The following is a 191,289-nucleotide window of genomic DNA, read 5'->3' as shown; positions in this document are numbered from 1 at the left end:
TCGCGGGCGGCGGGGCGCCGCGCCGGTCCCGGGGCGCGCTCGGCCGAGGCGGCGGAGCCGCCGGGCCGCTCGGGGGCGGCGGGCGCGGCGGGGGCCTCGGGCGCCGGCGACGCCTCGGTGGCCGCGGACTCGGTCCGGGGCTGGGCGGCGGGCTCGGGCGCGGGGTCGGCGGGCACGGCGGCGGTGCGGTCGAAGCCGACGCCGCGGAAGGGGATCACGTTGGGCCGGGGGCCGCCCGCCGGGCGCTTCTGCGGCACGTGGAAGGGGTTGGGGCGGGCCGCCGCCGGCCGGGGGGCGCCCCCGGCGCCGCGCCCGGTCTCGGGCAGGTCGTCGAGCAGCCCCTTGGCGGGGGGCCGGTCGTCGTCGGGTCTGCGGTGTCGGTGGTCCTCACCGGTCATGGTGCTCCTTTCGCGGCGGACGCGGCGCGGGGCCGCCGACCCCGCGCACCGCACCCGCCGGTCGTCCCCCCAGGGCACACCGGCGGTGCGGCCCGCCGGCGGTCTTCGTAAGCGAACACAGTGAACACACGGACATCGCCATCCTCACCTCGGTGCGGCGTCACCGCGGGGCGATCCCAACCGCAACTCTGCCAGAGTTCGCGTCAGCCGGAGAGCGGTCCGCCGGTCCCGGACCGCCACGCGCAGCCAGTCGGGGCCGAGTCCGGGGAAGGTGTCGCCGCGCCGCACGGCGACGCCCCGCTCGCGCAGCCGGTGCCGCAGCCGCTCCCCCGCCTCGGCCCTGACCAGCAGGAACGAGGCAGCGGCTCCCGGGGTGACGTGCAGTCCGGCGGCGGTGAGGTCGCGGGCGAGGGCGGCGCGGTCGGCGGCCAGGCGCCGGGCCCAGGCGTCGGCCTCGGCCAGGGCGCGGGGTTCGCAGCAGGCTTCGGTGGCGGCCAGGGCGGGGGTCGAGACCGACCACAGGGGCTGGGCGGCGGCCAGCCGCGCCACCAGGTCGGGGTCGGCCAGCAGGTAGCCGGCGCGCAGGCCGGCCAGGCCCCAGGTCTTGGTGAGGCTGCGCACGACGACGAGGCCGGGCACATCGGCGCGGCCGGCCAGCGACTCGGGCTCGCCGGGCACGCAGTCGGCGAACGCCTCGTCCACGACGAGGACGCGGCCGGGGCGGGCGAGGGCGGCGAGGGCGGCGGCGGGGTGGAGCACCGAGGTGGGGTTGGTGGGGTTTCCCACCATGACGAGGTCGGCGTCGGCGGGGACGGCGGCGGGGTCGAGGGCAAAGCGGGGCGGGGCCAGCAGGACGCGCTCGACGGGGTGGCCGGCGGCGCGCAGGGCGGCCTCGGGCTCGGTGAACTGGGGGTGCACCACGACGGCGCGGCGGGGGCGCAGCACGCGAGCGAGCAGCACGAACGCCTCGGCGGCGCCGGCGGTCAGCAGGACGCCGCCGGGGTCGCGGCCGTGGCGGCGGGCGACGGCGGCGCGCGCGGGCCGGGGGTCGGGGTAGGCGGCGAGGCCGGCCAGGGAGGCGGCGACGCGTTCGGCCAGCCAGGCGGGCGGGGTGCCGGCGCGCACGTTCACCGCGAAGTCGAGCAGCCCCGGCCCGACCTCGGCGTCACCGTGGTGGCGCAGGTCCACGTCCCCCTCATCCCGCACGGCGTCAGCGCCCACGGTCGCCGCCCCGCGGCTGCCCGAAAGGTGGTCGTCCACTCACGCTCACCGCCGCACCGGGCCGCCGCTTGTCCCCGCCCCGAAACACCGGCGGGCGAAGCGCCGGTCGAGGCGCGGGCCGGACGGGGCGCATCCACCGATCGCCCGCGCCGAGGGCCGCGCGTACGCGCGCCGCCCCGGACGCGGCGCGGCGCCGTCCGGGGCGGCCGTCCGCTGTCGGCGCCCCGGCCCTGACCGGTGTCCACGCATCGCGGGGATCTCCGCCCGCCGGTGCGCGGCCGGCGTTGCGGCCTGCGGGCAGAGGGCCGGCCGAACCAGCGCTTCCCGGGCTCCAGTCCCCCGCGGTACGCGGGTATCGAACAGACCGATGCGCGGTCACCCCGCTGCCGTCGCGCACCGCACGGCCCGGCGCGCCGGCCGCCGGACGGGCACCGCGACCCGTTCCCCTCCCCCCATGGCGGCGGCCTGTTGCCGGCAGACCGGCCGAACCGGCGGCCCGCGCGGGCGGCCGGGCGTCGAGTGCCGACTGGGGGGTGTGGTCGCGGGGGTGGACACGGCGGGGCCGGTACCCGGGTGGCGGGCGGAGGGCGCCGCAGGCCGGGGCTCCGGTCAAGCGCCCGCTCGCGGGCGGGCCGCCGCCGTGGGGCGGGAGCGCTCGGGGGCGTCGGGGCACGGCGGTCTCCGTAGGCGGGCGGGGTCGGCGGGGGCGGCGGCGCCGATCGCGGTGGGGGCGGCCGGTGGGGTCGAGCGGCGCCCGGTCAGGGTACACAAGCGGTGTGTCCGGCTTCGGCCTGGGCATACCGTTTGCCGCTCGATGTCCGCCAACGCGGTCCTACCGCCTACGCCGTACCTTCTGGAAGCCGTGGTGCCCGCCGCCGCCCGGTCCCCCGCCGGGGGCGGCGCCGCCACCGCGCACGGGGAGCCCGACGCCCCGGTGCGCCGCCGCAGGCGGCGGGCCGGCGGTGCCCGCCGGGGCGCGTCCGCGCGGCCGCCGCGCGCGGGCCGGCCGCGGGCGGGGCTCCGCGCGTCCGGGAGGCCGGTCAGGGCGGCCGGCCGTCCCCGAGGTGCTGGAGGTTGGGTCCCCCTCATGCATATCGCCGAAGGCTTCCTGCCATGGCAGCACGCGGCCGCCTGGACCGCCGCCGCCGCCCCCTTCGTCGCCCACGGCATCCGCACGATGACGCTCGCCGTCCGCGCCGACCCCGACTCCAAGCTGCTGCTCGGGGCCTCGGGGGCGTTCTGCTTCGTCCTGTCCGCGCTGAAGATCCCCTCGATCACCGGAAGCTGCTCCCACCCCACCGGGGTGGGCCTGGGCGCGGTGCTGTTCCGTCCGCCCGTCATGGCCGCGCTGGGCACGGTCACCCTGCTGTTCCAGGCGTTACTGCTGGCCCACGGCGGGCTGACCACCCTGGGCGCCAACGTGTTCTCCATGGCGGTGGTCGGCCCGTGGGCGGCCTACGGGACCTACCGGGCGGTGCGGGCGCTCACCCGGTCCCTGCCCGAGACCACGGCGCTGGGCCTGGCGGTCTTCTTCGCCTCGGCGCTGGCCAGCGTGAGCGCCTACACCGTGACCAGCCTCCAACTCGCGCTGGCCCACCCCGACCCCGCCGACGGGTTCCTCGGCGCCTTCGCCGCCTTCGCCGCGGTCTTCTCGCTCACCCAGATCCCGCTCGCCGTCATCGAGGGCCTGGTGACCGTGGTGGTCGTCCGGCTGCTCAGCACGGTCGGCCGCGATGACCTGCGGCGGCTGGGCGTGCTGCGCTCCCCCGACCCGGCGCCGGCGGCGGCGCACCGCACCGACGAGAAGGCGGGTTGAGCATGCCCCGGACCCTGACCACCTGGCTGCTGATCGCCGCCGCCGCGGCGATCGCCGTGCTGCCCGTGCTCATCGGCGCGGGCGACCACCTGCGCGAGCCGTTCCCCGGCGCCGACGCCGAGGCCGAGGAGGCCGTCCAGCGGATCGACCCCGGCTACGAGCCCTGGTTCACGCCGCTCTACGAGGCGCCGTCCAGCGAGATCGAGTCGGGCCTGTTCGCGCTCCAGGCCGCCATCGGCGCGGGCGTCATCGGCTACTGCCTGGGCGTGCTGCGCACCCGCCGCCGGCTGGGGCGGCCGGCGGTCGATGCCGCGCCCTCCGGGGCGGCGCCCGCCCCGGGCGCCGGTCCCGAGGCCGAGCGCGGCGGGCCGGCGCGGTAGGCGCGATGCTGATCGACGCCGCGGCCTACCGGAGCCCGTGGCGGCGGCTCCACCCGGCCGTCAAGGGAATGCTGTTCGGCGGGCTGCTGGTGTGCGCGCTGGCGCTGCCCGCCTGGCCGGGCGCCCCGCTGGCGGCCGCCGTCGCGCTGGGCGCCGCCCTGGGGCCGGCCCGCGTCGCGCCGCGCGACTTCGCGCGGGCGGCGCGGGGGCCGCTGCTGTTCGTGCTCACCGGGGCGGCGGCGCTGCTGGTCAGCGTCGGCGGCCCGGAGGGCGCGGTGGCGTTCGCCCCCGACGGCGGTGCGCGCGCCGCCGAGGTCGCCGGGCGCGCGGCGGCCGCTGTGTGCTGCCAGATCGCGTTCGCCTGCACCACCCCGTTGGCCGACGTGCTGCCGCGCCTGTCGCGCGCCGGGGTGCCCGAGCCGGTGGTGGAGGTGGTCGCGCTGGTCTACCGGATGCTGTTCGTGGCGCTGGAGGGGTCGCGGCGGATCCGGGCGGCGCAAACGGCCCGGCTGGGCTACAACGGGTGGCGGGCGGGGGTCCGCTCGGCGGGCGCACTGGGCGCGGCGCTGTTCGTGCGCTCCTACGACCGCGCGCGGCGGCTCCAGCGCGGCCTGGAGTGCCGGGGCTACACCGGCGCGCTGACCGTGCTGGTGGCGGAGTCGCCGCTGCGCCCGGCGGCGCTGGCGGCGGCCGCGGCGCCCCCGGTGCTGGTGGCGGCGGCCGTGCTGGGCGCCGGGGCGCTGGGGGCGGCGCCGTGACCGGCGCGGCGAGGGCCGCCGCTCCCGCGCTGGCCGCCCGCGGCCTGGTGTTCGGCTACCCCGACTCCCCTCCGGTGTTCACCGGGCTGGCGCTGGAGGTCCCGGCGGGGCGCACGCTCGCGGTTTTGGGGCCCAACGGCGGCGGAAAGACCACGCTGCTGCGCCTGCTGGCGGGCAGCCTGGCCCCCGCCGCCGGCGAGGTGCGGGTGGACGGGGCTCCGGTGGGGCGGGGCCGGCGGGCGCTGGCCGGGCTGCGCCGCCGGGTGCAACTGGTCTTCCAGGACCCCGACGACCAGCTCTTCTCGGCCGACGTGCGGCAGGACGTGTCCTTCGGGCCGCTGAACCTGGGCCTGGACCCGGCGGCGGCGGCCGAGCGGGTGGCCTGGGCGCTGGACGCGCTGGGGATCACCGCGCTGGCCGACCGACCCACCCACCTGCTGTCCTACGGCCAGCGCAAGCGGGTGGTGCTGGCGGGGGCGCTGGCGATGCGGCCGGACGTGCTGCTGCTGGACGAGCCGACGGCCGGGCTGGACCCCGAGGGGGTGGAGTCGCTGCTGGCCACCCTGGAGGGGCTGCGCGGGCACGGCACCACCCTGGTGATGGCCACGCACGACGTCGACCTCGCCTACCGGTGGGCCGACCGGGTGCTGCTGGTGGACCGCGCGGTGCTGGCGGAGGGTCCGGCGCGCGAGGTGCTCGCCGACACCGCCGCGCTGGCGGCGGCCCGGCTGCGGCCGGCCTGGGCGCCCACGGCCGCCCGCGCCCTGCGCGAGGCCGGCCTGCTGCCCGACGGAGCCCCCGACCCGGCCACCCCCGAGGAGGCCGCGCGGCTGCTGAGGCCGTGAGCCGGGGCCGACCGAGCGGGAGAAGAGACGAGAAGAGACGCGAGAGGAGGGGAGCCGATGGAGGCGTCCGCCGAGTACCCCGCCGTCCGCCTGCCCGAGGGGTCGTGGTGGGACTGGGAGGTCCTCGACTGGGACCCGGTGCGGCTGCGGCTGGCCGCCGGCCACGACCTCACCTACCACCACGGCCTGGAACTGGTGTTCCACGAGCCCGCCTACGCCGCGTGCCCGGCGGCCTTCCACGACCCGGTCTTCCGCGCGCCCACGGTGCGGGAGGCCGAGAGCGCGGCCCGCTGGCTGGGCGGCCGGCCGCCGGTCCTGGCGGCCTTCGACGCCGAGGCCAACGGACCGGAGCCCGTGCCCTGCCTCATCGCCGCCGAACGGCTGGAGATCCGGCACGGGATCGTGCTCCGGCACGGCGCCGCCGGCGAGGGCCGGCCAACGTGAGGGCGCCCCGCCCCGGCGGGCGGGCGCGGTGCGGCGGCGCTGAGGCGGCGGACCCGTTGCCGGGAGCCGCCGCGGGCGTGGGAAAATCTCAGCCGGTTCCTACCCGTATCCGCACTGGTCCGGGCGCCCGCCGGTGGCTGGGCCGCTCCGCTGTGCGCCATGTCCCCGCCGGGAGCGCCCGCCGATGACCCCACCCCACGAACCCCGGACGATGCCGCTGGTGGTGCTGCACACCGACCGCCTCACCCTGCGGGCGCACACGCGCGACGACATCGACGCCGTGCACCACGCCGCCACCGACCCCGAACTCCAGCGCTGGCTGCCGCTGCCGCGACCGGGCAAGCCCTACACCCGCGCCGACGCCGAGCACTGGTGCCTGGTGGCGGCGCCGGAGTCGCGCGCCGCCGGCGACGGCCAGCAGTGGGCGATCGTGGACACCGCGACGGGCGGCTACTGCGGCGCGGTGGGCCTGACGCGCACGATGTGGCGGGCCGCCACCACGGAGGTCGGCTACTGGCTGGCCCCGGCGGCGCGCGGCCGGGGCCTGGCCACCGAGGCGGCCGTCGCGGTGGCGCACTGGGCGCTGCGCGACCAGCGGTTCCAGCGGGTGGAGCTGAAGGCCGCGACGGGCAACACCGCCTCGCGCAGGGTGGCCGAGAAGGCGGGGTTCGTCTACGAGGGCACCGAACGCAACGCGATGCCGCTGCACCGGGGCCGCGCCGACCTCGCGGTCTACAGCCTCATCCCCGCCGACCTGGCCGGCCTGACCCCCGCCGCCGGCTGAGCCGCACCCCGCCCGCCGGGGCGGGCCGCCCGTGGCCGGGCCGGCGCGGCGCGCCGGCCCGCGCGGGCTACCACTCGATGCCGCGCTGGCCCTTCTGCCCGGCGTCCATGGGGTGCTTGACCTTGGTCATCTCGGTGACGAGATCGGCGGCCTCCAGCAGGCGGGGGTGGGCGTCGCGGCCGGTGACCACCACGTGCTGGCGGCCCGGGCGGTCGGCGAGCGTGGCGACCACGTCCTCCACGTCGACCCACCCCCATTTCAGGGGGTAGGTGAACTCGTCCAGCACGTAGAGCCCGTAGGTCTCGGCGGCCAGGTCGCGCTTGATCTGCCGCCAGCCCTCGGCCGCGTCGGCGGCGTGGTCGGCCTCGGTGCCCGGGCGCTGGATCCACGACCAGCCCTCGCCCATCTTGTTCCAGTGCACGCGCCCGCCCTGGCCGGACTCCCCCAGCACCCGCAGGGCGCGCTCCTCGCCGATGCGCCACTTGGCCGACTTCACGAACTGGAAGACGCCGATGTCCCAGCCCTGCGCCCACGCGCGCGCGGCCAGCCCGAACGCGGCGGTGGACTTCCCCTTGCCGGGGCCGGTGTGCACCATCAGCAGCGGGCGGTTGCGGCGCTGGCGGGTGGTGAGCCCGTCGTCGGGCACGTGGGTGGGTCTGCCCTGCGGCATGGGGCCTCCTTGAGTGGGTCGGTGCGGGATGGGGTGGGGGCGGGGTGTCCGCGTGTCCGCGCGGGCGTGCGCGGGGATGGGCGGGGGTGCTCAGGCGGCGCGGCGGGTGCGGCGTACCAGGCCGGTCAGCGCGTCGGCGGCCAACTCCTCCAGGCGCACCGGCTCCCCGCCCAGCGCGTCGGCCAGGCGCACGGCGAGGTCCAGGCGGACGGGGCCGGACTCGCAGTCCACGACGACGCTGTGCACCCCCCGCGCGCCGATCCCGGCGGCGGCGCGCAGGGCGGTGTCCAGGCCGCCGTGCGTGGCGCGGCCGTCGGTCACCACGACCAGCAGCGGGCGGCGGGCGGGGTCGCGCAGCCGCTCCACGCGCAGCACGTCGGCCGCGCGCAGCAGGCCGGCCGCCAGCGGGGTGCGGCCGCCGGTCCGCAGTTCGCGCAGGCGGCGGGCGCCGGCCTCGACCGATGAGGTGGGCGGCAGCGCGACCTCGGCGGCGCGGCCCCGGAAGGTGACCAGGCCGACCTTGTCGCGCCGCTGGTAGGCGTCCAGGAGCAGGCTGAGCACCGCGCCCTTGACGGCACGCATCCGCCGGCGGGCGGCCATGGAGCCGCTGGCGTCCACGCAGAACAGCACGAGGTTGCCCTCGCGCCCTTCGCGGACGGCCTCGCGCAGGTCGTCCGGGCGCAGCAGCAGCCCCGGGCCGCTGCGCCCCCGGGCGCGCTGGTGGGGTGCCGCGGCGCGCAGGGTGGCGCTCAGGTGCAGGGCGCCCACGCGCCGCCGGGGCGGGCGCGCGCCGGAGGTGCGGCCGTAGGGGGTTTCGGCGCGGGAGCGGCGGCCGGGCGCGCCCTGGCCGATCCCGGTGAGGCTGAGCAGGCGCGGGCGGTAGGGCTCGCCGGGTTCGGCGGGCGGGCCGTCCGCGCCCGGTCCGGTTGCCGACGCGTCGTCGTCCGGGGCGTCGGCGGGGTCCCGGGGCGCGGCGGTGTCAGCGCCGCCGCGGCCGGTGCCGGGGCCGGGGTCGGCGGGACCGCCCGCGTCGGCGGCGGGGTCGGCCGCTTCGGGCTCGGTGCCGGCGGGGTCGGCCGGTGCACCCGTGCCGTCGTCGGGGCCGGGCGGTTCGGGATCGGTGCCGGGGGCGCCGGGGTCGGCGGGCGCGGGACCCTCCGGGGATTCCGGGGGGTCCTCACGGTCTTTTGGGTCGGACTCACCCGCCTGCTCCAGGGCCTCGCGCAGGCGGTCCTCGTCGAGGTCGGGGGCGTCGAAGGGGTCGCGGCGGCGCCGGTGCGGCAGGGCCAGGCGGGCGGCGTCGCGGACGTCGTCGGAGTCGACCTCGGGGTGGCCGCGCCAGGCGGCCAGCGCCATGGCGGCGCGGGCGGTGACGATGTCGGCGCGCAGACCGTCGACGTCGAAGGCGGCGCACACGGCGGTGACCTGGCGCAGCGCGGAGTCGCCGAGCACCACACCGGGCAGGCGGTCGCGGGCGGCGCGGATGCGTTCGGCGAGGTCGGATTCGTCGTCGGCGTAGCCGGCGGCGAAGGAGTCGGGGTCGGCCTCGAAGGCCAGCCGGCGGCGCACGACCTCGGCGCGCTCGGCGGGGTCGCGGGTGGCGGCGACCTCGACGGTCAGGCCGAAGCGGTCCAGCAGTTGGGGGCGGAGTTCGCCCTCCTCGGGGTTCATGGTGCCCACCAGCAGGAAGCGCGCGGCGTGGCGCACCGAGACCCCCTCGCGCTCGACGTGGGAGGTGCCCATGGCGGCGGCGTCCAGCAGCAGGTCGACCAGGTGGTCGTGCAGCAGGTTGACCTCGTCGACATAGAGGACCCCCCGGTGGGCGTCGGCGAGCAGGCCGGGCTCGAACGCCTTGACGCCCTCGGTCAGCGCGCGCTCCAGGTCGAGGGCGCCGACCAGGCGGTCCTCGCTGGCGCCCACCGGCAGCTCCACGAGCCGGGCCGGGCGCCGGGCCGGGGGCGCGCCGGGGGTGTGCGGGCCGTCGGGGCAGCCGGGGTCGGGTGCGGCGGGCTCGCAGGCGAACCGGCAGCCCTCGACCACGTCGATGGCGGGCAGCAGGGCCGCGAGGGCGCGCACCACGGTCGACTTGGCGGTGCCCTTCTCGCCGCGGACCAGCACGCCGCCCACCGCCGGTGACACGGCGTTGAGCAGCAGCGCCAGCTTGAGGTCGGCCATGCCGACGACCGCGCTGAAGGGATAGCGAGCAGGAGCGCTCACGCGGGTCAGTCCTTCCTCGGGAGTCCACGCCCACAGGGGTCGGTCGCGGTGCCGCGCAGTCTCCTGGCTTCCAGATCGCCGCTCCCCCGCCGCCTTCCCACCGGGGGCCGGCAGTGGCGTGCGTGGCGGGGTCGCTTCCTGGTCACAGTGGCGGGTCCGTCCCGGATTCGCACCGGGTTCCTGCTGCCGCGACGGACCTCCGGAGGTACCGGGCGTCCGCCGCGATCGGGGCACCGCGCACCAGCGTCTCACACCGGTTTTCGCGCCGACGCACCGCAGGGCCGCCCGGCGGTGTCGGTGCCGGGCGGGTTCGCCCCCGGCGGGCTGCCGGTGGGTCGCCAGATCGCGGGGCCGCGCCTGGCCGAGCGGCGGGTGCCGGAGGTGGGGCACGCGTCCGTGCTCGCCACGGGGTCCGGCCGGCGCCGGCTGCCGCTGGGCGGGCGCGGCGCCGCCGCGAACGGACAGGACGGCACCTGAAACAACAGAACCGACTTTTGTCATAAAAGCGTCCTTAGGTCGAAACGAATCCTCAATACGGCGCTCATTGCCTTTCCGCCCCGCCCGTGACTTCAATTGCTGATCACCTCTCTGCCCCCGAGAAGGAAGGCGCGGACAGTGGCGGCCAACAGCGAATTCCTGCGGGTGCTGGGGCGCGGGGACGTCCTGGCGCTGGCGTTCGGCGCGATGATCGGGTTCGGCTGGATCGTGCTGACGGGAGAGTTCATCGACGGCGCGGGCAGCCTGGGATCGGCGCTGGCGTTCGTGATCGGCGGGGGCATCATCGCGCTGGTGGGGCTGACCTACGCCGAACTCATCTCGGCGATGCCCCACGCCGGCGGCGAGCACCACTACGCGCTGCGCGCGCTGGGCGGCCGGGGCGCGTTCGTGGCGTCGTGGGCGATGGTGCTGGGCTATGTGTCGGTGGTGGCCTTCGAGGCGGTGGCGCTGCCCCACACCGTGCTCTACCTGCTGCCCGACATGCGGGCGGGCTACCTGTGGACGGTGGCGGACTACGACGTGTACGCGAGCTGGGTGGCGGTGGGCGCGGTGGCGGCCGTGGCGATCACCGCGCTCAACTACGTGGGGATCCGGCCGGCCTCGGTGTTCCAGACCATCGCGGTGCTGTTCCTGCTGGCCTCGGGGGCGGTGCTGCTGCTGGGGGCGTTCACCGGCGGGTCGGCCCAGAACATGCAGCCGCTGTTCACCGGCGGCCTGCCCGGACTGATGGGGGTCCTGGTGGCGGTGCCGTTCCTGTTCGTGGGGTTCGACGTGGTGCCGCAGTCGGCGAGCGAGATCAAGATTCCCTACCGGCAGGTGGGGTGGCTGCTGGTGGTGTCGGTGGCGTGCGCGGCGGCCTGGTACATCATGATCATGCTGACGGTCAGCGCGGGACTGACCCCCGCGCAACTGCTGGACTCCGAACTGGCCTCGGCGGACTCCATGGCGGCGCTGTGGGACAGCCAGGCGCTGGGCAACGTGCTGGTGCTGGGCGGGATCGCGGGGATCCTGACGAGCTGGAACGCGTTTTTGATCGGCGGCAGCCGGCTGCTGTACGCGATGGCGCGCTCGGAGATGATCCCGGCGTGGTTCGGCCGGGTGCACCCGAGGTTCCGCACCCCCGGCAACGCGGTGCTGTTCATCGGCGGGCTGTCGGTGATCGCGCCGGTGTTCGGGCGCCCCATGCTGGTGTGGCTGGTGGACGCCGGCGGGATCAACATCGTGGTGGCCTATGTGACGGTGGTGCTGTCCTTCCTGGTGCTGCGCCGGCGCGAGCCCGCCATGGAGCGGCCGTTCCGCACCCCGGCCGGCCCGGTGGTGGGCGGGGCGGCGCTGGTGCTGTCGCTGGGGCTGGGCGTGCTGTACCTGCCGGGCATGCCGGCGGCGCTGGTGTGGCCCTATGAGTGGATCATCGTGGGCGGCTGGTGGCTGGCGGGCGCGGTGTTCCTGTGGCGGCTGCCCCGGGTGGGCCCGGGGGCCGACGCCGAGGAGCGGCTGATCGCGGCGGTGCGGACCCGCCGCGGCGGGTAGTCGGGGCGCCGCCGCCCGCGCGGGCGGCGGTCGCAGGCGGCCGGCGGGGGCGCGGGATCGGCGGCGGGTGGTCTCAGTCGAGGACCCGGGCCAGGAGCCAGCGCCCCGACCCGGAGTCGTGCAGGAGTTCGTAGACCCCCGGCGGGCCGGCGGATCCGGCCTCGACCCGCCAGTGGACGCGCTGGGGCGGTTGGTCGTGGTGGGCGGGGGTCCAGTCGGCGCGCACGGTGATCCAGTGGTCGACGATGTGCCGGACGGTGTAGACGCGGCGGTCCCATACGAAGCGCACGGGGCGCCCCTGGTGTTCGGTGACCGTGATCGGGACTCCGTAGACGTGGCCCACGTGGCGCTGCTCCCCTCGGCTGGTGTCGCGCGGTGCGCGAACGCGGCCTGCGGGGAAGGACAGGCACAATCGAACGTCTGTACTAATGCTAGCGGATCTCCCCACGCGGGGGAACCAGGGCGCCGCGCACCGTGTCTAAAATCGGAGCACTTCTGGCCAGCCCCGCCCAACCCCGGCGCTCCCCCCGTGATCGCCGCTGATCGGCCCCACCGGGCCTCTGTACGCTATGAGCGCGAACCACCCCTCCCAAAGGAACTCTGCACTGTGACGGACAACGGGCGCGAGCGCGTCAAACCCCTCCGCACCGGCGACCCGAGGCAGCTCGGCGACTACCGCGTCGAGGGCAGGCTCGGACGGGGCGGCATGGGCACCGTCTACCTCGCCCGCGACACCGCGGACCGGCTCGTGGCCGTCAAGCTCATCCACCCCGACCTCGCCGACGACCCCGACTTCCGGCGCCGGTTCGCGCGCGAGGTCGAGGCCGCGCGCCGGGTGGCCCGCTTCTCCACCGCCGGCGTCCTCGACGCCCGCCTCGACGGCGACCCGCTGTTCATCGTCTCGGAGTACGTGCCCGGCCCCAACCTGGCCGAGGCGGTGGCCACCGACGGCCCCATGCGCGGCGGCACCCTGGAGAGCCTGGCCATGGGGGTGGCGGCGGCGCTCACGGCGATCCACCGCGCCGGGGTGATCCACCGCGACCTCAAGCCGGCCAACGTGCTGCTGTCGGCGGTGGGGCCCAAGGTCATCGACTTCGGCATCGCGCGCGCCATGGACGACGAGGGCGCGGTCACCCGCTCCAGCCAGCTCATGGGCACCCCGGCCTACCTCGCGCCGGAACTGATCGCGGGCGGCGACATCACGCCCGCCTCCGACATCTTCTCCTGGGGCTGCCTGGTCACCTACGCGGGCACCGGCAAGGCGCCCTTCAACGCCCAGACCGTCCCGGCGATCCTGCACCTCATCAGCGCGGCGCCGGCCGACCTAGAGGGGCTGGAGCCCGGTGTCACCGAACTGGTGCGCTCGGCCCTGGAGAAGGACCCCGCCAACCGGCCCACCGCCCAGGACCTGCTGAACACGCTGGTGGGGCAGGAGAACCCGGCCGAGACCACCGTGGACCGCACGGTGGTGCGGTCCTGGACCCCGCCCTCCACGGCGCGGGCCGACGCCGAGGGCGCGGCGGGCGCCGCCGCCCTGGGCGGCGCGGCCGGTGCCGCGGCCGGTGCGGCCGGCGCGGTGGCCGGTGCCGCGCTCGGCGGCGACGACCAGCCGACGGTCCCCGCCGAGCAGCCGGGACCCGATGCCACGCGCTCGCTGCCGCCCGAGGCGGCCGAGCCGGCGCCGCCCGCGCGGCCCTCTCCCCCGGACGCCACCGGGCGGCCCGACCCCGGCCCGCAGGCTCCTCACGAGCCCGCCTGGGGCGCCCCCGGCGCCGGGCCCGGCGGGGGCTACGGTCCGCCGCCGGCCGGCGACCCGGCCGCCTTCACGCCTCCCCCGGGGGTGCACCAGCAGCCGCACGGCCGGTGGCCGGGGCACGCCCAGCCGTTCCACGGCAGTCCCTCGGGCCCGCAGCCGGGCCACGGCACGCCGTCCGGCCCGCAGCCGCCCGCGCACGGCTTCCCCTCCGGCCCGCAGCCCGGCCACGGCACGCCGTCCGGCCCGCAGCCGGGATACGGCGCACCGTCGGGTCCGCAGCCGGGGTACGGCGCGCCCTCCGGACCCCAGCCCGGGTACGCCACGCCGCCCGGCGGGCAGCCGCCGGGCCACGGCGTGCACGGCGGCCCGGGTGGCGCGGGCGGCCACGGCGGCCAGGGCGGTCCCGGAGTTCCCGGTGCGGCGCCGCCCGGCCGGCCGCCGTCCTCCGGCCGCCCCTCCACCCGCCTGGTCGTCGGCGCGGCGGCGGGGGTGGTCGTGCTCGTGGCGGGCGTGGCCCTGGGCGCGGTCTGGCTCACCAGCGGTCCGCCCGAGGGCACGCAGGTCTACGCGACCGACTTCGAGTCCGACACCTGGGGTTTCGACGCCTACGACCCCGAGGACGAGTACCTGGAGTACGGCATCCACCCCGACCACGGGCTGATCCTGCGGGTGGAGCCCTACAACGAGGCGGCCAGCATCGGCGCGTTCGTCCCCTACGACGGGGTGATGCCCGAGGCCGTCCGCGTCGACGCCGAGGCCGAGATCGTCGCCGGCGAGCCCTACAGCGAGTTCGGCACCCGCTGCTACTACCAGGTCTCCGACGACGACGTGACCACCCACTACGAGGCGCTGGTGCGGTTCGACGGCGCCGACGCCCAGATCCGCCGCTACGGCGGCGACGCCGGCGACGCCGCCCTGGCCTCCACCGGCGACGTGCCCGGCTACGTCCCCGCAGAGGACGGTGACGGCGGCGAGCGCGGACCGGTCGTCAACGCGGTGACGATGACCTGCGAGCCCGACGACTCCGGCGCGATCGACATCAACATGTGGGTCAACGGCGAGCACGTGCTGGAGGCCACCGACCCCGACCCGCTGCCCGACGACGCCACCGAGCAGGCGCCCCGCCAGGTCGGGATCACGGTCAAGCGCCGCGGCAACGAGACCAACGTCCCCGAGGTCGGGTTCCACCGCGTCGAGGTGCAGCGCCTGGGCGAACCCGAGGTGGACGCCTCCGAGGAGTCCCCCGACGACGGGGCCTGACCCGCAGCCCCCTCGCCACCCCCGACCGGCGCGGCCGCCGCCGCGCCGCCCCCACCGAACGAGAGGAACCGCGATGCGCGCCGTCGTCGTGCAGGAGCAGGGCGGCCCCGAGGTGCTGCGGCTGACCGAGGCGCCCGACCCCGAGCCGGGACCGGGTGAGGTCCTCGTCGGCATCCAGGCGCGCGGCGTCAACTTCATCGACGTCTACCAGCGCAGCGGCGCCTACTCCATGCCCACCCCGTTCGTCCCGGGCGTGGAGGCGGCCGGGACCGTCGCCGCGCTGGGCGAGGGCGTGACCGGTCTGCGCGTGGGCGCCCGGGTGGCCTGGGCGCTGGTGCCCGGCGCCTACGCCGAGCGCGCGGTGGTGCCCGCCGACCGCCTGGTGCCGGTGCCCGACCGGGTCTCCGCCGAGCAGGCGGCGGCCGTGCTGCTCCAGGGGCTGACCGCCCACTACCTCACGCACTCCACCTACCCGGTGCAGCCGGGCGACACCGTGCTGGTGCACGCCGCGGCGGGCGGCACCGGCCTGCTGCTGGTGCAGTTGGCCAAGGCGCGCCACGGCCGGGTGATCGCCACGGTCTCCACCGACGCCAAGGCCGACCTCGCCCGCGCGGCCGGCGCCGACGAGGTCATCCGCTACGACCGGACCGAGGTCGCCCCGGCGGTGCGGGAACTGACCGGGGGCGCCGGGGTGGCCGCGGTCTACGACGGGGTGGGTGCGGCCACGTTCGACGCCAGCCTGGCCGCGCTGCGCCCGCGCGGCGTGCTGGCGCTGTTCGGGCAGGCCAGCGGCGCGGTGCCGCCGGTGGACCCGCAGCGGCTGAACTCCGCGGGCTCGGTGTACCTCACCCGGCCGACGCTGGCGCACTACGTCGCCGAGCGGGAGGAGCTGCTGGAGCGGGCCTCCGACGTGCTGGGGCTGGTGGCGGCCGGCGCACTGGACGTTCGGGTGGGCGGGCGCTACCCGCTGGCCGAGGCCGCGCGCGCCCACGAGGACCTGGCCGGGCGGCGCACCACCGGCAAGCTGCTGCTGGACTGACGCCTCCGCCGGCGCGGCCGCGCGCCTACCCCTCGCGGTCGCGCCGGCCGGGCGCAGTGCCGGGGGGCCGGGCGGCGGCCTCGGCCTCCTTGCGGGCGCTGGCCACCGCCTCGGCGGCGATCTCGGCGGCCTGGTCGGCGGCGCGCACGGCGTCGCTGCGCGGGGTGCCCGAGGTGATCTCCGGCGTGGCCGGCTCGCCGCCGTCGTCGGAGGCCGGGCGCGGGGCGTCGGCGTTGGTGTCGCCGGTGAAGGCGCGGGTGACGCTCTGCACGGCCTGGGTCAGCTCGCCGGGGATGACCCAGAAGGTGTTGCCCTCGCCCTTGGCCAGCGACGGCAGCACCTCCAGGTACTTGTAGGCCAGCAGCTTGGGGTCGGCGTTGTTGCTGTGCACCGCCTGGAACACCCGCTCGATGGCCTGGGCCTCGCCGTCGGCGCGCAGGATGCGCGCCTGCTGCTCGCCCTGGGCCTCCAGGATGGCCTGCTGGCGGGCGCCCTCGGCGGTGAGGATGCGCGACTGCCGCTCGCCCTCGGCGTGCAGGATGACCGCGCGCTTGTCGCGCTCGGCACGCATCTGCTTCTCCATGGCCTCCTTGATGGAGGGCGGGGGGTCGATGGCCTTGATCTCGACCCGGTTGACGCGGATGCCCCACTTGCCGGTGGCGTCGTCGAGCACGCCGCGCAGCCGGGTGTTGATCTCCTCGCGGGAGGTGAGGGTGCGCTCCAGGTCCATGCCGCCGATCACGTTGCGCAGCGTGGTGACGGTGAGCTGGTCGATGGCCTGGAGGTAGTCGGCGACCTCGTAGGCGGCGGCGCGCGGGTCGGTGATCTGGTAGTAGAGCACCGTGTCGATGTTGACGACCAGGTTGTCCTCGGTGATCACCGGCTTGGGCCGCGAGGAGAACACCTGCTCGCGCATGTCGTACTTGGTGTTGACGCGGTCGACCACCGGGATGATGAAGTTCAGGCCGGGTTGCAGGGTGCGCATGTAGCGGCCGAAGCGCTCGATGTTGTAGGCGCGGGCCTGCGGCACGATCCGCACGGTCGAGACCACCGCGAGGACGACCAGCACCGCGACGGCGGCGAACAGGATGTTCAGAGCCATGGCTGCCTCCAGCCCGTTTCGGCGCCGCGAGTGACCGGCGCGCGGGAGGTCGCCGCCGGGGTCACGGCAGGGCCTCCCGGGGATAGACGATCGCGGTGGCGCCTTCGATGTCCATGACGTCGACCCGGGTGCCGGCGGGGATCACCTGGTCCTCGTCGATGCAGCGGGCCGACCACTCCTCGCCGGAGAGCTTGATGAGACCGCGCTCGCCGGTGACCTCGGCGACGACCACGCCGGAGCGCCCCACCAGCGCGGCGGTGCCCGACCGCAGCGGCGGGGGCTGCTTGAGGTGGCGCCGGGCGATGGGCCGCACCACCAGCAGGGCGGCAGCGGCGGTGACGACGAACGCGGCGATCTGGAGCGCCAGCCCCATGCCGAGGGCGCCGACCACCCCGGCCACCAGCGCGGCCACCGCGAGCAGGCCCAGGGAGAGCGTGAGTGTGAAGATCTCGGCCGCGCCGAGCACGGCCGCCGCGATCATCCAGAGGACCCACACCGGCATGGCACCGAACCTCCCGTCCCATCGCGGCTACCACCAAAACTACCCCCGTGGGCGTGATCCGGCACACATTCGACGGTCACATTCCGGGGTACGTGGGATGGGCAAGAGGGGCGGGCACGCGGTCACCGGTCGGCGGGGCGGACGGCCGGGGTGGCGGCGGGGCGCCGACCGCGCACCCGGACCACCCCACGCGCCGCCCCGTCAACGCGCGAATTGAGCGAACTAGTCGTCGTCCTCCAGGTCGCCCTCCAGGGCGAGGTAGGTGTCGCGCAGGCGTTCGATCACCTCGGGGTCGGGGCGCTCCCACAGTTTGCGGTCGGCGGCCTCCAGCAGGCGCTCGGCGATGCCGCGCAGCGCCCAGGGGTTGGACCGCTCCAGGAAGGCGCGGTTCTCGGCGTCGAACACGTAGGTCTGGGCGAGTTGGGTGTACATCCAGTCGTCCACCACGCCCGCCGTGGCGTCGTAGCCGAAGAGGTAGTCGACCGTGGCGGCGAGTTCGAAGGCGCCCTTGTAGCCGTGTCGCCGCATGGCCGCCACCCAGCGGGGGTTGACCACGCGGGCGCGGAACACCCGCCGGGTCTCCTCGGCCAGGGTGCGGGTCTTGACCTGGTCGGGGGCGGCGGAGTCGCCGATGTAGGCGGCGGGGTTGCCGCCGGTGAGCCGGCGCACCATGGCCACCATGCCGCCGTGGTACTGGAAGTAGTCGTCGGAGTCCACGATGTCGTGCTCGCGGGTGTCCTGGTTCTTGGCGGCCACCGAGATGCGCCGGAACGACGCCTCCATGTCGGCGCGGGCCTCGCGGCCGTCGAGTCCGCGGCCGTAGGCGTAGCCGCCCCACACCGCGTAGACCTCGGCGAGGTCGGCGTCGTCGCGCCAGTTGCGGGCGTCGATCAGCGGCAGCAGGCCGGCGCCGTAGGCGCCGGGCTTGGACCCGAAGACGCGGGTGGTGGCGCGCCGCCAGTCGTTGTGGTCGGCGAGGTCGGCCAGCGCGTGGGCGCGGGGGTAGTTCTGCTCGGCGGGTTCGTCGAGGTCGGCGACCGCCCGCACGGCGTCGTCCACCAGGGCGATGACGTGCGGGAAGGCGTCGCGGAAGAACCCGGAGATGCGCAGGGTGACGTCGATGCGCGGGCGGCCCAGCTCCGCGATCGGCACGATCTCGAAGCCGGTGACGCGGCGGGAGGCGTCGTCCCAGGTGGGGCGCACGCCCAGCAGGGCGAGGACTTCGGCGATGTCGTCGCCCTGGGTGCGCATGGCGGCGGTGCCCCACACGGTGAGCCCCACCGAGCGGGGGTAGGCGCCGGTGTCGTCCAGGTGGCGGCGGATGAGGGAGTCGGCCAGCGCCTGGCCGACGTCCCAGGAGTTGCGCGAGGGCACGGCCTTGGGATCGACGGAGTAGAAGTTGCGGCCGGTGGGCAGCACGTTGACCAGGCCGCGGGTGGGCGAGCCCGACGGGCCGGCCGGGACGTGGCCGCCGTCGAGGGCGTGCAGCACGGCGTCGAGTTCGTCGGAGGTGGCGGCCAGGCGCGGCACCACCTGTTCGGCGGCGAATCCCAGCACCTCGGCGGCACCGCGGACGGCCTCGGCACCGCCGACGGGGCCCTCCCCGCCTGCCGCGCCCGCCCCATCGCCCGTCCCGGCAGGGGTGTCCGCCCCGGCCGCGCCATGCTCCCCGCCCAAAGTGACCGCCCCGGCCGGGGCCAGGGTCCGGGCCGCCACGGCGGCGGCCGCCTCCGGCGCCCAGGCGCGGTCCTCCATGGCCTGCACCATGCGCCGGGCCAGGGTGTCGACCAGGTCGAGGGCGTCGGAGGCGGTGCGGGCCGGGCCCTCGACCAGCGCGGTCAGCGCCGCCGGCACCGCCACGCGGGCACCGGGCTCGGCCAGCAGTTCTTTCTCGTCCAGGCCGAACGCCCGGGCGACCACCGCGCGCAGGCCGGGCAGCGCCCCGACCCGGCCTCCCCATACCTGCGAGGCGCGCAGCACCGCCATGACCAGGTTGACGCGGGCCTCGCCCTCGGGGGCGCGGCCCAGGATGTGCAGGCCGTCGCGGATCTGGACGTCCTTGATCTCGCAGAGGTAGCCGTCGACGTGCATGACGAAGTCGTCGAACTCGTCCTCGTCGGGCATGTCCTCGCGGTGGAGGTCGTGGTGGAGTTCGGCGGCCTTGATCAGAGTCCAGATCTGGGCGCGCAGCGCGGGCGCCTTGTCGGGGTCGAGGTCGGTGACCAGCGCGTACTCGTCCAGCAACTGCTCCAGCTTGGCGATGTCGCCGTAGGTGTCGGCGCGCGCCATGGGCGGGACGAGGTGGTCGACCACGGTGGCGTGGGCGCGCCGCTTGGCCTGGGTGCCCTCGCCGGGGTCGTTGACGATGAACGGGTAGACGAGGGGGAGGTCGCCGAGCGCGGCGTCGGGGGAGTCCTCGGCGGCCAGTCCCAGTCCCTTGCCCGGCAGCCACTCCAGGGTGCCGTGCTTGCCCAGGTGGACCAGGGCGTCGGCGCCGAACCCGCCGGAGTCGGCGGGGGCCTCCAGCCAGCGGTAGGCGGCCAGGTAGTGGTGGGAGGGCGGGAGGTCGGGGTCGTGGTAGATGGCGATGGGGTTCTCGCCGAAGCCGCGCGGCGGCTGGATCATCAGCATGAGGTTGCCGAACCGCAGGCCGGCCAGCACGATGTCGGGTTCGCCCCGGGAGTCGTCGACGTAGAGGCCGCCGGGCGGCTCGCCCCAGTGCGCGCGCACGGACTCGCGCAGCGGGGCGGGCAGGGCCTCGAACCAGCGCCGGTAGTCGCGCAGCGGCACGCGCACGGCGGCGCCGGCCAACTGCTCCTCGGTCAGCCACTCCACGTCGTGGCCGCCGGCGCTGATCAGGGCGTGGATGAGGGGGTCGCCGTCGTCCTCGCGGCGGTCCTCGCCCTCGGCGGGCACGCGCCACAGGGAGTCGTCGGGGCCGAGGTCGTAGCCGCGCGCCACGAGGTCGCGGAGGAGGCGCACCGCCGAGGCGGGGGTGTCCAGACCCACGGCGTTGCCCACCCGGGAGTGCTTGGTGGGGTAGGCCGACAGCAGCACGCCCAGGCGGCGCCGCTCGGGCGGCACGTGGCGCAGGCGGGCGTGGCGCACGGCGATCCCGGCGACCCGGGCGGCGCGTTCGGGGTCGGCGACGTAGACGGGGATCCCGCTGTCGTCGGCGACCTCCTTGAAGGAGAACGGGACGCTGATGAGCCGGCCGTCGAACTCCGGGATGGCCACCTGCATGCCGGCGTCCATGGGGGTCAGGGCGGCGTCGGACGCCTGCCAGCGCTCCCGGGTGGTGGTCAGCACCAGCCCCTGGATGACCGGGACGTCCAGCGCGGCGAGCGCGCCGGCGTCCCAGGCGTCCTCGTCGCCGCCGGCGGCGGCGTCGGCCGCCACGGCACCGCCGGCGGCGAGCACGGTGGTGACCACGGCGTCGGCGGAGTCCAGCAGCTCGAACAGGCCGGGGGTGGTGTCGCGGGTGAGGCCGCGCAGCGATCCGGAGAAGACGGGCAGCGCCGCGCCCCCGGCGTCCTCGACGGCCGCGCACAGGGTGTCGACGAACGCGGTGTTGCCGGAGAGTTCGTGCGCCCGGTAGAAGACCACGGCGACGGTGGGGTGGTCGGGTCCGGGCCGGGTGCGCGCGGCGCGGTCGTGGACGCCGTACTCGGGCATGGGCTGGGGCGGGGCGAACCCCTCGCCGGTGAGCAGCACGGTGTCGGAGAGGAACCGGGCGAGTTCGCGCAGGTTGGCCACGCCGCCCTCGCGGAGGTAGGCGTGGGCCTCGGTGGCCACGCCCGCCGGGACGGTGGAGTGCGCCAGCATCTCGGCGTCGAGGGCGGCCTCGCCGCCCAGGGCGACCAGCGGCACGCCCGCGGCGCGCACCCGCTCCAGGCCGCCGGGCCAGGACTCGCTGCCGCCCAGCAGCCGCACCACGGCGAGGTCGGCGCCCGCCAGGAGGCCGGGGAGGTCGGCGGGGTCGGTGCGGGCGGGGTTGGCGGTGCGGTAGCCGGCCCCGGCCGCCCGCGCGGCCAGCAGCTCGGTGTCGGCGGTGGACAGCAGCAGAATGGTCGCCACGTGCGGGCCCTTCGTTCGCAGAAGCGGGGTCCTCGCCCCGGCACTGGACAGGTACGGCGGCGGAAGTTCCTGGCTGGGGTCGGCGCCGGTAGGCTTCGCAGACCGTGACAGTTGCGGGACAGCCGCGGATTCGCACCGCGTTCCTTCGCGCCGTCGCGGTTTCATCCTGACAGACGGTGCGGGTGCGGCCGGGGCCGGGCCGCGGCTGCGGACCGGGCCACGCCGGACGCGCGTTCACGCCAGTACCGGTGCGCCCCCGCCTTTGCGAGAATCAGGTGCCATGAGCTACCCCGAACCCCCGCCGGGCTCCGGCGACCCCTACCAGCAGTACCCGCAGGGCGACCCCTACGCCCAGCCCGGGATGCCCTCCGGCGGGTACCCCGCCGGTGACTACTCCTCCGGGGCGATGGTGCCCTACAACCAGCAGACCGGGGGTTACCAGGCTCCGTACGCGCCGGTGCCCGAGAGCGAGGCCATCCTCACCACCATCGGCGACATCTCGATCACCCAGACCACGGTGATCACGCCCGCCGGCAGGTTCCCGATCAAGGGCAGCACCTGGAACGCCTCGGACATGACCCACACCACCACGGGCGTGTCGACCACGGGGATCGTACTGACGGTGATCAGCCTGGTGATCTTCATCTGGGCGTGCGGTCTGGGGCTGCTGGGTCTGCTCTTCCTGCTCATGAAGGAGGAGAAGACCCAGGGGTCGGTGCAGGTGACGGTGCAGGGCAACGGGGTGTTCCACTCGACCATGGTCCCGGCGCGCAGCCCCCAGACGGTCATGCAGGTGATGCAGTCGGTGAACTACGCGCGTTCGCTGGCGGCCACGAGCTGAGGCGCGGGGGCGGCCCCGCCGGAAGGCCGCGGTGCGGCCTTCCGGCGCAGCGCCGGTGAGGCGCGGTGCTGCCGTCGGCGCTACCCGGACGAGCCGGGGCGCCCGGGGGCGGCGGTGCCGTGCGGGCCGCCGCTTGCCGGGCCTGACGGGCCTGCCAAGCCTGACGGGCGCACCGGAGCGCTGTCCGGGCAGCCGCCGTCCGCGCAGCCGCCGCCGGGACCCGCGCCGGGCGGCGCCGCGCTGGGGTCGGGATCGGTCGGCGCGGTCGAGGCGGAGTGCGGCCGGTCGGCCAGCAGTCCGCCCAGCAGGTCGCGCAGGTAGGCGGCCACCGGGCGGTCGCCGGCGGCGGTGGTCAGCGCGGCGAACTCGGAGTCGCTGAAGGCCACCGAGACCGTGCGGGGGTGGTCGGCGCGCCGGGGCAGGCCCAGCATCTGGCGGTGGACGCGGTCGATGGCCTCGGGCGGCAGGGGGCCGTAGACGGCTTCGAGCTGGGTGAGCCACTCGCGCAGCTCCGACCAGCGGGCGTAGCGTCCGGCGAGCGTGTAGAGGTAGGACGCGACGTCGCGGTGGCCGGCGGCGCGTTCGAGTTCGGCGTGGGTGAGGGGGTCGAGCGCGAGGCTCACCCGGCGGGCCGGGGCGGCGGACGGCGCGAGCGCGGGCGTGGTCATGCGGACCTCCAGGAGGGTCGGCGGGCGAAGGGGCGGGCCGCGCTGGTGGCGGCGTGCGGCGCCTTCGCGCAGGGGCGGCGCCCCTGACCTCCTGGCCGCTCGAACAAGCACAACCCTAGCCCGGCTCCCGCCTGCTCCGGAGGTTTTCCACAGCCTCGCGCGGGCGATTTTTTCCTTCCCTCGACCCATCAGGCGCCGCCCGCCCCGCCCTCCTCGGACGCCTCAGCCACGCCTGCCGCGCCGGCCATCCCACCCGCCCCGGGCGCCCCCGCCTCCTCGGGCACCCCGGCGGGCGGGACCACGGGCAGCCCCGTGGGGGCGCCCTCCTCCAGCAGCCGCAGCAGCGCGCCGGTGTCCAGGTGGTGTTCGACCAGGTCGCCCAGTGCGTCCAGGCGGGCGGCGCGCTCGGCCGCGAAGTCGGTGCCGGGCGCGGGCCGGAAGTCGCGCCCGGCCCGCCGCGCCACGTCGGCCAGGAACGCGCGGCGGAACCCGTCGTTCTCCAGGGCGCCGTGCCAGGTGGTGCCCCACACCGCGCCGCTGCGCACGCCGTCGAGGAACGGCTCGGTGTCCTCGCCGGCTCCGGCGCGCCCGCCGCCGGGCGCCCACCGCACCGTGGTGATCCCGTGGTGGATCTCGTAGGCCGCCACCGGCTGCCCGTAGGCCGCGCCCGTGGGCCGGGCGAGCGTCTTGTCGCGCGCGAAGACGACCGTGGCGGGCAGCAGCCCCAGCCCCTCGACCCGGCCCGCGCCCGACTCCACCGCGTCTTCGATGCTGTGCGCCAGCATCTGGTAGCCGCCGCAGACGCCGAGCAGGGGGAGCCCGCGCTCGGCGCGGCGCCGCAGCGCGGTGTCGAGTCCGCGCTCGCGCACCCACGCCAGGTCGGCGACCGTGGCGCGGCTGCCCGGCAGCACCACCAGGTCGGCGTCGTCCAGCTCGTGCGGCGCCGTCACGAAGCGGACCTCCACCCCGGGTTCCACGGCCAGCGCGTCCAGGTCGGTGAAGTTGCTGATGCGCGGCAGCCGCACGACCGCCACCCGCAGGGTGCGCCCTTCAAGGGGCGCGCGGGCGCCGCGCCGCGCGCTCAGCGCCAGGGAGTCCTCGACGTCGATCCACTCGCCGTCCAGCCAGGGCAGTACCCCGTAGACGGGCCGCCCGGTGAGGCGGCCCAGCATGTCCAGGCCCGGCCGCAGGATCTCGGGGGCGCCGCGGAACTTGTTGATGACGAACCCGGCGACGAGCGCCTGGTCGGCGGGCTCCAGCAGGGCCAGGGTGCCGTGCAGCGCGGCGAAGACGCCGCCGCGGTCGATGTCTCCGACCACCACGACCGGCAGGGCGGCCGCCCGCGCCAGGCCCATGTTGGCGATGTCGCCGGCGCGCAGGTTGATCTCGGCGGGGCTGCCCGCCCCCTCGCAGATCACCACGTCGTAGTCGGCGCGCAGCTCGGCCAGGCTCGCCGCGGCGACCTCGCGCAGGTGCGCCCGGTAGCGCCGGTAGTCCAGCGCGTCGGTCTCGCCGATGGCCCGGCCGCGGACGATCACCTGGCTGCGGCGGTCGCTGCCGGGCTTGAGCAGGACCGGGTTCATCGCGGCGGTGGGCTCGATGCCCGCCGCCGCGGCCTGGGCGGCCTGCGCGCGGCCGATCTCGGCGCCGTCGGCGGTGACCATCGAGTTCAGCGACATGTTCTGCGCCTTGAAGGGGGCGACCTTGACGCCCTGGCGGGCCAGCCACCGGCACAGGCCGGCGACCACGACGCTCTTGCCCGCGTCGGAGGTGGTGCCGGCCACCAGCAGGGCGGGGGCGCCCGCGGCGCCGCGCCGGATCACCGGGCGCTCCCGGCGCCGAGGGGGGCGCGGGTGCCGGGGACCAGCGCGGCGCAGGCGGCGGCCGTCAGCGCCGCCAGGCCGTTGACCGCGCGGGCCAGCCGCACCGCCCGGCGGATGTCGCCGGGTTCGGGGCGGCGCCCCTCCCCCAGCTCGGGGCGGTGCTCCACCCGGGTGCCGTAGACGTTGCGCCCGCCCAGGCGCAGGCCCAGCGCGCCGGCGAACGCGGCCTCGCAGCGCCCGGCGTTGGGGCTGGGGTGGCGGTGGCCGTCGCGGACGGCCACGCGCAGCGCCGCCCGCGCCGACCCGCCGGCGGCGGGGGCCGCCAGGGCGGTGAGCGCGGCGGTCAGCCGGGCCGGCGCCCAGTTCAGCACGTCGTCCAGGCGCGCGGCCGCCCAGCCGAAGCGCGCGTAGCGGGGCGAGCGGTGGCCCACCATCGCGTCGAGGGTGTTGGCGGCGCGGTAGGCGAGCAGGCCGGGCACGCCGAGCAGGCCGCCCCACAGCAGCGGCGCGACCACGGCGTCGGAGGTGTTCTCGGCGACCGACTCCACCGCCGCGCGGGCGATGCCCTTCTCGTCCAGGACGCGGGGGTCGCGGCCGCACAGCCGGGGCAGCCGGCGCCGGGCCTCGTCGAGGTCGCCGGCCTCCAGCGCGGCGGCGACGCCCTCGGCCTCGCGGCCCAGCATCGCCCCGCCCAGCACCGCCCAGGTGGCGGCGGCGGTCAGCGCGGCGCGCCCGGCGCCCCGGGTGCGGGCCTGGGCGAGCGCGCCGAGGGCGGCCACCGGCAGCACGGCCAGCGCGGTGAAGGCGGCGCCGCGCGGGCGGGAGTCGGCGTGCAGGGCGCGCTCCAGCCGCGCGGCGGACGCGCCGAACAGGGCCACCGGGTGGCCGCGCCGGGGGTCGGGCACGAGGCGGTCCAGGACCGCGCCGCCGAGCAGCCCGGCGGCGCCGGCCCAGGTGAACCGCTGATGGGGAGGTCTCACGCGGTCAACGGTAACGGTCTGCCCCGCAGACGTTCACGCTTGCCCCAAGTCGGGGCCGGTGGCGCCGCGCGGAGCGGACCGGGCGCCTATAACCGATGCACGGCTCAGGCAGAGGGAGGACAGGCCATGCCGATCGAGATGGTGGCGCTGCTGTTCAGCGGCGCGTGGTGGGTGTTCTGAAGGTTCCGACGGTTCTTTCTGGCAGTGCCGGCACCGTCGGACGGTGCCGGCCAGGAGCGCCGGCCGTGGAGTCCGCGGGCGTGACCGGTCACCTCCGGAGGGGTCCTGCCCCTCGGCGGTGGGCGCGCCGGCGGCCGCGGCCGGCGCTTCCTGCTGTCGGGGGCCGGTCACCGCACGCCCCGACCGGCAGCCGGGGGCGCGGCGGGGGCGCGCGGCGGCTGGAGCCGGCGGCGCCGGGGTGGGATCCTGGGCGGCGGGACGGGGCGGCCGGCCCCGGCCGCCGCCGAAAGGGGTGCCGCGCCATGGCCACGTGGGACGACGTCGTCGCGATCGCCGCCGGGCTTCCGGAGACCGAGGAGTCCACCTCCTACCGCACCCCCGCGCTCAAGGTGCGCGGCAAGGCGTTCGCCCGGCTGCGCACCGAGGCCGAGGGCGGACTGATGCTGGTGTGCCCCCTCGCCGAGAAGGAGGCGCTGCTGGCCTCGGGCGACCCCGCGTTCTTCACCACCGCCCACTACGACGGCTACGGCGCGGTCCTGGTCGACCTCGACCGCGTCGAGCCCGGCCACCTCGCCGAACTCGTCACCGAGGCGTGGCGGCTGAAGGCGCCCGCGCGGCTGCGGGCGGCCCTGGACGCCGAGCGGCCGTAGGCCCGCCCGGCACCGCGCGGCACCGCGCGGACCGCCCCCGCACCGCGCGGGAGCGCCGCTCACCGGCCGGTGCCGGTTCGTCCCTGTCCGAAATCCCCGGCCGGACCCATCGGCATTTGCCAATCGCCCCTACCGCGCGACCTCCAGGTACTACGCTCGAAGCGTGTCCGCGAGCGGGATCCACCCGCCGCAGCCGCGTCCCGCCGCGTCCCGTACTCGCGGGCGGCCCGGCCGGCGCCGCCGCGCCGGGCGTGGCTCCCCGTTCCGCGACCGGTACCAACGGTACGACCGGCACCAGACCACCCTCCAGGGCACTGCGGGAGGCGTCCCCCCGACTCCCCCCTTCGTCGGAGCGCCTCCCGCACGCGCCCGCCCGCCGGGACACCATGACCGCCTCCCATGGTGTCCCGGCCCTTTTCCCCGCGGTGTCAGACCCCGAGGTCGCGCCGGGCCAGGGCCGCCAGCCCCGCCCCGGTGAGCCCGGCCGCGACCGCGCCCAGCGCCGCCACCGGCCCCGCCTCGAACGGGGCCGCCGGCAGCGCCGGGGTCCACGCGAAGGGCGACACCACAAGGACGGCGTGCGGCGCGCCCAGCAGGTCCACCGCCAACTCCAGCAGCAGGCAGGCGGCGAGCACGGTGTAGGCCCCGGCCGCCGCCCAGCGCGGGCGCACCCCGTACAGCAGCGCCGCGACGCCCCCAACCGCCAGCACCGAGGGCAGCCGCACCAGGGCCGCCGCCAGCAGCGCCGGCACCTCGGCCGCCCCGGCCTGGGCGGCGAGCCCGAACGCCAGCCCGGCTCCCGCTCCCAGCCCCGCGAGGACCAGCGCCGACCCGGCCGCCGCGACCAGGAGGTGGCCCAGCGCCCAGCGCAGCCGGCCGACCGGCCCGGACAGCAGGAGTTCCAGGCGCCCGGACACCTCCTCACCGCGCAGCCGCAGCACGGACTGGACGGTGAAGACGGTGACCACCTGCGCGGTGAGGTAGACGACGAACGCGAAGAAGCCGTCGACCGGGCGCGCGGACGCCCCCGAGCGGGCGAGGAGGTCGCTCAACGCGGGGCTCTGCGCGAGTTGTGCGGCGATGGTGGGGGTGGCGGCGCCCAGGCCGGCGCCGAACAGGGTCAGCCCGGCCGTCCAGGCGAAGACGGTGCCGCGCTGCTGCCGCCAGGCCAGGGCCGCGGGCGTGCGCAGGCCCGCGCCGGCGCGCGCCCGGCCGGGCCGGGAGGGGAGGACGCCCCGGCCGAGGTCCCGCCGGGCCGAGATCGCGTAGGCCGCGGCGAGGAGGACGGCGCAGGCCGCCGGCGCGGGCAGCAGCGCCCACCAGTGGTCGCCGGCGAACGGCCGCACATGCTGCACCCAGCCGAACGGCGTCAGCCACGAGAGCCACTCCCCCGCGCCGAGGTCGGCCACCCCGCGCACGGCGTAGCAGGCCGCCATCACGGCAGCGGACAGGCCGACCGCCGCGCGGGGGCTCTCGGTGAGCTGCGCCGCCACGGCAGCGACCCCGGCGAAGACGCAGCCCGAGGCCGCGAACGACAGGCCCGTGGCGAACGATCCGGCGGCGGGCAGGCCCAGCGCGGTCAGGCCCGCGCCCATCGCGAGGCCGGCGAGGAGGGTGGCGGCGAAGGCCACCGCGAGGGCGGCCGCCAGCGGCGCCTGCCGCCCGATGGCGGTGGCGCCGAGCAGTTCGCGGCGCCCCGACGCCTCCTCGGCGCGGGTGTGGCGCACCACCAGCAGGATGCCGGCGAAGGAGAGCAGCAGCGCGGCCTGGCCCCGTGGCCGCCAGGCCGCGACGGCGCCGACGGAGGAGCCGTGCACGGGGCCGATCGCGAACAGTTGGGTGGGGTCCTGCGCGGTGGCCGCGACCAGGGCGTGGCGGGCGGCCTCGGTGGGGTAGGCCCCGGGCACGGCGGCGGCGACGCCCACCACGAACAGCGCGGTCAGCCCGTACCAGAGCGGCACGCGGAGGCGGTCTCGCCGCAGGACCAGCCGCGCGAGCGCAGCCGTGCCCGTGGCGGAGCCGGTGCGGGGGGCGGACCCGGTGCGCGCGGTGGGCGCGGGGGCGCTCACCGGCCGGTCTCCGAATCGCGCTCGGCGTGCTGGGCGCGCCCGTGCCCGTTCCCCTGTTCGTGTTCGTCCTGGTAGTGGCGCAGGAACAGCTCCTCCAGGGTCGGCGGCCGACTCGTCAGGGCGCGCACGCCGGCGTCGGCCAGCGTCCGCAGGAGGCCGTCCAGCGCGTGGGCGTCGACTCGGCAGTGCACGCGGTCGCCTTCGACCCGCACGTCGTGCACGCCGGCCAGGTCCGCGAGGGCGGGCGCCGGGCCGGCCAGTTCGGCGGTGACGGCGGTGCGGGTGAGGTGGCGCAGGTCGGCGAGGGTGCCGGTCTCGACCCGGCGGCCGCGGCGGATGATGCTGACGCGGTCGCAGAGGGCTTCGACCTCGCCCAGGATGTGGCTGGAGAGCAGGACGGTGCGCCCGCGCCGCCGCTCCCGGCGCACGCAGTCCTGGAAGACCGCCTCCATAAGGGGGTCGAGCCCCGACGTCGGCTCGTCCAGGATGAGCAGTTCGGCATCGGAGGCGAACGCGGCGACCAGGGCCACCTTCTGCCGGTTGCCCTTGGAGTAGGCGCCGCCCTTCTTGCGCGGATCGAGGTCGAAGCGCTCCAGGAGTTCGTCGCGGCGGGCGTGGTCGAGGCCGCCGCGCATGCGCCCGATCAGGTCGATGGCCTCGCCGCCGGAGAGGTCGGGCCACAGGGTGACGTCGCCGGGGACGTAGGCCAGGCGGCGGTGCAGCGCGGTGGCGTCGCGCCAGGGGTCGCCGCCCAGCAGGGTCGCGGTGCCGGAGTCGCTGCGCAGCAGGCCCAGCAGGATTCGGATGGCCGTGGACTTGCCCGCCCCGTTGGGCCCGAGGAAGCCGTGGACCTCACCGGGGGCGACCGCGAGGTCCAGGCCGTCCAGCGCACGTGTCCGGCCGTAGGACTTGACCAGGCCGGTCACGGATATCACGTTCGACATGACCGCGAACATACGCTGATTTCACGAAATTCGCGAACTTAGTGAGAGACAGTAGGCTGGCGCGCATGGCCGAAGTTGGAGACGACGCTCGCGACATGGCGGAACGGCGGTATGCCGAGAAGTTCGCCGTCCTGCTCTGGGAGTCGGGGTACCCCCGCATGGCGGCGCGGGTGTTCGCCTCGATTTTGACCGCCGAGAACGGCCGCCGCACGGCCGCCGACCTCGCCGAACGCCTCCAGGTCGGGCCTTCTGCGATCTCGGGGGCGGTCAAGTACCTCATCGACGTCGGCATGGTCGTCCGGGAGCGCGAACCGGGGCAGCGCCGCGACCACTACTGCGCGCGCCCCTCGGCCTGGTTCGACGCGGTGGCCGCCAACCTCGACGTCTACACCCGCTTCGAGACCGGCGCCCGCGAGGGCGTGGAGGTCTTCGGCGCCGACACCCCCGTGGGCGAGCGCCTGGACGAGGTGAGCCGGGCTTTCGCCTTCCTCCGCCGGGAGATCCCGCTGCTGCTGGAGAAGTGGCGAGCGCAGGAGGAGGAGCGGACGGCGCGCACGTCGTAGCCACCGCGTCGAGGGGTTCCGTCTCCGACAGGAGGAGGTTGGACCGCCGACCGCCGGGCGGAGGGGTGAGGCGGCGGCGGGGCGGCGACGGCGGGCGGCTCGGGCGCGCGGCCAGCAGCCAGCGGGGCGGGTGACCGGGGTCGGCGACGAAGGGGTGGCGCGGGCCACGGCGCCGTTTCCGCCTGGGATCGCCCTGCGAACGGGGAGGGTGAAGCGGTCCGCACCTCGCCTGCACTCGGCGCGGCATTTAGTTGCGCAATGCCTCTTTTTGCCCCTCCCCACGGCGGCGGCAGCGACCTCGTAGAGGACCCACAGAGGGCTCGGTGTCCGCATGATTAAGACACCCGAAGCGAGCGCCCACCGTTTTGTCCGCCATGCCCGTTTCCGGAGGCGGCGATCCCGCGCTTTTCTTCGGAAGGGCGATCCGCAGGCGCATCTCGTGGCGCAAGAGGCCGTTTTCTTCTCACCATGTGAGATATCAGCCCCCGATGACTGACTTGTCCCGTTTCGGGAATCGGGAGGCCCCTCCCAACCACAGACAGACGGCGAGACCGGCGACAGGCGCCCCGCGCCCCGCCTCTCGTTCGCCCGCGCGGCCGCCGCCAAGCCGAGCCGAGCCGATCGGGCCCGCCCGAGCCACCCCCGCCGTCACCGCCCCGCCGCACACACCAGCCATCGCCGAGCGCCGCGATGACCGCCTGCCCCAGCCATCCGCCGCCGCACCGCCTCGTCGCCACCCCGAGCACCGCACCGGGCATCGATGACCGCCGACCCCCAGCACCCGCCGCCGTCGCCGCCCCGTCGCCCACCACCGCCACCACCCCCGCGACCGATGACCGCCGACCCCGCGCAGCCGCCTCGCGCTTCCCGGAACCGCCACAGACCCCTCCCCTACGCGGGTTTCGCGTTCCGCGCCTCCCCTGTAGCACCCGTCCCGGAAAATTTCCTACTTGACATGTCCCATCACGGGTGGAAATTTACGACACAACGAACATCTCACCACCGGGTGCGCGTCGGAAGGGACTGCTCCTGCCCATGGCCACTACTGACACCAGCGGGGCCGAGAACTCCGTGCGCGACCTGCGCGCCGACCTCGCCGCGCTGGCGACCGAGGCCCGCCGGACCGACCTCAGCGGCATCGACCGGATGGGCACCGAGGCCATCGTGCGGGCCATGAACGACGAGGACCGCGGCGTCGCCCCCGCCGTGGGCGCCGTCGCCCCGGCCATCGCCGCCGCCGTCGACGCCATCGCCGAGCGCATGGACCGCGGCGGGCGCCTCATCTACGTCGGAGCCGGCACCGCCGGGCGCATGGGCGTGCTGGACGCCTCGGAGTGCCCGCCCACCTTCAACACCGCCCCCGGGCAGGTCGTCGGGCTCATCGCGGGCGGACCCACCGCGATCCACAACGCCGTCGAGGGCGCCGAGGACGACGCCGAGGCCGCCGTCGCCGACCTGGAGGCGCTGGACCTCACCGCCGATGACACCGTGGTCGGGATCTCCGCCTCGGGCCGCACCCCCTACTCGGTGGCCGCCGTGCGCCACGCCGCCGAGCGCGGCGCGCTGACGGTGGGCGTGTCCGCCAACCCGGGCTCGCCGCTGGGCGCCGCCGCCGACCACCCCATCGAGGTCGAGACCGGCCCCGAGCTGATCGCCGGCTCGACCCGGCTCAAGGCGGGCACCGCCCAGAAGCTCGTCCTGAACACGCTGTCGACGGTCACCATGATCCGGCTGGGCAAGACCTACGGAAACCTCATGGTCGACCTGCGCAGCACCAACGAGAAGCTGCGCGTGCGGGCGCACCGGATCGTGGAGATGGCCACCGGCGCCGACGAGGACGAGGTGCGCCGCGCCCTGTCCGCGGCCGGTGGCCACGTCAAGACCGCGATCCTGACGATCCTCGGCCGCGTCGACGCCGAGGAGGCCGCGCGCCTCCTCGACGCCTCCGGCGGCCGGCTCCGCGAGGCGGTCGAATCGGCCGCCGGCCGGGACTGACGTCCCACCCCCTCCCCCGAGCCCGGAAGGAAGCAGGAAATGAGCGACTCGGGTGCCCCCGACCACGCGGCCACCGCGCGGGACCTCCTCGCGCTGGTCGGTGGCGAAGGCAACGTCACCTCCATCGCCAACTGCATCAGCCGGCTGCGCGTCGGCGTCGCCGACCGCGCCCGGGTGCGCGACCAGGAGGTCCGCGACCATCCCCGGGTGCTGGGCGTGGTCGATGACGACACCTTCCAAATCGTGCTGGGGCCGGCGGCGGTGTCCAAGGTGGCCGAGGAGTTCCGCCGGCTGGTCGAGGCCGAGCGGGCCGCGGCCGGCTCGGCGGACTCCCCCGCAACCGGAGCCGCCACCGAACCGGGCGCCGACCCGGCCTTGGCCACCGGCGCGTCCTCCAGCCCCGGCCCCGAGGCCGACGCCGCCGCGCTGGCCGCCCGGGGCGCGGCCATCCGCGCCGAGAACAAGCGGCGCAACGCCACCCCGTTCAAGTTGCTGCTGCGGCGCGTCGCCAACATCTTCGTGCCGCTGATCCCCGCGCTGATCGCCTGCGGGATCCTGGCCGGCGTCACCGGCGTGCTCACCAACCTGGGCTGGCTGACCCCGGCGCTTCCGGCCATGCGGGCGATCGCCCAGGGCTTCATTTCGCTGATCACGGTGTTCGTGGGCATGAACGCCGCAAAGGAGTTCGGGGGCACGCCCGTCCTGGGCGGCGCGGTGGCCGCGATCATCCCGTTCGCCGGGATCGCCGAGGTGCAGGCGTTCGGCGTCCAGCTCACGCCCGGCCAGGGCGGGGTGCTGGGCGCGCTGGGCGCGGCGGTGCTGTGCGCCTACGTCGAGCGGTGGGCGCGCCGGTGGGTGCCCGGCACCCTGGACATCCTGCTCACCCCCACCATCGCGGTGCTGGTGTCGGGCCTGGTCACGGTCTACGGCCTGATGTTCGTGGCCGGCGAGGTGTCGGCGGCCATCGGCGTGGGCGCCGACTGGCTGCTGGGCCAGGCCGGCGCCGTCGCGGGGCTGGTGCTGGGCGGGCTGTTCCTGCCACTGGTGATGCTGGGCCTGCACCAGGCGCTCATCCCGATCCACACCACCCTGATCGAGGTGGACGGCTTCACCGTGCTGCTGCCGGTGCTGGCGATGGCCGGCGCCGGGCAGGTCGGCGCGGCCGCGGCGGTCTACCTGCGGCTCAAGAACAACGAGGGCGTGCGCGCCACCATCCGCTCGGCGCTGCCCGCCGGCCTGCTGGGCGTGGGCGAGCCGCTGATCTACGGTGTGACCCTGCCGCTGGGCCGCCCGTTCCTGACCGCCTGCGCCGGCGGCGCGGTGGGCGGGAGCTTCCTGGGGCTGGCCAACCAACTGGGGGTGAGCGCGGGCTCCACCGCGATCGGCCCCTCGGGCTGGGCGCTGTTCCCCCTGGTGCAGGGCAACCAGGGCATCGGGGCGGCGGTGCTGGTCTACGGCCTGGGCCTGCTGGTGGGCTATGTGGCCGGGTTCCTGCTGACCTACTTCTTCGGCTTCAACCGGCAGAGCCTGGCCGAGCTGAACGCGGCGGAGTCGCTGGCGCCCGAGGCGACCCCGGCCGACGACCCCACCGCGCCGAAGCGCTCGACGGCCGGCACCGGGGCGGCCTCGGGCGGCTGAGGCCGCGCGGGGCGCGCCGGGGGTCGGTGCGCACCGGGGGTGCCCGCGGGGCCGGGAGGCTCGCGGGCACCCCTTCGCGCTGTTTACCGCCGCGCGCGCTATCCGCCGACCCCGGAGAGGGCGGCCTCGCGCCGGTTGCGCGCGGAGTCGGCGCGGGTGACGTAGCCGTCGCGCACGTTGCGCAGCTCCACGCGGGCGACGGCGGCCAGGTAGCCCGCCCGGGTGGGGTACAGCTCGGCGAGCCGGTCCTCGCCGTAGGGCACGTGGGAACCGAAGAGCACGCAGAACTCGTTGCCGGGCCCCGCGGGCCGGTTGCTGCCGGTGTTGAGGGCGGTGGGCACCTCCACCTGGGACAGCCGGATGCCGCCCAGGGCGTGGCCGTCCTCGCCGCGCGCGATCCTGCCCTGGGCGTCGCGGGTGATCCGGTCGGCGGCGGGCGGCGGGGTGCCGGTCCGCGCCCAGGCGGCGAGGTGGTCGTAGGAGGCGTTGAGGGCGTGGTGCAGCGGCGCCCGGCTGAACGGGGGCTCGGCGCACCGGTAGTCGGCCTGGCCGCCGAGGTCGCGCTCCTCGACGCCCTGGCGCGCCCGGTGGCCGGCCCAGCCGGAGTGGGCCGTGCCGGCGACCTCCCACAGGCGGAACCGGGGGGTGTCCTGGGGCGGGGCGGCCGTCAGCGCGGCGTCGGTCTCGGAGAGCACCTGGAACACCGGTTCGGGGCGGTCGCCCCGGGGGGCGGGGCCGACGGCGAACCCGTAGCCCTCGAACACCGGCTCCACGAGCGGGAGCACCTGGTTGTAGTAAGCGGTCATGCGCCCGGCCGACTGCGAGGCGCCGATCGCCAGTACCTGGTCGATGTCGATGCCGCCGGTGACGGCACCGGTGCGCACCGCCCGCCCCGCCTGGGAGAAGACGTCGTAGGACAGGGCGTCGCCGGTGACCGTGCCGCCGTCGGTGACGTCGAGGTCGCCGTAGCGGGCGGGGCTCCACTCGGCGAGGTGGGCCACGCCCACGTTCTGCGCCGACACCCCCACCCAGGTGTAGCCCGAGCGCATGATGTGCTCGGCGCTGGGCGCCCACAGGGCGTCGATGTCGTTGCCGGCGGTGACGTTCTGCCACTCCACCAGCGCGGTGCCGGCGGAGTCGCGCTCGCGCTCGGGCCGGCGCACCACGATGCGGGTCCGGTAGGGGTGCTCGGAGGCGACCGCGCCGTCTGCGTAGACGCGCGCGGTGCCGGAGACCACGAACTCCTCCTCGACGTAGTCGAAGGCGTCCAGGTCCTCGGTCGTGGCGAAGAAGGGATAGGTGTCGGCGATGTCGTCGGACGCGGGGTCGCCCGGCGGGGTGCCGGGCAGCGGGCCTTCGACCTGGGGCACGGGCACGGGCAGCAGGGCTTCGTCGGCCGCGGCGGGCACCGCCGGCGCCGCCGCGCACAGCAGCGCCAGGGCCGCGGCGAGGACCGGCGCCGGCCGCAGCCGGCGCCGGGGCAGGGGGGATATCACCAGGGGACGCCTTTCGCCGTTCGCGCCGGAACCACCGCCCCGAACGCGAATAAACAGGGGCGTTCCTCATCCAACCCCCGCCCCGCACCCAGCGCATCGGCGTTTCCACCGGTCTTCACGACGGGTGACCGCACCGCCACGGCGCGGCCCCGCGCCTACCAGCGGACGGGGAGGGCGGTCAGGGTGATGGCGGTGTGGTCGGGGCGCCATTGGAGGTGCTCCGGGGGGACGGCGAGGCGGAGGGTGCGGTGGTGGGCGAGCTCGGTGAAGGCGATGCGGGCGACGCGGCGGGCCAGGGGGGCGCCGGGGCAGTGGTGGGGGCCGTGGCCGAAGCGGATGTGGGGGTTGGGGCTGCGCCGGGGGTCGTAGCGGTGGGGGTCGGCGAAGACCTCGGGGTCGTGGTTGGCGGCGTCGGTGGAGACCAGGACCATGTCGCCGGCGCTCAGCGGCTGGTCGGCCAGTTCGGTGTCGGCGGTGACGATGCGGGCCAGGGCGCTGCCCAGGACCACGCTCAGGCGCAGCAGCTCCTCGATGTGCCGGTCGGCGCCGGCGGGGTCGGCGCGCAACTCCTCCAACGCCCAGGGGCGGCGCAGCAGGTTGTGGGCGCCCACCCCGAGGAAGCTTGTCAGGTCGGCGTAGCCCAGGACGAACAAGTGGGCGAGGATGGTGGCCAACTGGTCGCCGGTCAGGCCGCGGGCGGGGTCGTTGCGGGCGACCAGGCGGTGCAGGAGGCCGGTGGCCGGGATGCCGGCGGCGGCCGCCGTGCCGTCGCGGACCTGCGCGATCAGCCCGGCCAGATAGCGCCGCATCCCGGCCCGGTCGTGCGCGGGCTCCGCGCCGGGCCCCCGCAGGGCGGCGTCGCCGTCGGCGAGCGCGGCCACGCGCGGGAGGTCGGCGAGGGGGATCCCGACCAGCCGGCACATCACCTCGCCGGCCACCCGCGCGGCCAGGTGGTGCTGGAGGTCGCCGGGCCGGGGGCCGACGAGCAGGGCCGCCAGTTCCCGGCGGACCACCGCGCGCACCCACGCCTCGGGCAGGTCGGGGTGCTCGGGGCCGAGGGCCCGCCGGACCTCGCCGGCCAGGCCGGCGCGGCGCAGGAAGCCCATGGCGTCCACCACCTCGGGCGCGTGGACGGGGGTGTCCTGGACCGGGGCGCCGGGCCGACCCACCGCCGCGCGGTCGAAGAGCCGGGTGTCGGCCAGCACCCGGCGGGCCTCGGCGTGGCCGGTGACGAGCCAGACCTCCGCGCCGGCGCTGCTGAGGGCGGGGGCGACGGGGCACTCGCCGCGCAGGTCGTCCAGTTCGGGGGCGAGGCTGTCGCCCCGGGAGCTGAAGGGGTACTGCGGGCGGGGCGTGGTGGTCGTCTCGGTCATGGGTGAACCTCACTCTGGCGGTCGGAACTGCGGCGGGCGGAGCGGCGGCGCCGGGCGGCGCTCCCCGGCGCCGCCGGCACCCGGGCGGGAGAGGGCCGGCCGGAAATTCCCGCGCGGGATCGCGGGGCGGAAATCACGGCCGGGCAATGGGGGAATTCCACGCGGTATCCGGATGTCCAAGCGCCGCTTTTTCCGAGCACGGCGGGTGTCACCTCGCTTCCGCGCGGCGGTGCGGTTTCGGCACCCCGTTCACCGGTCCCGGACCTGGATATGCCCGACTCCGCGCCTACGGCAAACGGCGCCTCTATTTCGCGCCTGCGAGATGGGCAAAACCCCCTGGTTCGTCCCTGGGAAAACACCGGCGCGGCGGATTTGCGGCGGTCATGGAACGGCGGTAACCGACGCCCGGATACCGGCGGGCGGCGCGGCGGCCGCGCCGCCGCACGGGCCGGCGGCCCCTGTCCGGCACCGCGCTCCCTTCGGCGGCGGGGTCCGGCTTCCGCCACCGGGCGCGCCCCGACCTTGCGTCCGGGCACCGCCGCCCCCGCCGCGCGCCCGGCGCGCCTCCCCCGGACCGCACGGAAAATACGGGAATGAGACGCACGCCACGTCCCGGCGGTGTTAGACGATCACCACGCCGACCATTCCGTTGAAATACCGACCGGTAACCGCGCACGGAATCCCGCCGCCCCTCACCGGGCGCCCGGGCGGATTTCAACTCACTTTTACCCGGCCTCGGTAGGGTGTTTCCGAATTGACCGGGGAACGACGGAACCGCGGCGTTGACTTTCGACGGACTTTCGGCTGCTCACCGCAGGTCTGAACGGTCCGGCGCCGCGCGGAGAGGGTGACGGGTGGACGACACGCACACCGAGCGGACCGAGCGGTCCGTGCCGCAGCGGTTCCGCGACCTGCACGACCGCGTCCCCGACCGCGAACTCCTCGTCTTCACCGACGACGACGGCCGCGACGTCGACACCATGACCACCCGCCGCCTGGCCTGGGAGGCCGAGCACATCCGGGCCGACCTCGCCGCGCGCGGCCTGTCCCCCGGCGCGCGGGCGCTCCTGGTGTACTTGCCCTCGCTCGACTTCGTCAGCGCGTTCCTGGGCTGCCAGGCCGCGGGACTGGTGCCGGTCCCGGTCGCGCCGCCCAACCCGTTCCGCCCCGGCCACGACATCGGGGTGCTCGCGGCCGTCGCCGCCAGCTCGGGCGCCGACCTCGTGCTGACCCACCGCCCCTACCGCGAACTGCTCGACGCCGGCGCGCGCGCCCGGCCGCCGGCGCCCGGCGCCCCCGCCTGGCCCGACCTCCCCTGGGCCGACACCGACCGCCCCGGTCCGGTGCCCGACCACGCCCCCGACCTCGGCCGCTGGCACACCCCCGCCGACGTTGACTCCCCCGCGTTCCTCCAGTACACCTCCGGCTCCACCGGCACACCCAAGGGCGTGGTGGTCACCCACCGCAACATCCACCACGAACTGGACTCCATCGCCCGCGACCTCCACCTGGGCGACGACACGACCGCGGTCACGTGGGTGCCGCACTTCCACGACCTCGGTCTGATCAGCTTCCTGCTCAACACCCTGGTCGGGCACTCCGCCCGCACCCACGTGCTGTCCCCGCTGAGCTTCCTGCGCCGCCCCGCCGTGTGGTTCGAGGTCGCCTCGCGGGTGCGCGCCACCCACACCGCCGCCCCCAACTTCGCGTTCGACCTGGTCGTGCGCAAGACCACCCCCGAGCAGCGCGCCGGCTGGGACCTGTCGTCGCTGCGGGTGGCGGGCTCCTCGGGCGAACTGATCCGGCCCGCCACGGTCGAGCGCTTCCTGGCCGCCTTCGCCGACGCCGGGTTCGCGCCCACGGCGTTCTACCCCACCTACGGCCTGGCCGAGCACACGCTGAGCCTCACGATGGGCGGCAGCGGCCCGCTGCGGGTCGACCCCGACGCCATCAAGCTGGGCCGGGCCGTGCCCGTCGGCGACGACCCCGCGCGGCCCGCCGCCGTCTACTACGGCTGCGGCACCATCACCAAGCCCGGCGCCCGCCTGCGCGTGGTCGACCCCGACACCGGGCAACCGTGCGAACCCGGCCGCGTGGGCGAGATCTGGGTCGACTCCGTGACCAAGGCACGCGGCTACTGGGGCCTGCCCGACCAGACCCGCGAGGTTTTCGAGGCGCGCACGGCCGACGGCGACCCCCGCCCCTACCTGCGCACCGGCGACCTCGGCTTCCTCCACGACGGCGAACTCTTCGTCACCGGCCGCCTCAAGGACATGATCATCGTGCGCGGCCACAACCACTACCCGCAGGACATCGAGGACACCGTGCGCGGCTGCCACCCCCTCGTGCGCTCCGGCGGGGTGGCGGCCTTCGCGGTGCCCGCCGACGACGCGGCGGCCGCCGGCGAGCGCCTGGTCGTCCTGGTGGAGACCACCGCCGAGCCCTCCCCCGCCGACCAATCCGCCCTGGTGCGCGCGGTCCGCCGCGCGGTCGCCGACGCCCACGGCATCCCCTGCGACGACGTGGTCGTGGGCGGGCGCGGCCTGGTGTTGAAGACCACCAGCGGCAAGATCCGCCGGGCCGCCTGCCGCGCGGCCTACCTGGCGGGCGCCGGCGGCGCGGCCGGCGCCGACGCGGCGGCGGTGGCGCGGTGAGCGCCCTCGGCGGCGCGGGTGGGCTGCGCTTCTCCACCGGCCCCGACGACCCCGCCCTGCACGACCACGACGCCGACTTCGCCGCGCTGCTGTCCCGCTTCGAGGTGATGGTGCGGGCCTCCCGCCGCACGCGCCGGCGCTTCTTCCACGCCCATGCCGTCGGCGTGCGCGGCGAGGCGGTGTTCACCGCCGACCCGGGCGGCCCCGCGCCGCACCCCTTCCTCGCCCCCGGCACCCGCGTGCCGGTGCTGGCCCGCTACAGCAGCGGCGAGCGGGCCGACGAGGTGCCGCCGGGCACCCGCGGCGCCTCGCTGCTGTTCGGCGACCCGGCGCACCCCGACGACCCCGGCCGCGCCGCGTTCGCCCTCACCCTGAACACCGGGCGCACCCTGTTCGCGCGCAGCGCCGCACACTTCCACCGCTTCACCTTCGGCACCGACGCCGACCGCGAGGAGATGGCGCGCGCGGACCCCGGCCTGCGCGCGGCCGTGTGGGAGCAGGTCCGCGACCCCGCGCCCTACCCCCGCTACCACTACCACTCGCAGGTGCCGCGCGCCTATGTGGACGGCACCGGCCGCCCGTGGCTGGCCCGCTACCGCGTCCTCCCCTTCGCCGGAGCCCCCGACCCCGGCCGCCACGACCCCGCCGGCCGGCGGTTCCCGGTCACCCCGCCGCAGTCGCCGCCCCGCGCGCCGGGCGACGACCGGCCGCCGACCCTGCTCAGCGACGCGCTGCGCGCCCAGATTGACGGCGGCGGGTTCACCGTCCTGCTCCAGGTGCAGCTTTACCCCCTGGGCGCCGATCCCGAGGCCGACCGCGCGGCGCTGGACCCCGCCCGGCTGTGGCCCGAGGACCTCCACCCCTACCGCACCGTCGCCGAACTGCGGTTCGACGCCCTGCTCGACACCGCGCTCGCCGACTCCCTCCTGTTCGACCCGGCGCGGGCGCCCGAGGGCCTGGGCATCGCGCTGGCGCGGTCGCCGCACGAGCCCGCCTCGGTCAACCACGTCCGCGCCCTCGTCTACCGGGCGGCGCACGCGGCCCGCACCGGCCCGGCCCCGACCCCGGCCCCCATCCTGGCCGCGCCGCCCGCCGGCGGCGGGCGACCGCACCGCCCGCTGACCGTGTGCGTCATCGGCGCCGGCCCGGCCGGGCTGTCGGCCGCCCGCGAACTGGAGCGGCGCGGCCACCGCACCGTGGTGCTGGAGAGCGCCCCCGAGGTCGGCGGCAAGTCCGCGTCGATCCGCGTGGACGGCCGCGCCTACGACCTCGGCGCCCACATCTGCACCCCCGAGTACGCGGAGCTGACCCGGCTCGCCGCCGACCTGGGGGTCGGCACCGAGGACGCCACGCCCACACGCGTCCACGACCCCGGCGCCGGGGCGGCCCGCCGCCCCGACACCGCGTTCTTCCGCCCTGAGGCGTTCGCCCGCTACGCGCGGCTGCGCGCCGAGCACTTCCCCGACATCCGCCGCCCCGGCCTGGCCCACTCCGCCGCGCACCTGGCCCGGCCCGTGGCCGAGTGGCTGGACGGCGGCGGCCTGGCCGCCATGGCGGCGTCCCTGGGCGAGGGCTACACGGCCTCGGGCTACGGCCACCTGCGCGGCGACCTGCCCGCGCTGTACTTCGTCAAATACGCCGAGCTGACCGGCCTGTTCTCGACCGGTCCGGTGCCCACCGGCCACGCGGGCGCCTTCACCGTCCGCGACGGCTTCGCGCGGCTGTGGCGGCGGGTGGCCGAGGAGCTGCCCGACGTGCGGACGGGGGTGGAGGTCCGCGCGGTGGAGCGCGGCGCAGAGGGCGTGGCGGTGCGCACCGGCGGCGGCACGGTGCACGCGGACGCGCTGGTCCTCACCCCGGCCCTGGACCGGGTGGCCCACCTGCTCGACACCACCGAGGAGGAGCGCGACCTCGCGGCGCGGATCCGCACGGTCGACTACCGCACCGTGGTGTTCCGGGCCTCGGGCCTGCTCCGGGAGGGCTTCTACCTGGTGGGCGAGCACACCGCCGCCGGGGCCGAGCCGGGGCACCTGGTGGCCTACCACCACCGCCACGCCGGCAGCGACGTCCACACCGGCTACCTCTACGGCGCCGACGACCTCGACGCCGACGGCGCGGCCGCCCGGGTGCGGGCCGACGTCGCCCGGCTGGGCGGGCGGGTGGAGGAGGTGCTGCTGGTGCGCCGGTGGCCGTTCATGCCGCACTTCCCCGCCGCCGACCTCGCCGACGGCGTGCTCGACCGGTTCGAGCGCATGCAGGGCCGCGACCGCACCTACTACGCCGGCGGCCTGCTCGGTTTCGAGCTGGTCGAGACCACGGTGGCCTACTCCCGCGACCTGGTCGGCCGCTTCTTCGCCGACACCGCCGAGGCGCCCGTGGCGGCCGGCCGGCCCCCCGCGACCGGCCGGCACCCGGCGCGGAGCGCGGACCCGCCCGCCGCGAGCGGCCCGCCGGCGCGCGGGCGCGGCGCCGCCGAGATCCGCGACTGGCTGCTGGCGCGGATCTCCGCCGAGACCGGCGGTCCGGTCGACGCGGGAGACCCGCTGGAGTACCACTTGGTGGACTCCCTGGCGGTGGCGGGGGTGCAGGGCGACCTGGCGGAGTGGCTGGGCCGCCGCGTGCCGCCCACCCTGCTGCTGGAGCCGGCCACCGTCGAGGAGGTCGCACACCGCCTGGCCGCGCTGCCGGACGAGTTGCCGGCCGGGTCGGCGGCGGCACCCGGCACCCAACCGGCCCCCGGCACCGGTCCCGGCACCGGCCCCGGTCCCGGTCCCGGTCCCGGCCGCGACGATCCCGGCACCGCGCCCCGTCCCGCTCCCGGCCAGGTTCCCGTCGCCGTCCCCGGCCCCGGGTTCCGCCATCATCCTCCGGAAAGGACCCCCCATGAGTGATTTCGGCACCGCGACCGAGGTGCGCCCGCGCGGCACGGCCGGCCCGGTGCGGGAGTTCGGCGCCACGCTGGACCCCCGCTGGAGCGTCGGCGGCAAGCCGCACGGCGGCTACCTGCTGGCGGTCCTGGGCCGCGCCGCCGCGCTCACCGCCGAGGACCGCCCGCACCCCACGGCGGTGAGCGCGTCCTTCCTGGAGGCCGCCGCGCCCGGCGGCGCGGTCGCCGAGGTCGAGGTGCTGCGGGTCGGGCGCACCTCCTCCCACCTGCGCGCCCGCCTGCTCCAGGACGGCCGCCCCAAGGTCGAGTGCCTGTTCACCCAGGGCGTGCTGGAGGACCGCGACGCCTGGTGGTCGGACGCCGCGCCGCCGGAGCTGCCGCCGGAGGAGGAGTGCTTCCTGGCCCTGCCGGAGGTGCCCGAACTGGGGCTGAGCGCGCCGCTGCTGGAATCGGTCGAGCACCGCCTCGACCCGGGCCTGCTGGGGTTCGCGGTCGGGCAGCCCTCGGGCCGGGGGCTGGTCCTCGGCTGGCAGCGCATGGCCGACGGCTCGGCCTGGGACCCGCTCGGCGTGCTCGTGGCCCTGGACCCGATCCCCTCGGCGACCCTCGACCTGGGCGTCGCGGGCTGGGCGCCCACGATCCAGTTCAGCGCCTACCTGCGCCGGCTGCCGGCGCCCGGTGCGCTGCGGACCCGGCTGCGGGCCACCGACGTGGGCGCGGGCACCATGGACCTGGCCGCGCACCTGTGGGACGCCAAGGGCCGGCTGGTCGCCCAGGCCACCCAGATCGCGGCGGTGCGGATCCCCGACTCCCCGGCCCCCGGCACCGGGTGAGCCGGCCGGGGCGCGGCGGCGGTCCGGGAGTTCCCGGAGGACCGGCGCGCGAGCCCGCCCATGACACGACCTGTTCCCGGTGCCCACGGCGAAATACGCGGCACACACGGCACGCGAGTATTCACCGGCAGCATTCGCATTTCCGAGAAAAGGGTCGAACGTTAATTCAGCGCACAAGTGTCGGAAACCCGGTCAGAGCGTGGTGAATTCGGCTCTACGATGCTCTGGTGATTGTTGACTGTGCCATCTACCACTCCGGCGGCCGCGTGGACGTCGACGGCGACATCAGCGACGCGCTGGACCAGGCCGTCAAAAGCCACAACGGCTCCTTCTGCTGGATCGGGCTGCACGAGCCCACCGCCGAGGAGTTCGACCTGGTCGCCGAGGAACTGGGCCTGCACCCCCTGGCGGTGGAGGACGCCGTCACCGCCCACCAGCGGCCCAAGTGGGAGCGCTACGGCGACATCACCTTCATCGTGTGCAAGGCGCTGGTCTACGACGACGCCGCCCAGGAGATGCGCTCCGGCGAGGTCATGGTCTTCCTCGGCGCCAACTTCATCGTCACGGTGCGCCACGGCGAGGCCAACCCGCTGGCCGGCCTGCGCCGCCGCCTGGAGGCCGACAAGGAGATGCTGCGCTTCGGCCCGCCGGTGGTGCTCTACGGCGTGCTCGACGCCGCCGTGGACGCCTACGTCGAGACCGCCGACAAGTTCCAAGAATCCGTCCACACCATCGAGGAGGAGGTCCTGCTCTCGGGCAAGGGCCAACTCGCGCCCCAGATCTACGCCCTCAAGCGCGAGGGCCTCCAGATCCACGGCGCCGTGGACCCGCTGATCCCGGTGCTCAAGGCCATGTCCAGCGGCGACGCCGTGCGGGTCAACGCCGAGGTGCTGCCCTTCTTCCGCGACGTCCACGACCACGCCGTGCAGGTCGAGGCGCGCGTGGGCTCCCTCAACGAACTGCTGCCGCAGGTCATGGCCGCCTACCTGGCCGAGGTGAGCGTGCAGCAGAACAACGACATGCGGCGGATCTCGGCGTGGGCCGCCATCATCACCGCCCCCACCATGATCGCCGGCGTCTACGGCATGAACTTCGACCACATGCCCGAATTGGAACAGACCTGGGGTTACCCGGCGGTCCTGCTCTTCATGGTGGCGGTGTGCACCACCCTCTTCGTCCTCTTCCGCCGCAACAAGTGGCTGTGAGGCCGCCCCGGAGCGGCGGAGGCGCCGGGGCCTCCGGGGCGGGGGCCGGTGCCCTCAGCCCCGGCCGCTGATCCCCGCCTCGTGGGCGAGGACCGCCGCCTGCACGCGGTTGCGCAGGTCCAGGCGGGCCAGGATCGCGCTGACGTGGGCCTTGACCGTGTCCTCGGCCAGGTGCAGCTCCCGCGCGATCTCCGCGTTGGAGCGGCCCGCGCCCAGCAGGGCCAGCACGTCCTTCTCGCGGCGGCTCAGCGCGGCCACCCGCTCCCGGGCGGCGCGCGCCGGCGACGCCGGGCGCTCGCGCAACTGGGTGATCACCCGCCGGGCGACCCGGGGTGACAGGAACGCGCCGCCGTCGGCGACCGCCCGCACCCCCGCCATCAGCTCCTGCGGCTCGGCGGTCTTGAGCAGGAACGCGCTGGCGCCGCCGTCCAGCGCGCGGGTGATGTGGTCGTCCTGGCCGAAGGTGGTCAGGATCGCCACGGCCGTGCGCGGCGACGCCCGCAAAATTTCCGGCACCGCCGCCAGGCCGTCCAGGTCGGGCATCTGGATGTCGAGCAGCGCGACGTCGGGCCGGTGGCGGCGGGCCAGGTCCACGGCCTGGCGGCCGGTCCCGGCCTCGGCGACGACCTCGATACCGGGGTCGGCCGACAGGATGGTGCCGATCCCGGCCCGGATCAGGGCCTCGTCGTCGGCGAGCAGGACCCGGATCACCGGTCTCCCCCTTCGGGTCGGGTGCCCACCGGCACGGTCTCCTTCACGACGAGCCGGCCGTGCGCGAAGCACAGCCGGTAGGCGGTGGTGGCCGCGCCCGGCAGCGTGACCTCGGAGCGGTAGAAGCGGCACCGCGCCTCGCCTCCGGGCGCGTCCACGCGTTCGGCGGGCGGGTCCAGCATGGACAGCGGTGGCAGCACCGCCTCCACCCGGGCCTGCTCCTGCCCGACGCGCAGCCGGTCGAAGTCGGCGGGGGCCAGGACCGCGCCGGCCGACGCGGTGAGGTAGTAGGCCAGCCACAACGCCGCCAGCGCCGCGAGCAGCCCCGCCGGGGCCAGCACCGCCGCGCGCAGCGCGCGCCGCTGCGCCGACGCGAAGCGCGACGCCAACTCGGCCGCGCCGCCGGCGCCCCCGCTCCCCGGGGCGGCGCCCGCCGGCACCCGGGCGGCGGTCTCGAACCCCCCGCCGGGCACCGGGCCTGCCTCGACCGCGCCGCCCAGCGGGCGCAGCCGCTCGGCCAGCCCCGCCAGCCCGCGCCCGCCCGCGACCCCCGCCGCGATCGGTCCGCCGCGCGGCGGCGGACCGTTGCGGACCCGCACCGCCCAGCCGCCCCCGGCCTCCCGCTCCACGTGCACGGCCACCGCCGCGCCCGGGGCGTGCTTGGCGGCGTTGGTCAGCGCCTCCTGCACCGCGCGGGCCAGGGCGCGGCGCACCGGCTCGGGCGCGTCCTCGGCCAGGTCGGCGCCGTGCAGCGCGATGTCCATGCCGGCTGCGCGGGCGCGCTCGACCAGCTCGGCCACGCCCTGGCCCAGCGGCTCGCCGGCCAGCGGGTCGCCGGTCTCGCGCAGGATCCCGATGATCTCCTGCAACCGCTCGACCGCGCCGGCCGCGCCCGCGCGCAGCTCGCCGGCGGCGTCGCGCAGCTCGGCCTCGCCGTAACCGGGGCCGACCTGCATGGCGCCGGCGCGCACCACGATCAGGCTCAGCTCGTGGCCCAGGGAGTCGTGCATCTCCTCGGCGATGCGGGCGCGCTCGCGCAGCCGCTCCCGCTCGGCCACCAGGTCGCGCTCGCGCTCCAGCAGCTCGGCGCGGCGCCAGCCGAAGGAGGCGGCGTCGGCGCGGCGGCGCAGGTAGCGGCCCAGCAGCCAGGGCAGGACGGCGAAGACCACCGCCGAGGCGGAGGCGGCGAACCCGTGGGTGACGGTTCCCCCGGCCGCCACCGCCACCACCGGGTACAGGGCGGTGAGCAGGGCCAGGGCGCCCACCGCCGGCGGCTCCCGGCCGCTCGCGCGGCCCAGCAGCAGCGCGGCCGCGGCCAGGGCGGGCGCGAACACCGACAGCATCTGCCCGCCGACCGGCGCGGCCAGCACCGCGCCCACGGCGAAGGCGCCCCACACCGCGGCTTCGCGCACGGCCGCCCGGGTGGCGGCGCGGGCGGCGGCCGGGGAGTCGGGGGCGGGGTCGGTAAGGGGGCGCACGACGTCCACCGTACAGAAGGGCGGCCCGCGCATCGTCGCCCGTCAGTGGGGGTTCGGGGGGAATCGGACGCCACGAAAGTGGGGGGTGGGCACGCGCCGGTGGCCCCGAACGGGCACCCCCGTCGCCCACCGGCGGGCGATGCCCGAGCGGCCGCCCGGTTCCTAGCGTGTTCCTCCAGGACATCCGGACGACTTTCTGGGAGGAACCAATGCGGGCCAACCGACCCCGGCACGGGCGGGGCACCACCGCCGAAGGGCGCCGCCGCCGTACGGCGCGCGGCGCGGGAGGGGGAGCGGCGCCCGGCACCGCGCGCGGGGTGGGCGCGCCCGCCGCGCCGGCGGCGGTGGGCGCCGCCCTCGCGGTCCTGGCGGCGCTGGGGGCGATGGCCGTGCCCGGCCCGCCCGCGCACGCCGACACGGCGGAGGCGGTCGCCGCCCGCATGGACCGCTACGCCGAGCGCTACGTGGCGGACACCGGCCTGCCGGGCGCCGCCGTCGCCGTCACCCGGGGCGAGGAGGTGGTGCTCACCGCCGGGTACGGCCGCGCCGCCGACGGCACGGAGCTGACCGCCGACACGCCGATGCGCGTCGCCTCGCTCAGCAAGTCGTTCACCGCGCTGGCGGTGATGCAACTGGTGGAGGCGGGCGAGGTGGACCTGGACCAGCCGGTGCGGCGCTACCTTCCGGAGTTCCGCATCGCCGACCCGCGCGGGGCCGACATCACCGTCCGCCAACTGCTCGACCAGACTTCGGGCATGTCCGACCGGACCTTCCCCGAGGCCACCAGCCCCCAGCCGGACACCCTGCGCGAAGCCGTGGCGCGGCTGCGCGCCGTTGAACTGGAAGCCGACCCCGGCACCGACTGGAACTACCACAACCCCAACTACCACGTCGCCGCGCGCCTGGTCGAGGTCGTCAGCGGGCTGGAGTTCGACGCCTATATGGAGCGCGAGGTGTTCGCCCCGGCCGGGATGGACGACACCGTCGCCGCACCGAGCACCGGCGCACCCGTGCCGGGCCTGGCCGAGGGCTTCATCCGCGCCTACGGGACCAGCGTCGCCGTGCCCGAGCCCGACCAGTTCGCTGTCGGGTCCGGCGGGATCGTGTCCACCGCCGAGGACATGGCGGAGTGGATGGTGGTCCAGAACAGCGGAGGGCGCGCGAGCACCGGCGAGCGGCTGCTGTCGGCCGAAGGAATCGCCGAGACGCACACGGCCTCGGCCAACGAGGGCCGCTCGGCCCTGGGCTGGATGCGGCGGACGCCCGAGGCGGGGGACCACACCCGCCTGCCCCAGGTCTGGCACGGCGGCATGCTGTCCACCTACTCCTCCTACCAGTTCCTGGTGCCGGAGACGGGGTACGGCGTCGCGGTGCTGTTCAACAGCGGTATGACCCTCACCGAGGAGGACACCGCGCGCCTGGCCGACGGCCTGCTCGCGCTGGCCGAGGGCCGCACCCCGCCGGAGGGCGGGTCCACGCTGTGGCGCACCGACGCGGTGTTCGGGGTGCTCACGGCGGTGGTGGCCGCGCTGGGGGTGCGCGGGACGCTGCGCGGCGGCACCTGGGCGGCGCGCCGCCTGCGGCGGCCGAGGTGGCGGGCTTTCGTGCGGCTGCTGCCCTACCTGGTGCCGCCGGGCCTGCTGGCGGTCTTCCAGCCGCTCGCCGACACCGTCATGGGCGGGCGGGACGCCTCCTGGCTGACCCGCTTCTACGCCGTACCGGCCGAACTCCTCTTCCTCGCCACCGCCGCCCTCGCCTGCGCCGCCGTGGTCGTCGCCCGCGTCACCGCCCTGGCAGGGGGCGCGCGGACCCCCGACCGCGGGTGAGGGCCGCCCCGGCCGGGTGGCAGCCGGTCCCTCATGCGGCCACCGGCCGGGGCACCCAACCCGTCACTCGGCGGAGGGCGCGTGCTCCCGTTCGCGGACGAGGCCCGCGGCGGCCTCGATGCGGGTCGCGGCGGTGGACGCCGGTGCGGCGGCGTCGTCGGCCAGGAGCAGGTTGTCGGCGTAGTCGACCCCCTCGGGGACCGCGTCGGCGCCCATCGGCTCGGCGTCCCAGACGTTGCCGCGGTAGACCACGTGGTCCAGCGGCGGGGACACGGCCAGCACGGCGGTGCTGTCGGAGCGGGTGACCAGGTTCTCCTCGCACCGCACCCACGCCGCGCCGTAGTCGGTGTAGAGGCCGAAGTTGTAGGGGGTGCGCGTCTCGGTGATGACGTTGCCGCTGACCACGGCGCCGGTCGCCCAGGAGTCGCCCTGGGGGCCGGAGACGTAGACGCCCCCGCCGTCGGCCAGCGCCCCCATGGTGCGGGTGACGCGGTTGCGGGTGATGCGGGTGCCCCGGCCGGGACCGGCGGAGATGCCGCAGTGCGACACGTCGTCCACGTGGTTGCGGGTGACGGTGCAGTCGGCGGTGTCCATGAGGCCGATGCCGGGCGCGCCGGGGTAGGCCAGGCCGGTGCGGCGGACGAGGTTGTCCTCCACGAGCGCGCCGCGCGTGCCCGCGACGGTGACGGCGGCGGCCCCCAGGGTGTCGAAGTCGCAGCCGCGCACCGTGAGGCCGGCGCCGCCGCGCACCCCCAGGGCGGTGGCGCCCAGGCGGGTGAAGCGGCAGCCCTCGAACCGGACGCCGGTGGTGTCGGTCAGCACGACGCAGGCGGGCACGGTGCTGGTGCGCGTCGGGACGGTCACCCACGACTCGCCCTCGACGATCGTCACCTTCTCGATGGCGCCCTCGCCGTCGTAGTAGCCGGTGCCGTGGTAGTGCAGGAAGGCGCCGGTGCGCGCCCAGGTGGCGTCGGCCAGGACCAGCCCCTCGAAGGCGAGGTCGCGGGCGCCGTCGGCGCGCAGCAGGGCGTGCGGCGCGGGCGCGACCACGCGGACGGTCGCCGGGTCCTCGCCGGGGAGGGGCAGGTAGTGCAGGACGTGGCGGCCCGGGCGGGAGCGGTCCAGGGCGAAGGTGCCCGGCTCGGTGAGGAAGGCGGGGTCGTTCTCGATTCGGGTGGGCAGGGGCAGTCCGGAGCCGGTGTACCCCTCCCACGCGTGGTTGTAGACGTCGCCGGCCTGGGTGAACCCGGGTTGGGCCATGGTGATCACCGTGGTGTCGCCCTCGCGGGCGACGGCGGCCACGGGGCAGCGGGCCTCGGTCCAGGGGTAGACGCCGCGGTAGACGAACTCCACCGACTCCGGGCTGCGCCAGGCCAGGGGGGCGGTGCCGGCGGTGGCGTAGCCGGTGTCGGTGCGCACGGCGTCCTCGGGCAGGGCGTCCACGGCGGCGGGCTCGGCGCGGCGGCCCTCGACGTACAGCTCCCGGAAGACGAGGTTGCCGACCTCGGCGGTCCACACGCCGCCGCTCTCGCGCCACCCGGTGACGGTGCGGCCGCCGCTGACGACGGCGCGCTCCCCGTCGTGGGCGCGGAAGACGGTGCCGGAGTCCGCCTCGGTGAGGGTGAGGGTGCCGGACAGCACGTGGGTGCCGGCTCGCAGGTGCACGGCGGCGGGGCCGCCGGACTCCCGGGCCGCGTCCCGGGCGCGCTCCAGGGTGGCGAAGGGGGTGTCGAGGCCGCCGGCGGCGGTGTCGTCGCCGTCGGGGGAGACAAAGAACCTGGTCATACCGCACCACGCTTTCGTGTTTATGGCGTACACATGATATATAGCATAAACATGAGCACGCGTGCGAACGACCCCGAGGAGGGCGTGGACCTGCTGTGGCGGGGGCGCCGGGGGCAGGGACTGGACGTCGACCGGATCGTGGCGGCCGCCATCGAGGTGGCCGACGCCGAGGGGCTGGCCGGGCTCTCCATGCGCAAGGTCGCCGAGCGCCTGGGGTTCACGACCATGTCGCTGTACCGCCACGTCCCCGGGCGCGACCACCTGGTCGACCTGATGCGCGACACGGTGCTGGCCGAACTCCCCGAGCCGCCCGAGCGCGGCACCTGGCGGGAGCGGCTGGAGGCCTACGCCCACCGGGACTGGGAGCTGCGCCGGCGGCACCTGTGGCTGGCCGAGGTCCGGGGCACCCGCCGGCTGCCGGGCCCCGCCGGGGTGGCCCACTACGAGCGCCTCCTGGCGATCCTGTCCGAGACCGGCCTGCCCCCCGCCGAGGTGATCGCCGCGGCCGACCTCCTCGGCGGGTTCGTCGACGCCGAGGCGCTGACCCTGGTGGAGGCGGCCCGCGCCGAGGACGCCAGCGGCCAGTCCCACGAGGAGTGGTGGAGCGCCCGGCACTCCCTCTATGACCGGCTCGACGCCTACCCCACGATCACCGCGCTGTGGGAGGCGGGCGGCTGGGACCGCCCCGCGGACTCCTTCGCGTTCGGCCTGGCCCGCCTCCTCGACGGCATCGAACTGCTCACCGCCAAGCGTGACGAAATGCGTGACGATTCGTGTCGGGTGTGCGGCCGCCCTCTGGACCAGCCCGCCTCGGGCCGCCGCCGCGCCTACTGCTCCCCCGCCTGCCGGCAGCGGGCCTACCGCAGGGGCAGGTCGGCCTGACCGGTGGCGCCCGCCGCGCCCGCCCCGGGGGAGGTGGGCGCGGCGGGCGCCGCCTTCGCGGCGTCCTCGGCGGCGTCGTCGGGGACCCCCTCGGCGTGCCAGCGCCGCAGCAGGTCCCAGTTGACGTCGTGGGACCGGGTGTAGGGGATCCGCGCCACGAACAGCACCGACGACGGCGCGTACGCCGCGCCCCGCCGCTCCCCCACGGCGGCCCGGAGCGCGGCCGCCTCCACCGGGACCGCCGGGTCCCGCACCACAGCGCTGTGCAGGGTCTCGCCGTCGGGACCGGGGACCCCGAAGGTCGCGGAGTCCAGCACCCCCGGCTGCTCCTGGAGGACGGCGTCGACCTCCACGGCGAACACCGTGGCGCCGGCGACGGCGATCGCGTTCCTGGCCCGGCCCAGCAGGACCAGCAGGCCGTCCTCGGTGCGGTAGCCGATGTCCTGGGTGTCCAGCCAGCCCCCGCGCAGCACCCGCGCGGTGTCCTCGGGGCGGTTCAGGTACCCGGCCATCAGCAGGCGCGTGCGCACCCACACCCGCCCGCGTTCGCCCGGTCCCAGCACCCGCCCCTGGAGGTCGCGGATCTCGATGTCCACCCCGGGCACCGGGCGCCCGCAACTGCGCCGCGCCTCCGCGTCCGCCCCGGTGTAGTGCTCGGGCTCCAGCCAGGCGATGTTGCCTGCCTCGGTCTGGCCGTAGGAGCTGTAGACGATGGGGCCCAGGCGCGCCACCGCGCGGTTGAGCAGCGCGGGCGTCATCATCCCGCCCCCCGTGATCACGCAGCGCAGCGACGACAGGTCGGCGGCCGCGGCGCCGGGGTGGTCCAGCAGCCGGCGCAACTGGTGGGTGGGCAGGAAGACGTGGGTGGCCCGGTGCGCCTGCACCGCCCCGGCCACCCGCGGCGGATCGAAGTCGGGCAGCAGCACGCACTGGCCGCCGACCGCCAGGACGCCGTTCATCAGCGTCCGGCCCACCCCGCTCAACTGCTCGGCGAGGACCACGCGCGGCCCGGGGCCGTGGGCGGCCACCATCCGCGCGTACCAGATGGTCCGCGGGTCGGGCATCTTTTCCGTGAACACCCGCACGACCGGCTTGGAGCGGCCCGTGGTGCCCCCCGTGAGGCCGACGCGGACGGGCGCGCCCGGGCGCGCCTGGGGCGGGAACGGCTCGGGTGAGTGGCGGTCCAGCTCCGCCAGCAGGTCCTCGCCCTCGGCGGCGGCCCCCAGCGTGAGCAGCCGCACCCCGGGCATGGCGGCGACCGCGCGCAGCGCCGGCGCGTCGGCGGCCTCGGGGTCGGCCACCACGAACCCGGCCCCGAACTCCGCGAAGAGGCGGACGTACTCCGGCGCCGGCAGCCCCATGGGCACCTCGGCCTGCCCCCCGCCCACGTGCTCCACCGCGTGGGAGCACAGGTACAGCCCGGTGCTCAGCGGCCCGAACAGGGCGGCCATGCGGTCGGGGCCGCAGCCGCGCTCGCGCAGGGCGCGGGCCAGCCGGTACACGGTGTCCACGGCCGATCCGGCGGTCAGCCACCCGTCGCGGGCGTCGTGGAGGACCGGGCGGTCCCGGTCCCACGCCAGTACCTCCAGCAGTGTGCTCATGGCGGTTCCGTCCTCACGTGAGGGGTTGATGAAGGGACCACGGGAGCGCCCCGCCGGCGGCCGTTGCGGGGCCGGGCCGCCGGCGGGGCGCGGTCACATGCGGCGCCGGAGACCGGGCGCGGCGGGGCGCACGGCCGTGGCGTAGCGGGCGCCCGCCACGGCGGGCAGGCCCTTGTCGGTCACCAGGGGGGTCAGCAGCGCGAACGCCTCGCGCCGCAGCTCCTCCAGCAGCGGCGGCGGCAGCCGCTCGTAGAACGCGCGGACGTTGACCGTCCAGGTCCACTCCCACCAGGCGTCCACGCTGGGGAACACGAACTCCCGGACCTCCTCGGTGGCCTCGACACCGGTGAAGCCGGCCTCGGCCAGGAGCGCGGCGGGGTCCAGTTCGAAGTCGGGCATGCCGACCGGTGCGGCGCCGCCGTTCAGCCGGCGCGCGTAGGAGTGGCAGAGCGCTTCGATGTCGTGGAGGCCGGCGGGCCGCAGCGGGCCGTCGGGGACCGAGACGGCGCACCGCCCGCCCGGCCGCAGCGCGCGCAGGAACCCGGCGGCCGCGGCGGCGGGGTCGGGCAGGATGAACAGGGTGAACGCGCTCGTCACCAGGTCGTAGGAGGCGTCGGGCACGGTGAGCGTCTGGGCGTCCATCCGCCCGGCCGTGGCGTTGCGCACGCCGCGCTCGGCGATGTCGGCCGCCAGGCACTCCACCATCCCCTCAGCCAGGTCGACCCCGTGGACGCGCCCCTGGGGGCCCACGCGCTCGGCCGCCGGGAACAGGCAGGCGCCCCGGCCCGCGCCGACGTCGAGCACGCGTTCGCCCGGCCGGGGGTCGGCCAGCTCCACCAGGCGCTCGCCGAAGGTGGTGAAGTGGGCGATGTGGGGGTCCCAGTTGGCGGCGCTCCTGCTGTAGGACGCCTCGTACCCCGCGCGGGGCGGGGTCACCGCGCGCCCTCGGCGGCGACCTCGGCCAAAGACTCCGCCAGGACCTCGGCGACGGTGTCGAGGTCGGCGCGGGTGTGGGCCGTGCTGAGGAACCACGGCTCGTCGGGGATGGGGTGGAAGTACACCCCGCGCGCCTGGCAGGCGGTTTGCAGGCGGCGGTGCCCGCCCGGGTCGACCGCGCCGGTGGCGGGGCTGGTCAGGGCCACCGACATCACCGAGCCCACGCGCCGCACCTGGAGGGTGCGCTGGGCCGCCGCGGCGGCCTCGTGCACCCGCGACTCGGCGTAGGCGCCCAGCGCCTCCAGTTCGGTGTAGAGCGCCGGCAGGGAGCGGACCTTGGCCAGGGACGCGGCGACGGCGGCCATGGCCGCGTGGTTGCCGGCGTAGACGCCGGCGTGGAACGCCTCCAACTGGGCCAGGGGCTTCATGGCATCGCGGGGGCCGCCGAACGCCGCCACGGGGAACCCGCCGCCCATGACCTTGGAGAGCACGGTGAGGTCGGGCTCCACGCCGTAGCGCTCCTGCGCGCCGCCGCGCGCCACCCGGAATCCGGTGATGACCTCGTCGAAGACCAGCAGGGCGCCGGCGGAGCGGGTGAGCCGGCGCAGCAGCTCCAGGAACCCGGGGGCCGGCGCCACCACGCCCGCGTTGGCCAGGACGGGTTCGCACAGCACCGCGGCGAGGTCGCCGCCGTGCTCCTCGAACACCGCCTCCACGGCCGCGACGTCGTTCCAGCCGACCTGGAGGGTGTGCGCCATGGCCTCGGGGATCATGCCCGGCGCCAGGGGGCGGGGGCGGTAGCCGTCGCACTCGCGGGTGCGCAGCAGGGTCTCGCTCCAGCCGTGGTAGTGGCCGCCGAAGGTCAGCACCAGGGTGCGGCCGGTGAGGACCCGCGCCAGCCGCACCGCCGACATCAGCGCCTCGGTGCCGGAGTTGGCGAAGCGCAACTGCTCCACGCCGGGCACGAGTTCGGCGACCAGCTCCGCCGCCCGGCGGTCGAGGCGGTGCGGCAGCCCGGTGAGGTGGCCGCGCCCGAACTGCGCGGCGATGTGCTCGGTGACGTCGGGGTCGGCGTAGCCGAAGATGTGGGGGCCGTAGCCCATGTTGACGTCGATCAGCTCGTTGCCCTCGACGTCGCGGACGCGGGCGCCGCGGGCGGAGTCCACGACGATCGGCGCCGCCACGCCCCGGGCCCGCATGTTGCTGCTGACCCCGCCCGCGACGACGTCGCGCAGGCCGTCGTAGGCGGTCTTGTTCGACTGTGGTGCCTGCACGTCGCTGATGGTGCCGGTCATCCTCGTCCTCTCACGTGTGCGCCGGTGCGATACCGGCTCCCTGGTCGGGTACGGCGGAACCGCCGAAGCGGTCGGGGGTGTAGGGGGCGAGCAGGCGGGAGCGGTGCCCCGAGGCGATCTCCTCGGCCGCCAGCCGCCCCAGCAAAGGGCCCAGCGTGGCGCCGCTGTGGGTGACGGCCTCGTAGTAGCCGGGCACGCCGCTGAGGAAGCCGACGCTGGGGTAGCCGTCGGCGGGGAACGCGCGCACGCCCACCCGGGCGGCGGTGGGGCGGGCGCCGGCGAGTTCGGGCAGCACCGCCGCGGCGCGCTCCAGGAGTTCGGCGGCCGCCTCGGCCGCCAGGTCGGCGGCGGGCGCGGCGCCCAGCCGGGAGTCGATGGCGTCGGAGCGCAGCAGCGCCGCGCCGGCGCCGGCCGGGCGGATGCTGATGTCGGGGGCGAGCAGCATGGCGTCCAGTTCCCGCGCCAGGGGGACCTCGGCCAGCAGCCCGGCGCTGGGCGCCAGGGCGAGGGGGCCGCCGACCAGCCGGGCCACCCGGTCGGCCCCGGCGCCGGCGGCGTTGACCACGGTGTCGGCCGCCACGGCGCCGCCGTCGGCCAGGACGAGGGCGCGGACCGCGCCGTCGGCGCCGGTGCGGATGTCCACGGCCCGCGCGCCGAACCGGATGTCGGCGCCGAAGCGGCGCGCCCGCGCCAGCATCCAGTCCGCCATGGCGGGGAGGTCGACCCAGCCCTCGGCGGGGAGGTAGGCCGCCCGCGCGGCGGGCACGGCGCGGCCCGGCCCGGCGGGGACCGGGAACCCGGCGCAGGGGCCGTGGCAGGCGCGGTAGCCCTGGTGGCGCGCCGTGGCGACGGTGTCGGCCAGGGCGGGGTCGTCGCGGCTCCAGACGAGGCTGGGGCAGGGGTGGAAGCCGGGCACGCCGGTCTCGCGCAGCCGGTGCAGGGTCCGCAGGCCGGCGTGCCGCAGCTCGAAGTAGGCCCGGGGCGCCCGGCCGAACGCGGTGGCCCGGGCGAAGGAGGCACCGCTGGCGCCGGCGGCCGGCACCGGCTCGCGCTCCACCACCACGACGCGCAGGCCGCGCCGGGCGAGGTTCCAGGCGACGGCGGCGCCGAGGACGCCCGCGCCCACGACGGCTACAGCACGCACGTGTCCCGCCCCTCCTGCCCGCCCGCCCCGCCCGCCGGTGCGGCGCCGGCGGGCGGGGCGGGCGGCCCGGACCACTCCACCGACCCGGTGGGGAACTCGGCGTCCACGACGTGGCAGCGGGTGGGCACCGGCCAGCCGGTGCGGTCGCCGCCGGTGAGGTTGACCAGGACGGCGGCGTCCTCGGGGAGGTCGCCCTCGCGCCGCATGCGCACCGCGCCGGCCAGGGCGGTGGCGCTGGCGTGGCACACGGCCACGCCCTCGGTGTCGGCCAGCAGGGCGCGGGCGCCGCGGATCTCGTCGTCGCCGACCGAGAGGATCCGGCCCCCGCTGGTCCGGCAGAGGTAGCGGATGTAGGGGTAGGTCTGGCCGGGGTTGCCGCGCAGGATGGCCTCGGCCAGGCCGCGGGGGTCGTGGACCACGTGCCGGGGGGCGATCACCTCGGCGCCCTCGCGGTAGGCGTGGGCCATGGGGGCGCAACTGGCCTGCTGCACGGCCACGAACCGGGGCATGCGGGCGAGGCGCCCCAGGCGGAGGTACTCCAGGGCGCCCTTGTAGGCGCCCAGCAGGCCCATGCCGCTGCTGACTGCCTGGAAGACGTAGTCGGGGGGGTCGGCCATCCAGTCGAACGCCTCCAGGTAGGCGAGCTTCAGGCCCTCGCGCCGGGCGAGGTTGAAGAAGCCGCCCTCGGAGAGGGCGCCGGTGCGTTCGGCGAAGCGGCGGGCGGCCTGGCCGGCGGCGACGAAGTCGCCCTCGACCAGGTAGGTGGTGACGGCGCTGTGGTCGGGGTAGTTGAGGCGGTGGCGGAACCGCACGCCGCAGAAAAGCGCCATCTCGAACCCGGTGACCGACTGCACCCCGCGCGCGTAGGCGGTGGAGCTGTTTCCGGTCGAGGCCATGACGAACCGCTTCACGCCGAGTTCGGCGAACCGGGAGAGCCCCACCGAGGCGATCCGGTCTTTTGTGCTGCGCGTGGGATTGGCGCTTTCGTCTTTCAGGACGAGCCCGGGAATTCCGGTGCGGCGACCGAATCCCTCGGCCCGGAAACACGGGGTGTCGCCGTCGCCGAGCCAGAGGAGGTTTCCGCGTTCCCGGACCGGGAGGAGGTCGAAGTAACGCTGGAGGGGGTTTTCCCCGCCGGCGAGTGACACGTTTTCCAACGGGTGGATGGCGTCGATGGCGCCGCCGCAGTCGCCGCAGCGGTTGGCCAGAAGGCGTCCGGGTGATCTCCCGCAGACCACGCAGACCAGCGCGAACTGTGTTCGCTCCGCGCCCGCGGTGGATCCGCCGATAAGTTCCTCATAGCGCAGGGTGAAGCCCATAGGGGGTTTTCCTTTCCCGGCGGCACCGGCGGGGGTACTTGGCTCCGTTGATTTGTTTTCCCGTTATCACCCGCGGGTAACCGTAGTACCAGGGAATTTCATTTAATTACCCTCATCCGCATCCCGGAAAAGCGGGAAAAGAAGGGAATCACATTCCATGGTGCACATTCCCCCAAGTATCGGCGAATGGTCCGGTTTCGACGGCCTGCGGGCGCTCTGGCGGGATCGGCTGCCCGCCGTGGTGCGCGCCGCCGCCAACAGCGACTTCTACCGCAGCCGGTTCGGCCCGGACGTCCCCCGCGTGGACCTGGAGAACCTCGCCGACCTCCCCCTCACCACCAAGGCCGACCTGCGCGCCAACCACCCCTTCGGCATGGTCGCGGTGGCCCGCCGGCGGCTCGCCTCCTACCACGAGTCCAGCGGCACCTCCCTCGGCCAGGCCACCGCCTCCTTCCACACCGAGGCCGACTGGGCCGAGATGCTCGACCGCTTCCGCCGCGGCCGGTACGGCCTCACCGAGGACGACACCGTGCTCGTGCGCGTGCCCTACGCGATGGTCACCATCGGCCACCAGGTCCACGCCGCCGCGCGGGCGGCGGGCGCGCTGACCGTGCCCGCCGACGCCCGCTCGACCGCCATGACCTACCGGCGGGTCCTGGGCCTGCTGCGCGACCTGCGCGTCACCGTGGCGGCGGCCCTGCCCACCGAGCCGCTGCTGTGGGCGGCCTGCGCCCGGCTGACGGGCTCGGCGCCGCGCGACCACGCCCCCGCGCTGCGCACGCTCATCGCCACCGGCGAACCCCTGAGCCAGGCGCGCCGCCGGCGCATCACCCACCTGTGGGGCTGCGACGTCGCCCTGAGCTACGGCAACTCCGAGTGCGGCTCCAACCTCGCCGGCGAGTGCCCCGAGGGCGCCCTGCACCTGTGGGCCGACCGCTACCTGCCCGAGATCCTGGACCCCGCCACCGGCACCGCCGCGCCCGAGGGGAGCGGGCGGCTCGTCCTCACCACCCTGTACCGCGAGGCGATGCCGCTGCTGCGCTACGACACCGGCGACGCCGTCGAACTCTCCTACGAACCCTGCCCCTGCGGCTGGGCGCTGCCCCGGGTGCGGGTGCTCGGACGCTGGGAGCAGGGCGTCACCCTGGGCGGGCGCCGGGTCTACGCCTGCGACGTGGAGGAGGCGGTGTACTCCCTGCCCCCCGACCTGGGCGTGCTGTTCTGGCGGGCGGTCGAGGACCGCGGCGCGCTGCGGGTCCTGATCGAGGCCGCGGACTCGGCGGCCGGCGACGCCGCGGCCGCCCTGCGCGCGGGCCTGGAGCGGCACCTGGGGGCCGCGGCCGAGGTCGAGGCGGTCGCCCCGGGCACCCTGGTCTCCCTGGAGGAGCTGGCCCGGGAGTCCCACATCGCCAAGCCGCGCTACCTGTCCTCGGCCGGCGACGACAGCGCCGGGCTGTCCTACCCGGCGGGCGCGCCCGCACCCCAGGAGCGGGTCCCCTCGGAAGGAGCCCGCCGATGACACCGCTCATCGCGGAGCTGGAGCGCGACCCCACCCGCGTGGTGCTGCACGACCGCCGCGGCGACCTCACCGCCGGCCAGGCGCTCGACACCGTCCGCCGACTGGCCCGCGCGCTGGCCGACTTGGGCCACGGGCCGGGGCGGATCGCCGCCCTCGTCGGCCCGCTCAGCAGCCGCCTGCACCTGGCGGCCAACGCCGTGGAGCTGACGGGCGGCGGCCAGGTCGAGATCCCCGACACCCTCCCCTTCACCGACCAGGCCGGGCTCATCACCGAGTGCGGCGCCGCCCTCGCCCTCGCCGACCCCGGCGCGGTGCGCCGCACCCGCCTGCCCGACATCGCGGCGCTGCCCGGCGTCCGCCTGCTCGCCCTCGGCCCCGGCCCCGCCGGGACCGACCTGCTCGACACCGCCGCCGGGCTCCCGGCCGCGCCCTTCCCGCCCCGGGCGCGGCCGGGCGACCCCAACCGGATCACGCTGACCGGGGGCACCACCGGCCGCGCCAAGCCCGTGCTGCGCCGCTTCCGGGCCGGGCCGCCGCGCACCGCCCCCGGGGTGGCCGAACTGCTCGCGGGCGACACCCCGCCGCGGCTGCTCAAGACCGGCCGACTCACCGGGCTCGGCCGCGCCCTCGGCGACGCCGCCGTGGCGGCCGGGGGCCAGCTCATCACCCTGCCCTGGTTCGACCCGCCCGAGGTCGCCGCCGTCCTCGCCGGGCAGCGGGCCACCCACCTGGTCCTGTCGCCCTACGAACTGCGCCTGCTGCTGGACCACCTGGACACCTCGGCGGCGGCGCCGCGCTTTCCGCACCTGCGCTCCGTCCTCAGCTCCACCGCCGCCACCTCCCCGGCCCTGCTCAGCCGGGCCGTGGCCCGGTTCGGGCCGATCGTGCGCCCCGGCTACGGCCAGACCGAGGCCGGCTCGGTCGCCCGCCTGGAGCCCGCGGACTACGCCGACGGCTCCTTCGACGTCCGCCGGAGCGTGGGCCGGCCCCTGCCCGGGGTACGCGTGGAGGTGCGCGACCCGCGCGGCCGCCCCCGCGAGCCGGGCGGGCGCGGCGAGATCTGGGTGCACAGCCCCACCCTGACCACCGAGTACTGGAAGCGGCCGGAGGCCACCGCGCACGCCCTGCGCGACGGCTGGCTGCGCACCGGCGACGTCGGGTTCCTCGACCGTTCCGGGCGCCTCACGGTGCTGGGCCGGGCCGGTGAGGCGATGGAGGTCGACGGCGAGGCGGTGTTCGCCGGCGAGGTCGACCCCTGGCTCCAGGAGCACCCGGCGGTGCTGGAGTCGGCGACCTTCGACACCCCCGACGGAGCCGGCGGCACCGCCCTGCGCACCGCCGTGGTCGCCGCCCCCGGTGCCGCCGGGAACGTCGGCGAGCCCGAGCTGCGCGCGTGGCTCGCGCGCCGACTCGACCCCCGCCGGGTGCCCGCGTCGGTGCTGTTCGTGCCGCACATCCCGCTGACCTACGCCAACGAGCCCTGCCGGGACACCCTGCGCAAGTGGTTCGCCGCCAGGTGAACCCGGGGTCCGGCGCGCCTTCCGCTTCAGCGCCGGAGCGCGCGCCCGGCGCCCCGCGGGGTGCCGGGCGCGGCGCGCACCCCTCGGCGGCCCGCGCGGGCGGTCCGCGCGGCGGCGGGCGCGGGCGGCACCCGCCTCAGGGCGCCAGCACCCGCCAGGCCAGGACGGCGGCGAACACCAGCAGGCCGACCGCCGCCGCCAGGTCCACCCCCCGGTGGAAGCGGGGGCCGGTGAACCGGCCGAGCGCGGACGCGGCCAGGGACAGCACCGCGAACCAGGTGAAGGTCCCCGCGCCCACGCCCGCCAGCATGGTCCAGGGCGCGCCCGCGCCCATGCCCGGCGTGGCCGAGGACGCCGCGGCGAAGACCGCCGCCCACGCCAGGATCGTCAGCGGGTTGCCGGCCGTGGCCGCCAGCCCCACGAGGAACGCCGCGCGGGGCGAGGTCAGCTCGCGGTCGCACCCGTCTTTCTCCGGTCGGGCCAGCGCGGCGCGCAGGGCGCGCAGCGCCAGGACCGCCAGGACGGCCACGCCGAGGATCCCGGCGGTGGTACGCAGCGCCTCCCACCGGTCCAGCAGCGCGGCCACACCCACGACGCCCAGCAGGGCGTAGCCGACGTCGACCAGCGCCGCGCCCGCGCCGATCGCCAGCCCCGGCATGACGCCGCCGCGCAGCACGCTGCGCAGGCACAGCAGCCAGATCGGCCCCACCTGGGCGGCGACGACGAAACCGAAGCCGAACCCGGTGGCCAAGGCGGTGGTCACGAGTGCGGGGCCCTTCCTGACGGGAGTGGTGCGGGCCCCGCGGCTCAGGAGGTGTCGAACGCGACCACCGTCTTGCCGGGGACCGCCCGGCGGCGGTCGGGCGCCAGCGCCTCGGGCAGGCCGGCCAGCGGTGTCAGCTCACCCACCCGCAGGCGCATGGTGCCGTCGGCCAGCGCCCGCAGCGCGGCGCGGATGCCGGTGCGGACGTCGTCCTGGGACTCCAGGACGCCTCCGTAGCCGATCAGCCGGAGGTTGCCGCGGTAGAAGGATCGCACGTCGAGGCGCGTTTCGGGCGCGAACGAGGCTCCGTAGAGGGCAAGGGTTCCGTAAGGGGCCAGCAGGCGCGCGGCGGCGGCGGTGAAGTCGCCGCCGAGGGGGTCGAGCACGACGGTGGCTCCCAGGTCGGCCGCCGCCGCCAGCAGCTCCGCGGGGGTGCGGGCGACCACGGGGTCGGCGCCCAGCGCCGTGATCGCGCCGGCCTTCTCGGGCACGCCGGTCTGCCCCCACACCGCCGCCCCCGCGCTCACGGCCAGCGACACGGCGGCCGTGCCCACCCCGCCCGCCGCGCCCAGGACCAGGACGCGGTCGTCGGCACCCACGCGGGCGAGGTCGCGGACCACGCGCACGGCGGTCCGGCCGCACACGGCCGCGCACGCCGCCTGGGCGGGGTCGACCCCCTCGGGCACCGGCACGAGCGCGGCGCGCGGCACCACGGCGCGGGTGCTCCACACGCCGTCGCGGACCAGGCCCACCCCGGCGCCGTGGACCGCGAACAGGTCGCCGCCGCACCGGCCGACCCCCTCAACGCCCAGCGTGCGCGGCACCGGGGCGTCGCCGGCGACCTGGCCGGCCAGCACGTAGGTGTCCAGCGGGTTGACCGCCGCGTACACCATGTCCACCGCGGCCTCGCCGGCGGCGGGGGGCCGCCGCGCGACCTCCTCGACGCGCAGCGCGCGGTCGGGGCCGGTCACGCGGGCGGCGAGGACGGTGTCGGCCATGGTCCTCCTCATTCGCGGGGGGCGAGCAGCCGGCGCAGCGCGTCGGCGGTGCGGTCGATGTCGTGCTCGTCGACGTTGCCCAGGTGGCCGACGCGGAAGGTCTCCTCGGCCGCGCGGGGGTGGGTGCCCGCCTGGAGGAGCACGCCGTGTCCGGCGGCGCCGCGCAGCAGCTCGCCGGTGGTCAGGCCCGGCGGGGTGCGGTAGACGCTGACCCCGTTGGCGCGGTCGCGGTCGTCGGCGACCAGGTTGGCCAGGCCCTCGGCGTCCAGGGCCGAGCGCAGCCGCAGCGCCAGCCGCCGGTGGCGGCGCACGCGTTCGCGGCCCTCCTCCACGACCAGTTCCAGGCCCTCGGCGAGGGCGCCGATGAGGTTTCCGGGCAGCGACTGGTGGTAGGCGAAGCGGCCCTCCAGGGCGGCGCGCATCACCGGGGCCCAGCCGCGCAGGTCCAGGCTGTAGTGGCGCGGCGCCCACGTCCGCGCGCGCAGGGCGTCGGCGGCCCGGGGGCCGAGGGCGGCGAGGTAGAGACCGGCGGGGATCCCCAGCGCCTTGGGGGTGGAGGTGAGGTAGGCGTCGACGCCCCACACCTCCTGGCGGACGTCCTCGGCGCCGGCGGCCGAGATCCCGTCCACCAGGACCAGCGCGCCGTGGGCGCGGGCGACCCCGGCGAGTTCGGCGACGGGGGTGCGCACGCCGCTGCTGGAGTCGACGTGGGTGAGGAGGAGCGCCTGGTGGGGTTCGGCGGCCAGGCGGCGGCCGACCTCGCCGGGGTCGGGGGCGCGGCCGGGCGCGCAGGTGTGCGCGTGGGCCGGCACCCCCAGGCGCAGGCAGATGTCGCGCCAGCGGTCGCCCCACATGCCGGTGGAGGCCACCAGCACGGGGGCGCCGGGGGCGAGGAGGCTGGCGGCCAGGCTCTCCATGCCGGCGGTGCCGGTGCCGGGCAGGGCGAAGGGCAGGGCGGCGGGGGCGCCGAGGAGCCGCCGGGTGAGCACCAGCGCGCGGCGCAGGTCGCGGACGGAGGAGGGGGCGTCGATGGGGTCGGCGGCCCGGGCCATGCGGCGCAGCACCGAGGGGTGCGGGCGGGTGGGTCCCACGACCATGGGCAGGGGGTCGGGCCGCTCGGGGGGCGGGGAGGGGCGGGGGTCGGCGGCGGTTTCGGGGACCCCGCTCACTCCTCGCCCGCCGGTTCCGCGTAGTCCTGGCGGTAGGGGGTGAAGACGTCGAGGGCCACGGACCGCTCCAGCGCCCACACCTGGTGCTCCACGCCGCCCCGGACCACGAAGCTGTCGCCGGGTCCGGCCTCGAAGGAGCGGTCGCCGGCGACGACCCGGATCCGGCCCGAGACCAGGTAGGCCAACTGCTCGTGGGGGTGGCTGTGGCGGGGGAAGACCGAGCCCTCCTCCATCACGTGCTCCACGAGCATGAGGTTCTCGTTGTGGGCCAGGACCCTGCGGGTGAGGTCGGGGAAGGCGGTGCGCGGCGCGACGTCGGCCGAGGCGACGACGACCACGTCCCCGCCCCGGCGGGCGGCGGGCTGGGTCATGGGCGGGCTCCTTTGCCTAGCGGGACGGGCGGACGTAGCGGGGAAGGGGCGTGACGTCGGCGTTGACGGTGCCGGCCGAGGCCTCGGTGGTGGGGAAGTGCGCGCGGTCGAAGACCTGGTGGAGGCTTGAGGTGCAGCCGTCGGGGACCGCGACGACCACGCCGGTCTCGTCGTCGAAGGACTGGGCGCTGATGAACCGGTAGCTCTCGCGGGGCGCCATGGGGATCCGCGTCCAGCCGGTGTCGGGGTGGTCGCGGCGCAGCCGGCGGTGGAACACCGCGCGCGGGGAGTCGGCGGTGTTGACAACGCGGACGTGGACGGCGCGGATGTCGCCGTGCCAGTCGAAGCGCGCGGAGTCGTGGCGCTCGCCGGCGGGGAGGTCGGGGAGCACGGCGGGGGGCGCCGCGGGGTGGGGCAGGCGCCGGACGCGGGCGTCGGTGCCGCAGCCCGCGCAGGCGCCGCCGGGGGTGAGGCCCACCAGGCGGGCGTTGAGGCCGTAGCGGGTGATCTGGAGCAGGCCGCAGGAGCGGCACCAGGTGTTGGTGGACTCGGTGTCGTAGACGTTGCCGAGGTAGACGTGCTCCAGGCCCATGTCCAGGGCGACGCGGCGGGCGCGCTCCAGCCGCTCCACGGGGGTGCGGACGGTGTCGGTCATCTTGTAGTCGGGGTGGAACCGCACGAAGTGGGTGGGGACCTCGGGGCCGAGGCGCTCGCCGACGAACCGGGCCATGTCGCGGGCGTTCTGCTCGGTGTCGCTGAGGTCGGTCACCATGAGCGTGGAGACCTCGACGTGGCGGCCCGAGCGGTACACCTGCTCGGTGGCCTCCAGCACCGGCTCGATCCAGCCCTTGGTGACCCGCCGGTAGTACTTGGGGTCCATCGACTTGATCGAGATCGAGAAGATGTCGATGACGGGGAGGAGTTCGGCCACGGCCTCGGGGGATATGAAGAACGCCGACTTGTAGAGGTTGACGATCCCCCGGTCGCTGGCCAGGCGGGCGGTCTCGCTGACGAACTCGTGCCACACCACCGGGTCGTTGTAGGTCCAGGAGATGACCTGGATGCCGTGGCGCTCGGCGATGTCCACGACCTCCTCTGGGGTGTAGTGGAAGACGTCCTTGTCCTCGACGAACCGCGCCTGGGAGGTCTTCCAGTTGTGGCAGTAGTCGCAGTTGAGCATGCATCCGATGTTGCCCATCGAGAGGATGCGTGCGCCCGGTTCATAGTGGAAGACGGCCTCGGTCTCGATGGTCTCCTCGGTGGCGTGCACCGAGCGGCCGTAGTTCAGGCTGACGAGTTCGCCGCCCCGGTTGGCCCGCACCATGCAGAAGCCGTGCTGGCCGGGCCGGATCTTGCAGTTGCGGGGGCTGAGGTGGCATCTCACCACACCGTCGGGAAGTTTCTCCGCGAGCCGGGCCGGATATCCGGATTCCCGCCATTTCCTGTTCGCCATAGCGCACCCCTGACCGCTCGGCCGACCCCCCGGGTTCGTCCCGGGAAATCGACGGGGCAAGCCTAGAGAAATGGATTTTCCCAGTCAACGCACCATTTCATGACAATATACGACCACACCACCGATGAGGCTGGATTTCTCCCTGTTGCCGGAGTTTCCCGCGCCCGAATGGCGACTCTTCCGCATTCCGTTTCACCGGATATCATGATGAATGCGGATACTCCGCCCGGTTGTCCGCCGGATTATCCAACCGAATCCCCCGATCAGGAAATCCGAAACCACGGCAGGCCGGCGGCCGGGTCGGGCCGGATCGGGGGCGCGACGCCGACGTTTTGCCGTTTCAGCAAGAAAGGTTGCCACCGGCGGCGGTGCGGGGGCAGGTTGGGGCGGGCGCACCGACCGCCCCCGACCGACTCCCACCGACCCCCACCTGAGGCAGGGCACATGGACGAACATGCCTGGGACCGGATGTACGCCTCCCGCGAGCAGGTCTTCAGCGGCGCGCCGAACTGGGTGCTGGTGGCCGAGGCCGCCGGCCTCCCGCCGGGCCAGGCGCTGGACATGGGGTGCGGGGAGGGCGCCGACGCGCTGTGGCTGGCCCGGCGCGGGTGGCTGGTCACCGCCGTGGACGTCTCGCGGACCGCCCTGCGCCGCGCCGCCGCCGCGGGCGCCGAGGAGGCCGGCCGCGTGGCGTGGACCCACGCCGACCTCGCGTCGGCCCCGCTGCCGGCCGGCGCGTTCGACCTGGTGTCCGTGCAGTACTTTCCGCTGCGCCGGGCGGAGCCCGACGAGCTGCGCACCCTGGTGTCGGCGGTGGCCCCCGGCGGCACGCTGCTCGTGGTCAGCCACGACCTGACCGAACTGGAGCCCCGGGACGGGTTCGACCCCGACGACTACTACCGCCCGAGCGAGGTCGCCGCAGTGCTGGACGAGGGGTGGACCGTCCTCGCCGACGAGACCCGCCCCCGCCCCGCTCCCCCGCCCGAGGGCACCCACCACACCCGCGACACCGTGCTGCTGGCCCGCCGCGCGCGGTAGCGGGCGCGGCCGTCCGACCCGGCCGGGCCGGTCAGGGGGTGCGGCGCCCCCGGCCGGCGCCCGGTGTCCTCGGGGCACCGGGCGACCCGTACCGGACGTAGGACCAGACCGTGTGCGCCATCAGGCCGAGCAGGACCAGTCCGACGACGCCGTGGTACCAACGCCAGCCCACGCCCAGTCCGAAGAACCCGTCGGCGGCCATGATCCCGGCGCCGGCGCCGACCGTGAGGAGCATGCCGCCGAGCGCGGCCAGCATCAGCACGCGCGGAATCCGGCTGCCCAGGGCGGTCACGGTGGCCAGGACCAGGGCGGCGGCCGCCAGCCCGGTCGGCACCGCCAGCCACTGCACCGTCGCCACGTCCATCATCTCGCGCGCGTACGCCTCGTGCTCGGCCGCCGACACCGGCGGACCGCCGGGGAAGCCGAGCCGTCCCTGCGCGGCGAAGACGGCCTTGCCCGCGGCGTACCCCAGGAACGCGATCGCCAGCACCCACGCCGGCCAGCGCACCCGGCGCCGCCCCCCGCTCGCCGCCGCCGCGCGGAGCGCACCGCCCGGTATCCCTGCTTCATCACCTCGGGGCCCGCCGCCCCGGCTGTCCGTGTCCATACCGCCGAGTCTCGCCATGCCCCGCCCCCGGCACCTCCCCGCAGCGAAGGAACCTCCTCCCCCGCCCGGGGGAACCCGGCCCCCGGCATCGTCGGCGGCTGCTCGACTCGGGGATGGCACGCACGGCGCCCGGCTCCGGGGTGGACGACCGCCGGGGCCGGGCGCCTGGACGGCATCAGGCGGGGAGCCGGTCCCTCGTGGCCGAGCGCATGGTGAAGGCGGTGGCCAGCCCCACGACGGCCACGCCCATCACCCAGTACGACGGCGACACCGGGTCGCCGGTGGCGGCCACCAGTTGCGCCGCGATGTAGGGGGCGGTCCCGCCCGCCACGATCGTGCCGATGTTGAAGCCCAGCGCCACCCCGGTGTAGCGCACCGCGCGCGAGAACAGTTCGGTGAACAGCGGGAACGCCGGCACCTGGAGCGCGGCGTTGAGCAGCATGAACGCCAGGTACACCGCCGCCACCAGCAGCAGCCCCGGCTTGCCCGCCATCACCAGCATGATCGGGTAGGCCAGCAGCACATACCCCACGCAGCCGGCCACCAGCAGCCGCAGGCGGCCCACGCGGTCGCCCAGCGCGCCCAGGAACGGCATGCTCAGGCAGGCCAGGGCGATCACCGCCGCCGACAGCCAGTAGATCTCCTGCGCGCCGTAGCCGAGGTCGTTGATCAGGTAGATGTTCATGTAGGTCAGCCCGACGTAGCCGGTGCCGTTGGTGGCCACCGCCAGCCCCACCACCTTGAGCACCGCCAGCGGCCGGTGCCGCAGCACGCTGCGGAACGGCGCCCGCGCCACCTCCGCGCGGGCCTCCATCTCCCGGAAGTCGGGGGTGTCCTCCAGCTTGATCCGCGCCCACAGGCACAGCAGGGTCAGCGGCACGCACAGCAGGAACGGCACCCGCCAGCCCCAGTCGGTCATCTGGGCGTCGGTGAGCAGGCCGGTGGCGGCGCCCGCCACGGCCGCGGCCACCGCGAACCCCAGGGTGGAGCCGGTGGGGGTGAAGGCGCCGAAGAAGCCGCGCAGCCGGGCCGGAGAGGACTCGGCGATGTAGGTGGCCGAGCCGCCGATCTCGCCGCCGGCCGAGAACCCCTCGGCCATCCGCACCACCACCAGCAGGATCGGCGCGAGGATGCCCACCTGGGCGTAGGTGGGCAGCACGCCCATCAGCGCGCAGCACAAGCCCATGCTGACGACGGTGGAGACCAGCGCGATCTTGCGGCCGCGCCGGTCTCCGAGCCGGCCGAAGAAGATGCCGCCCAGCGGGCGCATCAGGTAGCCCGAGCCGAACACCGCGAGGGTGGCCAGGATCGAGGTGGCGGGGTTGTCGCTGGGGAAGAACAGCGGGGCGATGACGACGGCGAGGAACCCGTAGACGCTGAACGCGTAGTACTCGATCAGGGTGCCCACGCCGCCGGCGACGGCGGCGCGCAGCGCGATCCGCCGGTCGGGGGCCGGGGTGGTCGGCGGCGGGGCCGCCGCGGGGGTGCCCATGCTCTCGGTCGAGGACATGGCGGTGCCTCCTGCTGGGATGGGGATGCCGACCGCCCGGGCGGGCGTTCGGAGAATGCGCGCCGCCCGGTCGGGGCGGGTGCGGGTGCGGCGGGGCGGTGCGGGCGCCCCGCCGGCGGGCGCCCGTGGGCGCGGCGGGGTCAGTCCGCCGCGCGGGCGGCGCGGTGCTCGGCCAGGAGCAGGTTCAGGCTCCCGCCGGCCTCGATCACCTTGACGACGCGGTCGCTGAGCGGGTCGCCGGCCAGTCGCGCGCCGGTGTCGACCAGGCGCACCCGGGAGCGGCGCCAGTCGACCTCGACGCGGTCCCACCGCCGCACGGCCGTGCTGATGCCCGGGACCGCCAGCAGCGGCATGCCGTTGTAGGTCTCGCCGCGCCAGAAGCCCGGCGAGAACGACTCCGCCAGGACGGCGGTGATCCCGAGGTTGCGCAGCGCCACCAGCGGCGGGTAGTGGGGGTGGCCGTAGCCGAAGTTGCGCCCGCCCACGATCACGTCGCCGAGGCGTACCGTGTCGGCGAACTCCGGGTCGTAGCGGCGCATGCACACCGACCGCAGCACGTCGGGGTCGTAGTACTTGATGTTCTCGACGCCGATGACGAGGTCCACGTCGAAGTCGTCGCCGAAGATCCAGGCCACCCGGCCGCGGATGACGTCGGGCGGCGGCAGCGGGTTCTCGGTTCTCTCCGTGTTCTCGGTGTTCTGGGTGTTCCCGGCGCTCACCGCGGCACCTCCGCGCGGGGGTCGGTGATGCGGCCGGTCAGCGCGCTGGCCGCCACGGTCGCGGCCGAGCCCATGAAGATGTTGGCCTCGGTGCTGCCCATGCGGCCGGAGATGTTGAGCACCCCGGTGGAGATGCAGTTCTCGTCCGGCGCGAGCGGCCGCTGGTAGCCGAAGCAGAAGTCGCAACTGGACTCGGCCACGGCGGCGCCCGCCGCGCGCAGCACGTCCAGCAGCCCCTCGGCCTCGGCCCGGCGGTGGATCTCCACGGAGGTGGGCACCACGTTGAGCTGCACGGTGTCGGCGACGCGGCGGCCGCGCAGCACCTCGGCCGCCGTGCGGATGTCCTCCAGCCGGCCGCTGGCGCAGGAGCCGATGAACGCCTTGGTGACGGGCGTGCCCGCCACCTGGTCCACGTTCCGGGTGTTGGCGCCCTTGGCCGAGCCGGGCAGCACCACCTGGGGCTCCAGTTGCGACAGGTCGATCTCGTGGACGCCGGTGTAGGCGGCGCCGGGGTCGCTGTAGAGCGGCTCGAAGGGGGTGGCGGCCACCCGGCGGGCGTGTTCGAGGGACAGGTCGTCGGGGTTGAAGACGGCCGACACCGCGCCGGTGAACATCGCCATGCCGCACAGGCCCTGCCTGCGGTCGATGCTCATGGAGCGGGCGCCGGGCCCGGTGAACTCCATGACCTGGTGGGCGCAGCCGTCGGCGCCCAGGCGGGCGATGATGCTGTGGATGAGGTCGCGGTTGTCCACGCCGGGGCGGAACTCCCCGGTCAGCTCGAAGCGCACCGACGCCGGGACGTCGAGGAAGATCCGCCCGGTGACCCACGCCTCCAGCAGGTCGCGCCGCACGCCCCAGCCCAGCGCGCCGAAGGCGCCCAGGCCGCTGATGTGCCCGTCGAAGTGGATGAGGAACCGGCCCGGCAGGGCATAGCCCAGTTCGGCGGCGACCTGGTGGCCGATCCCCTCGGCCTCGTGCAGGGTGATGCCGTAGTGGTCGCACCACTCGCGAGTGACGCGGTGCACCTCCTCCTCGCGGGGGCCGCCCCGGGTGAGCATGTGGTCGATGAACACCAGGTAGCGCTCGGGCTCGGCCAGTTCGGTGATGCCGAAGTCGTCGTGCATCTGGCGGAACATGACGTCGGTGTAGCCGGGGAAGTCGTAGGCGATCATGTGGTCGGGGCGGAACGCCCGGTTCTCGCGGGGCGCCACCCGGTCCACCCCGGCGGCGCGGGCGAGGATCTTCTCGGTGATGGTGCTGGGCACGGTCACTCCCCCGCCCCGGCGGCCGCCGGCAGGTACTCGCGCTGCGCCGCCTCGACCTCGGCGAACCCGATGAGGTCGACGAACTCGTGGTGGGGGGTGGCGTCGGCGCTGACGCTCGCGGGGGGCTCACCGGCGGCCAGGCGGCCCAGCGCGGTGCGCATCGCGCGGGTGGCGGCCATGAGCACCTGGGTGGGCAGCAGCGCCACGGCCACCCCGATCTCGCGCAGCACCCGGGGGGTGAACTCGCGCTCGGTCCAGGTGGAGGCGGTGAGGGTGGCCACGAGCGGGACGCCGACCGCTTCCCGGCAGGCGGCCCACTCCTCGACGGTGGAGAAGGTCTTGGTGACCGGCATGATCATGTCGGCCCCGGCGGCGGCGTAGGACTCGGCGCGGCGCAGCGCGTCGTCGCCGCTGGAGTCGGTGCGCGCGATCACCAGCACGTCGTCGCCCACCGCGTCCTTGACGGCGCGCACCTTGCCGGCGGCCTCGGCGGCGGGCAGCAGCGGGACGGGGTCGCCCACGCAGACGGGGCAGCGCTTGGGCGACTCCTGGTCCTCCATGAACACCGCCGCCACCCCGGCGTCGCGGAAGCGGCGGCCGGTGCGCGCGGCGTTGACCGCGTTGCCGTAGCCGGTGTCGATGTCGGCGATCAGCGGGAGGTCGCTGGCCTCGCGGATGCGGCGGGTGGCGTCGAGGTTCTCCGACATCGTGTACAGCTCGGCGTCGGGGTGGCCGAGCGAGGCCGCGACGGCGAAGCCCGACGCGCACAGCGCGGAGAACCCGGCCTGCTCGGCGAGGCGGGCGGTGAGCCCGTCCCAGACCCCGGGCGCGTAGACGACCTCGGGAGAGTCCGCGGCCAGCAACGCGCGCAGTCGTTGGGCGCTCATGCCTCATCCTTCCGTTATGCGAAACGCATTTCGTTTTGAGGCTAGAGATAGCTAAGATGCTGTGTCAAGGGTCACCCACCCGTGTGACCTGAGCAGAGCACACGACTCCCACGTGCGACGACCCGACCACAGGGGCCGGCGCAGCGCCGCACCGGCCGCCCGCGACCGCACCCCGCCGGACCGCGATCACCGCCCTGCGGAACGCGTTCCGCTCGAATCACGCCACCTGCCCCCGACCCACGCCTGCCACCGACGTTCCCGACCGCCGTCTTCCGACCGGCTCCCCGACCGACGTTCCGCCACCCGACTCCCCGAGGGAGGGGCATGCGCTCCGTGTACTCCGTGATGCAGACCGAACCGCTGGGGCTGCACCTGGTCCTCGACCGCGCCGAGGCGCTGTTCGCCGACCGGGCGGTCCTCGACCGCGGCCCCGGCGGCGTCCGCCGCACCGACTACGCCGGGGTGTTCGCCGGCGCCCGGGCGCTGGCCGCGCTGCTGGCCGACCTGGGCCTGCGCCCCGGCGACAGCGTCGCCACGTTCTCCTGGAACACCGCCGAGCACCTCTGCGCCTACATCGCGCTCCCCGGATCCGGCCTGGTCATGCACACGGTCAACATCCGCATGGGCGCCGAGGAGACCGCCTACACCCTCGCCCACGCGGGCGACCGTGCCGTGCTGGTCGACGCCTCCCTGTGGGAGGTGTGGGCCAAGGTCGCGCCGCCCGACACCCTGGAGCACGTCGTCGTCACCGGCGAGGCGCCCGCCGACCTGCCCGCCGCCCACGGCGGCGCGCGCGTCCACCGCTTCGCCCTCGGCACCCCCGCCGACACCGGCACGGCTCCCGCGCCGGCCCCGCGCCCCTGGCGGCGGCCCGCCGACGAGCACGAGCCCGCCGCGATCTGCTACACCTCCGGAACCACCGGGCACCCCAAGGCCGTGGTCTACAGCCACCGCTCGGTCTACCTGCACGCGCTCACCCTGTGCGGCGCCGACGCGTTCGCCGTCAGCCACCACGACACCGTGCTGCCGGTGGTGCCGATGTTCCACGCCAACGCCTGGAACCTGCCCTACGCCGCCCTGCTCGCCGGCGCCGGGCTCGCCCTGCCCGGCCGCCACCTCGACCCCGAGCGGCTGGGTCCCTTCATTTCCGCGAGCGGGGCCACCTTCTCGGCGGGCGTGCCCACCGTGTGGTCGGCCCTGGCCGAGGCCGTGCGCGCCGGCCGGGTGCCCGCCGACGCGCTGGCACCGCTGGAGCGGGTCGTCATCGGCGGGTCCGCCGCGCCGCCCGCCCTGCTCGACGCGCTGGCGAAGCTGGGCGTGGCGCCCGTGCACGCCTGGGGCATGACCGAGTGCTCACCGGTGGGCCTGGTCGCCACCGACCCCCTCACCGCCGACGAGGACGAGCGGGCCGCCGCCCGCCGCTCCCAGGGCCGGCCGCTGCCCGGCCTGGCGGTGCGCTCGGCGGCGGCCGACGGCGAGGTCCCCTGGGACGGCGCCACCCCCGGCGAACTGGAGATCAGCGGCCCCTACGTCGTGGACCGCTACTACCGGCCCGAGAAGGACACCGAGGACTCCTTCACCCGCACCCCCGACGGCCGCCGCTGGCTGCGCACCGGCGACATGGTGGTGGTCGGGCGGCGCGGCTACGTCACCCTGGTGGACCGGGCCAAGGACATGGTGAAGTCCGGCGGCGAGTGGATCTCCTCGGTGGACGTGGAGAACCGGCTGACCGCCCACCCGGGCGTGCGGGAGTCCGCCGTGATCGCGGTGCCCGACCCCACCTGGGGCGAGCGGCCGCTGGCGGTGGTGGCCCGCGCCGAGGGCGCCGAGGGCGGCCCGGTCGCCGCCGAGGACCTGGCCGCCTACCTCGCCGAGTCGCTGCCCCGGTGGCAGGTGCCCGACCGGTTCGTCTTCGTGGACGAGGTGCCCAAGACCGGGGTCGGCAAGTTCGACAAGAAGCGCATGCGGGCGGTCTACGGCGCGGCCGGGTGAGCCCGCACCGCACCGGCCCCGCCCGCCGCGCGGGCGGGCGGGGCGCCCCGCAGGACCGGCATAAGCTGTCGACCGACGGCAGAACAGAGCACGGGGAGGCCCGTTCCGTGGCGATGACCGACGACGAAGCGGCCGGCGAGTCCAAGAGCGTCGTCAACTCGGTACTGCGCGCCTGCGGGCTGCTGGAGTGCTTCACCCACGAGCGGCCCGCGCTGACGCTGGGCGAACTCGCCCACGAGACCGGCCTGAACAAGACCACCGCCCACCGGCTGCTGGCCACCCTGGTGCAGGCCGGGTGGATCAGCCAGCGCGCGGACGGCGCCTACAAGCCGACCATGCGCATGTTCACGGTGGGCTCGACCGCGCTGGCCGAACTCAACCTGCGCGACGAGGCCCAGCCGCTGCTGCGCGGGCTCGCCGAGCGCTTCTCCCACACCGCCTACCTCATGGTGCCCGCCGAAAGCGGCGCGGTCTGCATCGACCTCGCGGAGGGCTCGGCCTCGCTGACCATCAAGAAGATCGCCGTGGGCAGCGTGCTGCCCTACCACACGGCGGCCGGGCCGACCACGATGCTGGCGTTCTCCGAGCGGCTGCGCGAGCGCTGGCTGCGGCGGCCCCTCCAGCGCTACACCCCGCAGACCGTCACCGACCCCGACGTGCTGCGGGCGCACCTGGAGAAGATCGCCGACGCGGGGTACACGGTCAGCGACGAGGACTACCTGGAGGGCGTGGGCGCGGTGGCCGCCCCCGTGTTCGGCGCCGGAGGCGACCTGGTGGCCACCATCAGCCTGGGCGGCCCGGCGGCCCACTTCCGGGGCGGCGGCCTGGTCGGCCTGATCGCCGCCGTGCGGGCGGCCGCCGCCGAACTCACCTTCCAACTGGGCGGCGGCCCGCCGCCGGAACGGGGCTAGCGGCCCTACGCTGAGCGGCCGATTGCCCGCTGAGCGGCTGGTCACCGGAGCGCCCGTCACCGATCCTCCGGTCAGGGCATACCTCTTCCACCAGCGCAAAGCCCCGGCCCCCGAGCGTGCGGCTCGGGGGCCGGGGCCGGTGGCGGGCGGTCGCCCTCAGCAGCAGCGGGCGCCGGGGTCGGTGTCGCCCTTGTCGGTGTGGCGGCGCCAGAACTCGCGTTCGCCCATGGGCTCCTCGCCCGGGTGCTCGCGGCGGTGGTGCTCCAGGTAGATCTCGTAGGCGCGCTCGCCCACGATGCCGCGCGCGATCTGCCACGCCTCGCCGAGGCCCCGGCGCAGCCGCGGGAGCAGGTCGGTCGCCATCGGTTCGCCTCCTTGCCCTGAGCCGTCGGTCCGGCCCGGCCGACCCTAGTGGGCCGCGCCGTCCGCGCCCGCGCCCGTATTCTGGCGCTTGGCGATCTCGCGCTCCTCCCGGGTGGGGATGAGCCCGGACGGCGCCCACAGCCGGGACTGCTCGTGGGGGTGCTCGGTGGTGGGCAGGCTGCCCTGCGGCGCGCGCAGCGCCTTGATCCACACCCGCACCGCGTCCACCAGGACGATGATGATGAGCACCGCGAACAGCACCGACAGCACGCCGTCGACGGTGGTGTTGACCACCACCTGGCGCATCGCGTCGACCCCCTCGGTGGCGCCGAGGCTGGTCTCGCCGTTGGCCAGCGCCTCGGCGTACATCCGGCGTTGGGCGAAGAAGCCGATGGCGGGGTCGTCGGAGAACACCTTCTGGTAGCTGGCGGTCAGGGTCACGACCGCGTCCCAGGCCAGCGGCACGATCGTCACCCAGGCGTACTTGGCCCGGCCCGACTTGATGAGCAGCGTGGTGCACACCGCCAGGGCCACCGCCGCAAGCAACTGGTTGGCGATCCCGAACAGCGGGAACAACTGGTTGATGCCGCCCAGCGGGTCGTTCACCCCGGCCCACAGGAAGTAGCCCCACGCCGCCACGATCAGCGCGCTGCACAGCCACAGGCCGGGCTTCCAGCTCACGTCGCGCATCGGCTTGTAGACGTTGCCCAGGGTGTCCTGGAGCATGAACCGGCCGACCCGGGTCCCGGCGTCCACCGTGGTCAGGATGAACAGCGCCTCGAACATGACGGCGAAGTGGTACCAGAACGCCATCATCGCGGGCCCGCCGAACACCGACGAGAAGATCTGCGCCGCACCAAGCGCGAACGTGGGCGCGCCGCCCGTGCGGGCCAGGATCGACTCCTCCTCGATCAGCTCCGCGGTGGACTGGAGGGTCTGGGCGTCCACGGTGAAGCCGAGCTGGCTGACGGCGGCCGCCGCGCTCTGCACGGTGTCGCCCAGCGCGGTGGCCGGCATGTTCATCGCGAAGTACACGCCCGGGTCGATGATGCAGGCCGCGACCAGCGCCATGATCGCCACGAACGACTCGGTGAGCATCGAGCCGTAGCCGATCATCCGGACCTGGCTCTCCTTCTCGATCAGCTTGGGCGTGGTGCCCGAGGAGATGAGGGAGTGGAAGCCCGAGAGCGCGCCGCAGGCGATGGTGATGAACACGAACGGGAAGAGCGAGCCGGCGAACACCGGGCCCTGGCCGTTGAAGGCGAAGTCGGTGAACTGCGGGAGTTGCAGGGTCGGCATCGCGATCAGGATGGAGACCGCCAGCAGCACCACCACGCCGACCTTCATGAAGGTGGACAGGTAGTCGCGCGGGGCGAGCAGCAGCCACACCGGCAGCACCGAGGCGACGAAGCCGTAGACGATCAGCCCGAAGGTGAGCTGGTTGGCGGAGAAGTGGAACACCTCGCCCAGCACCGGGTGCGCGGCGACCCAGCCGCCGCCCGCGATGGCGGCCAGCAGCAGCACCACGCCGATCGCGGAGGTCTCCATGACCCGGCCCGGCCGCACGTAGCGCAGGTACACCCCCATGAACAGGGCGATCGGGATGGTCATGATCAGTGAGAAGGAGCCCCACGGGGAGTCCGCCAAAGCGTTGACCACGACCATCGCCAGCACCGCGAGCAGGATGACCATGATCGCCAGCACGGCGACCAGCGCGGCCACGCCGCCCACCGGGCCGATCTCCTCGCGCGCCATCTGGCCCAGCGAGCGGCCGTTGCGGCGCATCGAGAAGAACAGCACCACCATGTCCTGCACCGCGCCGGCGAAGATGACGCCGAGGATGATCCAAATGGTGCCCGGCAGGAAGCCCATCTGCGCGGCCAGGACCGGGCCGACCAGCGGCCCCGCGCCGGCGATCGCGGCGAAGTGGTGGCCGTAGAGCACCCGGCGGTCGGTGGGGTGGAAGTCGGCCCCGTTGTTGATCCGCTCCGCGGGGGTGGCCCGGGTGTCGTCGGTCATCAGCACCTTGTACTGGATGAACCGCGCGTAGAACCGGTAGCCGATGGCGTAGGAGGCGAGCGCGGCGAAGATGATCCAGATCGCCGAGACCTCCTCACCGCGGGAGATCGCGAGCATGGTCCAGGCGGCCGCGCCGACGACGGCCACGGCGGCCCATACGGCGATGCTCGCCGGCGTCCATCTGGGTTTCGGCGAGCGCGCTGTCGCCTGTGGATCGGCCGGTGCAGCGGACATCGGGCCGTACTCCCTTCTCTTCTCCTCACGGTGAGGGCGGTGGGTCCCGGGGCGCGCCCGTGTGACCCCCGCCTCATCGTGGCAGCCCGACCTGGGCGGAACCACGGTTGCGGAGACGCGATTTCATCACGTCTTCACAACCGGCGAAACCGCCTGTAACGCACGACTGCGCCCGAAGGCCCCCGAACGCCGCACCGGCATGCGCGCCCCGGGCACCCCGGGCGCGCGCGTGCCCCGGGCGCGGCGGCGCGGTCGGGCGCCGCCGGGCGCCGGGGCACGGGCCGGGCCGGCCGGGGGCGGGCGGCGCCCCCCGGCGGGCGTCAGCGCAGGTAGTGGAACGCGGGCCGCGGATGCATCAGGAAGTCGTGGTAGGAGATGTTCCAGGCGTAGGCGCCGACCAGGCGGAAGGTCAGGGTGTCGCCGACCTCCACGCGCATGGGCACCCGCCGGGCCAGCACGTCGTAGGGCAGGCAGAGCTGGCCCACCACGGTGATCGGTTCGCCCGGTTCGCCCATGACCAGCGGCTGGTCGTGGCCCCGGGCGGCCGGGGTGCGCATGTGGTGGGTGCCGCCGGCCACCACCGCGTACAGCTCGCCGTGCACGCGTTTGACGTCGACCACCGTGGTGACGTAGTAGCCGCAGTAGGCGGCCAGCGAGCGCCCGGGCTCGATGCGCAGCACCTCGCCCGGCCGGCGCAGCCGCGCCAGGCCCGCGCCGTAGGCGTGCCAGTCGAAGCGCCGGTCGGGCTCGGCGTAGGACACCCCCATGCCCCCGCCCAGGTTGACCTCCTCGGCGCCCAGCGCGCGGGCGTGGTCGAGCACCGCCGCGGCGACCTCCAGCATGGCGGGGGCGTCCAGGCCGCTGGCCAGGTGGGCGTGCACGCCGCGGAACCGCACGCGGTCCTGGGCGGCGAGCAGGTCGACGCACTCCCGGGCGTCGTCGGGGGCCATGCCGAAGGGGACCGCGCTGCCGCACATGTTGGGCGCCACCCCGGGGATGTCCAGGTCGAGGTTAAGGCGCAGCAGCACGTCGGCCTCGCGGCCGGCGGCGAGCAGGCGGCGGAGTTCGCCGGTGCTCTCCAGGTGGAGGCGGTGGACGTCGGCGGCGAGTTCGACGGTCTTGCCGGGGCCGGCCAGGGTGATCCGGGCCTCGGGCAGCAGGGCGCGCACGTGGGCGGCCTCGCCGGCCGAGGCGGCCTCGAACCCGTCGACGTGGGGCGCCAGGACGCGCAGGAACTCGGGGTCGGGGTTGGCCTTGACCGCGTAGTAGACCTCGACGTCTCTGAGGGCGGCGCGCACCTCGGCCGCGTGGGCGGCGAGTTCGCGCAGGTCGTAGACGTAGGCGGGCAGCCGGTCGGCGTGCTCGGCTGCGGCGTGCGCGGTGGGGTGGGCGGGCTGGGCGGAGGAAGCGGCCGAAGCGCTCGAATCAGCCGGAACAGCAGAATGAGAAGAAATAGCGGAAACTGAAGAAATAGGCGAAACGGGCGGAACGGTTGCTGCCATGCGGTCTCCTCAGTCGGGCAATTGACCGGGGCGCGGTTCGCGGCCGGCGCGGGGCGAATGCGGAATCGGGTGGCCTGATTCCAGGAAGTTCGACTTTGGCATGTCAACAGTTGCCCTTAAAAGGGTAAACTACTCGCAGTGATTATGCGAATCTTATGTGTGTACTGATATGCCGCGCGGTGCCGCACCCGCCGGCCGCCCGTACACCTCCACGGGGGGAACTCATATGGTGAAAGTCATCGGAGCCGGCCTGGGACGCACGGGGAGTTTCTCATTGCGGGCCGCTCTCGAACGCCTGGGATTCGGCCCGTGCCATCACATGGCGTCGCTGGGCGAGAACCCCGACCTGCTCGGCAGGTGGGAATCCGTGGTCCGCGGCGACCCCGTCGACTGGCCGCGGCTGCTGGACGGGTTCGGCGCCGCCGTCGACTGGCCCGCCTGCGCCTACTGGCGCGAACTCATGACCGCGTTCCCCGAGGCCAAGGTGGTCCTCACAGTCCGCGACCCCGACCGCTGGTACGACAGCGCACGGTCGACCATCTGCCGGTTCATGGCGCCCCAGCGCGGCCTCGACGGCCTGCTGGCCCGCCTGGAGAACCGCCTCTACCCGGAATTGGGCCGGCGCCGCGAACTGTGCCGGGAATTGGTCTGGGACGGCACTTTCGGCGGCCGGTTCGCCGACCGGGAACACGCTCTCGACGTCTTCCGCGCCCACAATGACGCCGTCCGCGCGGAGGTCCCCGCCGACCGGCTGCTGGTATTCGAGGTGCGCGAGGGATGGGAACCCATGTGCTCGTTTCTCGCAACCGAGGTCCCCGACGAGCCCTTCCCGCACCTGAACGACTCCGAGTCGTTCCGCCGCATGGCCACCGAACGCCGTTTTCGGGCGCTCACCTTCCGCAAACAGGTCACCGCCGAGAATTCGGCCATCCGCTGATCTCCCCCGCCGAATCCCCCGTTGCCGCCGCCGCTCCCCCTCCTGGCCCCGCGCCACACGGCTTTCCCCGACATCCTCGTTTTCCACCGCGATCGCGCGGGCGGGAGTGTCGGCGGCGGGTGGCACCATGATCAACATGACCTCCCCGACCACGACCCCTCAGGACGCGGCCGAGCTGGCCGAGCGCCTGCTCCACGGCCCCGACCCCGAGCTGGAGCGGGCCGTCACGATCCTGGCCCACCCCGAGGGCAGCGGCCCGGTGGAGCGGCGCGAGGCGCTGCTCCCCCGCTACGACGCGATCGTCGCGCGCGTCGGCCCGCCCACCCTGCTCGGCGGCACCGGCCACGGCCCCAGCGTGCGGTGGCACACCGCCGAGCGCACCCTGCTCCTCGCCGGCGACTCCTCCGCCGCCACCCTGTCCGTCCACGACGCCCAAGGGCTGGCCCGCCGCGAGTTCTGGGACTTCGACTCCGGCCGCCCCATGCCCTACACCTGGCAGCTCGACCGCGGCGGCCCCGGCAAGGACCCCGGCTGGACCTTCAACGGCCACTCCGCCGACTACACCTGGGACGAGGCCGAGGAGAGCCTGACCCTGCTGCTCTCCTCGTGGGCCGAGCACATGCCGGTGCAGGCGCCGGGCGACTGGGTGGGCTTCCGGCTCCGCATCTCGCGCGACTGGAAGCGCGACATGGTGGTGGGGGTCAGCCCCACCGCCACCGGCTACGAGTTCCACGCCGGCATCTACGACCTCGACCACGAGCAGACCCCCGAACACGCCGAGCACATGCGCGCGCGGGGCTGGCGGGAGCTGGACGAGCACCGCTGGTGGCGCGTGAACATCCCCGAGACCGACCCCGGCGCGGCGGCCGAACTCAGCCGCGTGGTCATCAGCGACGTCCGGGCGCGGCGCAGCACCTGCCCCGCCGAGGTCCACGCCTGGGACATCAGCGCCGGCGACAACGGCCGGTTGTGGGTGCCGGGCCTCGGGTTCGAGGTGCACCCCCGCCGCGGCGAGCACTACTAGCCGGCGCCACCGGGCGGATGCGACCGGTGTCGCGGGGACGGCGGGCCGCGCCGGGCTAGAGCCAGTCGTGCTCGCGCGCGTAGCGCGCCGCCTCGTGGCGGGTGCGCGTCTGGGTCTTGCGCATCGCGTTGGACAGGTAGTTGCGCACCGTGCCCTCCGCCAGGTGCAGCCGGGCGGCGGACTCGGCGACCGAGTAGCCGTCGCGGGTGGCCCGCAGCACGTCGACCTCCCGGTCGGTCAGCGGGCAGTCGTCCACCACGGCCAGCGCCGAGACCTCCGGGTCGATCCACCGCCGGCCCGCGTGCAGCGCCGCGACCACCTCGGCGATGTGGGCCGGCTCGGCCGCCTTGCTCACGAACCCCTGGACCCCGAGCTTGAGGGCCTTGCGCAGCACCCCGGGGCGGGCGTGCCGGGTGACCATGCAGATCACCTGCTCCGGACGCTCGCGGCGGATCCGCTCGACGGCGCCGAGCCCGTCCACCCCGGGCATCTCCAGGTCGATGACGAGCACGTCGGGCCGGTGCCGCAGGGTGGCGTCCACCGCCGCCTCGCCGTCCTCGGCCTCGGCCAGCACGGTGACGTCCCCCTCCAGCGGCAGCAGGGCGGCCAGCGCCTTGCGCAGCAGGGCCTCGTCGTCGGCGAGCACCACGGTGGTCATCGGTCGTCCTTCCCCCTCGTCGCCCGCCCGGTGCCCGAGCGCGCGGCCGGCAGCGTCGCCGCCGTCACGAACCGCCCGCCGGCGCGCTCCACCCGCAGCTCGCCGCCCTCGCCGGCCACCCGGTCGCGCAGGACGGCCAGCCCGCTCAGCGCGGGCGGCCCCTCCGCCCGGCGCCGTCGTTGACGATGACCAGGCCGGTCGCCGAGAGGGTGATGCGCACGTGCCGGGCCTGCGCGTGCCGCAGGATGTTGGTCGTGGTCTCGCGCAGCACCAGGCCCAGCAGCTCGCCCGCGCGGGGGGCGGCCTCGGCCTCGTGCTCCACGCGCACGGCGATGCCCGCGGCCTCGAACAGGTTCTTGGCGTTCTCCAACTCGGCGGCGAGGTTGAGCCGGCGCTGGGCGTAGGCCAGCTCCTTGGTCTGGGTGATGGTGTCGCCGACCAGCGCGCGGACCTCGCGCAGCTCCGCCTCGGCCCGGTCGACGTCGGCGCGCAGCAGCTTCTCGGCCAGCGCCACCTTGAGCTTCACCACGTGCAGGGTGTGGCCCTGGATGTCGTGCAGGTCGCCGGCGAAGCGGATGCGCTCCTGGCTGACGGCCAGCTCCGCCTCGCGTTCGCGCGCCAGCTCCAACCGGGTCAGCAGCTCGTGCACCGCCTGGTTGAGCAGCGTCAGCACCGCGCCCGCCGCCGCAACTGCCGCCGGGGCGAAGACGCCCTCGACCAGCCCGCCGAGGGCGCCGCCCGGCACCGTGGCCAGGCGCGCGGCGACCACCGCGGCGGCGAAGGCGGCCGGCACCGCCAGCACCGCGCGCCGGTGGCGCGGCCGCTGGCGGACGACGACGGTGGCCGCGACGGCGAACGCGTAGGACGCGGTGGGGGTGTCGGTCACCAGCATCCCGGCCGTCCACACGGCGGCGGTGACGCCCAGGAGCGGGAGCGCGGCGCGCGAGGCGCGGTCGGCGGTCCACCGCTGGACGGCGAACATCGCCGCCACCAGGCCCGTCGCCAGCAGGGCGGCCTGCCACGGGTCCTGGGCGTCGGTCACCACCAGCAGCGCTCCCACGGCGGAGAGCGCGGCGGAGACGGTGCCGAGGCTGGTGGTGCGCAGTTCCCCCTGCGCCTCCTCGGTGCGCTCGGAGGTCACATGCCCCCCTTTCCGGTCCGGTGGCCGCGCGGCCGCCCCCAGTGTCCCGCCCCCGCCCCAGCGCCACCAGTGACGCCGCGTCATGTCCTCACCCTGGGAAACGTCACGGCCGGGTGGTGACGCGGGCGCACTGCCGAAGACGCGCGCCGGAGGATGGAATCGGGGCATGACCTCCACACCCGTCATCGACGTCGACCGCCTCAACGTGAGCTACGGCGGCTTCCACGCCGTCCGGGACGTGTCGTTCCAAGTCTGCCCCGGGGAGCTGTACGCGCTGCTCGGCACCAACGGCGCGGGCAAGACCTCAACCCTGGAGACCGTCGAGGGCCACCGCTCTCCCACCTCGGGCAGCGTGCGCGTCTTCGGGCGCAGCCCGCGCGACCGCCGCGCGGTGCGGCCCCGGATGGGCGTCATGCTCCAGGAGAGCGGATTCTCGCCGGACCTGACGGTGCGCGAGTCCGTCCGGCTCGTCGGCGCCCTCACCGGGCGCACCGACCGGGTCGACCGCGTGCTGGGCGCCGTCGACCTCACCCGCAAGGCCGGGACCCTGGTCTCCCAGCTCTCCGGCGGCGAGAAGCGGCGGCTGGACTTCGCCACCGCCGTGTACGGCACGCCCGAACTGGTCTTCCTGGACGAGCCGACGACCGGCCTGGACATCCGCTCGCGCGACGACCTGTGGGCCGCCGTGGACCGGCTGCGCGAGGACGGGTCCACGGTGGTGCTCACCACGCACTACCTGGAGGAGGCCCAGCAGCGCGCCGACCGCATCGGGCTCATGCACCGGGGCTCCCTCCACCGGGAGGGGACCGTCGCGGAACTGACGCGGGCGCTGCCGGCGGTGATCCGCTTCTCGCTGCCGGCCCGCCCGCCTTCGGCCGCCGCGCCGGCGCCGCCGCTGCCGGCCGTGCCCGTGGGCGGGGGTGACGGCAGCGGCGCGGGCGAGGGGCGGTTCGTAATCGAGACGTTCTCCCTCCAGAAGGACCTGTCGCTGCTCCTGGACTGGGCGCGCGACAACGGGGTGGAACTGGCGGACCTGGCGGCCGGACCCACGCGCCTCGACGACGTCTTCCGCGCCATCGACGACGACTGAACCCGCGTCCCCTCCCCCTGTCCCGTTTCCGCCCCTCCCCCGCGAACTCGGAGGAACCCCGCCATGCTCGCCATCGCCCGCGGCGAACTGATCCAGATCTTCCGCAACCGCCTGGTCCTGGTGACCATGCTCGTCGTTCCGGCGGCGTCCAGCGCGTTCTACATCTACCTGCACCAGGCGCTCCCGGCCGTGGGCGACCTGCTGGGGCCGGGCGCCGTCGCCGCGGTCCTGGTGTTCCTCATGGCCGCGATCGGCCTCTACACCACCACGGTCACCACGCTCGCCTCGCGCCGGCAGAACCTGTTCCTCAAGCGGCTGCGCTCCACGGCGGCCGGCGACGCCGGGATCCTGGCCGGGCTGCTGCTGCCGGTCACCGCCATCACCCTTGTCCAGGTGGCCGTGGTGCTGACCGTGCTGGGCACGGTCGGCGGCGGCCCGGCCGACGTCCTCCTGCTGGTGGCGGCCGTCCTGGCGACCACGGCCATGATGCTCGGCCTGGGACTGGCGACCGCCGGGCTGACCACCTCCCCCGACCACGCGCAGGTGACCACGCTGCCGATCATGGTCGGCACCCTGGCCGTATCCGGCTGGGTGGGGTTCTCCGGCACCGAGGAGCCGCCCTGCTCAAGCGGCTGCTGCCCGGCGGCGCGGCCGCCGAACTGGTCGCCGGCGCCTGGACCGGCGGGCTCGCCCTCACGGAGTCCCTGGTGCTGCTGGCGCCCACCCTGGCCTGGGTCGCCGTGGCCGTCGCGGCGGCCACCCGCCTCTTCCGCTGGGAGCCCCGCCGGTGACGCCGCGCGGCGGCCGCGACGGCGGTACCCGCCGATACGACCACCCGGAGAAGAAGGAGAACCCCATGTCCGACATCCGCCCCGACCACCCGCGCCGGCCCGGCGCCGCCCACACCGCCGCAACCGGGGAAGCCGTCGACACCACGGGGACCACCGGCAACGCCGGTGCCGCCGGGACCGCCGCTGCCGCCGCCCCGGTGCGGCCGGGCTGGCCCGAGACCGCCGTCGGCCTGGTGGCCTTCGTGGTGGCCGCCGCCGCCGTGGTGTTCTTCGGTCCGATCGGCCCGCTGGACCTGTCCCCGGTGGTCCACGGGCTGGTCCTGGCCGCCTGGTCGGGCATCGCCGGGCTCATCGGCTTCGGCGCGGCCGTAGCGGTGCGCCGCCGCCCGCTCGCCGCCTTCGGGATCCGCCGCACGACGTGGCGCTGGATGCTGGCGGGCGCGGTGGCCGGAATCGCCGCCCTGCTCATCAAGGGCGTGGTGACCTGGGCCCTCGTCACCCTGACCGGATTCAGCGAGAACCCGCAGGGGGCGTACTACGACGCGGCCGGCGGCGGGGTCGCGGCGGCGGTCCTGACGATCCTGTTCCTGTCGGTGCTCACCCCGATCGGCGAGGAGTTCCTGTTCCGCGGCGTCCTCGCCAACCACCTGCTGCGCTACGGCCCGCTCGTCGGCGTGGTGGGCAGCTCGGTGATCTTCGCCGTCTTCCACGGCATCAACGTCGTGCTGCCGGCGGCGATCGTGGTGGGCGTCGTGGCGTGCGAAATGATGCGCCGCAGCGGGTCGATCTGGCCCGCCGTCGCCGTCCACACCGTCAACAACCTGGCCCTGCCGCTGCTGGTGCTGTTCACCGGGGTCGCCGGCCCGGGGCCGATGGGCGGCTGACCCCTCCGCCGGCCGCGCCCGGCCCCCGTGCGCGCCGCGCCCGTCCCGCGCAAGCCGGACGCGCCGTGGCGCGCGCCGCTGTTCACGGACCGCCGGCCTCCCCGCACCCGCCGCCGACCGGGTCGGGCGGAGCGGGACAGCCCCCTCGGCACCGGGGAGCAGCTAGGGAGCGGTGTCGGGCTCGCGGCGCTCCTCGCGCAGCAGCCCCCGGTCCAGGTGCCAGACGACGTCGGCCGACCGCAGCCGCTCGGGGCGGTGGGCCACCACGATGACCGTGCCGGGGAACCCGGCGATCACCCGGTCCACCACCTCGGCGGCGCGGGCGTCGAGGTGGGCGTCGGCCTCGTCCAGCAGGAGCAGGCGGGGACCGGGCAGCAGGGCGCGGGCCAGCGCCACCCGCTGCTGCTGGCCGGCCGACAGCCCGGCGCCCGACTCCCGTACGGGCGTGCGCAGGCCCTGCGGCAGCTCCGCCAGCAGCTCGTCCAGCCCGCTGGCGCGGACCGCCTCGTGCAGGCGGCGGGCGTCGGCCTTGGGGTCGGCGTAGCGGACGTTGTCGGCGATCGTTCCGCGCATCAGCGGCAGGTGCGGCCCGGCCAGGCCGATCGCGCCGCGCACGGACTCGGTGCGGTGGGTGGCGATGTCGGCGCCGTCCAGCAGCACCCGCCCGCCGTCGGGCGGGACCAGCCCCGCGATCACCGACAGCAGCGTCGACTTGCCGCTGCCGTTGCGGCCGGTGACGGCGACGACCGAGCCCGCCGGGACGCGCGCGGTGGCGGGCGCCAGCACGCCGTTGATCCGCACCCCCTCCAGGACCAGTTCGCCCTTGCCCTTGGGCAGCGCGGGCGCGGTGCGGCCGGGCAGCCGCCGGCGCGGGCGGTTGAGTTCGGCGCGCACCTGGCGCATGGCGACGGCGCAGGCCGAGCGGTACTCGCTGATGCGGGTCAGCTCCCGCAGCGGGGTGACCATGACGCCCACGATCGCGATCGCCACCGCCGCCGCGCCCGCGCCCTGGCCGGCCGCGCCGACCGCCACCAGCACCGCCGCCGTGGCGAGCAGGGTGGTCGCCTCGCCGATGGCGCGGGTGGCGCCCACGGCGCGGGCGCGCCGCACCTGCGCGTCGGCCAGTTTGCGGGAGCGGCGGGTCAGGACGCGGCGCTCGCCCCGCTCGCGGCCGAACGCCTGCACCACCAGCGGCGCGCCGACCCGCTCCACCACGTGCGCGGCGACCCGGGCCTGGCGGCGCCGGGCCGCGCGGTGGGCCGACCGCAGCCAGGGCGACAGCGCGGCGGTGGCGACCAGGCCGCACGCGGTCGTGACGCCCGCCGCGAGCGCGACCGAGGGGTCGATCAGCGCGAAGGCGACCAGGCACCCGGCCAGGAGCGGCACGGCGACGGCGATCTTGGCCAGCCCGAGGGTGGCCCAGCGGCGCAGCGCGCTGAGGTTGCCCATCATGCGCAGCGAGGTGCCGCCGGTGGAGCGCCCGCGCCCGACCGTGCGGGCGGGCGAGGTGATGACGCGGCGGAACAGGCTCGTGCGCACGTCGGCGACCCAGGACTGGCCGAGGCGCTCGGCCAGCACCCGCTCGGCGTACAGCAGCGCGGCGGCGGAGGCGACCAGGACCAGCAGCCAGGCGAGCACCGGCATGGCGAGGGCGGGCACCGGCGCGGGCACCTGGAGGGCCAGCGGGGCGAGCAGCGCACCGGCGCCGCCCGCCTCGGCCGCGCCGCCGCCCAGGCCGCCGGCGATGCGGCCGACGAGCCACGCCCACGCGATGGCCGACGCCGCCTGCCCGAAGCCGACGGCCACCAGCAGCGCGAACGTCCACCGCCGCCGCCCGGCCAGCAGCCGCGGCGGCTCGACCGCAGCGCCGTCCTCGCCCCCGCCGGAGTCAGCGGGGGTGGTGGAGGCGGTGGGAGTGGTGGGGGCAGGGGTGCCGGCGCGGCCGGGGCCGGGCTTGTGGGCACCGGGACGGGCGCCCGGGGCATCGCCGCCGGTCAGGTCCGCCTCCCGGTCCGCCGTCAGGCCGTCCATTCCGCCACCGAGTCCAGCACCGGCCCCATGCTCAACCGCGAGGCCAGCCCGCCCGCGATGGCCGGGTCGGCGAGGTCCTCGATCCCGTAGACGGGCGCGTCGAGCACCTGCTGCGACTCGCGCACCGCCAGCGGCGAGGCCGTCATCCGGCCGCTGGCCGCGAGGACGGGCAGCCCCGACTCCCGCACGCGCTCGGTGCCGTACAGGGCGCCGGCGGCGTCGCCGGCGGCGAACACGCAGCCGCGCGCCAGTTCCGTCAGGCCGCCGTTGCGCAGGAGTTCGGCGGTCTCCGGCTGGAGCACGCCGTCGGCGACCTCCAGCACCACCGCGTCGGCGCCCGCGCCCGCCAGCCGGTCCAGCAGGTAGTGGGCGCTCGCCAGGATCCGGTCGACGGGGACGCGGTAGGTGGTGGCCAGGCCGGCGTCGGTGAAGTCGAGGGAGTCCACGGCGCCGGAGTCCTGGTACATCCACCGGTCACCGCCGGCGCCCGTGCCGGTGACCTTGGCCGCGCCCACGCGGTAGCCCGCCGCCGTCAGGCCCCGCACGAGCGCCGCGCCGGTCGTGGTCTTGCCCGCGTTCATCGAGGTGCCCACGACCGCGATGGAGACCGCCGGCGCGCCCCGGCGCCGGCCGCCGGCCCGGACCGCCGGAACCGGCGCTCCCTCCGCGCCGCGCAGGCCCTCCAGCCCGCTCACCCCGCCCCGGCCGCGCCGCTCGCGCGGGGCCACCGGACCGGCGAGGTCCGCGCCGCCGGCCAGGTCGGCCGGGTCCACGAGGTCGGCCAGGTTGACGGGCGTACCGGAGGCGTCCGCCACCAGGCCCACGGGCTCCAGGGAGGTCGGCGCGGCCATGCCGTCGTGGGCGCTGACGACCTCCGACGCGATCCCGCCGGCCGCCACGAGGTGGCAGGGCCGCAGGTCCTCGGGCGGCTCGGCCTCGAACTGGTCCGGTGCGTAGCGCGCGCCGTAGGCGACCAGCACCTCGTCGCCGGGGTAGAGGTGGGCGCGCCGCCCCACGGCGGTCTCCAGCCGGGTGTGCTTGCCGATCGCGGTGACTCTGGCCAGGACGATGTCGCCGTGGCGGGGTCTCACACCGGGGCCGGACAGGACGTGCTCGGGACGGTCGGTGTCGAGGGCGCGCACTGTGTAGGAGACCTTCAGCGCCGCGCGCCGGGCGTCGGTGAGCCGGTGCAGCTCGACGCCGGAGACGGCGGAAGCCGGCGGGACGGTCATGTTCACTACCTCCGTGTTCCGCTGGTGGCGGGACCCACCAGCCATGTGGAAAATCCTGATTGCCGCTAATGAGACTTTTCTGAACCGCTCATGAGAGCCCTTTAATGAGGCAGGCGGCCCGGCGGCACCCCGGCAGCGCCCGACTCGCCGGAACCCCGGCGCACCAAGGACTTCGGGAGCGGACACCGCTCCCCCACGCCTCGCCCGCACCGCGCCGACGAGATGAGGAACACCCCGCCCGGAGGCACGCGGGCGCGGGTACCGGCAGCGGCAGCGGCCATGATGATCGGCGCCCGACAGGGCGCGTCTCCCGCCGGAAGACGGCCGCCGGATGAGCAAACGGCCGCATACGGCCGCAGGGGGCGGCATGCATGAGCCCACGTCAGGCGCACCGCCGAGGCGGCGAGGACCCGCCATCGGGCGGCGGCACGGCCGCCGTGCACCGGGAGCGCGACGGCGAAGACGGCCGCCGCGCGATGAGGCAAGGGTTTGGCAGAGGTCAGGAAACGAAAGCGCGATGACGGCTGTAGGCAACCGCCCGCTTCAGGAGCATTGCCCGGTTTGCGCTTTCACTCCACTGCCAAACAAAGGCCACGCGGCCACCCACCACAGCACAACGGCCACATGGTGAGACGCGACGTGCGGCCGGCCGAGCAATTCGCCCCGAACGCCCGATTCTGAGCGCGGCAACCCTCCGCTTTTCCGCATCCGAGCGATCGCCGGACACATATCGTCGCGCCTGAGCCCCAATGTGTTTCAGCATGCGAGAAACCAGGACTCGGATGTCCGATTCTTCCAGTCCGGGGGCGGCGCTGACGCGCGAGGCGAGGGGACGGTCACCCCTGCCGCTTTTCCCGGGCATCCTGTGGCTCTCGGGCGTCGAGGGGCAGGACCAGGCGGAAGACCGCGCCCTCGCCCGGGGCCGACCGCAGCACCACGGTGCCGCCGTGCGCCTCGGCCACGGCGCGGACGACCGCCAGGCCCAGGCCCGCACCGGGGTGGTCCGGCCGCGCTTCGCCGTCCGCGCCGCCCCCACGGCCACCCGGCGCCAGGGGGTCGCCGTCCCCGCCGAGGGAGGCGCCCGCCACGGCGAACGGGGCGAAGACGCGCCGCTGGTCGCGCTCGGCGATACCGGGGCCGGAGTCGGCCACCCACAGGGACACGGTCCGGCCGTCCGCCGAGAACGCCGAACCGGTGTGGATGGTCGCGCCGGGGGCCGTGTGCTGGACGGCGTTGCGGGCCAACCGCTCCATCGCCTGGGTGACGCGGTGCGGGTCGAGGTAGGCCGTGCCGTCGGCGATCTCGTCCAGGCGCCATTCGCGGTCGGTGCGCGTCCGGAGCCGGGCGTCGACGTCCACGGTGAGTTCGGCCATGGCGACCTTGACCGGCCGCACGAACCCGGGGCGCTCCGCCTCCGCGAGCAGGCGCAGGTCCTCGGCGATGCGGGCCATCCGGTCGAGTTCGGCGGCGGCCGACCGGATGCGCCGCCCGCCCGTGGCACCTTCCCCTGCCGACACGCCTCCGCCGTCCGCACCCGGGGCGACGCCCTCACCCGCCGGTGCGGCCCGCCCCGCTCCCGGGCCTCCCTCCGGTGCGCCTTCGGCGCCCTCCTGGGCGGACGCGTCGTCCAGGGCGGCCTGCGCCTCCGCGAGGCGGGTGGCCAGTGCGGCGAAGCGCTCGCCGAGCCGCGCGGTGTCCTCGGGGACATCGCCGCCGACCTCCTCGGCTGACGCGTCGCCCGAATTCCCCGTGCCGGAACCCGACTCCGGTTTCTCCTCGTCGTCGTCCGCGCCGTCTCTCCGTCCGGTCGTCGGGGTGCCCGACCGGCGGCCGGGCGGCCGGGGGACGGCCACGGCGCGGGCGCGGCCCTCCGCCTGGGCGGCCCACCCGGCCGCACCCCACCCCAGGGCGCCCGCCGCCGCGAGGGCGCCCAGGCTGACCAGCGCGATCACGCCAGCCGTGCGGTCGGCGCGGGCCATGTCGGCGTCCACGAGGTAGCCGGTCACGAACCAGCCGCGCGGACCTTCTCCGGCCGCGCCGCCCGGCAGGTGCACGCGTGCCTTCTCCCACCGCAACAGCCCTTCCGGGGTCGGCGTCTCCCCCTGGGCGCCGGTCGAGGCGAGGATCTCCTCCCGCGCCGCCCGCTCGGCGGAGACCAGCCCGCCGGGGTCGCCGTCGACGTGCCCGAACACGACCTCGTGGGGGCCGGGCCGCTGCCGGTCCAGGTGCGCCTGGAGCAGGGCGTCCACGTCGGCGAAGTCCCGCCCTGCGGCGGGGTCGGCGGCCGAGGCCGCGAACTCGCGGAACTCGGTGATCTCCGAGCCGAGCAGGCGGTCCACCCGTCCGTCCACGGCGGCGCGCAGCACCTGCCAGGCGGCGAGGTCCACCGGCACCAGCACGGCCGCCATCAGCAGCGCGACCCATGCGGCGGCGCGGCGGCGCGCCGCCCGGTCGGGCCTCGGGCGTGCCGGGGCGGGCGGCGGGGCGCCGTCGGCGTCGCCGGTGGGGCTCGCGGCCGAGAGGACCAGTGCGCGCGGGAGGGAGACGGTCGTGGTGGACCCGTCGCCCACGTCCAGCCGGATCGTGGCCCCGCCCCGACGTCGCTCGCCGCGCCTGCGCGTTCTCATGGTGGCGATGATGCCGGGCGCGGGTCAGCCCAACATGAAGCGGCGATGAGAATCGTTTCATCCGCGCACGCGGGACGGCCGCCGCCGGAGACCGGCGAGAGCGCGCCCGCCCGGTGCGGCACCCCCACCGGACCGGCCACCTGGTTCCCCCGCCTCCGCCTGCCCGCCCCTCACCCCCGCCCCCGCCGGGCGTCCGCGCCGGGGCGCGGCGGGGCGTCAGCGCAGGGTGAGCGGGGTCTCGGTGCCCACGCGGGTCAGCTTCTCGGGGTTGCGGACGTAGTACAGCCCGGTGACCCGGCCGCCCTCGATGCGCAGCGCCAGGACGCCGTCGAGTTCGCCGTCCAGCCGCACGACCAGTGCCGGGTTGCCGTTGACCAGGGACGCCTCGGCGGTGACCGCGCCGCCGATCCGGCCCAGGCCGCCGACCAGGAAGCGCAGGATCTTCTCGGCGCCCACGACCGGCCGCAGCGCCGCCCGCTTCACACCGCCGCCGTCGCCGACGAAGACGACGTCGGGGGCGAGCACGTCGAGGAGCCCCTGCGGGTCGCCGGTCTCCAGCGCGCGCCGGCACGCCTCCAGGGCGTGGCGGGCCTCGCCGGCGGGCACGGTCTGGCGGGGGCGGCGGGCGTCGACGTGCCGGCGGGCGCGGTGCGCGATCTGGCGCACGGCGGCGGGGCTCTTGCCGACGGCCTCCGCGATCTCGTCGTAGCCCACGTCGAAGACCTCGCGCAGCACGAAGACGGCGCGCTCGGTCGGCGCCAGCGTCTCCAGCACGTACATGAGCGCCATCGACACGCTTTCGGCGAGTTCCGCGTCGGCGGCCACGTCGGGGGCGGTGAGCAGCGGTTCGGGCAGCCAGGAGCCGACATAGGACTCCTTGCGGCGCTTGAGCGTGCGCAGCCGGTTGAGCGCCTGCCGGGTGGTGATGCGGACCAGGTAGGCGCGCTCGTCGCGCACCTGCTCGCGGTCGACGCCGGCCCACCGCAGCCAGGTCTCCTGGAAAACGTCCTCGGCGTCGGCCGCCGAGCCGAGCATCTCGTAGGCGACGGTGAAGAGCAGGTTGCGGTGGGCGACGAAGACCTCGGTCGCCGGGTCGGTGGCGTGGTCGCTCATGTCTGGCATGTCTGGCACTGTCTCCCGCTCTCCGCTCGCCTCGTGGCCGGCGGCCCGTCCCGGCCGCCGGCCCCGGTGTCCCGCCGGACACAGGACACCGGCCCACCTCCCGTTGTGACACCGTCGAGACGGGGATCACAACGCGGACGGCGCGCGCCTAATCGGCAACGGCACAGGACGGGCACCGGCCGCGCCAACGCGCGGTGCGGCCGCGCCCGCCCCGGGCGACCGGCGCTACTCCTTCGGCTGCTGGAGGAGCTGGATGAGGTTGCCGCAGGTGTCGTCCAGCACGGCGGTGGTGACCCCGCCCATCTCCAGCGGTTCCTGGGTGAACGCCACGCCCAGCTCGCGCAGGCGGGCGAACTCGGCGTGGACGTCCGCCACGGCGAACTGGGCGAGCGGGATGCCGTCCGCGCCCAGCGCCTCGCGGTAGGGCGCCACGGCGGGGTGCCCGGCGGGCTCCAGCAGCAGTTCGGGGCCCTCGGGGTCCTCCGGCGACACCACGGTCAGCCACCGGTCCTCGCCGCTGATGGGAACGTCGTGCTTCTTCACGAAGCCCAGCACGTCGGTGTAGAAGCGCAGGGCCTTCTCCTGGTCGTCGACGAAGACGCTCAGCAGGCGGATTCTCATGGTGTGCTCTCCGGTTGGTCGGGCCGGGTCCACCGCTCGGTGATGCGCTTCAGCGGGTCCGGGTTCAGAGTGTGGAACTTGTAGCGTCCCTCCCGCCGGCTCTCGACCAGCCCGGCGGCCTCCAGCACGGCGAGGTGCTGGGAGACCGCCTGGCGCGAGATGCCGAGCCGGTGCTTCATGCTCAGCCGCGTGCAGATCTCGAAGAGGGTCTGCCCCGAGGACTCGGCGAGTTCGTCGAGGATCGTGCGGCGGGTGGGGTCGGCCAGTGCCTTGAATATCTCGTCGGCCACAGCCCCACTATAGGCAAGTAACCACTTGCCTATCAAGCCCCGAACAGCACCTTCCGCCTAGACCGGCTGGTCGAACCGCGGCCTGCGGGCGAACAGGTCGGTGACGTCCCCCGCCACCTCGAAGGGCGCGCTGCCCCGGCGGAAGACGATCGCGGGCCCCGGGGCGTCGGGCTGCACGGCCGTGCCGCCGACGGTGGCGCCGGAGATCTCCGCCCCCGCGCCGCGCACCCGCAGGTGCACGCCCTCGCGCAGGCCCAGCACGTCCACGTCGTTGGCCTCCAGGAACTCCGTGAGCCGGGTCTCGCGGGTCTCGCCCTGGTGGGTGGAGCGCGGGTCGGCGTCCAGGTAGTGCGGGTTGATCTGGAACGGCAGGAACCCCAGCGCGGCGAACGACTCCGGCTCCACGATCGGCATGTCGTTGGTGGTGCGCAGGGTGGGCGCGGTGATGTTGGTGCCCGCGCTGGCCCCCATGTAGGGCAGCCCGGCCAGCACCCGCTCCCGCAGCCGCGCCATCAGCCCCGTGCGCTGGAGCGCGGCCACCAGGCGGAACGTGTTTCCGCCGCCCACGAACACCGCCTGCGCGTCGTCCAGCACCCGCGCGCCGCCCTCCGCGTCGGCCGGGACGCCGGTCACTCCGATCCCGTGCGCGGCGAACGCCTCGGCCACCCGCGCGGTGTAGGCGCCGTGGTCGCCGCCGGCGAAGGGCACGAACGCCACCCGGTCGCGGCCGTCGAGGAACGCCGCGACCTCCTCCCACGCGTGGTCGAGGTAGCCCCGGCCGTGGTTGGTGGAGTTGGAGAAGAGGAGCAGTTCGGGCATGGCCGTCCTTCTAGGGTGCGGTGGTGCGCGGTGCGGGGCGCACGCCGTGGCCCCGCCTCCAGTTGCGCGTGGGCGGTTCCGGGCGGCGGTTGGACAGCAGCCCGGTCAGCTCGTCGGCGGCGGTGCGCAGCGCCGCCAGGTGGTCCAGCAGGTCGTCGTCGTGGTCGGAGTACTTGTTCTCCACCAGGGACACCGAGCCCACCGGGCGCTTCCCGCCGAACACGGGCACGCCCAGCGCGCGCGAGGCGGCGTCGTACTCGCCCTGGGAGATCGCGTAGCCGCGCTCCACGGCCTCGTCCAGCAGGGCCTCCACCTGCCGCTCCTCATAGGGGGTGAGGTCGGAGAAGCGGGCGGAGGGCCGGCCCGCCAGCAGCGCCCGGCGCTCGGCGGGGTCCAGGAAGGCGAAGTAGGCGCGGGAGGTCGCCCCGGCGTGGGCGGGGTACAGCTCGTCCACGAAGGGGTGCGAGCGGCGCGGCCCCTCGGTGCCGCTGACCGCCGCGATGCAGCGCACGTGCGCGCCGTCGGGCACGCAGAACAGCGCGGTGCGGCCGCTGGCCCGCGCCAGGTCGGCGAGCAGGGGCTCGGCCAGCACCGACAGCCCGCCCGAGCGCTCCCACAGGCCGGCCATGCGCCACATGGCGGGGCCCATGCCGTAGCGGCGGGTGTCGGGGTCGGCGCGCAGGAACCCCTTGCCCGCGAGCGAGGCGAGCAACCGCTGGGCGGTCGACTTCGACAGGCCGAACTCCTCGGCGAGTTCGAGGACGCCCCAGCTCGTGCGGTACTCATCGAAGCTGAGCAGGATGTCGAGCGCCCGGTCGACCGTCTGGAGGGGGCCTGCGGGCCCGGTGGAACCGGTGGACATGGGCTCACCCTACGTGCGTCCGACCGGCCGGACCGCCGTCCGCCCTGGACCGAAATCTGATCTTAACTCCCAGATAGTGGGAAACCTTTGCTCCGGCAGGTGAACGGCGGGCAGCCTGAGGGTGAGGGGACATGACAGTGTCGTCGCCGTCGCCGCATCCCGCACACCCCTGACCAGTGACAACTCCGCCCTTGACGGACGTGAGCCATCCGCGAAGGACCACACATGGAACCGTCGGCCCCCGGTTCGGCCACCGAACCGCAGACTTCCGAGAGCGACCGCCACCCGCGGGCGTTCGAGCCCGTCGTCGTCATCACCACCGTGCTGGTGAGCCTCCTCGGCGCCGTCATCGGGATCCACATGATCACGACGCTCGGCGTGTCGCCCAACACCAGCGTCATCGGCGCGGTCATCGCGATGCTCATCGGGCGCATCGGGTTCCTGGGCATGCGGTCCTTCCGCAACACCAACCGCCAGAACCTCATCCAGTCCTCGATCTCCGGTGCCACCTTCGCCGCCGCGAACTCCCTGCTCACCCCGATCGCGATCCCGTTCCTGTTCGGCCGGCCCGACCTGGTGTGGCCGATGCTGCTGGGCGCCTCCCTTGGCCTGCTGATCGACGTGTGGGTGCTCTACAAGGCGTTCGGCTCGCGGTTCCTGCCCGCCGACGCGGCCTGGCCGCCCGGCGTCGCGGCCGCCGAGACCATCAAGGCCGGCGACCGGGGCGGCCGCCAGGCCGCCATCCTGGTCGGCAGCGGCGTGGTGGGCCTGGGCGCGTCCTTCTTCGGCATGCCGATGTCGGCCGCGGGCATCGCGATGATCGGCAACGTGTGGGCGCTGCTCATGTTCGCCGTGGGTCTGCTGGTCGCCCAGTACTCCCCGGCGGTGACCGGAATCGACCTCAACGCCGTCTACGTGCCCCACGGCGTCATGATCGGCGCGGGCGTGGTCGCCCTCGTGCAGATCGTCATCATCCTCGCCGGCCGGCAGGGCCGCCGCGAGGCCGAGCGCGAGGCGGCCCGCGAGCGCGCCGCCCAGGACGACCCCTCCCTGGCCTACACGGTCGGCCGCGCCACGCTGGGCCGGGCGCTGGGCTCGGGCTACGCCCTGTTCGCGCTGGGCGCCCTGGTGCTGGCGGTCGCCGGCGGGGTGTGGTCGGACATGAGCTGGCTGGGCATCATCGGGTTCGTCCTGTTCGCCGCCGTGGCCGCCCTGGTCCACGAGCTGATCGTGGGCCTGGCCGCCATGCACGCCGGCTGGTTCCCCGCCTTCGCCGTCACCCTCATCTTCCTGATCCTGGGCCTGGCGCTGGGCATCCCGGGGGTGCCGCTGGCGCTGCTGGTGGGCTACTGCGCAGCCACCGGCCCGGCCTTCGCCGACATGGGCTACGACTTCAAGGCCGGCTGGATCCTGCGCCGCGACCGCCGCCCCTACACCGCCTTCGAGCTGGACGGCCGCCGCCAGCAGCTCTTCTCCTCGATGATCGGCTTCGCGGTGGCCATCGGCATGGTCGCGCTGCTGTGGCAGGGCCTGTTCGAGGAGGGCGCGGTGCCGCCCACCTCGATCGTCTACGCCGACACCATCAAGGCCGGCCTGACCGACCCCTCCGTCCTGCTCCAACTGCTGCTGTGGGCGATCCCCGGCGCGATCGTGCAGTTCCTGGGCGGCCCCCGGCGCCAGATGGGCGTCCTGCTGGCCACCGGCCTGCTGGTGGCCACCCCCAACGCCGGGTGGCTGGTGCTGGCCGGCCTGGCGATCCGCCTGGTGTGGCAGCGCCGCCGCGGTGAGAAGGGCGAGCAGGAGATCTCCCTGGTCGGCGCCGGACTCATCGCCGGCGACTCCGTCCACTCCGTCGGCACCATCTTCAGCCGCTAGCCCGGGAGGCACCGTGACACGACTGGGAGTCCTCACCATCGGCCAGGCGCCGCGCCCGGACCTGACCCCCGAACTGACCGCCCTGCTGCCCGAGGCCGTCGTGGTCGAGCGCGGCGTGCTCGACGGCCTCACCCGCGCCGAGATCGAGGCGCGGCCGGTCGCCCCGGGCGACCACGCCCTCACCACCCGCCTCGCCGACGGCGGCTCCGTGGTCCTGGGCGAGTCCCTGGTCATGGCGCGCCTGCCCGGCGTCCTGGCCGAGCTGGAGCGCGAGGTCGACGCGGTGCTGCTGGCCTGCACCGGCGCGTTCCCCGACCTGCCCCACACCCGGCCGCTGTTCGTGCCCGACCGGCTGATCGCCTTCGGCGCCGCCGCCCTGGTCGGCGCGGGCGGGACGGTCGGCGTGGTGTGCCCGCTGCCCGAGCAGCGGGCCGACACCGAGGCCAAGTTCGGCCGCCGGCTGCCCTCCGGCGCCCGGGTGGTCACCGACGTCTGCTCGCCCTACACCGGCACCCCCGACGACCTGGCCGCCGCCGCGCGGCGCCTGGCCGAATCCGGCGCCGACCTGCTGGCCCTGGACTGCATCGGCTACACCGAGGACATGCGCGCCCGCGCGGCCGCCGCCTCGGGCCTGCCGGTGGTGCTGGCCCGCTCGGTCTGCGCGCGGCTGGCCGCCGAGGTCCTGGACTCGCTGAAGGCGGCACGGGAGCGGGGGGCGGCGTGAGGATCGGCGTCATCCGCGTGGTCACCACCGACGACGCGGCCCACCTAGGCGCGCACGGCCGCGTGATCGAGGCCGAACTGGGCGTGACGGCCGTCTCGCGGTGCCTGCCCGACCAGCCCGACGGCGTGCACGACGACACCACCTTCGCGCTCGCCGCCGCCAAGGTCCCCGACCTGGCCGCGCGCATGGAGCGCGAGGACGGGGTCGACGCGGTGCTCATTAGCTGCGCGGCCGATCCCGGGCTGGCCGCGGCCCGCGCGGCGGTGCGGGTGCCCGTGGTCGGCGCCGGGGAGTCGGCCGCGCGCCGCGCCCTGGAGCTGGGATCGCGGGTGGGCGTGCTGGACCTCACCACCCGCACCCCGGAGTCCGTCACCTCCGTGCTCGGTCCGGCCCGCGTGGCCGCGCTCGTGCCCGAAGGGGTGCGCAACACCCACGACCTGCGCGGCGAGGCGGGCCTGGCCGCGTCGGTGCGGGCCGCCGAGCGCCTGGTGGCCATGGGCGCCGACAGCCTGATGTTCGCCTGCACCGGCATGACCACCATCGGCCTGGCCGCGCACCTGGCCGACCGGGTCCCGGTTCCCGTCGTCGACGCCGTCCGCGCCGGGGCACGCGCCGCCGTGCACGCGGCCGGGGGCTGAGCCCCGTGCCCCGGTCCGGCCGCCACCGCCCGCGCGCACCGGCCGCGCGGCACCCGCTTACCGCCGCGACCGCCCCGGCCGGCGGCGGCACCGGCCGCCCGCGCCCGTCCGGGCCGGCGGTCCCCCATCACCACACCTGAGAGGAACCCATGTCCTGGAGCCACGTCATCGAGACCCACGACCTGCTCGACACCCCGGCCGCCGACGGCGCGTCCGTGGCGGAGTACCTGCGCCGCCACGGCGCGGCCGAGGACGAGGTCGTGGTCGAGACCGTCTCGGGTGAGGGCGGGTCCACCGACTTCGTCCGGGTCACGATCGCCGGCACCGGCGGGGCCGCCTCCGGCGGGCCCGCGCCCACCCTGGGGATCCTGGGCCGCCTCGGCGGCCTGGGCGCCCGCCCCGAGCAGATCGGGTTCGTCAGCGACGGCGACGGCGCCCTGACCACCGTGGCCGCCGCCGCCAAGCTCCTGGACATGCGCCGCCGGGGCGACACCCTGCCCGGCGATGTCGTGCTGGCCACCCACATCGACCCCGACGCCCCGACGCAGCCGCACGACCCCGTGCCGTTCATGAGTTCGGCCGTGGACCAGGAGGTCAGCAACCGGCACGAGGTGCTGCCCGCCATGGACGCGATCCTGTCGGTGGACACCACCAAGGGCAACCGGGTCTGCAACCACCACGGCATCGCCATCACCCCGGCGGTGGTGGACGGGTGGATCGTGCGGGTGCCCGAGACCCTGCTGGACGTGGTCTCGCGCACCACCGGCCGCCCGCCGGTGGTGATGCCGCTGACCATGCAGGACATCACGCCCTACGGCAACGGGGTCTACCACGTGAACTCGATCCTCCAGCCGGCGACGGCCACCGCCGCCCCGGTGGTGGGCGTGGCCATCGTGACCGAGACCGCCGTGGCGGGGTCGGCCACCGGCGCCACCGACCTCGCCAGCGTGGAGACCGCCGTCCGGTTCGTCATCGAGACCGCCAAGGACTACGGCCGGGGCATCGCGCACTTCGTGGACGCCGACGAGGTCGCCCGGCTGCGGGAGCTGTACGGCAGCATGTCCCACCTGCGCGGCGCGGGCGAGCCCGCCGCCCGCTGAGCCGGCCGGGCCGGTTTTGCCCGCCGGGTCCGCCCGGCCCGCCGCACCCGCGTGCCGCACCCGCCCGCCCCGACCGCCGGGTGGGCGGGTGCGGCGGCGTGCGCGCCGGGCGCCGGCTCCGGCGGGGACGCCCCCGTGGCGGGGCGCGGCACCGGCCCCGCTACGGTGCCCGCATGTGCGTCTCCATGGCCCCCGCCGACTTCTTCGCCACCACCCTCTACGCCGGCCGGCTGCGGCACCCCCAGCACGGGCTCGTGCACGTCGTCGGCTACCAGAACTCCGCGCGCAACCTGGCCGAGGGCCCCAACGCCATGGTGCTGCACTTCCCGGCGCGGGCGCTGGGCCGGGGCAACTTCGTCCCCGTCGGCGGCGCCGAGCACGTCCTGGCCGACATGGTCCGCGCCCTGCCGCCGCTGCCCGTGAGCCCGGGCGCCGCGATGGACTGGATGGACGCGGGCGGCGCGCCCCCCGTCGAGGTCTTCGACCACGACGTCTACACGGTGCTGGTGGCCGAGGACGCCACCCTCATCCCCGCCGCCCTGGACCGGGTGCCCCCGAAGCGGCGCCCCCGCCTGGACCCCGGACTGCTGCGGTTCTACACCGAGCGCTACCCCGGCCACGTGTTCGCGGTGTGCTGCTTCGACAACGCCGAGCGCCGCCAGGCCAAGCCGCTGCTGGTGTGGTACGCCCCGCACGACCCCGACCTGCTGGCGGCCCCGGCGCTGGACAGCCACACCGGCGGCGCGCCCGACCCCGCCGCCCGGGTCCGCACCGACCACACGGTCCTCTTCGGCACCGATGAGGCCGCGCCCGGCTGGGGGTCGCCCGTCCACTACCGCGACACCCTCGGCCCCGGCCTGGCCCCCTTCCTGCCGCGCGCGGTGGTGGGCGCCCGGTTCCACGGCTGGATGCCCAACGGCGACTTCGCGATCCCCCACGCCGACCTGCTGGCCGGCGACCTGCGCGCGGTCCGCCGGGTCGGACCGCCGGCGTGAGGCGGCCCGACCCGGCGCCAGGTCCGGCTCGGGCCGGGCTCAGGCCCGCCGCAGGTCGCCGCGCAGGACGCGCTGGACCAGGTCGGCGCTGAGGTTGCCGTAGCCGGTGGCCGCCCACACGCTGTCCTCGGCCGGGACCTCGTAGTAGGGCACCCGCTCGCCGTCGTGGCGCACCGGCAGGGCGGTGGGGGCGCGGTGGCCGCGCACGGCCGCCGCGCAGTCGGTGCAGGCGTGCACCTTGATCCGGCGCGTGGTGCCCACCGCCCGCCAGGTGACCGGCCGGGTCGTGGTGGCGTGCAGCGGGTTGAAGAAGCAGTGGCGGCGCGGCGCGGGCGCCTTGCGCCCGCCGTCGTGGGCCGCGGCGGCGGCCAGCAGGTCCTCTCCCAGGTGCAGCAGGACCCGCACGCCCGCGAGGTCGTCGATCCCCCGCGCGCCGTCGAGCACCCGGCCGGCGGCGTCGTGGGCGTCCAGGGCGGCCGCGTGGTCGGCGGAGGCGCGGTCGTCGCCCCCGGCCAGGGTGGTGGCGGCCAGCCGCTCCCCCAGGTCCACCAGCTCCCGCTCGACCTCGGCGCGCAACTCCTGCTGCCGGGCGCGGTCGGCGTTGTCGAAGGCCACCAGCCGGGGCGCCACCGGGGCCCGGCGGCGCCGGACCACCAGCCACGCGCCGCCCGCCGCCAGCAGCAACAGGACCGCGCCGCCGACGGCCGGCCACAGCCAGATGCCGCCCGCACCGGCGCCGCCCGCACCTGAGGCGCCGTGCCCGGGGGCGTCCCAGCCGCCGGTCTCGGCGGCCAGTTCGTCGCTCTCGCGCTCGTAGTCGGCGGTGCCGGTGCCCGCGTCGATGGTCTCCACGGTCCGGGAGAACAGCGCGAACAGGGTGTCGTCGGTGTCGGAGTCCAGGCTCACCGCGCTGGCGGCGTCGGCGGCCTGGTGCTCGGCCTCGGTGCCGTAGTCCACCCCGGTGAGCCAGGTGGAGGAGCCCAACTCCGAGGCGAGGTAGGAGCCGTCCGCGCCGAGCCGGTCGTGCACCGCGCCGATGAGCTGGGTGGCCTCGCCGTTCCACGCGTCCCCCGCCACCAGCGGGACCACGATCACATAGATCGGCTTGCCGGTCGCCTCGATCTGGTCGGCCAGCTCCACCCGCTGCTCCTCGGGCAGCGCGGCCTCCAGCGCCGGATCGACGTAGACGGGCGACTCCTCCAGCCCTTGGGCGATGCGCTCGGCGGGGCTGGGTCCGGCGGGGCTGGGCGCGGCCGCCGCCGGGCCGGCCGCCAGGGCGAACGCGGCGGTGAGGACGGCGGCCAGCGCGGCGCGCAGGAGCGCGGGGCGCGGGCGGGAAAGGTCAGTCGACATCGAGTTCCTTCAGGACGCGCCGGGCGAGGTCGGGGGTGCTGTGGCCGTACGCGACGGACGCCCAGAAGCCGTCGACCACGTCGTGCTCGCGGTACTTTCCGTCCACGGGCACCTGGAGCCTGTGCGACGCCACCGGGCGGCCCAGGTCGGCGCGCGCCCAGCAGCGGGCGCACCAGCGGCCCGTGGTCCCGCTCGCGGCGGCCCGCCGCTTCGCGGCGGCGCGGCGCCGGGCGGCCTCGCGCCGGGCGCGGCCCTTGGGCGCGGCGCCGGGGTTCTTCCCCGAGGGGCGGGCGACCGGCCGCGCCGCCACGGCGGCGCCGTGCAGCGGGTTGACGGCGCAGAACACGGGGCTGCGGGCCGGGGTGTCCAGGGTGAGTTCGGCGCGGGCGGCGCGGGCCATGACGATGGCGCCGACGGTCCAGGTGGCGTCGTGCTCGCCGCGGTCGATGAGCGTCGCGGCGTCGAACGCGGCGACCGCGCGGGCGTGGTTGGGGTGGTCGGCGGGGGTGCGCTCGATCGCCCGGGCCAGGCGGCGCAGCTCGGTGTGCAGCATGCGGGCGAGCCGGCGGGCGCTGGGCGCGGTCGGGGCGGACCGCGCCCGCAGCAGCGGCGGGATGCCGTCCTCGGCGCCCTCGGGTACGGCGGCGCGCACCGCGCGTGCGTGGCGCACGCCGGCGGCGGCGAGCAGCCACCCGCCCAGGAGGAGGAAGCCGAGCAGGGCGCCGAGGATGACACCGGGAACCGCGTCGGTGAAGTAGTCGCCGGTGGTGGGCTCCTCGTCCTCATAGTCGTCGGCCTCGGCGAAGTAGGGCACCGGAGAGGCGGGGGTGCCCTCGGGGGCGGTGCGGATCTGCCGGACCAGGGTGCCGATCTGCTCGGTGAGCAGTTCGTTCTCCGCCGTGGGGAGTTCGCCGTCGGGCATGTCCTCGTACTCCACCCACAGCGCCTCGTACTCGTCCACGGGGACGTCGAAGGCGAGGGCGGTGAGGTCGAAGGGGCCGACGGCACCGGGGCGGGGGTCGGCCATCACGTAGACGCCGGGTTCGCCCAGTTCGTGGTGGAGGGCGTGCAGGAACAGCTCCGCATCCCCGTGGGACTCGTCGTAGTAGGTGGCGGGCACGACCGCCACGAACACGGGGTGCCCGGCGTCGGCGACCAGCGCCTCCACCCGGGCCTCCTCGCCCTCGGCGACGTGGGCGTGGGCCTCGGGGTCGACGTAGACGGGGTCCTCGCGCAACTCCGCGGCCACGCGCTCGGCGCGGCCGGTGTCGTGCACGTAGGGCGGGACGGGCTTGGGGGAGGGCGCGTAGCCGTCGGCGTGCGCGGGCGCGGCGCCGACCGCGGCCACCGACCCGGCGAGGGCGGCGAGGCCGGCGGCGGCGGCGAGGCGGCGGGGTGCGGGCGCGGGGCGTCTCACGAGCGGTCCGCCTTCGGGGTGCGGGCGGCCCGGACGCCGCGGACGACGGGGTAGCCGACGAGGACGGCGACGGCGCCGAGGGCGATCCCGGCGACGAAGCCGATGTTGTTGCGGCCCACCACGCCCTGGGTGTCGAACTCCGCCAGGAACTCCTCCCACGGCGAGGGCCCGGTGTCCTCCTCCGCGCCGGCCGCATTCTCCTCCTCGGCGGCCCCCTGGGTGCGCTCCAGCCGGGCGGTGGCCTCGCCGGAGAGCACGTTGTCCACGGTGCGCTCCACCAGGCGGACCGGCCCGGCATCGAGGTAGCTCGCCTCGACGGCGGCGTCCTCCAGGCCGGGCACCGAGACCCCGTAGGCGGCCGCGGTGAGCTGGAGGGAGACGTCACCGGTCACCGCCAGGTACACGCCGTCCGCGCCAAGGCGGTCGTGGACGGCGGCCAGCATCGGGCGGACGTCGTAGCCCTCGCTGAGCGCGGGGGCCACGATGACGTGCACCGGGACGTCGAGCCGGGCGGTGGCGGCGGAGATCCCCGAACGGGTCTGCTCCACCCCCGGTCCGGCCAGGTGGTCGCTGACGTAGACGGGGTCCTCGGCGAGGCGTTCGGCGTAGAAGGCCGCGGTGCTCTCAGGCGCGGCGGCGGCCGGAGCCGCCGGCAGCACGGCCCACACCGCCGCGATGAGGAGGGCGGCCGGCACGCGCAGTCGGAAACGGGGCACCGCAGAAGCGTACAGAATCCCGCGAACCCACCCCCGACCACAGCCCCCGGAGGAATGAGGCGGCACCGCCGGGGGCGCACCACGCGACGTCACCCCTCCCCGCCTTCAGGCGTTCCAAGGCCGACCCCGGCCACACTCCCCCCGCGGAAACGGCACCGCACCGCCCAGGTCCGCCGCGCGGGGGCGCCCCGCCATGTGGGAGTACTGCCGCCCGCTGCCGCCTGCGCGGGGGCGCGTCGCGCGGCGACACCCCTCCCCGCCTCGGGCGTTTGCCGGACCGGGCGGGGGTTCACGGCGTATCGTTGGCGGTCGTCCCCGTGGGTACGTGGTGGTGGCGGCCGCCGCCTCCCCGCACCCCACCGCCCGCCCGCGCGAAGGACGGCCCATGGCACACCGGCCCGCGTTCCGACTCGTCCCTGCGGCCGAGGGCGTGCACCTGGTGCGCGGCCCCGCCGTCAACTGGACGCTGATCGCCGAGGGCGGCGCCCTCACCCTGGTCGACGGCGGCTACCCCGCCTACGCCGACACCGTCGAGGAGTCGATCCGCGCGCTCGGCCGCCGCCCGGGGGACGTGGCCGGGGTGCTCATCACCCACGGGCACGTGGACCACATCGGCTCCCTGGCGCGCTTCGCCGAGCGCCACGGCGTGCCGGTCTTCGCCGGCGCGGCCGAGGTCCCCCACGTCCGGCGGGAGTTCCTCCAGCAGGCCACCCCCGGCACGGTCCTGCGCAACGCCTGGCGGCCGCGCGTGCCGCCCTGGGCGCTGCACCTGGTCGCCGCCGGCGCCCTGCGGGACTGCCGGGTGGCGGGGGTGCGCCCGCTGCCGACCGAGGGGCCGCTGGACCTCCCGGGCCGCCCCGTGCCCGTGCCGACGCCCGGCCACACCACGGGCCACCTCTGCTATCACCTGCCCGAGCGCGGCGCCCTGGTCACCGGCGACGCCCTGGTGACGGGGCACCCGCTCACCGGGTTCACCGGACCCCAGATCCTGCCGTCGATGTTCCACCACGACCGGGCGGCGGCCCTGGCCGCCCTGGAGGCGCTGGCGACCACGACCGCCGAGGTCCTTTTGCCCGGCCACGGCCCGCTGTGGCGCGGCGGCCCCGCCGACGCCGTGGCACGCGCCCGGGAGGCGGCCGCCCGCGTGTGGTGACCGCGCGCGGCGGCGCCGGTGTCAGCGGACCCAGGCGCCGTGGTGGATGCCGCCCGAGCACCAGAAGTCCGGGCCGAAGGCGGGGGAGGTCGGCAGCACCGTGCCGCCGCCCGCCTCGCACTCCTCGGGGGTGACGATGCGCTGCGCGGCCGCCGGGGCGGTCGAGCCGGCCAGGACCGCGAGGGTCAGGGCGGCCACGACCAGCAGCGGGCGCGGGCGGAGGGGGGACATGGCAGCCTCCTGGTCACACAGCGGAACCGGTCACCACGGTATGTGACCGCCCTCCGTCCGGCGGAAACCCCCGCGCCACGACCGGGTGGCCCGGTCCCCGCCCCCCGCACCGCGCGGGGACCGCGCCCATCCGCCTCCCGGCGCGCCCGGGGCGGACGGCCTCAGGCGCGCAGTTGCAGCCGGCGGCGCAGCAGGCCGCCGACCACCGGGTTGGACGCGGCGCGCAGCGGCAGGTCGCGCAGCCACAGGCGGACGGGGTCCTTGGGCGCGTACAGGCCCTTGACCTGGCGGCCCAGCCGCTGCTTGCGCTCGGCCTCCGGGCGCATCCGCGCCTCCCAGGCCGCCAGCGCCGCCGGCACGTCGTCGCCGTGCTCCTCCAGCGCCGCGCCCAGGGCGTCGGCGCCGCCCACGGCCAGGGCCGAGCCGTACCCGGCGAACAGGGTGACGCACCAGGCGGCGTCGCCCAGCAGCACCACGCGGCCCCGGCTCCAGCGGTCGACCACCATCTGGCTGACGGTGTCGAAGTAGACGTCGGCCGCCCGCCCCAACTGCTCCAGCACCTGGGGCGCCACCCACGCCATGTCGCCGCAGGCGCGCGGGATGGCCGCGTGCGGGCCGGCGGCGAGTTCGGCGTCGGGGTCGGCGGTGCGGTAGCCGAAGAAGGCCGCCGCGCCGTTGGCGCCCAGGTCGATGACGGCCAGGGTGCGGCCGGTGTCGGTCATCGATGCGGTGGTGCCCGGCGCCACTCCGTCGGGCAGCCGGTCCAGCATGAACACCCCGGCCATGTGGTCCAGGTCACGGCGGAAGCGCGCCTCCGGACCGAACACCCGCGCCCGGGTGGTGGAGTGCAGCCCGTCCGCGGCCACCAGGAGGTCGGCGGCGGCCTCGGTGCCGTCGCTGAGGCGGGCGCGGACGCGGTCGCCGTCCTGGTCGACGCCCGTGACGGTGGTGCCGTAGGTGATCTCGGCGTGGTCGCGCACCGCCTGGAACAGGACGTCCTCGATGTCGCCGCGCAGCAGGTTGAGGTTGCGCGGCCCGGCCAGCGCCCGCACCGTTTCGCCGGGCACGGTGAACGAGGTGGTGCCGTCGCGCCGGACGTAGACCATGGTGTCGGGGGTGATGTGCCGTTCGGCGAGCGCGGGCAGGATCCCCATGCGCTCGGCCGCGTCGTAGCCGATCCCGGCGAAGGAGACGGCGTAGCCGCCCCCGCGCCGCCGGGGCGCGCGCTCGATCACGCGCACCTTCCAGCCGGCCTGGTGCAGGCGCAGGGCGGCGGCCAGTCCGGCGATCCCGGAGCCGGCGACGAGGGCGTTCCTTGTGGTGGTCATGGCGGTTCAGTCCTTCCGAGGGGTCAGGCCGGCCGCGACGACGTCGATCAGCAGGTCCTGGATGTGGGGCAGCAGGGCGGGGTCGGCGAGCCGGTCGGCGTGGATCGGCAGCATGAGCACCGCCTGGAGCACGCCGACGAGCACGGCGGGGTCGGCGTCGGCCACCGCGCCCTCGGCCCGCTTGCGGGCGAGGAAGTCGTGGAGGGCCACGGCCGGGTTGTCGGGGGATGCGGTCAGGGCGGCCGTGTCGGCGGAGTCGAGGCGGCGGGCCACGGCGGCCATCTCCTCGGGGTGGGTCATCAGCCGGCGGTAGAGGGGGTCGGCGGCGAGCCGGTCCAGGATCGCCCGCAGGAAGCGGCGGAGCCCTTCGCGGACGTCGTCGGCGCTCAGCAGCGCGCCGTCGATGACGTCCTCCTTCACCTCTGCCATCTGGCGCAGCATCAGGTGCAGGTAGAGGGCCTCCTTGGCGGCGAAGAACTGGTAGAAGCTGCTCTTGGCGATCCCGGTGCCCGCCACCAGCTCCTCCAGCGAGGTCTTGCGCAGGCCCTGGGTGGTGAACAGCCGCCGCCCGTTCTCGACCAGCAGCTCGGTGATGCGGGCCTTCTCCTGAGCCGTGAACCTGGGCGGCACGGCGCCACCTTCCCTCCGAAGATCTGCGGCCTGAACGGGTCAGACGGTTTCAGTCCGGCGCGGCGAGGCGAGGACGCGCTCCGCGACTGCGACCATGAAAACACTTTGAACATTTGTTTTCAAATTCGCCGGACAACCCCGTGCTCCACGGGGTCGCCCGCGCGTCAGCGCGCCACGCGGAACCCGGTGTTGCCGCTGGAACTGTCGGGGGTGTTGCCCATCCGCGCCGAGGTGCGGTAGCGGAAGCAGTAGGACTCGTGGCACAGGTGCGAGCCGCCGCGCAGCACCCGGGACTGCCCGTAGCGCGGCCCGGCGGGGTCCCGGCGCGGGCCCGCGCGGTGGAAGCGCGGGTTGAACCAGTCGGCGCACCACTCCCACACGTTGCCGGTCATGTTGTACAGCCCGTAGCCGTTGGGCGGGAACGCGTCCACCGGGCAGGTGCCCGCGTAGCCGTCGGCGGCGGTGTCGCGGTCGGGGAACGACCCCTGCCAGACGTTCATGCGGTGCTCGCCGCCCGGCTCGCGCTCATCGCCCCAGGGGTAGGGCTTGCCCACCAGGCCGCCGCGCGCGGCGTACTCCCACTCGGCCTCCGTGGGCAGCCGCACCCCGGCCCACCGGCAGTAGGCGAGCGCGTCGTCGTGGGAGACGTGCACGACCGGGTGGTCCCAGCGCCCGCGCAGCCCGGAGCCGGGCCCCTCGGGGTGGCGCCAGTCGCCGCCGTGCACCTGGCGCCACCACGGCGCGCCGGCCGCGCCCCGGGTGGGCGGGAACCGGCGCGGCAGGAAGCCCGCGAAGACGAACGTCCAGCCGTGGCGCTCGGCGTCGGTGGTGTAGCCCGTGGCGTCGGCGAACGCGGCGAACTCGGTGTTGGTGACCGCCGTGGCGGCGATCTCGAACGGGCTCAGGGTCACCTCGCGGACCGGCCCTTCGCCGTCGGCGGGGTAGGGGCCGGTGTCGCACCCCATGAGGAACGCGCCGCCCGCCAGTGCCCGCCAGCCGCCGTGCGGCTCGGGCACCGACGCCGCCGCCTCGATCCGACGCGGCGCCGCCTCCGCCGGCGCCGCACCCCGGCCCGGCGCGCAGCACGCGTGCGCGGACTCCCCAGAGGAGGCGCTGTCGCCCACGGCCGGCTCCTTCCACCCGGACGGCCCCTGCACCGGCCGCCGCCGAGCCCTCATTCTCCCCTCCGCGCACGGGTCGGGGGCGCGGGGCCGGCCCGTTCAGGCGAGGAACTCCGCGACCAGCGCCCCGGCCTCGGCCCGGTGCTCCTCGAAGTAGGCGTGCCGGGCGCCGGGGAACAGGTGCGCGCGGGCGTCGGGGATGCGGTCGGCCAGCAGGGCGAGGTTGTCCGGCGGGGTGAGGCGGTCCTGGTCGCCGTGCAGGACCAGGGCGGGGGCGGCGATGTGAGGCAGGGCGTCCCAGGCGTCGTGGCCGTTGCTGGCCGCCAGGTGGCCGCGCCGGGCGTGCGGGGGCATGCCGGGGTCGCCGAGGGTGGTGTAGGGGCCGGGGTGGGCGGCGCGCCAGGCCGGGGTGTACATGAGGTCGGCCAGCACCTCCCGCGCCGTGGCGGGGTCGGGCTGGGCCAGGGCGCGGCGCACCGAGGCGTCGCGCTCCACGGCGTGCGGCCCGCCCGGTGAGGTGCAGCCCAGGACCAGCCGGCGGACCCGACCCGGGTGCCGGGCGGCGACCCACTGCGCGACCCGGCCGCCCATCGAGGTCCCGTAGACGTCGGCGCGCTCGACGCCGAGGTGGTCCAGGACCGCCACGACGTCGTCGGCGAACACGCGCGTGGAGTAGGGGCCGTCCGGCGCGCCGCTGCCGCCCGTGCCCCGGTAGTCCAGCGTGATGGTGGCGCGGGTGCGGTGGAAGTCCGCGCGCACGCGGTCCCACCAGTGGTGGTTGTTGGCCTGCCCGGCGAGCAGCACGAGCGGGGGGCCCTCCCCCGCGCGCTGGTAGGCCAGCGCCGTGCCGTCGGCGGCGCGGGCGGTGCCGTGGACGCGGTGGTCGGTGTCGGTCATGGCGGGGTCCCGGCTCGTGGGTGGGGCCGGGCGCGGCGCCGCGCGCCCGGTCAGCGGTGCCGCACCAGCTTAGGCGGGGACGGGCGCGGGGCCGGTCCCGGTCGCCCGCCTCAGGCGGCTTTGAGGTCGGCCGGGGTGGCGGCGGGAACGCTGAGCACGGCGTCGAACGCGTCGAGCACGGGCGTGCGCAGGTAAGTGCTCTGCATGCGGATGCGGTCGGGCTCCTCCGGATGCCCGGCCCCGTCCTCCCCGGCGCGCGCCCGGCGCAGGTCGGCGACGCCGAATTCCAGGCCGGCGGCGGCGAAGGCGGCCTCGACGCTGCTCGGCTCGGGCGGGCCCAGCGGGGTGTCCTCGACGGTGAAGCCGAACCGGGCGCCCTCGTCGCGGCGCATCTCGGCGGTGTGCCCGGTGACGCTGGTCAGGCCCAGGGCGAGGTAGTCCGCGCCCAGGGCACCGCGCAGGTAGTGCCCCATGGGGAACCCGGTGAGCCGGCCGTCGAAGGAGACCGGGGTGGTGAGGATGTGGGCGTTGTGCGCCATCAGCACCACACGGGTGCCGGGTCCGCCGCGTTCCAGGTGCCACAGCAGCGACCCGGCCATGTAGGCGTCCCGCGCGGAGGTGTCGGCGGTCAACCCCGTCCCGGCGAAGAGGCCGGCCATGGCGCGGAAGGTGTAGTCGGCGTGGCAGGCGCCCTCAAGGCAGCGCAGGGCGGTGGCGTAGGCGTCGCGGCCGCCGCGCTCGGTGTAGAGCGGTTCCACGGCGCGGAACCGGATGAGCAGGCGCGCCAGGGCCGCGCTGAGGGCGTCCTGCTCGGCGGGCGCCAGCCGCGCCCACGCGGGCGCGGCCGCGGCCGCGGAGTCGCCGGCGAACGACGCGGCGATACGCGTCGCCTCCTCAACGGCCGGAAGGGCCTCGGGGTCGACCCGCCGCAGGTAGTCGGCGACCGGGGCCAGGGCGGGCAGCAGGGAGCCGCCGGCGGCCGGGATGTCGACGCCGGCGAAACCCACGGGCCGCGCGGCCGCGCGGTTGTGGCGGCGGATGCGGCGCAGCGGCTCCTCGACGCCCACGGGGATCGTCCCGGCGAGCCGGGCCGCGAGCGCCTCCTCGCCCCCCTCGCCCCGTGCCCAGGCGTCCAGGGCCAGTCCCTCGCTGAAGCCGAACTCGAAGGCCAGGAGGGTGAATCCGCAGCGCTCGACCAGGAACCGCAGGAGGCGGGAGCGCAGGTGCGCGAACTCGGTGATGAAGTGGGAGTGCTCGCCGACCGCGACGACGCGGGCCTCCCCGATGACGGCGCGCAGCGGCTCCAGGTCGTCCAGCGGCGCGTCGGGATCCAGGTGGGTGAGGGGAAAGGCGTGGGCGCGCAGCCGGTCGGCGAACGGCGCGGGGGCGGACGGGGAAGGCATGGGGCTCGTTTCTGCGTGGTCGGTGCGGGGAGGTGAGGTGAGGGACCTACCGGGCGCCGGGGGCCGCGCGTTCCAGGTCCTCGACGCTGCCGGACATGATCGTGCGGACGTGCTCGGTGATGTGCGGGAGCGGCCAGTCCCACCAGGCCAGGTCCAGCAGCCGGGCGATGTCGGCGTCGGCGTGGCGGCGGCGGATGAGCCGGGCGGGGTTTCCGCCGACGACGCCGTAGTCGGGGACGTCCTCGACCACCACCGAGCCCGCGGCGACGATCGCGCCGTGGCCGATGCGCACCCCGGGCATCACCATGGCCCGGTAGCCGATCCAGACGTCGTGGCCGACCACGGTGTCGCCCCGCCCGGGCAGGCCGGTGATCAGGTCGAAGTGGTCGGCCCAGGAGCCGCCCATGATCGGGAACGGGAAGGTGGAGGGGCCGTCCATGCGGTGGTTGGCGCCGTTCATGATGAACCGCACGCCCTCCCCCAGGGCGCAGAACCGGCCGATGACCAGCTTCTCCGGGCCGTAGTGGTAGAGCACGTTGCGGGTCTCGAAGGCGGTGGGGTCGTCGGGGTCGTCGTAGTAGGTGAACTCCCCGACCTCGATCAGCGGGGAGGTGACCAGCGGCTTCAGCAGCACCAGGCGCGGCTGGCCGGGCATCGGGCGCAGCGCGGTGGGGTCGGCGGGGACGGGCGGCATGGCGGAGGGGCCTTCCTGGAGCGGGCACCGGGCGGGCCTGCGGGCGCCGCCGGGGCGGTGGGTGCGGCCGGTCGGTCGCAGGGGAACACGGGCACGGTGTTAATGCGACATGTGATGTATTAAGATGGTGCCACACGCCCGTCCCCGAGAGCAACCGGATGACCAGCCATGACCTCCGCAGCCCCCGATTCCGAGGAACCCGGGTCACCGCCGCCCCGGCGCCGCCCCGGCGGCCGCACCGCCCGCGTCCGCGCCCAGGTGCTCGAAGCCGTCCGCGCCGAACTGGGCGAGCACGGCTACGACGGCCTCACCGTGGACTCCGTGGCCGCCCGCGCCGGCGTGCACCGCGCCACCGTGTACCGCCGCTGGGGCGACGTCGGCGGCCTGCTCGCCGACGTCCTCGACGCCGCCGGCGACGACGACTGGCGGCCGCCCGACACCGCCTCCCTCGAAGACGACCTCACCGCGCTGAACCAGGAGATCCAGGACGCCATGTCCGCCCGGCCGCCGGTCATGGCGGCGCTGATCGCCGCCTCGTTCCGCTCCGAGCAGGCCGCCGAGGCCCAGCGGCGGCTGTGGGAGGACCGCTACACCCGCTGCGAGGTCGTGGTCGAGCGGGCCGTGGCCCGGGGCGAACTCCCGCCGCGCACCGACGCCCGGCAACTGCTCATCGCCGCCACCGCGCCGCTGTACCACCACCTGGTCCTGCTGCGCACGCCGCCCGACCCCCACCTGCCCCGCCACGCCGCCCGGACCGCCGCCCTGGCCGCCGCCGCCGGCGCCTTCACCGGGCCTCCCCCGCCCGGCCCCGGCGGCCCCGCCTGAGGCCGCCGCCCGGGCCGCCCGTTCCGGCGCCGCGCGGAGGGGCCGCGGCCCCGGTCGCGACCCCGTCTCGGCGCCCGACACGGCGCGCGCCGCCGGGTGCGCCGCCGATGTCGCACCCGGGGGCTAGGCTGCCCCCAACCGGCCGCCGGACGCGGTCGGCCCAGGTAGCGAACCCAAAAGGGGGACATCCGTGAGCAAGGTCGTGTGCGACGTCGCGGTCTCGGTCGACGGCTACGTCGCCGGCCCCAACCAGTCCCGCGAGAACCCCCTCGGCGAGGGAGCCGGCGAGGACCTCCACGCCTGGATGTTCCAGACCCCCGACGAGAACCGGGCCGAGGTCGACGCCATCACCTCGGCGGGCGCCTACGTGATGGGCCGCAACATGTTCGGCCCCGTCCGGGGCGACTGGGACGAGGACTGGCGCGGCTGGTGGGGCGAGGAACCCCCCTACCACGCGCCGGTGTTCGTGCTCACCCACTATCCGCGCGATCCCGTCGAGATGCGCGGGGGCACCACCTTCACCTTCGTGACCGAGGGCGCCGAGGCCGCACTGGAGCGCGCCCGGGCGGTCGCCGGCGACCGCCCGGTGGCGGTCTGCGGCGGGGCGGCCACCATCAACCAGTACCTGGCCGCCGGCCTGCTCGACGAACTCCGCCTGCACATCGCCCCGGTCGTGCTCGGCGCCGGCGAACGCCTGTTCGCGGGCCTGTCGGGGGTCGCCCTGGAGCAGGTCTCCGGGCGCTCGGCGTCGCTGGTCACCCACATCACCTACCGCCCCCGGCGCTGACCCGCGCGGCGGCCCCGCCCGAGCGCCGGGAGCCCGCGCCGTGACCGCCCCGGGTGCCGCCCGCAGCGGGTTCGCGCGGTTCGTCGGCACCGGGCCGCCCCGCACCGCGTGGAGCTGCCGGTCGCCTGGGACGAGGGGTAGGCGCCGATGCGACCGCGGATCGACCGCGAGCGCTGCGTCGGCGCCGGTGTGTGCGTCCTGCGCGACCCCGACACGTTCGACCAGGACCCTGATGACGGCCGCGTGGTCCTCCTCGACCCCGAGCCGCCGCCGCACCGCCACGCCTCGGTCCGGGAGGCCGCCCGGACCTGCCCCTCCGGCGCGCTCGCCCTGGGCTGAGGCGGACCCGGGTCACCGCGCGGCCGGCCCCGGACCGCGCGCGGCGGCGGCCGCGGCGGCGTCCAGGGCCGCCACCACGGCCTGGTACCGCTCGTGGGCGGCGGAGGTGGTGCGGTCGATGACGACCGCGCCCATCTTGCCGAAGCCCGGCAGCGCGCCGAGCATGTGGAAGACCGCGCCCGCGCCCGCCCGCTCGTCGTAGAGCAGACCGCCGCGGCGGGCGGCCGCCAGAACCGCCTCGGGGGTCAGGCCGCGGTAGGCCTCGCTCTCCAGGCGGTCGGTGGCCAGGTAGCACAGGGGGCGCCCGTCGGGGGCGCGGAAGCCCCCGGTCTCCTCGTCCAGGCGGGCGTCGGCGACTCCTTCGAGGAACATGCGCGGCGCGGTGCCCCCGCCCATGCGCAGGTTGATCTCGGCCGCCAGGAGCCGCGGGACGCCGTCCGCCCGGGCGGACACGAAGTCGACGCTGGCGATGCCGACCACGCCCTTGCCGGCCAGCGCCCGCCCGGTGCGCAGGGCCAGGTCGTGCACGTCGCGGCGGTAGTCCGGGTGCGCGGGCGCGGTGCACCCGGCGTAGGTCTGGTGGCCGGCGCCGACGAAGAACTGGTCCTGGGTGGACAGCACCCGGGCCTCGCCCGTGGGCGACACGCTCACCTGCGCCGAGGGGGACCTGCTGTCGGCGCCCTCGACGAACTCCTCCACCACACCGCCCATCTCGGCGAACTTGGCGCTGTAGCGCTCCCAGTCCTCGGGCGGCGTGGCGAAGGTGACGCGCCGGGGCAGGGCCGCGCGGACCCACGCCTCGACACCGCCGGCGGTCGGCGCCCCCCGGAAGTCGAACAGCGCGTTGCCGCCCGCGCCGAAGCCGTCGTTGACCTTGATCATGGCGCGTTCCGGGGCGGGCGCGCGGGCGCGCAGCGCGGCCAGCGCCGTGACCAGGTCGTCCTCGTCGCGCAGGTGCCCGAAGCCGGCCGGGAAGGGCACGCCCGCCTCGGCGAACACCTCCCGCGCCCCGCTCTTGGAGCCCAGGTGCGCCAGGTCCGGCCGGCACGCGAACAGCGGCACGCCCAGCCGCAGGGCGAGGTCCCGCTCGTGGGGCGAGCCGTTGAAGGCGAGAATGCAGGCGTCCCGGGGGTCCCCGACGGCCCGCCGCAGCCGCTCCACCACGTCGGGGCGGGCGAGGATCTTCTGGGTGAGCGGCCGGGGGCTCGCGTCGGCGCAGTCGACCAGGGTGAGCCGGGGGCGGGCGTGCCGGGCGGGCAGGGACCGCACCAGGCCCAGGGCGTAGTCGACGGCGACCGGCGGGACCGGCGTGCTGGTGGCGTACACGATGCGGCGGTCGGGCACGCGCAGCAGGTGGAGGAAGGCCAGCAGCCGCTCCTCGTAGTGCAGGATGCCGGGGATCTTGGCCATGCCCGCCGGGTCCAGGCTGAAGCTGGGCAGCACCAGGACGGTCCGGGGGCGCGGGGAGCCGTCGAGCGGGGACACCAGGCGCCGTTGCAGCGCGGTGAACGCGGCCTGGTGGTTTTGACCGGTCTGCGGTGTCACGAGTCCAGGCCCTCCTGAAGGTGTACCCGAACGTCAGCCTTCCCCACCGCTGACGTGCGCCAACATCCGCAGGTCCCGGCGGGTCAGGTGGCCGCGCGCGGGGGCGCCGACGCCCGCCGCCAGGCGCGCAGGGCGAGGTAGCCGAACGGGGCCAGCACCAGCAGGTCGACCAGGTAGGCCACCCACTCCAGGCGCAGCGCGCGGCCCAGCGGGAAGGCGAGGGCGGCCAGGCAGATCAGCACGGTGACCCACCACGGGGCCGTGCGGGTCCACCGGAGCAGGAGGCCGAACACCAGCAGGGCCAACGGGAACGTCGGGCCCGGCAGCCACAGCACCAGCAGGCTCTGCGGCGGGTAGTCGGCGAACCGGTCCAGGGCCACCCGGTCCACGTCGCCCAGCGCCCCCTCGAAGAACCCCTGCAACCCGAACGCGACGCTGCCGAACATCCCGACCAGCACCAGCAGCAGCCACAGCCCGGCCGCCCGGGGGACGTGTTCGCGCAGCCGCTCGTACTCGCCGACCAGCCCGTACACCCAGGGCACCATCGCCAGCGCGATCAGCATGCCGCCGTTGACGCCGTAGTGCCCGGCGTCGGTCCAGAAGAACGGCGACGCGGCGAAGACCAGCGGACCGAGCAGGAGCGCCACCGCCTGGAGGCGTTGCACGAGCATAACCGCAGGTTATGGACGCCTTTCCCGGAGCGGCAAGCGCACACGCGCGGCCCGGCCCAACGGCCGCTCCCCCTTCCCCCCGGCGGTGCGCCCCGGGGCGGCCGGCGCCTCAACCGCCGCGCAACCGCACCCCAACCCCCGCTTCCTAGGGTCGTCCACACCCGAAGGAAGCCGAACACCCCGAAAGGAGCGTGTCATCGTGCTCGGTAGGACGACCCAGGCCCTCGGCGCGGCGGGACTCATCGCGGCGGTCAGCGTGATCCCGGCGCCCAGCGCGTTCGCCGCCACCGCGAGCGCACCCGCCGCCGCGGCGCCCGGCGAGGTGCGAATGTGGGAGGACCCCGACTACACGGGTTCGCTCTACGTCCAGACCACACCCGGCCAGTGCCCGGCGGAGGGCTGCGACATCGACGGCTGGGACGGCGACAACGAGATCTCCTCCGTCATCAACGAGACCAACTGCACCGTCCGCCTCTGGGACCTCGACGGGTTCGCCGGCGGCTACGTCGACCTCGGCCCCGGCCGCTGGGGCAACCTGGAACTCCAGGGCTTCGACAACAAGGCGGAGAGCTACACCTTCTACTGCTGAGGCACACCGCCGCGGCGGGCGGGGCGGGCAACCGCCGCCCCGCCCGCGCCGGCGGCGCGGTCAGGCCTCCCCCGCCACGGCACCGCAGTAGGCGCGCACCGCGTCGGCCAGGTGACCGGGCCGCGCCAGGGTCCCCTCCAGAGCCGCCCGGCCGAAGGCGGCCAGGACCGGGTCGCGGCTTGACGCCAGCGTGACGACCACCGGACCGGGGCCGCCGGTCGTCCGCCCCGCCTCGTCCAGGGTGAAGGACGACCACAGCCGCATCGACTCCGCGCAGGTGGCGCCCCGGCCGACCGATCCGGGTACGACCTCGGCCGCCATCTCCGCCCGCTCCTCGGCACCGAAGCCCAACTCGCGGTCGGAGAGGTCGGGGAGGGCCGCCGCGAGGAAGACCGCCACGGCCGCCGCGGCGGCGATGACCCCGGCCGCGTGCGCCCGCACGCGGCCGCCGGCCCCGTCCCGCGCCCGGTGCGGGGTGCGCTCTGCGGCCGCGCCCCGCAGCCGCGCGCCGGCCGCCGCCGCGCCACCGCACACCGCCAGGAGCGGGAGCAGACCGGCCGGGACGAACACGGGAGCGCCGTAGGCGGAGAGCAGTGCCCGCCCCACGGCGCTCCAGCAGTCCGGGGAGGGGTCCACGGCGCAGGCGGGGCCGCTGACACCGACCGCCATGGCGAGCGGTTGCAGCGCCAGCAGCACGATCACCGCGACCGCCGCGGCGCACAGGACCTCGCCCAGGCGTCCCCGCCCGCCCAGGCACGCCCCCAGGGTGAGCCCCACGGCGGCGGCCAGCACCACGGTCTGGACGACCACGGCGGCCAGGAGCACGCCGGCGGCCTCCGGAGATCCTGCGAACAGCGGCATCGCCGCCAGGAACAGCGCCGCGTGGCCGGCGGCCAGCGCCGCCCCGGCCCCGACGGGCACGAGGGCCAACCGCGGCCGCCCGGCGTTTCGCGCGCGCAGGGCCTGCCCGGTGTGGGCGAGCAGCGCCGCCCCGCCGACCGCCGCCGGAAGGGGCCAGGCCACCGCCATGGCGACCACGATGACCACGGCGGCGTCCAGACCGCCGGAGGCGGGGGTGCCGAGCAGACCGTGGAACTTGAACCACAGCATGAACGCGCAGCCGAACACCGGCGCCCCGCACGCCATCGCCCCGGCGCAGGCGGCCCGCACGCGCTCGGTGGCGGTCAGCCAGATCCGGGCGCACAGGGCCGCCCACCGCAGGAACAGCAGGCACACCGCCCACAGCGCCAGGACCGACACCGCGCCGCGCAGCGGATCGGCGGCCAGCAGCGCCGCCCACGACGTCGCGGCCTGCACGGGCGGCGCGAGCCCGACCAGGACACCGCCCGCCAGCGCGGCGGCCGCGAGGTGCCAGCGGTGCGGGCCGCGCGGAGCCCCGTACACCGCGTTCCACACGATCGCCGTGACGAGCGCGCCCACGGGCAACCCGAGGAGGACGGCCGCCACCTGGGCCGCCACCGCCCGGTCGGAGGGAACCCCCCAGACACCGACCATGCCGAAGTGGAGTTGGGCGGCGCCCAGGGCGAGACCGGCCACGGCCAGGTCGGCGCCGCTGACGGCGGCGAGCCGCCGGGGGTCGTCCAAGACCCGCAGCCGGAGCCCGTGGGCGGGGTGGTAGCGGCGCAGCCCCCGCCACCACCGGCCGCCGCCCCCGACGTGCGGCCGGGAGAGGATACGGCGCAGGCCCGCTCCGGCGCGGTCGGGGCGGTCGGCCCGGATGTCGGCGTAGTGCTCGCGGGTGCGCAGCACGCGGGCGCGCGCCCACTGCGCCACCAGCAGCGTGAAGGCCGTGGCTGCCAGGGCCACCAGCCCCGCCGTCGCCACCGTCGCGAGGTCCGGTGCGGGGATGTCGGTGACGACGGCGCCCGCCGCGGCGAGCAGCACGGCCGAGACCTGGGCCGCCATGAGGGGCACGGCGAGCGCGGCGAACGCCCACCAGGAGGCCATCGTCAGATAGGTGACGTCGACGTCCCGGTTGCGCAGGTGGGCGACCTCGTGGTGGAGCACGGCCAGGGCGCGGTCGTCGAGCCGCCCGTGCGGCGCGGCGAGCAGGGAGGAGTCGACGGCCAGCCAGTACCTTCCGAAGGCTCCGAACACCCGGGCCCCGCCGGCGGTGCCGGGGGTGACGACCAACTCCAGGCGGCCGCGGCGGCGTCCGCCGGTGAGGGTGTCGACCTCCCCGCGCGCCAGCCGCGCACCGGCGTCCTCCTCTCCCGCCATGGGGCGCAGCCGCCGCAGGAGGAGAGCGGGGTAGGCGGCGTAGCCGGCGGCCGTCAGGCAGACCCAGACCAGGCCGGGGGCCAGCGTCCACAGCACCGTCCGCCGCTGCACCCCCACCAGGCAGTCGACAAACCCGTCGAGGACCCGCCGGTCGGGAAGCTCCGCGACGCCCGCGCGCGCCTGCGCGGCGCACCCGGCCATGGGCCCGCCCATGATGTCGACGCCGGCCAGCGCCAGGGAGAGCACCCCGAGGTACATGGAGCCGACCGCCGCGACCAGGACGAGCAGGAAGAACCGGACGCCGGTGGCGCTGGGCAGCAGGAAGGGGTCGAAGGGGCCGGCGCGGCCGCGGGTGTGCGGTGCGGCGGCCCGCGCGTCAGTCCCCGGAGCCGGCACCGGCTTCGCCCTCGACCGCCGCGGGCGCCGAGAGTTCGGCGACGATCGCGCGCGCTAGCCGGTCCGCCTGCGCCGGGGGCAGGTTGGCCTCGGCGGCGTGCTTGGTGACCAGGGCGATGACGGCGGGGGCCGCCTCGGCGGGCAGGGCGGGCAGCGGGGTGTCGGGGCCGGCCTGCGGGCGCCGCCCGGGCAGCACCCTGCGGGCCGCCCACCGCCAGGCCCGGTCCCACCAGGGGCGCGCGGCGTCGGTGAGCGACCCGATGGCGAGGTCGCGCAGGACGGTGAGCACGATCCCGGTGACCACCCCGACGACGATCTCCCCGAATCCCAGCGGGTTGTCCTGGACCCGGCCGGGTCCGCCCCGCGCGAAGAACTCCGCGCGGACACGCGTGTAGTGGTCGCTCTCCTCGGGGGCGACCCGGGCGACCACGGATTTCGCCACGTGGTCGATGGTGGCGGCACGGCCGGGAGAGGCGGGGGGCTCGAACACCGCGACGGACCTCCAACCGTCCTCGGGAACGGAAAGCCCATCCTACGCAGCGTCCGGCGGGGATTCCGGAGAACGCCCGCCGCGACCCGTCCCTCGAACGGAGCGGCGGCCACGCGGCGGCGGGGAGGGCATGCGGAAGGGCGGCGGCCCGTGCGGGCCGCCGCCCTCGGTTGCGTGGTCGTTTCCCGTCAGATGATCTGCTCGGTCGGGAGCATGGTGATCTCGGTCAGGTTGACGTGCTTGGGGACCGCGCTCAGGAAGGCGACCGTCTCGGCGACGTCCTCCGACGACAGGACGTCGATCTGGGTGAGGAGGTCGGCCATGAGCTTGCTCGCCGCCGGGTCGGTGACGTGGTCGGGCAGTTCGGTGTCGACCATGCCCGGCTGGACCGTGGCCACGCGGATCTTCTTGCGGCCCAGTTCGGTGCGCAGCAGCCGGGCCAACTGGCTGACGTACGCCTTGGTCGCCGAGTAGACCTGGAAGCCCTCCAGGATCCGGACGGCGGCGATGGACGACGTCATGATGAGGTCGGCACCGCGCCCGGCGGCGGCCGCCGCCTCCAGGGACGGCACGAACGCCTGGACGGTGTTCATGACGCCCTTGACGTTGAGGTCGATCTGGGTGTCCCAGTCCGCCGTGGCCAGGTCGGTGATTCCGGAGATGAGCTGCACGCCGGCGTTGGCGAACACGAGGTCGACCCGGCCGAGTTCGTCGGCGACCCGGTCGGCCGTCGCCAGCACGGCGGCGCGGTCGGTGACGTCGGTCGGCAGCGCCAGTGCGGTTCCGCCGCCGGCGCGGATGCGGTCCTCGACCTGGTCGAGCCGGTCGCCGCGGCGGGCCAGCAGCGCCACCTTCGCGCCGAGTTCGGCGAAGCGGACGGCGGTGGCCTCGCCGATGCCGCTGGAGGCACCGGTCACCACGGCCACGCGTCCCGCGAGCGGGGTTCCGGAGACGACCTGGGCGGAGGACTGGATGCTCTGTGTCGTGTTCATGTCCACCACCGTGCACCGGGTTCCGCCGGATCGCGGGGTAGCGATACGGCCCCCCACGGGCCGGGGGACCGCCGCGAGCGTCGGTAGGCTCGGGGCATGCCACGCGCTGAGTTGGGCGAGTTCCTGATGACCCGCCGCGCCAAGGTGACACCCGAGGACGTCGGGATGCCGGCGGCGGGCGAGCGCCGGGTCCCCGGCCTGCGCCGCGACGAGGTCGCCGCGCTGGCGGGGGTGAGCGTCGACTACTACCGCCGGCTGGAGCAGGGCAAGGAGACCCGCCCCTCGGAGGTGGTCCTGGCCGGCCTCTCCAAGGCGCTGCGGATGACCGAGGCCGAGGAGCGGCACCTGTACGCGCTGGCCGGCGCGGCGCACCGCCTCGGCGAGGAGGCCACGGTCCAGCCGGTGCCGAACGAACTGCTGGACCTGATGGACTCCTGGCGCGACTCCGGCGCGATGGTGCTGGACCCGGTGCTCGACGTGGTCGCGATGAACGCCGAGGCCCAGGAGCTGTTCTCCGGGTTCGAGGAGACCGCCAACCTGCTGGAGATGGTCTTCCTGGACCCCGAGGGCCGCCGGTTCTTCGTGGAGTGGGACGCCTCGGCCGAGGCGTCGGTGGCCAACCTGCGCGCCAGCGCCGACTTCGCCGAGACGCCCGCCCGGCTCCGGGAGCTGCTCGACCGGCTGAACGCCGAGAGCCCGGAGTTCCCCGCCCTGTGGGCGCGCCACGACGTGCGCCCCAAGACCCACGAGACCAAGGTGCTGCGCCACCCGGAGCGCGGCCTGCTCAACATCGAGTTCCACGCGTTCAACGTCGCCAGCGTGCCCGGCTACCAACTCCTCGTCTACCGCGAACAGGGCCCGGCGGCGGATTCCGCCGACCGGTAGCGCCGCAAGCCGACGGCCGCGAGGGGGTCGTGCGCGGCCATGGCCGGCGTCCCGCTCAGCGCGGTGCCGGACTCCGTGGGCCGGCTGTTCCCCGGTGATGACGGCGGTCATCGGTCCACCGCTCAGCTTCGCCCGCCGCGCCCGCCGCGACCGCCGAGCGGACCAGCGCCGCCACCTCCAGGGAGCGGCTGGCCGGCGGCCAGGCGATCACCGTGGTGATCTCCGGCGCGTCGACCACGGGCACGGCGACGTGGTCGGGCCACTGCCAGGCGCGGCTGGAGGCGGGGATGACCAGCAGCGTCCTGCCGAGCGCCACGAGCTGGGCGAGCTGGGACTGGGTGCGCACCTCCGGGCCGGGGCCCTCGGGATAGGTGCCGTCGAGCCGGGGCCAGCGGGCGATCGGCAGGCCGGGGACGTCGCGGACGTCGGCCAGCGTGAGCCGCCGGCGCGACGCGAGCGGGTGGCCCGCCGGAAGGATCGCGACCTGGCCTTCGGTGTGGAGGTCCTCGGTGTCGAACCCGGCGAGGTCGTCGACCGGGCGGTGCATGAGCGCCACGTCGGCGCGCCCGTCGCGGAGCAGCCCGGCCTGCTCGCCGACCTCGCACAGGAGGACCTCGACCGGTGCCGCACCGGGTTGCGCCGCGTGCGTGTCAAGGAGCCGCCGCAGCAGGTCGTGGGATGCCCCGGCCTTCGTCGCGAGCACCAGCGGCCGCTCCGGGTTCCCGGCGCGCCGCGTCCGGCGCGCGGCGGCCGCGACCGCGTCGAGGGCCGTCCGGGCCTCCCGGAGCAGCACCCGTCCGGCGTCGGTGAGCACCACGCCGCGCCGGTCACGCTCGAACAGCACGACGCCGAGCCGCCGCTCCACCTGGCGGATGGCGCGGGAGAGCGGCGGCTGCGCGATCCCGAGCCGGTCGGCGGCGCGGCCGAAGTGCAGCTCCTCAGCCACGGCGACGAAGTACCGCAGTTCACGGGTCTCCAGGTCGTCCACCCGGCCACCCTACGGGTGATACCGGGGAGGTATCACAGCGGACCGGACCGGTGTTGGACGGCGGAGGCGCGGCGCACCGAGCATGGACCTCGTGAACAACATGAAGACCGCGCTGGTAACCGGCGCGAACAAGGGAATCGGTTTCGCCATCGCGCGGGGCCTCGCGGAGATCGGCTTCCGGGTGGCCGTGGGGGCGCGCGACGACGCCAGGCGCGAGGAGGCCGTCGCCCGGCTGCGGTCCGCCGGCGCCGAGGCGTTCGGGGTGGCTCTCGACGTCACCTCCGACGCCGGCGCCGCCGCGGCCGCCGCGGCGATCGAGCGGGAGGCCGGGCGGCTCGACGTGCTCGTCAACAACGCGGGCATCGGCGGCCGGACCGACAACGGCGCCCAGGACCCCACGACGCTCGACCTCGACGTGCTCCGCACCGTGCTGGACACCAACGTGCTCGGCGTCGTGCGGGTGACCAACGCGCTGCTCCCCCTGCTCCGCCGCGCCGAGGCCCCGCGCGTCGTCAACGTGTCGAGCAACATGGGCTCGCTGACCCTCCAGACCGGCCCGATCATGGCCGCCTACGCCCCGTCGAAGACCATGCTCAACAGCATCACCGCCCAGTACGCCCGCCGGCTCGCCGACACGAACGTAATCGTGAACGCCTGCTGCCCCGGCTACGTGGCCACCGACTTCACCGGCTTCGCCGCCCCGCGCACCCCCGAGCAGGGCGCCGCGATCGCCGTCCACCTGGCCACCCTCCCCGACGACGGCCCTCGCGGCGGCTTCTTCGACGACAACGGCCCCGTCCCCTGGTAAGCGCACCATCGCGGCGGAGCGCGTCCCCCGACCCGGTCGGCCCGAGTGCCGTGGACGGTCACCGGGCGGGCACGGTGTCGGGGGATCCCGGCTCGTGGTCGGGGGCGGCGGGATCCGGACCCGGACCGGTGGTCTTCGGGCCGCGGGCGAGGAGGTAGACGAGGAGGGCGGCCATGACGGCGGCGCCCGCCCACAGGGACTGCTGCCAGCCCTCCACGAAGGACTGCTGCGCGGCGTGGACCAGGTCCTGCGCGCGGTCGCCCGCGCGCGGGGCCGCCTCGACGGCGTTGGCGATGCCTTCGCGCGCGGTGTCCGCGGCTCCCTCGGGGATGCCGTCGAGGCGGCCGTCGACGGCGCCGCGGTAGCCGGTGGCCAGGAGCGCGCCGAGCAGCGCGACTCCCAGGGCGGTGCCGAACTCGCGGGTGACGTCGTTGAGGGCGGAGGCCAGGCCCTGGCCGGCGCGGGGCAGGGAGCCGGTGATGGCCTCGGTGGAGGGCGTCATGGCCAGGCCCATGCCGACGCCCATGGCGAGCATGCCGGGGAGGATGGACAGGTAGCCGCCGTCGACTGAGACGAGCAGCGCCATCAGGGCGAGGCCCAGGGTGGACAGGGCGACACCGACGGCCATGGTGGCGCGGGCGCCGATCCGGGCGGCCGACCTGGGGGCCAGGCCGGAGGTCACCATCATCATGACGGCCATGGGCATCATCGCCGCGGTGGACAGCAGCCCCGACCAGCCCAGCACGGCCTGGAAGAACGGGAAGAGCACGACGGCGATCCCCGCCTGGACGCCGAAGACGACCAGCAGCGTGACCGAGCCGCCGGCCAGGCCGCGCTCGCGGAAGAGGCGCACGTCCAGCAGGGCTGCGTCGCGCCGGCGCAGCTCCCACACCACGAACACGACGGCGGCGGCGACACCGGCGGCCAGGCCCGCCAGCGTGACGGGGTCGGTCCAGCCGCGCTCGGGGCCCTCCTGGAGGACGAAGATGAGCCCGGTCACGGCGGCGGTGGACACCAGCGCGCCGACGGTGTCGAAGGGGCGGGCGGAGCGCTCGCGGGAGTTGGGCACCGACGCCAGCGCCATCGCCAGCGCGGCGGCGGCCAGGACCACGGGCAGCGCGAACAGCCAGCGCCAGTCCGCGACGTCGACCAGCAGCGCCGAGAGGAACATGCCCAGGATGCCGCCGCCTCCGGCGACACCGGTCCACACGCCGATCGCCTTGCCCCGCTCCTCCTCGGGGAACGTGGAGGTGATGACCGCCAGCGTGATCGGCATGATCATGGCGGCGCTGATCCCGGCGGCCACGCGGGCGCCGATCATCACCGCGGCCGACGGCGCGAGGGCGGCGGCGACACCGGCCGCGGCGAAGACCACCAGTCCGGCGACCAGCATGGGCTTGCGGCCCAGCCGGTCGCCGACCGCGCCCAGCGGCAGCAGCAGCGCGGCCAGCGCGAGGGTGTAGACGTTGATGATCCACAGGACGGTGGTCTGGGAGGCGTCGAACTCGACGGCCATGTGGGGCTGGGCGACGTTCAGGCCGGACACCGAGGCGATGACGGCCATCAGCGCCGTCGAGACGGCGATCAGGATCGCGCGCAGTTGACGCGCGTCCGGCGCGTCCCCGCCCGCCACCGGTGGGGCCGCCGCCTGGGGAGGCTGGTCGTTGCTCATGGTTTCCTCTGGTTTCCTCTCGAAAGGGCATGTCGAAAAGGGCATGCGGAATCAGCGCCGGAGCGGGTCCGGTCGCCGAGGGCGTGGATGTGGGTGGGGGCACGCCGGCCGCCGGGCGCGGCAGCGAGGCCGCGCCCCCGCGCCGTCGCGGGGGCGCGCCACGGCCGCCCGGGGTCAGGCGGAGGGGGCGTCGGCCCGTGCGGCCGCAACGGCCGCGTCGGTGTCGGCGGTGGCCAGTTGGGCGTTGATGTGGGCTCCGGCCAGGGCGCCGGCCGCGGCCGAGGCGCCCACCTGCGCGGTGAGGTCGGTGGCGTTTCCGGCCACCCACACCCCCGGCACGGCGGTGGTGCCGGCCATGCCGGAGGCGAAGCGGCGGCCCATGGCGTCGGGCAGGTCCTCCATCGGCAGGTTCAGCCCCTCCAGGCCCTCGGTGCGCGCCCGCATCCGCGTGGCCACCGCGATCACCCGCCGCCGCACGAGCGTGCCGTCGACCAGGCGCAGGCCGGCGAGGTCGCCGCCCTCGTCGGTGACGGCTTCGCGCACCCCGGCCTCCACGACGCGGACGCCGCGTGCGGCGAACCGGGCGCGCGTGTCCCCGTCCAACTCGGTGCCGTCGGCGAAGTAGACCAGGTCGTCGGTGAGCTGGCGGAACAGCAGCGCGTGGTGGAGGGAGGCGGGGCCGGTGGCGAGGACGCCGATGGGCTCGTCGCGGACCTCCCAGCCGTGGCAGTAGGGGCAGTGCACGACGCCGCGGCCCCAGTGCGCGGCCAGGCCCGGCACCTCGGGCAGGACGTCGCGCAGGCCGGTGGCCACCAGGACGCGGCGCGCGGTGAGCGTGCGGCCGTCGGCCAGGGTGACGGTGAAGCGCGGGTCGCCGCCGGGTGCGGGGGCGGCGGGCTCGGCGGAGGCCACCTCCCCGAACACGATCCGGCCGCCGTACTGGCGCACCTGCCGGCGTCCGCGCTCGAGGATCTCGGCCGGCGGGGTGCCGTCGAGGACGATGAAGCCGTGCATCGCGGCGGCGGGCGCGTTGCGCGGGGTGCCGCTGTCGATCACGACGACCGAGCGGCGCACGCGGGCCAGCGTGAGTGCGCCGTTCAGGCCGGCGGGGCCGCCGCCGATCACCGCCACGTCGACGGTCTCGGTGGGCAGGGTGTCGCCCGCGGAGCGGGAGGTCGGGGTGGACATGTCGCGCCCTCCGTCGTCGGTGGTCCGCAGGTCCGGACCGACTGCCTGCGACATTAGGCCCCGATTGCGGCAAGGGCATAGCATGTTGCCTATGACGCAAGAAGATGGCCAGTTGGACAGCCTCGTACGCAAGCGGATCCGCGCCCTGCGGGTCGCGCAGGGCTGGTCTCTGGAGGAACTCGCCGCGCGCGCCAACATCAGCCAGTCCTCGCTCAGCCGCATCGAGAACGGCCGGCGCCGCCTCGCCCTCGACCAGCTCGTGACCCTCGCCCGCGCCCTGGACACCACCCTGGACCAGCTTGTGGAGAACGCCGCCGACGACGTGGTCGTCAGCCCGATGATCGACGGCACCCACGGCGTGATGCGCTGGCCGGTCAAGGGCGACCCCGGCATGACCGTCATGCGGCAGCGGATGACCGACCCGCCCCCCGACAACCCCGCCCGCATGCGCGCCCACCCCGGCCGCGAATGGCTGGTCGTGCTGTCCGGCACGGCGGTCCTGCTGCTGGGCCACCGCCGGTTCCGCATCGAGACCAACCAGGCCGCCGAGTTCCCCACCATGCTGCCGCACGCCATCGGCGCCGAGGGCGGGCCGTGCGAGATCATGGGGATCTTCGACCGCGACGCCCGCCGGGGCCACCAGCGCGACGCCGAGGGGTCCGGCGACGGCGACAGCCCACCGCGCACCTAGTCCGGAGCGAGGGCCGGCCGCCGCACACGGCGAGTTGCGCGCCGGGCAGCAAGCGGGACGACCTCCTTGCGTAATGCGCAAGGATCCGTGCGAATGACGCATGGGGCGCCTACGGTGATGCCATGAGCCCAGCGCACAGCCACAGCCACAGCCACAGCCACAGCCACAGCCACAGCCACACCTTCCACCCCGGCGGCCCGCACACCCACGACTCCGCGCCCGACGACAGCGGCCAGGCGGAGATCCTCGACCTGGACGCCGAGGTGCTCGCCGAGCACATCGCCGCCATCACCGCCTGGCTCCCGCTGAGGTCCGCGCCGCGCCGGATCGTGGACCTGGGCTGCGGCACCGGTGCGGGCACCTTCGCCCTCCTCGACCGCTTCCCCGACGCGCACGTCACCGCCGTCGACGCCTCCTCCGGCCACCTGCGGCTCCTGCGCGAGAAGGCGGACGCCCGCGGCCTCGGCGACCGGATCCGCACCGTCCAGGCCGACCTCGACGCCCAGCCCTGGCCCGACCTCGGCACCCCCGACCTGGTGTGGGCCTCGGCCTCCCTGCACCACATGGCCCGCCCCGACCGCGCGCTGGCCGACGTGCACGACCTGCTCGCGCCGGGCGGCCTGCTCGCGGTGGTGGAACTGGACGGCTTCCCCCGCTTCCTGCCCGCCGACGCGCCCGAGGGCCGCCCCGGGCTCGAGGAGCGCGTCCACGCCGTGGCCGACCGCCACCACGCCGAACACGTACCCCACCGGGGTGCCGACTGGGGGCCGATACTGGCCGCCGCCGGGTTCACCGTCGAGGACCAGCGCACCATCGCCGTGCACATCGAGGGCGACCGGGGTCCGGCCGTCGGCCGCTACGCCCACGCCGGCCTGCGGCGCCTCCGCGGCGGCGTGGCGTCCGCGCTCAGCCCCGAAGACCTCGCCGCACTCGACGAACTCCTGGACCTCGACGGCCCGCACAGCATCCTGCGCCGCGGCGACCTCGCGGTCCGCACCGAACGCACCGTCTGGGCCGCCCGCCGCGCCTGACCCCGGGCCGCCCCCGCGCCGTGCCGGCGCCAGCGGGCCGGCCAGGCGCCGCACACGCCACCACCGCCGCGCACCCGCGTGCGCCGCCGGGCCGCCGACCATGCCCGCGCCCGCCCCGCGCGGCACCACCGCCCGCGCCCCCGGGGCGCGGTGAAGAGAAAGGAGCACCTCCATGAGCGAGCCGCGGATCCCCGCCGACTACGAAGCCTGGCGCCGGCGCCGGTGGGAGGAGATCGCCGGAACCAACGGGAAGGGCACGGTCATCGCCAGGGCCACAATCCACGGCCGCGAACCGCACACCCTGCCCGGCCTGCCCGGCCAGTGGACCACCACTGGATCGGGCGCGCTGACCGTGACCGCCCCGGCCCGGGACGGTGTGCGCGTCAACGGCGAGACCGTCGAGGGGACCACCGAAGTGCCCTCCGGCAGCGCCCTGGAGTTCCCCGGCGACCTGACCGGCGTCGCGGGCGGCGCCGACGGCCACTACGGCGTGGTCGTCATGGACCCGAGCCGGGTCGCAAGCTCCGGCCTCAGCGGCATCGACCGCTTCCCCTACGACCCGGACTGGGTCTTCCAGGGCCGCTACCGGGCCGCTCCGCACGGACGGCGGATCGAGGTGGAGCGGCTGACCGCCCCGCGGAGCACGGAGGCCGTCCCGGCTCCCGTCGACCTGGTCGTGACCGTGCGCGGCACCGAGTACGTCCTCGCCGTCCTGGAGGACATGCCCGGACAGCGCCTGGTGGTCTTCACCGACGACACCAACGGAGACTCCACCCCGATGATCGGCCGCTGGCTGGTGCTGCCGCTGCTGGAGCCCGGCAGGGCGGTGGACGTGGACTTCAACCAGGCCACGCTCTCGCACCACCACCTGAACCCGGACGTCTTCGTCTGCCCCCTCTCGCCGCCCGGCAACCACCTGCCCCTGCGCGTGGAAGCCGGCGAGCGCGCCCTCATCCACACCGCCCCGGCCCGCGACTGACAGTCAGCCCGGCACAGAAAGAAGAAGGCATGAGCCAGGACATCAAGGACACCGCCGTCGCCTACCTGCGCGCCCTGGAGTCGCGCGACTGGACGGCCGCCCGCGCGCTGTGCGCCGACACCGCCACGGTGTGGCACAACGACGGCAAGGGCGAGCAGTCCATCGAGGAGAACGTCGCGGGGATGGAGGCCCAGATCGACTCCATCGAGTCGATGCGCTACGAGATCCTCCGCCAACTCTCCCAGCCCGGCGAGGTCCTCCAGCAGCACGTGGTACACGTCGCCACCGCCGAGGGGGTGCGCGGCGAGGTCCACGCCGCCGTCTACTTCGGCTTCAACGACGCCGGGGAGATCACCCGCATCGAGGAGTACGCCAACTTCATCCCCGCCGCCCAGGACGCCTGACCGGCACGGGCGGGCCGTGCCCCCGGGCAGGCCCGCCCATCACCGGTCACCGCCGCCCGAAGCCGCGGACCCCACCGGGAACCTCCGGCGATCCCCCCGACCCGCTACCAAAGAGACGGCGTACGTGGCGAAGGGGGAATGCGGCCCGCCCCGCCGCCGACCAGGGTGAAGCACATGACCTCCCTCCACGGCCTCCCCGGCTCCGACCGGGTGCCCGACCTCGCCGGGTTCCCCGGCCGCCGCATCGGCGGCACGGCACTCGTCGCCGCGCCTCTCCTGTGGTGCGCCGGCCTCGTCCTGCGCTACCTCGCGCTGCGCGGCGGGGCGTTCACCGACGCCCAACTGCGCGCGTTCGAGGCCCAACCGTTCATGGCGGACGCCCAACTCGCCGCCTACGAGCAGTCCCCCCTCATGGCCACGGCCGCCCACGCCCTGTTCGCCGCCGGGGCGATGCTGCTGGTCCCCGCGTTCGCCGCGCTCGCGCGCGTGGTGGCCCCCCGGTACCCGCGCCTGGCCGCGGCGGGCGCCCTGCTGGTCGTGCTCGGACTGCTGGGCCGCATGTACGCGGCGGGCGTCGACGCGGCCGCCTTCGCCCTGGTGGACGACCTCGGGCTCGGCCCGGCGACGGCGACCGTGAACGCCACCTACACCGACCTCGCCTACGGCCCGTGGCGGGTCCCGGTGACCGCCTACTTCGGCCAGTACGCCGGCGTGCTGCTGCTGGCGGTGGGCGCGCACCGCTCGGGGGTGCTGAGTACGGGCCGCACCGCCCTGCTGCTGCTGTGGGGCGCGCTGTGGTGCGGGGTGCTGAAGGAGGCGACGCTGGTGGACTGCGCCGTCGCGGCGGCCGCGGCCGCGCTGGTGTTCGCGCCGCTGGGGGCGCGGATCCTGCGAGGGAGGGCGCCCGGCCGCGCGGTGCGCCCCGGCGAGGCTCCGGCCACGGCGGGATCGCGCCTTGTCAGCTGGTGACCGCGCAGGTCCGGGCGGCGGGTCCCCGGCTAGGGTGAGACGCGTGAGCAGCGAGCGCGGCCCCCGGCCTGGGCCCCGACACGCGGGCCGGGCACGCGGCCGGGCCGCCCCTTTCGCCCTTTCCCTGGCGGCCTTCTGCGGCTCCTTCTACCCCCTGCTGCTGCCACCGTCCCACGCCGCGCTGCTGTCCGGTTTCGCCGCCGTGCCCGGCGCGGCAGGGGCGGCGCTGGTGGGGGCCGCGGCGGCGGCCGCCGCCTGGGGGGCGCGGCGCTCGCTGTGGCCGCTGGTGGCGCTGGCCGCCGCCGACGCCGTGCTGCGCGCCACCGGGCCGGTGACCGCGCTCGCTCTCTACCTCGTGGCGGCCCGGGGGCGGCGACCCGCCCTCGCCGCCGGGGCGGTGATGACCGTCCTGAGCGCCCTGCCCCGGCCCGGAGTGGGGTGGGACTCGGCCCTGGGGAGCGCGGCGCTGTTCGTGTGGCTGCCACTGGCCCTGGGGGCGTGGACCGCAGCCCGGGCCCAGGTCCTGGCCGGGCTGCGGGAGCGGGCCGACCGGCTCGAAAGCGAGCGGGCGGCCCTGGCGGCGCGGGCCCGCGCCGAGGAGCGGACCCGTATCGCCCGGGACATGCACGACGTCGTCGCCCACCGGGTCTCCCTCATCGTGCTGCGCGCGGGTGCGCTGGAGGTCGGCGCGGCCGACGAGGCCACCGCGGCCGAGGCCGAACTGATCCGCCGGACCGGGCAGGACGCCCTGCTGCAACTGCGCCACGTGCTGGGGGTGCTCCGCCGAACCGGGGACCCCGAGCCGGGCGCGGCCGGGGACGCGGCGGCCGAGGCCCCGGAGGCGCTGCGGCCGCCGCCCACGCTCGCCGATGTCCCCGACCTCGTCGCCCGGTCGCGGTCGGCGGGCGTCCCGGTGGAGTTGGAGGGCACCGCCGGGCACGGCGCGGACACGGCCGACACGGCCGAGGAGCACGCCGCCTACCGGGTCGTGCAGGAGGCCCTGACCAACGTGCACAAGCACGCGGGCGCCGCCGCCACCCGCGTCACGGTGCACCGCGCGCCCGGGGCCGTCGAGGTCGCCGTGGAGAACTCCCCGCCCGACCGGACGCCGCTGGACCTGGCCGGTACCGGGGTCGGGCTCATCGGCCTGCGGGAACGCGTCGAGGCGCTGGGCGGCGAGTTCCACGCGGGGCCGACCGGGAGCGGCGGGTTCCGGGTGTGGGCGAGGCTGCCGACGTGATCCGCGTCCTCATCGCCGACGACGAGGCCCTGGTCCGCACCGGCCTGCGGATGATCCTGGAGGCGGCCGACGACCTGGAGGTCGCGGGAGAGGCAGCGGACGGCGCGGAGGCCGTCGCCGCCGTCCGCGACCTGCGGCCGGACGTGGTCCTGATGGACGTCCGCATGCCGCGGATGAACGGGGTGGCGGCGCTCAAGGCGATCAACCGCGAACCCGACCCGCCCAAGGTCGTCATGCTGACGACCTTCGACCTGGACGAGTACGTCCACGGCGCCCTGCGCGCGCGGGCGGCCGGCTTCCTGCTCAAGGGCAGCGGCCCCCGGGAACTGGTCGCCGCCGTCCGCGCGGCCGCCGACGGCAGCTCGATCCTGGCCCCCGCCGTGACCCGGCGACTGGTCGACGCCGTCGCCGAGCGCCGCCCCGCCGCGGCCCGCGCCGCCCGCGAACGGCTGGCTCGGCTCACGCCACGAGAGAGGGACGTCGCCGACGGCGTGGCCCGGGGGCTGGCCAACGCGGAGATCGCCCGGGAACTGGCGATGACCGAGACCACGGTCAAAGCCCACGTCAGCCGGTCCCTGGCCAAGCTCGGCGCGGCCAACCGGGTCCAGATCGCCCTGCTGGTACGCGACGCCGAGGAGTGAGACCGGCCCCGGGATCACCGGGTGCCGCTGAAGCCGCTCCCCCGGGTTCGCGGCCCGGCCCTTTGACCTGACCAGGGCCGCCGCGGCAGCCCGGCCGCGCGCCCGAGGACGGACGGCTGGGCGGGGCGCGCCGGGCATCCCGGCGGCCGGGTCCCGGTCGAGGCGCGCCCGCGCCTGCCCGCCTTCCCCTGGGGAGTGCGCGCCGCGCCCGCTCAGGTCGGGCGCAGCGCGTCCATGACCAGGCGGAGCAGCCGATCGGTCTGGGCGGCGTCGACGCGGATGGGCATCAGCGCGCCCGCGGCCAGCAGCACGACGTCGACGGCCCGCACGTCCGCGCGCAGGGAGCCGTCGCCGGCACCGGCCGCCAGGACCGGGGTGATGGCGGCCGCCATGCGCTCGCGCATCCCGGCCACGTCCGGCCGCCGGGCGGAGTCGAGCACGTCCAGGCGCAGCGCGTCGAGCATGCCGCGCTTGGTCGCCGCGAACCGCGCGAACTGGTCCAGCCACGCCCGCAGCGCCTCGCGCGGAGGCAGCGCCTCCAGCAGGCGCCCGGCCTGGGCGAGCAGGTCCTCCACCTCGGCGTCGTAGGCCGCGGTCACCAGGGCCTCCCGCGTGGGGAAGTGCCGGTAAAGGGTGCCGATCCCGACCCCGGCCACCCGGGCGACGGCCTCAAGGGAGAAGGAGCCCTCGCCCTCAGCCAGGGCGGCGCGGGCGGCGTCGAGCAGGGCCCGGCGGTTGCGCTCGGCGTCCGCGCGGCGCCGGCGCGGGGCGGGGGCGGACGACTCACGGGGCTGCTGCACATCACCCATAGCGGAGGACCCTCCGGTTGTGGCATTCTGGGCTTACCGGAGGATCCTCCGGTTCATGCTCCATGATCTCACGAGAGAGAGCCCGCGCGATGACCGACTCCACCCCCGGCTCCGCCGTCCCCGCCCGCCCCGGCGGCTCCTTCACCCTGGCCGGCCGCGAGGTCGCCCGGGTCGGCTACGGCACGATGCAACTGCCGCGCGTGAGCGCTCCCGACGCGGCCCGCAGGCTGCTGCGCCGCGCCTGTGAACTGGGGGTGAACCACTTCGACACCGCCGACTTCTACGGCGGCGGCACCGCCAACCGCTGCCTCGCCGAAGCCCTGGGCTCCGAGGACGACGTGGTGGTCGTGACCAAGGTCGGCGCCCGGCCCGCCGAGCGGGGCCCGCTGCCGATGATCCCCGCCCAGCGGCCCGAGCAACTGCGGGCGCAGGTCCACGCCAACCTGCGCAGCCTCAAGGTCGAACGCCTGGACGTGGTCAACATGCGCCGCATCGCGCCCGGCTCCTTTCCGCTGCTCCCCTCCCAGATGGTGCGGTTCGACGACCAGATCGCCGAGATGGTCGCCCTGCGCGACGAGGGGCTGATCGGCCACATCGGCCTGAGCACGGTCAGCGCCGCCGAACTGCGCGCGGCCCTGCCGGCCGGGATCGCGACCGTGCAGAACCGGTACAGCCTGACCGCCCGCGGACACGAGCCCGTGTTGGACATCGCCCGCGCCGAGGGCATCTCGTGGGCGCCCTACTTCCCGCTCGGCGGCGCCTTCCCGGGCGCGGCGAAGGTGACCCACGAGCCGGTCGTCCAGCGGGTCGCCCGCGAGGTCGGGGCGAGCCCCGCGCAGGTCGGCCTGGCCTGGCTGCTGCACCACGCGCCCAACGTCCTGCTCATCCCGGGCACGGCCTCGATCACCCACCTGGAGCAGAACATTGCCGCCGGCTCGGTCGAACTCTCCGCCGACCAGGTGGCACGCCTGGACGCGATCAAGCCCGCCTCCGGAGTCCGCGGCGCCCTCAACCGCCTGCGCCGCCCCTGACCGACACCCCCGGGCACGCGGGCGCCGCCACCCGCACCGCCTCGGCGGGACCGGCCGCACGGGGACGGACCGCTCGCCGCCTGCTCCGGTCGGCGTCCTCGGACTCCGTATCGTCCTCCTACCTGAGACCGGTCACGCTCGTCCTCCATGGGTGCGCAGGGGCTTGGCGGGCGGACGCGCCCCCTTCTCACCGGTCCAGGCCGAGGAAGGCGTCCCGCATCACCGGATCGGTCTGGAACACCCCTCGCAGGTGCAGGGTCGCCATCTGCGCCCCCTCGGCCCTGGCTCCGCGCAGGGTCATGCAGGAGTGCTCGGCGGAGATCCGGCACGCCGCTCCCACGCTGTCCAGCCGGGTGCACAGCGCCTCGACGACCTGCTCCCCCAGACGCTCCTGCACTTGGGGGCGGGCCGCGTACCCGCGCACCAGCCTGGCGAGCTTGGACAGCCCGACGATGGGCGCCTTGAGGGCGGGCACGTAGGCGACGTTCGCGCGGCCGGTGAACGGCAGCAGGTGGTGCTCGCACACCGAGACGAACGGGACCGCGGTGACCGCGATGATGCCCGGTTCCTCGGCCTCAGGCGGGAACGTCACCCGCAGGTGGCGCGCGGGGTCCTCGTGCATCCCGGCGGTGAACTCCCGCAGCGCCCGGACCAGGCGCCGGGGGGTGTCGGCCATGCCGGACTCGGTCACCGGCAGGCCGAGGGCGGCCATCATGCGGCGGGCGTGCTCCTGGGCCTCGGTGTCCTCGGCGTCGATGAGGGCGGAGACGTCGCTCAGCCTGTCAAGGGTCATGGGCTTTCCTTCCTGGGAGTCAGTCGGCGGCCAGGACGCGCTCGACGGAGCGCTCGCGGGCGGCGGGGGAGGTCGCGGGGCGGTACTCCGCCGTGTTGACGTGGGTCTCGGTGACCTCGACAGCGGTCACGCGGGCGCCCGCCGCACGCTCCTGCCGACCGAGCAGGTCCTCGGCGACCCGGCCCAGCATCACGGCGACGGCCTCGACGGTGGGGTGGGGCAGGTCGCGGGCGTAGCGCTCGGCCTCGGCGGGAGCGGATTCCCCGAACCGGTAGACCTTGCTGCCCTGCTCCAGCAGGAACGCGGCCAGGGGGTCGTCGGCGCCGAGCATGGCCCCGTGGTCGAGATGGGTGTCGACGAAGGCACGCAGCGCCTTCTTGAAGGCGCCGAACTCGACGACGGTGCCGTCGCCCGCCAGGGCCGGCGCGCTCACGCTGACCTCGGCCCACCAGGAGTGGCCGTGCAGGTTCACGCACTTCCCACCCAGATGGGGCAGCCGGTGGGCGGTCTCAAAGTTGTGCCGGACTCGAATGCGGTGCGTCATGCACGCTCTCCTTCTCGTACGCGGTCGGATCCGGTACCCCGGCGTCGGCGAAGGCACGGCGCCGGGTCAGGCAGGCGAAGCACCGGCCGCACTGCGCGGGGCCGTCGAGGTAGCAGGTCCAGCTCCTGCCCAGCGGGGCGGACAGCGCGTGGCCGTGGGCGACGATGTCCTTCTTGGCCATGCCGATGAAGGGGGTTTCCACCCGCGGGACCGGGAACTCGCCGGCGGCCACGCGGATCATGCCGCGGTAGGCGGCGAAGAACCGCGGGGAGGCGTCCGGCAGGGGGTAGGGGTCGCCGACGGGGACCCGGTGCACCCCCAGGGCCACGAGTTCGGCTCCGCGCGCCATGGCCACGCCCGCCGCGGCGTCGGTGATCAGGGCGTTGCGGTTGGGGATCGTGATCGCCCGCACCGCGTCGGCGTTAAGCGCCTCGGGGACGTCGTGGGACGGATCGGTGAGGCTGCACCCGGTGAGCAGGGCTCCCAGGCCGCGCATGCCGATGACGTGGTGCTCGGCTCCGAGGTGGGCGGCGATCTCCCGTGCCGCCCGCAACTCTCCCCCGCGGTGCCGCTGGCCGTAGTCGAACGACAGCAGGAGCAGGGTGTGGGTGGCGCGGTAGTGGGTGGCCAGGACCGTGGAGTCCAGGCCACCGGAGAAGACCACCACCGCCAACGGCTTCTCGTGCTCGCGCGGCGTCACGGGGTCCTCCCGGCGGGCGCGGGAGTCGGTTCCACCGCACGCGTCGGCCGGTCGGCGGGGCGGGGAAGCGGGCATCGGCTGCTCCTCAGGTCGGGTACGGGGTGTAGGGGTCGGCGCCGCGCCGGTAGAGCGGCCGCCCTGTCACGTAGGTGGTGCGCACACTGCGTTCGTCGCCCAGGACCATGAGGGCGAAGAGCATGTCGTGCACGTCGTGCGCGGTGTCCATGCGGCGCCGCAGGGCCGGGGTGGCACCCAGGTCCAGGACGGTGAAGTCGGCCTCGCAGCCCGGGGAGAAGCCGCCGATGACGCCCTGGAGGCCGAGCGCTTCGGCTCCGCCACGGGTGGCCAGGTACAGGCCGCGCAGGGCCGAGAGCGAGCGCCGCGGGCCGGTGGGGCGCTCGGCGGGAAAGCCGTTGCCCAGGACGGTCGCGGTGTAGGCGTCGTGCAGGGCGCGCAGCGGGGAGAAGCCGGTGCCCGCCCCGATGTCGGTGCCCAGGCCGACCGGGACGCCGTCGCCGCGCAGGCGGTGCAGGGGGAAGAAGCCGCTGCCAAGGTACAGGTTGGACGTCGGGCAGAAGGCGACGCCCGCGCCGCGTTCGCGCAGGAGTTCGCGGTCGAGGTCGGCTCCGCCGGCGGGGCGGTGGGGGCAGGAGGCGGGGGTGGTGGGGTAGTCCTCGCCGAGCCACACGCAGTGCGCCCACACGCTGCGGGGGCCGACGAGTCCGCAGCGGTCGAACACGTCCAGGTAGGAGCGGGCGTGCACGCCTCGGCCGCAGAGCAGGCCGAGCACGCGGTCGGCCTCGTACCGGTTCTCCATCAGGTGTCCCTGCGCCCACAGCGGCTCGCCCGCGGCCGCCGACTCCCGGTACAGGGCGCCGGCGGCCTCCAGCGCGGGCAGGGTGGAGGTCGCGGCGGTGCGCGGGCTGACGCAGTAGCCGATCCGGCTGGAGCCGTAGGGGTCGTGAGGGGCGCCCCTGCGGCCGTGGAAGCGCCGGGCGAGGTCCACCGTCGCCTCGTGCCCCTTCTCCCAGGTGGGGTCGAGGAGCGCGTCGGGCACCGGCCCGCCCGAGGAGGTGCCGCAGGCGTCCATCAGCTCCTTGCCCGCCACCACGCGCAGGTCCAGGGCGAGCGCCTCGGCGAAGAACGCCTCGGCGGCGTCGGGGTGGGTGGAGGTGGAGACCACGGCGGTGGTGGTGCCCGCGGCCAGGAGCATGCCCAGCAGGTCGCGCGCGGCGGCCGCGGCATAGGCGGGGTCGCGGAACCGCAGTTCGGCGGGGTAGACCCGCTGGGTCAGCCAGGGCAGCAACTGCGCGCCGGGGGTGCCCATCACGTCGATCTGCGCGGCGTGGACGTGGGTGTCGACGAACCCCGGCAGGATGAGGTCGCCGCGGTGGTCCTCGACCCTCTCGGGCGCACCGGGAACGCGCGGCCGGTCGTGCCAGCGCCCGGCGTGGACGACGCGGCCGTCCTCGACCACGAGGACGCCGTCCTCGTAGAGGTGGGTGTGCTCGGCGCCGTGTTCGGGGTCGTCGGGATCCCCGGTGAAGTGCAGGACGATACCCCGGTGGCTGACGCGCCCCGGTGCGCGGGCGGACCGGTCGGACATGTGCTCAGATCCCCTGCGGGTAGCGGAAGAGGCGGTCGGGATCGTAGGCGGCCTTGACGTGGCGCAGCCGGTCGAGGTGGTCGCCGTAGTAGGCGCGGGCCCAGTCGGGCCGGGCCGCGCTGATGTGGTTCTGGTAGGACTGGCCGCAGGCCCAGGGCGCCAACGCGCGCGCGAAGGAGTCGGCCCACGCGCGGGCGGCGAGCGCGTCGGCCAGGTCCGCACCGGCCGGGACCGCGGCGCGGTAACGGACGTCGAACAGGCAGGAGCGGTGCGACCACGCGGTGTCGGGGTCGTGTCCGTAGGCGCCGCCCATCAGGTCCAGCACGCAGTAGCGTTCCTGGCCCGCGGGGCGGTCGGCGCCGAGCCGGCCGAGGAGGTCCGCCACCGCGCGGGACGGCAGCGGGCGGGTGAGGAGGTCGTCGCGGTGGAAGGCGCGGGGCGGGGGGCCGGAGGAGCCCACGGCCAGGCCCTCCCACAGGAAGTCGATCGACTCGGGGTAGGTGGAGGAGCCGCGCGCGGTGCGGTGGGGTTCGTGTCCCACCGCCCCCACGAATTGGTCGAGGTACGCGGCGGACCCGTCCGCGCCGCCCAGCCACGCGCCGGTGACGGTGACCCGCGCCTGGGCCACGCGCAGGGCGGCCTGGGTGGACATGCAGTCGGGGAGGTCCGGTGCCCACCCCTGCCAGGCTTCCAGCACCGCGGCCGCGTGCCGCCACGGCCATTCGAGCAGGAAGCTGTGGACGGTCGGCGCGGTCCGGGTGCGGAAGGTGAACCGGGTGACCACCCCGAAGTTGCCCGCCCCGGCACCGCGCAGCGCCCACAGCAGGTCGGCGTGGGAGTCGGGGGTGCAGTCGAGCACCCGGCCGTCGGCCAGGACGATCCGGGCCGCGCGCACGTGGTCGAGGGTCAGCCCGTAGCGGCGGCCGACCGTCCCCATGCCGCCGCCGAGCGCCAGCCCCGCGATGCCCACTCCGGGGCAGGTGCCCAGGGGAAGCAGCCGACCGTGGTCCTGCAACACCCGGGCGACCGCTCCGCTGCGCGCCCCGGCGGCCACGCGGGCGGTCTCGCCCTCGACCTCGACGGCGTCCATCAGGGAGACGTCGACGACCAGGCCGGGGCCGGTGGAGTAGCCGGCGTAGCTGTGGCCGCCCGAACGCGGGCGCGGGGTGAGCCGGTGCCGCCGGGCGAAGGCGAGCGCGGCGCGCACGTCGTCGGTGCCGGCGCAGCGCACGACGGCGCTGGGCCGGACGAGCCGGAAGCGGGGGTCGGCCAGGCTTCGGGCGTCGTCGTAGTCGGGGTCGCCCGGCACCAGCACCCGCCCCGCGACGCTCGCGCGCAGTTCGTCCCACGCCGCGGAGTCCGGGGGCCGGGATACCGCTCCGATGACGTTCACCAGGAGTTCCTCTCCGAGGGGACCGGGAGGACCGTCGCGACCGCGGGGGCGGCCGCGGCGGTCAGGGGCGCGTGCCGCTGACGACGATGAAGGGGGCCGTGTCGGGGCCCAGGGGCCAGTTCTTGGAGTCGAGTGGTTCGGAGTGGGCCACGCCGCGCGCGTCGGCGAGCGTGGGGGTTTCGGCCCGTATGTCGGTGAAGCCGGCCTCGCCCAGGACCTCGGTGTAGACGTGGGCGGGCCAGTGGTAGTTGGCCAGTTCGAGGGTGGTGCCGTCGGGTGTGTGCAGGACGGAGGTCAGGGGCTCGCCCTCGGAGTAGGAGCGTCCGGGGTCGCCGAAGCGGCCCCTGCCCGCGCGCGCACCGGCGTTGGCGGGGTTCACGTCCAGGACGCAGAACCGCGCGCCGGGGCGCAGCACGCGGGCGGCCTCCCCCGCCAGTTCCACCAGCGCGGCGCGGGTGGGCAGGTTGACGAAGACGAAGGCGCTGTAGGCGGCGCGGGCGACGGAGCCGGGGAGGTCGAGGCGCTGGTCGGCCATCAGGCGGTACTCCACCCGGGGATGGGCGTAGTCGCGGCGGGCGATCTCCAGCATGGCGGGCGAGGGGTCGGCCGCCACGACCGGGCAGCCGAAGAGTTCGGCCGTGCGCCGGGCGACCGCGCCGTGGCCGCAGCCGACGTCGACCACCGGGGCGTCGTCGGCCACTCCGTTCAGCCCGAGGGCGCGGAAGACGAACGGAAAGCCCAGGGCCCAGCCCAGGGCGCGGTCGTAGGAGGCGTAGGCGGACGCCACCCGGGGGTCGCTCCACGATCCGGTGAGGGCCATGACCGTCCGATCTGTCGGGGTCCGGGCGCGGACCGCCCGGACCGTGGTGCGCTAGGCGCGGGTCCCTGTGACGACGATGAAAGGGGAGGCCGAGGGGTCCAGGGGCAGGCGGTGGGAGGCGAGCAGGTCGGGGTCGGCCACACCGGGCGCGTCGGCGAGGGTGGGCCGCTCGGTGCGCAGGTCGGTGAACCCGGCCCCGCCCAGGACCTCGGTGTAGACGCGGGCGGGCCAGTGGTAGGCGTTCAGGTGCAGTTCCGGACCTTCCTTGGGGCGCAGGACGGCGACGAGGGGCTCGCCCTCGGCGTAGACGCGCCCTGGAGTGCCGATGCGGCTCCGTGGAGTGGCCGTACCGGCACTCGCGGGATTCATGTCGAGGACGCAGAACCGCGCGCCGGGGCGCAGCACGCGGGCGGCCTCATCGGCCAGAGCACCGAGCGCGGCGCGCGTCGGCACGGCCGCGAAGACGAAGGCGCTGTAGGCGGCACGTGCGACGGAGCCGGGGAGGTCGAGGCGCTGGTCGGCCATCAACTGGTACTCCACCCGGGGATGGGCGTACTCGCGGCGGGCGATCTCCACCATGGCGGGCGAGGGGTCGGCCGCCACGACCGGGCAACCGAAGCGCTGGGCCACGTGAGCGGCCACCGCGCCGTGCCCGCACCCCAGGTCGACCACAGGGCCGTCGTCCGCCGCCGGATCGTCAAGCCCCAGGGAGCGGAAGAGGAAGGGGTATCCCAATAGCCAGTAGGCGGGCCGCTCCCACGACGCATACGCTCGCGCTATCCCGGGGTCGCCCCATGCGCCAATCGCTGACACAATTCAATCTCCTCGTTGCTTTCGGTGAAATGCTAGTTGATCGCTCGGCGCGATGGTACGGCTAGCGGCGATCATTTTCACACGGCACCGAATCTCCCCCGCCGAGATCCCCATATCCAGCAAAAGGAGAAGCAAGGACAAGTCCGCCCGAATAAACCTCTTATGAACCATTGATCCCGAATGACACCGCATCAAAAACCAAGAGTCTGAAAAATCCTGCGCAGGCTTGAATCCGCAGGCCAGACGTGGCACACACGGCATCAAACCAATGAAAACCCCCTGACACGGACGCGCTGGATGCACAAAACCGGCCGGTTTCCATGGTTTCCCCTACACGGAAAACACCCTTCCGACATCCAACAGATTGACACCGTGACGCCGGGAACCACCTGCATCCCGCCACCCGCCGCCCGAGCCATAGAAAGAACGCGAAGCGGCCAACCGGAGCGCCCAGCAGAGCGCGTCACAGAAGCATTTCTTCCGACACCCGAAGCACACGAGGCTGGAGCCGAAAAAACCGCCTCCAATATCCGGATGCTACTTTTCGGCTACCTGAAATCGCACACCAGCGCCCACCCAAAGCAAAGAACCCCCACCCCAAGGGGCACACCGAGGCTCTTACCACCTCCACGCACGCGGAGAGCACATCCCCGGCCCCCGGCCGGCCGTTGGGCTCGACGGTTCACCTCCACGTGCGTGGAGAGCACGGCTACTACGCCCGCATCGTCGCCGACAGGGCCGGTTCACCTCCACGTGCGTGGAGAGCACACGTATTGACTTGCGGGTTTAGCCGACCAGAATACCGTTCTGGCGCCGGGCGCGGGTGTTGCCGTGGCGGCCCGGGCGCCGCGACGGCAATGGCACTGGATACCTGGGCATAGGCGGCACTGCGCTGGGTGCGCGGTCCCGAGCACCGCGTGGGCGCCCCGACGGACTGCCCGAGCTGCCCGCGCGGGCGCCTCCCGCACGCGGCCAACCCGTTCTGGAACCGCTGCGGCAAGAGCACGATCTACCTGGGGTGTTGGTCCTTCGAGAACCTCATGGAGGGGATTTTTGACTTACAGGTCCAGAATTGCTTAGGATTGGGACATGGCAAGACCGAAGGAGTTCGATCCGGAGATCGCCGTCGACCGGGCGATGGAGGTGTTCTGGAGGAAGGGGTACGCCGCCACCACCCCCCAGGACCTGGTGGACGCGCTCGGCATCGGAAAGGGCAGCCTGTACAACGCGTTCGGCAGCAAGCAAGCACTCTTCCTGCGAGCACTGCGTCGGTACCGGGACAGCCAGACCGAGGCACTGGTCGAGACACTGGAGCAGCCGGGCCCCGTGAAGCAGCGGCTGCGCGTGGCACTCACAGCGCTGGCCGAGATGGACCTGGCCGACCCGGATCACCGTGGCTGCCTGGCAGTGAACACCGCGGCCGAACGGGCCGGCATCGACCAGGAGGCAGCCGAGGTGCTGCGCCGGATGCTCGACCGCACCGAGGAGGCATTCCAGGCCCTGGTGGCGGAGGGGCAGCGGGCGGGAGAGATTGACCCGGGGCGGGACCCCGTCGCACTCGGGAGCATGCTGATGAACACCGTCGTGGGGATGCGCCTGGTGTCCCGCATCGCCCAGGGGCCGGACCGACTCGCCCGGGTGATCGACGCGACGGTCGACTCCCTCTGATCCAACCCCCTGGCACCGCCGGGGTCTGCATGCCGCAATTTTGTACCTGAAGTTCAAGAATTGGAGTAGAGCATGGGCAAGTACACGGGCAAGAACGTCGTCATCACGGGCGGCAGCAGCGGCTTCGGCCTGGCCGCCGCCAAGCTCCTGGCACACGAGGGCGCCCGGGTGCTGATCACCGGCCGGGACCAGACCGCCCTGAATGCCGCCCGCGAGCACCTCGGTGCCGACCACCTCGCGGTGCGCAGCGACGCCTCCTCACTGGTCGACATCGAGGCGCTGGCCGACCGGGTCAAGGCCGAGTTCGGCACCGTCCACGCCCTTTTCGCCAACGCGGGCGTCAACGGCTTCGCGCCGTTCGAGGAGACTGGCGAGGAGCTCTTCGATCAACTGCTGAAGGTCAACGCCAAAGGCCCCTACTTCACGGTACAGAAGCTCGTTCCGCTGCTGGCCGATGGGGCAGGAGTGGTACTCACCACCTCGGTCGCCAACGTGCTGGGCATCCCCGCGCTGAGCGCATACGGGGCAAGCAAGGCCGCGCTGCGCTCGATGACCCGCAGCCTGGCCCGGGAACTGCTGCCGCGCGGGATCCGCGTCAACGCGGTGAGCCCCGGCCCGATCGATTCCGGAATCCTGGAGAAGTCGATGCCGAAGGAGGCCGCCGAGCAGACCAAGGCACAGATGGCCGCCGAGAACCCGATGCGGCGGATGGGCACCCCGGAGGAGGTGGCCCGGACGATGGCCTTCCTCGCCTTCGAGGCCACCTTCACCACTGGCGCAGAACTCCCCGTTGACGGCGGCGGCTCCCAACTCTGATCCGGACCCCGCCCACATGGGCGCCCCCCTGCACTGCACGGGGGGCGCCCGTGGCAGATCGCTCTGCCCTACTTCTTCGCCACAAACCGGATAATCACCGGTGGCCGCACCCGTGCCGCTGCGCGCCGCCGAACGCGCCTTCGACGCCTTGGCCGACCGGCTGTGGCTGGAACCCCGTGCCCCCAAGCGGCCTGAGGAGTCCGAGCTGGTTCCGCCCGTGGCCATGGACGTGCGCCAGGCGCGGGCGTGGCTGCTGCAACCCGAGGTCGACCACCGCAAGGCCGACCGGTTGTGGCGGCTGGTCATCGCCCGTGCCCGCGCCGAGGAGGCGTGGGATGGACCGTGCCTCGGGTGGCGCGAGCGAAGGATGGTCGGGCGCGGGGCGGGGCAGTCACGCCTGATCCGGCCTGCGGAGTGGCTCGCTGTCGAAGCTGGCTGCCAGGGTCGCCGGTGCTGCGGTGCGGCGGGGCCAGGTCCAGGAGGAGCGCAGGATGAAGGCCAGGAGCAGCACCTCGAGTCCGATGGAGAGGCCGTAGAAGTAGGAGTAGGTCCAAGACTCTCCTACCGCGTTGAACATCGAGACGGGGATGTAGAGCGTTGCGACGACGAGGTTGAGGGTGCGGTTGACACGGGCGGGCAGTGTCGCGGAGAGCAGGATCATGAGGATCGGGATGGCCATGAGCGTGAGCGCGATGGCGACGAAGGTTGGACCGGTGTCGAACTCGTGGACGATGCCGGCCAGGAGGTCGTCGAGGAAGCCGGGCTTGTACAGAGCGAGGTAGTCGACGTAGATGTAGAGGAACATGAAGCTGGTCCATGCTGCCGCGAGTTTGGCCTGCACGGGCAGGCGCAGATCTTCCAGCGTGCTCTGGGACGGCGGATTCTCTGGTGCGGTGTGGGATTGAGGCGTTCTCATCACAATGCTCCCTGGCCTGATTGTGTGGGTGCTTTCACCTTCACGGATGCCGGCGGCGGGCACATCAGCCGCGGAGCCTGGTTCGACCTGGCCGTTGGCACAGCCGGGCTCTTGTACCTTCGGCGGATACACCGAGCGCGCGGGCTGCCTAGGCTGATCAGATGGCCACCAACGCGCTCCGCTCGCTATGGGCCGAACCTCGACCCACAAGTGCCCCGGACCTTGGGCCGCGGGACTGGGCCTTGGTCGCAGTAGTGATCTGCTGGTCGGTGGTGGAAGTGGTGCTTCGCCAGGACCTGGCGCCACGCCCGCTGCTGGTACTCGCGGTGCTCGCGGTCCTCGGCCCCCTGCTGTGGCGACGTACGCACCCGCTCGTCGCGGTTGTGGTCTCCGTCGGCACGTTGACGATCGTCGACATCGTCAGAATCCTCACCGAATCGCAAGGCGCCCTGCTGAACAGCAGCATTGCGGTGCTGATCCTGGTCTACGCCCTGTTCCGGTGGGGCTCCGGTCGGGAAGCCGGCAGCGGCCTCGGCGTCATCCTGCTCTGGCCGGCTGTCATCACCACCCTCGGTGCCGACCCCACCAGCCTGGCGGAGGTGGCCGCGGGATACGCGTTCTTCCTGTTCGCCGCCGCGCTCGGCGCCGCGATCCGCTATCGCACGAAGATCCGGATCCGCGACATCGACCAAGCCAAGGCCCGCGAACGCGAACAGCTCGCTCGTGAACTCCACGACACCGTCGCCCACCACGTCTCGGGCATCGCCATCCAGGCCCAAGCGGGACGTGCCATCGCGGCCTCCCACCCCGAGCGTGCCGTCGAGGCCCTGGCCGTCATCGAGGACGCAGCGACCCGCACCCTCACCGAGCTGCGCGCCATCGTCGGCGTGCTCCGTGCCACACAGGACACCGAGTTCGCGCCGCAGCCCGGCGTGGCCGAGGTCGAGCGGCTCGCCACCGACAGCCGGACGCGTCCCTGCGTCGAGGTGACGCTATTCGGCGAGTTCGACGACCTCAGCCCGGCGGTCGGGGCCGCGATCTACCGCCTAGCCCAGGAGTCCATCACCAACGCTCGACGGCACGCCCGTCACGCGACCCAGGTCACCGTCGCCGTCACAGGCAACGCCGACCAGGTACGGCTGACCATCGACGACGACGGCTCCGCCGCTGGCGGCCGCGCCCCAGCGGGCTACGGCCTGGTGGGCATGCGGGAACGCGTCTCACTGCTCGGCGGCACCTTCCACGCAGGCCCCGCCGCCGAGCGGGGCTGGCGGGTAGAGGCGGTCCTGCCTCGAACCGGGACAGCACGATGAGCATCAGGGTCCTCGTCGCCGACGACCAGCCCATCGTGCGCACCGGGCTGACCATGCTGCTCGACGCCCAACCCGACATCGAAGTGGTCGGCGCGGCCGCCGACGGGCGCGAGGCAGTCCGCCTGGCGCTCCGGCTGCGCCCCGACGTCGGCCTGTTCGACATCCGGATGCCGCTGATGGACGGTATCGAAGCCACCCGACGCCTCGCCGGCCCCGACGTCACCGATCCCCTGCCGATCGTGGTCATCACCACCTTCGACCTCGACGAGTATGTCCACGGGGCGCTCAAAGCCGGCGCCCGCGGGTTCCTGCTCAAGGACGCCGGACCCGCCCTGCTGACCCAGGCCATCCACGCCGCCGCCGACGGAGACGCACTCATCGCACCCAGCGTGACTGTCCGACTGCTCGCAGCGTTCGCCCACGCACAGACCCCACCACCGAGGCAGCCGGTAGAACCGCTCACCGCCCGCGAGGAGGAAGTCCTCGTGCCTGTAGCGCAAGGCCGCACCAACAATGAGATCGCCGGCGAGCTCCATATCACCCCAAGCACCGTCAAAGCCCACCTCGCCAGCCTCATGCGAAAGCTCGGCGCCCGAAACCGCGTCGAGGTCGCCATGTGGGCGCACGAGACCGGCCGCATCTGACGCCGCAAAGGCTCCCGCCTCCGTTTGCCAGCGCTGCTTGGGAAGCGTGCTGCCCTCCGCGGGTTTCGCCAGGTGATCACCAGCGACAGCACAGCGATGGCCGCCGCGATCCAGGCGAGCACCAGAGTGATCGTCGCGCCGGTTCTCCTCACGGGGAAGCAGCTACAGGCTTCCGTTCGATTTCGGTGCCGTGGCCGGTGTCGAGCGCGGTCTTCATACCGACGCGCAGAGACTTCAACTCGTCGGTGGTGGGGGTGATGGTGTGGGTGACGGCGGTGGCGATTTCGGCCATCGGAACTCCTTGGTGGACATGCCCTGGCCGGGCCGGTCCATGGCCTCGGAGGAATGGCCCGCGCCAGGGGTTTTGGGTGGCCGAATGCGGCCAGGGCGCCTGACCTTGGGGAATGCCGAAGTCCGGAGGCGGCCAATCGAGACATCCCACTACTAGACGCGCACGAGGGAATACTCATTGTGAAGAGCCCCTTTGGACCAGGAGAGAACGTGCGGAAATCCACGAAGGCACTGCTGGCAGCGGCGATCATCAGCGGAACCATGGCAGCGGCGACCGTCCCGGCGACGGCGGCTTCAGTCATCCCGCCGGATTGCGTTGTGCTCGCTTACCCGACGAGGGCCGAAACCAATTGCCTCGAACGGGCGCACAGGGCTGCGGTGCAGTGTTCTGACGGGAACTGGTACTTCGGGGGTTGGGCACAGCCGGAAAGCATTTCCAAGGCTTGGTGTGCCTCTGGCCAGATCGCAAAAGACCACAGCATTGACGTGCGTGACTGACGCCCGTTGCGGCGGTGGGCCGCCCGGGTTTCCACGCCGGGCGGCCCATAGGCCCCGCTCAACCGCCTCCCCCGAACTAAAAGCCGGGGTCCCGGTCGGCTCAACGCACCACCCAACGAGTGCAGAGCCTGGCCAGGACGATGGGGTGGCCGGCAGGGGATGGTCGCTTCAGCGGGAGGGCTGGGGCTGCCAGACACCACGAAGGTACGGTGAGCGTTACGCGAACCGGGCCTGAGGTGCTTCTGGGCGCAATGAACCGCGCAAGATCGTTCTGCGCGGTGAATGTACCCGGGTTGGGGTGCGCCGCATCTGCCTCTCGCGCCTCGCTTCGGCGGCGAACACGTCGCCGAGCCAAAACCGGTATGGGCCTGTGGCAGGGATGGGGGTGAGGACCCCTGCGGTAACCCACCGGTAGACGGTGACGGGGCGCATGCCGACTTGGGCGGCGGCCTCGGCGACGATCACCTGCACGTCGCCAGTCACCGGCGCCCATCGAACGACACCACAAACGCCACCAGGGTCACGGGCAGCAGGATGCCGACGGTAGCGCCGTACCGGACGTCCCTCGCCTACACCCAGGCAAGCCGACCATCGCGATGGCCAGGACGAAGGTGACCCACCTCAGCGGCCCCGGCGGACCGCAAGCCGACGGAGTGGCGCCGGACAGGACGTCGACGGCGCGGGTGCGGGTGGTCTCGTTGGCGTTGCGCGACTCACCTCCACGTGCGTGGAGAGGACGCGCTTGCGGGTATCGCCGACCTCGGCGACCGCGGTTCACCTCCACGTGCGTGGAGAGGACGATACCGACTGGCCGTGCCCCACCATCCGCGCCGGTTCACCTCCACGTGCGTGGAGAGGACGCGCGGCCAGGGGGCGATGGGGGCGGCGGATTCGGTTCACCTCCACGTGCGTGGAGAGGACCGGAACTCCACGCGGCGGGCGGCGTCGGCGAGGTGGTTCACCTCCACGTGCGTGGAGAGGACCCCGGGGCACGATCACCGGTGTGCCGGTGGTGCGGTTCACCTCCACGTGCGTGGAGAGGACCCCCACCGAAGTGGGGCGGGGCGTTTTTCGTGCGGTTCACCTCCACGTGCGTGGAGAGGACTAAACCAGGTGATTGCGTCGGCCGACGCATGGCGGTTCACCTCCACGTGCGTGGAGAGGACGCCGTCGTGCTGGCCTGCGCCGGCGCATTGGGCGGTTCACCTCCACGTGCGTGGAGAGGACGCCGTCGTGCTGGCCTGCGCCGGCGCATTGGGCGGTTCACCTCCACGTGCGTGGAGAGGACGACCCCGACATGCCCACCCCGAAGTGGGACGCCGGTTCACCTCCACGTGCGTGGAGAGGACCGCTCCAGGCTCTTGGTGAGGTCGGCGCGGAACGGTTCACCTCCACGTGCGTGGAGAGGACACGGCATCGCGCTGGTGTCCGCCGGGCGCACCCGGTTCACCTCCACGTGCGTGGAGAGGACGGGAGCCGGAGCGCGTCCGCCACCTCCGGTACCGGTTCACCTCCACGTGCGTGGAGAGGACCAGCATCATGCGTGTGAGAATGCGCCGTGCCGCGGTTCACCTCCACGTGCGTGGAGAGGACGGACTGGAATTGCATGACCGCGTTCGCGGTTTCGGTTCACCTCCACGTGCGTGGAGAGGACGGAGGTGAGCACGGGGATGAGGTAGACCTCCCCGGTTCACCTCCACGTGCGTGGAGAGGACGCGCAGTGGACCCGCCACAGGCTCTCGTTCTTCGGTTCACCTCCACGTGCGTGGAGAGGACCCCCGGCGGTCAAGGCCGCCGGGGGCTCTCGTCTGGTTCACCTCCACGTGCGTGGAGAGGACTCGTCCCACTGCTCGTCGGGGTTGGCCATGTGCGGTTCACCTCCACGTGCGTGGAGAGGACCAAGCTCTGGCCGGAAGTTGCGGTTGTGAGTGCGGTTCACCTCCACGTGCGTGGAGAGGACCCACCGGGCGACGTTTACCTGACGGCGCACATCGGTTCACCTCCACGTGCGTGGAGAGGACCCCACCCCAGTCCATGAAAAAGGCCCCCACCGTGGTTCACCTCCACGTGCGTGGAGAGGACTGGCTCAGCTACTCAGGTTGGTTGTCGGCGGTCGGTTCACCTCCACGTGCGTGGAGAGGACGGTGACCCGCTCGCACACGTGCCGACGTTCGACGGTTCACCTCCACGTGCGTGGAGAGGACAGCCACTCGAACGGCATGCCGATCTGCTGGAGCGGTTCACCTCCACGTGCGTGGAGAGGACCTCCACGGGAGCCTCCAGACGCTCGTAGGGGGCGGTTCACCTCCACGTGCGTGGAGAGGACACCGCCGTCCGGACCGCCTTCAGCAGCCCCGACGGTTCACCTCCACGTGCGTGGAGAGGACCGCATCATGCCCGCCCTGGTTTTCGCCATCGTCGGTTCACCTCCACGTGCGTGGAGAGGACGCTCGCGCGCGGCCGCATCTACGGGCTGCTCTCGGTTCACCTCCACGTGCGTGGAGAGGACGCATCGGCTGGTGGGACCGCGAGACCGCCAAGCGGTTCACCTCCACGTGCGTGGAGAGGACACGGGGGCGGTGTGGTCACTCATCGATGGCTCCGGTTCACCTCCACGTGCGTGGAGAGGACGGACTCCATTCCTAGAAACCGACGGTGCGCGCCGGTTCACCTCCACGTGCGTGGAGAGGACGTAGTCCTCCGCGCGGCCACAGGGGACCGTGACGGTTCACCTCCACGTGCGTGGAGAGGACCACCAGGTCCTCAGCGGCGCCCGCGAAGCTGGCGGTTCACCTCCACGTGCGTGGAGAGGACACTTCCTGAACTGGGATTTTAGGCGACTAGAATACCGTTCTGATTACTTACTGTTAAGTAATCCGTTCGGATTGTTCTATCCGGTCGGTCGCGAACGCGGACCCGCAGTGTCATGACTCCGGCTGATCGCCGTTTTCCCCTTCGAATGCGATCAACTGCAAGCCCTCGAAGTCGAGGATGCGGCGCCGGCTCTCGCCGGCCGTTTTGATCGTGTAGCGCTGCTCGTTGTCGGCCGGGTGCACGCACACCGCCGCTCCCTCCCCCACCGACGCGCTGACCGCGTCCCAGAGGCGGTCGCGGACCTTGGCCGACACAGTGCCCACATACAGACCGGCCGCCGGTTCGGTCAGCCAGCGTGTCAAGGCCCCGCGGACGTGGTCGGGGACGGCGGTGGTGGAGATGACGACCAGGTTGGGCATCGCGTCCGCCTACCAGTCCGGCTCGGTGGCGTGGTTGACCCCGGCCGCCACTTCCCCCAGGTCGGGATCCCACAGGTGGACGAGTTCGGGGTTCTCCGCGCCCTCATCCGCCTCCACCTCCAACTCGGGCGCCAGCAGGCGCTGGATGTCGGCGACGATCGTGGGCATCAGCCGGTAGAGCCGGAACTGCTCACGCAGCCGCCACCGCGCGTCCCGCTCCGGGCGCGCTGACTTGTGCAGCGCGAAGGCCAGCGGCACCGTGTGCTCGGCCTTGTAGAGGTCGGCGACGTCGTAGACGAAGGCGTGCTGCTTTCCGCTGTGCACGAACCCCAGCGCCGGCGAGCATCCCAGCGCCAGGATCGCGGCGTGGACGACGCCGTACAGTGCCGTGTTCGCGGCCGAAAGCGCCTGGTTGACGGGATTCTGCTCGTCCCAGTTGTGGGGGTCGTAGTTGCGTTTGAACCCGCGCAGCCGGTGCCGTTCGGCCAGCATCTGGTACAACACCTTCATGCGCTGGCCCTCCAACCCGCGCAACTGCGCCAGCGTGGTGCCCGGAGGCACCTCGGTGGCGAACCGCAGCGCGTACATGCGTGTCGCCACGGCCAGGCGGGCGGTGTCGTCGGCCCAGGCGCGGGCCTGGCGCTCCAGCCAGTGGGTGGTGAGTTCGCTGGACTGGGCCGCCGCATACAGCCGCACCCCGCCCGCGCCGGTCCACAGCACGGTGGCGCCGTGGCGGGCCATGGTCGCCATGGCCGGCTGGGTGGCCGAGGTTCCGGTGCCCATGAGGACGCACGACAGCGCGGCCACCGGGATGTGGACGCGGTCAACTGTGCCGTCGGCCTTGACGACCTGGGCGCACACGCCGGTGTCGTCCTGGACCACGCGCACGTTCTCCAGGTACAGGAATGACAGCGAGTCGGCGATGCGCGGCAGCATCGCCAGCGTTGGCGCCGACAGGGCGCGGCGGGCGCTGGTGTAGTAGCCCGCCATCAGGGGGTGCCCCCCGCCGTGCGGTCAAGGCCCAGGCTGAGCAGGCCGCAGCCGTAGGACTTGGCGCGCCCGATGCCCTCGATGACGGCGCCGCGCAGCGCCTGGGGGTCGGTGACCACTCCGGTGCCCTCGAAACGGGTGGCGGCGTGGCGCACCGCGCCGACGCGGATGTCGGCCAGGCGGGTCTGGTCGACGCTGAGGGGGTGCAGGCCGAGGCCGGTGGCGCGCTCAAGCCACCACAGTTCGCCGCGCTGCCCGAAGACCACGGTGAGTTTGCCCTTGCGGGCGGGGTTGTCGGTGGAGTTGCCCACGCGCTGGGTGGGGTTGGCGGTGATGCGGTAGCGCACCCGCGCCCCGGCGGTCAGGGCGTCCAGCAGCGGGGTCAGCTCGCGGACGGCCACCGAGGCGGCCAGCCCGCCAGTGAGCCGGTCGGTGCGGGGCTCCAGGGTGGTCTGGGCGAGGATGTGGACGCCACTGGGGCCGGTCTCCAGGCGGTAGAGCAGGCCGGCGGCCTGGCGGGGGTGCTCGCCCAGGTCGTCGGGGGCCAGCCGCATCAGTTCGCGGTGGAGCAGGTTGGCGTCGCCGACCAGGGCGTGCACGCCCGGGTGGCGGTGGTTGAGCGCGATGCGGGTGAGCCATGCCTTCATCGGTGTGCCTCGTGCAGGTATTTCGCCAGGGCGCGGCGGAAGTCGTCGGGGCGGAAGTGGCAGTCCTCGGCGGCCACGGCGACGGTGGTCTCGCTGACCGAGCGCAGACCGTAGCGGCGGTCGTGGCGCGTGAACACCGTGGGGTTGTCGTAGAGCTCGCTGATCTGGCGGGCGTCGTCATGGGCGCCGTCGCTGATGAGGGGCAGGTCGAGGTGGTCGGCGCCGCGGGGGGCGGCGCGGGCCACGGGCACCCGGGCCAGCTCGGCGACGGGGTCGGCCACCAGCGCCTCCAGCAGCAGCGGCTGCTCGGGCACGCAGGAGCGCCGCCCCAGGTAGGGCTGCCAGTGCGGGGCGCGCAGGGCCGCGCGGGCGCGCTCGATGGTCTCCTCCGGTCCGGTGACGGCAACGGTGAAGACGGCGTCGGCCAGGTAGTGGCGGCGGGTGACGATGGTGGCGGTGGCCGCGCTCTGCCGCTTGCCCTCGGCTGTGAGCACCGTGCGGGTGCGCGGGTAGCCGCCGCCCACGGTGTGGAAGTCGACCGTGCGCACGCCGGGGCGGTCCACCCGCACTGTGAAGGCGAGCTGGTGCAGGCCGCCCAGGTCCTGGCCGCGGGCGATGCCGTGCGCGGCGGCCAGCATGCCCAGCAGCCCCGACCGGGTGGGGTGGGGGGCGGTGTCGCGCTCGCCGAAGGCGCTGTGCTCCCCCCAGCTCTGCAAGGGGGCGGCCAGGCGCAGCAGCAGCCCGCTCACGCCGCGGCCCGGGGGTAGGCGGCCTCCACGGCGTCGGCGACCAGGCGGTCGAAGGAGGGGTGCTTGGCGCCGAGATGGTCGGCCTTGGCGAGGGTGGCGGTGTGCCCGGCCCACAGCCGGTGGTCGGCGCCCAGCAGGGTGGTGAGTTCGGCGGCGTAGGAGTCCAGGCGCCCCTGGGAGGGGGCGAGGTGGCCCTCGGTGGCGCCCACGGGCGCCTCGAAGGCGGCGGCCAGGGAGACCGGCCGGTCGTCGCGGACGGCGATGTGGACGAGGTCGGGCAGGGTGGCCGGTGCGGTGGAGGTGGTCTTGCCGGTGGGCAGGGTGAGGATGAACGCGTGCAGGAACGCGGTGACCAGGTCGCGGGCGGTGGTGGTGTCGGCGCCGAGGTTGGCGGCCAGCCCGCGCAGGTCGACGTTGGCGTAGCGGTAGAAGGTGCCGGCGCTGAACATGGCGGTGTTGATGTGGCCGCTGCCGGGGATGCTCAGTTGCTCCTCCACGTCGTCCACGGCGGCGAAGAAGTCGTACTCGATGCTGGTGGCGTGGGTGGTGAAGGCGTGGGCGAACTGCACCGCGCCGTCGACGTTGGCGCCGGGGAGTTCGGCGAGCATGCGCCCGAACAGGTTGATGGCGGCGCTGCGCCGCCCCAGCACCTCGGCGATCTCTTCTGAGGGCAGGACGCCCTTGCGCTTGGCCTCGGGCTTGGCCTCCTCGGCGACCACGGCCTCGCGGTGGGCCTCGGCGATGGCGGTCAGGTTTTCCAGGCCGGCCTCGGGCAGGTACAGCAGGACCGAGGTGGTCAGCACCTCGGTGTCGCGCTCGTCCTTGCTGCGCTCCAGCTTGATGCCGTTGCCGGCCGAGCGGGCGACCTGGCGCCCGGCGGCCTCGGCCTCCTCCTGGGGCCACCCCCGCGCCTGGAGGCGTTCGGCCACACCGCGCACCACGCGGCGGGTGCGCACGGCCGGGTCACCCACGGCCTCCTCCACGCTGCGGCGGATCACGCGCTTCCAGCTCTGGCTGGAGATGCGGGTGCGTTCGGCCCCGCCGAAGACCACGGTCTTGGGTGCGCCCTGGTCGTCGCGGTTGAGGTTGGAGTAGGGGACGGTTTGCAGCGCGTGGATGTCGATGTACCGGGGGTCGCTCATGGGGTTTCGTCCGTTCGGTCGGTCTGGGCGTTCTTCTTGCGCTGGGCCTCGAGGAGGTGGCGGGTGCGGTGGTAGCCCTGGAGCCAGTTCTTGACGACGCGGTCGTGGTCGCGCTGCCAGTCGGCCAGGTCGCAGGCGAGCTGCACCCAGTCCACGCGCAGGTTCTGGTTGCGCAGGTAGGCGATCAGGCGCGGGAGTTGGCGGTGGGCGCCGTGCAGGTTCTGCCGGCACAGCAGGTGCAGGCGTTCCTTGGCGGCCTTGTCGCCTACGGCTTTGCGTTCGACGGCGTGGGCGAGGGTGACCCCGAGGTTGCCGGTGAAAGGGGAGCCGGGTTCGCCCGGCACGGTGGTGGCGTCGACATCGCCCGGTCCGCGGCCCAGGTCGTTGGCGCGGGCGGTGGGCGGCTGGTCGGCGATGAGGGCCGCCACGGCGAGGAACGCGCGCTCGGTGGCCTCGTCGCGCTTGGCCGGCAGGTGCTTCTCGACGTGGGCGTAGGCGTCCCAGCAGCGGGGATCGGCGGGGTCCATGCCCACGGCGCGGCGGACCTGGGCCCGGTCTCCGGGCTTGTCCAGGAGGTCGCGGATCGCGGAGACGAGGGCGCCGGCGCGTGTGCGCACGTCCTCGCGGGTGGCCGAGGGAGGGCTCATGGGCTCTTCCTTCACTGGTCGGGGCGGTCGTCTTCGCGCCGCCAGCCGAGCAGGACGAGCGTGCGCGCCCGTTCGATGGCCTCGACGTGGCGGGGGTCGCGGGTGTAGGCGTCGGTGGCCTGGGCGTAGGCCGCCAGGGCGGTGCGGATGAACAGGTTGCGCGGGTGGGCCGGGGGCTGCTCGGCGCGGGCGGCCTCCCAGAAGCGGCGTTCGGCCTGGCTCCAGTAGCGGGCCAGGCCGGTGGCCAGCCACGGCACCGGGGCGTCCGAACTCTTGACGATGTCGCGCCAGGCGCGGGTGAGGGCCTTCCTCAGGTTGGCGCCGACCTCTTCGGCGTTGGAGACCAGCGCGCCGATGCGGGTGAACCGGTCGTGTTGGCGCTCCTTGAGGAAGCAGAGGACACGGGGGGTGGCGGCCGCGACGTACTGGCGGTCGCGGGCCTGGCCCTCCTGGTCGAAGCCCAGGGCGCGCACCCGGATGCGGTCGAGGCGTTCGCCGAAGGCGGTGCTTTCGGCGAGTTCGGCGAGGTTGTCGATGACGACGGGGCGGCGCTCGCCGTTGTGTCCGGGTTTCTCGCGCAGCATCGCGTCGACGTCGCGCCAGATGGCGCGGTCGGCGTCGGCGCGGCGGGCGTAGCGGTCGCCCTTCTTGCTGTGCTGGTAGATGAGGTAGGGGTCCTCGGCGGGGGCGTGGGGCTGGCGCCAGGCCCAGGTGATGCGGGCGTCGATCACCTCGCTGCCGTCGGCCGAGGGGGTGAGGAGGAGGGCGTGGCGGAACCGCCCGCACAGCAGGCGCATCAGGCCCGTGGGCGCCTCGGGCAGGCCCAGGGGGTCGGGCAGGTCGGTGCGCTCCCAGGGGGCGGGGCCGCCGGGGCCGTCGTCGCAGACGGGCACGCCCAGCAGCAGCGTCTCCAGGAGGGTGTCGCCCATCGGGTGGTAGGAGATGGTGCTGCGCAGCGGGCCGGCGGTGGTGTTGCGGGCCGAGGTGTCGCCGACCACGCGGGGTGTGCTCATGCCCGAGGGGCCGTAGTACAACCAGGCGATGAGGTGCCAGGCGGCTTCGGCGGCGGGCACCGGGCGCGGCCGGGCGTCGCTGTCGTGGGACAGCCACATCTGGGTGTTGCCGGCCACGCGCCCCCACACCAGCTTGTTGACACCGGAGGTGACCGGGGCGCCCTTGCTGTCGCGGCACTCCTCGACCAGGCGGGGGTCCTGGAGGAACGGGCGGCGGGCGTCGAACAGGTCGAAGCAGCGGTGGGTGGCGGCGAAGTAGGCGGCGACGGCGTCGGCGGGCAAGGCCCCGGTCTCCAGCAGTTCCTCGCGCGCGTCGTGGAAGTCGTCGTGGTCGGCGATGTCGATCAGGCCGGTGATCTGCGCGGTCATGGCGTACAGCAGGCGCATCAGCCCGGACTCGGCCGGAGGCAGCGGCAGGTCGATGCCGGCGATCTCGTGGGCGCGCGAGAACAACTCGGCCAGCCCCACGGCCCGGGGGCGCTGGTCGGCGGCGGACTCGGCATGCCAGCGCACGGGGATCCACGGCTGGGACACCAGGTCGAAGGCGGGAGGAGGCATAAGCGGTCTCCGGAAGGGGAGGTGGTGGCGCCGGGCGGGGCCGACGGGACAAGCGTGGCGCACGAGGGGTACGCATGTACGGAAAACGGGGCAGGTTGGCTGGATGCGGCCGATGCGTTGATCGCCTGCGATTTCGGTAAACCGGTGTCGAGCCGCAGGCGTCCTCCTCGATCTGGGTGATGGCGCCGCACGGCGAACTGCCGTGGTGCGCCTCAGCGTCTGCGGATCAAAAGTCCCTCTTCTGGATCGAGGGTGAAGAGCCGGTCGCCGATGGCCGGCCCCCGGACACCGCCGTCGGCACCGGCCGTGTGCGGCAGCAGCACCAGGCGGCCCAGCAGCGGGTCGGTGCTCCACTCCTCGGGCGGGTCGAGGGCCGGGGAACGGTCGGTGAGCAGGCTCCCCCGCACGGGAACCGTGTGGTGCATGACGGCGGCGCGCTGGTCGCGGGTCAGCCGCCCCTCTCCGGTGGGCCGGGGCAACTCCTCGCCGTCGAAGCCGCCCAGCCGGTAGGTGCCCTCGGCATCGACGAAGCACGGCAGCACGCGCTGGGAGTCGGCGTCGAAGCGGGTCCCGGCAACGTCCTCCGACAGGTCCCGCGCGGTCAGCCTGTGGAGGCGCTTCAGCTTCTCGGGGGTGTCGATGGCGGCGAGGTTCGCGGACTGCCGCTTGACCATGACGGCCGCGAGACTTTCCAACTCCGCCGTCTCATACCCCTCCAGGAGCGGGTCTGCTGCCCCGAGCCGCTCGCCCGGGTTGGCGGCGTCGACCAGGCCCTGCACGTCGTCGGGGATGACGATCGGCTCCTGCCCGCGCCGCTCCAGCAGGCGTTGCGCGCGGACCAGCGCCGCGTGCGGGTAGACGTAGCGCCACACCTGGGGGACGCGCGGCGTGTCGCCGCCGGGTGCCGTCAGCACGACCATCCGCGGCGTCCGCGCCCAGGCGGGGCGCGCGGCGTCGTTGACGGGATGCCGGTGGCCGCGCCCGGCGCGCTGGAGCAGTAGTTCAAACGGCGCCAGATCCGTGATTATCAGGTCGAAGTCAACGTCCAGGCTCTGCTCGATGACCTGCGTGGCCACCAGCACCGAAGGGGTCGAGCGGTCCCCTCCCTTGCCGTAGGCGGCGATGACCTCCTCGGTGATGCGCTCGCGCTGGCGAGCGGGGAAGCGCGAGTGCAGCAGGCGCAGCTCCGGCGCGGGCCGGCCGTGTGCGCGCTCCTGGGCGAACCAGTCGCGCAGCGCCCGGTAGGTGGCCTGGGCGTGGTCGACCGTGGTGCAGATGACCGCCGCGCACCCGCCGTGGGAGAGCAGGGCAGCGAGTTCGGCCTGGAGACGCGGCATGCGGTCGACCTCGCCACCCTTGGCGATGGCGACCGGGGCCAGGGTGACGGCCAGGGACCGCCGCTCGCGATCAGCCACGGGAACCGAGGTGGTGACTGAGGCGGCCATGTCCCGCTGGACGTAGGCCCAACCCGGGTAGGGCAGTTCCAGTTCGGAGGCGCGGCCGAGGGCGTCGGCGCCGCCGCCGAGGTAGGCCGCGCACAACTCGCGCGCGACGTGGCGGGGCAGGGTCGCCGAGAGGAGCACGACGGGCGCGCCCAACCGGCCCAGCCAGCGCAGCAGGACGCACAGGAGGTCGCGCATGTAGGGATCGAAGGCGTGCACCTCGTCGATCACCACGGTCTTCTGGGCCAGGGCCGACATGCGCACGGTGTTGTGGCGCAGCGGAAGGACGGCCAGGAGCGCCTGGTCGACGGTGCCCACGGCCGCCTGCGCGAGCAGGCCCCGCTTGGCGCCGCGCAGCCACTCCGTCGCCGCCACGCGGGCGGCGAGGTCGTGGCTGGCGATGTCGTCGGTGCTCTCGCCGCCGGTGCCCGTGGACCCGTCGAGCAGGGTGTAGACCGGGCTGAGCCACGCCATGGAGTGCAGGAGGGTGAGCGGGGCGGGGTGGTCGCTGCGGCGGGCCAGGTAGTCGGCGAAGCGCGAGTACATCTGGTCGGCGGTGGCCGTGGTCGGAAGCGCGACGAACGTGCCCGAGGTACCGGCGGCCTCGCCCATGACGCGCGCGGCGTGGAAGGCGGTCTCGGTCTTGCCCATGCCCATGGGCGCGGCGATCATCAGCAAACCGGGGCCGGTGGCCAGGGAGGGCAGGCGCTCGGTGACCGAGGACTGCAACGCGTTGGGGGCGAACGGGAACTCCTCGGAAAAGCCGCCGGGACGCAGGCGCAACCGCCCCAGACCGGCGTCGGCGAGCAGCCCGGGGGCCTGGAGGAGGGAGCCCTCGAAGAACGTCCGCAGGCGGGGGATGTCGCCGCTCGCGGGGACGTCAGGGAGGCGCTGCTTGATGTAAGGGATCTGGCTGACCAGCCAGTCGGCGAGGATCACCAGGCCGCAGACCACGGCCGCCGTGTGGGGGCTCATCGCCGGGGGCGGATCGGGCGCCTCCACGATCACCCGCAGCGCGGCGAAGGCCGCCTCGCGCTGCTCGTCCCACGGCCCCTCCCCAAGCCCTAACCCCGCGCGGTTCTCGGCATGGACCGCTGCTGGATGGGGTTCGTGGAAGCAGCCGTGGTGACCACCCACGACCTGGGCAACCAACTTGGCGACCCGTTTGCGCCGCTCATCGGGATAACCGGCCTCGCGCAGCGCGCTGGCCAGCCAACGGCCGCCGGCGACGTCGTGGGGCAACCCTTGGTCGACATTGGTGAGGGGGTACCCGGCGGGAACGGCGACCTGCTGCTGGAAGGAGGGCGTGATCTTACCGATGTCGTGCAGCCCCGCCCACAACTCCAGCAGCCGCCCCGCCTCGGGTTCGGAAACCCCAAGATCGGCGGAAACAGCGGCCCGCAAACCGGGCGAAACCGAATCCCGCCACAAAACACGCATGACTGCCGCGGCATCGAGTAAATGGCACACAACGGGATACCGGTCGTCCCCCAGCCCACGGGCCTTCCCCCATATGCGGAGATCGACAGCCGACTGGCCGGTATTCCGAGTGGCGCCCATGACTCCCCTTCCTCAGTACTCAGGGGTGAGGCTAGCGAGCCATAGAGACAAAACAGAGGCAGCTTGATCAGCCAACCAATTCACTCATAGGAACAGGAAAGTGAACGCTACGTGTCCGGTTGATTCTTTCAAGTCAACGTGGGTCGAGAGCGCCTCGTGCACCACCGCGCCGAGGAAGAGGGGCGCGGTTCACCTCCACGTGCGTGCAGAGCACCGGCTCAGCCCGCGCCGGGTGGCCGCCGGCGTCGGTTCACCTCCACGTGCGTGGAGAGCGCGGCCACGGCGCGTCGGCGAGGGGGTGGTCCTGCGGTTCACCTCCACGTGCGTGGAGAGCACTACGGCCCCGCCGACCTGGACAGCCTGGTCTACGGTTCACCTCCACGTGCGTGGAGAGCACTCCCCCAGCCGCGCCGTCAGCGGCAGCCCCAGTGGTTCACCTCCACGTGCGTGGAGAGCACGGGCGCATCGGCCAGGTCAAGACCAAGAACGGCGGTTCACCTCCACGTGCGTGGAGAGCACCATCTCGGCCAGGCAGTCCTCGGGCATGGCGTCGGTTCACCTCCACGTGCGTGGAGAGCACGCGGGGATGGACGGCCCGTTCGTCGTTCTGGACGGTTCACCTCCACGTGCGTGGAGAGCACACGGTCGGCGGCAGCCGGAAGGTCCGCTTCGACGGTTCACCTCCACGTGCGTGGATAGCACGCGGTGGTGCGCCCGGTCAGCACCGGCAGCGCCGGTTCACCTCCACGTGCCTGGAGAGCACCTGGTCATCGTCTGCGACGAGGCCGCCAAGCTCGGTTCACCTCCACGTGCGTGGAGAGCACCCCGCGTTGGTCGGCGGATTCGGCGCGGAATCCGGTTCACCTCCACGTGCGTGGAGAGCACTGCTCTTGGGATCGGGCCTGTAGCTCGGCCTGCGGTTCACCTCCACGTGCGTGGAGAGCACTCCAGGAAGGCGCGCGGCACGATGAGCCGGCCCGGTTCACCTCCACGTGCGTGGAGAGCACTCCAGGAAGGCGCGCGGCACGATGAGCCGGCCCGGTTCACCTCCACGTGCGTGGAGAGCACAAACCCGAGCGGCGCGAAGAACTCGACCCCACCGGTTCACCTCCACGTGCGTGGAGAGCACTCCCGCGAGAATGCGGAGCTGGTGAAGCAGAACGAGACGTCGGGGCGGCAGCTCCAGCTAGCGGAAGAACGCACCCGCAAGGAAGAAGACGACCGAAAAGCGGCTCAGGAAGACGCGAAGAAGCAGCGCCGCCACAAGTGGTTCTCCCATGTTATTGCCGTGATCAGTCTCGCTGCCGCGGTCGTCTTCGGGCTCCTCACACTCTGACGGGAACCCGCCGCGGCGCAATGGTCGTCATACTCTCCAGCCCCTACGCGAGGACGTGCCCATGGGATTCCCCGACACACCCGAGCAGCCCGCCGCCGACGACCCACCGGCCGGGTTCTTCTCCAAGACCTCGAACGTCGTTGGCATGTCCATCATCGGTGTGCTCGTCACCCTGTTCTTGATCGTCGGCTACATGCTCGACAATCCCACTGGTGAGCCCCCCACTGCGGAAGAGCAGCAGCGCAATCGGGACATGAGAGCGTGCCTGGCCTCGGGTCAGACCGTGGAGGAGTGCGCGAACCCGCGTCTGAACCCGTGACCGTCCCGCTGGGCGCCGAGTTGCCTGATTAGTAGTAGTGCCGAGTGATGCGTTTACGCGTGTCCGGAACAGTCACCACGGCACCCACACGAACAACCACGCCTCACACGTGAACACGGTCAGCACCAAGTGAACGCTGTTCGCCGTACCCCCCACGCCACGCTGCCGCTCAATCACCGCACCCGCCGAGCTTGGGAGCGAACCGGCCATTCGTGGTACGCGGCTGTCGCTGAGGGGCGTACTGCTGCGGGGACTGCTGCTGCCACCGGGGGTCATGCGCATCCACGCGCGGTGTAGGTCGCAATGCACACCGGACGCGTGATGGTGCGAAGTAGTGCGCCTTCTGCTAACCAAGCCAAGGATGCCCGTCGGCGTCTTTCACGATCGGCTGGACGTCCGGCCGGGGCGCGGGCAAGCTAGGCCCCACGACACCGGGCCGAAGGACGAACACCCATGGGACCATGCGCCGTGTGCGGCCGCCGCCGGGACACCTGCGGGTGCGTGCCCACCGCGTTCTGGAAACGCGCCGACGTGACCGGGGCCGTGGCCGACCTCGACCTGTCGACGGTCGTCCGCCTGCTGCGCGCCCACACCAATCTCACCCAGGAAGCGATCGCTCTGCGCGCCGGACTGTCCCAGAGCACCGTCTCCCGCCTGGAGACCGGCCGCCCCGCCCACGACCTGGGTAAAGTCCGTGTCGCACTGCGCGGGCTCGGTGCTCCAGGCGTCAGCGACCTTGGGAACGGGCGTCATGTCCACGCCGAGCTCAATGCGGCATCCGGTCCGCCGCCCTTTGACTCTGCGGTCGGTAGCCGTGGAGCGCCTCCGGAGAACGTCCTAGGCTCCGACGCCGAAGCCGTGCACGCCTTCCGGCTGGCGGACCGCCGGGTGGGCGGGGGACACCTCTACACCGCCGTCATGCACTACCTCACCACCCGGGTGGGGCCCGAACTCGTCGCCGCGTCCGACTCCGACGCGGCCTTCGTCTCCGCCGCCGGTCTGACCGAGATGGCCGGATGGATGGCCTACGACGCCGGGAGAGCCCACACCGCGGCCCGCCACTTCCACCGCGCCCTGACGTTGGCGCGGGCCGCCGGGGCCGCCACGCTCACGGCCCAGGTGTGGGCCAGCCGCAGCCACCTCGCGCTGCACCACGGCGACCACCGGGCCGCGCTCTCAGCGGCCGAGCACGGCTGGGCGGAACTGGACGGCAGCGAGGACGCAGCCCTGCGGGGGCGACTGCTGGCCATGAAAGCGCGCGCCCGAGCGGCGGCAGGCGAAACCGCGCAGAGCCTGGCGGCCCTCCATGAGGCCAAGCGCCTTCTCACCGCCCGGCCCGCGCCAATCGGCTTCGATTGGACCAGTCCCTTCGATGAAGGATCCCTTGCCAGCGAGGCGGCGCGCGCCATGTGCGACCTGGGAGACTACGCCTCCGCAGCCGCCTACACCCACCGAGCCTTGGAACTGCGCGAACCCGACCGCCTGCGCGCACGCACCTTGGCTTCCCTCTTGCGGGCGCGCGCACTGCTTGGCCAGGGCGAGGTGGAGCAGGCATGCGCCGTGGCGGTCGCTGCCGGCCACAGCCTCGGCGCCGTCAGCTCCCAAGTGGTCGCCGAGGAGGTCCACACGCTCACCCAGGCGCTGATCCCCTTCACCGGCACCCGCAGCGTCGACGCGGCTCTGCCGCGGCTTCGAGGAACAGTGGCCCAGCACAACGGCATGTACCACTGGCTGGCCGGCGAACAGCAGGACGGACCGCGATGAGCACCCCCGACCACCCCGACGACGCCCCCCTCTACCAGCGCGATCCCCACGCCTGGCAGGCCCACCTTGCGGAGGGCAACAGGGTCCAGCCGCGCAAGCGCGTGGCGGCCGAGGTGGTCATCCACGACACCGGCGGCCGGATCCTGCTGGTCGACCCCTCCTACAAGCCCCCCTGGGACATCCCCGGCGGCATGGCCGAGGCCAATGAACCCCCCGCGCAGACGGCCTGGCGCGAACTTCGGGAAGAACTCGGCCTCGACATCGAGCTGGGCGGGCTGCTGTGTGTGGACTGGGTCGCCCCGCACGGCCCCTGGGACGACCTCCTGATGTTCGTATTCGACGGCGGCGTGCTCGGCCCCGCCCAAGCGGCCGCACTGGCTCCAGCCGACGAGGAACTGAGACGCGCCGAGTTCTGCGGACGTGGCGAGGCCGAGCAGCGGCTGCGCGCCGACGTGTGGCGCCGCACCCGCGCAGCACTCGCCGCCCTCAGCACCAGGACACCCGTGTACCTCCACAACGGCCGCGGCCCATCGGCTCACCCGGCACCCTGAAAGCCTTCGCGATCGTTTCAGGAAACTGGTGCGCCACCGCGACGTCGAGCAGGCGTGCGCGGTCGCGACCACAGGCGAGGCACCAGTGCCACCCCGGTTCACCTCCACGTGCGTGGAGAGCACGGCACCGCCGCCCTGCTCACCCTGCTGCCGATCGGTTCACCTCCACGTGCGTGGAGAGCACCACCCGGTGCGGGTGCGGTGGAGCCGGTACGCCGGTTCACCTCCACGTGCGTGGAGAGCACGACCACCTGGCCGCCGGCTACGACGTGGCCGACGGTTCACCTCCACGTGCGTGGAGAGCACGAGGTCACCGCGCTGGGCGTGGAGCCCGCCGACGGTTCACCTCCACGTGCGTGGAGAGCACCAGGTCCACGCGGACCCTATCGGCGTCAAGGGCGGTTCACCTCCACGTGCGTGGAGAGCACCTGTCGGCCTGGGACCGGATCGCGAGCCACGCCGGTTCACCTCCACGTGCGTGGAGAGCACAATCCCGACGGCCCCGGCATGGACATGTCCGGCGGTTCACCTCCACGTGCGTGGAGAGCACCTGGGCCTGCGCGAGAGCGTCCAGCAGGCGTTCGGTTCACCTCCACATGCGTGGAGAGCACAGTCCCGCCAGTGTCTGCGCGCCCTCGAACGGCGGTTCACCTCCACGTGCGTGGAGAGCACAGGCACCCGTCTGGCCCCACGCCGCGGACATCCGGTTCACCTCCACGTGCGTGGAGAGCACCACTACCAGGCCATCCTGGCGGCGCTGCGGCCCGGTTCACCTTCACGTGCGTGGAGAGCACGGCGGTGGCCGACCACAGCGCGTGCAGCACCTCGGTTCACCTCCACGTGCGTGGAGAGCACCACGACCGCTACACCCGTCTGGGGCACGTCCCCGGTTCACCTCCACGTGCGTGGAGAGCACCGAGGACTCAAAGATAAGCGCACACCTCGAAACGGTTCACCTCCACGTGCGTGGAGAGCACGGGGCCCCAGGCGTCGTCGTCGCCCCGGTACAGGGTTCACCTCCACGTGCGTGGAGAGCACGGTGTTGGCGTGGGCGGTCGCGGCGTCGTGGGCGGTTCACCTCCACGTGCGTGGAGAGCACCCAAGCGCGCCGGGATCGAGCAGTCCACCGTCCGGTTCACCTCCACGTGCGTGGAGAGCACGGCGGTGGCCGACCACAGCGCGTGCAGCACCTCGGTTCACCTCCACGTGCGTGGAGAGCACGGCGCCGAGACGGGCGGCGATTCTCATAGCGGCGGTTCACCTCCACGTGCGTGGAGAGCACACCTTGGTCTCGGGCGCCCAGCGGCCGGGCGCCGGTTCACCTCCACGTGCGTGGAGAGCACTAGCACTGGGCGCACGGACCGCACGCGTCGCACGGTTCACCTCCACGTGCGTGGAGAGCACCTGGTCATGGGCGCCCTGGAGCACGGGGCGACCGGTTCACCTCCACGTGCGTGGAGAGCACACCAGGGCCGAGGTGCGGGCGAAGCCGTCGGGCGGTTCACCTCCACGTGCGTGGAGAGCACGAGCGGATCGGCGTCTTCACCTGGAACATTGTCGGTTCACCTCCACGTGCGTGGAGAGCACAGCTCCGCCTCCGAGGGGAGCACATCAAGGCCCGGTTCACCTCCACGTGCGTGGAGAGCACTCCGAATCCAGGGACGAGAACAGCGAGGACACCGGTTCACCTCCACGTGCGTGGAGAGCACCAGCGGGCCAGCTGCACCCGCACGTCCCCGGCCGGTTCACCTCCACGTGCGTGGAGAGCACGCCCGAGGGCTCGGCCAGCGCCACCGACGCGGCGGTTCACCTCCACGTGCGTGGAGAGCACGTCTCCACGGGGTGGGCTCCGGGGGCGGTGTCCGGTTCACCTCCACGTGCGTGGAGAGCACGGCCGCGGGCCCGCCACCATGCTCAACGGCTGCGGTTCACCTCCACGTGCGTGGAGAGCACGCCACGGTGACCTCCTCCACCTCACCGGGGACCGGTTCACCTCCACGTGCGTGGAGAGCACCACACGATCCAGTGGCCACCCGCGATACGCCTCGGTTCACCTCCACGTGCGTGGAGAGCACTGGAAGGGACCCGAGCGGGTCGACCTCCAGCTCGGTTCACCTCCACGTGCGTGGAGAGCACCGGCGCACCGCAGAGTCGACGGCGCGGACATCGGTTCACCTCCACGTGCGTGGAGAGCACGCCGGGCGGGTGCGGTGCCGCCTGTGCATCGTCGGTTCACCTCCACGTGCGTGGAGAGCACGCCCATCCGGCCGACGTCGGCCGACTACCGCACGGTTCACCTCCACGTGCGTGGAGAGCACCCTGGTGGCCGACGGCAAGAAGATGACGCCTGCGGTTCACCTCCACGTGCGTGGAGAGCACTGCTGGGTGCGGCCGATCACCGACTCCCCGACCGGTTCACCTCCACGTGCGTGGAGAGCACTGCGCCGCCCTCGCGAAGGCCACGCCCGCCGACGGTTCACCTCCACGTGCGTGGAGAGCACAGCGCCACGGCGCAATCAGGGGCGTCGAAAACCGGTTCACCTCCACGTGCGTGGAGAGCACACCTTGCCGCTCAGCATCCGGCGGACCGCTTCCGGTTCACCTCCACGTGCGTGGAGAGCACCGCCGCGTTCGGTCGGTCGGGCGACCGAACGGCGGTTCACCTCCACGTGCGTGGAGAGCACTCATTTGCCCACAGTTCCGTAACTGAAAAGGGCGGTTCACCTCCACGTGCGTGGAGAGCACGTCGTCGCCCGGGGCGAAGCTGCCGATGGGGGCGGTTCACCTCCACGTGCGTGGAGAGCACTAGAGGTCATCGGCACGTCCTGTCTCATCGGTCGGTTCACCTCCACGTGCGTGGAGAGCACGCACACGTACACATGGACGCCTGTTTTGCCCGCGGTTCACCTCCACGTGCGTGGAGAGCACCACGGTCAACGTCGCCATCAGCGGTCACCGTTCGGTTCACCTCCACGTGCGTGGAGAGCACCTCGTCCAGCGGCCGGCGGATGAGGTCGTCCCCGGTTCACCTCCACGTGCGTGGAGAGCACTACGCGGCGCGGAACCGGCGTTGGCGTTGCGCCGGTTCACCTCCACGTGCGTGGAGAGCACCGGTACAAAATCTGCGACGACGCATCCCTCGCAGGTTCACCTCCACGTGCGTGGAGAGCACCCCGGGCGGGCCGGGCGGTGCCGGCGCACGGTCGGTTCACCTCCACGTGCGTGGAGAGCACCTACGACATCACCCGCGCACAGGGCCGGATCGAGGTTCACCTCCACGTGCGTGGAGAGCACTCCCACCAGGCCAAGTTTCGGGCGGTGAGGGCCGGTTCACCTCCACGTGCGTGGAGAGCACTCCCACCAGGCCAAGTTTCGGGCGGTGAGGGCCGGTTCACCTCCACGTGCGTGGAGAGCACCGCCGACGACGCGGGGAGCGCGGTCGGGGCGACGGTTCACCTCCACGTGCGTGGAGAGCACATCCCCGCCTCATCGAGAGCGGGAATCAGACTCGGTTCACCTCCACGTGCGTGGAGAGCACCTACGCCCCCCTTGCGCTTCTCTGACCAGCGTCGGTTCACCTCCACGTGCGTGGAGAGCACGACCCCAAGAACGGCGGCTCCAGCCCGCGGATCGGTTCACCTCCACGTGCGTGGAGAGCACCATGGACGGCTCCCACCTGCCCGAGTCGGGGCCGGTTCACCTCCACGTGCGTGGAGAGCACACCTACACCCTGCCGAACTACGTCGGCGAACTCGGTTCACCTCCACGTGCGTGGAGAGCACCCCGACGGACCCGAGCCCCGCGTCAACATGGGCGGTTCACCTCCACGTGCGTGGAGAGCACGACCGTGGACGGCGACACCAACACGGGCTTGTAGGTTCACCTCCACGTGCGTGGAGAGCACACTTATTGACCTGCGGGTTTATCCGACCCGAATACCGTTCGGGTAACTCTTTGTGCAGATATCCATTCGGAGCGTCCATTCGGTCGATTCTCAGCGCAGTACCGCAGTGCCACCAGCCTCTGACAGCCACAGGGCCGGGCTGCCAAGGGCAGGTCCGCAGAGAGGTGAGGAACAGCGCATTCCTCCAGTGATCAGTGCAAGCACCGAAAGGCTCCCGCCTGCCTGCGGGCGCTACCTCGCCGAGCATAACCACAGCGGGCCGTCCACGTTGCGAAGGCGTTGCCGGAAGCAGCAATTCGAGCGGTGTTCGCCGGTGGTGCGCGCACCGTCCTCTTCCGCAGCGGCCGCTCCAAAGCGAAGCCGCATATTCGGACGGGCGTGATCGACCACATCACCGTGGCCCTCCCGCTCGCAACCACCGGCTCGACCATCGGGCAACTGCTTCCCGCCGGCTACAGCATCGAGGCACTCACCCGAGAGTCGGAAACCGTCGTCGTACATGCCGGCAGACGCCCAGCGCCCCGGAGGATGAGACGTGGCCCCCCGGCGCCGTGGCGGGCGGCGCACCAGCTCGCCGGTCTTGAGGTGGGGCAGCGCGGCCGCGTCGTCAATTCCAATCCGGAACGCGCCCAGACCCAGGAGCGGCCTCAACACCGTGCCAGTCGGCAAGCTCGGGTACATGACCGTTCCCACGATGGTCGGGCAGCGGCCCTTCTTCGCCCTCAACCCCGCCCAGTTCCGTGCAGGCTGGGAGCAAGCGGTCACGGCCGCACCGTCACATCGTGGCCGCTGGGCTGCGTGTCGGGCTCTTTGGTGTCGGTACCCTGACCTGCGGAAACGACTGAGTCCGAACTTAAGAGCACCTGCGGAGCACCATCGAGGCCGAAGCGAGGCGCGAGCGAGGACCCACAGCGCGCTGACCTGCGGAAACAAGGCGCACCTGGCAGGATTCGAACCTGCGACCGTCGGATTAGAAGTCCGATGCTCTATCCACTGAGCTACAGGTGCTCGATTCAATTGTCGCCGGGCCCGGGGGCCGGTGAGGTCATTGTGACCTGCGGGTTCGCGGACGGGGGGCCGGGGGTGGTGCGGGGTGGGCCACGGGGGCGGCCGCCTGTGGTCAGCGTGGTGGGCTGTGCCGGGGCGGGGCCTGGGCTGCGATGACATTCTAGGGTATTCGGTAGATGTCACCCATCACCGGGCAAAATAATAACAACTACGGACATTCGTAGTTGCGCCTCGTTAGCACGCGCGCTCCACCAAATCGGTCGCTACCGGCCTCCCTGGAACACGTTACCCGTGATTAACCGCAGGTGGGGTGCCTACCGCGGGTGTTTCGCCAACTTGGGCCAGCCCGGCGGCCGACGCACCCGGTTCCTCCGGTCACCCGGCGGTCCCCCCGGTCCTCCCGAGCCTCGGGCGCCCGGAGGGTGGGCAGGGGCGGGGATGGGGTGGGCACCTGGTGGGTGAACCGGTGGTCCCGACACCCCGGCAGACGCAGACACCCCGGCAGACCCCGAACCCCGGCTCCCGCGCCGCCCTGGAGCCGCGGCCTCCGGCGGGTGGCCGGGGCGGCTCCTCAGTACTCCAGTTCGGGCCGCAGCGGGCCGCCCACCGTGTGGAGGTGGCGGAGGACCTGGGCGTAGGAGTCGAGCAGGCTGGTCTCGTGGTAGGCGATCCCGTGCTGCGCGCAGAACGCCCGGACCAGGGGCTGGACCCGGGGCAGGGCCGAACGCGGCATGGACGGGAACAGGTGGTGTTCGACCTGGTAGTTGAGCCCGCCGAGGAGGATGTCGGTGAAGCGCCCGCCCCGGATGTTGCGCGAGGTCAGGACCTGGCGGCGGAGGAAGTCGACCTTGTCGCCCTTGGCGATGATCGGCATTCCCTTGTGGTTCGGCGCGAACGCGCATCCCATGTACAGGCCGAACAGCCCCTGGTGCACCGCGATGAAGCATACCGCCTGTAGCGGAGTGAGCACCAGGAGCACGGCGCCCAGGTAGCCGACGAAGTGGGTGAGGAGCAGCGCCCCGTGGAGCAGGCGGGCGCCGCCGCGCGCCGAGCCCGTCCGGTCGAACAGCGACCGCACGCTCGCGTAGTGCAGGTGCAGCCCCTCCAGAAGGAGCATCGGGAAGAACAGCCACGCCTGGCTGCGCGCCAGCAGCACCCCCACGCCCCGCCGGGCCTGGGCCTGCTCGCGGGTGAAGGCGATCGCGTTGCCGTCGATGTCGGGATCGCGATCCACGTGGTTGGGGTGGGCGTGGTGGCGGTTGTGCTTGGAGACCCACCAGCCGTAGTCGATTCCGGTCAGCAGGTTGCCGTACAGCCGCCCGATCAGATCATTGACCCGCTTGGAGTTCGAAACTTGTTGGTGCCCGGCGTCGTGCCCGATGAACGCGCTCTGAGTGAAGGCCACCGCGAAGTAGGCGGCGACCAGCAACTGCCACCACGACGGGCCGATCAGCGCGAAGGCGATCCATCCCGCGGCCAGCAACACCAGGTTGACGCCGATCCGGACCGCGTAGGACAGGGGCCGCCGCTTCAGCAGCCCCGCCGCCTGGACCTCCCGCGAGAGCACGGCGTAGTCGCTACCCCGGCGGGGCGGATCCGGTTGCCCGCGGCCGGGGCCGCCGGGGCGGGGCTCCTCGTGGGAAGCCGAGGTCTCTACGGACATGTCGCCTGCTTCCAACCCACGGGCGCCCGCGGCGTCCGCGCGTCCGGGCCGATTACGGTGGCATCGCACATTTGGAAGTGTCACTCCTGTTCGGGACGGATGGCGGCCGGTCCGTGGAGGCACGGCCGTGGCGTACTGAACGTCCTCCGTTCCAGGAGAACCCGGAAAAGTGAACCGCCTGGGTCAGGTGTGCTGAAGGAGGCGCCGCGGGCGCGGAATTCGCCCTGTCGGTCCTTGGCAGCTCAACCATGACAACGCGAGTGAGCGGGTCGGTGTTCCCCGGCGGCTTCGGCACGATGCCGGCGGTGGTCGGTTGGATTCGCGAAAACGCGTCGACACAGGCAATACGGCGGTCCTCTTTCCGCGGTGGCTCCGGTGACCGCAACGGCGGCGATCCGCACCCGGTTTCCGATCGCGGTCGGGGTCCGGCCGCGAGTCGCCCTCCCCCGCGATTCAACGCGCGGGGGCGGGGCAGTGGGCGAAGGGTCCCGAGGAACGGAGGCTCCATGCCCCGGCCGGGTCACCCGACCAGCACAGGAGGAATCCGATGATCAGGAACGCCGCCGTCGTCGGCGGGGCCGTGGCCACCGTCGGGGTGGCCGCCGCGCTCGCCCGGCGCCGGGCGCGGCAGCGCCGCCACGTCGAGCACGTCGCCACCGTCGTGTCCTCGCCCGGCGAGGTCGCCGCCGCCTGGCAGCAGCCCGACCGCCTCCCCGGCCTGTTCGCCCGCGTCACCCCCCAGTCCGCCGAGGGCGGCGAGCCCGAGCGCGTGCCCCGCGCGCGCGGCCTGCGCCTGCTGGTCACCCTCACCCCCGCCCCGCACGACCGCGGCACCGAGGTCCGCGTGATGGCCACCGGCCCCTCCGCCGCCGACCACGACGGGCGGCTGCGCGCCGACCTGCGGGCACTGAAGTCCGTCCTGGAGTGCGGCGAGGCCGTGACCGTCAAGGGCCAGCCCTCCGGCCGCGGCCGCGCGCAGCGGGCCGTGCAGAAGCGCGTCAACTCCGCGCTGACCAAGGGAGGCCGCGGATGAAGGCCCTGTGCTGGATGGGCGTCAACGACCTGGCCGTCAAGGACGTCCCCGAGCCCCGCCTGCTCAACGACGGCGACGCGATCGTGCGCATCACGGCCAGCGCCGTCTGCGGCTCCGACCTGCACCTCATCGACGGCTACATCCCCGCCATGCGGCGCGGCGACATCCTGGGCCACGAGTTCATCGGCGAGATCGTGGAGGTCGGCCCGGGCGTGCGCGAGCGCCGCGTCGGCGACCGCGTCGTGGTGTGCTCGATCATCTCCTGCGGCCACTGCCGCTACTGCCGCGAGGGCCGGTTCTCCCTGTGCGACAACGGCAATGCCCAGCCGGCCGCCTTCGAGGACCTGTACGGCTACGCGGGCGGCGGGATCTTCGGCTACTCCCACCTGGTCGGCGGCTACGCCGGCAGCCACGCCGAGTACGTGCGGGTGCCCTTCGCCGACGTCGGCTCCTTCCCGGTGCCCGGCGCCCTCGACGACGACTCCGCCGTCTACGCCTCCGACGCCGTGCCCACCGGCTGGATGGCCGCCGACTTCTGCGACATCCGCCCCGGCGACGTCGTCGCCGTGTGGGGCGCGGGCGGCGTGGGGCAGATGGCCGCCCTCGCGGCCCGGCTGATGGGCGCCGAGCGGGTCGTGGTCATCGACCGCTTCCCCGAGCGCCTGGAGCAGGTCCACCGCCACCTCGGCCTGGACACCCTGGACTACGGGGAGGTCGACGTGGTCGAGGCGCTGCGCGACATCACCGCCGGGCGCGGCCCCGACGCCTGTATCGAGGCGGTCGGCATGGAGGCGCACGGGTTCGGCCCGCAGTACGCCTACGACCGCGCCAAGCAGCTCCCTCGCCTGGCCGAGCGGGCCGTGGCCCTGCGCGAGGCGATCCTGGCGTGCGGCAAGGGCGGCGTGGTCTCGGTCGTGGGTGTCTTCGGCAGCTTCGTGGACAAGTTCCCCATGGGCGCCGTGGTCAACAAGGGCCTCACCCTGCGCAGCGCCCAGCAGCACGGCCAGCGCTACATCCCCGAACTGCTGGAGCGGATGGCGGCCGGCGAGATCCCCACCGCGCACCTGACCACGCACCCGCTGCCGCTGAGCGAGGGCGCGCGGGGCTATGAGCTGTTCAAGCACAAGAGGGACGGGTGCGTGCGGGCGGTTCTCCACCCGCAGGCGGCCTGACGGCGGGGCCGGCGGCCGGCGCGCGCGAGCGGCGCCGGCCGGGGGGGGGGGGGGGGGGGGGGGGGGGGGGGGGCCGCCCCCGGGCCCCCCCCCCCCGGCCCGGGAGAGGGCGGAGGTGGGCGGTGGACGTCCTGGTCGCCGACGCGGTGAACCCGCACAACCTCATGGCGGCGCGCCTCCAGATGGCGCTGTCGCTGGGCTGGCACATCATCGTCGCCTGCCTGGGGGTGGGCATGCCCGCCATCACCCTGATCGCCGAGTGGCGCGGCCACCGCACCGGCGACCCCCACGTCCAACTGCTCGCCCGGCGCTGGGCCAAGGCCATGGGCGTGCTGTTCGCGGTGGGCGCGGTGTCGGGCACCATCCTGTCCTTTGAGATGGGCCTGCTGTGGCCGGGCCTCATGGGCACCTACGGCGAGGTGATCGGCCTGCCGTTCGCGCTGGAGGGCATCGCGTTCTTCATCGAGGCGATCTTCCTGGGCATCTACCTCTACGCCTGGGACCGGCTGCCGCCCGTGCCGCACCTGCTGTCCGGGATCCCCATCGTGATCGCGGGCGTGGCCAGCGCGTTCTTCGTGGTGACCGCCAACGCCTGGATGCAGCAGCCCACCGGCTTCGACACCCGCGAGGGGCGGGTGACGGCCGTGGAGCCCTGGGCCGCGATGTTCAACCCCGCCACCCCGCCGCAGACGGTGCACATGATCCTGGCGGCGTTCATGGTGGCCGGGTTCTCGATGGCCGCCGTCTACGCGGTGGCCATGCTGCGCGGCCGCCGCGACCGCTACCACCGCGTCGGGTTCCTCATCCCCTTCACCGTGGCCGCCGTGATCACCCCCGTGCAGATCGGGGTGGGCGACTGGGCGGCGCACTTCGTCGCCGAGAACCAGCCGGTGAAGCTCGCGGCCATGGAGGGGGTCTTCGAGACGGAGCGGGGTGTGCCGCTGCACCTGGGCGGGGTGGCGGTCGACGGCGAGCTGCGCTACGCACTGGAGATCCCCTACGGCCTGTCCCTGCTGGCGCACTGGGACCCCAACGCCGAGATCGCCGGCCTGAACGAGGTGCCGACGGCCGAGCACCCGCCCGTCAACGTCGTGCACTGGGCGTTCCAGGTCATGGTGGGCCTCGGGTTCGCCCTGCTGGCGCTGGTGGCGTGGCAGTGGTGGGCGTGGTGGCGGCGCCGCGACCTGCCGCGCTCGCCGTGGTTCCTGCGCGCCGCCGCGCTGGCGGGCGCGGCGGCGGTGGTGGCGCTGGAGGCGGGGTGGACGGTCACCGAGGTCGGCCGCCAGCCCTGGCTCGTCTACGGGGTGATGCGCACCTCCGAGGCCGTCAACCCCGCGCCGGGCCTGGTCTACGGGTTCGCGGGGGTGGCCGCGGTGTACGCGGTGCTGACCGTGGCCACCGTGTACGTCCTGCGGCGGATGGCGCGGGAGAAGCCCGTGCCGGTGGCGCCGCAGGAGCGCGACGTCAGCGACTACAAGGTCGTCTAGCGCCAGGCTGTGGAGGGGGTGCGCCATGCCGCTGCCGGAGATCCTGCTGGGGCTGCTGTGGATCGGGGTCACCGCCTACGTGCTGTTCGGCGGGGCCGACTTCGGGGGCGGGGTGTGGGACCTGCTCGCCGGGGGCGCCGAGCGCGGCGCGCGGCAGCGGGCGCTGGTGGAGCACGCGATCGGTCCGGTGTGGGAGGCCAATCACGTGTGGCTGATCTTCGTGATCGTGCTGGCGTGGACGGGGGTGCCCTCGGTGTTCGCCGCGGTGGCCTCCACGCTCTACATCCCGCTGACGCTGACGGCGCTGGGCATCATCGCGCGCGGGTCGGCGTTCGCGTTCCGCAAGGCGAGCACGCTGCTGTGGCAGCGGCGGCTGTTCGGCGCCGCGTTCGCGTTCTCGTCGGTGGTCACGCCCTTCTTCCTGGGCACGGTCGCCGGGGCGATCGCCTCGGGCCGGGTGCCGCCGGGGATCGCCGAGGGCGACCTGGCGGCCAGTTGGCTCAACCCGACGTCGCTGGTCAGCGGGGCGCTGGCGGTGGGCACGGCCGCCTATCTGGCGGCGGTCTACCTCACGCGCGACGCCCAGCGCGCCGGCGACGCGGGTCTGGCCGCGGCCTTCCGCCGCCGCGCGCTGGCCGCCGGGGTGGTGGTGGGCGGGTTGTCGGCCGTGGGTTTGGTGGTGCTGCGGGCCGACGCGCCGCGCCTGTTCGACCGGTTGACCACGGGCGCGGCGCTGCCGCTGCTGGCGCTGTCGGTGGCGGCCGGGGTGGTGTCGCTGGCGCTGCTGGCTTGGACCCGCGCGTTCCTCGCGGTGCGGGTGACGGCGGCGCTGGCGGTGGTGGGCCTGCTGTGGGGGTGGGGGGTGGGGCAGTACCCCCGCCTGCTGCCCGGGGTCACGCTGCGGGAGGCGGCGGCCACGGACGCGGTCCTGGCCGCGACCCTGGGTGCGCTGGCGGTGGGGGCCGTGCTGCTGGTGCCGTCGCTGGTGTGGCTCTACGCGACCTTCCAGCGGGGGGACGGTCAGGGGGAGGGTGAAAGCGGGGACGCGGGGGCTTTCCCGAGGGCGGAGAATAATTCCTAGTTTATTCCGGCCGGTGAACAAGTTCCTTTTTCCGGTATGGCTTCCCTTTAACCTCACCGCCCTCAGTGGAAACCCGCGCACCACCATTGATCGGCAAGTGGAGTGTTACCATCGCTTTTCACCAGAGAAAGCGAAGGCATGCGCTCCCCCAGTGACTTCGACGACTCCCAGCGGCCGGACGGCGCGGCGCCCGCGCGCAACGAGTTCGCCGTACCCGGCGGCAGGGTCGACGCGGTCGTGCAGGCGGGAGCCGTGCACGGTGGCGTCCACATCCACACCGGCGACCGGGGCGATCCGCCGCGGCAGGTGCCGCTGGCCCCGCGCCATTTCACCGACCGCGAGCGGGAGCAGGGAATTCTGGACGGCGCCGCCCTCGCCGCGCAGCGCGACGGCCTTCCGCGCATTGTGGTCGTGAGCGGTCCGGGCGGTGTGGGGAAAACCGCCTTGGCGGCCCGATTCCTCCACACGGCCGCCGACTCCTTCCCTGACGGCCTGCTCCACGCCGACCTCCGCGGATTCGCGCCCGGGGCGGCGCCGCTCGACCCCGGCGCCGTCCTCGACGGCTTCCTGCGCTCGCTCAACACCGAGGCCGGCGCCATCCCCGCCGACCCGGCGGCCCGCGCGGCGCAGTTCCGCTCCCGCACCGCCGGGCGCTCCCTGGCGGTCCTGCTGGACAACGCGGCCTCGGCCGCGCAGGTGCGGCTGCTGCTGCCGGGCGGCGGCGCGCACCTGGTGGTCGTCACGACGCGGTTGCGGCTGACCGGACTGGCGCCGGAGGGCGCGACGTTCCTCCAGGTGGGGCCGCTGCCGGGCGACGCGGCGGCGCACCTGGTGGCCCGGGTGCTGGGCGACGACCGCCCCCGGCGGGAGACCGAGGCGGTGAACCGCCTGACCCGCCTGTGCGGCGGGCTCCCCCTGGCGCTGTGCGCGGCGGCGAGCCGGCTCGCGCTGCGCCCGCACCAGTCGGTCGGCCGGCTGGTCGCCCAACTCGACACCGAGCACGGCCGCATCGCCCGGCTCAGCCGGCACCAGGAACCCGAGGAGTCCTCCGTGCAGGCCGTCTTCGACAGCTCCTACGCCCACCTGGACCCGACGGCGCGGCGCCTGTACCGCCTGCTGGGCCTGCCCTCCGGCCCCGACACGACGGTCACCGCGGCCGCCGCCCTGCTCGGCGCCGGCGAGGAGCGGGCCGAGGACGCCGTGGACGACCTGCTCGCGGCCAGCCTGCTGGAGGAGCACGCCCCCGGCCGCTACCGCCAGCACGACCTGGCCCGGCTGCACGCGCGGGAGCGGCTGGCCGCAGACGAAGGGCCGGAAGCCCGCGAGGAGGCGCGCCGCCGCCTGGGCCGCTACTTCCTGGATTCGGCCGTCAACGCCGACCTGGCCCTCAACCCCGGCCGATGGCACCTGGGCCCCCGGTTCGAGGAGGAGCGCGACGGCGAGAGCTTCGCCGACCGCACGGCCGCCGTGGCATGGCTTGAGGCCGAACTGCCCAACCTGCGGGCCTGGATCGCGGACTGCCACGAGACCGGCGACCACGAGACGTGCTGGCAGCTCTGCGAGGCGCTCAGGACGCTGTTCAATGTGCGAAAGCACTACGACGCGTGGGATGCCACGCACAGAACGGCCCTCGCCTCCGCACGGATTCTCGGGGATGCAGCGGCAGAGGCGTTGGTACTGAGCAATTTAGGGGTTTTACAGACGCAGCTCGGTGATGCGAGATCCGCGCGCGAGCACCAGCGTTCCGCCCTCGACCTATGGGAACGGGCCGGCCACGCCTTGGGGCGCGCCTCGACTCTGGAGGATCTGGGGATATCCGAAATGGCGTTGGGAAACCCCGATTCCGCCGCGGGGTATTTCAGCCGCGCGCTGGAGGTCCACCGCCGGCTCGGCCGCGAGCGCGGCATCGCCTCGATGCGCCGCCGTCTCGGCGAGGCCGCACGCGACCAGGGCGACCACGCCGCCGCCAAGGCGCATTTCCGACACGCGTTGGACTACTTCGGCGAGGACACCGAGCCCTACCTGCGGATCCGCTCCCTGGTCGAACTGGTGCCCTGCCTCGTCGCCGACGGTGAGACGTCCGCCGCCGAACAGGCGCTTGACGAGGCGCTGGGCATCAGCGAACGGATCGGCGCCCGAGCCGAGGCGGCCCGGATCCACGTGCTGTGGGCCGACACCGCCTCGGTCCTAGGCTCCGCCGAGGCCGTCTGGACGCACCTCAGCACCGCATTGTCCATCTACAGCGCACTCGGCGCCCCCCAAGCCGAAGCGATACGTCAGCGGATCGCCGACCTGCCGCCACCGAGAGAGCGCTGAGGCGGCGGTCCGGCCATGCCCGCGCGAGGTCGGCCGGGGCGCCACCCACGGTGACCCAGGCGTGGGCGACAGCGCCGAGCAGACGGGCGTCCCAGCCGGAGCGGGCGGGCAGGCGAAGCACACCGCCGGGCTCCGCCGAGGAGGGCACGGCGTCACGCCGCACCGCTTGCACCACCGCGGCGCCGGCCGGCGGCGGGCGCCGCACCACCACGACGCGGCAGGCCGGGCAGTCGCGCAGGGCGGCGGCCGCGTCGCCGTCGCACACGATCACGTCGGCGATGCGGAGCCACGCCGGGTCGGCACGCCGGTGCTCCGCCCACACCTGGTCGTCGGTGACCTGGCGGACGACCGCGCCGGCTCCGTCTTCCACCAGCAGCTTGCAGCGCACCCGGGCGGTCGGCGGCCGGCTGTCTCCTCCGAGCGGCGTCATGACACGTGGGGCTCGGCGTAGCCGCGATCATCCGCGCCGACCAGTGTCGGTGCGGGAAGGGGATGCGGGGGCGGCGGATCCGTCGGCTCCTGGCACCCCATGAGAGAGTACATGAGGCCGCGCAGCCGTTCGGCGGCGCACCCGGGGGCGGAGGTGAGCAGCGCGGCCATGGCCGCTCCCTGCTCGGGATCGTAGGCGTCGATCGCCGCCTCGATCTGCGGGCGGGCGGGCGCGTCGGCGTCGAACGCGCGGGCGCGGCGGTACAGCTCCGCCACCTGGGAACCGGGGGCCACCTCGGTGAGACGCCCGGCGGCAAGGAGCACGGGGCGGCCCAAGCTAGCCGCGTACATGGTAAGACTGCCCTGGTCTCCCAACACGGCGTCCGCGGCGACGAGAGCGGCCTGCCACGCCGCTTCGGGAGCCAGCAGCCGCAGCCCGGCCCGCAGAGCGGGCTCCAGCCACGCGCGGACCTGACGTCGCCCGTGGACCCACCAAATGCCGGGGTGAAGGACCGCCGCCGTGACATAGCCGCCCGCCAACTCGGTCGGCAAGCGGTTCAGCAGGCCGGATCGGGCGCCCGCGACGCTGTGCGGCCCCCAGGTGCTGGAGACGAGCACCAGACGTTGCGCGTCATTGACACCGAGCGCTTGCCTGTACATCTTGCGGAGCCGCAGGCCGGCGACCATGCGGTCGTAGCAGGGGTCACCGACGACGTGGCACACCTGGAGGGCGTCGGGTACATGCTCGGCGATCTGGTCGAGTTGGCGTTCGTGCGGAACACCGATCGCGGCGGGCACCACGCGCCCGTAGCGGAGAAGCCCGTCGGCGATCGCGCCGCCGAGCGGCCGCCGCACGGGCGGCCCGTATCCGGGGTTGCGCGGCACGAGCTTGGAGTAGCCCACACCGTGGGGAAGCAGCAGGGTGGGCGCACGCACTTCGTCCAGCAGCCCTAGGTTCGCCGCCACGGCGAGATCGAAGCCATGGTGCCGGACTTCCTCCCAGGGGAGGACGGCGGCACCGAGCCTGCGGACGAACTCCGTTCCCGAGGACGCGAACCTCGACCCCGGAGGGACGGAGTAGACGAGCTGGTTGGTGGGCGATTTCTCAAGCAAGGGCGGAATCACGTCCGCAAGACGATCCCCTGCTCCCCAATGATGCACGACGCCCAATAGCGTGCGGGCCGCCGGCCAGGTGAGAGGCGCGAGCGGACCCGTTCTCTCCCACCCTCGTACTGCGCCGTGGACCTCTTCGACCACCGTTCCTCCTTCGCATCGGAGACAACCTCACAGGCTGAGGATGAACGGCGGTACTGTCGATCCTTCTTGCAACATTGCCAGGGAGGGTTTGCACGAACCTTGCAGCCCACCTCACGGCAATGCACCTACCACCCCCGGGGGCGATCGCCAGCCAGAAACACTCTTCATTTGATCCATATCCATGCCTTTACCACCAGTTCCCAGGAAAAGAGACAAACCTCAACCCCGGCCACCCGAAAGGCATCGCACAGACAAATGAGATGGATCGCCATAATGGCGACACTAGCCAACAACGAGCTACTCCGAATGTTGAATAAAGCAGGGAGGATCAAATCGGCATAGAAGATGCCGATTGAGTTGAGAAAACATCAACACCGGAGATACTAACGCACACCAGGCGCGCAGACCCGTCTGAGACCTCAGACTCAGTAACGGTTGGACAACTCAGCACTGCCCACCCGAGTCGTATTGTCCCATTACGGAGATTTTGATACCCGTTGATTGTGAATGGTGGGTTCCCATTCTCGCTGCCAGGCCGTGGGCGCTCCTCCAGTGGGAGACCGCCTCGTTCATGAGCCCTTCTGCGGCGCACAGGTCGCCGATACGGTCGTAGGCGACGAGCTCGTCCAATGCCGACACACCATGTCGGGCAAGCTCAAGGGCGGCCTCGTAGTGCCTCCGGGCGTCGTCCGTACGCCTCAAGGCCCGAGCCACGTCTCCGCACGCAAGCAGGAGAGGCGCTTCGGCAGCAGGGGCCGGGCAGGATCCAGCCAGTCGCAGTCCTTCCTCCAGCGCCCTCAGCGCCTCCTGGGCTCGCCCCAAGGCCAGGAGAGCGCTCCCGATACCTTGAATGGCCTTCACCGCGGCGACAACGTCGCCCATCTCAATCAGATGATCCCGCGCTCGGCGGAATCGAGACAGGGCCGATTCGTGCTGTCCGATGTAAGCCAGAACCTCGGCACCGTTCGAGAGGCTAGAGGCTACCGCCAGGCGGTTCCCAAGTTTTTCAAACGCGGATGTCGCGCGATCACACATCAGAGTTGCTTCTCGGTGGTATCCGCGATGGTGAAGTATGGCCGCATGGTTGTTCAGAACTGATGCCTCGATAGATGGCTCTTCCATATCAGACAACAATTCGAGCGCCTCACCGAAAGCGCTCTCAGCCACCGAGAAATCACCCATGGACGCCGCGCAAGTGCCAATATTGTCCAACGCCTGCACACATCCGCGTTTGTCACCCGAAGCGCGGAGCAACTTCAGCGCCACGCGGTGTTCAATGAGGGCCTCTGTGTTCTTCCCGGTCTCGCCAAGGACAAGACCCAACTGGTTCCTCGCATAGGCTTCCCCCCGCCCTTCTTCGCGGCCCCGCCACATGTCCAGTGCGAGTCGGGAGTTGGCCTCGGCCAGGGCAGTACGCCCAAGGCGGCGCTGTACTCGGCTCAGTTCGTAGGCCGCGAAGGCGGTGCCCTCCGCGTCGTCGCGCTCCCGTAGCAGGTCCAAGGCTGCCCGCAACTGCTCTTCGGCGCTCCCCCACGGGCCGTCGCTGTCGTACAGGCCGCCCAGGGACAGCGGCAGGTAGGCCGCGCGGGCGCGGAAATCGGGGTCGGGGGCGAACTCGCCGTCGCGGGCGCAGGCCATCGCGGCCTCCAGCGCGGCGTACTCCGCCTCGTACCAGCGGCGGGCCGCCAGGGGCGAGTCGAGTTCGGGCAGGCCGCCCCGGTAAGAAGGGCGGGGCTCGGGTCGCGGCCGCCCGGGGTGGACGGTCCGGTCGGCGGCGTCGGCGGCGGCCCAGTAGAAGTCGATGATCCGCAGCAGGACGCTCCGCCGCTCCTCCGCCCGCGTCTCCTCGGCCGCGCGGCCCCGGGCGAACTCCCGGAGCAGCGCGTGCATCCGGTAGGACTCCGGCCCGGTCTCCTCGATGAGGTGCGCGTCGAGCAGTTCCTCGATGACGGCCTCGGCCGCCGCGAACCCCTCGTCCTCGTCCCCGATCGCGGCGGCGGCCGCCGGCAGGGAGAACCGGTCGGAGGGGTGCAGGCTCACGCGCAGGAAGCCGGACCGCGCCGAAGAGCTGAGGGCGTGGAACGAGGTGGCGAAGACGCCGGCGACGTCGTGGCTTGTCGAGCGCATTTCAGCCAGCCCGTTGCGCGCGATCCGGTCCGCGAGGTGCTGCGGCGTCCACGCGGGCCGGTGGAGGAGCCGGGCGCCCGCCACCCGCAGGGCGAGCGGCAGCCCTTCGCAGTCGGCGGTGATGCGCTCGACGGCCGTCCGCGTCGCGGGATCGGTCTCGGCGTCGGGGTCACGGCCGGCCGCCCGCAGGAACATCGCGGCGGACTCCGCCGGGTCGAGGGCCGCCAACTCCAGATGCTGGACGCCGTGGAGTTCGGTGAGGCGGCGCCGACTGGTGACCAGTACCGTGCAGCCGGGGATTCCGGGGATCAGCGGCCCGACCTGGTGGGCGATCGCGTCGTCCAGGAGGATGAGCGTGCGCCGACCCGTCAGGCGACTCGACCACAGTGCCGCACGCGCCTCGGGCTCGCTCGGGATCTCGTCGGCGGGCACGCCCACCGCCCGCAGGAGCCGGTACAAACCGTGCTCGGGCGCCAGGGGCGGCTGCCCTTCGGTGTGGCCGCGCATGTCCAGGTGCAGCCGGGTGTGGAACTCGGGGCGGACCGTGTGCGCCGCCCTCACCGCCAGAGCCGTCTTGCCGCGGCCCGCCATGCCGTGGACCACCACCACGGTCGTGGCGTCCGGACGGCCGCGCGCCCGGGCCACGATGTCGGCCAGTTCGGCCTCGCGCGCGGTGAAGTCGTCGATGTCGCGCGGCAGGTTGTCGAAGACCGGGAGTTCCGGAGCGCGTTCGTTCGAGGCTCGCGGAGACGTCGACTCGTCCCCGGCGCCCCGGGATACGGCACCGGGCTCGGGCGGGGGCGGGTCCACTTCGGCCCCGGCCACCGGGAGGCTGACCGCGCCGGCCCGCTGCCGGGCAGTCCTCGCCCCGTTCCCGCCGCCCGCCAGGATGCGCTCGAAGACGGCCTGGGTGGCGGGGCCCGGGTCGGCTCCGTAGCGGTCCGCTAGCTCGGCGCGCAGGCGGGCGTGGATTTCCAGAGCCTCGGCGTGGCGGCCGCTTCCCGCCAGGGCCTCCATGAGGACGGCGGCCAGGCGCTCGTTGACGGGGTCGGCGGCGGCCGCCTCGGATACGCGGGTGACCACGTCGTCGAAGTGGCCGATGCGCATGGACGACTCCGCCCAGCGCTGGACCAGCAGCGACCACGACTTCAGCATGTTCGTGCGCACGCCCTCGGCCCAGGTGCCGGAGATCTCGGCGAGGGGGTGGCCCTCCCACAGGTCCAGGGCCTCCGACAGCAGGACCACGGCGGCGCGGTGGTCGCCGGACTCCGCCAGGGCGCGGGCGCGCACGCGCAGGAGTTCGGCGCGGTGCCAGTCGACCGCCTCCTTGGCGATCTCCAGCAGGTAGCCCTGCGAGCGGGAGCGCAGGCCGACCCCCGAGCCCCCACCGGCGGCGGCGAGGCGGCCGCGCAGGCGGGTGATGTAGGCGTAGAGGCTGGAGCGCACCCGCGGGGTGGGGGCGTCGCCCCACACGCGGTCGATGATGAGCTGGGTGGGCACCACCTTGCCGGGTTCGAGAGCGAGGTTCGCCAAAATCGAACGCTCCTTCGGGGTCCCGGCGTCCACGGATTCGCCGTCGACCATGATGCGCACCGAAGGCCCGAGCAGCCGAATCTCCACCGACCACCACCCCTCCTGTGGCCTATGGTCACACCGAAATTGCGCGCTATCCAGACGCGCGCGCAAGATCTTTTATCCGCAAGTAAAACAGCGGCTCCAAGCTGCGGTTATGTGGCGGATTTATCGAGGTGGGGGTATTGTCTGAGCGCGAAGCAGAAGATCATCCTCGTGAATCACAATGGCCACTTCGAGGATTCCGCGCATTTCCCCGGAAAATGCACGGTCCGCCGCATGTTCGGATGCACGTGAAAAAGCGCCCGAGCGCGGAGGTGGTGACACCGGAGGGCCACTCCGGAAGAAGGGGATTCCTTTTCCCAAAGTGGCACCGGTGCACCTCCGCGCTCGGGCGCTTGGCGCCGGGGGCGAACCCGGGCCGGGGGTCAGCCTCCGGCGCCGGTGATCCGGCCGTAGATGTCGTTGACGCACAGCACCAGGAACAGGCCGCCGGCGATGGCCAGGCCGACGTTGCTCACGATTCCGTTGCGCCATTCCTTGGGGGTGTGGCGGGTGTTGAGCAGCCACATGAGGGTGAACGCGAGGAACGGCATGAACGCCGAGCCGAGCACGCCGTAGGCGATGATGAGCTGGATCGGCTCGTCCAGGATGAGCAGCAGCATCGGCGGGAAGGTCAGCCAGATCAGGTAGGCGCGGAACTCCTTGCTGGTCTCGCGCTCCTCCACCGGGATCGAGGGCTTCCCGCGCAGTTTGCGCACGAAGTCGGCGAACATCAGGCTGACGCCGTGCCACACGCCGATCAGCGAGGTGTAGGCGGCGGCGAAGAACCCGATGAGGAACAGGATGGAGACCACCGGGCCGAACTCCTCGCGGAGGACCTCGGCCAGGGTGATCAGGCCCTGGTCGCCGTCGGCCAGCGCCACCTGCATCGGGCGCAGCAGTTCGGCGCCGACCACCAGCATCGCCAGCACGAACACACCGGTGGTGATGTAGGCCACCCGGTTGTCCATGCGCATCATCTTGATCCACGTGGAGTCGCGCCAGCCCTTGGCGTTCACCCAGAAGCCGTAGGCCGCCATGGTGATGGTGCCGCCCACGCCGCCGATGAGGCCGAGGGTGTTGAAGAGGGAGCCCTCGGGGACGGTGGGGACGAGCCCGGTGGCCATGCCGCCGAGGTTGGGGACCAGGTACACGGCCAGCCCCACCACGGTCACGAACATGACGCCGACTAGGACGGTCATGACCTTCTCAAAGACCGGGTACTGGTTGAACCACACGAACACCAGCCCCGAGATGCCCGCGATGATCGCGAACACCGGCAGCGGCACCGCCGGGAACATCGCCGCCAGCGGCAGCGCGGTGGCCGACATGGCGGTGGCGCCGTAGACGAAGCCCCAGATCACGATGTAGGGCGCGAAGAAGACGAACGTCCACAGCCCCAGGCTGCGCCAGCCGTCGAAGATGGTGGTGCCGGTGGCCAGGTGCCAGCGGCCGGTCGCCTCGGCCAGGGAGATCTTGACGATGCAGCCCACGATCACCGCCCACAGCAGGGCGTAGCCGTAGTTCTCGCCCGCCACCAGGGTGGCGACCAGGTCACCGGACCCCACACCGGTCGCGGCAGCCACGATCCCGGGACCGATCAGCTTCCAACTGGTGTTGCGCTGCTCGGTTTTCGGCTCTTGCACCCGCAGACTCCCCTCGCCCGAAATACGTGGTTAATGACTATGTGACGTGGTTGATCCTGATGGGTGGAGGCGGGGAAGTCCAGAGCCTTAACCAAGCGGTGACCAGGAGAAACCCAGGCGACCGGCCGCCGGGGGTCAGCGGACGGTGGTCGAGAAGGAGTGCGTGGCGAGTCCGGCGCCGCCCCGCCAGGGCTCGAACCGGCCTGGATGCTGGTGAGGTACCACTCCGGGCGGACCGCGCCGCGGGCCACGGCGACGTCGGTGAAGGCGGTGAGGTCCAGCCCCGAGACGGAGTCGGTGGGGGTGGTGCGGATGAAGCTGATGACGTTCCAGCCGATGTTGCCCTGCCAGATGTCCCAGGTGGCACCGGCGACCGAAACCCCGGTGGCCACCCGCTGACCGATGGGCTGGACGCCGCCCTGGTACTTCAGCCAGATCATCAGCTCGGCGTCGTTCTGCGCGGGGGCGTTGGGGTCGGCGTCGTACCACAGGTCGTAGGCGACGTTGTAGACGCCGGTGGAGGGCGAACTGGTCTGCCAACTGCTGGTGACGGTGTTCATGCGGCTGACCTGCACCGGCAGGCCGCTGCCGATGGTGCAGTTGCGGTAGTGGCAGCCGACGTAGATGGAGGGGTAACCGGCGGGGGCGCCGCTGGTGGAGTTGTTGTGGTCGGCGGTGGTGACGCGGAAGGACGTGCCGTTGACCTCGACGCACTGCCGGGTGTCGGCGCCCCAGACGTTGTTCTGCACGATGTAGCGCCCGCCGTCGACGCGGGTGGAGGCGTACTTGTCGCACAGCGTCTCGCGCGCGGCCACCGACGGAGCGCCGGTGTCGGCCGCGGCGGAGGGGACGCCGCCGGTGAGGAGCGCGGCGGCTGCCAGGGCGGCCGCACCCGCCGCCGCCCAGGTGCGGCGGCCGGCGCGGGGGGTGCGGCCGGCGCGGACGCCGGCGCGGCCCGGCCGCTGGGGGATGGGGGGGGAGCAGCATGGCTGGGGTTCCTTTCTGCCTGTCCGCCGCCGTTGGGGGCCGGCGGTTCGCGCGTTCGGGCCGGCAGCCGCACCGGGAGCGCTCCCATTCATGCGAGCCGGGTGAGCCGCGGTCGCCGTGGGGAGCCGCACCGCCGGCGCGGCGCGCGCCGGCCGCCGCGAGCGGAGAGCCCGCCATGGGGTGGGACGGGCCCGGACCCGTGTCGTCGGGAGTGCCCCGCGAGACAGGACTCCACTGCCAGAGTCGCCCGCGACCTACCGGGCGTCAAGGGCGCGTCACAAAGAGCCACATCAGAGGGCGCGGCGCCGGTCCCAAGGCGGGCGCAGGGTGAGGGCGAGGCGCAGGTCCGGGCCGGGTGGCGGCGAGCGCATACCCTCATAAGGTGACCAACTCGGTGACCAGCACCCCCACCCCGACCGGCATCGCGGCCACGGCCGAGGCGGTCCGCGCGGTCCTCGGCGACGGACCGGTGGTCGCGCTCACCGGCGCGGGGGTCTCGACCGATTCCGGGATCCCGGACTACCGGGGGCCGGACTCCCCGCCCCGCACCCCGATGACCTACCAGCAGTTCGTGGGCGACCCCGGGTTCCGCCGCCACTACTGGGCGCGCAACCACGTGGGATGGCGCCACGTGCACCGCACCCGGCCCAACGACGGCCACCGCGCGCTGGCCGACCTGGAGGCCGCCGGGGTGGTGTCGGGCGTGATCACCCAGAATGTCGACACCCTGCACGACGCGGCCGGCAGTCGGCGGGTCATCGACCTGCACGGCCGCTACGACCGCGTGGTGTGCCTGTCGTGCGCCGAGGTGACCACCCGCGCGGCCCTGGCCGAGCGGCTGACCGCGCTCAACCCCGATTTCACCGACGGGGTCGAGGACGTCGAGACCGCGCCCGACGCCGACGCGGTGCTGGCCTCGACCGAGGGGTTCCGGGTGGCCGACTGCGCGGCGTGCGGCGGGGTGCTCAAGCCCGACATCGTGTACTTCGGCGAGAACGTGCCCAAGGCGCGGGTGCACGAGGCCTACGCCCTGGTGGACGCGGCGTCGGCGGTGCTGGTGGCGGGGTCGTCGCTGACGGTGCTGTCGGGCCGCAGGTTCGTCAAGCGCGCCGCCGAGCAGGGCAAGCCCGTGGTGATCGTCAACCGCGGGCCCACGCGCGGCGACGCGCTGGCCGCGCTCAAGGTGGAGGAGGGGTGTTCGCCGGTGCTGCGCGCCCTGGCGGACTGCTACACCCGGTGAACCGCGCCCGAGCCGTGGGCGGCGGCGTTCGCGGGTAGGACGAAGGCTGTGACACCCCCTGGCGGACCGGCCGGCGCGGGTTTCCCCGTGCGCGACGCACGCGGCAACGCCCTGCTCGGGTTCGGCCCCGCGCCACCCGACCCCGACCCCGGCGCGCCGCCGATGCCGCTGGCGCTGCTGGTGGCCGCCGCGCGCGGCGGCGTGGTGGTGGTGTTCGACACCTACCGCGCCCAGTGGGAGCTGCCGGGCGGCGGAATAGAGCCGGGCGAGGAGCCGGAGCGGGCCGCCCGCCGGGAGTTCGCCGAGGAGACCGCGCAGCGCGCCGAAAGCGTGCGGTGGGCGGGGACGGCGGAGTTCGCCCTGGCCGAGGGCCGCCGCGAACGCGGCGCGGTGTTCCGCGGCACCTGCGTGTTCGCCCCCGAGAGGTTCGCCCCCACCCCCGAGATCGCCGCGGTGCGCCTGTGGTCCCCGGGCACCGGGCTGCCGGGCATGAGCCCCATCGACGCCCGGATCGCCGTGCTGGCGCTGGCCACCGCCGGCCCCGGCCCGCTCGGGTGAGCCGGCGCCGGGCCGGCCGGAGGGCGGCCGGCCGCCGGGGTCGAGGTCCCGGCTGAGGAACAGGGCGACCTCGCCCTCGCTCGGCGTGCCCCGGTAGAGGCTGGTGTCGAGGCCGCACAGGGAGAAGCCCATCCGCAGGTAGGCCCGGACGGCGGGGACGTTGAGGTTGGAGGTCTCCAGCCACGCCGTGCGCGCGCCGTGCCGCCGCCCGTAGGCGCAGACCCGCCGCATCAGGGCCGAGCCGACACCGCGCCCGCGGTAGGCGGGCGCCACCGTGATCCGGTGGACGACCAGCCTGCGGTTCCAGCGCTCCAGCCCGACCTCGGCGAAGCCGCACAGGGTGCCGCCGGCCACGGCGACCTCGACGCGGCGGTCGGCGGACGCGCCGCGGCCCTGGGGATCGCCGTCACCGCCGTCGTCGCCGTCGTCGTCATCGTCATCGTCGGGGAACACCTTGACCAGCGGGGGGTCGACGGGCACCACGCGGAGCGTGAACCCGTGGTCGTCGGCGGCGACCTGGTACACCGCGTCGGTGGTGAAGGAGTCGTCGAGCGCGTCGAGGGCCGCCTGATCCCCCGGCCCGGCCTCCCGGAACACGATCGGCTCAGCACCCATAGCCCTCACCACCCCTTCCCGACCTGTGCCGGGATCCGCACACCCGACCGCACACCCCATGCTCCCGCGCCCCGGCCACGGGACGCCAGTCGAGCGCGGCGCCTGTGGAATACCGGGACCGCCGATGATCGCCTTGGCGGCATGGCCTGCCGTCTTCTGATTTTCTGGCCTTCCCGGTGAGAAACCGGCCCACGTTCCTGCTCCACGTCGTAGCATTTCGCCCAATACCGACGCTGTCGGTCCTTTTTGTCTGCCGCGTCCCCCGCTCGGTCGCCATTTCCATGGGAGATCTATGCGACAGGAGAGCCGCGATCCCTCCGGCGGCCCCGCCTCGCCCTATCCGGGAACCTCGTTCGAGGGGTACCGCTATAACTCCCCTCCGAACTGGCCCGCGCCGCCGCCCGGCTGGGTGCCGCCTCCGGGCTGGCATCCCAACGCCGCGTGGGGTCCCGCGCCTGCGGGATGGCAGTTCTGGGTCCCCGTCGCTTCCCCGTCCATACCGCCGCAACCGGCGGCCGCTCCGCCGCCGGCAGGAGGGCCGGGGCAGCCGCAACCCTCCACCCAGCCGACGGCCACCCCCCTGGTCGACACCGAGATCGGACTTTTCGGCGCCCGATCCAAGGCCCGCGAACTGGCGAACAAGGTCAACCGCCTCGCTGAGGAGAACGCCCACCTGCGAGCCGAACTGGAGCGTCTCGGCGTGCTGGACGCCGCCGAACTGGAGGAGGTCAAGCGGCGGCTGGGCGACGACATCGCCGAACTGCAGCAGCGCCACACCCGGGAGTTCGAGCAGGCGCAGCAGGCCCACCGCCAGGTGGAAGCCGCCCACCAGGCGGAGGTCGCGCGCGCCGTGGCCGAGTCCGAGCGACTCTGGGCGCGCATCGGCGAACTGCAGCGCCAGATCGTCGTGACCGAGGACATCGCGGCCCTGCAGGAGGCCGGCGTCTATGAATACGCGCATCCGCTGGACGACTCCGTCGCCTACAAGGCGGAACTCGCCGTGCTCAAGGACGAGATCAAGGCCATGAACCGCAAGGACGGCGGAGCGGTCCAGGCCACCACGAACTTCACGTTGAACGACTCACTCGCCGAAGGGCGCCGCATGGTGGGCGAGTTCTCCAAACTGCTGTTGCGCGCCTACAACAACGAGGCTGACAACCTGGTGCGCGGTATGAAGCCCTACAAGCTCGCGACGGCCAGGGAGCGGCTCGGCAAGACACGTTCCACCGTCGAGAAGCTCGGCCGGTCCATGGACATCCGCATATCCCACAATTACCACCAACTTCGCCTCCGCGAACTGGAACTGACCGCCGACCACCTGAACAAACTCGCCGAGGAGAAAGAGCGCGAACGCGAAGAGAAGGCGCGTCTGCGCGAGGAGCGTTTGGCGCAGGCTGAACTGGAGCGGGAGAAGGCGCGATTGGAGAAGGAGCGCCGCCACTACGAGAACGCGCTAGCAGCCCTCCGCGCGAAGGGCGACGAGGGCGGCGCCCAGCGCCTGCAGGGGCAGATCGACGACATCGCCAAGGCCATGGACGACGTGGAGGAGCGGGCCGCGAACGTCCGCGCCGGATACGTCTACGTCATCTCCAACCTCGGTTCCTTCGGCGAGCGCATGGTGAAGGTGGGGATGACCCGCCGCCTCGACCCGCTCGACCGGGTGCGGGAGCTGAGTGACGCCTCGGTCCCGTTCAACTTCGACGTGCACGCCCTGCACTTCTCCAACGACGCGGTGGGGGTCGAGGCCGAACTCCACCGCAGGCTCGCCGACAAGCGGGTCAACCGGGTCAACCAGCGACGGGAGTTCTTCTACGCCACACCGGCCGAGGTCCGCGAACTCCTCGAAAGCGTCGCCGGCGATCTGCTCCAGTACACCGAGACGTCGGAGGCCGCCGAGTACAGGCAGAGCGTCGCCGAGTCCGGCGGAGAATCAACTCCCGCGGCCATAGCCGCCGACTGAGGCACCCTCCCTTCCGGTGTCGGCCCACGGCGGCGGCACCGGAAGGGAGACGCGCTGGGCACCGCGTCCGGGTGCGGCGCCGGGGCTACCAGCCGGCGCCGGGGAAGGCGGTGCGGATGGCGGGGCGGGCGGCGGTGAGGACGGTGGGGAACCAGACCGAGAACGGGGCCTCGGCGAGGAGGTCGGCCAGGGCCTCGGGGGTGGCGAGGGTGGTCTCGGCGACCTCCAGGGGGTCGGGGTTGAGGGGGGCGCCCAGGCGGCCCACGAAGAGGTGGTTGTACTCCTTCTCGACCAGGCCGGAGGCTGGGTCGGGGAGGTCGTAGGTGACCGTGCCGGCCTCGGTGAGGAGGGTGGGGGCGGCGCCCAGCTCCTCGACGGTGCGGCGGGCGGCGGCCAGGAACGGGGGCTCGCCGGGGTAGGGGTGGCCGCAGCAGGTGTTGGACCACACCCCGGGCGAGTGGTACTTCTCGTGCGCCCGGCGCTGGAGCAGCATCCGGCCGTCGGCGGAGAACAGGAACACGGAGAACGCGCGGTGCAGGGCGCCCGGCGGCTGGTGGGCGGCGAGCTTCTCCGAGACGGCGACGGCGGTGCCCTCGGGGTCGACGAGTTCGACCATGATGTCGGCGTTGGGCATGGGACCCCTCGGTGTCGATCGGCGGCGCGGCGGCGCGGTGGCCGGCCGCGAGGCGGGCGGCGGGCTCGCGGACCTGCGGTTACCTCTGGTTACCACAGGCGGGGCGGCGAGCGCCGGGAGACGGCCGACGCGGGTGCCACCTGGCCACCCGGTCCACGTGGATCGGCGCGCCCGGCGCGGCCCGCCCCGGGCTGAGCCGGGCGGGCGCGCGGCGCGCACCTGTCCCCCGGCCGGTCCCGCTCCCGTCCGGCCGGGTCCCCGGCGGCCGGCGCCCGGTCCTACTGCTGGTCGCCCCCGTCGGGCGGCGCCTGGGCCGCGCGCTCGGCGCTGTTGGCGGCCGTCCGCGCGACCGCGCTGGCCTGGATGTGCTCGGCCATGATCCGCTCGGCGGCCTCGGCGTCGCGGCGCTCCAGCGCCTCCAGCAGGCGCTCGTGGGCGTCGAGGAACAGGCGGGCGTTGTCGGGGTCGTTCCACAGCGACACCGACGGCGGCACCGGGTTGTTCTGCCGGATGGAGCGCACGTGGGCGGCCAGGAACGCCGGGCCGCCGATGTCGGCGACGGTCTGGTGGAACAGCCGGCTGTCCTGGGCCGCCTGGTGGGCGTCGGCGCCGCGCATGCGCTCGTGGATGCGGCGCAACTGGGCCAGGCCGTCGTCGGTGATGCGGGCGGCCGCCAGCCGGGCGGTGAGCCCCTCGACCGCCGCGCGCAGCAGGTACAGCTCCTCGGCGGCGCCCGACCCGAGTTCGGACACCGTGGCGCCGTGGTGGGCGCGGTAGGAGATCAGGCCGTCGCTCTCCAGGCGGCGCAGCGCCTCGCGCACCGGGGTGATCGAGACCCCGAGGCGGGCGGCGATCTCCTCCTGCCCGATGGCCGCGCCCGGTGGGAGTTCGCCGTTGAGGATCTCGTGGCGCAGGACCTCGTGGACGTAGTCGGCCTTGCTGCCCGGGGGGCGGCGGGCCGGCGCGGCGGGAGTGGTCGCCCCCGCAGAGCCGCGGGTCCTGGCGCGAGCCACTGGGGCGTCTCCTCCCTGCGCGAAACCGGTCGCGCCCAGTCTAGTGGGAGGCGCGGTGCGACCCGGGCCACACAGGGGGTTGACCTATATCCCATATTTTATAAGATGCATCCTCATGCAACCCCTGGGAAACATCCGGGTCATCGACGCGGCGACCCTCTTCGCCGGTCCGATGGCGGCCACCTATCTCGGCGACTTCGGCGCCGACGTGATCAAGGTCGAGCACCCCCGCCGCGGCGACCCCTCGCGCGGGCACGGCCAGGCCAAGGACGGCGTCGGGCTGTGGTGGAAGCTCCTCTCGCGCAACAAGCGCGTCACCGCCGTCGACTTCTCGGTCCCCGAGGGCCAGGAGGTCGCGCTGCGCCTGCTCGCCGACGCCGACGTCCTGATCGAGAACTTCCGCCCCGGCACGCTGGAGCGCTGGAACCTCGCGCCCGAGCGGCTGTGGGAGGTCAACCCGCGCCTGGTCATCGCCCGCGTCACCGGGTTCGGGCAGAAGGGGCCGATGGCCCACCGCCCCGGGTTCGGCACGCTGGCCGAGGCCATGAGCGGGTTCGCCGCCATCACCGGCGAGCCCGACGGCCCGCCCACCCTGCCCCCGCTGGCCCTGGCCGACGGCATCGCCGCGCTGGCCGTGGCCTACGGGGTGATGGTCGCGCTCAACGCGCGCGAGCAAACCGGGCGCGGCCAGGTGGTGGACCTGGCGATCATCGAGCCCATCCTCACCGTCCTGGGCCCCCAGATCACCGCCTACCACGCCCTGGGCACCGTGCCCGCGCGCACCGGCAACCGCTCCTCCAGCAACGCGCCGCGCAACACCTACCGCACGCGCGACGGCCGCTGGCTGGCCATCTCCACCAGCGCCCAGAACATCGCCGAGCGGGTGGTGCGCCTGGTCGGGCGGCCCGACCTCGTGGAGCAGCCGTGGTTCGCCTCGGGCCGCACCCGCGCCGAGCACGCCGACGAACTCGACGCGGCGGTGGGCGGGTGGATCGCCGAACGCGACGCCGACGAGGTGATCGCGGCCTTCGAGGAGGCCCAGGCGGCGGTCGCGCCGATCTACGACGTGCGCGACATCGCCCACGACCCGCAGTACGCCGCGCTGGAGTCGATCGTGCACGTGCCCGACGAGGAGCTGGGCTCGGTCGCGTTGCAGAACGTGGTGTTCCGGCTGTCGGAGACCCCCGGCGGGATCCGCTGGGCGGGCCCGCCCAAGGGCGCGCACTCCGATGAGGTCCTGGGCGCGCTGGGCTACGGCGCCGACGACATCGCGCGGCTGCGCGAGGCGGGGGTGGTGGCGTGACCTCCCGGCCCGCCTCCGACGCGCCCGGCGCGCCCGCCGCCGCCCGCCCGCCCCTGGTGGCCTGGCTGTATGTGCCCGGCGACCGCCCCGACCGGTTCGCCAAGGCCATGGCCGGCGGCGCCGACGCGGTCATCCTCGACCTGGAGGACGCCGTGCTGGCGCCCGCCAAGGACGCCGCGCGGCGCAACGTGGCCGGCTTCCTGGCCGGTCTGGACCCCGCCGACGCTGCCCGCCGCCCGCGGGTCCACGTGCGGATCAACCCGCCGCGCGGGGAGCACGGCGCCCGCGACCTCGACGCCCTCGGCGCCCTGGGCGCCGCCGCCGCGCCCGACGCGGTGCGGGTGCCCAAGGTCGAGGGCCCGGCCGATGTGGACCCGGTCGCCGAGCGGCTGCCCGCCGGCACCGAGGTGCACTGCCTGCTGGAGTCGGCTCTGGGGGTGCACAACGCGGCCGCCATCGCCGCCCACCCGGCGGTGCGGGCGCTGGCCCTGGGCGAGGCCGACCTCGCCGCGCAGATGCGCCTGCGCGGCGACGCCGCCTACACCTGGCTGCGCGCGCAGGTGGTGCTGGCCTGCGCCGCGACCGGGCTGCCGGCGCCCGCGATGGCGGCCTACACCGACGTCGCCGACACCGAGGGCCTGTACGCCTCCTGCCGGGCTGGCCGCGACCTGGGCATGTTCGGCCGCACCGCCATCCACCCGCGCCAGGTCGAGGTGATCCGGCGCGCCTTCACCCCCGACGCGGAGGAGGTGGCGCGCGCCCGCGAGGTCGCCGCGGCCGCCGAGCGGGGCGCCGCCGACGGCACCGGCGCCATCGCGCTGCCCGACGGGCGGTTCATCGACGCCCCGATCGTGGAGTCGGCGCTGCGCACGATCGCGCTCGCCGAGCACCTGGGCGCCCGCCCCCACTGACGGCGGCGGGCCGCGCCCCCCATCCCGGGGCGCGGCC

General features: G+C 74.5%; 158 protein-coding genes, 1 tRNA gene, 2 pseudogenes, 3 CRISPR repeat arrays and 2 riboswitches. Of the genes and pseudogenes, 69 read left to right on the top strand and 92 right to left on the bottom strand.

Translation table 11 applies throughout. From position 1 onward, the window contains the following. Both LG943_RS08035 and cobC read right to left on the bottom strand, forming a co-directional pair. Window positions 1-398: pseudogene (locus tag LG943_RS08035) on the bottom strand (nicotinate-nucleotide--dimethylbenzimidazole phosphoribosyltransferase); the annotation flags it as partial. Window positions 399-542: 144 nt separating this feature from the next. After that, entirely contained in the window at window positions 543-1,619 is a 1,077-nt protein-coding gene (cobC, locus tag LG943_RS08030; RefSeq protein WP_408648563.1) for an Rv2231c family pyridoxal phosphate-dependent protein CobC, read from the bottom strand. Window positions 1,620-2,706: 1,087 nt separating this feature from the next. Here cobC and LG943_RS08025 point away from each other — a divergent pair. From LG943_RS08025 to LG943_RS08000, 6 genes are all read left to right on the top strand, one after another. Then, entirely contained in the window at window positions 2,707-3,435 is a 729-nt protein-coding gene (locus tag LG943_RS08025) for an energy-coupling factor ABC transporter permease (RefSeq protein WP_270071572.1), read from the top strand. 2 nt (window positions 3,436-3,437) lie between these two features. Beyond that, window positions 3,438-3,815: an energy-coupling factor ABC transporter substrate-binding protein gene (locus LG943_RS08020; protein WP_270071571.1), complete on the top strand. Its 378-nt coding sequence runs from the start codon at window positions 3,438-3,440 to the stop codon at window positions 3,813-3,815. A 5-nt stretch (window positions 3,816-3,820) separates the two neighbouring features. Further along, on the top strand, window positions 3,821-4,573 hold the full coding sequence (cbiQ, locus tag LG943_RS08015; protein WP_270071570.1) for a cobalt ECF transporter T component CbiQ: 753 nt from the start codon (window positions 3,821-3,823) through the stop codon (window positions 4,571-4,573). Beyond that, the gene (locus tag LG943_RS08010) at window positions 4,570-5,418 is read left to right on the top strand and encodes an energy-coupling factor ABC transporter ATP-binding protein (protein WP_270071569.1); all 849 of its coding nucleotides are present in this window, start codon (window positions 4,570-4,572) and stop codon (window positions 5,416-5,418) included. Before cbiQ ends, LG943_RS08010 begins: the two co-directional genes overlap by 4 nt. A 57-nt stretch (window positions 5,419-5,475) precedes the next feature. Continuing rightward, window positions 5,476-5,862: a hypothetical protein gene (locus tag LG943_RS08005; protein WP_270071568.1), complete on the top strand. Its 387-nt coding sequence runs from the start codon at window positions 5,476-5,478 to the stop codon at window positions 5,860-5,862. A gap of 184 nt (window positions 5,863-6,046) precedes the next feature. Further along, a complete protein-coding gene (locus LG943_RS08000) occupies window positions 6,047-6,646 on the top strand; it encodes a GNAT family N-acetyltransferase (protein WP_270071567.1) in 600 nt (199 codons plus the stop codon). 67 nt (window positions 6,647-6,713) lie between these two features. Here LG943_RS08000 and cobO read toward each other — a convergent pair whose 3' ends face one another. Both cobO and LG943_RS07990 read right to left on the bottom strand, forming a co-directional pair. Then, entirely contained in the window at window positions 6,714-7,316 is a 603-nt protein-coding gene (gene cobO, locus LG943_RS07995; RefSeq protein WP_270071566.1) for a cob(I)yrinic acid a,c-diamide adenosyltransferase, read from the bottom strand. A gap of 90 nt (window positions 7,317-7,406) precedes the next feature. Next, window positions 7,407-9,533: a putative cobaltochelatase gene (locus tag LG943_RS07990; RefSeq protein ID WP_270071565.1), complete on the bottom strand. Its 2,127-nt coding sequence runs from the start codon at window positions 9,531-9,533 to the stop codon at window positions 7,407-7,409. Window positions 9,534-9,589: 56 nt separating this feature from the next. Next, window positions 9,590-9,716: riboswitch (cobalamin riboswitch) on the bottom strand. A 108-nt stretch (window positions 9,717-9,824) separates the two neighbouring features. Here LG943_RS07990 and LG943_RS07985 point away from each other — a divergent pair. Further along, complete coding sequence (locus tag LG943_RS07985; protein WP_270071564.1) at window positions 9,825-10,010, top strand: hypothetical protein; 186 nt, start codon at window positions 9,825-9,827, stop codon at window positions 10,008-10,010. A gap of 138 nt (window positions 10,011-10,148) precedes the next feature. Next, window positions 10,149-11,561: an APC family permease gene (locus tag LG943_RS07980; protein WP_270071563.1), complete on the top strand. Its 1,413-nt coding sequence runs from the start codon at window positions 10,149-10,151 to the stop codon at window positions 11,559-11,561. A 73-nt stretch (window positions 11,562-11,634) separates the two neighbouring features. On the opposite strand, the gene LG943_RS07975 is transcribed toward LG943_RS07980, so the two are convergent. Continuing rightward, window positions 11,635-11,904 carry a DUF6504 family protein gene (locus tag LG943_RS07975; RefSeq protein WP_270071562.1) on the bottom strand — a complete coding sequence of 90 codons (270 nt, stop codon included), beginning with the start codon at window positions 11,902-11,904 and terminating at the stop codon, window positions 11,635-11,637. A 264-nt stretch (window positions 11,905-12,168) separates the two neighbouring features. Between LG943_RS07975 and LG943_RS07970 the strand changes: the two genes are divergently transcribed. Both LG943_RS07970 and LG943_RS07965 read left to right on the top strand, forming a co-directional pair. Beyond that, complete coding sequence (locus LG943_RS07970; RefSeq protein WP_270071561.1) at window positions 12,169-14,577, top strand: serine/threonine-protein kinase; 2,409 nt, start codon at window positions 12,169-12,171, stop codon at window positions 14,575-14,577. 73 nt (window positions 14,578-14,650) lie between these two features. Continuing rightward, on the top strand, window positions 14,651-15,616 hold the full coding sequence (locus LG943_RS07965) for a quinone oxidoreductase family protein (protein ID WP_270071560.1): 966 nt from the start codon (window positions 14,651-14,653) through the stop codon (window positions 15,614-15,616). A gap of 25 nt (window positions 15,617-15,641) precedes the next feature. On the opposite strand, the gene LG943_RS07960 is transcribed toward LG943_RS07965, so the two are convergent. The 3 genes from LG943_RS07960 to cobN all read right to left on the bottom strand — a co-directional run bounded on the left by LG943_RS07960 (window position 15,642) and on the right by cobN (window position 21,297). Then, entirely contained in the window at window positions 15,642-16,718 is a 1,077-nt protein-coding gene (locus LG943_RS07960; protein ID WP_270071559.1) for an SPFH domain-containing protein, read from the bottom strand. Between the two features lie 61 nt (window positions 16,719-16,779). Then, window positions 16,780-17,220, bottom strand: a complete 441-nt coding sequence (locus LG943_RS07955; protein ID WP_270071558.1) for an NfeD family protein — start codon at window positions 17,218-17,220, stop codon at window positions 16,780-16,782. Between the two features lie 222 nt (window positions 17,221-17,442). Further along, window positions 17,443-21,297 (bottom strand): cobaltochelatase subunit CobN, encoded by a 3,855-nt coding sequence (gene cobN, locus LG943_RS07950; protein ID WP_270071557.1) that lies wholly within the window; start codon window positions 21,295-21,297, stop codon window positions 17,443-17,445. Window positions 21,298-21,341: 44 nt separating this feature from the next. Next, window positions 21,342-21,467, bottom strand: a riboswitch (cobalamin riboswitch). A 110-nt stretch (window positions 21,468-21,577) separates the two neighbouring features. Here cobN and LG943_RS07945 point away from each other — a divergent pair. Beyond that, entirely contained in the window at window positions 21,578-22,138 is a 561-nt protein-coding gene (locus LG943_RS07945) for a hypothetical protein (protein ID WP_270071556.1), read from the top strand. 80 nt (window positions 22,139-22,218) lie between these two features. On the opposite strand, the gene LG943_RS07940 is transcribed toward LG943_RS07945, so the two are convergent. The 3 genes from LG943_RS07940 to LG943_RS07930 all read right to left on the bottom strand — a co-directional run bounded on the left by LG943_RS07940 (window position 22,219) and on the right by LG943_RS07930 (window position 25,609). Further along, window positions 22,219-22,806, bottom strand: a complete 588-nt coding sequence (locus LG943_RS07940; protein ID WP_270071555.1) for a hypothetical protein — start codon at window positions 22,804-22,806, stop codon at window positions 22,219-22,221. Between the two features lie 188 nt (window positions 22,807-22,994). After that, the gene (locus LG943_RS07935) at window positions 22,995-24,629 is read right to left on the bottom strand and encodes a cobyric acid synthase (protein ID WP_270071554.1); all 1,635 of its coding nucleotides are present in this window, start codon (window positions 24,627-24,629) and stop codon (window positions 22,995-22,997) included. Continuing rightward, on the bottom strand, window positions 24,626-25,609 hold the full coding sequence (locus LG943_RS07930) for a cobalamin biosynthesis protein (RefSeq protein ID WP_270071553.1): 984 nt from the start codon (window positions 25,607-25,609) through the stop codon (window positions 24,626-24,628). The genes LG943_RS07935 and LG943_RS07930 overlap by 4 nt, the downstream gene beginning before the upstream one ends. A gap of 482 nt (window positions 25,610-26,091) precedes the next feature. Here LG943_RS07930 and LG943_RS07925 point away from each other — a divergent pair, with 482 nt between their 5' ends. Beyond that, the gene (locus LG943_RS07925) at window positions 26,092-26,439 is read left to right on the top strand and encodes an MmcQ/YjbR family DNA-binding protein (RefSeq protein WP_270071552.1); all 348 of its coding nucleotides are present in this window, start codon (window positions 26,092-26,094) and stop codon (window positions 26,437-26,439) included. Window positions 26,440-26,867: 428 nt separating this feature from the next. On the opposite strand, the gene LG943_RS07920 is transcribed toward LG943_RS07925, so the two are convergent. Beyond that, on the bottom strand, window positions 26,868-28,400 hold the full coding sequence (locus LG943_RS07920) for an ABC transporter permease (RefSeq protein WP_270071551.1): 1,533 nt from the start codon (window positions 28,398-28,400) through the stop codon (window positions 26,868-26,870). A 104-nt stretch (window positions 28,401-28,504) separates the two neighbouring features. After that, complete coding sequence (locus LG943_RS07915) at window positions 28,505-29,452, bottom strand: ABC transporter ATP-binding protein (RefSeq protein WP_270071550.1); 948 nt, start codon at window positions 29,450-29,452, stop codon at window positions 28,505-28,507. A 65-nt stretch (window positions 29,453-29,517) separates the two neighbouring features. On the opposite strand from LG943_RS07915, the gene LG943_RS07910 reads away from it, so the two are divergent. The 3 genes from LG943_RS07910 to LG943_RS07900 all read left to right on the top strand — a co-directional run bounded on the left by LG943_RS07910 (window position 29,518) and on the right by LG943_RS07900 (window position 33,648). Beyond that, complete coding sequence (locus tag LG943_RS07910; protein WP_270071549.1) at window positions 29,518-30,015, top strand: GbsR/MarR family transcriptional regulator; 498 nt, start codon at window positions 29,518-29,520, stop codon at window positions 30,013-30,015. Between the two features lie 1,035 nt (window positions 30,016-31,050). Further along, entirely contained in the window at window positions 31,051-32,010 is a 960-nt protein-coding gene (gene murQ / locus LG943_RS07905; RefSeq protein ID WP_270071548.1) for an N-acetylmuramic acid 6-phosphate etherase, read from the top strand. Between the two features lie 39 nt (window positions 32,011-32,049). Beyond that, window positions 32,050-33,648 carry a PTS transporter subunit EIIC gene (locus LG943_RS07900; RefSeq protein ID WP_270071547.1) on the top strand — a complete coding sequence of 533 codons (1,599 nt, stop codon included), beginning with the start codon at window positions 32,050-32,052 and terminating at the stop codon, window positions 33,646-33,648. Window positions 33,649-33,746: 98 nt separating this feature from the next. Here LG943_RS07900 and LG943_RS07895 read toward each other — a convergent pair whose 3' ends face one another. Beyond that, window positions 33,747-35,144 (bottom strand): alpha/beta hydrolase domain-containing protein, encoded by a 1,398-nt coding sequence (locus tag LG943_RS07895; RefSeq protein ID WP_270071546.1) that lies wholly within the window; start codon window positions 35,142-35,144, stop codon window positions 33,747-33,749. Between the two features lie 155 nt (window positions 35,145-35,299). Then, window positions 35,300-36,517: a cytochrome P450 gene (locus LG943_RS07890; RefSeq protein WP_270071545.1), complete on the bottom strand. Its 1,218-nt coding sequence runs from the start codon at window positions 36,515-36,517 to the stop codon at window positions 35,300-35,302. Between the two features lie 854 nt (window positions 36,518-37,371). Here LG943_RS07890 and LG943_RS07885 point away from each other — a divergent pair. From LG943_RS07885 to corA, 4 genes are all read left to right on the top strand, one after another. After that, a complete protein-coding gene (locus tag LG943_RS07885) occupies window positions 37,372-39,171 on the top strand; it encodes a fatty acyl-AMP ligase (RefSeq protein ID WP_270071544.1) in 1,800 nt (599 codons plus the stop codon). Then, a complete protein-coding gene (locus LG943_RS07880; RefSeq protein ID WP_270071543.1) occupies window positions 39,168-42,062 on the top strand; it encodes an FAD-dependent oxidoreductase in 2,895 nt (964 codons plus the stop codon). The genes LG943_RS07885 and LG943_RS07880 overlap by 4 nt, the downstream gene beginning before the upstream one ends. After that, window positions 42,055-42,891 carry a thioesterase family protein gene (locus LG943_RS07875; protein ID WP_270071542.1) on the top strand — a complete coding sequence of 279 codons (837 nt, stop codon included), beginning with the start codon at window positions 42,055-42,057 and terminating at the stop codon, window positions 42,889-42,891. Before LG943_RS07880 ends, LG943_RS07875 begins: the two co-directional genes overlap by 8 nt. Window positions 42,892-43,118: 227 nt before the next feature. After that, entirely contained in the window at window positions 43,119-44,096 is a 978-nt protein-coding gene (gene corA, locus LG943_RS07870) for a magnesium/cobalt transporter CorA (RefSeq protein ID WP_270071541.1), read from the top strand. Window positions 44,097-44,150: 54 nt separating this feature from the next. On the opposite strand, the gene LG943_RS07865 is transcribed toward corA, so the two are convergent. Both LG943_RS07865 and LG943_RS07860 read right to left on the bottom strand, forming a co-directional pair. Then, entirely contained in the window at window positions 44,151-44,807 is a 657-nt protein-coding gene (locus LG943_RS07865; protein WP_270071540.1) for a response regulator, read from the bottom strand. After that, window positions 44,804-46,285 carry a sensor histidine kinase gene (locus tag LG943_RS07860; RefSeq protein ID WP_270071539.1) on the bottom strand — a complete coding sequence of 494 codons (1,482 nt, stop codon included), beginning with the start codon at window positions 46,283-46,285 and terminating at the stop codon, window positions 44,804-44,806. The genes LG943_RS07865 and LG943_RS07860 overlap by 4 nt, the downstream gene beginning before the upstream one ends. A gap of 209 nt (window positions 46,286-46,494) precedes the next feature. Between LG943_RS07860 and LG943_RS07855 the strand changes: the two genes are divergently transcribed. Beyond that, on the top strand, window positions 46,495-48,111 hold the full coding sequence (locus LG943_RS07855) for a serine hydrolase domain-containing protein (protein ID WP_270071538.1): 1,617 nt from the start codon (window positions 46,495-46,497) through the stop codon (window positions 48,109-48,111). A 63-nt stretch (window positions 48,112-48,174) separates the two neighbouring features. On the opposite strand, the gene LG943_RS07850 is transcribed toward LG943_RS07855, so the two are convergent. Then, a complete protein-coding gene (locus LG943_RS07850; protein WP_270071537.1) occupies window positions 48,175-49,896 on the bottom strand; it encodes a right-handed parallel beta-helix repeat-containing protein in 1,722 nt (573 codons plus the stop codon). Window positions 49,897-49,947: 51 nt separating this feature from the next. Here LG943_RS07850 and LG943_RS07845 point away from each other — a divergent pair, with 51 nt between their 5' ends. Beyond that, window positions 49,948-50,778 (top strand): TetR/AcrR family transcriptional regulator, encoded by an 831-nt coding sequence (locus tag LG943_RS07845; protein ID WP_270071536.1) that lies wholly within the window; start codon window positions 49,948-49,950, stop codon window positions 50,776-50,778. Here the strand turns inward: LG943_RS07845 and LG943_RS07840 are convergent. The 5 genes from LG943_RS07840 to LG943_RS07820 form a co-directional block, all read right to left on the bottom strand. Continuing rightward, complete coding sequence (locus tag LG943_RS07840) at window positions 50,754-52,379, bottom strand: AMP-binding protein (RefSeq protein ID WP_270071535.1); 1,626 nt, start codon at window positions 52,377-52,379, stop codon at window positions 50,754-50,756. The genes LG943_RS07845 and LG943_RS07840 overlap by 25 nt on opposite strands. 93 nt (window positions 52,380-52,472) lie before the next feature. Then, complete coding sequence (locus tag LG943_RS07835) at window positions 52,473-53,315, bottom strand: class I SAM-dependent methyltransferase (protein WP_270071534.1); 843 nt, start codon at window positions 53,313-53,315, stop codon at window positions 52,473-52,475. Next, window positions 53,312-54,610: an aspartate aminotransferase family protein gene (locus LG943_RS07830; RefSeq protein ID WP_270071533.1), complete on the bottom strand. Its 1,299-nt coding sequence runs from the start codon at window positions 54,608-54,610 to the stop codon at window positions 53,312-53,314. Before LG943_RS07830 ends, LG943_RS07835 begins: the two co-directional genes overlap by 4 nt. Before the next feature lie 10 nt (window positions 54,611-54,620). Then, window positions 54,621-55,754: an NAD(P)/FAD-dependent oxidoreductase gene (locus LG943_RS07825; protein WP_270071532.1), complete on the bottom strand. Its 1,134-nt coding sequence runs from the start codon at window positions 55,752-55,754 to the stop codon at window positions 54,621-54,623. After that, on the bottom strand, window positions 55,742-57,073 hold the full coding sequence (locus LG943_RS07820) for a threonine synthase (RefSeq protein ID WP_270071531.1): 1,332 nt from the start codon (window positions 57,071-57,073) through the stop codon (window positions 55,742-55,744). The genes LG943_RS07825 and LG943_RS07820 overlap by 13 nt, the downstream gene beginning before the upstream one ends. 157 nt (window positions 57,074-57,230) lie before the next feature. On the opposite strand from LG943_RS07820, the gene LG943_RS07815 reads away from it, so the two are divergent. Next, window positions 57,231-58,592, top strand: a complete 1,362-nt coding sequence (locus LG943_RS07815) for a phenylacetate--CoA ligase family protein (RefSeq protein WP_270071530.1) — start codon at window positions 57,231-57,233, stop codon at window positions 58,590-58,592. Beyond that, complete coding sequence (locus LG943_RS07810; protein WP_270071529.1) at window positions 58,589-60,112, top strand: class I adenylate-forming enzyme family protein; 1,524 nt, start codon at window positions 58,589-58,591, stop codon at window positions 60,110-60,112. The genes LG943_RS07815 and LG943_RS07810 overlap by 4 nt, the downstream gene beginning before the upstream one ends. Window positions 60,113-60,248: 136 nt before the next feature. Here the strand turns inward: LG943_RS07810 and LG943_RS07805 are convergent, their stop codons facing one another. Genes LG943_RS07805 through amrS form a run of 5 tightly spaced genes read right to left on the bottom strand, consistent with a single transcriptional unit; the run spans window position 60,249 to window position 64,866 of the window. Beyond that, on the bottom strand, window positions 60,249-60,875 hold the full coding sequence (locus LG943_RS07805) for a LysE family transporter (protein ID WP_270071528.1): 627 nt from the start codon (window positions 60,873-60,875) through the stop codon (window positions 60,249-60,251). Window positions 60,876-60,919: 44 nt separating this feature from the next. Further along, window positions 60,920-61,873, bottom strand: coding sequence for a quinone oxidoreductase family protein (locus LG943_RS07800; protein ID WP_270071527.1), 954 nt, complete (start codon window positions 61,871-61,873; stop codon window positions 60,920-60,922). A gap of 8 nt (window positions 61,874-61,881) precedes the next feature. Continuing rightward, window positions 61,882-63,042, bottom strand: coding sequence for a pyridoxal-phosphate-dependent aminotransferase family protein (locus LG943_RS07795; protein WP_270071526.1), 1,161 nt, complete (start codon window positions 63,040-63,042; stop codon window positions 61,882-61,884). Next, a complete protein-coding gene (locus LG943_RS07790; RefSeq protein ID WP_270071525.1) occupies window positions 63,039-63,413 on the bottom strand; it encodes a cupin domain-containing protein in 375 nt (124 codons plus the stop codon). The genes LG943_RS07795 and LG943_RS07790 overlap by 4 nt, the downstream gene beginning before the upstream one ends. Window positions 63,414-63,429: 16 nt before the next feature. Then, window positions 63,430-64,866: an AmmeMemoRadiSam system radical SAM enzyme gene (gene amrS, locus LG943_RS07785; RefSeq protein ID WP_270071524.1), complete on the bottom strand. Its 1,437-nt coding sequence runs from the start codon at window positions 64,864-64,866 to the stop codon at window positions 63,430-63,432. Between the two features lie 444 nt (window positions 64,867-65,310). Here amrS and LG943_RS07780 point away from each other — a divergent pair, with 444 nt between their 5' ends. Beyond that, complete coding sequence (locus tag LG943_RS07780; RefSeq protein WP_270071523.1) at window positions 65,311-65,904, top strand: class I SAM-dependent methyltransferase; 594 nt, start codon at window positions 65,311-65,313, stop codon at window positions 65,902-65,904. 31 nt (window positions 65,905-65,935) lie between these two features. Here LG943_RS07780 and LG943_RS07775 read toward each other — a convergent pair whose 3' ends face one another. The 5 genes from LG943_RS07775 to LG943_RS07755 all read right to left on the bottom strand — a co-directional run bounded on the left by LG943_RS07775 (window position 65,936) and on the right by LG943_RS07755 (window position 70,892). After that, on the bottom strand, window positions 65,936-66,412 hold the full coding sequence (locus LG943_RS07775; RefSeq protein WP_270071522.1) for a hypothetical protein: 477 nt from the start codon (window positions 66,410-66,412) through the stop codon (window positions 65,936-65,938). Between the two features lie 274 nt (window positions 66,413-66,686). Beyond that, window positions 66,687-68,021, bottom strand: a complete 1,335-nt coding sequence (locus LG943_RS07770; RefSeq protein WP_270071521.1) for an MFS transporter — start codon at window positions 68,019-68,021, stop codon at window positions 66,687-66,689. 140 nt (window positions 68,022-68,161) lie between these two features. Beyond that, window positions 68,162-68,740: a LeuD/DmdB family oxidoreductase small subunit gene (locus tag LG943_RS07765; protein ID WP_270071520.1), complete on the bottom strand. Its 579-nt coding sequence runs from the start codon at window positions 68,738-68,740 to the stop codon at window positions 68,162-68,164. Continuing rightward, window positions 68,737-70,005, bottom strand: coding sequence for a 3-isopropylmalate dehydratase large subunit (locus LG943_RS07760; protein ID WP_270071519.1), 1,269 nt, complete (start codon window positions 70,003-70,005; stop codon window positions 68,737-68,739). Before LG943_RS07760 ends, LG943_RS07765 begins: the two co-directional genes overlap by 4 nt. Window positions 70,006-70,007: 2 nt before the next feature. Further along, window positions 70,008-70,892: an isocitrate lyase/PEP mutase family protein gene (locus LG943_RS07755; protein ID WP_270071518.1), complete on the bottom strand. Its 885-nt coding sequence runs from the start codon at window positions 70,890-70,892 to the stop codon at window positions 70,008-70,010. A gap of 324 nt (window positions 70,893-71,216) precedes the next feature. On the opposite strand from LG943_RS07755, the gene LG943_RS07750 reads away from it, so the two are divergent. Together LG943_RS07750 and LG943_RS07745 are read left to right on the top strand one after the other, a co-directional pair. Further along, entirely contained in the window at window positions 71,217-72,884 is a 1,668-nt protein-coding gene (locus tag LG943_RS07750; protein WP_270071517.1) for an AMP-binding protein, read from the top strand. A gap of 113 nt (window positions 72,885-72,997) precedes the next feature. Further along, window positions 72,998-73,795, top strand: a complete 798-nt coding sequence (locus LG943_RS07745) for an IclR family transcriptional regulator (RefSeq protein ID WP_270071574.1) — start codon at window positions 72,998-73,000, stop codon at window positions 73,793-73,795. A 156-nt stretch (window positions 73,796-73,951) separates the two neighbouring features. Here the strand turns inward: LG943_RS07745 and LG943_RS07740 are convergent, their stop codons facing one another. The 3 genes from LG943_RS07740 to LG943_RS07730 all read right to left on the bottom strand — a co-directional run bounded on the left by LG943_RS07740 (window position 73,952) and on the right by LG943_RS07730 (window position 77,913). Then, window positions 73,952-74,158 (bottom strand): YbdD/YjiX family protein, encoded by a 207-nt coding sequence (locus LG943_RS07740; protein WP_270071516.1) that lies wholly within the window; start codon window positions 74,156-74,158, stop codon window positions 73,952-73,954. Window positions 74,159-74,203: 45 nt separating this feature from the next. Further along, window positions 74,204-76,324, bottom strand: a complete 2,121-nt coding sequence (locus LG943_RS07735; RefSeq protein ID WP_270071515.1) for a carbon starvation CstA family protein — start codon at window positions 76,322-76,324, stop codon at window positions 74,204-74,206. 407 nt (window positions 76,325-76,731) lie between these two features. After that, entirely contained in the window at window positions 76,732-77,913 is a 1,182-nt protein-coding gene (locus LG943_RS07730) for an alanine racemase (protein WP_270071514.1), read from the bottom strand. Between the two features lie 169 nt (window positions 77,914-78,082). On the opposite strand from LG943_RS07730, the gene LG943_RS07725 reads away from it, so the two are divergent. Beyond that, window positions 78,083-78,850, top strand: coding sequence for a sulfotransferase family protein (locus LG943_RS07725; protein ID WP_333486337.1), 768 nt, complete (start codon window positions 78,083-78,085; stop codon window positions 78,848-78,850). Window positions 78,851-78,986: 136 nt separating this feature from the next. Then, window positions 78,987-79,874: a hypothetical protein gene (locus LG943_RS07720; RefSeq protein ID WP_270071512.1), complete on the top strand. Its 888-nt coding sequence runs from the start codon at window positions 78,987-78,989 to the stop codon at window positions 79,872-79,874. Window positions 79,875-79,929: 55 nt separating this feature from the next. On the opposite strand, the gene LG943_RS07715 is transcribed toward LG943_RS07720, so the two are convergent. Both LG943_RS07715 and LG943_RS07710 read right to left on the bottom strand, forming a co-directional pair. Next, complete coding sequence (locus tag LG943_RS07715) at window positions 79,930-80,532, bottom strand: response regulator transcription factor (RefSeq protein WP_270071511.1); 603 nt, start codon at window positions 80,530-80,532, stop codon at window positions 79,930-79,932. A 145-nt stretch (window positions 80,533-80,677) separates the two neighbouring features. After that, window positions 80,678-81,673, bottom strand: a complete 996-nt coding sequence (locus tag LG943_RS07710) for a sensor histidine kinase (protein ID WP_333486336.1) — start codon at window positions 81,671-81,673, stop codon at window positions 80,678-80,680. 166 nt (window positions 81,674-81,839) lie between these two features. On the opposite strand from LG943_RS07710, the gene LG943_RS07705 reads away from it, so the two are divergent. Beyond that, complete coding sequence (locus LG943_RS07705) at window positions 81,840-82,763, top strand: ABC transporter ATP-binding protein (protein ID WP_270071510.1); 924 nt, start codon at window positions 81,840-81,842, stop codon at window positions 82,761-82,763. 257 nt (window positions 82,764-83,020) lie between these two features. Here LG943_RS07705 and LG943_RS27675 read toward each other — a convergent pair whose 3' ends face one another. Next, window positions 83,021-83,326, bottom strand: coding sequence for a hypothetical protein (locus LG943_RS27675; RefSeq protein WP_333486335.1), 306 nt, complete (start codon window positions 83,324-83,326; stop codon window positions 83,021-83,023). A 293-nt stretch (window positions 83,327-83,619) separates the two neighbouring features. Between LG943_RS27675 and LG943_RS07695 the strand changes: the two genes are divergently transcribed. Beyond that, window positions 83,620-84,438 carry a CPBP family intramembrane glutamic endopeptidase gene (locus tag LG943_RS07695; protein WP_270071509.1) on the top strand — a complete coding sequence of 273 codons (819 nt, stop codon included), beginning with the start codon at window positions 83,620-83,622 and terminating at the stop codon, window positions 84,436-84,438. A 162-nt stretch (window positions 84,439-84,600) separates the two neighbouring features. Here LG943_RS07695 and LG943_RS07690 read toward each other — a convergent pair whose 3' ends face one another. From LG943_RS07690 to LG943_RS07655, 8 genes are all read right to left on the bottom strand, one after another. Further along, window positions 84,601-86,469 (bottom strand): ATP-binding cassette domain-containing protein, encoded by a 1,869-nt coding sequence (locus LG943_RS07690; protein ID WP_270071508.1) that lies wholly within the window; start codon window positions 86,467-86,469, stop codon window positions 84,601-84,603. Beyond that, complete coding sequence (locus LG943_RS07685; RefSeq protein ID WP_270071507.1) at window positions 86,457-87,701, bottom strand: DUF1611 domain-containing protein; 1,245 nt, start codon at window positions 87,699-87,701, stop codon at window positions 86,457-86,459. Before LG943_RS07685 ends, LG943_RS07690 begins: the two co-directional genes overlap by 13 nt. Before the next feature lie 836 nt (window positions 87,702-88,537). Beyond that, window positions 88,538-90,328, bottom strand: a complete 1,791-nt coding sequence (locus LG943_RS07680) for a sensor histidine kinase (protein WP_270071506.1) — start codon at window positions 90,326-90,328, stop codon at window positions 88,538-88,540. 216 nt (window positions 90,329-90,544) lie between these two features. Then, window positions 90,545-91,441, bottom strand: coding sequence for an RNA polymerase sigma-70 factor (locus LG943_RS07675; RefSeq protein ID WP_408648562.1), 897 nt, complete (start codon window positions 91,439-91,441; stop codon window positions 90,545-90,547). A gap of 234 nt (window positions 91,442-91,675) precedes the next feature. Next, window positions 91,676-92,071, bottom strand: coding sequence for a VOC family protein (locus LG943_RS07670; RefSeq protein ID WP_270071504.1), 396 nt, complete (start codon window positions 92,069-92,071; stop codon window positions 91,676-91,678). Then, complete coding sequence (locus tag LG943_RS07665; protein WP_270071503.1) at window positions 92,068-92,361, bottom strand: ArsR/SmtB family transcription factor; 294 nt, start codon at window positions 92,359-92,361, stop codon at window positions 92,068-92,070. The genes LG943_RS07670 and LG943_RS07665 overlap by 4 nt, the downstream gene beginning before the upstream one ends. A 57-nt stretch (window positions 92,362-92,418) precedes the next feature. Continuing rightward, window positions 92,419-93,180: a dipeptidase PepE gene (gene pepE, locus LG943_RS07660; RefSeq protein WP_270071502.1), complete on the bottom strand. Its 762-nt coding sequence runs from the start codon at window positions 93,178-93,180 to the stop codon at window positions 92,419-92,421. A gap of 10 nt (window positions 93,181-93,190) precedes the next feature. Beyond that, window positions 93,191-94,042 (bottom strand): IclR family transcriptional regulator, encoded by an 852-nt coding sequence (locus LG943_RS07655; protein WP_270071501.1) that lies wholly within the window; start codon window positions 94,040-94,042, stop codon window positions 93,191-93,193. A 225-nt stretch (window positions 94,043-94,267) separates the two neighbouring features. Between LG943_RS07655 and LG943_RS07650 the strand changes: the two genes are divergently transcribed. The 5 genes from LG943_RS07650 (at window position 94,268) to LG943_RS07630 (ending at window position 99,374) form a co-directional block, all read left to right on the top strand. Further along, window positions 94,268-95,917 (top strand): OPT/YSL family transporter, encoded by a 1,650-nt coding sequence (locus tag LG943_RS07650; RefSeq protein WP_270071500.1) that lies wholly within the window; start codon window positions 94,268-94,270, stop codon window positions 95,915-95,917. A 13-nt stretch (window positions 95,918-95,930) separates the two neighbouring features. Beyond that, window positions 95,931-96,641 carry an AroM family protein gene (locus tag LG943_RS07645; RefSeq protein WP_270071499.1) on the top strand — a complete coding sequence of 237 codons (711 nt, stop codon included), beginning with the start codon at window positions 95,931-95,933 and terminating at the stop codon, window positions 96,639-96,641. Continuing rightward, on the top strand, window positions 96,638-97,279 hold the full coding sequence (locus LG943_RS07640) for an aspartate/glutamate racemase family protein (RefSeq protein ID WP_270071498.1): 642 nt from the start codon (window positions 96,638-96,640) through the stop codon (window positions 97,277-97,279). The genes LG943_RS07645 and LG943_RS07640 overlap by 4 nt, the downstream gene beginning before the upstream one ends. Window positions 97,280-97,428: 149 nt before the next feature. Further along, on the top strand, window positions 97,429-98,379 hold the full coding sequence (locus LG943_RS07635) for a DUF1177 domain-containing protein (protein WP_270071497.1): 951 nt from the start codon (window positions 97,429-97,431) through the stop codon (window positions 98,377-98,379). A gap of 173 nt (window positions 98,380-98,552) precedes the next feature. Beyond that, window positions 98,553-99,374: a hypothetical protein gene (locus LG943_RS07630; protein WP_270071496.1), complete on the top strand. Its 822-nt coding sequence runs from the start codon at window positions 98,553-98,555 to the stop codon at window positions 99,372-99,374. A gap of 39 nt (window positions 99,375-99,413) precedes the next feature. Here the strand turns inward: LG943_RS07630 and LG943_RS07625 are convergent, their stop codons facing one another. From LG943_RS07625 to LG943_RS07615, 3 genes are read right to left on the bottom strand one after another with little or no spacing between them, the layout of a single operon-like run. Next, window positions 99,414-100,727 (bottom strand): hypothetical protein, encoded by a 1,314-nt coding sequence (locus LG943_RS07625; protein ID WP_270071495.1) that lies wholly within the window; start codon window positions 100,725-100,727, stop codon window positions 99,414-99,416. Beyond that, window positions 100,717-102,144 carry a hypothetical protein gene (locus LG943_RS07620; protein WP_270071494.1) on the bottom strand — a complete coding sequence of 476 codons (1,428 nt, stop codon included), beginning with the start codon at window positions 102,142-102,144 and terminating at the stop codon, window positions 100,717-100,719. The genes LG943_RS07625 and LG943_RS07620 overlap by 11 nt, the downstream gene beginning before the upstream one ends. Then, window positions 102,141-102,860 (bottom strand): hypothetical protein, encoded by a 720-nt coding sequence (locus tag LG943_RS07615; RefSeq protein ID WP_270071493.1) that lies wholly within the window; start codon window positions 102,858-102,860, stop codon window positions 102,141-102,143. The genes LG943_RS07620 and LG943_RS07615 overlap by 4 nt, the downstream gene beginning before the upstream one ends. A gap of 385 nt (window positions 102,861-103,245) precedes the next feature. Here LG943_RS07615 and LG943_RS07610 point away from each other — a divergent pair, with 385 nt between their 5' ends. Continuing rightward, window positions 103,246-104,013, top strand: coding sequence for an MBL fold metallo-hydrolase (locus LG943_RS07610; RefSeq protein WP_270071492.1), 768 nt, complete (start codon window positions 103,246-103,248; stop codon window positions 104,011-104,013). Between the two features lie 21 nt (window positions 104,014-104,034). Here LG943_RS07610 and LG943_RS07605 read toward each other — a convergent pair whose 3' ends face one another. From LG943_RS07605 to LG943_RS07575, 7 genes are all read right to left on the bottom strand, one after another. After that, entirely contained in the window at window positions 104,035-104,244 is a 210-nt protein-coding gene (locus tag LG943_RS07605; RefSeq protein WP_270071491.1) for a hypothetical protein, read from the bottom strand. A gap of 161 nt (window positions 104,245-104,405) precedes the next feature. After that, window positions 104,406-105,572, bottom strand: coding sequence for an FAD-dependent monooxygenase (locus tag LG943_RS07600; protein ID WP_270071490.1), 1,167 nt, complete (start codon window positions 105,570-105,572; stop codon window positions 104,406-104,408). A 6-nt stretch (window positions 105,573-105,578) separates the two neighbouring features. Continuing rightward, window positions 105,579-106,202, bottom strand: coding sequence for a TetR/AcrR family transcriptional regulator (locus tag LG943_RS07595; RefSeq protein ID WP_270071489.1), 624 nt, complete (start codon window positions 106,200-106,202; stop codon window positions 105,579-105,581). A 164-nt stretch (window positions 106,203-106,366) separates the two neighbouring features. Next, a complete protein-coding gene (locus tag LG943_RS07590; RefSeq protein WP_333486334.1) occupies window positions 106,367-107,326 on the bottom strand; it encodes a formylglycine-generating enzyme family protein in 960 nt (319 codons plus the stop codon). Between the two features lie 96 nt (window positions 107,327-107,422). Beyond that, on the bottom strand, window positions 107,423-108,220 hold the full coding sequence (locus tag LG943_RS07585; protein ID WP_270071488.1) for an alpha/beta fold hydrolase: 798 nt from the start codon (window positions 108,218-108,220) through the stop codon (window positions 107,423-107,425). A gap of 110 nt (window positions 108,221-108,330) precedes the next feature. Next, on the bottom strand, window positions 108,331-109,623 hold the full coding sequence (locus LG943_RS07580) for an erythromycin esterase family protein (RefSeq protein ID WP_270071487.1): 1,293 nt from the start codon (window positions 109,621-109,623) through the stop codon (window positions 108,331-108,333). 46 nt (window positions 109,624-109,669) lie between these two features. Further along, window positions 109,670-110,317 carry a CatB-related O-acetyltransferase gene (locus LG943_RS07575; protein ID WP_270071486.1) on the bottom strand — a complete coding sequence of 216 codons (648 nt, stop codon included), beginning with the start codon at window positions 110,315-110,317 and terminating at the stop codon, window positions 109,670-109,672. Window positions 110,318-110,485: 168 nt separating this feature from the next. Between LG943_RS07575 and LG943_RS07570 the strand changes: the two genes are divergently transcribed. From LG943_RS07570 to LG943_RS07560, 3 genes are all read left to right on the top strand, one after another. Then, on the top strand, window positions 110,486-111,142 hold the full coding sequence (locus LG943_RS07570) for a TetR/AcrR family transcriptional regulator (RefSeq protein ID WP_270071485.1): 657 nt from the start codon (window positions 110,486-110,488) through the stop codon (window positions 111,140-111,142). A 190-nt stretch (window positions 111,143-111,332) separates the two neighbouring features. Then, window positions 111,333-111,929, top strand: coding sequence for a dihydrofolate reductase family protein (locus LG943_RS07565; RefSeq protein WP_270071484.1), 597 nt, complete (start codon window positions 111,333-111,335; stop codon window positions 111,927-111,929). A gap of 147 nt (window positions 111,930-112,076) precedes the next feature. Next, on the top strand, window positions 112,077-112,268 hold the full coding sequence (locus LG943_RS07560; protein WP_270071483.1) for a ferredoxin: 192 nt from the start codon (window positions 112,077-112,079) through the stop codon (window positions 112,266-112,268). Between the two features lie 12 nt (window positions 112,269-112,280). Here the strand turns inward: LG943_RS07560 and LG943_RS07555 are convergent, their stop codons facing one another. Further along, a complete protein-coding gene (locus LG943_RS07555) occupies window positions 112,281-113,813 on the bottom strand; it encodes a peptide ligase PGM1-related protein (protein WP_270071482.1) in 1,533 nt (510 codons plus the stop codon). 83 nt (window positions 113,814-113,896) lie between these two features. Next, on the bottom strand, window positions 113,897-114,484 hold the full coding sequence (locus LG943_RS07550; RefSeq protein ID WP_270071481.1) for a hypothetical protein: 588 nt from the start codon (window positions 114,482-114,484) through the stop codon (window positions 113,897-113,899). A gap of 199 nt (window positions 114,485-114,683) precedes the next feature. On the opposite strand from LG943_RS07550, the gene LG943_RS07545 reads away from it, so the two are divergent. Continuing rightward, complete coding sequence (locus tag LG943_RS07545) at window positions 114,684-115,073, top strand: peptidase inhibitor family I36 protein (protein ID WP_270071480.1); 390 nt, start codon at window positions 114,684-114,686, stop codon at window positions 115,071-115,073. A gap of 60 nt (window positions 115,074-115,133) precedes the next feature. Here the strand turns inward: LG943_RS07545 and LG943_RS07540 are convergent, their stop codons facing one another. From LG943_RS07540 to LG943_RS07530, 3 genes are all read right to left on the bottom strand, one after another. Further along, on the bottom strand, window positions 115,134-117,710 hold the full coding sequence (locus LG943_RS07540) for a M48 family metalloprotease (RefSeq protein ID WP_270071479.1): 2,577 nt from the start codon (window positions 117,708-117,710) through the stop codon (window positions 115,134-115,136). Further along, on the bottom strand, window positions 117,691-118,152 hold the full coding sequence (locus tag LG943_RS07535) for a hypothetical protein (protein ID WP_270071478.1): 462 nt from the start codon (window positions 118,150-118,152) through the stop codon (window positions 117,691-117,693). The genes LG943_RS07540 and LG943_RS07535 overlap by 20 nt, the downstream gene beginning before the upstream one ends. A gap of 236 nt (window positions 118,153-118,388) precedes the next feature. Further along, the gene (locus tag LG943_RS07530; RefSeq protein ID WP_270071477.1) at window positions 118,389-119,192 is read right to left on the bottom strand and encodes an SDR family oxidoreductase; all 804 of its coding nucleotides are present in this window, start codon (window positions 119,190-119,192) and stop codon (window positions 118,389-118,391) included. A 96-nt stretch (window positions 119,193-119,288) separates the two neighbouring features. On the opposite strand from LG943_RS07530, the gene LG943_RS07525 reads away from it, so the two are divergent. Further along, the gene (locus tag LG943_RS07525) at window positions 119,289-120,077 is read left to right on the top strand and encodes a helix-turn-helix transcriptional regulator (RefSeq protein WP_270071476.1); all 789 of its coding nucleotides are present in this window, start codon (window positions 119,289-119,291) and stop codon (window positions 120,075-120,077) included. Between the two features lie 55 nt (window positions 120,078-120,132). On the opposite strand, the gene LG943_RS07520 is transcribed toward LG943_RS07525, so the two are convergent. Next, the gene (locus tag LG943_RS07520) at window positions 120,133-121,065 is read right to left on the bottom strand and encodes a LysR family transcriptional regulator (RefSeq protein WP_270071475.1); all 933 of its coding nucleotides are present in this window, start codon (window positions 121,063-121,065) and stop codon (window positions 120,133-120,135) included. An 82-nt stretch (window positions 121,066-121,147) separates the two neighbouring features. On the opposite strand from LG943_RS07520, the gene LG943_RS07515 reads away from it, so the two are divergent. Further along, entirely contained in the window at window positions 121,148-121,873 is a 726-nt protein-coding gene (locus LG943_RS07515) for an SDR family oxidoreductase (protein ID WP_270071474.1), read from the top strand. A 58-nt stretch (window positions 121,874-121,931) separates the two neighbouring features. Here LG943_RS07515 and LG943_RS07510 read toward each other — a convergent pair whose 3' ends face one another. Both LG943_RS07510 and LG943_RS07505 read right to left on the bottom strand, forming a co-directional pair. Then, window positions 121,932-123,545, bottom strand: a complete 1,614-nt coding sequence (locus LG943_RS07510; RefSeq protein ID WP_270071473.1) for an MFS transporter — start codon at window positions 123,543-123,545, stop codon at window positions 121,932-121,934. 174 nt (window positions 123,546-123,719) lie between these two features. After that, window positions 123,720-124,733: an NAD(P)/FAD-dependent oxidoreductase gene (locus tag LG943_RS07505; RefSeq protein ID WP_270071472.1), complete on the bottom strand. Its 1,014-nt coding sequence runs from the start codon at window positions 124,731-124,733 to the stop codon at window positions 123,720-123,722. A gap of 91 nt (window positions 124,734-124,824) precedes the next feature. On the opposite strand from LG943_RS07505, the gene LG943_RS07500 reads away from it, so the two are divergent. The 7 genes from LG943_RS07500 to LG943_RS07470 all read left to right on the top strand — a co-directional run bounded on the left by LG943_RS07500 (window position 124,825) and on the right by LG943_RS07470 (window position 130,688). Next, window positions 124,825-125,424: an XRE family transcriptional regulator gene (locus tag LG943_RS07500; RefSeq protein WP_270071471.1), complete on the top strand. Its 600-nt coding sequence runs from the start codon at window positions 124,825-124,827 to the stop codon at window positions 125,422-125,424. 122 nt (window positions 125,425-125,546) lie between these two features. Continuing rightward, window positions 125,547-126,455: a class I SAM-dependent methyltransferase gene (locus tag LG943_RS07495; protein WP_270071470.1), complete on the top strand. Its 909-nt coding sequence runs from the start codon at window positions 125,547-125,549 to the stop codon at window positions 126,453-126,455. Window positions 126,456-126,627: 172 nt separating this feature from the next. After that, window positions 126,628-127,434, top strand: coding sequence for a DUF1684 domain-containing protein (locus tag LG943_RS07490; protein ID WP_270071469.1), 807 nt, complete (start codon window positions 126,628-126,630; stop codon window positions 127,432-127,434). Between the two features lie 29 nt (window positions 127,435-127,463). Further along, window positions 127,464-127,838 (top strand): nuclear transport factor 2 family protein, encoded by a 375-nt coding sequence (locus tag LG943_RS07485; RefSeq protein WP_270071468.1) that lies wholly within the window; start codon window positions 127,464-127,466, stop codon window positions 127,836-127,838. 174 nt (window positions 127,839-128,012) lie between these two features. After that, window positions 128,013-128,807 carry a hypothetical protein gene (locus LG943_RS07480; RefSeq protein ID WP_270071467.1) on the top strand — a complete coding sequence of 265 codons (795 nt, stop codon included), beginning with the start codon at window positions 128,013-128,015 and terminating at the stop codon, window positions 128,805-128,807. A gap of 43 nt (window positions 128,808-128,850) precedes the next feature. Then, a complete protein-coding gene (locus LG943_RS07475; protein ID WP_270071466.1) occupies window positions 128,851-130,047 on the top strand; it encodes a sensor histidine kinase in 1,197 nt (398 codons plus the stop codon). After that, window positions 130,044-130,688, top strand: a complete 645-nt coding sequence (locus tag LG943_RS07470; protein WP_270071465.1) for a response regulator — start codon at window positions 130,044-130,046, stop codon at window positions 130,686-130,688. Before LG943_RS07475 ends, LG943_RS07470 begins: the two co-directional genes overlap by 4 nt. A 212-nt stretch (window positions 130,689-130,900) precedes the next feature. Here LG943_RS07470 and LG943_RS07465 read toward each other — a convergent pair whose 3' ends face one another. Continuing rightward, window positions 130,901-131,488, bottom strand: a complete 588-nt coding sequence (locus LG943_RS07465; RefSeq protein WP_270071464.1) for a TetR/AcrR family transcriptional regulator — start codon at window positions 131,486-131,488, stop codon at window positions 130,901-130,903. 98 nt (window positions 131,489-131,586) lie between these two features. On the opposite strand from LG943_RS07465, the gene LG943_RS07460 reads away from it, so the two are divergent. Beyond that, window positions 131,587-132,528, top strand: a complete 942-nt coding sequence (locus LG943_RS07460) for an aldo/keto reductase (RefSeq protein WP_270071463.1) — start codon at window positions 131,587-131,589, stop codon at window positions 132,526-132,528. A gap of 187 nt (window positions 132,529-132,715) precedes the next feature. On the opposite strand, the gene folE is transcribed toward LG943_RS07460, so the two are convergent. The 7 genes from folE to LG943_RS07425 all read right to left on the bottom strand — a co-directional run bounded on the left by folE (window position 132,716) and on the right by LG943_RS07425 (window position 139,197). Next, entirely contained in the window at window positions 132,716-133,321 is a 606-nt protein-coding gene (folE, locus tag LG943_RS07455; protein WP_270071462.1) for a GTP cyclohydrolase I, read from the bottom strand. A gap of 19 nt (window positions 133,322-133,340) precedes the next feature. Beyond that, window positions 133,341-133,865: a 6-pyruvoyl trahydropterin synthase family protein gene (locus LG943_RS07450; RefSeq protein ID WP_270071461.1), complete on the bottom strand. Its 525-nt coding sequence runs from the start codon at window positions 133,863-133,865 to the stop codon at window positions 133,341-133,343. Then, window positions 133,831-134,640: a 7-cyano-7-deazaguanine synthase gene (locus LG943_RS07445; RefSeq protein ID WP_270071460.1), complete on the bottom strand. Its 810-nt coding sequence runs from the start codon at window positions 134,638-134,640 to the stop codon at window positions 133,831-133,833. The genes LG943_RS07450 and LG943_RS07445 overlap by 35 nt, the downstream gene beginning before the upstream one ends. A gap of 10 nt (window positions 134,641-134,650) precedes the next feature. Further along, the gene (locus LG943_RS07440) at window positions 134,651-136,171 is read right to left on the bottom strand and encodes a guanine deaminase (protein ID WP_270071459.1); all 1,521 of its coding nucleotides are present in this window, start codon (window positions 136,169-136,171) and stop codon (window positions 134,651-134,653) included. Window positions 136,172-136,175: 4 nt separating this feature from the next. After that, the gene (locus LG943_RS07435) at window positions 136,176-137,564 is read right to left on the bottom strand and encodes an FAD-binding oxidoreductase (protein WP_270071458.1); all 1,389 of its coding nucleotides are present in this window, start codon (window positions 137,562-137,564) and stop codon (window positions 136,176-136,178) included. 61 nt (window positions 137,565-137,625) lie between these two features. Beyond that, on the bottom strand, window positions 137,626-138,384 hold the full coding sequence (locus LG943_RS07430) for a class I SAM-dependent methyltransferase (protein WP_270071457.1): 759 nt from the start codon (window positions 138,382-138,384) through the stop codon (window positions 137,626-137,628). Window positions 138,385-138,435: 51 nt separating this feature from the next. Next, window positions 138,436-139,197: a class I SAM-dependent methyltransferase gene (locus LG943_RS07425; RefSeq protein WP_333486333.1), complete on the bottom strand. Its 762-nt coding sequence runs from the start codon at window positions 139,195-139,197 to the stop codon at window positions 138,436-138,438. Window positions 139,198-140,286: 1,089 nt separating this feature from the next. On the opposite strand from LG943_RS07425, the gene LG943_RS07420 reads away from it, so the two are divergent. Together LG943_RS07420 and LG943_RS07415 are read left to right on the top strand one after the other, a co-directional pair. Further along, a complete protein-coding gene (locus LG943_RS07420; RefSeq protein WP_270071455.1) occupies window positions 140,287-140,865 on the top strand; it encodes a TetR/AcrR family transcriptional regulator in 579 nt (192 codons plus the stop codon). Between the two features lie 72 nt (window positions 140,866-140,937). After that, on the top strand, window positions 140,938-141,681 hold the full coding sequence (locus LG943_RS07415; protein WP_270071454.1) for an SDR family oxidoreductase: 744 nt from the start codon (window positions 140,938-140,940) through the stop codon (window positions 141,679-141,681). Window positions 141,682-142,072: 391 nt separating this feature from the next. Here LG943_RS07415 and LG943_RS07410 read toward each other — a convergent pair whose 3' ends face one another. Beyond that, a complete protein-coding gene (locus LG943_RS07410; RefSeq protein ID WP_270071453.1) occupies window positions 142,073-142,597 on the bottom strand; it encodes a DUF6326 family protein in 525 nt (174 codons plus the stop codon). 161 nt (window positions 142,598-142,758) lie between these two features. On the opposite strand from LG943_RS07410, the gene LG943_RS07405 reads away from it, so the two are divergent. After that, window positions 142,759-143,910: a sensor histidine kinase gene (locus LG943_RS07405; protein ID WP_270071452.1), complete on the top strand. Its 1,152-nt coding sequence runs from the start codon at window positions 142,759-142,761 to the stop codon at window positions 143,908-143,910. Further along, window positions 143,907-144,554, top strand: a complete 648-nt coding sequence (locus tag LG943_RS07400) for a response regulator (RefSeq protein ID WP_270071451.1) — start codon at window positions 143,907-143,909, stop codon at window positions 144,552-144,554. The genes LG943_RS07405 and LG943_RS07400 overlap by 4 nt, the downstream gene beginning before the upstream one ends. A gap of 148 nt (window positions 144,555-144,702) precedes the next feature. On the opposite strand, the gene LG943_RS07395 is transcribed toward LG943_RS07400, so the two are convergent. From LG943_RS07395 to cas3, 9 genes are all read right to left on the bottom strand, one after another. Beyond that, on the bottom strand, window positions 144,703-144,846 hold the full coding sequence (locus LG943_RS07395) for a hypothetical protein (RefSeq protein WP_270071450.1): 144 nt from the start codon (window positions 144,844-144,846) through the stop codon (window positions 144,703-144,705). A gap of 1,206 nt (window positions 144,847-146,052) precedes the next feature. After that, a CRISPR array of direct repeats spans window positions 146,053-148,157; the repeat unit is 29 nt; unit sequence CGGTTCACCTCCACGTGCGTGGAGAGGAC. Between the two features lie 110 nt (window positions 148,158-148,267). Continuing rightward, window positions 148,268-148,576 (bottom strand): type I-E CRISPR-associated endoribonuclease Cas2e, encoded by a 309-nt coding sequence (cas2e, locus tag LG943_RS07390; protein WP_270071449.1) that lies wholly within the window; start codon window positions 148,574-148,576, stop codon window positions 148,268-148,270. Between the two features lie 9 nt (window positions 148,577-148,585). After that, window positions 148,586-149,566, bottom strand: coding sequence for a type I-E CRISPR-associated endonuclease Cas1e (cas1e, locus tag LG943_RS07385; RefSeq protein WP_270071448.1), 981 nt, complete (start codon window positions 149,564-149,566; stop codon window positions 148,586-148,588). Then, window positions 149,566-150,213: a type I-E CRISPR-associated protein Cas6/Cse3/CasE gene (cas6e, locus tag LG943_RS07380; protein ID WP_270071447.1), complete on the bottom strand. Its 648-nt coding sequence runs from the start codon at window positions 150,211-150,213 to the stop codon at window positions 149,566-149,568. Before cas6e ends, cas1e begins: the two co-directional genes overlap by 1 nt. Continuing rightward, window positions 150,210-150,962 carry a type I-E CRISPR-associated protein Cas5/CasD gene (gene cas5e, locus LG943_RS07375; protein ID WP_270071446.1) on the bottom strand — a complete coding sequence of 251 codons (753 nt, stop codon included), beginning with the start codon at window positions 150,960-150,962 and terminating at the stop codon, window positions 150,210-150,212. Before cas5e ends, cas6e begins: the two co-directional genes overlap by 4 nt. Then, window positions 150,959-152,104, bottom strand: coding sequence for a type I-E CRISPR-associated protein Cas7/Cse4/CasC (cas7e, locus tag LG943_RS07370; RefSeq protein ID WP_270071445.1), 1,146 nt, complete (start codon window positions 152,102-152,104; stop codon window positions 150,959-150,961). Before cas7e ends, cas5e begins: the two co-directional genes overlap by 4 nt. Next, entirely contained in the window at window positions 152,101-152,751 is a 651-nt protein-coding gene (gene casB / locus LG943_RS07365; RefSeq protein ID WP_270071444.1) for a type I-E CRISPR-associated protein Cse2/CasB, read from the bottom strand. The genes cas7e and casB overlap by 4 nt, the downstream gene beginning before the upstream one ends. Before the next feature lie 11 nt (window positions 152,752-152,762). Beyond that, on the bottom strand, window positions 152,763-154,322 hold the full coding sequence (casA, locus tag LG943_RS07360; RefSeq protein WP_270071443.1) for a type I-E CRISPR-associated protein Cse1/CasA: 1,560 nt from the start codon (window positions 154,320-154,322) through the stop codon (window positions 152,763-152,765). Window positions 154,323-154,534: 212 nt separating this feature from the next. Beyond that, the gene (cas3, locus tag LG943_RS07355) at window positions 154,535-157,324 is read right to left on the bottom strand and encodes a CRISPR-associated helicase Cas3' (protein WP_270071442.1); all 2,790 of its coding nucleotides are present in this window, start codon (window positions 157,322-157,324) and stop codon (window positions 154,535-154,537) included. Between the two features lie 185 nt (window positions 157,325-157,509). Beyond that, a CRISPR array of direct repeats spans window positions 157,510-158,453; the repeat unit is 29 nt; unit sequence CGGTTCACCTCCACGTGCGTGGAGAGCAC. Window positions 158,454-158,474: 21 nt separating this feature from the next. Here cas3 and LG943_RS07350 point away from each other — a divergent pair. The 4 genes from LG943_RS07350 (at window position 158,475) to LG943_RS07335 (ending at window position 161,294) form a co-directional block, all read left to right on the top strand. Then, window positions 158,475-158,660, top strand: coding sequence for a hypothetical protein (locus LG943_RS07350; protein ID WP_270071441.1), 186 nt, complete (start codon window positions 158,475-158,477; stop codon window positions 158,658-158,660). Window positions 158,661-158,721: 61 nt separating this feature from the next. Continuing rightward, window positions 158,722-158,979, top strand: a complete 258-nt coding sequence (locus LG943_RS07345; protein WP_270071440.1) for a hypothetical protein — start codon at window positions 158,722-158,724, stop codon at window positions 158,977-158,979. 501 nt (window positions 158,980-159,480) lie between these two features. Beyond that, complete coding sequence (locus tag LG943_RS07340; protein WP_270071439.1) at window positions 159,481-160,743, top strand: helix-turn-helix domain-containing protein; 1,263 nt, start codon at window positions 159,481-159,483, stop codon at window positions 160,741-160,743. Continuing rightward, window positions 160,740-161,294: an NUDIX domain-containing protein gene (locus LG943_RS07335; protein WP_270071438.1), complete on the top strand. Its 555-nt coding sequence runs from the start codon at window positions 160,740-160,742 to the stop codon at window positions 161,292-161,294. The genes LG943_RS07340 and LG943_RS07335 overlap by 4 nt, the downstream gene beginning before the upstream one ends. Window positions 161,295-161,388: 94 nt before the next feature. After that, window positions 161,389-165,198: direct repeats of the CRISPR family, unit length 29 nt; unit sequence CGGTTCACCTCCACGTGCGTGGAGAGCAC. A 935-nt stretch (window positions 165,199-166,133) separates the two neighbouring features. Here LG943_RS07335 and LG943_RS07330 read toward each other — a convergent pair. Both LG943_RS07330 and LG943_RS07325 read right to left on the bottom strand, forming a co-directional pair. Next, window positions 166,134-166,206: transfer RNA gene (locus LG943_RS07330), tRNA-Arg, on the bottom strand. A gap of 571 nt (window positions 166,207-166,777) precedes the next feature. Then, window positions 166,778-167,869 (bottom strand): fatty acid desaturase family protein, encoded by a 1,092-nt coding sequence (locus LG943_RS07325; protein WP_270071437.1) that lies wholly within the window; start codon window positions 167,867-167,869, stop codon window positions 166,778-166,780. A gap of 547 nt (window positions 167,870-168,416) precedes the next feature. Here LG943_RS07325 and LG943_RS07320 point away from each other — a divergent pair. From LG943_RS07320 to LG943_RS07300, 5 genes are all read left to right on the top strand, one after another. Then, window positions 168,417-168,902, top strand: a complete 486-nt coding sequence (locus LG943_RS07320) for a hypothetical protein (RefSeq protein ID WP_270071436.1) — start codon at window positions 168,417-168,419, stop codon at window positions 168,900-168,902. Next, entirely contained in the window at window positions 168,899-170,074 is a 1,176-nt protein-coding gene (locus LG943_RS07315; protein ID WP_270071435.1) for a zinc-dependent alcohol dehydrogenase, read from the top strand. Before LG943_RS07320 ends, LG943_RS07315 begins: the two co-directional genes overlap by 4 nt. Before the next feature lie 122 nt (window positions 170,075-170,196). Then, the gene (locus LG943_RS07310; protein ID WP_270071434.1) at window positions 170,197-171,561 is read left to right on the top strand and encodes a cytochrome ubiquinol oxidase subunit I; all 1,365 of its coding nucleotides are present in this window, start codon (window positions 170,197-170,199) and stop codon (window positions 171,559-171,561) included. 25 nt (window positions 171,562-171,586) lie between these two features. Next, on the top strand, window positions 171,587-172,642 hold the full coding sequence (locus LG943_RS07305; protein ID WP_270071433.1) for a cytochrome d ubiquinol oxidase subunit II: 1,056 nt from the start codon (window positions 171,587-171,589) through the stop codon (window positions 172,640-172,642). Window positions 172,643-172,780: 138 nt separating this feature from the next. After that, window positions 172,781-174,958, top strand: coding sequence for a tetratricopeptide repeat protein (locus tag LG943_RS07300; RefSeq protein WP_270071432.1), 2,178 nt, complete (start codon window positions 172,781-172,783; stop codon window positions 174,956-174,958). Between the two features lie 426 nt (window positions 174,959-175,384). On the opposite strand, the gene LG943_RS07295 is transcribed toward LG943_RS07300, so the two are convergent. The 4 genes from LG943_RS07295 to LG943_RS07280 form a co-directional block, all read right to left on the bottom strand. Further along, window positions 175,385-176,644 (bottom strand): hypothetical protein, encoded by a 1,260-nt coding sequence (locus tag LG943_RS07295; RefSeq protein ID WP_270071431.1) that lies wholly within the window; start codon window positions 176,642-176,644, stop codon window positions 175,385-175,387. 444 nt (window positions 176,645-177,088) lie between these two features. Further along, window positions 177,089-180,391 (bottom strand): AfsR/SARP family transcriptional regulator, encoded by a 3,303-nt coding sequence (locus tag LG943_RS07290; protein ID WP_270071430.1) that lies wholly within the window; start codon window positions 180,389-180,391, stop codon window positions 177,089-177,091. A gap of 380 nt (window positions 180,392-180,771) precedes the next feature. Further along, window positions 180,772-182,031, bottom strand: coding sequence for an Nramp family divalent metal transporter (locus tag LG943_RS07285; protein WP_270071429.1), 1,260 nt, complete (start codon window positions 182,029-182,031; stop codon window positions 180,772-180,774). Next, a complete protein-coding gene (locus LG943_RS07280) occupies window positions 181,986-182,846 on the bottom strand; it encodes a GH12 family glycosyl hydrolase domain-containing protein (protein WP_270071428.1) in 861 nt (286 codons plus the stop codon). The genes LG943_RS07285 and LG943_RS07280 overlap by 46 nt, the downstream gene beginning before the upstream one ends. Before the next feature lie 554 nt (window positions 182,847-183,400). On the opposite strand from LG943_RS07280, the gene LG943_RS07275 reads away from it, so the two are divergent. Beyond that, window positions 183,401-184,258 carry an NAD-dependent protein deacetylase gene (locus LG943_RS07275; RefSeq protein ID WP_270071427.1) on the top strand — a complete coding sequence of 286 codons (858 nt, stop codon included), beginning with the start codon at window positions 183,401-183,403 and terminating at the stop codon, window positions 184,256-184,258. Between the two features lie 87 nt (window positions 184,259-184,345). Continuing rightward, window positions 184,346-184,816 (top strand): NUDIX hydrolase, encoded by a 471-nt coding sequence (locus LG943_RS07270; RefSeq protein WP_270071426.1) that lies wholly within the window; start codon window positions 184,346-184,348, stop codon window positions 184,814-184,816. A gap of 171 nt (window positions 184,817-184,987) precedes the next feature. Here LG943_RS07270 and LG943_RS27750 read toward each other — a convergent pair. Then, window positions 184,988-185,170, bottom strand: a pseudogene (locus LG943_RS27750) (GNAT family N-acetyltransferase); the annotation flags it as partial. On the opposite strand from LG943_RS27750, the gene LG943_RS07265 reads away from it, so the two are divergent. Then, the gene (locus tag LG943_RS07265; RefSeq protein WP_270071425.1) at window positions 185,099-185,611 is read left to right on the top strand and encodes a hypothetical protein; all 513 of its coding nucleotides are present in this window, start codon (window positions 185,099-185,101) and stop codon (window positions 185,609-185,611) included. The pseudogene LG943_RS27750 and the gene LG943_RS07265 sit on opposite strands and share 72 nt — an antisense overlap. Window positions 185,612-185,723: 112 nt before the next feature. Continuing rightward, on the top strand, window positions 185,724-187,391 hold the full coding sequence (locus LG943_RS07260) for a DUF4041 domain-containing protein (RefSeq protein WP_270071424.1): 1,668 nt from the start codon (window positions 185,724-185,726) through the stop codon (window positions 187,389-187,391). 85 nt (window positions 187,392-187,476) lie between these two features. Here the strand turns inward: LG943_RS07260 and idi are convergent, their stop codons facing one another. Both idi and LG943_RS07250 read right to left on the bottom strand, forming a co-directional pair. After that, entirely contained in the window at window positions 187,477-188,025 is a 549-nt protein-coding gene (gene idi, locus LG943_RS07255; protein WP_270071423.1) for an isopentenyl-diphosphate Delta-isomerase, read from the bottom strand. 278 nt (window positions 188,026-188,303) lie between these two features. Continuing rightward, the gene (locus tag LG943_RS07250) at window positions 188,304-189,038 is read right to left on the bottom strand and encodes a GntR family transcriptional regulator (RefSeq protein WP_270071422.1); all 735 of its coding nucleotides are present in this window, start codon (window positions 189,036-189,038) and stop codon (window positions 188,304-188,306) included. Between the two features lie 115 nt (window positions 189,039-189,153). Here LG943_RS07250 and LG943_RS07245 point away from each other — a divergent pair, with 115 nt between their 5' ends. Continuing rightward, window positions 189,154-190,341 (top strand): CaiB/BaiF CoA transferase family protein, encoded by a 1,188-nt coding sequence (locus LG943_RS07245; protein WP_270071421.1) that lies wholly within the window; start codon window positions 189,154-189,156, stop codon window positions 190,339-190,341. After that, window positions 190,338-191,252: an HpcH/HpaI aldolase/citrate lyase family protein gene (locus LG943_RS07240; RefSeq protein WP_270071420.1), complete on the top strand. Its 915-nt coding sequence runs from the start codon at window positions 190,338-190,340 to the stop codon at window positions 191,250-191,252. The genes LG943_RS07245 and LG943_RS07240 overlap by 4 nt, the downstream gene beginning before the upstream one ends. Window positions 191,253-191,289 lie beyond the last annotated feature (37 nt).

Source organism: Streptomonospora mangrovi (assembly GCF_027604915.1).
Taxonomy (GTDB): Bacteria; Actinomycetota; Actinomycetes; order Streptosporangiales; family Streptosporangiaceae; genus Streptomonospora; species Streptomonospora mangrovi.
The sequence above is the reverse complement of the archived record's forward strand: the minus strand, read 5'-3'. Positions and strand labels throughout refer to the sequence as shown.

Bases quoted from the DNA above. Each gene is read 5' to 3' on its own strand.
- LG943_RS08025 (WP_270071572.1), top strand. From the start codon at position 2,707: ATGCATATCGCCGAAGGCTTCCTGCCATGGCAGCACGCGGCCGCCTGG.
- LG943_RS08020 (WP_270071571.1), top strand. From the start codon at position 3,438: ATGCCCCGGACCCTGACCACCTGGCTGCTGATCGCCGCCGCCGCGGCG.
- cbiQ (WP_270071570.1), top strand. From the start codon at position 3,821: ATGCTGATCGACGCCGCGGCCTACCGGAGCCCGTGGCGGCGGCTCCAC.
- LG943_RS08005 (WP_270071568.1), top strand. From the start codon at position 5,476: ATGGAGGCGTCCGCCGAGTACCCCGCCGTCCGCCTGCCCGAGGGGTCG.
- LG943_RS08000 (WP_270071567.1), top strand. From the start codon at position 6,047: ATGACCCCACCCCACGAACCCCGGACGATGCCGCTGGTGGTGCTGCAC.
- cobO (WP_270071566.1), bottom strand. From the start codon at position 7,316: ATGCCGCAGGGCAGACCCACCCACGTGCCCGACGACGGGCTCACCACC.
- LG943_RS07965 (WP_270071560.1), top strand. From the start codon at position 14,651: ATGCGCGCCGTCGTCGTGCAGGAGCAGGGCGGCCCCGAGGTGCTGCGG.
- LG943_RS07960 (WP_270071559.1), bottom strand. From the start codon at position 16,718: ATGGCTCTGAACATCCTGTTCGCCGCCGTCGCGGTGCTGGTCGTCCTC.
- LG943_RS07955 (WP_270071558.1), bottom strand. From the start codon at position 17,220: ATGCCGGTGTGGGTCCTCTGGATGATCGCGGCGGCCGTGCTCGGCGCG.
- LG943_RS07945 (WP_270071556.1), top strand. From the start codon at position 21,578: ATGAGCTACCCCGAACCCCCGCCGGGCTCCGGCGACCCCTACCAGCAG.
- LG943_RS07940 (WP_270071555.1), bottom strand. From the start codon at position 22,806: ATGACCACGCCCGCGCTCGCGCCGTCCGCCGCCCCGGCCCGCCGGGTG.
- LG943_RS07925 (WP_270071552.1), top strand. From the start codon at position 26,092: ATGGCCACGTGGGACGACGTCGTCGCGATCGCCGCCGGGCTTCCGGAG.
- LG943_RS07915 (WP_270071550.1), bottom strand. From the start codon at position 29,452: ATGTCGAACGTGATATCCGTGACCGGCCTGGTCAAGTCCTACGGCCGG.
- LG943_RS07910 (WP_270071549.1), top strand. From the start codon at position 29,518: ATGGCCGAAGTTGGAGACGACGCTCGCGACATGGCGGAACGGCGGTAT.
- murQ (WP_270071548.1), top strand. From the start codon at position 31,051: ATGGCCACTACTGACACCAGCGGGGCCGAGAACTCCGTGCGCGACCTG.
- LG943_RS07900 (WP_270071547.1), top strand. From the start codon at position 32,050: ATGAGCGACTCGGGTGCCCCCGACCACGCGGCCACCGCGCGGGACCTC.
- LG943_RS07890 (WP_270071545.1), bottom strand. From the start codon at position 36,517: ATGACCGAGACGACCACCACGCCCCGCCCGCAGTACCCCTTCAGCTCC.
- LG943_RS07875 (WP_270071542.1), top strand. From the start codon at position 42,055: ATGAGTGATTTCGGCACCGCGACCGAGGTGCGCCCGCGCGGCACGGCC.
- LG943_RS07855 (WP_270071538.1), top strand. From the start codon at position 46,495: ATGCGGGCCAACCGACCCCGGCACGGGCGGGGCACCACCGCCGAAGGG.
- LG943_RS07850 (WP_270071537.1), bottom strand. From the start codon at position 49,896: ATGACCAGGTTCTTTGTCTCCCCCGACGGCGACGACACCGCCGCCGGC.
- LG943_RS07845 (WP_270071536.1), top strand. From the start codon at position 49,948: ATGAGCACGCGTGCGAACGACCCCGAGGAGGGCGTGGACCTGCTGTGG.
- LG943_RS07840 (WP_270071535.1), bottom strand. From the start codon at position 52,379: ATGAGCACACTGCTGGAGGTACTGGCGTGGGACCGGGACCGCCCGGTC.
- LG943_RS07830 (WP_270071533.1), bottom strand. From the start codon at position 54,610: ATGACCGGCACCATCAGCGACGTGCAGGCACCACAGTCGAACAAGACC.
- LG943_RS07820 (WP_270071531.1), bottom strand. From the start codon at position 57,073: ATGGGCTTCACCCTGCGCTATGAGGAACTTATCGGCGGATCCACCGCG.
- LG943_RS07815 (WP_270071530.1), top strand. From the start codon at position 57,231: ATGGTGCACATTCCCCCAAGTATCGGCGAATGGTCCGGTTTCGACGGC.
- LG943_RS07810 (WP_270071529.1), top strand. From the start codon at position 58,589: ATGACACCGCTCATCGCGGAGCTGGAGCGCGACCCCACCCGCGTGGTG.
- LG943_RS07800 (WP_270071527.1), bottom strand. From the start codon at position 61,873: ATGGCCGACACCGTCCTCGCCGCCCGCGTGACCGGCCCCGACCGCGCG.
- LG943_RS07790 (WP_270071525.1), bottom strand. From the start codon at position 63,413: ATGACCCAGCCCGCCGCCCGCCGGGGCGGGGACGTGGTCGTCGTCGCC.
- amrS (WP_270071524.1), bottom strand. From the start codon at position 64,866: ATGGCGAACAGGAAATGGCGGGAATCCGGATATCCGGCCCGGCTCGCG.
- LG943_RS07780 (WP_270071523.1), top strand. From the start codon at position 65,311: ATGGACGAACATGCCTGGGACCGGATGTACGCCTCCCGCGAGCAGGTC.
- LG943_RS07770 (WP_270071521.1), bottom strand. From the start codon at position 68,021: ATGTCCTCGACCGAGAGCATGGGCACCCCCGCGGCGGCCCCGCCGCCG.
- LG943_RS07755 (WP_270071518.1), bottom strand. From the start codon at position 70,892: ATGAGCGCCCAACGACTGCGCGCGTTGCTGGCCGCGGACTCTCCCGAG.
- LG943_RS07750 (WP_270071517.1), top strand. From the start codon at position 71,217: ATGCGCTCCGTGTACTCCGTGATGCAGACCGAACCGCTGGGGCTGCAC.
- LG943_RS07745 (WP_270071574.1), top strand. From the start codon at position 72,998: ATGACCGACGACGAAGCGGCCGGCGAGTCCAAGAGCGTCGTCAACTCG.
- LG943_RS07740 (WP_270071516.1), bottom strand. From the start codon at position 74,158: ATGGCGACCGACCTGCTCCCGCGGCTGCGCCGGGGCCTCGGCGAGGCG.
- LG943_RS07730 (WP_270071514.1), bottom strand. From the start codon at position 77,913: ATGGCAGCAACCGTTCCGCCCGTTTCGCCTATTTCTTCAGTTTCCGCT.
- LG943_RS07725 (WP_333486337.1), top strand. From the start codon at position 78,083: ATGCCGCGCGGTGCCGCACCCGCCGGCCGCCCGTACACCTCCACGGGG.
- LG943_RS07720 (WP_270071512.1), top strand. From the start codon at position 78,987: ATGACCTCCCCGACCACGACCCCTCAGGACGCGGCCGAGCTGGCCGAG.
- LG943_RS07715 (WP_270071511.1), bottom strand. From the start codon at position 80,532: ATGACCACCGTGGTGCTCGCCGACGACGAGGCCCTGCTGCGCAAGGCG.
- LG943_RS07705 (WP_270071510.1), top strand. From the start codon at position 81,840: ATGACCTCCACACCCGTCATCGACGTCGACCGCCTCAACGTGAGCTAC.
- LG943_RS27675 (WP_333486335.1), bottom strand. From the start codon at position 83,326: ATGATCGGCAGCGTGGTCACCTGCGCGTGGTCGGGGGAGGTGGTCAGC.
- LG943_RS07695 (WP_270071509.1), top strand. From the start codon at position 83,620: ATGTCCGACATCCGCCCCGACCACCCGCGCCGGCCCGGCGCCGCCCAC.
- LG943_RS07690 (WP_270071508.1), bottom strand. From the start codon at position 86,469: ATGGACGGCCTGACGGCGGACCGGGAGGCGGACCTGACCGGCGGCGAT.
- LG943_RS07685 (WP_270071507.1), bottom strand. From the start codon at position 87,701: ATGACCGTCCCGCCGGCTTCCGCCGTCTCCGGCGTCGAGCTGCACCGG.
- LG943_RS07680 (WP_270071506.1), bottom strand. From the start codon at position 90,328: ATGAGAACGCGCAGGCGCGGCGAGCGACGTCGGGGCGGGGCCACGATC.
- LG943_RS07675 (WP_408648562.1), bottom strand. From the start codon at position 91,441: ATGAGCGACCACGCCACCGACCCGGCGACCGAGGTCTTCGTCGCCCAC.
- LG943_RS07670 (WP_270071504.1), bottom strand. From the start codon at position 92,071: ATGAGAATCCGCCTGCTGAGCGTCTTCGTCGACGACCAGGAGAAGGCC.
- pepE (WP_270071502.1), bottom strand. From the start codon at position 93,180: ATGCCCGAACTGCTCCTCTTCTCCAACTCCACCAACCACGGCCGGGGC.
- LG943_RS07655 (WP_270071501.1), bottom strand. From the start codon at position 94,042: ATGTCCACCGGTTCCACCGGGCCCGCAGGCCCCCTCCAGACGGTCGAC.
- LG943_RS07650 (WP_270071500.1), top strand. From the start codon at position 94,268: ATGGAACCGTCGGCCCCCGGTTCGGCCACCGAACCGCAGACTTCCGAG.
- LG943_RS07635 (WP_270071497.1), top strand. From the start codon at position 97,429: ATGTCCTGGAGCCACGTCATCGAGACCCACGACCTGCTCGACACCCCG.
- LG943_RS07630 (WP_270071496.1), top strand. From the start codon at position 98,553: ATGTGCGTCTCCATGGCCCCCGCCGACTTCTTCGCCACCACCCTCTAC.
- LG943_RS07625 (WP_270071495.1), bottom strand. From the start codon at position 100,727: ATGTCGACTGACCTTTCCCGCCCGCGCCCCGCGCTCCTGCGCGCCGCG.
- LG943_RS07610 (WP_270071492.1), top strand. From the start codon at position 103,246: ATGGCACACCGGCCCGCGTTCCGACTCGTCCCTGCGGCCGAGGGCGTG.
- LG943_RS07605 (WP_270071491.1), bottom strand. From the start codon at position 104,244: ATGTCCCCCCTCCGCCCGCGCCCGCTGCTGGTCGTGGCCGCCCTGACC.
- LG943_RS07600 (WP_270071490.1), bottom strand. From the start codon at position 105,572: ATGACCACCACAAGGAACGCCCTCGTCGCCGGCTCCGGGATCGCCGGA.
- LG943_RS07585 (WP_270071488.1), bottom strand. From the start codon at position 108,220: ATGACCGACACCGACCACCGCGTCCACGGCACCGCCCGCGCCGCCGAC.
- LG943_RS07580 (WP_270071487.1), bottom strand. From the start codon at position 109,623: ATGCCTTCCCCGTCCGCCCCCGCGCCGTTCGCCGACCGGCTGCGCGCC.
- LG943_RS07575 (WP_270071486.1), bottom strand. From the start codon at position 110,317: ATGCCGCCCGTCCCCGCCGACCCCACCGCGCTGCGCCCGATGCCCGGC.
- LG943_RS07570 (WP_270071485.1), top strand. From the start codon at position 110,486: ATGACCTCCGCAGCCCCCGATTCCGAGGAACCCGGGTCACCGCCGCCC.
- LG943_RS07560 (WP_270071483.1), top strand. From the start codon at position 112,077: ATGCGACCGCGGATCGACCGCGAGCGCTGCGTCGGCGCCGGTGTGTGC.
- LG943_RS07550 (WP_270071481.1), bottom strand. From the start codon at position 114,484: ATGCTCGTGCAACGCCTCCAGGCGGTGGCGCTCCTGCTCGGTCCGCTG.
- LG943_RS07530 (WP_270071477.1), bottom strand. From the start codon at position 119,192: ATGAACACGACACAGAGCATCCAGTCCTCCGCCCAGGTCGTCTCCGGA.
- LG943_RS07525 (WP_270071476.1), top strand. From the start codon at position 119,289: ATGCCACGCGCTGAGTTGGGCGAGTTCCTGATGACCCGCCGCGCCAAG.
- LG943_RS07515 (WP_270071474.1), top strand. From the start codon at position 121,148: ATGGACCTCGTGAACAACATGAAGACCGCGCTGGTAACCGGCGCGAAC.
- LG943_RS07510 (WP_270071473.1), bottom strand. From the start codon at position 123,545: ATGAGCAACGACCAGCCTCCCCAGGCGGCGGCCCCACCGGTGGCGGGC.
- LG943_RS07505 (WP_270071472.1), bottom strand. From the start codon at position 124,733: ATGTCCACCCCGACCTCCCGCTCCGCGGGCGACACCCTGCCCACCGAG.
- LG943_RS07500 (WP_270071471.1), top strand. From the start codon at position 124,825: ATGACGCAAGAAGATGGCCAGTTGGACAGCCTCGTACGCAAGCGGATC.
- LG943_RS07495 (WP_270071470.1), top strand. From the start codon at position 125,547: ATGAGCCCAGCGCACAGCCACAGCCACAGCCACAGCCACAGCCACAGC.
- LG943_RS07490 (WP_270071469.1), top strand. From the start codon at position 126,628: ATGAGCGAGCCGCGGATCCCCGCCGACTACGAAGCCTGGCGCCGGCGC.
- LG943_RS07485 (WP_270071468.1), top strand. From the start codon at position 127,464: ATGAGCCAGGACATCAAGGACACCGCCGTCGCCTACCTGCGCGCCCTG.
- LG943_RS07480 (WP_270071467.1), top strand. From the start codon at position 128,013: ATGACCTCCCTCCACGGCCTCCCCGGCTCCGACCGGGTGCCCGACCTC.
- LG943_RS07460 (WP_270071463.1), top strand. From the start codon at position 131,587: ATGACCGACTCCACCCCCGGCTCCGCCGTCCCCGCCCGCCCCGGCGGC.
- folE (WP_270071462.1), bottom strand. From the start codon at position 133,321: ATGACCCTTGACAGGCTGAGCGACGTCTCCGCCCTCATCGACGCCGAG.
- LG943_RS07450 (WP_270071461.1), bottom strand. From the start codon at position 133,865: ATGACGCACCGCATTCGAGTCCGGCACAACTTTGAGACCGCCCACCGG.
- LG943_RS07445 (WP_270071460.1), bottom strand. From the start codon at position 134,640: ATGCCCGCTTCCCCGCCCCGCCGACCGGCCGACGCGTGCGGTGGAACC.
- LG943_RS07440 (WP_270071459.1), bottom strand. From the start codon at position 136,171: ATGTCCGACCGGTCCGCCCGCGCACCGGGGCGCGTCAGCCACCGGGGT.
- LG943_RS07430 (WP_270071457.1), bottom strand. From the start codon at position 138,384: ATGGCCCTCACCGGATCGTGGAGCGACCCCCGGGTGGCGTCCGCCTAC.
- LG943_RS07420 (WP_270071455.1), top strand. From the start codon at position 140,287: ATGGCAAGACCGAAGGAGTTCGATCCGGAGATCGCCGTCGACCGGGCG.
- LG943_RS07415 (WP_270071454.1), top strand. From the start codon at position 140,938: ATGGGCAAGTACACGGGCAAGAACGTCGTCATCACGGGCGGCAGCAGC.
- LG943_RS07410 (WP_270071453.1), bottom strand. From the start codon at position 142,597: ATGAGAACGCCTCAATCCCACACCGCACCAGAGAATCCGCCGTCCCAG.
- LG943_RS07405 (WP_270071452.1), top strand. From the start codon at position 142,759: ATGGCCACCAACGCGCTCCGCTCGCTATGGGCCGAACCTCGACCCACA.
- LG943_RS07400 (WP_270071451.1), top strand. From the start codon at position 143,907: ATGAGCATCAGGGTCCTCGTCGCCGACGACCAGCCCATCGTGCGCACC.
- LG943_RS07395 (WP_270071450.1), bottom strand. From the start codon at position 144,846: ATGGCCGAAATCGCCACCGCCGTCACCCACACCATCACCCCCACCACC.
- cas2e (WP_270071449.1), bottom strand. From the start codon at position 148,576: ATGCCCAACCTGGTCGTCATCTCCACCACCGCCGTCCCCGACCACGTC.
- cas1e (WP_270071448.1), bottom strand. From the start codon at position 149,566: ATGGCGGGCTACTACACCAGCGCCCGCCGCGCCCTGTCGGCGCCAACG.
- cas6e (WP_270071447.1), bottom strand. From the start codon at position 150,213: ATGAAGGCATGGCTCACCCGCATCGCGCTCAACCACCGCCACCCGGGC.
- cas7e (WP_270071445.1), bottom strand. From the start codon at position 152,104: ATGAGCGACCCCCGGTACATCGACATCCACGCGCTGCAAACCGTCCCC.
- casB (WP_270071444.1), bottom strand. From the start codon at position 152,751: ATGAGCCCTCCCTCGGCCACCCGCGAGGACGTGCGCACACGCGCCGGC.
- casA (WP_270071443.1), bottom strand. From the start codon at position 154,322: ATGCCTCCTCCCGCCTTCGACCTGGTGTCCCAGCCGTGGATCCCCGTG.
- cas3 (WP_270071442.1), bottom strand. From the start codon at position 157,324: ATGGGCGCCACTCGGAATACCGGCCAGTCGGCTGTCGATCTCCGCATA.
- LG943_RS07345 (WP_270071440.1), top strand. From the start codon at position 158,722: ATGGGATTCCCCGACACACCCGAGCAGCCCGCCGCCGACGACCCACCG.
- LG943_RS07335 (WP_270071438.1), top strand. From the start codon at position 160,740: ATGAGCACCCCCGACCACCCCGACGACGCCCCCCTCTACCAGCGCGAT.
- LG943_RS07325 (WP_270071437.1), bottom strand. From the start codon at position 167,869: ATGTCCGTAGAGACCTCGGCTTCCCACGAGGAGCCCCGCCCCGGCGGC.
- LG943_RS07320 (WP_270071436.1), top strand. From the start codon at position 168,417: ATGATCAGGAACGCCGCCGTCGTCGGCGGGGCCGTGGCCACCGTCGGG.
- LG943_RS07315 (WP_270071435.1), top strand. From the start codon at position 168,899: ATGAAGGCCCTGTGCTGGATGGGCGTCAACGACCTGGCCGTCAAGGAC.
- LG943_RS07305 (WP_270071433.1), top strand. From the start codon at position 171,587: ATGCCGCTGCCGGAGATCCTGCTGGGGCTGCTGTGGATCGGGGTCACC.
- LG943_RS07300 (WP_270071432.1), top strand. From the start codon at position 172,781: ATGCGCTCCCCCAGTGACTTCGACGACTCCCAGCGGCCGGACGGCGCG.
- LG943_RS07260 (WP_270071424.1), top strand. From the start codon at position 185,724: ATGCGACAGGAGAGCCGCGATCCCTCCGGCGGCCCCGCCTCGCCCTAT.
- idi (WP_270071423.1), bottom strand. From the start codon at position 188,025: ATGCCCAACGCCGACATCATGGTCGAACTCGTCGACCCCGAGGGCACC.
- LG943_RS07245 (WP_270071421.1), top strand. From the start codon at position 189,154: ATGCAACCCCTGGGAAACATCCGGGTCATCGACGCGGCGACCCTCTTC.